This is a genomic window from Thioalkalivibrio sp. ALE9 (assembly GCF_000377445.1).
Lineage (GTDB): Bacteria > Pseudomonadota > Gammaproteobacteria > Ectothiorhodospirales > Ectothiorhodospiraceae > Thioalkalivibrio.
This window is the reverse complement of sequence record NZ_KB898122.1, coordinates 450,848-649,747: the sequence shown is the minus strand read 5'-3', so window position 1 is coordinate 649,747 and position 198,900 is coordinate 450,848. Positions and strand designations below refer to the sequence as shown.

Sequence of the window (198,900 nt, the reverse complement as noted above, 5' to 3'; positions counted from 1 at the left end):
GTGCGCTGACCCAGGTGAACAGCCTGCGCGCGGAGCTGGGTGCGGTGCAGGTGCGGTTCGAGTCCACCATCGACAACCTGAGCGTGAGTTCCGAGAACCTTTCGGACGCGCGTTCGCGGATCCGGGATGCGGACTTTGCGGCGGAGACGGCGGAGCTGACCCGCGCCCAGGTGCTGCAGCAGGCGGGTACTTCGGTGCTGTCGCAGGCCAACGCGGTTCCGCAGAACGTGCTGGCCCTGCTGCAGTAAGCTCGATCACTCGGGCTTCTGGTTGAGGGAGGATGGCGAGGGCGCCATCCTCTCCTTCTGAAGAGGACAGCGACATGAGTGATGGAATCGGCAGTATCACATCACCGCTGGTGGCAGTGAACCCGCGCGGGGGCGAAGCGGTCAAGGCCCCGGGTCCTGGTGCGGGTCTTGTTCGTGGCGAAGGGCGGCCGGAGGCCGTGGTTCGTGCGGACAGTAATACGGAATCAACGGCTCGTGGTTCCACCGGACCGGCGATCGAGGCCATGGACATGGACGAGGTCACCCAAGTGGTGGAGTCGATCAATTCCTACCTGCAATCCACCAAGCGGGCGCTGGAGTTCAGTGTGGACGATGCCAGTGGCCGCACGGTGATCACGGTGATGGACGGAGAACGCGAAGAGGTGATCCGGCAGATCCCGCCGGAGGCCGTGCTGGCCCTGGTGGAGCGGTTCCAGAGTGATCAGGAGCTGGGCGGTACAGGCCTAGAGGATCAGGCCTGATGCCTTCCGGGAGGCGCCGCCCCGGTCCGCATGATGGTGCCTAGAAGGGCCGGTCCCGGGTTCGGGGTCGGCCCTTTTTGATTGTGGTGACGGGGGGTTGCCGGACGCACGGCAAGAAACTGCCGGCCGGGTCTAAAGATGCCGGGTCTCCGGCAGATAAAGGTGCATAGAGAGGGCTAATTGGGCCTTCGTTGCCCCAGTTTCGGGGCTTACAGGGAGGGGGTAATGTCCCAGGTTATCAACACCAACGTTTTGTCCCTGAACGCGCAGCGCAATCTGGGGAATTCTCAGGGCGCACTGGCGCAGAGTCTGGAGCGTCTGTCCTCGGGCCTGCGGATCAACAGCGCCAAGGATGACGCGGCCGGTCTGGCCATTTCCGAGCGTTTCAGCACCCAGATTCGCGGTCTGAACCAGGCGGTGCGTAATTCCAATGACGGGATTTCGTTCGCGCAGACGGCCGAGGGTGCGCTGAGTACCGTGGGCGATGCGCTGCAGCGTGCACGAGAGTTGGCGGTGCAGGCGGCGAACGATTCCAACTCGGCTTCCGACCGTCAGGCGCTGAACGACGAGGTTCAGCAGCTGATGGCCGAGGTCTCGCGGATCGCCAACAGCACCGAGTTCAACGGTGGCCGTGTGCTGGACGGCAGTGTGGAGGACCTGTTCTTCCAGGTGGGCGCGAACCAGGGCCAGACCATTGCGGTCAGCGGCGTGGACTCGCGGACCTCCCAGCTCGGTACAACTGAGGTGATTTCTGATCTTCGTTTCAGTAAGGAGCAGATCGAAGAAGGCTTCCAGTTCATCGGACCCTTCGAGATCGTCCTTAACGAAAATGGCGCTTTCACGGGTGAGGTAGTAACCGCAGGTTTTACGGGGCCGACGACGCTGGATGAAGTAGTGCGCGAGATTAACAGAGCGATCAAGGACGCCTCTGCCGGCAACAGCACCATCACCGAAGCCGGGCTGAGTGCGGCCCTGCGCGTAGACAATGAAGGCAATACGGGGATCGTGATCAACGGGGCCTTCGATGCCGAGTTTGATGTAAGAGACGACATTTTTGTCACTGACTTGGACGGAGGCGCCATAGCGACGCCGGTATTCGGTGATCCGGTGCCTGCAACCCAGGTCAACCTGACCGACATCGACGTGATCACCCGCGAGAGTGCGAGCCAGGCGATTGGCGCACTGGACGCGGCGCTGACCCAGGTCAACAGCCTGCGCGCGGAGCTGGGTGCGGTGCAGGTGCGTTTCGAGTCCACGATCGACAACCTGAGTGTGAGTGCCGAGAACCTGTCGGATGCGCGTTCGCGGATCCGCGATGCGGATTTTGCGACGGAAACGGCGGAGCTTACACGGGCGCAGGTGCTGCAGCAGGCGGGCACATCGGTGCTGTCCCAGGCGAACGCCGTTCCGCAGAACGTGGTGGCCCTGCTGCAGTAAGCGGGTTCGCGTTGGGTATAGAGGGGAGGCCGCTCCACCCCGGGCCGCCTGCGCCGGTTTCGAGGGCCGCATCCAGCAGGGTGCGGCCCTTTTGCTTTGCGGCGGCAAAGAATTTGCGCGGTAGGGGATCAAGATTTGCGCTAGGCTGTCGTTATAGGTGTTGTACGTGCACAGAGGCGGTCGAGACGTCGACCTGCGAGGAGCAATACGATGGCAATCAGCGCGATGGGTGTGGGGTCCGGCCTGGATCTGAACCAGATTGTAGGTGACCTGCTGAACGCCGAACGCGTTCCGAAGGAGCAGCGGTTCAACCAGCGCGAGGAGCGCATCGAGGCACAGATTTCGGCCTTCGGGAACCTGCGCAACGGGATCGAACAGCTCCAGGGTTCGCTGCTGTCTCTGTCCGGATTTGAACTGAATCAGACGGCCTCGATCTCCGACGACAGCGTGGCGAACGTGAGTGCCGACGGCACCGCGGCCAATGGCGCGTTCTCACTGCAGGTGAACCAGCTGGCGCAGGCGCAGGCCCTCGCCACTGCCGCAGGGGATTTTGCGGACGGTAATGCCGAAGTCGGGGCCGGGCAGTTGCAGTTGCAGCTGGGGGATCGCAGTCCGGTGACGATCAATGTCGAAGAAGGCGAAACGCTGCGCGATGTACGCGATGCCATTAACGAGGCCGGTGCGGGCGTGCGTGCGTCTATCGTGAACGATGGTAACGGTGCGCGGCTGGTGCTGAATTCCTCCGAGACGGGCGCGGACAACACCATCTCGCTGACCGCGACCGAGGACCCGGCCGGCAGCGGTCTGGCGCGACTGGATGGCAGCAACCTGGTCGAGACGCGTGCCGCGCAGAATGCCGAGGCGGTAATCGACGGCGTGACCGTGACCAGCGCCACCAACACCCTGGACGACGCCATTGAAGGCATCACGATCGAGTTGCAGGGCACCTCCACGGCCCCGGCTACAGTCTCGGTGCGGGAAGACCAGAGCGCGCTGCGCGAGGCCCTGCAGGGCTTTGTCGAGCAGTACAACACGCTGGTCGGGCAAACCCGAGAACTGACGTCCTACAACGTGGAGGACGACGAGCCGTCGGTGCTGACGGGTGACAGTACCGTGCGCGGTGTGCGCAGCCGCTTGAGTGAGGCCCTGTTGCAGCAGGCCGGAGTGCCGGATTCGGGGGTGCAGACGCTGGCCGAACTGGGGATTGTCTCGAATCGCGACGGGACGCTGAATTTCGACACCAGTCGCTTTAATCAAGCAATGGATAACAACGACTTCGATAGTATTGCCCAGGTCGTGCGTGAAGTCGGTGGACGCATGGAAGAGGTTACCCGGACCTTCGTTGCACCGGACGGCTTGATCGGGAACCGTACCGACGGGTTGCGTAACGACCTGGAACGTATCGAACAGCAGCGAGAGCGGCTGGATGTCCGCCTCGAGCGCATGGAGAGCCGCCTCATCGCACAATTCTCGCGCATGGATACCGCCGTAGCGCAGATGCAGAGTACGGGCGACTTTCTGACCAACCAGCTGGCGAATATGCCGCTGGCCCAGAACAATTCTCGTCGATAGTCGCGCCGCTGGGGCGAACGGATAACGGAGAGCAACGCATGTACGGACCGGGCATGAATCGAGCGGTGAACCAGTACCGGCAGTCGGGCGCGCTGGCCGAGGCCCAGGTAGCGGACCCTTACCGGCTGATCCAGATGCTCTTCGAGGGCGCGCTGGAGCGGATCGCCGTGGCCAAGGGTGCGATGCAACAGGGCAACGTGGGCCTGAAGGGCGAGAAGATCGGCAAGGCGATCGATATCGTCGAATCGCTGCGCGCCGTGCTGGACCACAAGCACAATCCGGAACTGTCGGGTAATCTGGATGCCCTGTACGAGTACATGTCCCGGCGTCTGCTGGAGGCCAACGCGCAGAACGATCCGGCCGCATTGGACGAAGTCGCCAAACTGCTGCGCGAGATCAAGGCGGGCTGGGACGAGATCCCGGCTGACCAGCGCCGCGCCGGTTAGCGGAAGGCCTTGCATGGCTCTTTGCGCGGTTTTTGAGTCCGGCCTTTACCCATGAGCGGTCCCGCCACTTCGAACAGTGGGGCCGGTTCGGAAGCCACGCTCGAAGATGCCGTCGAGGCGATCCGCGCCCACATGGCGCGCGCGGTGGCTGAAGAGGACTGGGAAGAGCTCCAGGAGCTGGATCGGCAGGCGCGCAGCCTGGTTGAACGGGCCTTCGGCCCGGAGCCGGTGCCGCTTCGCGATGACTCCGGGGCGGCACTGCGCGCCGCGCTCGAGGAGCTTGGCGGCTTCTATGAAAGTTCGGTGCAGGAGCTGGACCAGCGCCGCACCGAGGTCGCGCAGCAGATCCGCGAACTGAAATCCGGTCGCAAGGGCACCAACGCCTACGAGACGACCCGCCGACATTCCATGCGCACCGGTCGGGGGCATCCCGAGGGTTAGGGCAGAAGCCTGTTCCGTATCTCCTGTAGGAGCCGAGCCCTCTCGGCGATGCGGCACTGGGCAGGCCCGGATCGCCCAGAGGGCTGGGCTCCTACATGTCTACGTGGAGGCCGTGGGTGGGAGGCGGCGGACGGTCTGGATGCTGCCGAGGGCCTGGAGGCGGTCGAAGAGGTTGCTGAGCTCGCCGAGGTCGCTGTATTCGGCTTCCAGTTCCATGCGCACGCTGCGGTCCTCGCGGTTGGTCTGGGTGTTCACGCGCAGGAGGTTGATGCCGCATTCGGAGAAGGCGTTGCCGACCTCGCCGAGCAGGCCGGGGCGGTCATGGGCATCCACTTCCAGTGTGATGGCCTCGCGTTCCGGTTCTTCGCCCCAGGAGACCGGAATCAGGCGGCCGCGCTTTTCCTCCGGCATGCGCAGGATGTTCACGCAGTCGCTGCGGTGGACGGAGACGCCGGCACCGCGGGTGATGAAGCCGATGATGGGGTCTCCGGGCTGCGGGTTGCAGCAGCGCGCCCGGGTGGTCAGCAGGCCGCCGACGCCGCGGATCTTGATGTCGTCCTCTTTTGCCTCGCCGTCATGGCGCCGCGGGCGCTGGGGCGCGGGCGGCGTGGCGGGCTTTTCCCGACCCCGCGTTTCGCGCATCTGCTGGGAGATGCGCCCGGCGATCTGGGCCGTGGTGATGTCGCCGGCACCCAGCGCGACCAGCAGCTCGTCGAAGGTCTGGTACTTCATGGCCTCGGCGAGGGCGCCGCGGTCGAGGTCCTGTCCGCAGCCGAGACGCTGGCATTCGCGATCGAACAGGTGCTTGCCGGTGGCCAGGTGTTCGTCCTGGTGCTGCTGACGGAACCAGGTGCGGACCTTGGAGCGGGCGCGGGCGGTGTTCAGGTAGCCGAGATTGGGGTTGAGCCAGTCGCGGCTGGGGCCGCCCTCGCGAGTGGTCAGGACTTCGACGCGCTCGCCGGACTTCAGCCTGTAGGTGAGCGGCACGATGTGCCCGTCCACCTTGGCGCCGCGGCAGCGGTGGCCGACCTCGGTATGGACGGCGTAGGCGAAATCCAGCGGGGTCGCGCCCAGGGAGAGATCCAGTACCTCGCCCTGGGGGGTAAGCACGAACACGCGCTGGTGCAGGGGCTCGCTCTGGATCTCGTCGAGCAGGTTCTGGTCGTTGTTGTCGGCGGCCTCCAGCAGCTGGCGCAGGCTGTTGATGGCGCGGTTGAGGGCCTGGTCCTCGCGCCCGCCTTCCTTGTAGCGCCAGTGGGCGGCGACCCCCAGCTCGGCGAAGTCGTCCATCTCGCGGGTGCGGATCTGCACCTCCACGACCTTGCCCTCCGGTCCGACCACGGCCGTGTGCAGTGACTGGTAGCCGTTGTCCTTGGGGTTGGCGATGTAGTCGTCGAATTCGCTGGGCAGGTGGCGCCAGTCGTTGTGGACGATGCCAAGTACGGTGTAGCAGGTGGCCAGCTGGTCGACGATCACGCGGGTGGCGCGCAGATCGTACAACTCGGACAGCGAGGTCCGCTTGCGCTGCATCTTCTTCCAGATGCTGTAGATGTGCTTGGGCCGCCCGAAGACCCGTGCCTCGATGCCCTCGGCGCGCAGGCGGTCCTTAAGAGTCTGCGCAAATGCTTCTACATAGGTCTCTCTTTCCGTGCGGTTTTCTTCCAGGCCTCTGGCGATCTCGCGATAGGTCTCCGGTTCCAGGATGCGCAGGGCGAGGTCTTCCATCTCCCACTTGAGCTGGCCGACGCCCAGGCGGTTGGCCAGGGGCGCGATGACGTCCAGGGTCTCTTGCGCGAGGGCGCGGGCGCTGTCATCCGGCTCGCGTACCAGCAGGCGCAGGTGCTGCACGCGGAACGCCAGTTTGATCAGCACGGCGCGTACGTCATCGACCATCGCCATCAGCATGCGGCGCAGGCGCTCGGCCTGTTCCGGCCGGCCCGCCGGCGCCTCGAAACGGCGCCGCACCAGGGCCGCGACATTGGTGGTGAGACGCGCGATGGCCGCACCAAAGTCCGTCTCGATCCGAGCCGGGGTGATCCGGGACGCCAGATAGACCGGTACCAGCAGGGTTGCGATCAGCGTCTGGCGGTCCACGTTGAGGTGGCGCAGGATCTCGGCCACGTCCAGCGGGTGGGATTCGAGCCCGGCGGCCTCGACCGCCTCCAGCGCCAGGTCCAGTGCCTCGGCCAGTTGCTGGCCGGTGGAATCGTCCAGCGGCTGGCTGCCCGCGAAGTGGCGCAGCAGCGCATCGCGGTCGAGGCCCTGCAGATCCGTATTGGTAAGCAGCGAATGGCGCATGGGGTAGGGTCGTTTCAGCCAGATCGTTCGCGGGCATTGTACCGGTCCGGGCGCACGGGCGAGAGCGCTTCACACGCTCGGTGTTTGCCTTGCACAGGGGCGAATGGGCGGTCAGGATCGGGGTATGGCCAATCTGTTCAAGATCCTGGTGCTCGCAGGGCTCGGATACACCCTGATGACCGGGTTGATCTTCGTGACCCAAGACCGTCTGGTCTACATGCCTTCCAGCAACCTGACCAGCACGCCGGAACGCATTGGACTGGACTACGAAGACGTCGAACTGGTGACTGCCGACGGGGTGCGGCTGCATGGCTGGTTCGTGCCGTCGCCGCAGGGCGAGGAGTCGCCGGTCTTGCTGTTTCTGCATGGCAATGCCGGCAATATCAGCCACCGACTGCACTCCCTGCAGCTCTTCCATGAACTGGGACTGGCCGTCCTGATCATCGACTACCGCGGCTATGGCCGCAGCGCGGGCCGCCCGGACGAGGCGGGCACCTACGCGGATGCCCGCGCCGCATGGGAGTACCTGACGGAAGGGCGCTCGATCGTCCCCGACTCGGTCGTGGTGTTCGGGCGCTCCCTGGGGGCGGCGGTGGCGGCGGATCTGGCCACCGGGGTGGAGCCGGGCGCGGTGATCCTGGAATCGGCCTTTACCTCGGCCGCGGATCTCGGAGCACGCCACTATCCGTGGCTGCCGGTGCGGGCCCTGTTGCGCCACGAATACGACACCCTGAGCCGCATCGAGGCCATCACCGCGCCGCTGCTGCTGGCCCACAGCACGGACGACGAGATCGTGCCGTTTGCCCATGCCGAACGGCTGTACGCCGCCGCCGGGCAGGCCCGACTGCTGGAAATGGAAGGCGGCCATAACGAGGCCTTTCTGGCCACCGGGGATGCCTACCTCGAAGGCCTGCGGGCATTTCTGACCGAGGCGGGTATCGAGCTTGACGAGCCCTGACGGAAGCCCTGCGAGACTCCACATCTAGGCAAATACTGATCGATGTACACACTCGCGTTGGCACCCCAGGTTTTCCGAGACCAGGCGCGGTGCGCAGCCGGTAGTGATTCTGCCGGCAAGGGCCGCAACCCAGGATCGGGGAACCTGGGGTGCCAACCCCACAAGCCATTGAAAGAAGGGGCTCGGCCGCCCGTTGTTGATCAATAACGGGCATGCGACCGGCGTTGCGGCTCGCTTATGTAGCTCGGCTACACTTCGCTCACCGCGCCTTGTTCGCACACAAAAGCGACTCGAGCGCGAGTGTGTACATGGATCAGTGTTTCCCTGGCGTGCCCCGGCCCGCCGGGAGACCGTGTCTCCAGCGCGGGAGATTGGTAGACTGCGCCGCTGTTCTGGCCGGAATGGATGCCGATGGAGAGGCGATGCGCCTCCCGCTCCCACCGAATGATGGAATCCGCTGACAAAGCCCCGCTGACGGTCACCTACCGTCGAGCACAGGATCCGGACGGCGCCTCGGCGTCCGTGGTGATTCGTTTTGGTCGCACCTGTGGTGTCGAGCGCAAGCCCGGACGCCTGGAGATCCACGTGGGGCTGGAGCCGCTGGGCCGCGATACGGACTGGGTGGAATGCTGGTCGCTGCCGGACGGCGTACGCGGGGAGACAGGGGCAGACGGCTCGTTGACCTACTTGCGCGGCCGCGACTGCCTGGTGGGTTGCTGGCACGCGCCGCTGGATGCCCGCGCGGACCCGGAACCGCTGACGGAACGCGCCTACCGCGAGATCCTGTCCGGTTGTCGGGCGCTGGGCTTTGACCACCTGGTGCGGGTCTGGAACTACCTCCCGGCCATCAATGATCCGGTCGACGGGCAGGAGCGCTATCGCGGGTTCTGCAGCGGGCGTGCGCAGGTCTTCGAGGCCTTGCCGGAGTACGAGCGCGTCCTGCCGGCGGCCACGGCGATCGGCACGCACTCCGACGGCCTGCTGATCTACTTCATTGCGACGCGCGAGCCCGCGGCGCGCATCGAGAATCCGCGCCAGGTCAGTGCCTACCGCTACCCCCGGCAGTACGGGCCGCGCAGCCCCTCGTTTGCCCGCGCCAGCCTCTGGCAGCCGGGCCCGCAGGCCGCCGAGCTGTTCATTTCGGGCACGGCCAGCATCGTGGGCCATGAAAGCCGCCATGTGGGGGATCTCGAGGCGCAGATTGACGAGAGCCTGCGCAATATCGGGGCTTTGCTGGAGCAGGCCTCCACCCACCACCCGGTGCGAGCGGAAACGCCGCAGGCGCTCTCGCTGCTCAAGGTCTATCTGCGCCACGCCGAGGATGCGCCCGCCGTGGAGAACCACCTGCGGGCGCGCCTGGGTCACCACATCCCCTGGCTTCTGCTGCATGGCGACATCTGTCGCGAGGAATTGCTGGTGGAGATCGAGGGACAGTACTCGGAGCGCCTGTGCGAGGCGCTCGCAATGCCATGACGAACTGACGCCGGACCGGGTCGGCCGCCGCGTCTGGTCGGCCCCTGGTCCCCTGCCTGGGAGAATACGCAATGCAGCCAACGACCAAGAAGCCGCACCCGGTCCTGAAGGACTACTACGGGGACGAGGGCAGCCGCCGCGCCTACGTCGACGACCTGTTCGACCGGACGGCCCCGTACTATGACCGCATCCTGCGGGTCGGTTTTTTCGGGACGGGGCAGGCCTATCGCCGCTTCGTGCTGAAGAAGTCCGGCCTGAAGGCCGGGATGAACGTCCTGGATGTGGCGACCGGGACGGGGCCGGTCGCGCAGGAGATCCGGAAGGTGGTGGGCGACGACCATCTGACCTGCGTGGATCCGAGCCGGGGCATGATGGACATCGCCCGCACCAAGATGGACGCGACCTTCGTCCAGAGCCTCGGCGAGCAGATGCCGCTGCCGGACCGCCAGTTCGACCGCCTGTACATGGGTTACGGGCTGCGCCATGTGCGGGATCTGCATGAACTGTTCAGCGAGTATTTCCGCGTGCTCAAGCCGGGCGGTCGCTGCACCATCCTGGAGGTCTCGCGGCCACGGACCCGGCGCCAGTTCGCGCTGGCGCGTTTCTATTTCCGGGACTTCGTGCCGTTCGTCGGCAAGGTGCTGACCCGCGATCCCGACGGCCACCTGTTGATGCGCTATTTCTGGGACACCATCGACCATTGCGTGCCGCCGGAAGAGATCCAGGACACCCTGCGCGCGGTCGGGTTCGAGGACGTGCAGCGGGATGTGCAGTTGGGCGTGTTCAGTGCCTACATGGCGACGCGGCCCGCCGAGTAGAGCGTATACATGGCTCAGTGTTTCGCATGGCGCGGCTGAAGGTGAAGGTCGCTCCGGGCAGCAAGCGCAACGCGGTGGCCGGCTGGATGGGGGAGACCCTCAAGCTGCAGGTCCAGGCGCCTCCGGAGAAGGGCCGCGCCAATGCGGCCGTGATCGAGCTGCTGGCAGCGAAACTGGCATGCCCGAAGTCGGCTGTGCGGGTGGTGGCAGGCGCGAACTCGCGTAACAAGACGTTACTGGTGGAGGGCTGGTCCGAGACCGACTTGCGCTCCGCGCTATCCTGATAACTGATGACTGTGACGGGCCCGTACCGTGCGGGCCCCTGCGAAGGGAACTACGGATGAACCTCCTGACCCTGACCCGACCGGACGACTGGCACCTGCACCTGCGGGATGGCGATGTGCTGGCGTCGGTGCTGCCGGATACCGCGCGCCGCTTCCGGCGCGCGATCATCATGCCCAACCTGAAGCCGCCGGTGACCACGCTGGAGGCCGCGGCGGAGTACCGCGACCGCATCCTGGCGGCGTTGCCGGAGGAGGCCGATTTCGAACCCCTGATGACGCTCTATCTGACCGAGGGCACGACCCCGGGCATGATCGACGCGGCAAAGGCCTCCGGCTTTGTGCACGGGGTGAAGCTGTACCCGGCCGGGGCCACGACCAACGCGGCCAGCGGGGTGACGGATATCCGCCGCTGCTACCCGGTTTTCGAGGCCATGCAGCGGGTGGATCTGCCGCTGTTGATCCACGGCGAGGTGACGGATCCGGACGTGGACATCTTCGATCGCGAGGCGGTGTTCATCGAGCGCCATCTGGAGCCCTTGATCCGGGATTTTCCGGAGCTGCGGGTGGTGCTGGAACACATCACGACCGAGTCGGCCGTACAGTTCATCCAGGACGGGCCCGCCAATGTCGCGTCCACCATCACGCCCCAGCATCTGCTCTACAACCGCAATGCGCTGTTTGCCGGCGGGATGCGCCCGCATCACTTCTGTCTGCCGATCCTCAAGCGCGAACGCCATCGCAAGGCACTGATGGAGGCCGCGACCAGCGGCCATCCGCGCTTTTTCCTGGGCACGGACAGCGCGCCGCATCCGCGCCACGCGAAGGAGTCGGCCTGTGGCTGCGCCGGAATCTATTCCGCGCATGCGGCCATCGAGCTGTATGCGGAGGCCTTTGCCGCCGCGGATGCGCTGGATCGTCTGGAGGGATTCGCCAGCCATTTCGGGCCCGATTTCTACAAACTGCCGCGCAACACCGACACCCTGACGCTGGAACGCTCACCCTGGACCGTGCCCGAGGCAGTACTCTTCGGCCATGACCCGGGTGTACCGCTGCGCGCGGGCGAGACCATTGCCTGGCAGCTGGCCCGGTAATCAGGGGCCGGGCCGTAACCAGGGTGCGATCGGACAACGCGAACCCTGAAGGACGCGCGCGGTCAGCAGGTCAGGCAGCCACCGACAGGACGAGGACCAGGATATGACGGAACCGAATGTGCAACGCGGAACCCTGTGGTTCTGGCTGGCCATCAGCCTGGGGGTGGCGCTGCTGATCATTGCGCTGGGGGTCGGGCTGGAACCGGCCGGGGCGGCCATCCTGCGGGCCCCGCTCAGTTCGCCCGCGGCGGGTGCGCTCGGCTTCGGCCTGCTGATGGTCTGGGCGGCGTACGCCTATGCCCTGTCCGCCGGACGGGCGGCGGGGAGCCAGGAGATGGGGGTCGTGATCCTGAATCTCGGGCTGCCGGTGGCGCTCATCCTGCTGTGGCGCGCGGAGCTCAACGCCCTGGCGTTCTTTGTCGCGATCGGGTGGACGCTGACGCTGGGCGGGATGGCCGTGCGCCTGTTTCGGCGCGAGGCGCTGGCCGGGGTGATGATGCTGCCGATCATCGGGGTGAGCCTGACGGCGATCCTGCTGTCGCTCACGCTATGGGTGGTGCCGGCCGCGACCGGCGGCGCCTGATCCCGGGCCGCTACCTTCCGGTCGACGGCGCCACCGCACGGCTCGGTGCCGGGATTCCCTGGCAATAGTCGAGAAAGGCGCCGGCGTCCATGGGGCGGGCGAACAGGTAGCCCTGGAAGCGCAGATTGCCGTGCGTGGCCAGCCACTGATGCTGGGCCTCGGTCTCGACCCCCTCCGCGACGACTTCCAGCTCGAACTGCCGGGCGATGTCGCATATGGTCCGCACCATCGCCTGATCACCTGGGTCGTGGTCGACCTGACGCACGAAGCTGCGATCAATCTTGAGTTCGTCGAACGGCAGGCGCTTCAGGTAGCTCAGTGACGAGAACCCGGTGCCGAAGTCGTCCATCGAGAAGCGCAGGCCCATGTCGCGCAGGGCCTGCATGATGTACACGACGCGGTCGGTATCCTCGGCGACGACGTGTTCGGTAATCTCCAGTGTGATGCGATGCGCGTGTTCACGGCCCAGGTGGCGCGCGATCAGCTCCTGCATGCGCTGCACGAAGTTCAGGTGCACCAGCTGGCGCGGGCTGATGTTGATCGCGAGCTGTTCCAGGTGGAAGCCGGCGCGATCCCAGTTGCGCAGGGTCTGGAAGGCCCGAGCGATCACGGTGTCGCCCAGTTCGCTGATGAAGCCGGTCTGCTCGGCGATCGGGATGAATTCCGCGGGGGAAATCGGGCCCAGTTCGGCGCTGTTCCAGCGGATCAGGCTTTCGGCGCTGCGGATGCGGCCGTCGCGGTCGAACTGCGGCTGGAAGAGCACCTCGATCTCCCGGTTCTGCAGCGCGAAATGCAGGCAGCGCTCGATCTGCAGGTGCCGTTCCACCGCCCGCGACAGTTCGTCGCTGAACACCACCACGCCGTCGCGCCCGCGGTCCTTCACCTCGTACATGGCGATGTCGGCCTCGCGGACCAGCTGGTGCGAGTCGATCCCCGCGTGCGGCTCGATCAGGCGGATGCCAATACTGGCACTGACATGCAGATGATGATTGCGGATGATGTAGGGCGTCTTGACCACCCGCAGCAGCGAGTGCGCCAGGCGCCGGGCCGCCCGTTCGCAGGTATGCCGGTCTTCCTTTCCGGGGGCGACGATCACGAACTCGTCGCCGCCCAGACGGGCCAGATGGTGGCCCGGCGGCAGGGTGTTGGCGAAGTCGCGGGTCACGGACTTCAGCAACTCGTCGCCGATGTCGTGGCCCAGAAGGTCGTTGACCGTCTTGAAATGATCCAGGTCGATCAGCAGCAGAAACGAATGCTGGCGATGATGCTGCAGCACCTCGAGGCTCTGCTCGAGGTGCTCGATGAAGGCGGCGCGGTTGTTGAGCCCGGTGAGGGCGTCGTGCGAGGCCTGATACAGGCTGTCGCGCAGAAGCCCGAAGCTGCTGCTGGCGGCGTAGTACAGCACCAGGGCCAGGGTCGCGGAGAAGGCGGCCAGGACGTAGCCATACCAGTCACCGATCAGCAGGAAGTAGCCGGCCAGCGGCACCATCATGGCCGGGATCAACGGGCGGAAGACCCACGGGGCCGGGTAGAGCAGGGCCGCGACGACCGTGGTGGCGCCGATCTGCGTGAAGATGGAGATGTAGTGCAGGTTCTGGGCGTCGAGGCGCACGAAGACCAGAAAGATCCAGGTCCACAGCGCCAGGTAGAGATAAAGAAAGAGCGTCAGCCGCAGGCGCCAGCGGCTGCGCTGCTCCGGTGACAGCGGCGATCGGTGGTACCGCCAGAAAAGCTGGACTCCCCAGAGCGAGGCGGCAAACATCACCGCGTACCAGGAGGCGGCCGCGACAAGCGCATCGTGCAGGGCGCCCAGCAGGATATACCCGAGCCCGGGCAGCAGCGATAATGCCACCAGCACCGGGATCTGCCGAGTCAGGTAGGTGTCGAACCGCGGGTCCGCGCGCAGGGCCTCGCGGGCCGGCGCGAGGGAACGCACGGCGGACGCCGACGGGTTGTCTCGCGAAGTGGCTGCCATCGGGGTCCGTGCGCTGGTCGTGTTGTGCGGGTGCGGCGGACCTTACGGTAAACCCGTTCGGTCCTCAACAGGGCGGGTTCGGCCGGCATAACGGATGCGGTTGACGGGGCGAGCGATGCTGCTTAATGAGGCACAAATCGAGGCGAAACTGGCGGATGCGGCGCGTCGCGGGGCGTTCGACGACCTCCCGGGGGCTGGCCGGCCGCTGGAGCTGGACGATGACCGCGCGGTGCCGGAAGAGCTGCGCATGGCCTATCGCGTGCTGAAGAATGCCGGCTATGTGCCGGAGGCGGTGCGGATCCGGGGCGAGATCGCATCGGCGGAGGCCCTGCTGCAGGCGGCGGATGACGAGGCCTCCCGGCAGCACGCCGCGCGGCTCCTGCTGGACCGGCTGAACCAGAGCGGCGAAGGCCGGGCGATGGTGTCGGAGTCCGGCTACTTTCGCCAGCTGTGCGAGCGCATGGACGGGTCGGCCCGATGACCGAGCGCTGCGGTCCCACGAGGGGGCTTGCACGGGGGCGCGGGGCGACCCACGACCCGCATGCCCGCTTCGAGCCCACCCGGAGCGAACCCTTCGATGATGGCTGGGAAGGCGATGGCGAGGCGCCGCTGCCCCTGCGTACGGAGGTGACCGTCGAGCATCCACGCCGCGTGCTGTCATGGAACCAGTCGCCGGATGTGCCCTTCGAGCTTTCGCTGAACCCGTATCGGGGCTGTGAACACGGCTGTGCCTACTGCTGCGCCCGCCCGGCGCATGCCTACGTCGGGTTGTCCCCGGGCCTCGACTTCGAGAGCCGGCTGTTTGCCAAGGTGGGCGCGGCCGAATGCCTGCGGCGCGAGCTGGCCCGCCCGTCCCACCGTGTGACGCCCCTTGCGCTGGGTATCAACACCGATGCCTATCAACCCGTGGAACGGGATTGGCGGATTACGCGGCAGCTGCTGGAGGTCCTGGCGGAGACCGGGCATCCGGTGTCGATCGTGACCAAGTCGGCCTGGTGGAGCGCGATCTGGATCTGCTGGGCCCGATGGCCGAGCGCGGGCTGGTCCAGGTCGCCGTATCGGTGACGACGCTGGACCGCGGGCTGTCGCGGCACCTGGAGCCGCGCGCCGCGGCCCCGCAGCGGCGTTTCCAGACCATCGAGCGGTTGAGCGCGGCGGGTGTGCCCGTGAGCCTTCTGGTGGCACCCCTGATCCCGGTGCTGACGGACGGCGAGCTGGAGTCCCTGCTGGAGGCTGGGGCCGCCGCCGGGGCGGTGGCCGCCGGATATGTGCTGCTGCGTCTTCCACGCGAGGTGGCGCCGCTGTTCGAGGACTGGTTGCGCCATCACCATCCGCTCAAGGCGGACCATGTGCTGCAGCGCCTGCGCGAGGCGCATGGCGGCAGGTTGTACGACTCGACCTTCGGGCACCGCATGCGCGGGGCGGGGCCGTATGCCGAGCTGCTGCGCCAGCGCTTCCGGCTGGCCCGGCGGCGGGCGGGCCTGGGTGGCCGCTTGGTGGAACTGGACTGCAGCCAGTTCGTGCCGCCAGCGCGGCCGCGCCGGGCTTCCCGCGAGGGGCAACTGGACCTTTTCTGAGCGGGGAACGCGCGTCGCCGTCTCCCGGGCGTCCGTTTCTGGTTTACAGTGAGGCGTGCATGGCAAGGACGGGATGATGGCGGAGACCTCGACAACGCGAACCGATCCCGCGACCTGGTGGGGGCGCCGGCCGCTGGACTCGGGCGCGCACGGTCGCTGGTCCATCGGTCCGCTGGACCTGTGGCTCCTGCACGGGGGGCAGGAATGGCAGATGGTGCTGGAGCGCCCGCGTGACGCGGCGGACGCGACCCTGGCGATCGACGTCCCCTGCAGTGAACCCTTTCCCGCTAGTGCCAAGGACCTGCTGCGGTTTGCGGGGGCCCCGCCCGATGCCGAGCCGGAGCTGCGCGTGGCCCTGGCCGATCGTCCGATGGTGAGCCGCCCGCAGAATCCGTTCTACGTGCCGGCCCACGGGCAGGTCACCCTGTACCTCAGTTCGCCGGCCTGGGTGCAGCTGTACCTGGGGGCGGCGCGGGTGCAGGAATTCCCAGTGTATACGCCTTCCGATACCTGGTTCGGCCCCAATACCGTGAATGGAGAGCTGTGCTACGCGACCCGAACCCAGGCGCGCCTGGACCTGGCCGATGTGCCGGAAAGGCCGCATCGCGTGGTGACGCCGCTGACCATCGCCAACAAGGCGGACGATGCCCTGTTCCTGGAGCGCGTGAACCTGCCGGTGCCGCGACTGCCGGTGTATGCCGATCGCCACCATCGGCTGTGGACCCCGGCTGTGCGCATGGAGCGCGAGGAGGACCGTGACATGGCGGCGATGAAGATCGACCCGGGGCCGCCCGGGGCCGCGACGGGGGCGCAGCGTATCGCTGAGCCCCGCGAGGCCGGCGGACGGCATTTAATGGTGCGGGCGTTCAGCGCCCTGTTTCAGTAGGGGGCGACGCACACGATGAACGAATGGCTACAGGCCGCGCAGGCCTTCGTCACCAGCGAGGCGTTCCTCGCGGCCGTCCGCGCGGCGGTTTATCTGCTGGTGGGTCTGCTGGTCGCGCGTCTGGTGTCGCGCGGGCTGGCGCGGGTGCTGGAAGACAAGCTCGATGCCCAGCAGGTGATGCTGACCCGGCGCATCAGCTTCTATGTAATCGTGCTCCTGGTGCTGGCCTCGGCCCTGCGCGAGCTGGGCTTCGACCTGACCGTGCTGCTGGGTGCGGCCGGGATCCTCACGGTGGCGCTGGGCTTTGCCTCGCAGACCTCCGCCTCCAACCTGATCTCCGGGCTGTTCCTGATCGGTGAGCGGCCGTTCTCTGTCGGGGATGTGATCAAGGTGGGGGATGCCACCGGCGAGGTGCTGTCCATCGATCCGCTCTCGGTGAAGCTGCGGACCTTCGACAACCTGATGGTCCGGGTGCCCAACGAGAGCCTGGTGAAGTCCCAGCTGACCAACCTCAGTCGGTTCCCGATCCGTCGGCTCGACATGCAGATCGGGGTCGCCTATCACACCGATCTCAAGCAGTTGCGCGACGTGCTGATGGGGGTCGCCGAGGGCAACCCGGTCTGTCTGGAGGAGCCCAAGCCGTTGTTCATCTTCCTCGAGTACGGCGACTCCGCGTTGAAGATCCAGCTCTCGGTCTGGGCGCGGCGGGAGAAATTCCTGGACCTGCGTAACTCCATGCACGAGGGGGTGAAGGCGGCACTGGACGAGGCCGGTATCGACATCCCGTTTCCGCAGAGGACCCTGGGCAGCCTGGGCGGGCCGTTGCCGGTACGGATTGTCGACAACGTGTCGGCGGCCGAGGCGGAGGCCGCCGTGCCTGCGGAACCGGACGCCCGCGACTGAGTGGCCGCAGTCACCGACTAGTCCAGGTACAGGTCGGCCCAGACCGGATCGTGATCCGAGGCGCGCCAGGGCCCGTCGGCGGGGGCGCGGCCATCAAATCCGAGGAATTCCGGCTCGTCGGCGTTGACGGGCCAGGTGGCGCCGTCCCGGACCCGTTCACGCAGCGTGTCGGGCCCCAGCAGGTAGTCCAGCTGCCCGGCCTGGCCGCGAAAGACGTAGGTATGGGCGGTACTCGGGTCGTCGTGCACGAGATCGTGTTTTCCTGCGGCATGGAGGACGTGCAGGGGGTCCTCGGCGGCATAGGCGTTGAGATCGCCCAGGACCACGACGGGGGCATCCGCGAACTCGCCGGTTTGCTGTTCGCGTATCCAGGCGACGAGGCGTTCGGCCTGCGCGGTACGGCGCTGGTTCCAGCAGCCCTGGCCCCGGTCGATATCGCCGCTGTCGGGGCAGCCGCTCTTGGCCTTGAAGTGTACGACCACGGCACCGAGATGTTCGCCGGTACCGCCCGCTTCGAACCAGCCCAGCAGCGGGGCGCGGTGGTGGACGGAATCGCGGTCGGCGGCCGAGTCGACCAGACGCAGTCGTTCCGGCCGGTAGAGCAGGCCGACCTTGATCGCGTCGTCCCCCGGTGCCGGGTGAACGATGGCCGCATATTCGCCACGCTCCCCGGGGCGGGCGTTCAGGCGCGCCACCAGGGTCTCGCGCGCAGCCGCGGCGTTTTCCAGTTCGACCGCGCCCAGCAGGTCCGCATCCAGGCCCTGCAGCAGGGCATCCAGCTTGGCGGTCTGGCGTTGGCGCTCGGCCGGGGTCTGCGCACCACGCTCGCCCAGCGTGACGAAGTCATTCTCCATGTTCGCGGTGGCAATGCGCAGGTCACCCGCATCCGCGGTTGGCACCGGGTCGGGACGCTGGCCGCCGGTCCAGTCTACGGGCTCGGTGGGGTGGATCCGGTACGCGCCGAAGGCGTGGGTGAGGATGCCGGTGAGGCCTTCCACCGAGCTTCCCGCGCGGCGGGTCCCCTGGTCGTCGAGGTACGGGATCGGGTCGGGGTTCGCGCGATAGCTCCCGTCGTCCAGTTCGATCCGCCGATCCATGTCCTGGCGCCCCGGGCTGTCCGCGGGGGCGGTCTGGCCCGGGTGCGTCAGGCGCCCGTCGGCGGCCAGCGTCAGGCTTCCGTAGCGGCCGAGGTCCCGGTTGTCGGTGACCGTCAGGCGCTGCGGGAAACGGACCGGCTGGTCGATAAAGTCGCCCAGCCGGTCGGCTGCGTCGGGCAGGCGCAGGTCGACGGGGGCGGGCGGTTCGCCGTCGGCGCAGGTCACCACCGCGTCCAGTTGCGAGAGTTGGGGGCGGCCTCGATGGCGGGTGAAGGCGCCGTGCACCTGCAGGCGCTGCCCGGCCGCGACCGGGTCCCTTCGTGGGGCGTAGACGAACAGGCCCGTGGCCCCGGTGGCCGAGCCCTGTTGCAGGTAGAAGCCCCCCAGCTGGTCCGTGTCCATGAAGACGCCGGTTACGGTGCCTTCCGCGACCACCTCCGTTCCTTCGGGGAGGGTCCCCGCGCGCAGTTCGGCGAGGGGGGTGGGTGTGGTCCCGGGATCAGGACAGGCCTGGCGTGCGTCGGCGCTCGCGAGCGCCAGCAGGCACGGAACGGCCACGGCCAGCCAGTGGGCGCCGGTGTGCGCGTGCAGGGCGGTTCGTTTTCGGGGTGCCGGGTCGGGCCGTTCCATGGCCGAAGGATACCGGGGTTCAGGCGCTCTTGCCGGGATGCAGGAGCTCGTAGAGGTAGTCGGGCGCCTGGGTCACATCGGCAATGGTGTAGCGGTCGAGCACGGCGAGGAAGGCGTCGCGTGCGTCGTTGAGAACACCGCGCAACTGGCAGGCGGGCAGGATCGGGCAGACGGGGTTCTCGCAGTCCACCACGTTCAGGTTCGGCTCCATGTCGCGGATTACGCTGCCGACGTTGATCTCCGCGGGTTCGCAGGCGAGCGAGATCCCGCCCCCCTTGCCGCGCCGGGTGATGATGTAGCCCTTCTGGCCGAGCTGGTGCACGATCTTGACCAGGTGGTTGCGGGGGATGGCGAACTGCTCGGAGATGTCGCTGACGGTTACGCGCTGCTCGCGCGGCTGCACGGTGAGGTACATCAGGACGCGAAGGGAAAAATCGGTATAGCGGGTGAGCTGCATAGGAGGGTTTCGTCGGTTCGCGGTGATCGAGGATATGCTTGAACGTATATTTCAGAGAACCTTAATCGGTCCGGACCTGCGTCACAAGCGCATGCGTTGCGGGCACGTGAAGCACAGGTGCGCCACGGCCTATAGTTTCGGGCCGGTGGGTCGTTACAGCGATAACAAAAGCCGGAGTGTACCGGCATCAGGGGGCAGCAATGGAGCAGGAGAGTGGGTGGCTGAGTCGCCTTTCGCTGGCGGGACGTTTCTCGCTCGCATTGAGTGCGATTGTCGGGGTGTTCTTCCTGATCGCCGCCGCGGCGGTGTTCTGGCATACGGCCACGCTGAAGGGCGGGATGGAGGCCACCCTGGAGCAGGTCATGCAGGAGCACGCGACCACGCCGGCCCTGGAGGCCGAAGTGGCCGCTGCGGTGGACCGGCTGCTGGATGTCGCGGCCTGGCAGGTCAACGCGATGATGCTGGGCGTGGCGATTGGCGTGATCGTGGTGGTGTACTTCCTGTTCGTGTTCATGATCCGTCGCCGCCTGGCGGGACTGGCCGGGCGATTCCGTGCGGTCTCGGAGGGTGAGGGGGATCTGCGCCAGCGCATCGAGGCCCCGCGCAACGACGGCATCGACCGCCTGGCCCGTCTGTTCAACGCCTTCATCGAGCGCCTGCAGCGCATGGTCTCGGAGATGGTGGAGCATGCACGGGAGCTGGGGGAGTCGGTTGGCACCCTGCACCGCGTGGCGGAGGAGACGAATCAGGAGGTGCAGCAGCAACAGGCGCGGCTGGGCCAGGTGGCGACGGCCATGAACCAGATGACGGCCTCCGCCGAGGAGATCGCCCGTAACGCCCGCACGGCCTCCGAGGCGGCCGACCAGGCCGAGACCGAGACCCGGACCGGCTCCGGCGTGGTCGACACAACCGTGCGCACCATGCGCGAGCTGGCCAGCGAGATCGGCACCGCCAACGAACAGGTGGCGCGTCTGCAGGCCGAGTCGGACCAGATCGGCTCGGTGCTCGATGTGATCCGCGGGATCGCCGAGCAGACGAACCTGCTGGCACTGAATGCGGCCATCGAGGCGGCCCGGGCGGGCGAGCAGGGTCGGGGGTTTGCCGTGGTCGCCGACGAGGTGCGGACGCTCGCGACCCGGACCCAGGAATCGACGACCGAGATCCAGGCCATGATCGAGCGTCTGCAGGCGGGTGCCCGCTCGGCGGCCGGGGCGATGGAGCGCAGTCGGGAGAAGGGCGAAACGGGCGTGGACGAGGCCGCCGGTGCCGGCGAGGCCCTGCAGTCGATCCGCTCGGCGGTCGAGCGGATCCGGCATCTCAACAACGAGATCTCTGGTGCCGTGTCACAGCAGGCGGAGGTCGCGCGCGAGGTGGATGGCACCCTCACGGAGGTCAGTCAGGGGGCCCAGGTGACAGCGGCCAATGCCGAGGCCACCGCCAGCGAGACCGATGCCCTGGTGGCGCGCATCGAGCAGTTGCGAGGTCTGACGACGCAGTTCCGAGTGTAGCCGGGCTTTTGCCGGCGGTGCGACGCCGGTACCGACGCCGGGTAGGTGGTTTGCGTATACTGCGGCCCGCCTCGGGATCACGGAGTCGCACCTGTCATGACAGTCTGGGTCGCCACCCTGCTCGGGATCGTGCAGGGCATCTTCATGTTTCTTCCGGTCAGCTCGACCGCCCACTTGGTTCTGACCCAGCACTGGCTGATTCGTCAGGGCGAGCCACTGCCGCCTCCGGAAAGCCCTGAGATGATCCTTTTCGATCTGGTGGTGCACGTCGGCACGCTGGTATCGATTGTCTTTGTCTTCCGCAAGAGCCTGCTGCGGCTGAGTGGCGGGATCGCCCGCGAGAGCTGGCAGTGGGCCTCCGCCCGGGGCTCCGCGGGGCGCGAGATGCTGTTCCTGCGCCTGGCGCTGCTGTGCGGGTTGTCGGTGTTCGCGACCGCCGTCGTGGGTTTTACCCTGAAGGCCGGGTTCGAGCAGGTGTTTGCCCACCCGACGCTGATCGCCGGGACGCTCAGCCTCACCGGCGTGCTGCTGTGGTGGACGGACCGGTTGCAGCGGCGCCCGCTGGGCCTGCGCCAATTGAGCCCGAAGATCGCGGCGATCATCGGCGTGGCGCAGGGTTTCGCGCTGATTCCCGGGCTTTCGCGCAGCGGTATGACGATCGTCTTCGCGCTCTTCACCGGGCTCAAGCGGCGCTGGGCGGCGGAGTACAGCTTTTTCCTCGCGATTCCCACGATCCTGGCGGCGACCGCCGTGCAGTCGCTGGACGTCCTGAACGGCAACGGCCTTGGGGACCTGAACTGGACGGCCCTGGCGGTGGGCTTTGTGGTATCCGCGCTGGTCGGGATTGTGTCGCTGAAGATGGTGTTGTTCTTCCTGTACCGCGCCAACCTGAAGGTCTTCTCCTTCTACCTCTGGGCGCTGGCGCTACTGGTCCTGTTCGGTTTCCTCGACGTGGACATCATGTACGGCCACTGATCGGGGCACGCGAGTACCCCGGCTCGGCTTATTCCGGGCCGCGCAGCACCGCCAGCGGGGCCTGGTCCAGCACCCGGCGCGTCCCCAGCCAGCCGGCCAGGGCGATCCCCAGCGTACCGCCCCCGATCCCGTAGACGAAGGTCAGGGGATTGACGCTGTAGTCGAACTCGAACACCTGCCAGGCGAGCAGGGCGCCCACTGCCGTGGCGATCACGGCCGCGAGCAGCCCGGCCAGCAGGCCCAGGGTCCCGAATTCCGCCAGCAAGCCGTTGCGAATGTGGTCGCGACGTGCCCCGAGGGTGCGCAGCAGGGCGGCCTCCCGTCGTCGGACGTCGCGGGTGGCCTGGACCGCGGCGTAGAGCACGGTCAACCCGGCGATCAGGGTGAACAGGAAGACGTATTCGACCGCCCGCGTGGCCTGGTCCATCACATCGCGGACCTGCGCGAGGATGGCGCTGACGTCGATGGCCGATACGGCGGGGAACTCCCGCAACCACTGGTTCTGGGCGCTGCGCTGGTCTTCGGGCACGTGCATGGCCGTGATGAAGGTCCGGGGCTGCTGGTCCAGCAGCGGAGGCGGGCCGATGACGAAGAAATTCACCTGGAAGCTGTCCCAGTCGACCTCGCGGACGCTGGTGATCGGACTGCGGATGGGCTGCCCCCCAACCCGGAACGTCAGGTAGTCGCCCAGTGCCAGGTCGAAGCGTTCCATGAGTCCGGCCTCCACCGACCAGCCCCGGTCGGGATCCTGCCCGGCCTCGCCGAACCAGTGTCCATCGACGATGCGATTGTGCGCCGGCGGGGTGTGCGCATACGACAGGTTGAATTCGCGATCCACCAGTCGTCGGTCGCGATCATCGTCAAAATCCTCCGGATGAACGCGTTCGTCGTTGATCTCGATCAGACGGCCACGGATCATCGGGTCGAGTTGCGGGCGTTCGAGGCCGGCCGCCTCGACCCGGTCGGCGAAGGCCTGCTCCTGGCCCGGCTGGATGTTGATGAAGAACTGGTTGGGGGCGTCCTCCGGGATGCTGGCATCCCAGGCCTCCAGCAGGTCGACGCGCACGATCGCCAGCAGCAGCAGGGCCAGGATCCCGACACTGAAGGCCACCAGTTGCACCGCGCTGAGGCCGCCGCGCCGGGACAGGTTGGCCAGCCCGAAGCGCAGGGCCATGCCGCCGCGGTTGCGCAGAGGCCTCAGGGCGAGCACCAGCCCCATCCCGAGGACGGCCAGCAACGCGATGGCCACCGCGGTGCCGATCAGGACCCAGGCGGCGAGTTGCGGGTCGGCGGCCTGCCAATAGAGTAGGCCGCCGAAGGCGAGCAGTGCGAGGGCGCCGGAGAGCCATACCGAGGTGGGCGGCAGGCCCAGATCGCGGCGCAGGACGCGCAGCGGCGAGACCTGGCCAATGCGCAACAGCGCGGGGAGGGCGAAGCCAACGGCGGTAATCAGTCCCACGCCCAGGCCGGCGACCAGTGGCCGCGCCCCCGGAGGAGGGAGATCCCCGTCAAGCCAGCCGCCGAGCAGGGACGCGAGGACGAACTGCGCGGCGAAGCCGATGGCGAGCCCGACAGCGCTGGCCAGCAGGGCGACCAGCACCACCCGGCCGAAGTAGGTCAGCAGGACCCGGCGGCCGCTGGCGCCCAGGGCGCGCATCACGGCCGCCGGATCGGCGCGGCGCTGGGCGAAGTGATGGGCCGCCACGGCAATCGCGGCCCCGGCCAGTAGCACCGCCATCAGCGAAGCGAGCCCGAGGAAGCGCTCGGCGCGCTCGATGGCCGTGCGCAGCTCCGGGTTCGCATCGTCCAGGCCCAGGAGGCGTTCCCCGGCCTCCAGTTCGTCCCCCAGCCAGGCGCGGAAGGCGGCAACCTCCGCACTTGGTCCGGCGGCAAAGAACTCGTAGCGCACCCGGCTGCCGGGGCCGATCAGTCCACTGGCGTCCAGGTCGTCGAAGGCGAGCATCAGGCGCGGCGCGATGTCCAGTAGGTTGCTGCCACGGTCGGGTTCGTGCGCGAGGATGCCGGTGACCTCCAGGTCCAGGTCGCCGACCTCGACCCGGTCGCCCACCTGAAGCCCCAGGGCCTCGAGCAGGGTGGATTCCAGCCAGGCGGTACCGGGTTGCGGCCCGCGTTCGCGCGGTTGTTCCTCGCCGTCCAGTCCCGAGCGGGTGCGGGCCTCGCCCTTCAACGGCCAGCTGGGCTCGACTGCGCGCAGGGCCGCCAGGCGCGACTGGTCGTCCTTGCCGAAGACCACGCTGGGCAACGAGGCGGTGCGCGCCGTGTCCAGCCCGCGGTTCGCGGCTTCGTCGGGCCAGCCCGCCGGCAGCGGGTTGTCACTGACCACCGCAAGATCACCGCCGAGGAGGGCGGTGGCCTGCTGGGCCATCCCGCGATCCACGCGATCGGTAAAGAAGCCGACGGCGGCGACCGCGGCGACCGCGACGACCAGCGCCGCGGCCAGTACCCGCAGTTCGGCGGAGCGCCATTCCCGCCAGGTGCCGCGCAGCAGCGCGCGCAGGGGATTGCGGCCCTGACCCCGGGTATGGATGTGGCTTGCCGTCATGCCAGCACGCCATCCTGAATGGAGATGATGCGGTCGCACTGCGCCGCCAGTTCCGGATCATGGGTCACCAGCACCAGTGCGGTGGCGGGCCCGTCGCCGTCGGGATGCCGGGCCAGGCCGAACAGCAGTTCGATGATGCGGTGACCGGTCTTGCCGTCGAGATTCCCGGTAGGCTCGTCGGCGAACAGGACCGCCGGGTGGTCGACAATGGCGCGGGCAATGGCCACCCGTTGCTGCTCGCCCCCCGAAAGCTGGTGCGGGTAATGCGCGGCGCGTTCGCCAAGGCCCACGCGCTCCAGGGCCTGGCTGGCCCAGCGGTTCAGGGTGGCCTGATCTTCGCCGGCATGGGCCGGGTTCAGCTCCAGCGGCAGCAGGGCGTTCTCCAGGGCCGTCAACGCCGGCAGCAACTGGAAGGACTGGAACACGAACCCGACCCGGCCGGCGCGCAACGCGGCGCGGCCATCCTCGTCCAGTTCGCTGATGGTCCGGCCCAGCAGGCGAACTTCTCCCGCGCTCGGGGCGTCCAGACCTGCAAGGAGCCCGAGCAGGGTGGACTTGCCCGATCCGGAGGCGCCGAGGATCGCGACCGTCTCGCCGGCCTGGACCGCCAGCGATATGCCGCGCAGGATGTCCAGCGGCCCGCTGGGTCCGTTGATCCGCTGTTCGATGTCCCGGGCCTCCAGTACATATGACGAGGATGCATCCATGTTGCGTATTCCGTTGGTCGTGATGGGCTTGATCGCGTTGCTATGGAGTCCCGTTGCGCCCGGGAATTCCCCGGAAGACGAAAATCGCTCCGCCGAGCCGCTGCGAATCCTGGTGTTCGGGGATTCGTTGAGTGCGGCCTATGGCATGCCGGAGTCTGCCGGGTGGCCGGCCCTTCTGGAAGAGCGCCTGGCCGAGCGCGAGCGGGAATGGGTGGTGGAAAACGTCTCCATCAGCGGTGACACGACAGCCGGCGGCCGGGCGCGTCTGCCAGAGGTACTGGAGCGCATGGACCCGGCCCTGGTGATCCTGGCCCTCGGGGGCAATGACGGCCTGCGGGGTCTGGCACCATCGGCCATGCGCGAGAACCTGGAGGTGATGGTGGACGCGATCGACGCCGCCGGGGCCGAGACGCTGCTGCTGGGCATCCGCATCCCGCCCAACTACGGGCGGCGCTACACCGAACGTTTCGAGGCGGTCTTTACCGACCTGGCGGCTGCTCGGGATCTGGCCTTCGAGCCATTCTTTCTCGAGGACGTGCTGCTGGAGGACGGAATGCTGATGGATGACGGCATTCACCCCAGCGAGGCGGCGCAGCCGCACCTGCTGGATGCCGTGTGGCCACGCCTTAAACCCATGGTGGAGGACGCCGAGGCGCGCAAGCCGCCACGCGATGACCACGTGGCCGGGTAAAGCCCGGGGGTTCGCTCAGTCCGCCAGTAGCGCCCGCAACTCCGCCACAACGTTCTCCGGAAGCAGTTGCCGCAGGACGGGATGCAGGTCGCGCTCGACCTCGGACAGAAGGGAAAGGGTGCGGACCTCCGAGTGCCGGCAGAGCGGGTTGCCGTACTGGTTGGCCTGAATGCTGCGCCGGGAGCCCATGCTCATCAGGGCCACGCCGGGCAGCCCGCGCGGGCCTTCGTCGAGGACCTCGACCAGTTCCACCATGCAGCCATCCACTTCGCCCTGGATCCCGATCAGCGGGGCGAGGCGATCGATCATGCGGCTGGACTGTTCGGTCGTCAGCATGGCCATTGGCCTACCTTACGACCGTTGCGGTCGCGGCGCTAGGGGAAACACTGATCAATGTGCACGCTCGCGTTGGCGCCCCAGGTTTTCCGAGACAAGGCGCGATGCGTAGCCGGTAGTGGTTCTACCGGCCTGTTGTTCACTGATTCGCGCCGCAACGCAGGATCGGGGAACCTGGGATGCCCACCCCGAGGGGGCGCAGCCGCTTTCGTGCGCGCACGGCATTGCGGCTCCCTTGTGCAGAATGACTGCAGGGCCGTCACCACGCATTAAACGCACGCAAAAGCGGTCGAGCCCCTGCTTTCCATAGGTTCTCGGGTTGGCGCGCCCCCTTGTTCCCGATCCCGCGTTGCGCCGTCTGGGCAAACCCTCGATCACCCGGACGTTCGCCGCCCGTGCCGATGCCGACAAGTGGGCGAGGGCGATCGAACTCGAGATGGACACCGGGCAGTTTCTGCCGCGCGCGGATGGAGAACGTACGACCGTCACAGCAGTGTTTGAGCGGTACGCTCGGGAGGCACTGCCTCAAAAGGAATCCCGGGGGCAGATATCATCATCCTTTTCTAGGATCACCGAGTGGTGGGGCCTCCACTCCTTGGTAGGCCTCACGCCTGGCCCGGTCGCGCGTATCGGGATCGGAGGCTTCAGACAGTTCCCGGAGACCAAGTGGGCGAGGAGTTGCGGGCTTTTCGGTCGGATCTATCGAATCGCAATGACCGACTGGGGCATCTATGTTCCGCGTGGCGCTCCTGCGGATCGCATATGGTTGCCGCCGACCGGTCGTGGACGAGACCGGCGCGTGCCGGACGCAGAGCTGGACGCGACCCTGGCGGCTACTCGATCTCGAGATCGGACCAGTCTATTGCGCGTAGCCGTCGAGACCGCTGTGCGGCGCGGCGAGCTGACCGCCCTCACGTTGAAGCATTTCGATCTGTGTCGTCGGGTGGTACACCTCCCCGAGTCCAGGAACGGCCAGGCCCGTGACGTTCCTCTTTCAAAGAGAGCGAGGGAGGAGCGGACTGCTATCCCGCGCAGACCGGCAGGGAGGGAATGGGGCCTGACACCTGATGCGGCCTGCCGGTCGTTCGTCCGCACTGTGCAGACGGCGCAGGCGCGTCATGTCGAGAGCGAGGAGGTGGCCGGAGCTTCCTGGTTGCCGATTGGCTGGTCGGCGTGCGCCCGCACGACTTGCGGCACGAGGCGACCTCACGTCTGTTCGAGGGAGGCCTATCGATCGTTGAGGTCTCCGCCATCACTGGGCACGCCGGTCCCGCCTGGCTGTGTCAGTATGCGCATCGTCGCGCGGACGACTTGGTGGCACGGCTCGGAGAGCTACCACGGAGGATGTCGTGTCATGTGAGGTCGCGCCTGATCGTCCGTCTCGGTACGAGTCCTCGGCACAAGCGTGAGTTATCCGTTAGCCGAATCGGGGCGAAATCTGAAGTGAATCACGGTTTGTGCTCTGATACCGCACGAACAGCGTCTGGTTGGACACGGGCGATCATGACATCGGGGCAGTCGTTGCGCGGTTCCGATCGACACGAGAGGTGATGGATGGGGCGATTGACACGATGGACGTTGGTGGCTGCGGTTGGGATGGCCACGATGTCGGCGGGGATGGCCACGGCCGACGAGGTTTCCGAGCTGCGACTGGAGAACCGCTCCAGTGAGGCCCTTCAGGGGACCATTACGGTCCTGCACGGATCGGCGGATTATGAACAACGGCAGTTCAACCTTGCCCCGGGTGCACGCGAAGAGTTCGTCTGGGATGGCTGGTATGGGAACTACGCGTACGAACTGGACGGAGGGCCCCTCAATTCGGTGCTGATGTCATTGCCTGGATACGCTTCCTACTACTCCAGTGAAGTCGAGATCACCTGGTACGACGATCAGGGCGAGCTGAGCCACCGGGTCGAGTGCTCCAACTCTTGCCGGTGGCCATGATCGAGGCCGTTTCGCGGCTGTAGTGCGCGTGCAGGCAAACGTCTGCACGATCGAATGACTCGAATGATACGAGTGTGTGGCCGGTGAAATCCTCGCCGATTCAAGAAGAAAGGCGAGCGGCCGTCTGTTGGGTCCGACAATGAGGAGAAAAGATGAAAAAGCGATTGGCTACGATGATGCTGCTGGGTGGGGTAATGCTCGGCGGGACCGCGAACGCTTCTACGATTTGTGTGTGCGTGGGTATAGGGAGTACCGGAGGTGGCTGTGGTAGCGGCGCCATCGGCGCGAATTTCGGGCAGTATTTTGGCAATGTGAGCAACTCGGATCTGGAGTCTTACTTGCGCAAGCAGCATGCCGAGCGGCTCAGCAGTGGTGCCAGCAGTAGTGAGTATTCGTCCCAAACCGGTTGGTTGTGCACCCGGGAACGACGTTAGGTCTCGGATCTAAACGAACCGCACGTGTTAGGTGACACGCGAGGCTGGCCAGCATGCTGGGTCACAGGTGTGCTGGCCAGCTTGGCGTTTGCAGTGTCCGCATGGGTTGTGATGCCCACGGCCGCTGCTTCTGCAAGTAGTCTCCATGTCCACGAATACGAGCCTGCCCCGTTGTCGGGCAGCGAGTTGGAGTTGGGGCTGGCCGAGGCCATCGCCCTGGCTTTGCGGCGGAATACCCAGCTGCAAAGCGCGTATCTGGATCGGGTGGTGGATCAGTTGAATCTGGCGGTGGCCGAGGCGCAATTTCGGCCCCGGGGTACGATCGTGTTGGGCGCCCAGCATAATCGGGCACCAGGGGACGATGCCGATACTCAGCGTTCAAGCACCCTCTCGCCGTCTCTGGATACCGAACTTCCGACCGGAGGGCGGATCGGTTTCAGCTGGAATCTTGACCAGGACCATGGCCTGGATGAGCCCGCCGACCAAACCTCGCGCAGCTCCCAACTTTCGCTGGACCTGAATCAGCCGTTGCTGCGCGGCGGCGGCCTGGCGGTGGGTCGGGCACCCCTCGAGATTGCCCGCTTGCAGGAAACGGCGAGTGCCCTGGGGCTGGAAGAGACGGTGGTGGCGACCATCGATAGCGTGATTGCGGCGTATCGCGCGCTGTTGCAGGGGCAGCAGCGCCTGGAGATCGCGAAGGGTTCCCTGGAGCGCACCGTTGAACAGCTGGAACGCAATCGTGCGCTGGTGGAGCGCGGCCGCATGGCATCCAACGAACTGGTGCAAACCGAGTCGCGTCTGGCCAATCAGCGCTTCAGTGTCAGCCAGGCGGAAGACGCCGTGGACCAGTCTCGGCTGGAGCTCCTGCGCCTGCTCAACCTGGGGCGTGACACGCGCCTTCGTCTGCGCGACACGGTCGAGCTGGAGGCGCTTGAGAGCCTTCGCGTTCGATCTCCCTCGCTGGAAGCGGCCACATCGATTGCGCGTGACAACCGTCCGGATTATTTGCGCCTGCGGATCGCGCGCGAGATCGAATCGATCGGGCAGATGCTGGCCGAGAATGAACACCTCTGGAGACTCGATCTGAACGCCTCGCTGGATGCCGGGGCGACCGGGCGAAGCGCTCGGCAGGCCACCGGTTCGACGCTGGACGAACGTCCGGGATATGCATTGGGGCTGGAGCTGGAGATCCCGATCCTGGATCCGGAGCGGCCGGTTCGACTGCTTGAATCCCGCATTCGCCTGCGGCAATCGGAAATCCAGTTCTCCGAACGAGAAGTCGAGCTGGAGCTGGAAGTGGAACGTTCCCTGAATGATCTGAACAGTCGCTGGCAACAGTTGGGCTTGGCGCAGCGCTCGCTTGAATTGGCGCGCGAAAGCCTGGAGATCGAGCGTGAGCGGCTGGCGGTGGGACGAACGACGTCGTTCCAGGTCAATGCAACCGAACAAAACCTCCAGCAGGCCGAGCAGAGCTTGTTGGACGCCGTGATTGCGTATCTGAATGCGCAGACTGCGCTGGACCGGGCGCTGGGGACCACGCTGGATAGCTGGGGGCTGTCGCTCCCTGAAGCGGGAGTGATGCCATGAGCGACAGTCCAGTTATGTTGAGTCAGCAGATCCTGGATTCGATGGCGGATGGGGTGCTGGTCGTCGACGCCTCGGGCGCGATCACGACCTTGAATCCTGCCGGGGCGGCGATTCTCGGTTTGCGGGCCGATGAGGCAGAAGGGCGCAGCCTGGCCGAGGTGTTTATCGGAGAAGAGGGCTACGCAGCCTTTGTCGATGCATTGTTCGAGGCGGTCTATTCCGGTGTGATGCAGCCCAACCAGATGGTGTCCATCAGCGTGGGCGGGCACGTGCGTTCGCTGAAGTTGACCACCTCCTATCTGGCGCCCCGGCAAGCCGGGGGTGAACGCGCCGTGCTGGCGGTGTTTACGGATGTGACCGACCTGGAGCAGGCACGCCAGACCGAGCAGAGCCTTTCCGATGAGCTGCGCGGCAAACACAAGGAACTGCAGGACGCGTTCCTGGAAATCGAGGCGAACAGCGAGGCCTTGCAGCAGGCGTACCGCCGTTCCGGCCGTATGCGGCTGATGATGACGGCCGCCGTTGTGGCCGTGTTTGCGGGTGCTGGGTACTGGGCGATCCCGAACGCTGCGTTGCCCGAATTTGCTGCCAGCGATGCCCAGGTCGTCGATGCCACTCAGCCCGGAGCGTTCGAGGTGCAATCGCGTGCGGTGGAAACCACCACGAGCTTTTCCGGGCGGTTTCGTCCGGGCGATGTCATTACGCTGGTCAGTCCTTTCGAGTCCACGGTGGTGGCCCGCCACGTGGAGTATGGCGAGCGGGTGGATGAGGGTGATCTTCTGCTGGCACTCGATTCGACCGAGATCGATATCCGCTATCGGCGTGCACGCAGCGACCTGGCGGATGCCGAGGCGGAGCTTGAGGACCTGGAGGACTGGGAGCAGGGCCGCGAGATGGCCAATTCACGCCGCAGTCTGAGGCAGGCCGAACGCAATTTGAGTAACGATCAGCGCGAACTCGATGATGTCGAGCATCTCTTCGAACGTGGCATCGTTCCCGAGCGCGAGTTGCGAGCGGCCCGGGAGCGAGTGGAAGAATCCCGAGTGCGGGTCGAGGCAGCGCGAGAAGACCTTGCGGAGACCTCGCGTCAGGGCGGTGAACGGGCGATTGCGCGGGCGCGCGTCGAGGTGGAGAACGCGCGCGCGGAGTATGAGCAGGTACGACGCCAGCGTGAGGGGGCCCGCGTATACGCCCCGGTCGATGGCGTCGTTCTGGCGCCCCTCGGCGAGGACCGGGATGACGGCGAGCGGGTAGAGGCTGGGGGGCGTGTGTCCAGTGGTGCCGCCCTGCTGGCGGTGGGCGACCTGTCTTCCCTGGAGATCGAAGGCACCGTTGATGAGCTGGATATCCATGACGTCCAGGCGGGCCAGTCGGCCCGGGTGAACGTGGTGCGAGGCGGGGGTGACCCGATGCCGGCCCGGGTGTCCTATGTGTCTTCGCAAGCGCAGGAGGGGAGCGGACGAGGTCTGCCATCGTTCCGCCTGATCGTGCGTGTTGATGACCTCGACGACCAGGACCTGGACCGGATTCGGGTGGGGATGTCCGCCTCCGTGGATGTGATCACGCAGCAGGATCCGGATGCGGTGGTCGTGCCCCATGCCTATCTGGGCGGGAGCGGATCGGAGCGTTGGGTCCTGCGGCAGACATCCAACGGTTCCGAGCGGGTCGCCGTGGAACTCGGCCGGTCCCGATACGATGGGGTCCAGGTGCGAAGCGGCCTGGAACCCGGAGATCGGCTGTTGCCACCCGGGGGTGAAGGTTGATGTCCGCGGCGCAACCGCTGGTTCGCCTGCAAGACGTCCATCGCTCCTATCGAGTCGGACCCACCGATGTGCACGTCCTGCGCGGAGTTCAACTCGAGATCCACCGGGGTGAGCTGGCCTCGCTAATGGGGGCTTCCGGCTCCGGCAAGTCCACGCTGATGAACATCATCGGGATGCTGGAACGCCCGTCGTCGGGTGATTTCTTTTTCGAGGGTCAGGACGTGCTGCAACTTGCGCCCGATGCCCTGGCGCATTACCGCAATCAGCAGATCGGTTTCGTCTTCCAGACCTTTCACTTGCTGCCGCGACTGACGGCCCTGGATAACGTGGGGCTGCCGCTGCTGTATCAGGACGTGAGCAAGCGGGAGATGCGTCGCCGTGCGCGCGAGATCCTGGGGCGAGTCGGCATGGGTGATCGGATCGATCATCGACCCAACGAGCTCTCCGGCGGCCAGCGCCAGCGGGTCGCGATTGCGCGTGCACTGGTGGGTAACCCTTCCGTGGTGCTGGCGGATGAGCCCACCGGCGCGCTGGATTCGAGTGTGGGCCGCGAGATCATGGATCTGTTCCACGAGCTCAACGGCGAAGGCGTGACCGTGGTGATCATCACCCACGACCCGGCCATCGCACGGGAGTGTCCCCGGCAACTGGTCATCCGGGACGGTGTGGTCGCCGGCCCGGAGCAGGTGCCGGCATGAGGTTGCGGGTGCTCCTGGGCGAGGCGAGCCGCAATATTGTGGCGACCAAGCAGCGCTCCCTGCTGGCGCTACTGGGGATCGTGATCGGCACGGCCTCGGTTATCGCGATGCTGAATGTCGGGTCCATCATGCAAAACGCGGTGCTGGAGCAGTTTCGCGCGATGGGGACCAATGTCATCAACATCCGACAGCGCTACGCCACGGATGAGGACGACCCCGCGCGTAACCAGCTGGACCTTGCGCTGGCTCGGGCGTTGGGACCGGCCCTGCCGCAATTGATTCAAGTCGCGCCATTTGATGCGGCGAGTTCGCAACTGCGAGCGGGCGCTGAGACCCAGAATGTCCGGCTGACGGGGGCGACCGAGGCGTTACAGGGGCTCTTGCGGGTCCGCCTGGCCGCCGGGCGCTGGGTCTCCGAGCTGGATGGGGTGGAGCTCCAGGGTGTGGTCGGTTCCGAGGTGGCATCCAGCTATGCCGCGCAAGCCAACCAGCCACTGGAAGTGGGTGCCCGAGTGGGGCTGGGCGGCTACACCATGACGGTGGCCGGAATCCTGGAGCCGTATCCACGAGGCGGCGGGGTGAGTCCGATTTCCCCGAACCGGACGATCTTTCTGCCGATCGAGGCCTTGCAGCGTTTCGATGCCGATGACCAGCTGGAAGGCATCCTGGCGCGTGTGCATCCACAGGCCGACCATCAGGAACTGGCGCGAATCATCGAGACCTGGGTGGAGGAGCGCGCCCCGGGGTTGCCCGTGGAGGTGAATAGCGCCGAACAGTTACTGGCCAACATGGAGCAGCAAAGCCGCATGTTCACGATCATGCTGGGTGCCATCGGCAGCATTGCGCTCATCGTGGGGGGCGTAGGGATCATGAACATCATGCTGGTATCGGTCACCGAGCGACGCAAGGAGATCGGCATTCGGCTGGCCATCGGGGCCCGCAATGCCGACATCCGTCGCCAATTCCTGGTCGAGGCGGTCATGCTGTGTCTGCTGGGCGGTGTGATTGGGGCCGCGTTGGGAACCGGGGTGGCCATCGCCTTTGCCCATTTCACTGGTAACCCGTTCGTGGCGGCACCCATGGCGGTACTGCTGGGCGTTTCCGTCTCCACGCTGACGGGGATTGCCTTCGGGTATTACCCCGCCCTGCAGGCCTCGCGGCTGGATCCGATCATCGCACTGCGTAGCGAGTAGATCGACCCAGCCGGCGCCAGCCACGATGAAGGCTGGCCAGCAGGACCAGCACGGCCAGGCCGTGAAGGAAGCGGTCGCCATGGCGTTGGTAGAAAGGGCGCTCCGCCATGGTGTGGACCACGATGCTTTGGGTCGTGCTCCGCCAGTGAGGCGTCTCGCTACCTGGCACCACTCGGCCCGTCGCGTCGAAGACAGCGCCGCCTCCGGTGTTGTGCAGCATGACCAACGGACTGCGGTTCTCCAGGCTGCGTGCGCGCGCGATGGCCCGGTGCGCATCCGCGGCGCGCGGCGAACCGAACCAGGCGTGATTGCTGATGTTCACGATGATCCCCGCTTGCCCCGACAGGTTCTCGCGCACGAGGTTGGCGAACAGACTCTCGAAACAGATCGTCGGGGCCAGGTGCACCCCGTCGGGCCCGGTCAGGGACTGTTCCGCGTGTCCCGGGCTGAAGCGTGAGGCATGCGGCAGGCGCTCGCGTAGCCAGGGTAGTTGCGCTTCCAACGGCAGGTATTCGCCGAATGGCACGAGCTTGCGTTTGCGGTAGGTCCCGGACAGGCCGGCCCCGGGCTCGAACAGCAGGGCGACGTTGTGAGTGCCATGGCCCGGGTCATCCCGGTGCTCGGTCCCGTTGACCAGGATGGGTACCCCGATCTCGTCGGCCAGGGCGGCCAGGGCGCGATGCCCCCAGGATTGCGGAGCCGCCTGAAGGGTCATGGCCGCCTCGGGCCAGATCACCAGATCCAGATCCGGGTCGGTCTTGTGCAGGTCTCGAGTCTGCGCAATGGCGGTATCGATGTCGTTGTTACGATCGGCCATCGGCATGTCGTCGCGCCGCACATGTACGGGGATATTGGGCTGTACCAGGCCCAACCGGGTGCTGTGTTCCGGAGCGGCCCGTTCCAGTGCATCCAGGCGCAGGCTCCCGTAGGCCAGCAGGGTCACCACCAGCAAACCGAGCAGTACGGGCGCGACTGGGGTGAACGTGTGGCGACTCACCGCGATCAGCATGCCGGCGGCGAGAAAGCCGATCGAGGTCGAGAAAAAGAGCAGCAGGGGCATGCCGCCCACATCGACGACTTGTGCCAGCAGGGGGTGGGCGAGCAGGGCGTAGGCAAAATGTCCGGGAACGACTTGCGGCGAGAAGGACAGGGCCACCGTCAGCAGTCCCGCTGCGAGCAGGGCCTCAGCGGGACGTTCCAGGCGCAGCGCAAGTGCGGCGACGGCACCGGAGAACAGCGCGTAGGGTCCTGCGTGCAGGACCGCCAGCCCCAGCACCATCAGGCTGCCAAGTATCCACGGGAAGCCGAGCCAGGCTTCGGTTCCGGATACGACCCATCCGAGCGATGGCAGCCAGTAGCCCAGGCCCGCCAGAAGGCTGGCCGCAGCGGATGCGCCGAGGGTCAGGCCCTGCAAGGCGAGCCCCAGAAGGGCAATGGATATCAGGACGAAGGCCCCGGGCAGGGGGCCCTCCGGGAAACTCAGGTGAAAGAGAACCGCGGAACCTGCCAGCAGGCCCGCACGCGCGAGCGCGGACAGGGCGGACCGCTGGATCACCAGTGCCGCAACGGTGGGTGTGCCGGAGCTGCTTGGTGGATTAGCGGATGCCGAGGCGGTTCGGACAGCCGCCCCCGCTGTAGTTGATCTCGGTGATCTCGACCTGACCGGAGACTACGTGAACCTCGGAACGGTGGCTGAAATCCAGCCGCTTGCTCTCGCCTTCGCGCCACTGTCCCCGGTCACGGGCTTCGAGTGTGAGACTTTCCATGCGCGAGTCTTGGTCCAGCACCATGGCGTATCCCTGCAGGGTGCTGTCGGCAAGCCCGCGGAATCCGATGCATCCGGTGGCGAAGCTTTGCGTGGCGAGCTGTACGCTGTCGCCGCTGCGCAGGACGTCCCCTTCATTGGCGGAGCTGCCACCCCCTGAGGCGACCGCAGAGGAGAGGGTCACCGAGGCGAGCGAAAGCACGACCGCAGTGGTGAACAGGCGAGAAATTGGATTCATTGCGGATACCGGGGGTTGGGGTGGGGGTGCGGGTTTGCCCTGCCGTGGCCATCAGCCGACGCGCAGTCCGAGGCGATCGGGGCAGCCCCCGCCGCTACGGTTGATCTCGGTGATCTCCACGGAGCCAGAGAGCACCATGATTGCCGAGTTACGGAAGTCGAACCGTTTCGTCTCGCCTTCGCGCCAGCGCTCCCGACCGCGTTCCTTGGTCGAATGGCCTCCACGGTAGGACTCGATGATCTGATATCCCTGCACCTCGCTGTCGCTCAGGCCCCGCAGTTCCATGCAGCCGGTGGAGCCGATCAGGGCCTCTATGCGGGTCTGGTCCCCTGCGCGCAGCTCGTCACCTACATGGGCGCTGCTGGTGCTCGAGGCCAGGCTGGATCCCGAGGTGGCCACCAGGGCCGATGTCACGCTCAGCAACAGGGCGCGTCGTATCGGTTGAGGGATCATTGGGACGTGGCCTCCGTGCTTGTTCGCCGTTGAATGCGGGCCAGCCTAGCATGGGCAGTGCCGACACCTTTATATGGCGTGAGTCCAGCGTAAGGTGAGGCTTTTTGGGCGGGAATGAAGCCTCCGTATCAACGCCGGATGACCGGGCCACGATGCGGATCTCAATCGATGTACGCGGAGGTGTCGGTTGTCCTGGATGGGATCGCCAGATCCCAGCGTTCGAGCACGATGCCCATCGCGCGATCCAGGTCGGTCTGGGCGTTCTGGTAGTTGATGGCGGCATCCAGCAACGACTGCTCCGCCTCCCGGAGCTCGCGCTCCACGCTTTCCACCTCGAACCCAGAGGAACGCCCGACTGCGAGCTTTTCCTGCTCGATCGCCACAGCCTGTTGTGCCAGATCCAGCGCTTGTTCGGCCAGATGGAGTTGATCCCGCCGGCGCTCCAGCGCACCAAGGGCGCGTTCGACCTCAATGCGGATGGATGTTCGGAGTTCCTGGGTCCGCAGGCGCGCCTGACGCTGCTCCACCCGTGCCGCGCCAAGGCGTTGTTGACGCGTGTGCCGATCTCCCCAGGGGATGCTGAGGCGCAGACCCAGGGAGTGGCCAGGAGACTCTTCGAAGCCGCGCTCGATGGCACGAGTGGTGGACGGACTATCGCCCCGCAGTTCGACCGAGGCGGTCACATCCAGTTGCCAACGGTTAGCGTCCTCGGCCAGCGTTCGATCGAGAGCGGTCAGCCGTTGCGTGACCAGCGATTGGCGAAATTCCGGACTCCGATCCAGTGCCGTATCCATCGCGTGTTCGAGGGGGGGTGTATCGGCGAGGAGTCCGTCAATGTCGCGGACATCAATCGTGTCCCGCGGCTCGAGCTTCACCCCGGGTTCCAGCCCAATCAGTCGAATCAGATCGAGCTCGGCCTGATCCCGGCGCTCCAGGGTCTGCGCCTGCTGTAGCTCTTGACGCGCAAGGCTCTCGCGCGCCGGGGCCAGATCCGCGGCCGCGAGCCGACCGCGTTCCACCAGCTCCGTCCGGTTTTCCAGCTCTTGGCGACTTCTTTCCAGTGCCAGCCCGGCGAGTTCGACCCGCTGGTTTTCCAGGATCAGGTTGCGGTAGGCCTGAATCAACTGGGCGAGGGTGCTGATGACCTGTGACTCCAGGGCCAGTACATTCTGTTCCTCGTTCAGGTGCGCCCGTTCCACCGGCGCCCGGCCAATCTCCAACCCCCCACCGCGCAATAGCGGTTGCGTGATCTCCAGCGTGACTGCGGAGGCGCTGTCTGGCGGAGTGTCGGGCGCGTCGGATTCGAGTATCCGTTCGATCCGCCAGTTCAGGCCCGCCTGCGCGCCGGTGGGAAGCGCGAGGCTGGCACTGGGGTTGATGCTTGCGGTGCGCGTCCGCACGCCGTTGGCGCCCGCTGTGCGCTGCTCGCGAGCCTGAAGCGTCACGGCGCTCCGGGGGTGAAAGGCCTGGTTGGCCAGATCCAGATTGGCCCGGTCGACCACACGGCCCAGGTACGCGCCGCGCAGCGACGGATTGCGGGCAAGCGCGACCTGCAAGGTCTCGCGCAACGTCAGGCGCAGGGGCGCGCTCCCGGCTCGCATGCGCGATTCAATTGCGGAGTCGGCCGCCGCGACCACGCGGTCCGGGTCGCCAGGGTTTCCCGGGTCAGCCGCAGCGGGCGTCACCAGGACCAGGAGGCAGCTGAAGAGGGCAGGATGTTTGAACAAACGCATGGCTGGCGGGAGGGGAGCGCAATCTCGATCAGCGGGTGAGTTTCCGGCGACCGCCTGCAAACCTGCGCGCCATCCCATTCAGGCAGTATCCCAAGCCAACCCTTATGCAGTAAAGCTGAGGCTCGGCTGGCCGCAGGGGGGGCGGCATCGAACATCATCGATCTCTTCCGGGCCTGGTCCCGCCATGGGCCTTCCGGATGACCGGCGATGGCTCAACAACCGACTTGATGCCTCCTGTCGTCGGATAAGGTCTGACCCCGGGTCCGCGCCGGTTCGTCGCCGAGGCTGGGGCCTACCACTGTAGGAGGCCAGCCCCCTGGCCGATCGGGGGTGTCCAGCGCCCAATCGCTCAGAGGGCTAAGCCCCTCCGATAGAAAGCGGCTGTGGCGGCAGGTGAACAAGACGGGGTCCTCTTTCTCTCTCTTCTCGGACGATGTCGAGCAGATCCTGGCGGCCACCCGCGACTGTCTGCGCCGTACTCCGCTGGATCGCCCCATGCGCTTGCTGGGGGTGCGGATCGGCCAGCGGGCCCTGGACGCGCGCGGCAGGGGGCGATGGAGGAGTGGCAGCAGGCGGCCCTTCCGTTCTAGTGGGCCCCGGTCTGCATCATCATCTGCCGTTGGCGGCGGTCGCTGACGGCGGCCACGCCGCCTGGTGACAGACGCTGGTCCACGTAGTCGGCGAGCATCCACATCATCCGTTCGACCCGGTGGGTGCGTTGTAGCACCTGGTCCAGGGCGCCGCCGGGCGCTGGATCGGCCTTGAGATACCGGGCACGGAGGTCGTCGAAACGTGCCCGTTGGTTGCGCGAGAGTTCCTGCAACCATTCGAAGTCTTCCCGTTCGCCGCTTTCCACCGCCATGCTAACGGTGTCCAGCAGGCTGCGCAGGCCCTCGGATACTCGGGTCTCCAGTTCGCCGGCCTCTTCCGCATCTGGTAGAGCGTCGGCGATCGGCATACGCAGGTGGTCATAGAGTTGCTGCTCCAGCGCGCGCAGGGTCTCGAACCGGGCGCGCAGGTTTTGATAGCGCATGACCGTGGACTCGAACAGCGGTTCTCCGGCCAGAGCGGTGAACTCTGCCTGCCAGGGCTCCAGGGTATAGCCGAAGTCCTTGTGCAGGGATTCCAGGCGTCCCGGGCCGACACCGCGGGCACGGCCGGTCTCGCTTTCTTCCAGGTAGGTCGACAGGCGCTGCCACAGGGCGGGTTCCGCCGCTTCCAGGGCATCCAGACGACGTTCCGGCAGGGTATGCGGGTCGCCCATCTGTAATGGGTTCACCCAGTCGGACCACAACACCAGGAGCCGCGCCACGAACAGGCTCACGATGACGCCGTTGGTGACCATCAGGATGTAGAACATCGAGAGTTCCACAGGCGGCCAGAGGAGCAGGAGCGAGTAAGCAATGCCGCCGACGATCGCGATCTCGGCGAAGGAGTCGCGCTTGAGCATGTCGATGTTGAAGTCCGAGCGAACCACGTCGCGCATAATCACGCCGAAGGATGCTGTGACCACGGCCATCACCGGGCCCCAGAGCCAGAGCGGGCTGGCATGGGCTTCGACGGCCACGCCGACGCCGATCACGGTGAACGCGGCCACCGCCCAGGCATCCAGGCCGTGCTGCACATTGCCGACCATGCGCCCGCCGAGGCCCGCGCGCTGACGCGCCAACAGGCGCTGTGCGGGGGCGAGATGCACGAGCCAGTGGTCATGCAGCTTGTAGAGTGCGAAGCCGCCCAGCACCACCGCCAGTGGCAGTAACAGGAATTCGGGCGTCTCGAAGATGAAGATCGGATCGCGTCCCAGCAGCAGGTCACGCAGCACACCGCCACCGATGGCGGGAAGCGTGGCCAGTATCAGGGCGCCGAACAGGTTGTAGCGCTCGCGGCGCGCCAGCATCACGCCGGAGGCGGAGAAGGCGAGGATGCCCATCAGCGTCAGTACGTTGAACCAGCCCTCGCTGGTGGTCATGGCCAGAAACGCGGGTAGCAGGTGTTCGACTTCGAGGTTGGCGATCCGGCGGCTGTCCCCCAGAGCCTTCAGCTCGGCATCGAAGGCCTCGACGAATTCGCGTGGAACGGTCGCGCGGCTGAACATCACCCGCACGCCTACCGAGCCGAGATCGAGGCGGGCGCGGCGGATCTCGTGGGTCTGTCCGTTTTGTGCCAGGAACAGGTCGAGGATCACCGGGTCGGCGATAAACCCGTCGATACGGCCCTCCAACAGGGCGGCTACGTTCGCCGCATCGCTGTCAGTCTCCAGGATTTGGGCGGCATCGCCTGGGTCCCGCACGAGGCGCGCGACCTCGGGGTCGGCGAAGGCGTAACCCCGTGTGATGCCCAGGCGAAACGCGCCGGCCTCCACCGCCTCCAGGAACGCCTCGCGGCTGGCCAGGCGCATGTCGCCGTCATTACGCAGGTAGAGCGCGTTGCGTTCCTCGCGATAGGGCCGCGAGTAGTGGACGTAACTCAGACGCGCGGGTTCATAGTACGTCCCGACGACCAGATCGAGGGTGCCTTGCTTCAGCCCCGCCAGTTGGTCGGACCAAGGCATGGGACCATAGCGTACGGTGTGGCCCGTGGCCTCGGCCGCCTCGCGGGCGACACGCAGATCCAGCCCCGTCGCGGCTCCGGATACGCCATCCGGATCGGCATATTGGTACGGGGGCCGCTCGAACCAGCCGGAACGCAGCGTGTCCGGCGGGCCCTCGGTTGCGACCGGAAGCGGCGCGGCGAGGGGGTCGATCGGGTCGGCAGCGGCCACGGGAACCGTTACCAGTCCGGCCACCATCCACAACACGACGTACAGATCCTGCACCCGTCTCCGGATGCGCGAGGCCGGCCTGACCGGTATGCTGTCCGCCGTTTTCATCCATCCTCCCGGTGGTCTTTAGCCGATGCCGAGTTCGTCCATGCGACTTCCATCACCGGGTCTTCCCTGGAACCCGACCCGTTGGGTCCGCCGCTTGCTGGCCCTGAGCCTGGTCCTGGCGGCGGGCTCGGCATTCGCGGAACCCTTGCGTGTACAGCCGCACTGGGTCCCGCAGTCGCAGTTTGCCGGTTTTTATGTCGCCGCCGACCAGGGCTGGTACCGCGATGCCGGTTTGGACGTGGACATCCTTCCACATGGCCCGGACTATCCGGCATCCGAGGCGCTGGCTCGCGGCGAGGCCGATATCGCCCTGTTGTATCTGGTGCAGGCGCTGGAGCTTCGCGACGCGGGTGTGGAGGTCGTCAACGTAGCACAACTGCTGCACGACTCGTCGCTGGTGATCGTGTCCTTGGCCGATCGCGACATCCTCGCGCCCGAGGATCTCGATGGACGCCGTGTGGCCCGCTGGCAGAGCTTTCGCATGCAACCCGAAGCGCTGTTTCGCGCCTACGGCGTGGAGCCGGAGGTTATCGATCAGGGATCGGGTGTAAATGCCCTTCGCTCGGGTGCGGTCGATGCGGCCATGGCCACTCGGTTCAACGAAATGGTGGAGCTCTATCTATCGGGGTTCGAGCCGGAGGAGCTTTCCACGATCGGGCTGGAGGAACACGGCACTGGCCTGGCCGAGGACGGGATTTATGTTCTCGAATCCACGCTCGAGGAGCGCCCCGAAGCCGTGAAGGCCTTCGTGGCTGCGTCGCTACGCGGTTGGCAGCACGCCTTCGAGCATCCGGAGCAGGCGGTGGATGCGGTTATGGAGCGGGTCCAGCAGCACGGTGAGCCCACGAACCGCGCCCACCAGAGCTTAATGCTCAAGGTGCTTCGCGCGCTTTACTTCGACTCGGACGGCCGCCTGCCGGCCCCGGTACTCGACCCCAATGACTATCTAATGGCCCACAACTTGATGAATAACCTGGTCAGCCTCGAGCGTGCACCTGCCGACTACGACACCTTCCACCGCCCGGTGATTGATGCACGCCCCGAGTAAGAGCCTGGCGGTACGTCTGGCGCTGGTCACCGTGGTGACGGTGGCGACCATCTTCTTCACGACGTCGGGGCTGCTGTACTACATGGTCCGCGACATCATGCTGGACCATGCGGAGCACCAGGCCCGCGAGCTGACCCGCGCCACGGCCGGGCGCATCGAGGCCTCACTCAACGAAGTCGCGGGCTCGGGGCGGACCCTGGCCGCCTCGTTGACTCAGGGCGGGCATGACCCCGAGGCCGTGCGGCCTCTATTGGAGTCGATTACGACCCATACGGCGGCCGCCCAGGGTGCCGCGATCACCTGGGAGCCGGAAGCGGCAATCCCCGGACAGCGATACCACGGGCCCTTCGTGTATGAGGGAACCGATGGGGAATTGGAGTACATGAACCTCGGTGGGGACGACTTCGACTATTTCACCCGCGACTGGTATCAGATCCCCGCGCTCACCGGCGAAGCATTCTGGGCGGATCCGTTTGCATCGGCGGCCGATCCCGATCGCCTGATCACCACCTTCTCCACGCCCTTTTTGATGGCCAATGGCGTGGCGGACGGCACGGAGGAACTCGGGGGAATCGTGACCCTCGACGTCGAGTTGCGACGTCTGACCGAGACCGTCGATGCGGTTGAGGTGCTGGACAGTGGCTTCGGCTTTTTATTGAGCGGGCAGACGCGCTTTATCTCCTGGCCGAACAGCGACTGGATTATGCGCGAGAGCCTGTTCAGTCTGGCCGAGACGCTGGATGAACCGGAACTGCGCGAACTCGGGCGCATGCTGCAGCGTGAGGAGGAGGGGTTCAGCCGGTTGCCGGAGGCGCTGCTGGACGAACCTGCGCGGCTCTACCACGTCCGCCTCCCGGATCCTGATTGGGTGGTGGGGGTGGTCATCCCGGAGCGGGAACTGTTCGGCGATGTGCTGCGGGTGATGCACCTGGTGCTGATCATCGGAAGTGTCGGGTTCCTGATCCTTCTGGGGGCCATTATCGCGATCTCCCGGGGTATCACGCGCCCCCTGAAGGGGCTGGTTACCAGTGCCGGCGAGATCGCCCGGGGCAATCTCGATCAGCCGATGCCCCCCATTCGCTCTCAGGACGAGATTGGTGAACTCGCTCGATCCTTCAATGATATGCGCCTGTCCCTGAAGGACTACATCAACGACCTGACCGCAACCACAGCGGCCAAGGAGCGGATCGAGTCCGAACTGAAGATCGCCCGCAATATTCAGATGAGCTTTCTGCCGCGGCGGCTGGAGCTCTCTCGGATGCAGGCGGATGTCGATCTGCATGCGGATCTGCTCCCGGCACGACAGGTTGGGGGCGATCTCTATGACTTCTTTACGATGCAGGGCGACCGCCGCTTGTTCTTTGCCGTAGGTGACGTCTCCGATAAGGGCGTCCCGGCCGCACTGTTCATGGCCGTCACCAAGACCCTGGTCAAGGGCATTGCGGAACAGGAGCCCGATCCCGGGCGCATCCTCGAACGGGTCAACAACGAGCTGTGCCTGAACAACGACAGCGGGATGTTCGTGACCTATCTGTGCGGGATTCTCGACCTGGACAGCGGGGAGCTGGTGATGGCGAATGCGGGCCACAACCCGCCGTTGATCCGGCGGGTGGATGGCACCGCAGAGTGGTTGAAGCTGGCACCTGGACTGGTACTCGGGGCGATGGAAGATATGCCGTACGCGACGGAGCATCTGCATCTGGCGCCGGGCGAAGAGCTGCTGCTGTACACCGACGGCGTGACCGAGGCGGCGAATCCAGCGCAGGACCTGTTCGGCGAGGACCGCCTGATCCGCCTGTACGGCGAGCTCAAGGGCCGAGCGGTTGGGGAGCAGACTGCGGCCGTCATGAAGGCGGTAGAAGCGTTTGCCGGCGAGGCCGATCAGGCGGACGACGTCACCGTGCTGGCACTGCACTTTGTCGGGCCGGCGGGCGGACGCACCTGAGGCCCGGACACTGGAATCGGTACCGGGCTTCAGTCCTCACCGCGGGCGCGTGCCACGGCCACCGCCCGATCATCGCAGACGTCCAGGATCGACAGGAAGCCGCTGATCTCGAAGACCTCCCGGATCGGCTCATGAATCTCGCACAGCACCAGCTGACCATTCAGCTGCCGAACCTTCTTCGCCGCCATGAGCATGACCCGCAGCCCGGCACTGGAGATATATTCCAGGTCGGCAAACCGGATCACCAGGGTGGGCGAATCGTCCAGAAGGGCGAGCAGTTCCGCCTCGAAAGCCGGCGACGTATTACTGTCCAGGCGCCCCTCGGGGCTCACCACGCATACGCCGTCCACCGTCTCTTTATTCAATTCCATTACGTAATCGGGCCTTGTTGTTCAGTTCGTGGTCACTTGCGCTTGAGACGTCGCAGTCGAAGGCGATTCACTCCGTCGGCACTGTCGTACTGAATGTCGTCCATGAGCGTTCGGATGAAATGCAGCCCCAAGCCTCCGATCGCGCGGTCCTCGACGCCTCCCTCCAGGGAAACCCCCGGTGCGTCCTCCAGCGGATGAAAGGAGTGGCCGTCATCAGTCACCACGACCGTCAGGCCTTCGGTGTCCGCCTCGAGTTCCACACCAATCCGGTGCTCGCCGCCGTCATCGAAGGCGTAGGACACGAGATTGGTAATCCATTCATCGAGCGCGAGATTCACGGTGTTGGCTTCCATGCCGGCGCGCTCGCAGAACGCCTCGACTTCACCCGCGAGTCGAGGGATCTCCGTCAGTTCGTTACCAATATCGAGACTGCACCGCACGCCGTCACTGGCCTCCGCTCGCTCGCATTCGTACCCAAAAGATCGCCGGAGCCCGCGTAGCCTTCTCGGACGCGGCGCGTACCTTTACAGACGCAGGGTATAACACTCGGGTCGCCGACACATGCGCCAGCGCCGCCCGGCTCAGCTCCGGGTCCAGGAACTCGCGCGCCACGATCGGCAGATCATCCAGCGACAACATGGTTGCTTCCCGAACCTGGCCCACCATCGCTTCCTGCTCGGGTGTCGGGCGCGTGGGCAGCCGTTGTCGGCGATGCGAGCGGTCTTCCACGCCCCCGGCGGTAGCGCCACTTGCGTACGGTCATGCGGGTAATGCCCTAACGCCGGGCCAGCTCGCGATCGCTCACGCCCGGCGCCGCTTCCTGCAGCTCCCGCCGGATCCGGGGGTAGTGCGCGCGTTCGGATGGATCGTGCTCACCATGCTATCCCTCCTTCCTGGGGGCGTCGCCCACGGTGCTCAGCCACTCCCGACCACGAAATAGAGGCGCTTTCTCGTGCGGTCACAACCACCCGTTTACCTAGGGAAACACTGATTAATGTGCACGCTCGCGCTCGAGTCGCTTTTGCGTGCGAACAAGGCGCGGTGACTGCCGTGCAGTCATTCTGCACAAGGGAACCGCAACGCCGTGCGCGCCCAAAAGCGGCCGAGCCCCTGCTTTCAATGATTTGTGGGGTTGGCACCCCAGGTTCCCCGATCCTGCGTTGCGGCCCTTGCCGGTAGAACCACTACCGGCTACGCACCGCGCCTTGTCTCGGAAAACCTGGGGTACCAACGCGAGCGGGCACATTAATCAGTGTTTCCCTAGCACGAATGGGAAGTTGGAGGATTGTAGCGGATCGGTCCTGCCGCGCTCATACCACAATGATGAGTCCAGATCATGCAAATTTCTGCGGATTGGCCCAATGGGGTGGGTTCAATAAGTATAGGAAATAGCGGGAAAAAGTGGTGTCCCCGGCAGGATTCGAACCTGCGACCTGCCCCTTAGGAGGGGGCTGCTCTGTCCAGCTGAGCTACGGAGACCTGGCAACCTGTCGGACTGGGCTTCGCGATCCCGCCACGCTCGTGACGATCACCCTAACCCGACTTACGCCTGGCGCGAGAGTATAAGCGCCGGGTAGGTAGAGGCCCAAACGCACTTACTCGTCCGGGCCGTATTCCGGCTCCAGCCGGTGATGGGCCCAGGCGAGGAAGTCGTCCAGATTGGCGCGGTCTTCACCCGGGGCCTCGGGGCCCGCCAGGTGGCGGTAGATCACCTGCGCCCCGTCGCGCCGGAGCACGCGGCGAACCGCCCAGTCGGCGTCTGTTCCGCCGTTGCTGAAGCAGGCCCCGGGCTGGATGGCCTCTGGGGTGATCGGGTCGGGGTGCTGGTGATGGCGGCGGGCCAGCAGGTACAGGCGTGCCAGATCGTCCTCGGTCAGATCCAGATACAGGTTCATCTCGCGCATGGCGTGCTCGAGATCCTCGCGGCCGAGACCGGCCCGCTCCAGGGCCGCCAGCGGGCTTTGTTCCGGGCTTTCGGGGGACGGGGTCAGGCTCGCGGGATAGCGGCGCCAGGGGAACGGGTAGTTGATGATGACGGCCACCATCAGCATGACCCCGACACTGGTCAGCACAGGGTGCAGCAGGAACCACGGTCCCAGGGCCGTGACCGAGTCGCCGCCCACGACCGCATAGAGCGCCGTGGCGCCGCCAGGGGGATGCAGGCAGCGCAGGTAGTGCATCAGCCAGATGGCGAGGCCCACGGCGACGGCGGCGGCCAGCAGGGGGTGGGGCAGCAGGTCGCGTACAAGTATCCCTACGATGGCGGCAACGCCATGGCCACCGAGCACGTTCCAGGGTTGCGAGAGGGCGGCATGCGGCGCGGCGAACAGCAGTACGGCGGTGGCGCCGAGGGAGGCGAGGATCAGACCGTTGATGCCGTTGTCGGTTACCGAGGCGGCGACCTCCAGTGACAGATAAAGGCCGATCATCCCTCCCATCAGGGCAATGAGCTTGTCCCAGTGATTGGTGGTGTCGAGGAAGTCGCCCAGCAGGGACCCGCGTCCGGTACGCACACCAGCCTCCTTAAAGTGCAAGTGTTGCGCATCTTCTATGGGGGTCGCGCGGGCGTCAAGTGGCCCTGGGGGCTCGCGGAATGCGGGTGGGGCGTCGGGTATCAGTTCGCTTCGGCCTCCAGGATCAGTGACACGCGACGATTCTCGGCGCGCCCACCCGGTGTCTCGTTGCCGGCCACCGGCAGCGTGTCGGCGCGCCCGACCGCGCGCAGCCGCGAGGGCTCCAGGCCCTGCGCGACCAGGTGCCGCACGACGCTGCTGGCGCGGGCCGCGGACAGTTCCCAGTTGGAGGGGAAGCGCTCGGTCGCGATGGGGACGTTGTCGGTGTGCCCCTCTACGGTGATGAGGCCCGGGTGGTCCGCCAGGATGGTCAGCAGTCCTTCCAGGAGCGTTGCGCCGTCCGAGCGCAGATCGGCCTGGGCGGTGGCGAACAGGATCTCGTCGCGGATGCGCAGTTCCAGACGGCCGGGTTGCTCGACGATATCGACCCCCTCCGGGGCCCGATCCCGCAGTTGATCGGCATCGGCGCCGGTTCGGGTTGTTTCGGCGGACGTTTCGGGAGTCGCCGGGTCCTCGGCGGTGCCGTCGTCGAGGTCGGCAAGACCGAGCAGCGTGGGGTGGGCCAGGGGCTCGACCAGCGCGCTGCGGTCGGGATGCGCCAGCGCGACGGGGCTGGCGGACACCGCGCGGGGATCGTCGTCGCGCGGGTCCATGAAGGTCAGCAGGATCACGAAGACGACGATGACCAGGGTCAGCACGTCGAGGTAGGTGAGGATCCAGGCGTGTTCGTCGTCGCGCTGGCGTTCGCCGGGGTAGGAGGCGAGAAATGCCTGTTCCGGGCGGGTCGCCGCGTGGGCGTCCATTTCGGCCTGCAGCGCGGCGCGCTCCGAGGTGGAGTAGGCGGGGCCGGGCATGGTTCAGCGACGCTCGTTCGACGGGTCCGGTTCCCGTGAGTCCGCGGCGGGTTCTTCGTCACCGTTGGTGGGGGCGGCCTGGCGGATTTCGTCGCTGTGGTTCTCCATGAACGAGCGCAGGGTCTCGCGGATGTATCCGGGCGAACGGCCCTTGCGCATGAGCATGATGCCTTCCAGCACCATGGTCATGAGGACCACGCGTTCCTCGGTCCGTCGCTCCAGCTTGATGGCGATGGGGCGAAACACCAGGTTGGCCAGGAGGATGCCGTAGAAGGTGGTGATCAGCGCGATGCCGAGGTTGACCGCGATCACGGTAAAATCGTCGCTCTCGGTCGTCAGGAGCAGGTTGATCAGCCCGATCAGGGTGCCGAGCATGCCAAAGGCCGGGGCATAGGTGGCCATGGTCCGGAACATCTGGGCGTCGGCCTGTTCGCGGGCGCGCAGGCGGGCCATGCGCCAGTTCAGCAGGTCGGAGACGTCGTCCATCGGGGTGTCGTCGATGACCAGCTGGATGCCGGTGCGCAGGAATGGGTTGCGGATCTGGTCCAGGCGGTCCTGGATGCGCTGCAGGTTCTGGGAGAACCAGTAGCGCGAGACCTGCACGATCTCCTCGAGGTCCTGGCTGGCGTCGTAGCGTTCCTCGCGGATCGCGTTGGCCCCGGCGCGGAAGACGCGCATGACCTCGTGGAAGGGGTAGCTCATCAGGGTGGCCGCGATGGTGCCGCCCACCACGATCCCCAGTCCCGGCAGGTTCAGGAAGGCGTCGAGGTCCTGGGAGGAGAACGCGATGACACTGCCGAACACCAGCAGGCTGCCGAGGATGCCGAGCAGGGTGGAGAGATTCATGCGAGGTTCCGAGGATGGCCTGGCGCAAGGATAAAGCACGGCGGCGGTTGCCGTCTGCGCCCGAGAATCCTCTCGCGGGGGACCCGTCCGCCGCGTACACTCGGCCGGGTAAACCGCAAAGGAGCTTTGCACGATGGATACGAAGTGGGTGGTGCTGGCGATTCTGGTCCTGCTGGTGGTCTGGGGGGTATGGACGTACAACCGGCTGGTCACGTCGCGCAACCGGTACAAGAACGCGTTTGCCCAGATCGATGTGCAGCTGACCCGGCGCTACGACCTGATCCCCAATCTGGTGAAGGTCGCCGAGCGCTACATGAGCCACGAGCGGGATACCCTGGAGGCGGTCATCCAGGCCCGGAATCAGGCCCAGCAGAGCCTGCAGGAGGTGGCCGGCGACCCGACCAACGCGGAGGCCGTGCGCAAGCTGTCCAGTTCGGAGCAGGGGCTGTCCGGCGCCCTCGGGCGGCTGTTTGCGCTGTCGGAGGCCTATCCGGATCTGAAGGCCAACCAGAACATGATGCAGCTGTCGGAGGAGCTCACCAGTACCGAGAACCGGGTCGCCTATGCCCGTCAGGCCTTCAATGACGCGGTCATGCAGTACAACATCCTGCGCGAGATGTTCCCGAACAGCCTGATTGCCAACAATCTGGGCTTCCGTCCGGCGCAGCTTCTGGAGATCGAGGATCCGCAGAAGCGCGAGGCGGTGCAGGTGAACTTCTCCTGATGGCCCGGGCGATATGAACTTCTTCGAGCATCAGGACCGGGCCCAGCGACGCACCCGCTGGTTGCTGTTCCTGTTCGGACTGGCGGTGCTGGCGATTGTGCTGGTGATGAACGCCATTGTGCTCGTGCTTTTCGGGCAGGCCGAGCCGGTGGCGGCGGGGGAACCCTGGCTGACCCGGGAATTTCTGGCGCGCAACGTCGAGGTGATGGTCTGGACCAGCGTGCTGACGATCGGGCTGATCGGGGTCGGCAGCCTCTATCGCACCCTGGGGCTGCGCGATGGCGGCGGGGCCGTGGCCCGCGAGCTGGGTGGCACCCGGGTGGACGGCGATACCCGCGACCCGTTGCGGCGGCGCCTGATGAATGTGGTCGAGGAGATCGCGATCGCCTCCGGCGTGCCCGTGCCGGAGGTCTATGTGCTGGAGCAGGAGGCCGGTATCAACGCGTTTGCCGCGGGGTACTCGCCGGACGACGCGGCCATTGCCGTCACGCGCGGGGCCCTGGAACAGCTGGATCGCGACGAACTGCAGGGGGTGGTGGCGCACGAGTTCGGGCATGTCCTGAACGGCGATATGCGCCTGAATATCCGCCTGATGGGGATGTTGTTCGGGATCCTGGTGATGGCGCTCATCGGGCAGCGCGTGCTGCTGGCCATGCGCCTGTCGCGCAACAACCGCAACGCCGGGGGCATTGTTGCGGCGGGTCTGGCGTTGATGGTGGTGGGCTATATCGGGCTGTTTTTCGGGCGCTGGATTCGCGCCTCGGTCTCGCGCCAGCGGGAGTACCTGGCCGATGCCTCGGCGGTGCAGTTCACGCGTCAGCCGTCCGGCATTGCCGGTGCCCTGAAGAAGATCGGGGCCGGACACACTGCGTTGCGCGCCGATACCGAGGAGGTGGGGCACATGCTGTTCGCCTCCGGCGCCCTGGGCCAGATGTTCGCGACCCATCCGCCGCTGGTGCGGCGCATCCAGGCCATCGAGCCCGGGTTCCAGCGGGAAGAACTGGAGACCATCCGCGAACAGATGGAGCGGGATGCGCAAACCCGTCGCAGGGAACAGGAGGCGCAGGCCGAGGCGGAGGCGCGCGAGCGCGAACAGCCGCGCGAGTCGGGCAATATGCTGCTGAATCCGGAACGCCTGATGGAGAACATCGGGGATCCGGGCCTGGCACAGATCCTGGGCGCCGGACTGTTGGTCGCGGCGATGCCGGGACCACTGGAGCGCGCCGCGCATTCAGATGCCTGGGCCGTGGAGGTGTTGCTCTATCTGCTGATCAGCGCCGACCCCGAGGTGCGGGATCACCAATTGCTGCGGATCGCCGCGAAGCGGGGCGGAGAGAGCGAGTCGCGTGTGCGTACCTTGCTGGACGCTGCGCCGGACCTGCGGCCGGATCTGCGGATCCCGCTGCTGGAGATGAGCTTCCCGGCCGTGCGCCATCGTCCGTCGGAGGAGCGCCAGGCGCTGGAGACGCTGATCGACGAACTGGTCCGGGCTGACGGCCGGGTGTCGGTCTTCGAATACGCCACCGGGCGGCTCCTGCGGCGTCAGCTGCGCGACCTCGATCAGCCGGCCCGCGCCCGCCCGGGTGGACGGGATCGCCTGGAACGCCACGAACGCCATGTGCGAAGTGTGCTGGCCGTGCTCGCCCATCACGGTCATCCGGAGGACTCCGAGGGGGCGCGAGAGGCGCTACGAGCGGGCCATGTCGCCCTGGGCATCGCAGATCCGGCGAAGGACGTGATGGATACGGCCCTGGGGGCCGCTGCCGACGCGGCGGCCTGGGCCGATGAGCTCGATCGCGCCCTGGAGGCGCTGGACGCACTGCGTCCGGCCGACAAGCAAAGGCTGGTCACGGCAATGCTCGCCACCATCACCCATGGCGGGCAGACGGTGATCGCCGAGGTCGAGCTCCTCCGGGCGATCGCGGCGTCCCTGCACGTGCCGTTGCCAGTCGCGGAGATGCCGGCCGCGGAAGCGGAGTAGGCCCCGCCGGGCACGGGTGCGGCATCGCCACACGCACGGTATGATGCGGCGGCTCCGGGGGCGTGGCGGAACTGGTAGACGCATCGGACTTAAAATCCGCTGGCCGCAAGGCCGTGCCGGTTCGATTCCGGCCGTCCCCACCAATTCCAGATTGTTTCGCTCGGCGGGCCCCTTGGCCTCGGTGCCGAGCGGGCAGTGGTCGCCGGGACGGCTGCCAGTCCGTCCCCGTCCGGGCGCTACCGCCTGCTCCATGCGGGGTGCCGGGTCTCCCGTGTGAGCGGGGCGTCAGCGGGGCATTTCCGGAGCCGTTTCGGTTTGCCCCCCGTTGGCGCATAGTAGAACCCTGTGCGCCCGCAAAAGACCCGGCATGAGCCCACCACCGGACACCTCGGAAGCTTCCGATGCCCAAAACGCCGCCCGTGACAGCGCTTCGTCGTCGCGGGCCCGCACCACCGAACCGTATGTGCGGGGCCCGATGGTGGCCGCGCTGTTCGCGGCGCTGCTGTTCGCCCTGCTTTTTCTGGCCATCGATCACGGCTGGAAGCAGCAGATGGCCGATCGTTATGAGCAGTCGCTCGCGACCGAGGCGAACAGCCTGCGCTCCCGCCTGGAGAGCGTGCTGAATGCGTCGGTGCACGCCACCATCGGGCTGGCGGCCTACGCCTACGTCCATCCGGAGTTGAACGAGGAGGAGTTCGCCCGCGCCGCGGAACGGCTTTACCGGGGGCAACCCGATCTGATCCGGTCGCTGACGCTGGCACGGGGCGAGGTTCTGGAGCTGGTCTACCCACGGGCCGGCAACGAGGGCGCGATTGGGCTCAACCTGGCCGAGCATCCCCAGCAGTCCGCGTCCTTCCATCGCGTGCTGGAGAGCCGCGAGACCGTGGTCGCCGGGCCCTGGCCGCTGGCCCAGGGCGGCCGCGGGCTGCTGGTGCGGGCGCCGGTCCTGACCGAAGCTGAGGACGAGGACGTGTCGGGTGCCGCCAACCCGTGGAGCCTGTCGAGCATCGCGCTCGATTTCGACACCCTGCTGCGGCAGGCCGGGTTGGTACCCGGCTCGGAGCGCCTGAAGCTGGCCCTGCGCGGCCGCGACGGGGCCGGTGCCGAGGGCGAGGTGTTCTACAACCCGCAGGCGCTCGATGTCGAATCGGCGCCATTGCAGCTCGATGTGACGTTTGCCGGGGGGCAGTGGCGGCTGCTGGCAAAGCCGGTCCCCACCCCGTCCGCCACGGCCCGCCCCGCCGCCTGGTGGGTCCTGGGCGCAGTGGGCCTGATGGCGGTCAGCGGATATACCTTCCGCATTGGGCAGGGGATGCGGCAGCGCCGCGAGGCTCTGAGCCGCTACCAGGCCCTGGTCAACCGCCTGGAGGACGCGACGCTGGTCGTGGCCGGGCGGCGCGTTCTGTGGGCCAACCCGGCCTTCGCGCGCATGACCGGGGTGTCGCCGAACCCCGGGCAGGCACTCGCCACGCTGGATGTGATCCATCCGGCGGATCGTCCGCGTCTGCCCCCCGATCTCGATTTCACCCGCGCCGCGGTGCCGGAGGAGCCCCGGGGGCGCGAGATCCGTGTGAAGGCTGCGGACGGGGATCAGCGTTTTCATCTGTTGCGCTGGGTGCCGATCGACTGGGACGGGCAGCGGGCCTGTCTGCTGAGCTTCGTCGACGTGCACGAGAATCGCATGCTGTTCAATGCCCTGAGCGAGGCGCGGGACCTCCAGGACGCCCTGTTCGAGGCCATGCCCGGCGATGCCCTGGTGATTGATGCGTCCGGGCTGGTGCGGCGGGTGTTCGGCGAGGCGCGCCATGGCCGCGACCCGCACACCACCGCCGTGGGGCATACCCTGGCCGAGTTGTTACCCCCCGAGGTGGCGGAGCGGTTCTCCGATATCGTGCAAAGGGCCCTGCGCGAGGGGGCGATGCAGGAACTCGAGTACCGTCTGCAGGCCAGTGCGTTCCATGCGGCCGAGCCGGGGGTGGCAGCGGACGAGACGCGCTGGTACGAGGCGCGGGTCCGACCGATTCACACGCCGTTCGAGGGTTCCGCGGCCGTGGTCTGGCATGCTCTGGACGTGACCGAGCGCAAGCAGCTGGAGGAGCGCATGCAGGCGCTCGCGTGGGAGGACCCGCTGACCGGCACCGCGAACCGGGCCGCGCTGGACCGCGCGTTTCCCCGTCTGGCGGCCCGGGCCGACCGCAAGGAGGGTCAGCTGGCGCTGCTTTTCATCGACCTGGATCGCTTCAAGCCGGTGAACGATCAGTATGGCCACGCGGTGGGCGACGAGCTGCTGCGGCTGCTCGCCAGGCGTTTGGCCGGCAGCCTGCGCACGGATGACCTGCTGGTTCGCCTGGGGGGGGACGAGTTCATCGTATTGAGTGCCCCGCTGCACCACGCGGAGGAGGCAACGCGGCTGGTCGAGCGGCTGCAAGAGGCCTTCCGTGAGCCCTTTGAGCTGCACCCCGGGCATATGGATACGGTGGAGGTGAGCCTGTCATGCAGCATTGGCGTCGCCTTCTACCCGGGTGACGGACAGCGGCTCGCCGATCTGATGATAGCCGCGGATCATGCGATGTACCGGGTGAAGGCGGCGGGCCGCAACGATGTGGCCTACGCCTCGTCGGAGGCTCCCGGGGCCTGACCCGCGTGTCGGGCGGGATCCAGCCGCGCGGCGGTAGTGGTCTCCAGAGGTTCGATCAGGCCCAGCCAATGGTCGGCCAGCCACTCGGCGGCCAGGGGTGCGTACAGCAGGCCGCGTGAGCCATGCGCGAGGTTGAGCTGGACGCGGCCGCGCGCGTCCATTCGGCTGGGCCCGACCAGGGGCAGGCGATCGCGGACCACCGCCCGTTCGCCGGCCCAGTGGTCCAGGACCTGGGTGGCGGGATCGTCCAGGCCGGGCACCCAGGCCAGGTGGCGAAGGTTCGCCGCGTCGTCCGTAGCCAGGAGCGTGTCGGCCTGACGGATGCCGGGGCCTTGCGTGCGCCGGTAGGTCGCGCCGATCCATGCTGTTTTGTCGGGGGACGGGATGCAGTAGCCCTGTCCGGTGGCGACGAACCCGCCCCAGTCGGGCAGGGTGGCCGCCACTCGGGTCATCTGGCCGGTGACCGTCGAGACCGCCCCGTGTTCGGGGCTCAGGGGCGCCCCCTGACCGGCGCCATTGGCCAGCACGACGGCATCGAATGACTCCCGGCCGTACTCGGTCTCCAGTTGCACTGCGTCTTGGCCGGGAGTCAGGTGGATGTGCGTGACAGCCTCTGCGCGGGGCGCCGGCAGGGTGCCGGCAAGGGCACGACAAAGAGCGGCCATATCCACCGCCAGGCCCTCGGGGTAGTACAGATGCGGGGCGTCGGTGCATCCCGGGCCCGCCGGATCAAAGAGCAGCCCGGTCGCTTCGCTGCCGGCCTTGAGCAGACGGGTCACCCGTTTCTTCCCGTGGGCGCTGATGCCGTGGAAGGCGACGCCGGAGGCCAGCTGCAATACTTCCCCCGTACGGGCCTCCAGTTCGTTGATCAGGGTCCGGGTCCTGCGCATGCCGGCCAGGGCCAGGCGGTTCAGGTCGGCATCGCGCGGGTGCAGGTTGGGCAGCAGCACGGCGGCCGGGTTGCCGGACGCACCGCCGGCGACCCCGGCGGGGTCGAACAGAGTGGTGCGGATGCCGCGACGTTCCAGCGCGTGCGCGCTGGCCAGCCCGGCCAGTCCGGCCCCGACGACGGCCACGTGGCGGGGCGCCTGCGGTGCCGGTGTCGCCGGTTCGGCGGACGGCGCGTGGAAGGCCCCGGTCAGGCGCTCGCGCTTGCATCCGTGGCCCGGGGCGCGCCGGACCGTAAATCCGACCCCCTCCAGATCGCGCCGGACCTGGCCCGCGGCGGTGTAGGTGCCGAACGTGGCGCCGGGCGCGGACAGCCGGGCGATCTGGCGAAAAACGCCGGTGTTCCACAACGCGGGATTGCTGCGCGGCGCGAAGCCGTCCAGGAACCAGGCATCGATCCGGCCGCGCACGCCCGCGAGCATTGGCGCGGCGTCGCCCAGGCCCAGGGTCAGGGTGGCGCGCGCACCGGGGAATTCGATCCGGTGCAGTCCCGGCACCGGGGGCGGGTACTGCGCGCGCAGGGCGCGGCTGTCGGCATCGTCGAGCCCGAGGTGTTGGTGCAGGGTGGCGAGGTCCTCCGGCGAAAGGGGGTGTGCCTCCAGGCTGAGCAGTGAGAGGAAGGCATCCGACGGGGCGTGCCGGCGCCATTGCTCCAGCGCCAGCAGCAGGTTCAGCCCGGTCCCGAAGCCGGTTTCGCCGATCGCGAAGTGGCGGCAGCCGGAGAACCGCTCCGGCAGGCTGTTGGCCTCGAGGAAGACCTCTTGCGCTTCTGCGCGCGGCTGGCGCGATCCAAAATAGCCGTCGCCGTAGTCGACAGCAAAGGGCATGCCGTCGCGCCAGTCAAGACGCGCCCAGTCGAGCAGGGGAGACAAGGGAGAGGAGGCCACCACGCAATCAGGACCCCGGCGATGAACGCGAGGCGCCCACCGCCGGGACCCTCGGATCAATCCCTCAACGGGTCAGCTCTTCGAACGAGGTGAAGGCGACCTGCTGGTTGCGCACCCCGTTGTCCAGCTGGGCCAGCAGTGTCTGGCTGATGGACTTGAAGCGGTCGAGTTCGTCGCCTTCCAGGGCATCGCTCTCCGGGAGCTCCACGCGCATCGGGTTCTGCGGCCGGTTGTTCACGTGGATCTCGTAATGCAGGTGGGGCCCGGTGCTGCGGCCGGTGTTGCCGGACAGGGCGATACGGTCACCGCGCTCCACGGTCTGCCCGGGGCGTACCAGCTGTCGCTGCAGATGCAGGTAGCGCGTGGAGTATCCCTGGCCGTGCTCGATGACGATGAAACGCCCGGCGTAGGGGTGATTCTCCACGCGGGTCACGCGGCCGTCGGCCGGCGCGAGGATGGGTGTGCCCACGGGCATGGCGAAGTCCGTACCGTGGTGGGGGGCCACGCGGCCGGTGACCGGATGGCGGCGGCGGGGGTTGAAACTGGAACTGATGCGGTAATTGCCTGCAAACGGGCGGCGGTCGAACGGCGGCAGCAGGCTCTCGCCCTCGGGCGTGTAGAACCGGCCGTTGACGTTGCGGGCGGCGCGGATCTCGATGCGTTCGCCTTCATAGTCGAAGGCGAGCAGGCGGAGGTTGTGCGGGGTGTCGTCGCCGACCAGCGTCTCCTGTTCCACCAGCAGGGTGAACTGGTCACCGGTACGGGCATGGGTACGCACGGGCAGGTAGCGGTCGAGCAGTACGGCCAGGGCGTTGGCCGCCCCCGGGGAGATATCCGCGCGTTCGCTCAGCGCGGACGCGATGTTCCCGTCGATCTCGGCGCTGATGATCAGGTGGCTGACCTCGCGGCCATTCTCGACCTCGCCGCGTTCGAAGTCCCAGCCCTCGGCCTCGCGGATCCACTCGTGCCCGCTGGCGCGGGAGGTCCAAAGGCGCATGCGGGTCAGATAGCCCTCGTCGTCGACCTGCCATTCGATCTCCTGGCCGGGACGCACACGGTTCAGGATGGAGGCGTTCTCGTCGTCATCCAGCAGGCGGTAGAGCGTCGCGAGGGGGAGATCCCATTCGCGTTCCCAGAGTCCGGTCAGGCGCTCGCCATCCTTCAGCGTATGGCTGTGCCATTCGTCCTCGGCCGCGTCCGCCTCGGCGGCGGTATCGCCCTCACCGTCGAGGTCGAAGGTTTCGTAGGAGGTGGGCGCCTCCGCGTCCGGGTCGATGGGGTCGTCGTGGTAGCCGCTGCTCGGGTCGTCCAGTATGTCGGTGGCAAACGCGACGGTCTGCGCGCCCGCATCGAACGACGCCGACGGTGCCGGGCTGATCGACGCGCCTCCGGCCGGGTGGTCCGGGCGTGCGAGGGACAGCTTGGCGACGGGGAGCGGGTTGCCGGCACCGATCTGGAGCGGCTGGGAGGTCTCGGCGGGCTGGGAGGCGAGCAGGAGGCTGGTACCCACCAGGATGGCGAGTCCGGCGGTGCCCGCCAGAAAGAAATGCGATGTCTTTCTGTTGTAACCCATATGGCCCTTGCCCCGGAGAGTTTCCGCTTTATACCACGTTTTTTCGGGCAATAAACACCGTCGGAAGCCGCTTTCCGGCGGTTTCGCCGGGGCTGGGCGTCAGGATCGGATACCGACGCCGCGATTGAGCAGGATCAGTGCCACGGAGTAAAGGACGGCGATGAAGCCCGCGATGATGGCGAAGGACATGGCCACGGGGAAGTCGCTGTGGCCGAGACTGCCGTAGCGGAAGGCGTCCACCATGTACAGGATGGGGTTGAGCATCGACACGCCCTGCCAGAACTCCGGCAGCAGGCTGATCGAGTAGAACACCCCGCCCAGGTACGTCAGCGGCGTGAGCACGAAGGTCGGGACGATCGCGATATCGTCGAAGGTACGGGCGAAGACACCATTGATCAGCCCGGCAAGGGCGAACAGGATCGACGTCATCAAAACGATAACCAGCATGACCGGGGCGTTGTGCACGCTGAGCGGACTGAAGAACAGCGACACCAGCAGGACGGCCACACCCACCGCCAGGCCGCGGGCCACGCCGCCGAAGACGAAGCCGAGGATGATCACGCTGTTGGGGATCGGCGAGACCAGCAACTCCTCGATATGGCGCTGGAACTTGGAACCGAAGAAGGACGAAACCACATTGGAATAGCTGTTGGTGATCACGGCCAGCATGATCAGGCCGGGCACGATGAAGTCCATGTAGCGATAGCCTTCCATGTCGCCGATGCGCTCGCCGATCAGGCCACCGAAGATGATGAAGTACAGGGCCGTGGTGATCACCGGCGGCAGCACCGTCTGCACCCAGATGCGGGCGAAGCGCAGCACCTCCTTGGTGACGATGGTGCGGAAGGCGGTCCAGTAGTGACGCAGGTGGGTACTACTCATGCCTGGTTCTCCGGCTGCTCGCTGGCGCCGCTGGCACCCGGCGTGAGGTGACTGGGGCTCTGGCCGTTGCGGGTCATGCGGATGAACAGTTCCTCCAGGCGGTTGGCCTTGTTGCGCATGCTCTGAACGCGGATCCCGGCCCGGTCCAGGACCCGGAACAGGTCATTCAGGTGCTGGCCGCGGCGGATGTCGGCCTCCAGCGTGAGCTCGTCGACCTGGCGCAGGGCCACCGGCGCATCCTCGGGGAGGCCCGGGGGCGGTTCGCTGAGATCCAGGACCATGGTCTCCGTCTCGAGCTTGGCGAGGAGCTGCTTCATCGTGGTGTTCTCGATGATGCCGCCGTCATCGATGATCGCGATGTTGCGGCAGAGCGTCTCCGCCTCCTCGAGATAGTGCGTGGTCAGGATGATGCTGCGTCCGTCGGTGTTGATACGGGTCAGGAAGTCCCACATGGAGCGGCGCAGTTCGATGTCGACGCCGGCGGTGGGTTCGTCCAGGATCAGCAGCCGCGGTTCATGGACCAGGGCGCGCGCAATCATCAGCCGGCGCTTCATGCCCCCGGACAGCGTACGCGCCATGTCCTTGCGCTTTTCCCACAGGCCCAGCTCGTTCAGGTAGTGCTCGCAGCGCTCCCAGGCCTCGCGCCGGGGGATGCCGTAGTAGCCCGCCTGGTTGACGACGATCTCGCCGATCGGCTCGAAGTTGTTGAAGTTGAACTCCTGCGGGACCAGCCCGATGGAGCGCTTGACCGCCTGCAGGTCGGTGTCCAGGTCGTGGCCGAAGACCTTGACCGTGCCCGCGGTCTTGTTGATCAGCGAGGTGATGATCCCGATGGTGGTGGACTTGCCGGCCCCGTTGGGGCCCAGCAGGGCAAAGAAGCTGCCGGGCGCCACCTCGAGGTCGATCCCCTTGAGGGCCTCGAATCCGTTCTTGTAGGTCTTCTTGAGCCCGCGAATCTCCAGCGCTGGCGTCATCGTCACATCCTGTAGGGCCCCGGCACACGGAACCGCGCACTGGCTGAGTGGGTACGATCCCGGGGGATCGACAAGATGCGTATTATGGCCGTTTTGGATCGATTTCGAGGAAAGCCGCGTGGATTCTGTCTTTGTTGCGTCGTCCGAAACCGCTGTCCCGCTGATCCCGGTCAGCCGCGAGTCACTCCCGGTCCGCCTGGAGGCCGCGCGGGAGAGCTGGCGCAAGTGGGTCGAGGCCTCCGGCTTCGAGGCGGAGCCGGGCGCGATCCTGCGTATTCCCGACGCGGACGGCGGGCTGGCGGCAGTTCTGGCCGGGTTCGACGCCGAGACGCCGATCTGGATGCTGGCCGCGGCGGCGGAGACACTGGGCAGCGGCGACTATCGTCTGGAGACGGACTTTCTCAACGCCGACGTCCAGAACCTCGCCGCCATCGGCTGGGGCCTGGGGCGCTACCGCTTTGACCGCTACCGCGAACCGCAGGAACGCACGCCACGGCTGGTCTGGCCGGAAGACGCCGACCCGGCCCGGGTTCAGGCCTTTGTCGAATCGATCGGCCTGACCCGCGACCTGATCAACACCCCCGCCGCCGACATGATGCCGGCCAACCTGGCCCTGCAGGCCCGGGATCTGGCCGAGGCCTTCGGTTGCAGCCTGCATGTCGTGAGTGACAGCGACAAGCTGGAACAGGACTTCCCCTGCATCCACGCGGTGGGTGCGGCCAGTGACCACGGCGCGCGGGTGATTGAGTTGACCTGGGGGCCGCCGGATGCCCCGTCGCTGGTGCTGGTGGGCAAGGGCGTGTGCTTCGATTCGGGCGGGCTGAACCTGAAGCCCGGGAATTCCATGCGTCAGATGAAAAAGGACATGGGCGGGGCGGCCATCGCGCTGGGTCTGGCCCGCCTGATCATGGCGCAGGCGTTGCCTGTGCGCCTGACCGTGCTGATCGGCGCGGTCGAGAATGCCATTGGTGCCGGGGCGTTCCGCCCGGGCGATGTCCTGACCGCGCGCAACGGCAAGCGCATCGAGATCGACAACACCGATGCCGAGGGGCGGCTGGTGCTGGCCGACCTGCTGGATCGGGCGGGATCGTTCCACCCCGACCTGCTGGTGGATTTCGCCACGCTGACCGGTGCCGCGCGCGTGGCCGTGGGGACCGAGATCAGCGCCTGTTTCACCGAGGACGAAGGCTGGGCCCGGGCGCTGGTCGAGCCGGCTCGGGAATGGGACGATCCGGTGTGCCAGTTGCCCCTGCATACCCCGTATCGCTACATGCTGGACAGCGCCGTGGCCGACATCGTGAACAGTTCCAGCAGCGGTTACGCCGGTGCGATCACTGCGGGGCTGTTCCTGAAGGAATTCGTCCCCGAGGACACGACCTGGCTGCACTTCGACATCATGGCCTTCAACGATCGGGCTCGGCCGGGCCGGCCCAAGGGCGGCGAGGCGATGGGCCTGCGCGCCCTGTTCTCGGCGCTGGAGTCGCGGTACGGGCCGGCGGGTTAGGGGCATGGGCAGGGGAGGGAATTCCCCGGATCCCCTGCGTTCGCGGAGCGTGTGGGTCAGATGAGCTTGAGGTCGCTGCGGGCGCGGATGATCTTGCGCAGGGCGATCAGATAGGCGGCGGTGCGGTAGTCGAGTACCTCGCCGTTGCTTTCCACCTCGCGGACCTCGTGCATCTCGCGGAACGCCTCGCGCATGGTGTCCTCGAGGCCGGAACGAACCAGATCGATCTCCTCGGCACCGCGAACCACCGCGTCGCGAATCCATTCCGGGATGCTCTCGTTGGTCATCATCTCGATGGCCGTCACGATGTGCTGGCCCTGGGACTGGTCGTAGCGCCGCTCCAGGCGCCCGAAGCGCATGTGCGACAGGTTGCGCACCCATTCGAAGTAGGACACGACGACACCCCCGGCATTGACGTAGACGTCCGGCAGGATCGTGATCCCGCGGGCCCGCAGTGCCTGGTCGGCCTCCCAGGTGCAGGGCCCGTTGGCGGCCTCGGCGATCAGCCGGGCCTGGATGCGGTCGGCGTTGCCGCGATGGATCGCGCCTTCCAGCGCCGCCGGGATCAGGATGTCGCATTCGCGCTCCATGATGCGGTTGCCGTCGCGCTCGAACTCGACGCCGGCAAAGCCCTCCATGGTGCCGCTGCGGCGGACGTAGTCGTGCAGCGCCTCGACGTCGATACCGTCTTCGGAGTACACGCCGCCATCGCTCTTGATGACGCCGACGATCTTCGCGTGATCGTCCTGCTGCAGGAAGCGCGCGGCATAGTAGCCGACGTTGCCGAAGCCCTGAATGATGATGCGCTGTTCGCCCAGGCCACCCTCGAACCCGGCCTCGCGGGCGGCGGAGCCCTCGCGAAAGAACGCCTGTAGCGCGTACTGCACACCGCGTCCGGTGGCCTCGAGACGCCCGACGATGCCCCCCAGTTCGACGGGTTTTCCGGTTACCGAGGCGGCATGATCGAGATCTTCCGGATGCCGTTCGCGGTAGGTCTCCATGATCCAGGCCATCTCGCGCTGGGAGGTCCCCACATCGGGGGCCGGCACGTTTTGCGCGGGGCTGATGTAGTCACGCTGGATCAGTTCGTGGGCGAAGCGTCGGGTGATGCGCTCCATCTCCCACTCGTCGTATTTCTGCGGATCGATCCGAAGCCCGCCCTTGGAACCCCCGAAGGGGATGTCCACGATGGCGTATTTGTAGGTCATCAGGGCAGCCAGGGCCTCGGCGTGCTGCTGATCCATGGTCGGGGAGAAGCGCAGACCGCCCTTGGATGGCAGGCGATGCGCGGAGTGTACCGCGCGCCAGCCCTTGAACACCTCGATGCGGTCGCGAAAGCGGATCGGAAAGCTGACCTGAATCACCGAGTCGCAGGACTTCAGGGCCTCGCGCGCCCCCTCGGGGAGTTCGAGGTAGGCCATGGCCCGGTCGACCATGTGTGAGACACTATCAAGAAAGGTTTCAGGGACTTCGCTTTCCGACATGACGGCAATCCTTTATGGCTTTGCGAGGCGGCCTGCGCGGCACGGGGGCTTCGCGGATGGGTGACGCGGGCCACTTTCCCGACCCGCGGTTCTCGGTCGCACCGATGATGGACTGGACGGACACCTGGTGTCGCCGGTTCCATCGGCTGCTGACCCGACGGGCATTGTTGTATACCGAGATGGTGCATGCCAACGCGGTGATCCATGGCGATCGCGACCGCCTGCTTGGCTTTGCCGCGGAGGAACACCCGATCGCGCTGCAGCTGGGCGGGTCGGACCCGGCCACGCTGGCGCAGGCGGCACGCATCGCCGCTGCGCGCGGTTTCGATGAGGTTAACCTGAATGTGGGTTGTCCCTCCGACCGCGTCCAGTCCGGGGCGTTCGGCGCCTGCCTGATGGCGGATCCGGGGCTGGTGGCCGACTGTGTGGCGGCGATGCGCGACGCGGTGGAGGTCCCGGTAACCGTCAAGCACCGGATCGGCATCGACGACCAGGACTCCGAGGCCGATCTGCATGCCTTCGTGGAGCAGGTCGCCGCGGCCGGCTGCCGGGTGTTCGTGGTGCACGCGCGCAAGGCCTGGCTGCAGGGCTTGAGCCCCAAGGACAACCGCGATGTCCCGCCGCTGGACTATGCCCGGGTGTACCGCCTGAAGGCGGAGTTTCCCCAGCTGACCATCGTGTTGAACGGCGGGCTCGACGATGTATCGGGTGCCCGGGCCCATCTGGAGCAGGTGGATGGCGTGATGTTCGGACGCAAGGCCTACCACGAGCCCTGGAGCCTGTCCGTGGTGGACCGGCTGTATTTCGGTGCGGACCAGGATCCGACACGCGAGGGGGTGCTGGAGGGGCTCCTGGAGCTGGCCGAGGGGATGCGGCGAGACGGCGTGCCGCTGGCACGCCTGACCCGGCACATTCTGGGGCTGTTCCACGGGGAGCCCGGGGCCCGGCAGTGGCGGCGCGTCCTGACCGAGGGGGCCCATCAGCCCGGCGCCGGCCCGGAGCTGATCGAGCGCGCCGCCCGGGCTTGTCTGCCCCGGGCGGCCTGACGCCTCACACCGTACAGGCGGCTACTCGGCGGGCGTCTCCGGGGCGATCCAGCCCGCCTCGAGCCCGTCCGCCAGGATCTGGCGGATCGCGGGGATCGCCTCCTCCCATTCCGCGACGCTGAGCGTCTCCGCGCGGCAGAACGTCTCCAGGACCTCAGGCGCGACGAGCTGTGCGGGATAGTCATTGCCACCGACGCACAGGACCGGGCCGTCGGGGCCCTGGAACCACGCGCGGCGGATACCGGGGTGGAGGACAAAGCGTTCCGCAACCCCGGCACGGGCCGCGATCCCGGGGTCTTCCGGAGCGAGCTCGATGTTCCCGGCGGGGCGGGTCAGGAACCGGCCGAGATAGGCGTCCAGGTCGTGGTCCTCCCCGGCGAGCAGGGCGCGCAGGGCCTCGCGCAGTTCCCCTCGATCCGCGGAGGGGAGTTCGGCGGGGCAGGTGGCCGGGTGACGCCCCGGATCCTCGAAGCGGGCCTGATCCCCGATCACGTTCGCGCGCTCCTCGAGAAAGCCGGTCAGGACGTCGAGGATGGTCGGGGCGCGAAAACCGACCGACCAGGTCATGCACTGCGCATCCAGGGACAGGCCGTAATGCGGCAGACCGGGCGGCAGATAGAGCAGGTCGCCGGGGCCCAGCTCCCAGGTCTCGCTCGGGTGGAACTCGCGCAGGATGGCGAGCGGCAGGTCGTCGTGGCAATCCAGCGATCCCGGTGGGTCCTGGATCTGCCAGCGGCGGCGTCCTGCCGCCTGGAACAGGAACACATCGTACTGGTCCACATGCGGCCCGACGGAGCCCCCGGGCGGGGCATAGGAGATCATCAGGTCGTCCCGGCGCCAGCGCGGGATGAAGTCGAAACGGGCGAGGAAGTCCGACCCGCCGGGCCAGAAGCGTTCCACGTCGGTGATCAGCAGGGTCCAGTCGCGCGCGGGCAGCTGCCCCAGGTGCTCGGCGTCGAAGGGGCCGTACTCCACGTCCCAGTCCTGGCGGTCGACATGCCCGCGGACGATACGGCTGGCGGCATCCGGATCAGTCGCCAGGCCGGCCAGATCATCGGGCTCGATGGGATTCTCGAAACCCGGGACCGCATTGCGCACGAGCAGCGGGCGTTGCTGCCAGTAGTCGCGCAGAAACTCGGCGGGCGTGAGCCCGCCGAGCAGGACCAGCGGTTGGTTCGGATCCGGGGCCACCATGGCGCGCGGGATCAGAGGTCGCGCGCGAGTTTCTCGGCGATGCCGGTGTAGGTGCCCGGCGTCAGCTCGCGCAGGCGCGCGCGGGCCTCTTCCGGGATCTCGAGGCCGTCGATGAAGGCCGCCAGGGCCTCGGGCGTAATGCGCTGCCCGCGGGTCAGTTCCTTGAGCTTCTCGTAGGGCGACTCAATGCCGTAGCGACGCATCACCGTCTGGACCGCCTCGCCCAGGACCTCCCAGTTCTGGTCCAGGTCTTCCGCCAGGCGGCCGGGCTCGATCTCCAGCTTCCCGAGGCCGCGATCGAAGGCCTTGTAGGCGATCAGCGACCAGGCGAACGCCAGGCCGATATTGCGCAGCACGGTGGAGTCGGTCAGATCGCGCTGGAAACGTGATACCGGCAGCTTGCCCGCGAGGTGATCGAACAGGGCATTGGCCAGGCCGAGGTTACCCTCGGCGTTCTCGAAGTCGATCGGGTTGACCTTGTGCGGCATGGTCGAGGAGCCGACTTCGCCGGCCACGACCTTCTGCTTGAAGTAGCCCAGCGAGATATAGCCCCAGATGTCACGCGACGCATCCAGCAGGATGGTGTTCGCGCGCATGAAGCCGTGGAACAGCTCGGCGAGGAAGTCATGCGGCTCGATCTGGGTGGTGTGGGTATTCGGTTCCAGCCCCAGGCCCTCGATCATTCGCCGCGACAGGGCCGGCCAGTCGACCTCCGGGTAGGCCACGTTGTGGGCATTGAAGTTGCCGACCGCGCCGTTGATCTTGCCGCGGCAGGCGACGGCGGCGATCTCGTCGCGCTGGCGCTCCAGACGCGCGACCACGTTGGCCAGTTCCTTGCCCATGGTGGTGGGGGAGGCCGGCTGGCCGTGGGTGCGCGCGAGCATCGGTTGTTCGGCGAAGCGTTCGGCAAGCGTGCGCAGGGGGGCGAGCACGCTGTCCAGGGCCGGCAGCATCACCTGGTCGCGGGCCTCGCGGACCATCACGCCGTAGGCGAGGTTGTTGATGTCCTCGGAGGTGCAGGCGAAGTGCACGAACTCGATCTGGCTCTGCAGGTCGGCGCGGTCCGCCATCTGTTCCTTGATGTAGTACTCGATCGCCTTTACGTCGTGGTTGGTGGTCGCCTCGATCTCCTTCACCCGGGCGCCCGCGACCTCGTCGAAGCCGAAGGCGATCTCATCGAGGAAGGCACCCGCCGCGTCGGTCAAGGCCGGCACCTCGGGGATAGCCGACTCGGCGGCCAGGGCCTTGAGCCAGGCGATCTCCACGCGCACGCGGGCCTGCATCAGGCCCTGTTCGGAGAAGTAGGGCGCCAGGTCGCGGGTATGGCGCGCGTAGCGGCCGTCGACAGGGCTGATCGCAGTCAGGGGGCTCGGGGACATGGGCATTCCGGGGTCGGGTTCGAGTCAGGCGGCGCAGTATACTAAGGCGTTCAGTTGCAATACAGCATCGCGCCGGGGAGACCCCGGTTACCGGCGCGGACCCAACCAGGAGAACGGCATGTCGAAGCCCGCAATGCGTCAGGAACAGGACAGTCTCGGACCGGTGGCGGTCCCGGAACAGGCCCTGTGGGGCGCCCAGACCCAGCGTGCGGTGGACAACTTCCAGATCGCCGGACGCCCATTGCCGGCGGCCTTCATTCGTGCACTGGCGCAGACCAAGGCGGCCTGTGCCGAAGCCAATCAGGCGCTGGAGCAGCTGCCGGCGGAGGTGGCCGGGGTCATTGTCGCGGCCGCCGAGACCATCGCCAGTGGCGAACATGCGGATGCCTTCCCGGTGGATGTCTACCAGACCGGATCGGGCACCAGTACCAACATGAACATGAACGAGGTGATCGCGCGCCTGGCCTCCAGCGAGGCCCTGCCGATCCACCCCAATGACCACGTGAACCGTTCCCAGAGCTCGAACGACGTGATCCCGACCGCGTTGCACGTGGCGGCATCGACCCAGCTGGAACAGGAACTGATCCCGGCGCTGCGTCACCTGATCGCCACCATCGCGCGGCGCGAGGGCGAACTGACCGCGATCGTGAAGACCGGGCGCACCCACCTGATGGACGCGATGCCGGTGCGCATGAGCCAGGAGTTGTCTGGCTGGCGCACGCAGCTGGAGCTGGATGTCGAACGCCTGCGCGCGACCCGCGACCGGGTAAACCGGCTGGCGATCGGTGGCACCGCGGTGGGTACGGGGATCAATGCCCCGGCTGCGTTCGGCGAGCGTGTGGCACAGCGCCTGGCGGAACGCACTGGCATTGCCTTCGAGCGCGAATCCAACGGGTTCGCGGGGCTCGCCAGCCAGGACACGGCGGTGGAACTGTCGGGGCAGCTGCGCACCACGGCCACCAGCCTGATCAAGATCGCCAACGACCTGCGCTGGATGAACTCCGGTCCGCTGGCGGGGCTGGGCGAGATCGCGCTGCCGGCCCTGCAACCGGGCAGCTCGATCATGCCGGGCAAGGTGAATCCGGTGATCCCGGAGGGCGTCATCATGGCCGCGCAGCAGGTGATCGGTCTGGATGCGGCGATCGCGGCCGCCGGGCAGGGCGGCAATTTCCAGTTGAACGTGGGATTGCCGATGATCGCCGACAATCTGCTGAATCAGACGGGCCTGCTGGCGCGTGCGGCCGGGCATCTGGCGGACCGCGCCATCGCGGGGTTCACCGTGAACGAGGCGGTCGTGCGCGCCGCCCTGGACCGCAACCCCATCCTGGTGACGGCGCTGAACGCGGAGATTGGCTACGAGGCCGGTGCGCGTATCGCCAAGGAGGCCTACGCGACCGGGCGGCCCATCGTCGAGGTGGCGGCGGAACACACTGACATCCCGCGCGAGCGCCTGCAGGCCCTGCTGGACCCCGCGAACCTGACCGGCCCGTCAGAATAGGTCGCGGGGCAAAGGAGGGCGTCAGGCGGTCGCGAGCGGGAGTGCCACGCCTGGCTGGAGCAGCTCGCGGAAGTCGGCAAACGGGACGGGGTGCGAGTAGAAGTAGCCCTGGGCCGTGTGGCAGTCGAGGTCCTGCAGGATCTGCGCCTGGCGCTCGGTCTCCACGCCTTCGGCGATCACGTCGAGCCCCAGGGTGCGGGCCATCAGCACGATCGCGCGCACGATCTGCGCATGCTCCTCGCCGTGGTCGAGATCCTTCACGAAGGAGCGGTCGATCTTCAGGGTATCGGCCGGCAACTGCTTGAGCTGCATCAGCGAGGCGTTGCCGGTGCCGAAGTCGTCGACGGCCAGGGACATGCCGACCTGGCGCAGGCGCTGGAAGACGCGCGCGGCACCCTTGGGGTCATCCATGATGCTGGTCTCGGTGAGCTCCAGCTCGATGCAGCGGGTGGGGATGCCGGCCTCGCGGATGATGCGATGGAAGCCGCCGGCCAGATCCGGCTGGCGCAGCTGGCGGGCGGAGACATTGATCGCGACCCGCGGGAGCTCGTCCTCCCCCATGCGCAGGGATTGCAGGTCGCGGCAGACCTGACGCAGCACCCATTCCCCGATCTCCTCGATCAGGGTCATGTCCTCGGCCAGTTCGATGAAGTGGCCGGGCGGCAGCAGGCCCAGCTTCGGGTGCTGCCAGCGGATCAGGGCCTCGGCGCCGATGACCCGGCCGGTCGCGAGCTCCACCTTGGGCTGGTAGTGCAGCACCAGTTGCTCATTGGCAATGGCCTGGCCCAGCTCGTTTTCCAGCTCGAAGTGACGGAAGGTGCGGGCGTTGAGGTCCTGGGTATAGAAGCGGAACCCGTTGCGCCCGCGCTGCTTGGCCTCGTACATCGCGGCATCCGCGTTGCCCAGCAGGGTGTCCGCGTCCTCGCCGTCGTAGGGGTACACCGCGATACCACAGGACACGCTGCTGACCACCGGCTGATCGAAGATCTGGCGCTCGGTTGCCGTCTTGCGGACGACGTCGGTGACCAGGCGGACGATACCCTCCAGCCCCTGGCTGTCCTCCACGAGGATGCCGAACTCGTCGCCGCCCAGGCGCGACAGGGTGGTGCGCAGGTGGCGACCGGAACGCTCGCGCGCATGGTCCAGCAGTTCGGAGAGGTCCTGCGCGACCTTGCGGATCAGCTCGTCGCCGGCGCGATGGCCGAGGGAGTCATTGGTGCGCTTGAAATTGTCGAGGTCCAGCAGGATCAGCGCCACGTGACCGGCGGCGCCGGCATGGCGCTCCATGGCCTGTGACAGGCGGTCGCTGAACAGCATGCGATTGGGCAGGTTGGTCAGCGAGTCGTGCGACATGTGGTGCAGCAGTTCGCGCGACTGGCGCTCGGTGATCCGCTGCAGGGCCTTCTGGCGCCGATCCATCATCTGGAACAGGTCGGCGCTCTCGAGGGCATAGGCGGTATTGAAGAGCACCATGGTCAGGGTCGACAGGATCATCTCGTACCGCTGCAGCTCCGACTGCCGGAAGCGGGCGACGAACATCCCCCGAATCCGGGTGCGCGTGGAGATCACGTGGAGCATGACGCTCTCGCCGTCGACCGGCGAGGGGAGGCAGACCGGGTGATTCTGATGCAGCGCCCAGGAGAACTGCCCGTCGCGGATCAGCTGTTCCACGGTGTCCGCGAGGTCCGGCTCCAGCTCCTCCGGGCGCTCCTGGTAGGCGAGATTGAAGGAGCAGTCGTTGTCCAGCACGTAGACCGCCATGTCCTGTGCCGGGAGGAGCCGGCGGATGGACTCGATGCTGTTCTGGATGATCAGCTCGGGGCTGCGGTTGCGGTCGGTGTCGCCAAAGATCGCCGTGGTCGAGGCGAGCACGTCCATCGCGTAGGCGTTGGCCTCCAGGGCCTCCTCGAGGAAACGGATGCGCTCATGGAGGGCATTGACCTCCTCGGGCGTGCGATACGATGGGCTCATGCAACAGCGTCCTTTGCCTGCATACGGGCTCAGTCGAGGAGGATCGCCTGCATCTGGTCCAGATGCTTGCGGGCGTGGCCGATGATGTCTTCATAGACCGGCATCTCCAGGCCGATCCGGTCGAAGGTCTCGGGGCTTACCGGGGGCACGAAGCGCTCGCCGGACGATCCCAGGCGCAACGAATTCGCGATGCTGTCGGCGACGTGCACGATCGCGGTTTCCACCGGGAAGGCGCGCGCATCCTCCGGGGCATGGTGGTAGCGCGTGGCCTCCACCTGGGCCGGGGCCATGCCCCATTCCTCCAGCAGGGCGGAGCCGATGGCGGCATGATCGAAGCCGAGCAGCTCGCGTTCGGCCTCGAACAGCAGGCACTGCTCGCGTTCGCGGATGTTGATCAGCTCCTCGGTGCGGGTGCCCAGGCGCAGGAACAGCAGCAGCCGCCCCAGATCGTGCATGATGCCGTAGAGGTACAGTCGTTCGATGTTGGCCTCGCGGCGGAACCGTGCGATGGAGCGACTGAGCACGCCGACCGCGATGCTGTGGCGCCAGAACGACTCCATGTCGACGCCGATGACCGGCAATCCACGGAAATGCTCAATGACGATTGTCGACAGCACGATCTGGCGCATCTGCTGCAGGCCGATGATGGAGACCGCGCGGTGCAGGGTGTCGATGGGCTCGGGAAAGCCGTACAGCGAGGAGTTCGCCATGCGCAGCGTCTTCGCGGCGATGGTGGGGTCCAGCTCCACTGCCTCGGTGATCCCGGCGACGTTGGCCGTGGGATCGCTAAGACGGGTGAAGATCGTGTTGTAACTGCCGGAAAAGCTGCACAGCGAGTCGTCCTGCTCGAGGAACTCGGCGACGGTCATCATGCACCTCGGGACCGGTGCCCGCGTCGCATCAGCTCATCCAGCAACTGCTCACGGGCGAGCTGGTGGAACCCGTCCATGGGGTGGGCGTTCACGTCACAGTGGCGGAAGCGCTCGGACAGGATGGTATCGGCCTGTTCCTCCATCTCCGGCGTGGGCCGAGTTTCGGGCGGGAGCTCCACAGGCTCGTCCTGACCATCATTGGCCGCTGCCTGCTCGTCCTCGACCACCTCGACCGTGCTGATACCCCAGGACAGCAGCACGCGGATCTGCTTGTCCTGCAGCACCATGCCGGCGGGGATCAGGAGACGGCCGGAGCGGTCATGCACGGCGGTCGCCAGTGTCTGACCGGACTGTATTGCCTCCGTGGAGATCCGTCGTCCCATGCCGAAACCTTATGCGGAACCCGCGAGCTGGCGCAACACGTAGGGCAGGATGCCGCCGTGGCGGAAGTAGTCCACCTCCTGCGGGGTATCCAGGCGTACACGCACGGTGAAGGTGCTGCGCTGACCGTCGTCGTCCACCGCGGTCACCGTCGCCTCGCGGGCCTCGCCGTTCTCCACGCCGGTGATGCTGTAGGTCTCGTGCCCGGTCAGTCCGTGGCTGGCCGCGTTCTCGCCGGGCAGGAACTGCAGCGGGAGGACACCCATGCCCACCAGGTTGGAGCGGTGGATGCGCTCGAAGCTCTCGACGATCACCGCCTTGACTCCCAGTAGCAGGGTCCCCTTGGCGGCCCAGTCGCGCGAGGAGCCGGTCCCGTATTCCTGACCGGCGATCACGATCAGCGGGGTGTCCTCTTCCTGGTAGCGCATGGCGGCGTCATAGATCGACATCTGCTCGCCATCCGGCAGGTGCTGTGTGACGCCGCCCTGGGTGCCCGGGGCCAGCAGGTTGCGCAAGCGCACGTTGGCGAAGGTGCCGCGCATCATCACCTCGTGGTTGCCGCGCCGCGAGCCATAGGAATTGAAGTCCGCGGGCTTTACGCCCTTGGATTCCAGGTACTTCCCGGCGGGGCTGTCCTTGGCGATCGATCCGGCCGGGGAGATGTGGTCGGTGGTGACCGAGTCGCCCAGCAGGGCCAGCACGCGCGCACCCTGGATGTCGTGCCAGGGCATCGGGGTCATGCCCATGCCCTTGAAGTAGGGCGGATTGCGGACGTAGGTGGAGTCCTCCTGCCACTCGAAACGCTCGCCCTTGGGGGCCTCCAGGTTGCGCCAGCGCTCCTCGCCGGAGTAGAGATCCCCGTAGGCACTGGTAAAGCTGCCGGCGCCGACGTGGCTGGCGACGGCCTCGCGCACCTCGTCGGTGGTCGGCCAGATGTCCTTCAGGTAGACCGGCGCGCCCTCGGCGTTCTCGCCGATGGGATCGTTGTACAGGTCGATATTGCTGCGCCCGGCCAGGGCGTAGGCGACCACCAGGGGCGGCGAGGCGAGGAAGTTCATCTGCACCTCGGAATGGATGCGCCCCTCGAAGTTGCGGTTGCCGGAGAGCACCGAGCTGACGATCAGGTCGTCCTTGATGATGGCCTCGGAGATCGGCTCGGGCAGCGGGCCCGAGTTGCCGATGCAGGTGGTGCAGCCATAGCCGACCACGTGAAAGCCAAGGGCCTCCAGATCGGTCAGCAGGCCGGACTTCTCCAGGTAGTCGGTGACCACGCGCGAGCCGGGGGCCAGCGAGGTCTTCACCCAGGGCTTGACCTGCAGCCCCGCCTCGCGCGCCTTGCGCGCGACCAGGCCGGCACCCAGCATCACCGACGGGTTGGAGGTGTTGGTGCAGGAGGTGATCGCCGCGATCACGATGTCGCCGTGATCCAGCGTGAAGGTCTCGCCGTCCATCTCGATGGCGGTGTGATGGGGTTCCTCCGCCTGGTGTTCCACGCCCACGGCGGTATGCCCGCCCTCGGCCGCGAAGCGCTCGGCCTCGGCCGGTTCGTCGGCGCCGCTCTCGCGCTCCTTCAGCATGGTGTCCAGATGGCGGCTGATGGTGGCGCCGGCCTGGCTCAGCGGGATGCGGTCCTGCGGGCGCTTGGGCCCGGCGAGGCTGGGTTCGACCGTGGACAGGTCCAGCTCCAGCATGTCGCTGTAGCGGGCGATCGGGGCGCTGTCGTCACGCCACAGCCCCTGGGCCTTGGCATAGGCCTCGATGAATTCGATATGGCCGGCGTCACGCCCGGTCAGGCGCAGGTAGTTCAGGGTCTCGTCGTCGATCGGGAAGATGCCGCAGGTGGCGCCGTACTCCGGCGCCATGTTGGCGATGGTGGCGCGATCGGCCAGGGGCAGATCGGCGAGGCCGTCGCCAAAGAACTCGACGAACTTCCCGACCACGCCCTTCTTGCGCAGCATCTCGACGATCACCAGCACCAGGTCGGTCGCGGTGGCGCCCTCGGCCAGCTTGCCGGTCAGGCGGAAGCCGACGACCTGCGGGATCAGCATGGAGATCGGCTGGCCGAGCATCGCGGCCTCGGCCTCGATGCCGCCCACGCCCCAGCCGAGTACGCCGAGGCCGTTGATCATGGTGGTGTGGGAGTCGGTACCGACCAGGGTATCCGGGTAGGCCATGCAGCCCCCCTCGGCCTGGTCGTCCACGAACACCGTACGGGCCAGGTATTCGAGGTTCACCTGGTGGACGATGCCGGTGTCCGGCGGCACGACCTTGAAGGTATCAAAGGCCTGCTGGCCCCACTTGAGGAAGCTGTAGCGCTCGCGGTTGCGGGAGTATTCCAGCTCCGCGTTCAGGTTCATCGCGTTGGCGTTGCCGTGGGCATCCACCTGGACCGAGTGGTCGATCACCAGCTCCGCCGGCTGCAGCGGGGTGATCTTTTTCGGATCGCCGCCGAGGGCCTCCATCGCGTCGCGCATCGCGGCGAGGTCGACCACCGCCGGCACGCCGGTGAAGTCCTGCAGCAGCACGCGGGCCGGTCGGAAGGCGATCTCCTGGGCCGGCTCGGCCTTCGGGTCCCAGTCCAGCAGGGCCTCGATGTCGGCACGCCGGACGGTGCGCTCGTCCTCGAAGCGCAGCAGGTTTTCCAGGAGCACCTTGAGGGCGAAGGGGAGATCCTTCGCGCGGGCGTCATCGGTGATCGGCACGTAACGGCAGTCGAGGCCGCCAGCGGACAGGGCTTGGGTGTTCTTCGGGTCGGCGTGGCTCATGATGCGTCTTCCGCGTTCAGGTATTGAGTCGATTGAGGATGTGGTTCGCTTCGCGAATCAGCCGCTTGCGGCCAAAAAGCAGTTTCCAGCGCGATCCGCCGGCCTGGCGCCAGAGGACCGCGGCCCGGATTCCTGCCAGCAGCAACGCACGAATGCGCGCGGCGGTCTCCGGGTTGGAGAGGTTGTTCTGTTCCCCCTGCACGATGATGCGCGGGCCGAGTTCGGAGATGGTCTCCTTGTAGATCTCGGCGAGCCGCGCGATCACGCTCTCGTGGGTGATGTGAAAGTAGTCGATCTGGCGTTGCGCGCCCTGCAGACCGTCGGTCAGCGTCTGCAGCATATCGTCGCGTTTTTGCAGCTTGCGCTCGAGGAAGATCAAGCCGATCGCGTAGCGGGTGATCTCCATGTCCGGCGGCTTGCTGCCGTTTTGCAGCTGGCTCTCGATGCGTTCCAGGCCGCTCTTCAGGCTGACGGCCTCGCGGTAGACCGCTTCCGGTGTCTCGGCATCGAAGGCAAACAGGCTGCCGATCAGGACCTCGAACTCGTATTCGTCGCAGCTGCCGCGCCAGGCCAGATCCTTGACCAGGCTGGCGCACTGGAAGAGGGCGGCAAGCGCCAGCGTGCGGTTGTGATCGGAGCGGTCCAAGCCAGTTCATTCCTTGGTGGGTCGGGGGCGGGGCGCCAGGCAGGGCTCACTATACCGGAAGTGACCCGGCGGACTCACTCAGGGAGACGCGGATTGAATGGCGCCTGCGTGGTGGTCCAGCGTGGTCCGGGTCGCGATCACCGCGCCGCCCAGGCAGACATCACCGCGGTAGAAGGCGATGGACTGCCCGGGGGTGGCGGCGCGCTGCGAGCTGTCGAACACCACTGTGGCGCCCGTCGGCGCAAGCGCCTCGATGCGGCAGTCCTGCAGGGGCTGGCGGTGGCGCAGTCGGGCCCGGAGCGGCTCGTCCGGGGCAGGCACATCGTGGATCCAGTGGACCGGCTCGGTGACAAGCGTCGGGCTCATCAGTCGCGGATGCTGCGGGTCCTGGGCGACGACCAGGGCGTTGTGCTCGAGATCCTTATCGACCACATACCACGGGGCCTCGGCGAAACCGTCGACCCCGCCAATGCCGAGACCCTGGCGCTGGCCGAGGGTATAGAACATCAGGCCCTGGTGGTAGCCGACGATCTGACCCTCCGGGGTGCGCATCTCGCCCTGGGTGGCGTTCAGGTACTGCGCGAGGAAGTCGCGGAAGCGCCGCTCGCCAATAAAGCAGATCCCCGTGGAGTCCTTGCGGGCGTGGTTCGGCAGACCCAGTTCGCGGGCCCGCACCCGGACCTGGTCCTTCGGGATATCCCCCAGCGGGAACAGGGCCGGGCGCAACTGCTCCTGAGTCAGGGTATGCAGGAAGTAGGTCTGGTCCTTGTTCGAGTCGGCCGCCATGCACAGCTCGCTGAAGTCCGCATGATGGCGGACCCGCGCGTAGTGACCGGTGGCGATCCAGCGGGCGCCCAGCTCGCGCGCGTGGTCGAGGAAGGAACGGAACTTGATCTCGCGGTTGCAGAGGATGTCCGGGTTGGGGGTGCGCCCGGCCTCGTATTCGTGGAGGAACTGGGCGAACACCCGCTGGCGGTAGTCCTCGGCGAAGTTCGCCTTGTGCAGGGGGATCTCGAGACAATCCGCGACCTCGCGGGCCATCGCGTAGTCGGCCTCGGCGGCGCAGTATTCGGCGTCGTCGTCATCCTCCCAGTTCTTCATGAACAGGCCTTCGACGCGATAGCCGGCCTCCAGCAGGCGGCTGGCGGCGACGGCGGAGTCGACGCCCCCGGAGAGGCCGATGATGACGCGCTCGCCGCCGCTCATGGCGCGACCGCCCGAACCAGCCCGCCGACCGCCGCGAGCGGGAGGCGCGGGCCAGCCTGGTAGCGATGGATGCTGCGCATCACCAGGGGGCTGCGCAGGGGCCAGTCGCGTTCGGCCGCCTCGGGTGTCAGCCAGTGCAGGGCATGGATCGCCGGGTCTCGCGGGCCGGGCGAAGGCAGGGGCGTGGTCGAGCCACAGAAGCTGGTGCGCAGGATGACGGCGCCGCTGGCCAGTTCCAGGAGGTCGCAGCCGAGGGTGGCCTCGGGGGTGAACGCGAGGGAGGTCTCCTCGCGGACCTCGCGCACGACCGCCTCGATGAGGTCTTCGCGGGCATCCAGGTGCCCGGCCGGCTGGTTCAGGACCCGGCGCCCGCCGTCGGTCTCCTCGACGAACAGGAACCGGCCTTCGCGCTCGATCACGGCGGCCACGGTGATGTGACAGGGGAGGCGTTCGGTCATGCGGCGGATGATAACGCAGGCACAGGCGCACACGACCATGACGGAACGTCGATTTCACTCGCTCCGGGCCCCCGGAGATGGCGTTTGGGCATGTATAATCGAGGCATACCCGATTGACCGATCCATTGATCTCGATTTCCGTACAAGGAGTTGGCATGGCCTATCAGCACATTCAGGTCCCGGAGAAGGGCGAACGCATCACCGTCGACGAGCAGGGGAAGCTGCAGGTGCCGGATCATCCGGTGATCCCCTATATCGAGGGTGACGGCATCGGGGTCGATATCACCCCGGTGATGCGCCGGGTGACCGATGCGGCCGTGGAGAAGGCCTACGGCGGGAAGAAGGCGATCGAGTGGATGGAGGTCTATGCCGGCGAGAAGGCAACCAGGGTCTACGACGATGATTCGGGCCTTCCGGACGAGACCCTGGAGGCGGTGAAGGATTACCGCGTGTCCATCAAGGGCCCGCTGACCACGCCGGTCGGTGGCGGTTTCCGCTCCCTGAACGTGGCGCTGCGCCAGAAGCTGGATCTGTTTGTCTGTCTGCGCCCGGTGCGCTACTACGACGGCACCCCGAGTCCGCTGAAGGCTCCGGAAAAGACCGACATGGTGATCTTTCGCGAGAACTCGGAGGACATCTACGCCGGCATTGAATTCGAGTCCGGCACGCCGGAAGCGAAAAAGGTCATCGACTTCCTGCAGGGCGAGATGGGCGTGACCCAGATCCGCTTCCCTGATACCGCCGGCATCGGCGTGAAGCCGGTCTCCAGCGAAGGCACCAAGCGCCTGGTGCGCAAGGCCATCGAGTACGCGATCGACAACGACCGCCCGTCGGTGACGCTGGTGCACAAGGGCAACATCATGAAATTCACCGAGGGCTCCTTCAAGGCCTGGGGCTACGAGCTGGCGCGCGAGGAGTTCGGTGCGAAGGACCTGGACGGCGGCCCGTGGCAGACCTTCAAGAACCCGAAGACCGGCCGCGACATCGTGATCAAGGACGTGATCGCGGATGCCTTCCTGCAGCAGATCCTGCTGCGCCCGGAGGACTACTCGGTGATCGCCACGCTGAACCTGAACGGTGACTACATCTCGGATGCGCTGGCCGCGCAGGTGGGTGGCATCGGCATCGCCCCGGGTGCGAACCTGTCCGACACCACCGCGATGTTCGAGGCCACCCACGGCACGGCGCCGAAGTATGCCGGCCAGGACAAGGTGAACCCCGGCTCGCTGATCCTGTCTGCCGAGATGATGCTGCGGCATCTGGGCTGGCCCGAGGCGGCGGACCTGGTGGTCAAGGGCATGGGCGGCGCGATCAGCGCCGGCGAGGTGACCTACGACTTCGCGCGGCTGATGGATAACGTCGAGCCGATTGCCTGCTCGGCCTTTGGCGAGGCGATGATCAAGCACATGTGACGGGACGGGTCGGTGGTCGGAGTGTCCGTAAGGGCACTTGGCCTCGGCCAGGAACCATTCGAGGATGGAGACGACCCAAACGAGTAACCGCTGAAGGCGCGAGTTCGACCGATGAGTGATGACAAGCCCCAAAACCCCGATCGAGACGACTCGGTAACGGTCGAAGAATCGAGGCCGGAGCTCAAGCCACCGCGACAGTACAAGGTGGTCCTGCTCAACGACGATTTCACGCCCATGGAGTTCGTGATCGAGGTACTGGAGACCTTCTTCAGCATGGATCGCGAAAAGGCCACCCGGGTGATGCTGCACGTGCACACGCGCGGCAAGGGAGTATGCGGCATCTTTACCCGGGATGTGGCCGAGACCAAGGTGGCGCAGGTGAACGACTACGCCCGCAGCCATCAGCACCCACTGCTTTGCTCGATGGAGGAGGCCTGACTCCCATGCTCGACAAGGAACTCGAATTCAGCCTGAACATGGTCTTCAAGGAGGCCCGCGAAAAACGTCACGAGTTCGTGACCGTTGAGCATCTGCTGATGGCGCTGGCGCAGAATCCCAGCGCGGCCACGGTGCTGCGGGCCTGCGGGGGCGATCTCGATCGCATCCGCGACGAGCTGGAGGCCTATATCGACGAGAACACGCCGCGCATCCCGCCGAACGATTCGCGCGAGACGCAGCCGACGTTGGGCTTCCAGCGCGTGCTGCAGCGGGCCGTGTTCCATGTGCAGTCCAGCGGACGCAAGGAGGTCTCCGGCGCCAACGTCCTGGTGGCCCTGTTCGGCGAACAGGACAGCCAGGCGCTGTACGTGCTGGGGCAGCAGAACATCTCGCGCCTGGATGTCGTCAACTTCATCTCGCACGGGATCTCCAAGGTGGGCGAGGACGAACTCGGGGCGCAGCCCAACCCGAACGAGTCCCAGGCCGAGCCGGTGGAGGGCGAGCGCGAGGAAAAGACCAACGCGCTGCAGCTCTACGCCACCAACCTCAACGACAAGGCGCGCAAGGACGAGATCGACCCGCTGATCGGGCGCGATCACGAGATCGAGCGCACTATCCAGATCCTCTGCCGCCGGCGGAAGAACAACCCGCTGCTGGTCGGAGAGGCCGGGGTCGGCAAGACCGCCATTGCCGAGGGTCTGGCGCGGCGCATCGTCGACGAACAGGTGCCCGAGGCGATCGAATCCGCGACCGTCTATGCCCTGGACTTGGGGGCGCTGGTCGCCGGGACCAAATACCGCGGCGACTTCGAGAAGCGCCTTAAGGGCGTTCTGGCCCAGCTCAAGAAGGAGCCGGGTGCGGTGCTGTTCATCGACGAGATCCACACCATCATCGGGGCTGGCGCGGCCTCCGGCGGGGTGATGGATGCCTCCAACCTGATCAAGCCGATGCTCGCCTCGGGCGAGCTGAAGTGCATCGGCTCCACGACCTACCAGGAGTACCGCGGCATCTTCGAGAAGGATCGTGCCCTGGCGCGGCGTTTCCAGAAGATCGAGGTGCCCGAGCCGACGGTCGACGAGACCGAGCAGATCCTGCGCGGTCTGAAGTCCCGTTTCGAGCTGCACCACAACGTACGGTTTACCAAGCCGGCGCTGCGGGCGGCGGCGGAGCTGGCCGACCGTTACATCACCGACCGCTTCCTGCCGGACAAGGCGATCGACCTGATCGACGAGGCCGGGGCCAGCCGCCAGCTGCAGCCGGCCAGCCAGCGCAAGAAGACCATCGGTGTGCAGGATATCGAGAGTATCGTGGCGAAGATCGCGCGCATCCCGCCGAAGTCGGTTTCCAGCTCCGACAAGGAGACCCTGCGCAACCTCGACCGCAACCTGAAGATGACCGTGTTTGGCCAGGACGAGGCGATCGGCACCCTGGCGACAGCCATCAAGATGGCACGCTCCGGTCTGGGCGACATGGACAAGCCGATCGGCTCGTTCCTGTTTGCCGGGCCGACGGGGGTCGGCAAGACCGAGGTCACCCGTCAGCTGGCGCAGCAGATGGGCATCCACCTGGCGCGGTTCGACATGTCCGAGTATATGGAGCGCCACACGGTCTCCCGCCTGATCGGGGCACCGCCCGGCTATGTGGGGTATGACGAGGGCGGGCTGCTCACTGACGCCATCCTGAAGCATCCGCATTCCGTGCTGCTGCTGGACGAGATCGAGAAGGCTCACCCGGACGTCTTCAATGTGCTCCTGCAGGTCATGGACCACGGCACGCTGACGGATGCCAACGGACGCGAGGTGGACTTCCGCAATGTGATCCTGGTGATGACCACCAACGCCGGTGCCGAGCAGGCCAGCCGCCCGTCGGTGGGCTTTACCCAGCAGGACCACTCCAGCGATGCGATGGAGGCGATCAAGCGGACCTTTACGCCGGAGTTCCGCAACCGGCTGGATGCGACCATCCAGTTCGGGCCGCTGGACGAGGCGACCATCCTCAATGTGGTCGACAAGTTCCTGACTCAGCTGCAGGCCCAGCTCGACGAGAAGAAGGTCCACCTGACGGTGGAGCCGGACGCCCGGGCCTGGCTGGCCGAGCATGGCTACGACGTCAAGATGGGTGCGCGACCGATGGCCCGCACCCTGCAGGAGCACATCAAGAAGCCGCTGGCCGACGAGCTGCTGTTCGGCCGTCTGGCGCACGGCGGCGAGGTGGTGGTCCGACTGGGCGAGTCCGGGCTGGAGCTGGATATCCAGGAGACGGCCGTGTCGTCCTGATGCGGCGTGCTGGCATAACCGGGCCCGCGCAAGGGCCCGCAAATGAAGAAGCCCCGGTCCTGCCGGGGCTTCTTCGTTGGAGAGGCGAACTTACTTGTTGCGGTAGACGATGCGACCCTTGGTCAGGTCATAGGGCGTCATCTGCACGATCACCTTGTCGCCGCGCAGGATCCGGATGTAATGCTTGCGCATCTTGCCGGAGATGTGCGCCGTGATCGTGTGCCCATTTTCGAGCTCCACCCGGAAGGTGGTGTTCGGGAGCGTCTCGACGACGGTACCCTCCAGCTCGATTTCGTCTTCCTTCGCCATACAGTTCCTCTCGTATTGAATCAAGGTGGCGACATTATCCGGATGCACCAGCGGAACACAAGTCATGGCGCGCCTCGCAGGGCCGGTCCACGGCGTGGATGGACGGGGCGACGGCCTCGGTGCAGGTGCGGGACGAGTCGGACGCCGCGTTTGCCGCCATTTCCCTGACCGCCTACACTACGCGCGCTTTCACGCGCGAGACCATTGCGAATGACAACTTCTTGGGCAGCCGTTTTTCCCGGCCAGGGGTCCCAGTCCACCGGCATGCTGGCCGACCTGGGCGACGACCATGCCATTGTCCGTGACACCTTTCAGGAGGCGTCGGACTGCCTTGACGCCGATCTCTGGAGCCTGTGCCAGCACGGCCCGGTCGAGCAGCTGAACCAGACCGAATGGACCCAGCCGGTGATGCTGGCCGCGGGGGTTGCCGCCTGGCGCCTGCTGAGCGAGCAGACCCCCGCGCGCCCGCAGGCCGTTGCTGGTCACAGCCTGGGCGAGTACAGCGCCCTGGTGGCCGCGGGCGTGCTGCGCTTCCCCGATGCGGTACGGCTGGTCGCGGAACGCGCCCGGGCGATGCAGGCGGCGGTCCCGGAAGGCGAGGGCGCGATGGCCGCGATCCTCGGGCTCGACGATGCCGCGGTGCAGACCCTTTGCAGCGAGCATGCCGGGGGCGAGGTATTGGAGGCGGTCAATCTGAACGCCCCGGGCCAGGTGGTCATCGCGGGTAATGCCGCGGCGGTGGACCTTGCGGTGGGGGCGGCGAAGGACGCCGGCGCCAAGCGCGCCCTGAAGCTTCCGGTCTCGGTTCCCTCGCACTGCGCCTTGATGCGGCCGGCGGCCGAGCGCCTGCAGGCTGCGCTTGACAGCACCAGCTTCAGCTCGCCGAGCATCCCGGTCTGGCAGAATGTGACGGCCGCGCCGGCGGATTCGGCGGAGACCATCAAGGAGAACCTGGCCGCGCAGCTGTACCGGCCCGTACGCTGGGTCGAGACCATTCGCGGTCTGCGCGAGCAGGGCGTGGCGGTGCAGGTCGAGTGCGGGCCCGGGCGCGTGCTGACCGGACTGGCCAAGCGCATCGACCGGGATCTGGAATTGTTCGATGTCGCCGATCGCGACACGCTGAACGCCACCCTGGAACGCCTGGGGTCGGACGCATCCTGAGCGCGCTCGCGCCGCCGCGGTTCGCGACTCCCTCTCACATGAAGCAAAGGCACAACCATGTCTGACAGCAAACGTGTAGCCCTGGTAACCGGCGCCAGCCGCGGCATTGGCGCCGCCATCGCCCGGCGTCTGGCCGAGCAGGGCCTGCAGGTGGTAGGCACCGCCACCAGTGACGCCGGCGCCGAGCGGATCACCGAGGCCCTGAAGGAATGGGGCGGCCGCGGCATCGCCATGGACGTCACCGACGCCGATTCCGTCGCCGCCGGCCTGCAGGCGATCCAGGCGCAGGAAGGCCCGATCGAGGTGCTGGTGAACAACGCCGGCATTACCCGCGACAACCTCTTCATGCGCATGAAGGACGAGGAGTGGGATGCGATCATCGACACCAACCTCTCCGCCGCCGTGCGCCTGACCCAGCGCCTGCTGAAGGGCATGATGAAGCTGCGCCGCGGCCGTATCATCCTGATCGGGTCGGTGGTCGGCTCCACCGGCAACGCGGGACAGACCAACTATGCGGCGGCCAAGGCGGGCCTGGCCGGGTTTGCCCGGTCGCTGGCGCGCGAGGTCGGCAGCCGCAGTATCACGGTGAACACGGTCGCCCCCGGGTTCATCGATACCGACATGACCCGCGAGCTGGGCGATGACACGAAAGCGGCCCTGCTGGGCCAGATCCCGCTGGGGCGCCTCGGCGCGCCGGAGGAGATCGCCGCGGCGGTGGGTTTCCTCGCGTCCGAGGAGGCCGGTTACATCACCGGCGAGACCCTGCACGTGAACGGCGGGATGTTCATGCATTGATCACGGCGGGCAGGCCGCGTGCCGCCCGCATGGCCCGCTGCACGGATCGCTAGATCGCGGCGGGGCTTTTCTCTAGAATGGCGGACCTTTCAACGAAGCCGCCTCACACCGAAGGGGATTTCTGAACCATGAGTAGCATTGAAGAACGCGTCAAGAAGATCGTTGTCGAGCAACTGGGAGTCAAGGAAGAGGACGTGACCAACGCCGCCGCTTTCGTTGACGACCTGGGTGCGGACTCGCTGGACACGGTGGAACTGGTGATGGCGCTCGAAGAAGAATTCGAGACCGAGATCCCCGACGAGCAGGCGGAAAAGATCACCACCGTGCAGCAGGCGATCGACTATATCAACGAGCACATGAAGGACTGATCCGACGCCTCCGGGCGCCGGTCAGGACGACGCGAACGGGCCTTCCTGCGCGCAGGGCGGCCCTTCGTCGTTTCGCTGAACGCGTATTTCAGTCTTTCGAGGAGAACATCATTGGCTAAGCGACGTGTCGTGATTACCGGACTGGGGATCGTGTCCCCGGTCGGATCCACTATCGACAAGGCCTGGAGCAACATCAAGGCCGGCAAGAGCGGCATTTCCCCCATCGATGTCTTCGATGCCTCGGACATGCCGGTGAAGATCTCCGGCGCCGTTCGGGATTTCGAGGCCAATGATTACGTCTCGACGAAAGATCAGAAAAAGATGGACACCTTCGTCCTCTACGGGCTGGCCGCGGGGCTTCAGGCCCTGGACGACTCCGGACTGGAGGTGACCGAGGAGAACGCCGAACGGATCGGGGTCGCGATCGGCTCCGGAATCGGCGGTCTGCCGTATATCGAACGTTCCTACGGGGCATACCTGAAGGGCGGGGCGCGCAAGATCTCGCCGTTCTTCGTGCCCAGTGCGATCATCAATATGGTGGCCGGCAATCTGTCCATCATGCGCAACCTGCAGGGCCCGAACATCTCCATCGTCTCGGCCTGTGCCACCGGGACCCACAACATCGGCGACGCGGCGCGCATGATCGCCTACGGCGACGCCGATGCGATGGTGGCCGGCGGGGCCGAGATGGCGACCACGCCGCTGGGCATCGGCGGCTTTGCCGCGGCTCGCGCGCTGTCCACCCGCAACGATGATCCGGAACGCGCTTCCCGCCCCTGGGACCAGGATCGTGACGGCTTCGTGCTCAGCGATGGTGCTGGCGTGATGATGCTGGAAGAGTACGAGCATGCGAAGGCTCGCGGGGCGAACATCTACTGCGAGGTCGCGGGGTTCGCCTGGAACGCTGATGCCCACCACATGACGCAGCCCATCCAGGATGGCTCCGGCGCCGCCAAGTGCATGCACCGGGCGCTGAAGGATGCCGGCGTGAATCCGGAAGAGGTCGGGTATATCAACGCGCACGGGACCTCGACGCCGGCGGGCGACCTGGCGGAGACCCAGGGGCTGAAGAAGGCCTTCGGCGACCATGCCTACAAGCTTCTGGTGAACTCCACCAAGTCGATGACCGGCCACCTGCTGGGGGCCGCCGGCGGGATCGAGGGCGTTTTCACGGCGCTGGCCCTGCGCGATCAGGTGTCGCCGCCGACCATCAACCTGGAAAACCCGAGCGAAGGCTGCGATCTGGACTATGTGGCCAACGAAGCGCGCGAGATGAACACCAAGGTCGGCCTGTCCAACTCCTTCGGGTTCGGCGGCACCAACGGCACGCTGGTGTTCCGCAGCATCTGACGCTGCGGCGCCGCCATGGCGGTCCATCCACTGGCCGCCGGGGTCGATTTCGCGGCCCTGGCGCGGCGATTCCCCGAACGCTACCCGCATCTGCTGGAGTCGGCCCTCATCGGGCAGGCCCCGGCACGCTTCTCCATCCTGTTTGCCTTTCCCGGTCGAACCCTTTCGACCGCGGCGGGCGAGGATATCCTGCAGGCGCTGGACCAGGACCTGTCCGGGGTACCGGAGCTGGCCCCGGACGACACGCCCCATGCCCATCTCCCGTTCCTCGGAGGGTGGTTCCTCTACGCGGGATACGAGCTGTCCTGGGGCCTGGAGCCGGCGCTGGGTGAATGCCGGTCGGATCCCTGGCTGCCGGACGCGCTGCTGACCTATTTTCCCGCGGCCCTGATCCATGATCACCACGCGGGCCGTACATGGTTCGTGGACGAAACGGACGATGCCGAGCGCCGGGCGCAGGTCGAGCGGGACCTGGAGGCAGTACAGGAGGATGCGGACGCGGCGTGCAGCCCCTTGCCCGATCTTTCCTTGCAGGAGGAGGATCCGGCCCAATACCGCGAGGCGGTACTTCGCGGCCTCGAGTACATTCGAGCCGGCGATACCTTCCAGGTCAATCTGTCGCGGGAATGGCATGCCACGGCGGCCGCACCGCTGGATCCGGCGGTGCTGTATATGCGCCTGCGTCAGGCGAATGCGGCCCCGTTTGCCGCCTGGCTGCAGTTGCCGGGGGCCCACGTGATCAGCTCCTCGCCGGAACGCCTGGTGTCGGTGGAGCGGGGCGAAATCGAGACCCGGCCGATCGCGGGAACCCGAAGACGGGATGCGGATGCCGACAAGGATCGGCGTCTTTTCAGTGAGTTGAACTTTAATCTTAAAGAGCGGGCCGAACATGTGATGCTGGTGGACCTGGAACGCAACGATGTCGGGCGGGTGGCCGAGATTGGCAGCGTGCGGGTCGCGGAGCTGATGACCATCGAGAGCTATCGCCGGGTGCACCACATTGTCTCGAGCATCGTCGGGCGCCTGCGCCCCGGGACCACGGCCGCTGATGTCCTGCGGGCGGTCTTCCCCGGCGGCACCATCACCGGGTGCCCGAAGATTCGCAGCATGCAGATCATCCAGGAACTGGAGCAGTACGCGCCGCGTGGCGCCTACACCGGCGCCTGTGGCTACGTGAGCCGGCATGGGCGCATGGATACCAATATCCTGATCCGTACGCTCGTTGCGCACGGGAACGAGCTGCGCTTCCGCGCCGGTGCCGGCATCGTGGCTGACTCGGACCCGGAGCGCGAGCTGGAGGAGACCCGGCACAAGGCACGGGGTCTTCTGGAGGCGCTGGGCGTGCACAACGAGGCGCTTTCGTGATCCTGGTGAACGGGGAACCGGACGAGAACGTCTCGGTGGGTGATCGCGGGCTGCTGCTCGGGGATGGGCTGTTCGAGACCCTGCGCGTGCGTTCGAGCCAGCCGCAATTGTGGGCGTACCACCGGGATCGGCTGTGGCGGGGCCTGCGCCAGCTGGGCTTCCCGGAGCCCGAGGAAGGGCAGATTCTCGAGGAAGTGGCACGGGTGGCGCACGGGCCCGAATGCCTGGTGCGGGTGACGATTACGCGTGGCGGAGGGCCCCGAGGGTACGCGCCACCCGCCCATCCGGCACCCACGCGGATCGTCAGTGCCGGGCCCGCGCTGGACGCCACGCCACCCGGCGACCGGAGCCCCCTGGTTCTGGGCTGGTCGGCCGTCCCCGTTGGGGTGAACCCGGCGCTCGCGGGGCTCAAGCACACCAGCCGCCTGGAACAGGTGATGGTACGCAGCCACTGGGAAACTGGCTGGGAGGAAGCGATCGTTTGCGATGCACTGGGGCGGGTGATCAGCGCCACCCAGGGCAATCTCTGGGTGCGCGAGGGGCAGCAGCTGCTGACGCCCCCGCTCGACCAGGCCGGGATTGCCGGGACCCGGCGGGCCTGGATCCTCGATCATGCGGCAGGGTTTGGATTCTCCGTGGTCGAGGAATATCCGGAGACCGAACGGATCAGGCAGGCCGACGGTATCTACATAACGAATGCACGTCTCGGGATGACCCCGGCGGTGCTGGCTGAAGCGGACAATCCGGGGCGCGCGTGGCAGGATGATCTGCTCTACCGCATGGGAATCGCGTTGCATGAAGCGCATTAGTCTCGCCGTCCTGGCTCTGGTGGTCGCGCTTGCCCTGGGCACCGCCTGGTGGTTGGGCGAACACTACCGGGCACAACTGGACACGCCCCTGGCGCTGGACGCCTCGGAACGCTACCAGCTTGAATCGGGTCAGGGGCTGCGCTCGGTCAGCCGTTCGTTTGCTGAGCGCGGCTGGATCGAGTCCGCCTGGGTGGCGGAGGTCTACGGGCGGCGCCAGGGGCTTGCGCCGCGGCTACAGGCCGGCGAGTACGCAGTGACCCCGGGGATGACGCCGCGCGATCTGCTGCACGCGATGGCCCGGGGCGAGGTCATCCAGCATCGCCTGACCTTTCCCGAGGGCTGGACCATCCGCCAGGCACTGAGCGCGCTGCGCGAACATCCGGAGCTGGTCGGTCCGCCGGAGTCGGTCGGGGTTCACAACCTCCTCGAGACCCTGGGCTTGTCGGACCTGGATCATCCGGAAGGCTGGTTTCTTCCGGATACCTATTTCTTCGGCTCCGGCACCGAGGCCCTGACGGTGCTGGAGCGCGCCCATCAGGCCATGCGCCTGCACCTGGAGCGGGCCTGGGAAGGCCGTATCGAGGACCACCCGGTGGATTCCCCCTATGAGCTGCTGATCCTGGCCTCGATCATCGAGCGCGAGACCGGGCGTGGGGACGAGCGGGACCGGGTAGCGGGCGTATTCGTGAATCGGCTGAAGCGCGGCATGCGACTGCAGACCGACCCGACCCTGCTGTACGTGCAGGAACCGGGCGTGCAGCGGCTGACGCGGGCCGAGCTGGATCGTGACCACCCCTACAACACCTACACGCGCGCGGGGTTGCCCCCGACGCCGATCGCGCTGCCGGGGCGGGCCGCCCTGGAGGCCGCCGCGCGGCCGGCGGATACCGACGACCTGTTCTTTGTTTCGCGCGGCGATGGCAGCCATCATTTCTCCCAGACCTATCGCGAACACCGCGAGGCCGTGATCCGCTACCAGCTGGGCGGGGACGGCAGCCGCTACGGCATCCGCAACCGCTAACGGGAGCCCCTGCGCATGGATCGCTCACCCCATCCTGGTCGTTTTCTGGTGCTTGAGGGTATCGAGGGCTCGGGCAAGACCACCCAGATCGAGCGGCTGGAGGCTCGATTGCGCGCCGCCGGCCACAGCCTGCGCGTCACGCGCGAGCCGGGCGGAACCGCGCTGGGCGAGCGCCTGCGCGGGTTGCTGCTGGATCCGGATCTGCCCGGGATGTGCCCGGAGGCGGAATTGTTGCTGATGTTCGCGGCGCGGGCCCAGCATCTGGCCGAGATCATCCGGCCAGCCCTGGACGCGGGCGACTGGGTGCTCAGCGACCGCTTTACCGACGCCTCCTTCGCTTACCAGGGCGCGGGGAGGGGCCTGGGCGACCACCGAGTGGCCCGTCTGGAAGACTGGTTGCAGGGCGAGCTGCGGCCGGATCTGGTGATCCTGCTGGATATTGCCCCCGAGACCGGACTGGAACGGGCGGTGCAGCGGGGGCGCCGTGACCGGATCGAGCGAGAGGCGCTGGACTTCTTCGAGCGCGCGCGCGAGGCGTATCGCCAGCGCGCGGCAAAGGCCCCCGACCGATACCTGGTGGTGGATGGAGCGGCGGATCCGGACACCGTGGCCGAGCGGATCCTGGCGGGCGTGCGGGAGCGCCTGCCGCTGCACGCGCTGGGGGGCGGCTGAAGGATGGAGGGAACCGACACCCGGGAGGCGCTGCCACCCTGGCTGCAGGCGCCGTGGAGCGGACTGGTCCGGCGCGGACGTGACGGCCGCCTGCCCACCGGTCTGCTGATCCACGGCGCGACCGGGGTGGGCAAGGCCCTGCTGACCACCGCGCTGGTTCAGGCACTGTTGTGCCAGCGCGCCAGCGGCGAGGAAGCGGCCTGCGGCGAGTGTAACGCCTGCCGCAGCTTCAGTACCGGTGTGCACCCGGAGGTGATGGCCCTGGAACCGGAGGAGGCCGGGAAGGAGATCCTGATCGCCGCGGCCCGCGAGGCGATCGACTTCCTATCGCTGTCCGGGTCGGGGGATCTGCGCTCCGTGATCATCCGCCCGGCCGACGCCCTGAACGCGAATGCCGCAAATGCCTTGCTCAAGACCCTGGAAGAACCGCCGACCGGGGCGATGCTGATCCTCGAGGCGGCGCAGCCCGCGCGTCTGCCGGCGACGATCCGCAGCCGCTGTCAGACCATCGAGATCGCCAATCCGGCCCCGGCGGACGCGACGGCCTGGCTGCGCGGGTTCTCGGATAATCCGGCAGCGGTGGACGAGGCCTATGCAGCCAGCCTCGGGCGACCACTGGCCGCCCGCGAGATCCTGACCGACCCCGAACGCATGGGTCGCTGGGAACAGGACCGCGAGGCCCTGACCGCGTTGTTGCGTGGCGCCAGCGTGCACGCGATGGCGGCTACCCTGCAGCGCAGCCTGCCGGAATCCCTGATTCCGCGGATCCAGGCCCTGCTGGTGTCGGCCCAGCGTCTGGCGGTCAACGGCGAGCCGGATGCCTTTGGCCGGCAATTCCCGCGCGATCTTCTGGAGGGCTTTGCCCGGCGTGCCGGCGCGCGACGCCTGGCCGAGCTGTCCGCGCGGGCGCTGGTCTGGCAACGCCAGGCGAGCCGTCAGCTGAACCCGCAGCTGCGCATGGAGGATATCGCCCTGAATTTCCAGGCGAAGTAGCGGCACAACTCACGCCGCGAGCGGCCACGGGGTGGCGCGCGATCGCATCGATGGGCGATACTCCTCGGCCCAGCACGTAATCAGGTCACACGGGAGGGTCTATGGCCGGGCAGGGCATGCTCACCTTGGCAATCAAGGAAAAACCCGCGCTGTATGCGGCGTACATGCCGTTCGTGACCAACGGCGGGCTGTTCATCCCGACCGACAAGGCCTACAAGCTCGGGGATCAAGTCTTCCTGCTGCTGTCACTGCTGGAGGATTCGGACCGCCTGCCGACGCCCTGCACGGTGGTCTGGATCACCCCGCCACGGGCGCAGGGCAACCGCCTGCGCGGCATCGGCGTGCAGTTCAACAAGTCCGACAAGGGCGTGACTCATCGCCGCATCGAGGAGCACCTGGGCGGTATGCTGAACTCGGACCGCAAGACCCACACGTTCTAGCCGCCGGGCAAAGGCCAGGGTGTTCGGGCGGGCTTGCCGTTCGAGCCCGTCACCCGCCGCAGCTCGCCGCGTCCGGGTCCCCTTGTCGACCCGCATCCGCCACCCTCAGCGCACGCCTGCAGCCGCGTTCTCGCGGATAGCCTCGGCCACGCACTCCAGCGCGCGGTCGATCTGTTCCCGCGTCAGATAGAAGTGGGGTGCAAAGCGGATCCCGCCGCCGCGCAGGGCACACAGCACCCCGTACCCCTGAAGCCGGGCGTACAGCGCATCCAGATCGTCCACCGGTGGCCGGAAGGTGAGGATGCCGGCGCGCCGGCCGCGCGGTGTCAGGATGCGGCATCCCTGGCTGCGCAACCCGTCCTCCAAGTGCAGCCAGTGCTCGCGGATTTCGTGGTCGATGGTCTCGAGCCCGGTCTCCAGCAGCAGCGACAGGCTGGCGTGCAGGGCGTGAACCCCCAGCATGTTCGGGCTGCCCGGCTCGAACCGCCGGGCGCTGGTGGCTGGTTCGATGCCGGGGTTGGAGAAGTCACCGGCATGCGCCAGCATGTTCCAGCCGTATTCCTGCAGCTTCAGCTGCTCGCGCGCCTCCGGGTTCACGTAGAACACCCCGATCCCCTCCGGTGCCAGCATCCACTTGTGCGCATCCGCCATCACGAAATCGGCATGACAGCCGGGCGCATCAAAGGGCAGGGCGCCCAGGTGCTGGATCGCGTCGACGCAGAACAGGATGCTGCGCGCGCGCAGTTCAGCGCCCAGCGCCTGGATGTCGATGCGCATCCCGGAGTCGTAGCGTACCGCGCTGGTGGCGACCAGGCGCGTGTGCCCGTCGCAGGCGGCCAGAAGATCGCGTTCCGGCTCCGGACCAACCGGCACCTCGCGGGCCTCGATGCCGAAGCGCTCGGCCGCGGCCAGCCAGACCACGCGGTTCGACGGAAACTCGTGGACCGGGAACACGACGTTGTCGCCCGGGCGCCAGTCGAGGCCGAAGGCCACCATCGAAAGCGCCTCCGAGGTGTTCTTGACGAAGGCGATATCCTCGGCCGACGGGGCACCGATCAGCGCGCGGGCGAGCGCCCGGGTTGCATCGACATGCCGCAGCCACTGGAGGTAGTCGCGCGAACCATGGACGACGTTCGTATGGGCGAACTGGCAGACCGCCTCCTCGGTGCGTCGCGGCCATGGGCCGACGGCGGCATGGTTGAGATGGATAATCCCTTCCTGCGGAAATTCCGGGTGCATGCGATCCTCCTGGGCCGGGCCCGAAGGGTAACCCAGTCGGGCGGCCGGTAGAACACCGTGCGCGCGCCAGAGCCGCCGTGACCGGTGCCGCGTGTCAGGCGCTTGTTGTGATTCCCCGGGCAAGTTGTTAATTTGCCGGCTCCCTGAATACCCCGGGTCTGCGCCTCAATCCATGTCATCGGGTTTGGTGAACGGGCCCTCGCAGCGGCCGCATGGCCTCGTCCACCGCGCCTTCCGGCCTCCCGCAGGCGCTGCGCCGTTTTGCACCTTGCCAGTACAGGAGGGACGGATGAATTCCGTTGTCCAGTTCTATCGGGACCCCGAGCTCGGGGCCGTCGAGTCGCGCGAATTCCGGGTCTTCAATGACCGTTCGCTCGATCGTATTCCGGCGGTCGCGGCGCTGCCGGAGGCCATGCGGTTCGAAATGCGCGTGGTCGCCAGCGTGCTGCCGTTCCGGGTCAACGACTACGTGATCGAGGAACTGATCGACTGGGATCGCGTCCCCGACGACCCGATGTTCCAGCTGACCTTCCCGCAGCGGGAGATGCTGGAACCGGGGGCCTTCGAGCGTATGGCCGATCTCCACCGAAAGGGTGCATCACGTGGCGAGATCCAGGCCCTGGCGCGTGAACTGCGCGAGGACCTGAACCCGCATCCCGCCGGCCAGCTGGAACTCAACCGGCCCAGCGAGGAAGCCGGCGAGGTGATCAACGGGCTGCAGCACAAGTACCGCGAGACGGTCCTGTTCTTCCCCGGACAGGGGCAGACCTGCCACAGCTATTGCACCTTCTGCTTTCGCTGGGCCCAGTTTGTCGGAGACAAGGAACTGCGGATCGCCAGTACCGATGCCGGATTGCTGCACGACTACCTGCGCAGCCACACGGAGATCAGCGACCTGCTGATGACGGGCGGCGACCCGCTGGTGATGAAAACCAAGCACCTGAAGGCCTACCTGGAGGGATTGCTGGAGCCGGATCTGGCCCATGTCCAGACCGTCCGTATCGGCACCAAGGCCCTGACGTTCTGGCCCTATCGCTTTGTCACGGACAGTGACGCGGACGAGCTCCTGCATCTCCTGGAGCGACTCGCGGAGGCGGGGAAACACGTGGCGCTGATGGCCCATTACAACCATCCCCACGAGCTGCGTACCCCGATCGCGCGCGAGGCGATCCGCCGCGTCCGGGATACCGGCGCCGAGATTCGTGCCCAGGGTCCGTTGCTGCGGCACATCAACGATGACCCGGGCGCATGGGCGGATCTGTGGCGAGAAGAGGTCCGCCTGGGGATCATCCCGTACTACATGTTCGTCGAGCGCGACACCGGCGCCCGACGCTATTTCGAGGTGCCACTGGCCCGGGCCTGGGAGATCTATCGCGAGGCCATGCAGCAGGTTTCCGGACTGGGTCGCACCGCCCGGGGCCCCTCGATGAGCGCGGAACCCGGCAAGGTCGAGATCCAGGGCGTGGCGGAGATCCAGGGCGAGAAGGTATTCGTGCTGCGGTTTATTCAGGCGCGCAATCCCGACTGGGTACAGCGGCCCTTCTTCGCACGCTATGACGACCAGGCCACCTGGCTGGACCAGTTGCAACCGGCCTTCGGCGAAGAGCGCTTCTTCTTCGAGGATGAGCTGGCCGCGATCAAGGCCGCATCCGGCGAGTAACCGCCCCCTGACAGCAAGAGCCCCATGGACAACGACACCCTGAAGCAGCGTGACCTGCGCGCCCTCTGGCATCCCTGTACCCAGATGAAGGACTACAGCGAGGAGGGGACCCTCCCGCTGCTTCCGATCCAGCGCGGGGAGGGCGTCTGGTTGTACGACTTCGACGGCAACCGCTACCTGGACGCGATCAGTTCCTGGTGGGTCAATCTCTTCGGTCATGCCAATCCGCGAATCGGCGATGCGGTCAAGGACCAGCTGGACCGGCTGGAGCACGTGATCCTTGCGGGCTGCACCCACGAACCGGTGGTCGAACTCTGCGAGCGCCTGATCGACATCACCCCGGACGGCCTGGAGCGGGTCTTCCTCGCGGACAATGGCAGCGCTGGGGTCGAGGTCGCGCTGAAGATGAGCTTCCATTATTGGCGCAACGTCGGCCGCCCGCGGAAGACCCGATTCATCCGGCTCTCCAACAGCTATCACGGCGAGACACTGGGGGCGCTTTCGGTCAGCGACGTGCCGCTGTACAGCGCCACCTACGAACCGCTGATGCTGGACGTAATCACTGTCCCGGCGCCCGACTGCTTCGAGCGCGAGGCGGGCGAGAGCTGTGCCGACGTCGCCCGGCGGCAGTTCGCTCACATGGAGGAAGCCCTGGCGGCACATGGCGACGAGGTGGCCGCGGTCATCATCGAGCCGCTGGTGCAATGCGCCGGCCATATGCGCATGTACGATCCGGAGTATCTGCGCCTGTTGCGCGCGGCCTGCGACCGCCACGGCGTGCACCTGATCGCCGACGAGATTGCCGTGGGCTTTGGCCGCACCGGCACGCTGTTCGCCTGCGAACAGGGGCCGATCACGCCCGATTTCCTGTGCCTGTCGAAGGGGCTGACCGCCGGCTATCTGCCCATGGCCGCGGTGCTCACCACGGACTCGATCTACCAGGCGTTCTACGACGATTACGAAAAGCTCAACATGTTCCTGCACTCGCATTCCTACACCGGGAATCCGCTGGCGTGCAGGGCGGCACTGGCGACACTCGACATCTTCCAGGCCGATCCGGTTATCGAGCAAAACCGTCAACTTGCCAAACATATCGCGAAACGACTGGAACCTCTGAAGGCGCATCCGCACGTCGCCGACGTGCGCCAGCACGGCATGATCGCGGCGGTGGAACTGGTGCAGGACAAGGCGACCCGTACGCCATACCCGTGGCAGGAACGCCGCGGCCTGCACATCTATCGCCACGGGCTGACCCGCGGTGCCTTGCTGCGACCGCTGGGGAACGTGAGCTACCTGATGCCGCCATATGTCATCACCGAAAACCAGATCGACTTTCTGGTGGAGGTGATGGCCGAGGGGATCGAGAAGGCCGTGCACGCCTGATCCGGCGACAACTCGGGCACTTCGCCAGGGATTGAGGGCGAGCCTCGCGCCGTACAGTTGTACCCATAAAGACGCATAATACATATTATGTTAAATCAGAGATGAGCGACGGTTGGCGGGTTTCAGGTCAGTCGCCGGTATCTCCCCCGGTCTTGCCCCTCTCTTGCCCGTCCAGGCCCGAATCCGGCCTTGGCCGGGCTCCGGCGGTTCTCAGGAAAGACTGCTGATCACGTGGGTCAGGATCTGTTTCACCCGCGTCATGCCCACATCCAGATTGGCCGCGATGTCGTCCATGGTGATCTCGCCCTCGGCCCGGCCGGCGGCCCAGTTGGCGATCACGGCGCAGCAGGCATAGTTGAGGCCCACTTCGCGCGCCAGGGCCGCCTCGGGCATGCCGGTCATGCCGACCAGGTCGCAGCCGTCGCGTTCCAGTCGGTCGATCTCCGCGGCCGTCTCCAGGCGTGGCCCCTGAGTCGCGCCGTACGTCCCGTGCTCCACCGCCTCGATCCCGAGCTCGTCGATCGCCCGGATCAGGGTCTGGCGAACCGCCTCGTTGTACGGCCAGGTCATGTCGATATGGGTGACCCCTTCCAGGTCGCCGCCTTCGAAAAACGTGTTCGCGCGTGACCAGGTGTAGTCGATGATCTGGTCCGGGATCGCGACCACCCCCGGCTTCATCTCCTCGGTGATCCCACCGACCGCGGCGACGGCGACCACGTTGTCGATACCGGCGTTGTGCAGTGCCCAGATATTGGCCCGGTAGTTCACCTGGTGTGGCGGGATGGTGTGGCGCGCCCCGTGGCGCGGCAGGAACACGATCTCGATGTCGTTCAGCCGGCCAAAAACCAGCGGGCCGGAGGGCTCCCCATAGGGCGTGTGCATCACCTGGCGTCGGGTGATCTGCAGGTCTTTCAGTCGGGTGAGACCGGTGCCGCCGATGACGGCGATGCGGGGTGCGGACATTAATCAGTGCTTCCCTAGTGGTCGGCCACGGCGAAGATGCCGGGCGCGTTGCGCAGGTAGTCCTGGTAGTCCATACCGTACCCGAACAGGTAGCGGTTGGGCGCCTCCAGGGCCGCGTAGTCGACGGTGATCGCCGGATCCCGGTCGGGGTTGTGCTTGTCGACCAGGACGATGGAGATGACCTGCCGAGCGCCCTGCTCTTCGCAGAAGGTCTTGATGCCTTCCAGCGTAATGCCGCCGTCGAGGATGTCGTCGACGATCACGACGGTACGGTCCTGCAGGGCCGCCTGGGGACGCGCAAGCCAGTGCAGCTGGTCGCCGCCGCGGGTGCCGCCGCGATACCGCGTGGCATGCAGGTAGTCGACCTGCATCGGGAACGACCAGCGCGTCAGCAGCCCGCCCATCAGCACCACACCCCCGTTCATCACGCCCATCACCAGCGGATTGCGGTCCTTCAGCGCGACCGCCGTGCGTTCGGCCAGACGGTCGATCGCGGTCTCGACGGCGTCACGACTGAAGAGACAGTCGGCATCGCGCAGCGTGGCTCGCGCCTGTTCCGGGCTCATGGCATGTCCTGGGGGTGTCGGTGCGGGAAATCATGTCCGAGCATCCGGAGCGAGGCAAGCTCGCAAATTCCGGACCCCGGAAACGCAACCGGCCGGCACAAGGGCCGGCCGGCTGGCAGACGAAGGTCGAGGACCTTAGTAGGTGAAGGTCACCGTGTCGTCGTCCATCGCTTCGGAGATCACGTAGGCGCCGCCCACGGTTTCCTCGATTTCCGGGATCAGGTCGTTGCCCCACAGATCCAGGGTCGGGGTGCAGACCTTCATCACGACGCCGGCCTCGTGGGCATCCTTCATGAAGTCGTAGACGCTCTTGCTGGAGCCTTCCTGCACGAACAGGTTTTCGGCCACGCCCTTCTTGGCGAGTTCGCCGGCACGACCGGTCATCACGACTTCAACGTCGTATTCCATCGCGGCGGCGACAGTGGCCTGGAAGAACGGGGCACCCAGTTCGGAAGCGTTGCTCGGGTCGGTGTTGACCATGACGATCAGGAGCTTGTCGGCCATTTTGGATCTCCAACTTCAGTGGTGAGTGTGAATATTACTAGCTGCTCAATCGCAGACCGGTGGCGCATTATAGGCGCCTCGACGCGCGGGCGCCAATGCGCCGCCCGGCACGGTTCAGGCGGTGGCGAGCTGGCTTGCGCGGAGCCAGCGATCGAGCTGCGCGCGAAGCGCCGGGAGGCGGTTTGGATCGGCATCGACGGGCCGTGCGCGCAGGCGTTCCAGGCGGCGCGCCGACTCGGCGGACAGGGGCTGATCCTCCTGGGCCTCCAGGATCCGGTCGGCCTGTTCCGGCTCGTTGCAGATCAGCACCATGTCGCAGCCGGCGGCGCGTGCGGCGGCCGCCCGTTCCGCGGGGTCGCCGATCCCCTCGGCGCCGGCCATCGCCAGGTCATCGCTGAGGATGGCGCCGCGATAGCGCAGTTCGCGGCGGAGGATGTCCTGCAGCCAGACACGCGAGAATCCGGCGGGATAGCCGTCGACCTGAGGGTACAGGACGTGCGCCGGCATGATCCCCTCGAGATCTCCAAGCACGGGCCGAAAGGCCTCGAGATCCTGATTCTCGATTTCGGACAGGGGGCGATCATCCACCGGCAGCGCGACATGGGAATCCGCCTTCACGGCACCGTGCCCCGGGAAGTGCTTGCCGACCGCGGCCATGCCGGCGGCAGCCAGGCCCCGGATCAGTTCGCCGGCGAGGCGTGCGATCACGTCCGGGTCGTAATGAAACGCCCGGTCGCCGATGACGTCACTGATCTCCAGATCGCGGTCGAGGACGGGCGTGAAACTGAAATCGATATCCAGTGCGCGCAGTTCCCGCGCGAGCAGCTCGCCGGTCGCATGCGCCAGTTCACAGGCCTTGTTGCGGTCGTAGTCGTAGACGTGGCCCAGCTGGCGCATGGGCGGGAACGCAGTGAAACCCTCGCGCAGGCGCTGCACGCGCCCGCCTTCCTGATCCACGGCGATCAGGATGCCGGGGCGCTCGGCGCGGATCGCGGCGACCAGCGCCTGGATCTGCGCCGGCGTGCCGGCATTGCGGGCAAACAGGATCACCCCGCCGGTGGCGGGATGTCGCAGGCGTTCGCGATCTTCCGGGGTGAGCTCGATTCCGGTGACGTCGAGCATCACCGGACCCAGGGGCAAGGGGTCGTTCTGGGACATCACTCAAGGCTCGAATCGGCGCTCCCGCGGGAGCCATCTTTTCAGGATAGCGAGGCTTCGGGGAGAAAGGCGAGTGCCTTGAGCTTCTCGATGCGATCGCGGATGCGGGCCGCCTCCTCGAATTCGAGGTCGCGTGCTTTTGCGAACATCTCCTGTTCGAGGCGCTCGATCTCCTTCGCCGCGTTCTCCGGCGCCCCCAGATAATCAGCGCCCTCCTCCGCGACCTTCCGCCCGCGGCGGCCGCTGGAACCGGGCGTGGCGTTGCGCGCCTCGAGGATGTCCGCGATGTTCTTGCGGATGCCCTGGGGCGTGATGCCGTGGGCCTCGTTGTGCTCGATCTGTTTGGCCCGGCGGCGCTCGGTCTCGTCGATGGCGCGTTGCATGGAGCCGGTGATCTTGTCGGCGTAGAGGATGGCCTTGCCGTTCACGTTGCGCGCGGCGCGGCCGATGGTCTGGATCAGCGAGCGGTCGGAGCGCAGGAAGCCCTCCTTGTCCGCGTCCAGGATCGCCACCAGGGAGACCTCGGGCATATCCAGCCCTTCGCGCAGCAGGTTGATCCCGACCAGGACGTCGAACTCCCCCAGTCGCAGGTCGCGGATGATCTCCATGCGTTCCACCGTGTCGATATCCGAGTGCAGATAGCGCACGCGCACGCCGTGTTCGGTGAGGTAATCCGTCAGGTCCTCGGCCATGCGCTTGGTCAGGGTGGTGATCAGCACCCGTTCGTCGCGTTCGACGCGATCGCGCACCTCCGAGAGGACGTCGTCCACCTGCGTACCGGCCGGACGGACCTCCAGTTCCGGGTCCAGCAGCCCGGTCGGGCGGACCACCTGGTCGACAATCGCCCCGGCATGTTCGCGCTCGTACGGGCCGGGGGTGGCCGAGACGTAGATCGTCTGCGGCATCAGGGCCTCGAACTCCTCGAAACGCAGCGGGCGGTTGTCCAGGGCCGATGGCAGGCGGAAGCCGTATTCCACCAGGGTCTCCTTGCGCGAGCGGTCGCCCTTGTACATCCCGCCGACCTGGGGCACCGAGACATGGGATTCGTCGATGACCAGCAGCGCATCCTTCGGCAGGTAGTCGAAAAAGGTCGGCGGCGGCTCGCCCGGGGCGCGTCCGGAGAGGTAGCGCGAGTAGTTTTCGATCCCGTTGCAGTACCCGATCTCCAGGATCATCTCCAGGTCGAACAGCGTGCGCTGTTCCAGACGCTGAGCCTCGACCAGACGATCCTCCTTGCGCAGGAATTCCAGGCGCTCCTTGAGTTCGTCGCGGATGTGGTCCACGGCCTCCAGCAGGGTCTCGCGCGGGGTTACGTAGTGCGTCTTGGGGTAGATCGTAAGACGCGGCACCGTGCGCAGCTGTTCGCCGGTGAGCGGGTCGAAGTACGACAGCCGCTCCACCTCGTCGTCGAACAGCTCGATGCGCACCGCCTCGCTGTCGGATTCTGCCGGGTGGATGTCGATCACCTCGCCGCGTACGCGGTAGGTGGCGCGCCGCAGTTCGGTGTCGTTGCGGGTGTACTGCAGTTCCGCCAGACGCCGCAGCAGGTCGCGCTGGTCGATCCGGTCGCCGCGCTCGACGTGCAGCACCATCGACAGATACTTGCGCGGGTCGCCCAGGCCGTAGATGGCCGACACCGAGGCCACGATGATTGCGTCGCGCCGCTCCAGCAGCGCACGGGTGGCGGACAGGCGCATCTGCTCGATGTGATCGTTGATCGAGGCGTCCTTCTCGATGTAGGTGTCCGACGACGGGACGTAGGCCTCCGGCTGGTAGTAGTCGTAGTAGGAAACGAAGTACTCCACCGTGTTGTGCGGGAAGAACTCCTTGAATTCCCCGTACAACTGCGCCGCCAGCGTCTTGTTGGGTGCCAGGATGATGGTGGGGCGCTGTACCTGCTCGATCACGTTGGCGATGGTGAAGGTCTTGCCCGATCCGGTTACGCCGAGCAGCACCTGGTGCGCGAGGCCGGCCTCCAGCCCCTCGGTCAGCGCGCGGATCGCCGTCGGCTGATCGCCCGCCGGCTGATACTCCGATACGACCTTGAATTGTTCGCCTTCGCCTGGCTGCACCTTATCCTCCGCGCCTGATTTCAGTATCATTTCGCCCCGACCGCTCGCGCGGCCCATCGACCCGATCACACAGAGGCCTACCCCTTGGATATCGAGCTTTCCGACCGCGTCCAGCGCATCCAGCCCTCCCCTACTCTCGCCGTCAGCGCGCTGGCCGCTCAGCTTCGCGCGGAGGGGCGGGACATCGTCGGGCTGGGGGCCGGAGAACCGGATTTCGATACCCCCGAGCATATCAAGCAGGCGGCGGTGGACGCGCTTGCCCGCGGAGAAACCAAGTACACTCCGGTGGACGGTACGGCCAGCCTCAAGGCGGCCATCATCCGCAAATTCGATCGCGACAACGGCCTGACGTTCACCCCTGACCAGATCCTGGTGTCCTCCGGTGGCAAGCAGAGCATCTTCAATCTCTGCCAGGCCCTGCTGAATCCCGGGGACGAGGTCGTGATCCCCGCCCCCTACTGGGTGTCCTACCCGGATATCGCCCTGCTGGCCGGGGCGCGCCCGGTGATCGTCAGCGCCCAGCAGGATGCCGGCTTCCGCATCACCGGGGAACAGCTGGAGGCCGCGATCACCCCGAACACCCGCCTGGTGTTCCTGAACAGCCCGTCCAATCCCACGGGCGCGGCGTATTCGGCCGCCGAGTTGACCGAACTGGCCGAGGTGCTGCGGCGCCACCCCCGTGTGGTCATTGCCACGGATGACATGTACGAACATATCCGGTTTGGCTCGGCCCCGTTCGTGAACATCGTCAACGTCGCCCCAGATCTGCTCGAGCGCACCGTGGTGCTGAATGGCGTATCCAAGGCCTATGCGATGACCGGCTGGCGCATCGGCTACGCCGGTGGTCCGAAGAACCTGATCGCGGCGATGAAGAAGATCCAGTCGCAAAGCACCTCCAATCCGACCTCCATTGCCCAGGCCGGCGCCGAGGCCGCACTCAACGGCGACCAGGGCTGCGTGGTGGCCATGTGTTCGGCCTTCGCCGAGCGCGCTCGCCACGTCGTGGACGGCCTCAATGCCATCGACGGGATCGACTGCCTCATGCCGGACGGCACCTTCTACTGCTTCCCTCGCGTCACCGGCCTGATGGCGGCAGCCGATATCGACACCGACGTCGCCCTGACCAAGCAGCTGCTGGACGAGGTGGGCGTGGCCCTGGTTCCGGGGAGCGCCTTCGGCGCGCCGGGACATGTGCGTGTCTCGTTCGCCACCAGCGTGGACCAGCTCGACAAGGCCCTGGAGCGCCTGCGCGAGTTCGTGGCGCGCCACCACTGACGCCGGGTACGGCGGCGAAACGCGTCGGGCGGCCAGATTTTCCTTGACGCCCCCGCCCCGCCCGATTAGGATTTGCGCCCAATTCCCCGGTAGCTCAGTCGGTAGAGCGGGTGACTGTTAATCACTAGGTCGGCGGTTCGAGCCCGTCCCGGGGAGCCAGACAAAGAAAAAGCCAGGTCACCATGACCTGGCTTTTTTCGTTTGGGGGGTTACGGTCCCGTTACCCTACTCCGGCTCGTGCTCGAGGGGCTCCAGCGACTGCAGGTAGACGGCAATCGCGCGGCGGTCTTCGTCGGTCAGATGAGCGGTGCCGTGGTCGATCACGTCGGCCATGGCGCCGCCGGCAAAGTCGCCGTCGCGGGTCAAGCCCATCTCCAGGTAGCGGGCGATATGGCGTTCGCCCCAGCGTCCGATGCCGGTCTCGCGATCCGGGGTGATGTTCGAGGCGACATCCCCGTCCGGCAGGCGGGCCCCGGCGCCCAGACGCTCCAGGTCGAGACCGCCGGTCCGAGTGCGCGGGGTGTGGCACTCCATGCAGTGGCCGAGGGCCAGGGTCAGGTAGGCGCCGCGGTTCCACGGCTCCGATTCGTCCGGGTCGGGTTCGAAGGCCCCCGGCTCGAAATGCAGCCACTTCCAGCCCATCAGGGACGGCCGGAACCGCGCGTACCAGACCAGATCGTGCGGCGTGTTCTCCCGCGCCACAGGCTCGACCTCGGCCTGCAAGAAGGCCCACAAGGCCTCGATGTCCTCGTCCTTCATGCGGGTGTAGGAGGTAAACGGAAACGCGGGATAGTAATGCCGTCCGTCCGGCCCGCGGCCCTGCTGGAGCGCGCGCTTGAAGTCGTCCTCGGACCATCCGCCGATGCCGTGTTCCGGATCCGGCGTGATGTTGGGCCCGTAGAACACGCCAAAGGGGCTCTCGATGGGGCGCCCGCCGGCCAGGAATTCGCCGTCTTCCGCCGTGTGGCAGGTGACACAGCCCCCGGCCCGCAGGACGTACTCGCCATAGGCGATGCGATCCTCCGCGTCCGCCTCGGGCTCCAGCTCACCGATCGAGGTGTCCGCCTGTATGGGGGCGGACCCGATCAGGCCGGCAAGACAGAGGGCCGGCAGCCAGGCTGTCGGCCCTCGTTTGGTACCCGCCATTGCCACCGATCAGTCGCGGCGGAAGTCGTCGTGGCAGGCCTGACAGGACTGCCCGAGGTTGCGGAAGCGAATGGCGTATTCGTCTTCGTTGCCCGCCTCCACGGCGGCATGGAGCGCCTCGGCGGCCTCGCGGGTGTCGTTGGAGAGTTCCTCGAAGCGCTCCCAGTCATCCCAGATCTCTTCCTTGGCATCGGTATCCGGGAAGTCGCTGCCCTCGGGGAACAGGCCGGGGATATCCTGGCTGAGCGCCACCAGCTGGCTGGTGTGCATCTTGAGGTTGTCGCCGAAATCGGCCCCGTCCACGACCACGGCGGCGATGGCCCCGACGTTCCCGCCGATCGCGCGCATCACGCCCTGACGGTAGTCGATGGTCGCCTCGTGTTCGTCAAAGGCGTGGACAGTGCTGCCAGCGCTTAACCCGAGGGTCAGTGCGGCGGCCACGGCCGAAGCGGTGACAAGACGTGCGGCATTCTTCATGGTGCTTCCTCCCTGTAACGAAAAGAATCTCGCCCGTGGCGGGCGAGCCGAAGCCTGAACGCTACCCGAGAACTGTAGACGACCTGCCGGCCGCCTTGCCACGGGGCAAAGGGTCCCGCGAAAACTCGCCAGACCTGCCCCATTGACCCTGCTCCGCGCGCGGGGTTCCCGGAGGCCCGTTACAATCGCCCGGCACCCAGTCGTCTGGTACCCACATGCACGAATACAGCCTCCCACCCGCCGACGCGACCGCCTTGCGCGAGGCCGTCATCCGCGCCGGCCTGGAGACCAACCGCCGCGGCCTCAATCAGGGCACGTCGGGCAACATCAGTGTGCGCCTGGGCGATGGCATGCTGATCACGCCATCCGGTGTGCCCTACGAGGCCCTGCGTCCGGAGGACCTAGTGTACGTGGATGCCGCCGGGCGCTGGGACCCGCAGTGCAAGCCCTCCAGCGAGTGGCACTTCCACCGCGCGATCCTGCAGGCCCGCCCGGAGCTGGGCGCGGTTGTCCACGTGCACTCTGTGTACGCCAGCGTGGTGGCCATCCAGGGACGCGACATCCCTGCCCTGCACTACATGATCGCGGCGGCGGGCGGGAACTCCATTCGCTGCGCGCCGTATGCGACCTTCGGTACGGAGGCGCTTTCGCGCCTGGCCGTTGAGGCCCTCGAGGACCGTACTGCCTGTCTACTCGCCAACCACGGCATGATCGCCACCGGGCCGGACCTTGAGCGGGCCCTGTGGCTCACCGAGGAAGTCGAGCTGCTGGCGCGCCAGTATGTCCTGAGTCTGCAGATCGGCGGGCCCACGCTGCTGGATGACGCGGAGATGGACCGGGTGCTGGAGAAGTTCCGCCACTACGGGCCGCAGCGCGACGCGCCACAATAGTTGCCAGACTGGTTCAGAGCCCCGGCACCGCTTCGTCCGCCTCCGGCAACGGCGCCGAGCGCGGGGCGAAGTCGATCCGCTCGCGGGTTTCCAGGTAATGACGAAGCGCCCAGCTTACGGACGGGAACGCACGTTCCTCCAGCGGCGGCAAGGCGTCGAACGGGAACAGCTTCACCTCTTCGGACTCCGGGCCGGGGGCGATCGTGTCGCTCAGCAGGCGCGCCCGGTAGATCATCTGCACATGCCCGACGTGCGGCACGCTGTACACCCCCAGCAACTGATCGACTTCCAGCTCCGCGCGGGCCTCTTCCCAGGCCTCGCGGCGGGCGCCCTCACCCGGGCTCTCGCCCTTTTCCATGAAACCGGCCGGCAGGGTCCAGTAACCACGGCGGGGCTCGATCGCCCGGCGACATAGCAGGACGCGATCCTCCCATATGGCCACGCTCCCGACGATGATTCGCGGGTTCTCGTAGTCCACGAAGCCACAATGGTCACAGACGCGGCGCTCGCGATCATCGCCCTGCGGGACTTCGTTGTGGAAACGTGGACTCAGGCCGGTCGGGTTACGATTCATGGCGGTTCCGTGAGGGCGTGTCAGGAGCTGCAAACAGGTAAACCGGCGCGGCGTGCCCTGAACATGCAACGCCGGTGGCGGTCCACAATAGATAAGGCGCACCGACGCAGTACAGAGGGGATCATGACCACACGCACACGCTTTACCGTCGGTGAACTGGTTCACCATACCAAGTTCGATTACCGCGGTGTGATCGTCGATGTGGACCCGGTATACGCCGGTTCCGATGAATGGTACGAGACGGTGGCCAGGAGTCGTCCGCCGAAGGATCAGCCGTGGTATCACGTACTGGTGGATGGCTATTCGCACAGCACCTACGTGGCCGAACGCCACCTGGAACCGGATCCGCGCGGGGAGCAGATTGAGCATCCGGCCCTCGGGCAGTTCTTTGACCGGTTCATGAATGGACGCTATTCGCGCCACGGGGATCCCGGCGCCCATTGATCGCGGCCGCCGCTTCTTGGGGCACCCCGTTCAACCCAATACGACAGGGACGCATATGGCACAGGACAACCGGCGCAGTCGCGTCGTCACAGAAGGCCCGCGCCGGACGCCGAATCGCGCGATGCTGCGCGCGGTCGGTTTCGGAGATGACGATTTCCGGCGCCCGATCGTGGGGATCGCCAATGCCCACAGCACCATCACCCCCTGCAATATGGGGATCGGCGCCCTCGCCGCCCGAGCCGAGCAGGCGGTGCGTCAGGCCGGGGGCATGCCCCAGACCTTCGGCACAATCACCATCTCCGACGGCATCTCGATGGGCACCCCCGGGATGAAGTACTCCCTGGTCTCGCGCGAGGTCATCGCGGACGCCATCGAGACCGTCGTCAATGGCCAGAGCCTGGACGGCATCCTGGCCACCGGTGGCTGCGACAAGAACATGCCCGGAGCGATGATCGCGCTGGCCCGGCTCAATGTGCCCGGGATCTTCGTCTACGGCGGCACGATCAAGCCGGGGCACTACAAGAACCAGGACCTGACCATTGTCAGCGCCTTCGAGGCCGTGGGACAGCATGGGGCTGGCAAGCTGTCCGACGAGGATCTGCTGGGCGTGGAGAAGAACGCCTGCCCCGGCGCCGGTTCCTGTGGCGGCATGTTTACCGCCAACACCATGTCCAGCGCCTTCGAGGCCATGGGGATGAGCCTGCCCGGGTCCTCCACCCAGGCGGCGGAGGACCCGGAAAAGGGCGATTCCGCGGCGCGTTCGGCGGAGGTCCTGCTGGACGCAATCCACGCCAACCGCCGGCCACGCGACATTCTGACCCGCGAGGCCTTCGAGAATGCCCTCGCCGTGGTCATGGCGCTGGGCGGTTCCACCAATGCCGTACTCCATCTGCTGGCGATCGCGCACGCGGCGGAGGTGCCGCTGGACATCGACGATGTCGAGCGGGTTCGCCGCAAGGTCCCGGTCCTGTGCGATCTGAAGCCTTCCGGGCGCTATGTCACCACCCAGTTCCATGCGGTGGGCGGGACACCCCAGGTGATGAAGATGCTGCTGGATGCCGGGTGGTTGCACGGCGACTGCCTGACCATCACCGGCGCGACGCTGGCCGAGACCCTGCGCGATATTCCCGCGACTCCCCCGGAGGACCAGGACATCATTCGCCCCCTAGACCGGCCGCTGTATCCACACGGGCACCTGGCCATCCTCAAGGGGAATCTGGCCGCCGAGGGCGCCGTGGCCAAGATCACTGGTCTCAAGCGGACCGCGATCTCGGGCCCCGCGCGCTGCTTTGATTCCGAGGAAGAATGCCTGGACGCGATCCTGGCCGGACGGATCCAGGCGGGGGATATCCTGGTCATCCGCTACGAGGGCCCGCGCGGCGGGCCCGGCATGCGCGAGATGCTGGCCCCCACCGCAGCCATTATCGGGGCTGGTCTGGGCGATGCGGTCGGCCTGATTACCGATGGTCGCTTCTCCGGCGGCACCTACGGGATGGTGGTTGGCCATGTCGCGCCGGAGGCCGCCGTCGGCGGCACGATCGCGCTGGTCCAGGACGGCGACGTCATCGAGATTGATGCCAGCGAGAACCGCCTGGCCCTGCAGGTCGATGACACCGAGCTGGAGCGTCGGCGCGCCCGCTGGACGACCCCCGCCCCGCGCTTTGATCGCGGGGTGCTGGGCAAGTATGCCCGGCTGGTGGGTTCGGCGAGCCGAGGCGCCGTGACCGACGACTTCAGCGGCACCTGACGCCCGCCCGCGCCCATGACGCATCCGGATCCGCGGCACCCCGATTTCAGCATGCTGCCGCCGGTGATCGGCTTCCTGCTGATCACCAACGTCGCTCTGTTTCTCGCGATGCCCTGGCTGGGCGACTGGCTCGTCAACCATTTCGGGCTCTGGCCCGTCGGCACCCCGGCCACTATCCACCAGGACGGCACTTGGATGCGGGTTCCGGACTTCCAGTTATGGCAGCTGGTGACCTACGGCTTCCTGCACGGCGGCCCGATTCACCTGTTCGTGAACCTGTTTGCCGTGTGGATGCTGGGCGTGCAGATCGAGAATGCCTGGGGCTCGCGCACTTTCGCCGTGTATTTCCTGGTCTGCGTGATCGGGGCCGGGCTGGTGCAGCTGTTCGTGACCGCCTACGGCAACGGCGACATGATCTATCCGACCATCGGCGCGTCGGGGGGCGTATTCGGGGTTCTGCTGGCGTTCGGGATGATGTTCCCCAACCAGCGCCTGTTCCTGATCTTCCTGCCGATTCCGATCAAGGCGAAGTATTTCGTCATCGGCTACGGGGCGCTGGAACTGTACCTGGGAATCTCGGGCACCCTCGCCGGCATCGCCCACTTCGCCCACCTGGGCGGCATGGCCTTCGGCTTCTTGCTGATCCAGTACTGGCGCGGCCGCCTGCCCATCCGGCCGCGCCAGCGCCGTTTCTGGTGGTAGCGGCCCGGGTTGTGACGGACTCGATCAGCCCGCCGAGCGGGCCCGGAGGTATGCGGCGAAGTCGTCCTTCAGTTCCGGATGGTTGAGTGCAAACTCCACCGTCGCCTCCAGGTAACCCAGCTTCGACCCACAGTCGAAGCGACGCCCCTCGAAGTTGAAGGCCGTCACCCGTTCCAGTTCGAGCAGGCGTGCGATCGCGTCCGTCAGCTGGATCTCGCCGCCCGCCCCCGGCTTCTGGGTTGCCAGCATTTCGAAGATCTTCGGGGTCAGGACATAGCGCCCGACCACCGCGACACTGGATGGCGCATGGTCGGGGTCGGGCTTTTCCACGATGCCCTTGACGTCCCAGCTGCGCGGGCCGGTCTGCACCGGGTCGATGATGCCGTACTGGTGGGTGCGATCGGGCGGCACCTCCTCCACCCCCAGCACGCTGCAGCCGTGCTCGGCGTACTGCTCGACCATCTGCCGCGTCGCCCCGCCGTTGGCCGATTCGATCAGGTCATCGGCCAGGATTACCGCGAAGGGTTCGTTGCGGACGATCGGATGCGCGCAGGCCACCGCATGTCCGAGACCGAGTGCGTCGGACTGACGCACATAGACGCAGGTCACATTGGGGGGAACGATGTTCCGAACCTGCTCGAGCAGTTCGGTCTTGCCCCGCTCTTCCAGCTCGTGTTCGAGTTCGTAGGCCTTGTCGAAGTGATCCGGAATGGATCGCTTGTTTCGCCCGGTCACGAACACCAGGGTCTCGATGCCGGCGGCAACGGCCTCCTCCGCCGCGTACTGGATCAACGGCTTGTCCACGACCGGAAGCATCTCTTTCGGGTTTGCCTTGGTCGCCGGCAGAAAGCGCGTACCCATCCCGGCAACCGGGAACACGGCGGTACGAATCGGGGCGTGATTCTGGCTCATTCCTTCTCCTGGTGACTTCACAGCAAACCCCCGGCCAACGCATCCTTTCGGACCCGTCGACCGGGGGCCGGTAGTGAGTGGCGGCCCATGCCGCCACCCGTCTCGCTACTCGACGACGATGCGCTCGAGGTTCATCTCCACGGTGCGCTCGCCAATCCCGGACACCTCGGTCAGGGCCTGGACCGAGGCGAAGTCACCGTGTGCCTCGCGGTGCTCCACAATGGCTTGCGCCTTGACCGGTCCCACGTTCTCCAGTGCGGCCAGCTCGTCGGCCGATGCCCCGTTCAGGTTGACCGGCTGGCCGCCCGATGCGGTCACCATGACCAGTGGCAGGACACAGAGGCCCGCCAGGGCCCAGCACTTCGCGCATTGGAACAGCTTGTTCATGAAAACGCTCCTTATCTTCGTTGAACGATCGGTGCATCCGTGCACCGCGTGGTAGACCCGGATTCCAACCTTCAACCCGAGACTACCCGGGCATCCTAGCGAGAACAGCCCCGCCGGAAAACCCCCTCATTCCACGGCGTCATTCGGCATGTTCAGGCTTGTGACGAAGGCCTCCATCGCCGCGGCCGGGTCGGGGGCGCGGGTGATCGGCCGGCCGACCACGATCGCGCTGGCGCCCGCCTCCAGGGCCCGCTCGGGGGTCATGACACGCTTCTGGTCATCGCCTCCCGTGTCTTCCAGCCGGATCCCCGGTGTTACCAGGAGTGGCCGCTCGCCCAGCCGGCGCCGCAGCATGGCGGCCTCCTGCGCCGAGCACACCAGGCCCTCCAGCCCCGCCTTTTGTATCGCCAGTTCCCCCAGCAAGCCCACCTGATCGGCCGGCTCGCGACTCACGCCGATCTCACGCAGGGTGCCGGCGTCACTGGAGGTCAGCACCGTGACGGCCAGCAGCGCCGTGGTGTCGTTGGTTTCGCGTACCGCTTCGTGTGCGGCCCGCATCATCTCCAGGCCGCCGCTGGCATGTACGTTGATCAGCCACACGCCGGTACGCGCCGCGGCCCGGCAGGCAGCCGCCACGGTATTCGGGATGTCGTGAAACTTCAGGTCCAGAAACACCCGAAAGCCGAGGTCGTGGAGCCTTTGCAGCAGCGCCGGACCGGCGACCACGAACAGTTCGAAGCCGACCTTCAGGGCGCACTGCGCCGGGTCGAGTTGTCGGGCGAATGCCAGCGCCGCATCGGCCTCTGCAAAGTCGAGGGCGACGATCAGGCGCGTGGCGGGTTCCGGGGTCACTGTCGTGGGTCGGCTCATGGGTGGTGGCTCCCTTCGCGGATCAACGCCTCCTCGGCGGCTTCCGTCGTCTGGTCGATATCGAAATCAAGCCCGCGCAGGGTATCCCAGCGCCGGCAGCTCGGGCACTGCCATACATGCGCCCGTCCCTGGTAGCCGCAGTTCCCGCATTGGTACAAGTGTTGGCTGCCAAGCTGGTCGGCCAGGGCCTTCTCGAACGCCGAGAATTCCGTGCTGTATTGCTGCACCGCCGGCAGGATCTTCATCCAGCGAACCGCCTCCAGCAGGCCCGAGGTCGGGACCGGGCGTTGCGCCAGGATCTGCCCCAGTTCGGAAAGCGCGGCGTCCAGCCGTCCCGTGCGCCGGTACAGCCGCATCAGGGCAATCCGCGCCATGGTGATCCCGCGACTTCGGGCCAGGTCGTCCAGGAGTTCCTCCAGCTGCCCCAGACGGTTCTCGCCGGGCAGTTCCTGATGCAGGCGCTCGATCCGGGGCACCAGGAGAGGCGCCAGTTGCGGGGTGCGCGCCACGGCATCCCGCCCGAACCGGATCGCCTCGCGGATCTCGCCGGCGCGCGCCGCAATCTCCGACTGGATCAGCAGGGCCCGCGACAGACCGGGAACCAGTTCCTCGGCCTGTTTCGCGCGCGCCCTCGCCTCCTCGTGGTCGTCCTGGTCCAGCGCGATCCGCGCCAGTTCGCAGTGGTAGTGGGCGATCCGCAGCTGTTCATGGGCGACCCCTTGCGCCTTCAGCCGGTCGCCCACCTCGATCGCCCGCTCCCATTCCCGCTGGGTTTCGTAGACCTGGCGCAGGCCCTCCAGGGCCGGCACGGCCTGGTGCGGCGAGTCCGCGAGTTCGCGAAAGACGGCCTCGGCCCGGTCCAGCACTCCCGCCAGCAGGAAGTCCTCGCCGAGCTCGCAAAGGGCCTGGGCCCGCTGGGCCGCCGGCAGCGTCGGGCGCGCCACCAGGTTCTGGTGGATGCGAATGGCGCGATCCACCTCGCCCCGGCGCCGGAACAGCCGCCCGAGGATTACATGCGTCTCGAAAGTCTCGTGATCGACCTCCACCATCTCGATGAAGGCCTGCAGCGCATCATCGGTGCGATCATCCAGCAGGTGGCGTACGCCCTCGAGGTAACGATCCAGTGACGGCTCGCGCTCTTCCTGGTCTTCCGGCACGCCATAGCGTGCCAGCCACCAACCACTTGCCGCGGCGAGCGGGAGCAGCAACCAGAACCAGTCATTGATCATCGGCGAGTACGCTCCCCGGGTACGGACAGCGAAGCAAAAGGTATGGAAGACCGCATGGCGATGCGGCTAGTAGAAATCCCGCATGGGTGCGGTACGCAGCTGCTCGACCTCGACCTTGAGGGCATGGTTCTGCTCGCGCAGGTCGGCGATCTTCTGCCGCAGCCGGCGCAGGCGCAGCCAGAGCACCAGCGAGGCCAGGATCACTCCAAACAAGGCGGCCAACCCGAGGAACACCACCAGGGGGGCCTCGATCTCGAGACCCGGCAACACCAGTGTCACCAGGGCTTCGTTCAGAACAACAAGAATACCGACCGCGGACGAGATCAGGATCAGCGCGACAAACGCCACGGTGTTGCGAATCTTCTGTCGCCGCCGCTCGTCCATGGACGGTCTAGCCGTTTTCGGCTACAGAATCGTTTACCCGTTCGCGCAATTCCTTGCCGGGCTTGAAATGAGGGACATGCTTGCCGGGCAAGGCAACGCCTTCACCGGTCTTGGGGTTCCGGCCCAGTCGGGGTGGCCGGAAGTGCAGCGAAAAGCTGCCAAAGCCGCGAATCTCCACCCGTTGCCCGTTCGCCAGCGCGTGGCTCATGCGTTCGAGCAATGCCTTGACGGACATCTCCACGTCCCTGGCTGGCAGATGAGGTGACTTCCGGGCGAGGTTCTCGATCAATTCCGATTTGGTCATCTGGCACTCGTCACAGACAGGAAGGAAATCCGGTTTCCCGGTACAAAATGGCCCACGGCACCCCTTGGCACCGCGGGCCACGACGGAACGGACTTAGTCGTTCTTGTCCATCTGTTCCTTCAGCAGATCGCCCAGCGTGGTACCGCCGCCGGCATTACTGCCGTAGTCGGAGACCATCTCGGCTTCTTCCGCCCGGTCCTTGGCCTTGATCGACAGGCTGATGGCGCGGGTCTTCTTGTCGACGCCCATGAACTTGGCCTCGACCGTATCGCCCACCTTCAGCACGGTGCTGGCGTCTTCCACGCGGTCCTGGGAGATATCGGCCGCGCGCAGGATGCCGTCGATGCCGTCAGCCAGTTCGACCACGGCTGCCTTGGCATCCACTTCCTTGACCGTGCCGGAGACAATGCTGCCCTTGCTGTGCTCGGCCACGAAGTTGGCGAACGGATCGCGATCCAGCTGCTTCAGGCCCAGGGAGATACGCTCGCGCTCGGGATCCACGGACAGGACCACGGCCTCGACCTCGTCACCCTTCTTGAAGTTGCGAATGGCTTCTTCGCCCGCTTCGTGCCAGGACAGATCGGAAAGGTGGATCAGGCCGTCGATGCCACCTTCCAGGCCCACGAACACGCCGAAATCGGTGATCGACTTGATCTGGCCGCTGACCTTCTCGCCGCGGTTGTGGTTGGCCGCGAAGTCGTCCCACGGATTCGACTGGCACTGCTTCATGCCCAGCGAGATGCGGCGGCGTTCTTCGTCCAGGTCCAGGATCATCACCTCGACCTCGTCGCCGATCGCGACCATCTTGCCCGGGTTGACGTTCTTGTTGGTCCAGTCCATCTCGGACACGTGCACCAGGCCTTCCACGCCGTCTTCGATTTCCACGAAGCAGCCGTAGTCGGTGATGTTGGTGACCTTGCCGAAGATGCGGGTGCCGGTCGGGTAACGCCGGGTGATGTTCTCCCACGGATCCTCGCCCAGCTGCTTCAGGCCCAGCGAGACACGCATGCGCTCGCGGTCGAACTTGAGCACCTTGACTTCGACTTCCTGGCCGATTTCAACGACATCGGACGGATGCTTGACGCGCTTCCAGGCCATGTCGGTGATGTGGAGCAGGCCGTCGATGCCGCCCAGATCCAGGAACGCACCGTAGTCGGTGAGGTTCTTGACGATACCCTTGACCTGCGCACCTTCCTGCAGGTTCTTGAGCAGTTCCTCGCGCTCGGCGCTGTATTCCTGCTCGACCACGGCGCGACGCGACACGACCACGTTGTTGCGACGGCGATCCAGCTTGATGAGCTTGAACTCCAGCTCCTTGCCTTCCAGATACGCGGTATCGCGCACCGGACGGACATCCACGAGTGAACCCGGCAGGAATGCACGGATGTCGCCCAGTTCGACGGTGTAGCCGCCCTTGACCTTGCCGGAGATCTTGCCGGTGACGTACTGCTCTTCTTCCATCGCAGCTTCGAGACGGTCCCAGGCCTTGGCCCGCTTGGCCTTCTCGCGCGACATGCGCGTCTCGCCGAAACCGTCTTCCGGGGTTTCGAGGGCCACTTCGACGACATCGCCGACCTTGACCTCGAGCTCACCCTCGTCGTTCATGAACTGCTCGGTGGGGATGACCCCCTCGGACTTCAGGCCGGCGTTCACCACGACGACGTCCGGGGTGACCTCAATGACGGTGGCACTGAGGATGGCACCCGGCTGCATCTGGGTGTAGGCCATGCTCTCTTCGAGCAGTTGCGCGAAACTTTCACTCATGGATTTGTGAACCTGTGGTTTAACAAATGCTTGCAGAAACTTCCTGCAACCAGTTCTAGACGTTGATAATCCCGCTTCCGACGGCTTATTCCGCGGGGCGGGGGCTTTGTTCCGGGAGTACGTCCCGGAGGCGCTCCAGGATCATGTCCACCACGCCAACGATGTCGAGGTCCGTGGTATCCAGTTCCCAGGCATCTTCGGCGGGCTTGAGGGGGGCCACGCTGCGCTCGCGGTCGCGACGGTCGCGGGCCTCCATCTCGTCCTGAAGGGCGGAGAGATTAGCACTAAGTCCTTGTTCCTTCAACTGCATGTAACGCCGGCGTGCCCTTTCCTCGGCGGAGGCCGTGAGAAAGATCTTCAGGTCCGCCGCGGGGAAGACCACGGTCCCCATATCGCGCCCGTCCGCGACCAGCCCGGGGGGCTTGGCGAAGCCGCGCTGGCGCTCCAGCAGGGCCTCGCGCACGGCCGGGATGGCGGCCACCCGGGAGGCATCGCTGCCGGCCTGTTCGGTGCGCAGCAGCTGATCGACCGGCGCCCCCTCCAGCAGGGTCGTCACCGCAGTGGCGTCTCGATTCACCTCGAAGTCGACGTCGAGACCGGCGGCCAGTCGAGCGAGTGCGGCCTCGTCGGTCAGCTCGACCCCGTGCTGGCGTGCCGCCAGCCCCAACAGACGGTACAGCGCGCCGCTGTCCAGCAGATGCCAACCCATGGCGGCGGCCACGCGCATGCAGACCGTGCCCTTGCCGGCCCCGCCCGGGCCGTCGATGGTCAGTACCGGAATTTCCGAACTCATGCGGCCTCCAGCTGCAGCCCGGCCTCGCGTGCAAGCGCCACAAAGCCGGGGAAGGATGTACCCACGTTCGCGCAATCGTGGATCCGGATGGGGGCGGTGGCCCGCAGACCCGCCATCGCGAATGACATGGCGATACGGTGGTCGCCATGACTGTTGATCTCGCCACCGGTGAAACCGTCGCCACCCCGGATCCGGATACCATCCGGCTGCACCGCGCAGTCGACGCCGAGTGCGGCGAGGCCGTCCGCCATCACCTGGATACGGTCGCTCTCCTTGACCCGCAGCTCCTCGGCGCCGGTCAGTACGGTCTCGCCCTCAGCGCAGGCCGCGGCGACGAAGATCGCGGGGAATTCGTCGATCGCCAGCGGCACCAGGTGCTCCGGAATCTGGATCCCCTTGAGCGGGGCGGCCTCGACCTCCAGATCCGCCACCGGCTCGCCGCCCGCCTCGCGTTCGTTGAGGATGCGGATCTCGGCGCCCATCAGGCGCAGGATATCGATCACACCGGTGCGGGTCGGATTGATGCCGACATGCTCCAGACGCATGCGCGAACCGGCCGCGATCGAGGCCCCGACCAGGAAAAAGGCGGCCGAGGATATATCCGCCGGCACATCGACCGGACTCGCGACCAGCCGGCCACCCCCCTCGACGCAGGCCCGTGGCCCGTCACGTTCGACTGCGTAACCGAAGCCGGCCAGCATGCGTTCGGTGTGATCCCGCGTGGGCGCCGGCTCGGTCACGCAGGTCTTGCCATATGCCCACAGGCCTGCCAGCAGCAGGGCGGATTTGACCTGGGCGCTGGCGACCTCGAGCACATGATCGGTACCCCGCAGGGAGGCGCCGCCGTGCACCCGCAGGGGGGGCGTCCCGGCATCGCTGGTCTCGATCCTGGCCCCCATGCGGGCCAGCGGGTTGGTGACCCGGCGCATCGGACGCCCGGAGAGGGAGCGATCGCCGACCAGTTCACTGTCGAAGGCCTGCCCGGCGAGGACCCCGCACAGCAGCCGCATCGCGGTCCCCGAGTTGCCCATGTCCAGCGCAGTCGGCGGGGCCTGCAGCCCGCGCAGGCCGGCGCCCTGGATGCGCACGCAGCCCGGTCCGGTGCGTTCGATGGCCACGCCCATCGCGCGGAAGGCCTCCAGCGTGGCAATGCAATCCGCCCCTTCGAGAAAGCCGGTCACATGGGTCTCGCCCTCGGCCAGCGCCCCGAGCATGATGGCGCGGTGGGAAATCGATTTGTCGCCCGGCACGCGGGCGTGGCCCGCAAGCTGGCCTCCGGGCTGTACGGTAAAGGTATTCATGGGGTTTCAGGTATCCAGTTGTGCATCCGCGGGGTCGCAGAGGCGATCGCGGGTTTCCTTGGCATGTTCAAAGCTTTGTTCGATGGTGGCGGCATCCCCGCGTTCGATCGCGCCGCGCAGCGTCTCGAGGTCTTTCTGGTATTGCCCGATGACCTCGAGGATGGCGTCGCGGTTGGCCAGGCAGATATCGCGCCAGACCACCGGGTCACTGGAGGCGATGCGCGTGAAGTCGCGAAACCCGCCAGCGGCGTAGTGAAAGATCTCGTCGCGTTCGCTCATGTTCGCCAGCGACGAGACCAGCGTGAACGCCAGCACATGCGGCAGGTGGCTGGTCGCGGCGAGGACCCGGTCATGATGCGCCGGGGTCATGTATTCGACCCGCGCGCCGGCGGCCTGCCACATGGCCGCCACGCGGTCCGTGGCCAGCGGGTTGGTGGCATCGGCCGGCGTCAGGATCACCAGGCGATCGCGGAACAGACTGGGGAAGGCGGCCCCTACCCCGCTTTTCTCGGTCCCGGCAATCGGGTGGCCGGGCACGAAGGCGCGCGGGACCGCACCGAAGCCGGCGCCCACCGCATCGATCACCGCTTGCTTGCTGCTGCCCACGTCGGTCAGCGGGCTGTCCTCGGGCCAGGCGGCCGCCAGGTCTCGGGCGAGCGGCTCCATCGCGCCCAATGGCACGGCGAGCACGCCCAGGTCGGCGCCCTCTGCGGCCGCGGCGACGTCCGTGGTCCAGCGGTCGATCACGCCCAGCCGCTTGGCCTCGCGCAGGTTGTCGGCATTGCGCGAGCAGCCGACCACCTCGCGTACCGCGCCGGCCTCGCGCAGGGCCAGCGCCAGCGAGCCGCCGATCAGGCCGACCCCGAAGATGACCAGCCGTTCGATCACGCCAGGACCTTGTCGAGTGCCGCGAGGAAGCGGTCGTTGTCTTCCCGGGTCGAGATGGTGACCCGCAGGTGACCGGGCAGGCCGTAATTCTCCACCGGCCGCGTGATGACGCCCTCGCGCAGCAGGCCTTCGTATACCGGGGCCGGATCACGCCCGGTGTCAAAGGTCACGAAGTTCCCCACCGACGGAATCACACGCAGCCCCTTATCCCGCAGGGCCGCTGTCACCTGCCGCAACCCGTCGCGGTTGACGGCCACCGATCTCTCCACATGCGCGGTATCGTCCAGCGCCGCAAGGCCCGCGGCCTGGGCAATGGCGTTGACATTGAACGGCTGTCGGACCCGGTTGAGCAGGTCGGCGACCGCCGGGGAACTGACCGCGTACCCCAGGCGCAGTCCGGCCAGGCCCTGGATCTTGGAGAAGGTCCGGGTCACGATCAGGTTTGGGTAGCGATCCAGCCACTGCGTAGTGTCCGGATACCCGGCTGCCTCGACGTATTCGAAATAGGCCTCGTCCACGACCACCACGGTGGTCGCCGGCATCGCCGCCACGAAGGCCTCCAGCGCCGAATCCTCCAGCCAGGTCCCGGTGGGATTGTTCGGATTGGCCACGAACACCACGCGCACGTCGCCATCCACCCGTGCCCGCATGGCCTCGAGATCATGCCCGAAGGGCTGCTCCGGATGGTCGGTCCCCAGTGCGGGCGCGACCCTTGCCTCGGCATCGACCGCTTGGGTAACCAGCGGGTAGACCGCAAACGCATGCGCGGAAAACACGGCGGCTCGCCCCGGTGCCAGCCAGGTGCGCGCGACCAGCTCCAGCACCTCGTTGGAGCCGTTTCCGAGCGTGATCTGTTCCGGGGCGACGCCGTGGCGCTCGGCCAGTCGCGCCTTCAGCTCGAAGCCGTTCCCGTCGGGATAGACATGGGCCTCGGCCAGCGCCGCGCGGCCCGCCTCCACCGCAAGCGGCGACGGGCCCAGGGGGTTCTCGTTGGAGGCCAGCTTGATCGCCTGGCGAATACCCAGTTCGCGCTCCAGTGCGGCGACGGGCTTGCCGGGCTGATACGGGCTGAGGCCCTGGACCCCGGCGACCGCCAGGGCCTCGGGATCAAAGCCCGGGCCGGCCGCAGCGGATACGGAAGGGTTGGATGCCATGCGGGAAACCTCGGGGATAGCGGGTGGGCGTGTCAGGTGGCGGCCTGGGGATAGCTCCCCAGGACCTTGACGGTATCGGCACTGGCGCGCAGCTGCTCCAGGCAGTCGCGGATCAACGGGTCCTGCTGGTGCCCGACCAGATCGAGAAAGAACACGTAGTTCCACGGCGTGCAGCGCGAGGGGCGCGACTCGATCCGGGTCAGGCTGATGCCGGCCTCCGCGATCGGCTTGAGCAGCGAATACAGCGACCCCGGCCGGTTGGCGGTACTCAGCATCACCGATGTACGGTCCGCCCCGCTGGGTTGCGTGGTCCCAGAGCCGATGATCAGGAAACGGGTCGTGTTGTCGGCGCGATCCTCCACATGCGGGGCCCGCACCGGGACGTCGTAGTGTTCGGCCGCCGCCTGGCTGGCCAGCGCCGCCGCGGTCGAATCCTGTGCCGCGATCTCGGCCGCGCGGGCGTTGCTGGAGACCGCCTCGCGCTCGGCATGGGGCAGCTCGCTATCCAGCCACTGGCGGCATTGCGCCAGCGCCTGCGCATGCGCGAGGACCCGCCGTACCTGCCCGAGATCCTCGGCCCGGGACAGCAAGTGGTGGTGGATCGGGGTCACGACCTCGCCACAGATCTGGAGGGAGGAATCCATGAAGCAGTCCACGGTGTGGGTGACGACCCCCTCGGAGCTGTTCTCGATGGGAACCACGCCGAACTGCGCGCGCCCGGTCTCCACCGCGCCGAACACCGCATCGATCGAGGCCAGCGGCTGGGTCTCGACGGCATGGCCGAAGTGCTTGCGCGCCGCCAGGTGAGTGAAGGTCCCCACCGGTCCGAGATAGGCGACATGGAGCGGATGCTCGAGCGCCAGGCACTCGGACATGATCTCGCGGAACAGCCGCGTGATGGCCTCGTCGGACAGCGGGCCGGGATTCCGTTTGCGCACCCGCCGGAGGATCTCGGCCTCGCGCTCCGGACGGTAGAACACCGGGTCGCTCTCCTGGCTGCGCTTGACCCGCGCCACCGCCTCGGCGCAGCGGGCGCGCTCGCTCAACCGCTCCAGGAGCTCGGCATCCAGCGCGTCGATACGCGCGCGCAGGGCCGCGAGATCTTCGCGGTCCTCGGCGGATGGCGACGAATGCGGATCCCCGGCCATCGCCTACAGCACCCGGGCCCGCAGCACGCCGTCGATCCGGTGCAGGGCGTCCAGGGTCTCCGCGTCGGGGTGGCCGTCCACGTCCATCAGGGTGTAGGCCAGATCGCCACGGGAGTCATTCATCAGGTGCAGGATGTTGATATTCGATTCGCCCAGCGTGTGCGAGATGCGCCCGACCCGGTCCGGCAGGTTCCGGTTGATGATCGCGATGCGGGTATCTCCCTTGCGGTCCAGCACCAGGGTCGGCAGGTTCACGGAGTTCACCACGTTGCCGTTTTCCAGGTAGTCCCGGAGCTGGTCGGCGATCATGACCGCGCAGTTCTCCTCGGATTCGGTCGTCGAGGCGCCCAGATGCGGCAGGGTAATCACCCGCGGGTGGCCCACCATGCCCTGTACCGGAAAGTCCGTGATGTAGGCATGCAGTCGATCCGCGTCCAGCCCTTCGCGCACCGCGGCGTCATCCACGATCCCCTCGCGGGCCAGGTTGAGCACCATCGCCCCGGGGTTCATGCCGGCCAGCGTCTTTGCGTTCACCAGATTGGCGGTATTCTCGGTCAGCGGCACGTGTACGGTGACGGCGTCGGCCCCTTCCATAGCCGCCTCTACCGAGCGCGCCCGCTCGATGCCGGAATCCAGGCGCCAGGCGTTTTCCACCGTGACCTTGGGGTCGAAACCGACCACTTCCATGCCCAGCGCACGAGCGGCATTGGCCACGCCGACCCCGATCGCCCCAAGGCCCAGCACGGCCAGACGCCGGCCCGGCAGTTCGAAGCCGGTGAACTTCTTCTTGCCCTGCTCCACCGCGGACATGAAGTCTTCCTTCGAGGGGTCCAGTTCCTGCACGTAGCCAGCCGCCGGCAGCAGGTTGCGGGCACCCAGCAACAGCCCGGCGATGACCAGTTCCTTCACCGCATTGGCATTCGCGCCGGGGGCGTTGAACACGGCCACGCCGCGCTCGGACAGGGCCGCCACCGGGATATTGTTGACCCCGCTCCCGGCGCGCCCCACCGCCAGGACCGAATCCGGGATCTCCACCGAATGCAGATCGAAGGAGCGCAGCATCAGCGCGTCCGGCTGATTGATATCCGAGGCGACCTCGTAATGGTCACGCGGGAAACGATCCAGCCCGCGCACGGCGATGTTGTTGTAGGTCTGAATCCGGTACATCACGACCTCCTCGTCCGGTAGCGTCCCCGGCAACAGCGATTCGACGGGATCAGGCGTGGCGGTTCTCGAAGTCCGCCATGAACTCGATCAGCGCATCCACGGCGCTCTCCGGAACGGCGTTGTAGATGCTGGCGCGCATGCCGCCCACCGACCGGTGGCCCTTCAGCGAGGACAGGCCGGCCGCATCGGCCTCGTTCAGGAAGGACCCGTCCAGGGCGTCGTCCGCGAGGATGAACGGCACGTTCATCCAGGAGCGGGCCGCGGGCTCCACCGGGTTCCGGTAGAAGGCGGAATTGTCGATGTACTGGTACAGCTTGGCCGCCTTGCGCTGGTTGATCTCGGCCATCGCCTCCAGGCCGCCCTGCTCCAGCAGCCACTCGAATACCAGCCCGGCCAGGTACCAGCCAAAGGTCGGCGGGGTGTTGTACATCGAGTCATTCTTCGCCTGCAGGGCCCAGTCCAGCACTGCTGGCACGGGTGCCTGGCGCTCGCGTTCCAGCAGGTCGTTGCGCACGATCACCACGGTCAGGCCGGCCGGGCCGATATTCTTCTGCGCCCCGGCATAGATCACGCCAAACTTCGAGACATCGATCGGGCGCGACAGGATGGTCGAGGACATGTCCGCGACCAGCGGCACGTCACCCACATCCGGGATATCGGGAAACTCCACGCCGCCGATGGTCTCGTTCGGCGTGTAGTGCACGTAGGCGGCATTGGGGTCCAGGTTCCAGGAGGCACGATCCGGGATCGAGTCGTAGCCGCTTGCCTGCGAACTCGCCACGATGTTCACCGGCCCGTATTTCTGGGCCTCCTTGATCGCCTTGCCGGACCAGGCCCCGGTATCGATGTAGTCGGTGCTCTGGCCATTGGCCAGGTTCAGCGGGATGGCCGCGAACTGTCCGGTCGCCCCGCCCTGCAGGAACAGGACCGAATAGTTCTCGGGGATGTTCATCAGCTTGCGCAGGTCCTGCTCGGCCTTCTCGGCCACGGCCATGAACGGCTTGCCGCGGTGACTCATCTCCATCACCGACATCCCGGACCCGCGGAAGTCCAGCAGCTCGTCACGCGCCCGCTCGAGTACCGCCTGCGGCAGGGCCGCCGGCCCCGCGCTGAAGTTCATCACTCGCGTCATGCCTGTTCTCCATCGTCGCTGGATTCGGGACCCGTCTCCGGGTCCGCTCCGGTTTCCATCTCGTCGGATTCTTCGTCGCCGGCCTCGCCCTGCAGCTGGGCCACGCGGGCCAGCTCGACCAGGTTCTCGCCTTCGTCAAGCCGAATCAGCCGCACGCCCTGCGTATTGCGCCCGATCAGCGGAATCTGATCCACCGGCGTGCGCACCAGGGTCCCGCCGTTGGTGATCAGCATCACCTCGTCATCGTCCAGGACCCGCGAAGCCCCGACCAGCGGGCCGTTGCGCCCCTCGGTCTGGATCGCGATCACGCCCTGGCCGCCACGGCGGTGGACCGGGAACTCGTCGAAGCGGGTGCGTTTGCCGTAGCCATGCTCGGTCGCCAGCAGCGCCGATCCCTCGTCCACATTCAGCAGGGCAATCACCCGGTGATCGCCTTCCATGCGCACCCCGCGCACGCCACAGGCGGTACGCCCCATGGCGCGCACATCGCTCTCGTGGAAGCGCACGGCCTTGCCGGCCGTGGTCACCAGCATCACGTCCAGGGTGCCGTCGGTCAGGGAGACGTCCACCAGGTGGTCGCCTTCGCGCAGGTCCACCGCGATGATGCCGGAGGCCCGGCGGCGCGAGAAATCCGTCAGCGGTGTCTTCTTGACTGTCCCCTGCGCGGTGACCATGAACACATAGTGGTCCGGGTCGTATTCGCGCACCGGGAGGATCGCGTTGATCCGCTCGTCGGACTCCAGCGGCAGCAGGTTCACGATCGGCTTGCCGCGCGAGGCGCGCGAGCCCTGCGGCAGCTCGTAGACCTTCAGCCAGTACACCCGACCCCGGCTGGAGAAGCACAGGATCGTGTCGTGGGTGTTGGCCACCACCAGACGGTCGATGAAGTCCTCTTCCTTGAAGCTGGTCGCGGCCTTGCCACGCCCGCCCCGGCGCTGCGCGCGGTAGTCCGCCACTGGCTGGTACTTCACGTAGCCGGCGTGCGAGAGCGTGACGACCACGTCCTCCTCGCCGATCAGGTCTTCCAGGGTCAGGTTGGCCTGGCGTTCGCGGATCTCGCTGCGGCGCTCGTCGCCAAACTGTTCGGCCACGGCCAGCAGCTCGTTGCGGATCTCCAGTTGCAGGCGATCGCCGGAGCCGAGGATATCCAGCAGGTCGTCGATCAGCTCCAGCAGCTCGCGGTACTCGTCCAGGATCTTGTCCTGTTCCAGCCCGGTCAGGCGGTGCAGGCGCAGGTCCAGGATCGCCTGTGCCTGGGCCTCGGACAGGCGATAGCCGTCGTCGCCCACGCCGTATTCCGGCGCCAGGTCCTCCGGCCGCGAGGCGCTGGCCCCGGCGCGGTCCAGCATGTCACTGACCACGCCCAGCGGCCAGCCGCGGGCCAGCAGGCCGGCCTTGGCCTCGGCCGGGTTGGGGGCGGCACGGATCAGCTCGATCACGGGATCGATGTTGGCCAGCGCGATCGCCAGGCCTTCCAGGATATGCGCGCGCTCCCGGGCCTTGCGCAGATCGAAGATCGTGCGCCGGGTGACCACCTCGCGGCGATGCCGCAGGAACGCCTCCAGCACCTGACGCAGATCCAGCACCTTCGGCTGTCCGTCGACCAGGGCGACGATGTTGATGCCGAAGACGTTCTGCATCTGGGTGTGCATGTACAGGTGGTTCAGGACCACCTCGGCCATCTCGCCACGCTTGAGCTCGATGACCAGGCGCATCCCGTCCTTGTCCGACTCGTCGCGCAGCTCGGAGATGCCCTCGATGCGCTTCTCCTTCACCAGCTCCGCGATCTTCTCGGTCAGGCGTGCCTTGTTCACCTGGTAGGGCAGCTCGGTAACCACAATCGCCTCGCGCTGGCCACCCTCCAGCGGCTCGACATGCGAGCGTGCCCGGATCAGGACCCGGCCGCGACCGGTACGGTAGGCCTCGCGAACGCCCTCGATGCCGTTGATGATGCCGGCCGTCGGGAAGTCCGGGCCCGGCAGGTGTTCCATCAGACCATCGATGGAGATCTCGGGGTCGTCGATCAGGGCCACACAGGCGTTGATCACCTCGCGCAGATTATGCGGCGGGATGTTGGTCGCCATCCCCACCGCGATCCCGGCGGAGCCGTTGACCAGCAGGTTGGGGAACTTGCTCGGCAGCACCGCCGGCTCGCTCTCGGAGCCGTCGTAGTTGTCGATGAAGTCGACGGTTTCCTTGTCGATGTCGGCCAGCAGTTCCGCCGCGATGCGCGCCATGCGCACCTCGGTGTACCGCATGGCCGCCGGGGAGTCGCCGTCGATGGAGCCGAAGTTGCCCTGCCCGTCGGCCAGCATGTAGCGCATCGAGAACGGCTGCGCCATGCGCACGATGGCGTCGTAAACGGCGGAATCGCCATGCGGGTGGTACTTACCGATCACGTCACCGACCACACGCGCCGACTTCTTGTAGGGCTTGTTGTAGTCGTTGCCCAGCTCGCGCATCGCGTAGAGCACGCGGCGATGGACCGGCTTGAGGCCGTCACGGACATCGGGGAGGGCCCGGCCCACGATTACGCTCATTGCGTAATCGAGGTAGGACTGCTGCATCTCGTCTTCGAGATTGACCGGGAAGATTTCCTTGGCAAATTCAGCCATCGAGGGTTACGCCGTCCGTCTGAACAAGCTCGCGATCATACCACAGGGGTAACCACTGGGGCTCGGCTTTTCGCGCCTCAAAACGGTTCTCCGGGCCTCTCAGGCCCGAAGACCGTCCACCGGGGGCGCGTTTGAGCGCTCGTCAGTGAGCGGATGCGAGCGTCTCCGGGGCCGTGGGCTCGCGCAGCGCCGCGAGCCGCTCCGCCGTCGGCGCCTCCACGACCCCGCGTTCGGTGACGATGGCATCGATCAGCTCCGCCGGGGTCACGTCGAAGGCCGGGTTGTAGCCTCGGGCGCCTTCGGCCGCCACGCGCTGACCCGCCAGCGCCAGCACCTCGTCCTCGCCGCGCTGCTCGATGGGGATACCGGTCCCGTCCGGCATCTCGAAGTCGATGGTCGCGACCGGCGCGGCCACCATGAACCGGACCCCGTGGGCACGCGCCAGGAGGGCCAGGCCGTAGGTCCCGATCTTGTTTGCGGTGTCGCCATTGGCGGCGATCCGGTCCGCCCCGACAATCACCCAGCCGACGCGGCCCGAGCGCAACAGGCTGGCCGCGGCGCCTTCGCACAGCACCTGTACGGGGATCCCGTCATGTACCAGCTCCCAGGCGGTCAGGCGGCTCCCTTGCAGCCAGGGCCGGGTCTCGTCGGCGAAGACCTCCTCGATCCGTCCGGCATCCCAGGCGGCGCGGATCACGCCGAGGGCCGTGCCGTAGCCCCCGGTGGCCAGCGAGCCCGTGTTGCAGTGGGTCAGCACCCCCTGCCCCGGCTCGATCAGCCTCGCGCCGAGCGCGCCCAGCCGCCGGTTGCCGGCGATGTCCGACTCGAGCATCCACTCCGCCTCGACCTGTGTCGCCGCGACCGCCGCCTCCGCGGACGGGCTCGCGTCCACCAGCGCCTGCATGCGATCCAGCGCCCAGAACAGGTTCACCGCCGTGGGACGCGCCGCGCGCAGGGTCTCGATATCCGCCGCAATGCTCGCACGCCAGTCGTCCTGCCCGATCGCCCGCTGGCAGGCCAGTACCACCCCGAAGCCCGCGGTAATCCCGATCGCCGGCGCCCCGCGCACCACCATGTCGCGGATCGCGGCGGCCACGGCTGGCGCATCCCGGTAACGCTGCCAGAGGTTCTCGCCCGGCAGCCGACGCTGGTCGAGCAACTGAAGTTCGCCGTGGTGAAAGCGAATCGGGCGAATGGTGTCGGAGTGTTCACGGTTCATCCCGTCATTCTACCAGCCCGCCTGCGGTTTCGGGCCCGCGCGCACAGCCTGGCGGCAGGGGCGCTCCGGCGTCTGGCGCGGGCCGCCACAGCCGCCGGGAACCCGCCCGGTGGCCGGGCCCGACCTGCAGTTCCGTGTCCGCCTCAAGCCGCAGGGCCCCCTGGCGGCCGGTCTCCTGCAGCGGGACGCAGGCCCTGTCCAGGCGCTGGCGTGCCGCGCTGGCCAGCCCCCTGCCCTGCGCATCGGTGCTGGCCCAGGCCCTGACGGGGCGGGCGTCCTGCAGCCACCCGCGGCTCAGGCTGTCGGCGCCGGCCCCCCGGGGCACGACCAGCAGGTCGCTGCTTCGGTGTTCCGCCCCCTCCTGCATCAGCACGGCCTCGCCCAGGCCGCCGAGCCCGCCGGTCAGTATCAGCCGCACACCCCCAGCCGTCTGGACCGCCAGCACGCAGGAGGCCGAGGCGCTCCCGTCCCAGCCGGCGGGTGGATGGAGAATCTCGAAATCGACGCCATCCCATTCCCAGACCTCGCCTGCCGCGCAGGGCCGTTCCCCGGGTCCTTGCGGGCGGCGCCGCAGGACCTCGCCCACAGGTAGCGTCGCGCCTACGGCGGCGGCCCCGCCGGAATGCGCGGCATGCTCGTGGCTCAGGATCATGCGGTCCAGGCGGCGTACCCCCTCCGCACGCAGGCTCGGAATCACGATCCGATCCCCCGCGCTGTAGCCCCCGGCGCGCCCGGGACCGGCATCCCATAACAACGCATGGTGGCGGGTCTGCAGCAAGAGCGACTGCCCGTTCCCTACATCCAGCAGCAGCGCCCGTACGCTGCCCGCATCGATCTGCGGACGCATGGGCAGGGCCAGGGCGATGCCGGCCAGCACCACCCACGGAGCGGCGAGGCGCAGGCGCGGCAGCAAGGCGACCAGCACCGCGACCCCGCCCAGGAGGCTGGCCGCCAGCGGCACCCGCCGCTCGTCCACCAGCACGGGCACGTGCGAAAGGCCGTCCAGTAGCCCGACCAGCAGCATCAGGATCCCGTCGCCGAGATGCAGGAACGGCTGGCCGAGCGGTGCCCACAATGCCGCCAGACCGGCCCCGACCAGCAACAAGGGCAGCACCAGCAGGCTGATCACCGGCACCGCCACCAGATTGGCGACGGGCGCCACCCAGGACCCCAGCTGGAACCAGGCCAGGCTGAGGGGAAGCATGGCCAGCGCGAGCATCACCTGAATGCTGCCGGCCGCGCGCCAGCCCGGACGGCCCGAACGGCCCTGCAACAGCAGAAGAATCACCGCCACGGCGCCGAAGGAAAACCAGAAGCCCGGGGCCAGCACACTGGTCGGCTGCCACAGCACCACCGCGATGGCCGCCAGCATCAGTCCGCGCCAGGCAAACGCCTCGCGCCGCCACAACAGCGCGGCCATAAAAGCCGCCAGCATGATCAGCGCGCGCTGGGTCGGAATGCTGAAGCCGGCCAGCGCGGCATAGAGCGCAGCCCCGGCGAGGCCCGCCAGCGCCATGAAGGCCGGCTTGCGTATCCGCGCCTGCACCGGGACGAGACCGGACCAGGCAAGCCCCGCGAGCAATCCGACAAACCCGGCGACGAGGCCGACATGCAGGCCCGAGATCGCCATCAGGTGGTTGGTCCCGGTCCGCAGGAAGGCCTGCCACTCCTCGTTGGTCATGCCCTGCCGGTCGCCGATGACGAGGGCCTGCACGAGGCCGGGGTGGCGCAGGCCCGGGGCCGCCTGATCCAGGCGCTCGCGCAGCGCACCGCGCATGCGATGCAACCCGGCCCGCCAGCGGGCGTCCTGAATCCGGGGTGCCCGGGCGTCCTCTAACGCCTCGAAGTCGAGCAGTGTCGCGGATCCATGCAGGCCCTCGCGGTAGTACCAGCCGGCACGATCGAACCCACCCGGATTCGCCGGCCCCCGGGCCGGCCGCAGGCGCAGGGTCATGTAGCCATGCGATCCCGCCTCGAGCTCGGGGCGCGCGGGGTACGTCGAAACCAGCAGTTCGCGCGCCCGAAACGCTTCCGGACCCGATCGGGTCGCGGCCACTCGTATCCGGAAACGGCTGCGACGTTCGCCATGTTCCGGCAGACTGATGATCGTGGCGAACACGGTGGCCTCCTCCCCGGCCAGGGCGGGAGGCAGCGCATGTTCCAGCCAGGTGTCCGCGTTCTGCTGAACCAGCCCCCAGGCGAGCAGCGCACCCAGCGCCAGCGTCCAGGGCCAGAGGCCCGGATAGCCGAGGCGCCGCAGGCCGAGGCTGACGCCCGCGGCGGCCAGAAACAGGGCCAGTATGGGTCCCGGCATCAGCGGAACCGGTTCGGGCAGCCGGTGAAGGCCCCACGCCGCCGCGATCAGCCCGAGGGCAAAGCCCGTCACAAAAGGCCTCGTTGACCGGGCGCCATGGCCGGACCGGATTTGGCTTGCCCCGCCGACCATGGTCCCGCACGTACAATAGCGGCGAGAATGCACGGCAGGTGCGCGGCGGCGCACCCACGCACGACGGACCATCGGCAGCCCGGTACATGGCAAGACACATCATCAAAAAGATGTTTCCCGGCATGGAACACATGCGCGGGCACAAGGCGCTCGCCCCGCTGGGGCCGCGCCTGGGTTCGCCGGATTTGTGGCATCTGAACCGCCGCTCCGTGGCTGGTGCGTTTGCCGTCGGGCTCTTCGTGGCCTTCCTGCCATTGCCCATGCAGATGCTGATCGCGGCCGCCGTGGCCGTGCTGGTCCGCGTCAATCTGCCGATCTCGGTGATCCTGGTCTGGATCTCCAACCCGGTCACCATGCCGCCCATGTTGTATCTGGCCTACACGATCGGGCGCAAGCTACTCGACGAACCGCGCCGCGACATCCATCTGGACTGGAGCTGGGAGTGGTTCTCCACGGAGCTGCTGACGATCTGGCAGCCCCTGCTCCTGGGCAGCGTCCTGCTCGGCGCGGCATCCGGCCTCTCGGGGTACTTGCTGGTGCGTTTCCTGTGGCGGCTGAACGTCGTCCAGCGCGTGCGCAGCCGGCGTTACCTGCGACGGCTGCGCAAGGAAATGGCGGAACGCCAGGCGGCCGCGCGGCGGGATGGCCGCCCGCCGGATGACGGGGGCGCCTGAAGCGAGAGAGGCGCGGTCTATTCGTGTGTGGCGAGCTGACCGTCGAACGGTTCCAGCTCCAGGTGGCCCTTGACCAGTTGGACCGAGCGATCAAGCTCGCGCGCCAGGGTGATGTCGTGGGTCACCAGGGCCAGAGCGGTCCCGGTGGAACGGTTCATCGCGCGCAGCAACTCGAACACCTGCGCCGCCCGTTCCTGGTCCAGGTTGCCGGTGGGTTCGTCCGCCAGGATGGCCGAGGGGCGCGTCACCAGCGCCCGGGCGATCGCGACCCGCTGGCGTTCGCCACCGGAGAGCTCCGCGGGCTTGTGTTCCAGGCGGGGTTCCAGGTCCACCTGGCCCAGCCAGTGGCGTGCCTCGGCCCGGGCCTTGCGGTTGGAGACCCCGCGGATGAGCAGCGGCAGGGCCACGTTCTCCGCCGCGGTCAGCTCGGGCAGCAGATGGTGAAACTGGTAGACGAAGCCGAGGTGCTGGTTGCGCAGGTGGCCACGTCTAGCCTCGCTCATGCGGGTCCAGTCCGTTCCCAGCAGGCGCACGGACCCCGCCGTCGGGCGGTCCAGCCCGCCCAGCAGGTGCAGCAAGGTGCTCTTGCCGCTCCCGGAGGCCCCGATAATCGCCGTCTGGTCGCCGGGCTGCAGGGCAAAGTCCACCCCGCTGAGAACGGCCACGTCCAGCTTGCCGTCGCGGAAACGGCGCTCCAGACCGACCGCCTCGAGGACCGGGGTGGCGTGATCAGTCATAGCGCAGCGCCTCCGCCGGCTGGGTGCGGGCGGCACGCCAGGCCGGGAACAGTGTAGCCACCACGGTCAGCAGGAAGCCGAGCACCCCGACCCGGAGCACATCCGCAAGCTTGAGCTCCGAGGGCAGGTCGCTGATGTAGTACACCTCGGCGGACAGGAACTCGATGCCGGAGACCCGCTCGATGAAGGGGACCACCACGTCGATATTCGCGGCCAGCGACACCCCGGCGATGGTGCCCAGCAGGATCCCGATCGCCCCGATCACCACCCCCTGGACCATGAAGATCACCATGATCCCCGCCGGCGACAGCCCGAGCGTACGCAGAATGGCAATGTCTCCCTGCTTGTCGGTGACCAGCATGATCAGGGTCGAGACGATGTTGAAGGCCGCGACCGCGACGATCAGCGACAGGATGATGAACATCACCATCTTTTCCATCTGGATCGCGCGGAACAGGTTAGCGTGCTGGCGTGTCCAGTCGGACACCCGGAAAAGCCCGTCCAGCTGGGCCGCCACATCGCGGGCCACCACACCCGCTTCCATCATGTCGGTCAGGCGCAGCCGCAGCCCGGTCACCTGTTCGCCCATCTGGAACACCGCCTGGGCGTCTTCCAGGTGGATGAACGCCGTCCCGCGGTCGTACTCGTACATCCCCACCTCGAACAGGCCGGAGACCTCGAAGCGGCGCATGCGCGGCATCACGCCGGCCGGCGAGACCGAGGCCTGAGGCGCCATCAGGATGATCGAGTCGCCGACCCTGACGCGCAGTTCGGCCGCCAGTTCCCGCCCGAGCACCACCCGGTAACGCCCGCCCTCCAGGCTGCCCAGCTCGCCTTGCAGCATGTGCTCGGCAATGCGCGCGACGCGCTCCTCTGCCTCGGGCTCCACGCCCCGGATCAGTGCCCCGGAGATATTCCCGCGCGCACTCAGCATGGCCTCGCCCTGCACATATGGCGCGGCCGCGACCACGCGCTCGTCGATCTCCGGGGCCTCGCGCTGCAGGCGTTCCCAGTCCCGCAGCCCGCCATTGGCCTCGCGGATCGTGGCATGCGAGGCCATGCCCAGGATGCGGTCGCGCAACTCGCGTTCGAACCCGTTCATCACCGACAGCACAGTAATCAACGCCATCACGCCCAGGGCCAGCCCGATGATGGACACCACCGAGATGAACGAGATGAAGTGATTGCGCCGCTTCGCGCGCGTGTAGCGCAGGCCGATGGCGAGAGTCAGGGGGCGAAACATCGCGAAATCATGCCAGAGATACCCGTTCGCGCCTATAGCCCGGCGGACCTGCGTTGAGGGAGGGGAGGCATGGCGTCACGCTAGACGCTACCATGGGACTGTCCAGCAAACGGAGAGTCGGCCATGCCAGGGAAATGCAACGCCTCTAACCCCACCCCGAAGACCACTGTGCGCACCGTCGCCAGCGCCCTCGTCCTGGCATTGTTTGCCGGGGCCATGGCGACTGCATCGGCCGACATCCTGCGCAGTCCCGATGGTGGATTCACCGTGAAGGAACGCGAAGGGGTTCCCACCCGAGGCCAGACCCAGGCCGCGGTAATCCGCCAGCACGGCGAGCCCGAGCGACGCCATACCACGGTGGGCGATCCGCCGATTACGCGCTGGGACTACGCCGACTTCTCCGTGGTCTTCGAGGGCGAATACGTCCTGCACAGTGCCGTGCGCAACGGATCCAGCGCCGATCGTCCATGAGCACCGGGGAAACCGCCCCGGCAGTCACGCAACGCCGGCTCCCGGCCGAATGGGAGCCCCAGGGCGCGATCCAGCTCACCTGGCCGCATGATGACACCGACTGGGCCCCGGCCCTGGAACAGGTGCATCCGGTGTTCGCGCTGATCGCGGCGAGCATCAGCCAGTTCGAGCCGGTCATCATCGTCGCGCGCGACCCCGATCACATCGAGGAGATCTCCGGCTTTCTCACCGAGACCGCGATCCGTCCGGATCGCCTGTGGTTCGCGCTGGCCCCCAGCAATGACACCTGGGCGCGCGATCATGGCGCGATCACCGTATTCGATGGCGACCAGCCGCGCCTGCTGGACTTCACCTTCAACGGCTGGGGGGGCAAGTATCCCGCGGACCTCGACGACGGCATCACCCGGGCCCTCGCGAGCCAGGGCGTCTTCGGGAGCTGCGTGCCGGAGCCGACCGGCCTGGTCCTGGAGGGAGGCTCCATCGAATCGGACGGCGCCGGCACCCTGCTGACCACCGCGCGCTGTCTGCTGTCCGCCACCCGGAACCCGCAGCTGGATCGCGCAGGCATCGAGCAAAGCCTGGCCCGATGGCTGGGGGCCCGGCGCGTGCTCTGGCTGGAACACGGCCAGCTGGAGGGCGACGACACCGACGCCCATATCGACACGCTGGCGCGCTTCTGTGCGCAGGACACCATCGCCTATGTCCAGTGCGACGACCCGCAGGATCCGCACTACCCGGAACTGCAGGCAATGGAACAGGAGCTACGGGCCCTGCGCCAGCCGTCCGGCGAACCCTACCGCCTGATCCCTCTGCCCTGGCCCGCCCCGATTTTCGAGGATGGCCGGCGACTGGCCGCGACCTATGCGAATTTCCTGATCCTGAACGGAGCCGTCCTGTTGCCGGTGTATGACGATGCCGCGGATGCCGTCGCCCGGGACCGGCTCGCCGAGGCCTTTCCGGGACGCGAGATCGTGGAAATCGACTGCCGCCCCATCATTCGTCAGGGTGGCAGCCTTCACTGCCTGACCATGCAGTATCCCGCGGCCGCCCTCGGCATCCCGCAGGAATAACCGCCAGCCCGAGTCCCCATCATGTCCCGTGACACCCTGTCCGTTGCCCTGATCCAGCACCAGGACGCCGGCAGCGTCGAGGCCAACCTCGACGCCACCGCTGCGGCCGTGGCTACGGCCGCGGCGAACGGTGCCCGCCTGGTGGTCCTGGCGGAACTGCATACCGGCCCCTATTTCTGCCAGACCGAGGATCTCGCCACCTTCGATGCGGCCGAACCGATCCCCGGTCCGAGCAGCGAACGCCTGGCGGCGATCGCGCGCGAGCACGGCGTGGTCCTCGTCGGTTCCCTGTTCGAGCGGCGCGCCCCGGGGCTCTACCACAACACCGCCGTGGTCTTCGAAACCGACGGCCGCCAGGTCGGCACCTACCGCAAGATGCACATCCCCGACGACCCCGGCTACTACGAGAAGTACTACTTCACGCCGGGCGACACCGGCTTTGTGCCCATCGATACCTCCGTCGGCCGGCTCGGTGTCCTGGTCTGCTGGGACCAGTGGTATCCCGAGGCCGCGCGTATCATGGCGCTGTCCGGTGCCGAGCTGCTGATCTACCCGACCGCGATCGGCTGGGACCCGCAGGACACACCGGAGGAACAGCGCCGCCAGCAGGAGGCCTGGATCACTGTCCAGCGCGGCCACGCGGTGGCCAACAACCTCCCGGTGATCGCCTGCAATCGCACCGGCCACGAGCCCGACCCCTCGGGGCATTCGCCCGGCGCAACCTTCTGGGGCACGAGCTTCGTCGCCGGTCCGCAAGGCGAATTCCTGGCCCGCGCCGGCGATGACGCGCCGGAGATCCTGGCTGTCGAGCTGGATCGTACCCGCACCGAGGCCGTGCGCCGCCAATGGCCCTTCCTCCGCGACCGCCGCATCGACGCCTACGCCCCCATCCTCAAGCGCTACATCGACCCCGACTGATTCCCCTGAACGCAAACAAAAGCGTTTACAGGAAGAAGGGAAGATTGGAAGGGGGGATGATTTGAGCGGCCGCAGGGGCACGACAGGCGCCGTGTCAGGCAACGGCGTCCTCATGATTTCTTCACCCTGAAACCCTTCTTGCCTTTCAGGCTTCCTGTGAATCGCCCTTGACCGACACAAGGACCTCGCGCACCCGTGCGGCGGAATCCGTATAATCGCGACCCTTTCCGCAGCCCCGATCCGCAGGCCCATGTCCGAAAAACGGCGCAATCCGCTTCAGCCCGGCCGCCTCCCCGGCTCCGGTTTCGAGATCTGGTCGGGACTCAACGCCACGGCGGCGACCCTCGCCCTGTCCCGCAATGCTGCGGCGTTCGATCGCCCGCTGCTGGTCATCACGGAATCCAACGAGGCCGCCGACCGCTGGCAGGAGGAATGGGAGTTCTTCGCCGGCGACCGCGACCTTCCGCTGCTGCGCCTGCCGGACTGGGAAACCCTGCCGTTCGATGTGTTCTCCCCGCACGAGGACATCATTTCGGAACGCCTGCGCACGCTGTACCACCTGCCCGGTCTGGAACGCGGCATTGTGCTGATGCCGGTCTCCACCCTGATGCAGCGTCTCCCGCCGCGCGACTGGCTGACCAGTCAGGGGCTCTCCCTGCAGACCGGCCAGCGGCTGGATCGCATGACGCTGCGCGAGAATCTCGCCGAGGCCGGTTACAACGCGGTGCAGCAAGTCATCAGCCATGGCGAGTTCGCGGCCCGCGGGGAGATCCTGGACCTGTTCCCGATGGGTGCCGACGAGCCCGTGCGTATCGAGTTCCTGGATGACGAGATCGACTCCCTGCGCCAGTTCGATCCGGAATCGCAGCGCTCCACCGGAAAGGTCGAGCGCCTGGAGATCCTCCCCAGCCACGAGTTCCCGCTGAACGATACGGCCATCCGCGAATTCCGGACACGCTACCGGGCTCAGTTCGCCGGCGACCCCACCCGGCACCCGATCTACCGCGACATCAGCGAGGGGCTGGTCCCGCCGGGTATCGAGGCCTACCTGCCACTGTTCTTCGAGGGCATGGACACGGTATTCGACTACTGCCCCGAGGCCCAGGTGGTGCAGCTCGGCAATATCGCCGGCGCCGCGGAGGAGTTTGCGCAGGAGATCCGCGATCGCTTCGAGCAGTTGAGCCACCAGTACGATCGCCCGCTGCTGCCGCCGGAGCGGCTTTACCTGGATATCGACCAGCTCGGGAACGCCCTGCGCGTGCACTCCGGCGTGGCCATAGGCCACCCGGCCGCACCACTTCCCGCGGACCGTGGCGCCGAGATCGCGTTCACCTGCGACCCGCTCCCGGAACTAGGGATGCAGCAGGGTCGCGAAGACCCGGCCCAGCGGCTGAAGGTGTTCATCGAGGGGCAGCAGCGAGTCCTGCTCACCGCAGAATCGGCCGGGCGGCGCGAGGCCCTGCTGACCCTGCTGCGGGAACAGGCCGTCCCGCACCATCCAGTGGAGAACTGGGACGCCTTCCTCGATGCCGGGGCGGGCCTGCACGTCACCGTCGCCGCCCTCGGGGAGGGTTTCGTCCTGCCCGAGGGCGTCGCGGTCGCCCCCGAGGCCGCGCTGCTCGGCGAACGGGCCCGGCAGACCCGCGGCCGCAACCGCAGTACTCGGGACGCGGACGCGGTGGTGCAGAACCTCAGCGACCTCACCATCGGCGCCCCGGTGGTACACGAGGAACAGGGCGTGGGCCGCTACCTCGGGCTGCAGACCCTCGACTTCAACGGCCAGCCTTCCGAGTTCCTGACCCTGGAATACGCCGACGGCGCCAAGCTCTATGTGCCGGTCTCCTCGCTGCATCTGATCAGCCGTTACACCGGCGCCGACGCCGAGCACGCCCCGCTGCATCGGCTCGGCAGCGAACAATGGGACAAGGCGCGCCGCAAGGCCGCGGAAAAGGCGCGCGACGTGGCCGCGGAACTGCTGGACATCCACGCCCGGCGCGCGGCGAAACAGGGCACCGTCTTCGCGACCGACACGGCCGAATATCACGCCTTTGCGGCCGGCTTTCCGTTCGAGGAGACCCTGGACCAGCAACAGGCGATCGACGCGGTCCTCGCGGACATGGCCGATACCCGGCCCATGGATCGCGTGATCTGTGGCGATGTCGGCTTCGGCAAGACCGAGGTGGCGATGCGCGCCGCGTTCGTCGCGGTGCAGAACAACAAGCAGGTGGTGGTGCTGGTCCCCACCACCCTGCTCGCCCAGCAGCATCATCAGAACTTCACCGACCGTTTCGCCGACTGGCCGGTCCGCATCGAGTCCCTGTCGCGTTTTCGCAGTGCCAAGCAGCAGGCCGGGGTGCTGGAAGGCCTGAAGGACGGCAAGGTCGACATCGTGATCGGCACCCACAAGCTGCTGCAGGCCAACCTCGACTTCTCCAACCTGGGCCTGGTGATCGTTGACGAGGAACAGCGCTTCGGCGTGCGCCACAAGGAGGCGCTGAAGAAGCTGCGCGCCGAAGTGGACATGCTCACCCTGACCGCGACCCCGATCCCGCGCACCCTGAACATGGCCCTGGCCGGCCTGCGCGACCTGTCGGTGATCACCACCCCGCCGCGCGAGCGCCTGGCGATCAAGACCTTCGTCAACGAATGGAACGACGCCATTATCCAGGAGGCCTGCCTGCGCGAGATCCGCCGTGGCGGCCAGGTGTACTTCCTGCACAACGAAGTGAACACCATCGAGCGCACCGCCCAGCGCGTGCAGGAGCTGCTGCCCGGTGCGCGGGTAGGAATCGCGCACGGCCAGATGCGCGAACGCGAGCTGGAACAGGTGATGCTCGACTTCTATCACCGGCGCTACAACATTCTGGTCTGCACCACGATCATCGAAACCGGGATCGACGTCCCCACCGCCAATACCATCGTGATGAACCGTGCCGACAAGCTGGGCCTGGCGCAGATGCACCAGCTGCGCGGGCGCGTCGGCCGTTCGCACCACCGCGCCTATGCCTACCTGATCACGCCACCGGAAAAGGCCATGACCGCCGACGCGAAGAAGCGCCTGGAGGCCATTGCCTCGCTGGAAGACCTGGGCGTCGGTTTCACCCTCGCCAGCCACGACCTGGAGATCCGCGGCGCCGGCGAACTGCTGGGCGATGAACAGAGCGGGCAGATCCACGAGGTCGGCTTCTCGATGTACAACGACCTGCTCAACCGCGCGGTGAACGCCCTGCGCTCCGGCAAGATCCCGGAGCTGGAGGGGCCCGAGGCCACCGGCACCGAGGTCGAGCTGGGCCTGCCGGCCCTGCTCCCCGACGACTACGTACCCGACGTGCATACTCGGCTGATCCTCTACAAGCGGATCAGCAGCGCCGCCTCTGCCGACGCCCTGCGCGAGCTGGAGGTCGAACTGGTGGACCGCTTCGGCCTGCTCCCCGACCCGGCCAAGGCACTTTTCGAGGCCGCGCGACTGCGACTGCGCCTGACGCCGCTCGGCATCCGCAAGCTGGAACTGGGACCGGCCGGGGGCCGTCTGGTCTTTGGGCCGAGTCCCAATCTGGACATCGCGGCCCTGATCCAGCTGGTGCAATCCGATCCGCAGGCGTACAAACTGGACGGCCAGAAGGCCTTCCGCTTCTTCGCACCAATGGAGACACTGGAGGCCCGGGCGCAGGCCGTTCTGCGTCTACTGGATACCATCAGCCCCGAACAGCAGGCCGCCTGAATGCCCAAGAACACCTTCCCCGCCCCGAATCCCCTGCGTCGCCGGATCCTGACCGGACTGGCCGCACTGCCCGTGGTCGGCCTGAGTGGCCCGGTAATCGCCCAGGCCGGGCGCCGGTACCGCATCGAACTGGTGATCTTCGAGCACCGCACAGAGGAGAGCCGGCGGCTGCAGATGGAGCTCGCAGCTCCGCGCGAACCGCTGTTCGGCGAATCGGAGCTGGGTGGGCGGAACTACCGGGATTCGCGCCGCGGCTTCGAACTGCAGCGGGTGGTACGGCGCGTGGAGGATTCCGGCGCCGGGCGTATCATCGCCCGCCTCGCCTGGGACCAGACCGGGCGCGACCATGCGTCGGCCCCCTGGCTGCGGGTCCAGCAGGGGCGGCGCCTGGGGGTGCACGATGCCCTCGGGGATGCGAGCGGCCTGTCACCCCGCCCGCTGGCCGAAGCCGTCGAGGAGCGCTTCGAGCTGGAGGGCCGCCTGCGCATCTGGGTGGGACGCTTCCTCCACCTGGAGACCGACCTCATCTACCACGTCGAGGAGCCGCTGGATGACCGCCCCCCACGCGCAATCACGGTGCGCGGCAGCCAGCGCATGAACTCCGGCGATGACCTGTTCTACCTGGATCACCCGGTGATCGGCATGATCGCCCGCGTCACCCGCATCGACGAGACCTGACGCGCCCGAGGCCGGTCAGCGCCACTGGGGCGTGGATTCCCAGGTCATCCACTGCTGGAAGGCGGCCATGCCGAGGTCCTCGAACAACAACTGCAGCGGGCTGCGGCGCGGCTTGAACACCACCAGCTTCTCCACGCCGATCACGTCCCGGGCCACGCTCCGGTCGGTGCCCAGCCCGTCGATCAGGCCCAGCTCCACCGACCGGTCCCCGGTCCAGATCAGGCCATTGAACAGGTCGTCCCGCTCCACGAGGCGATCGCCGCGCCCGGTGCGCACCACGTCCACGAACTGCTGGTGCACGCCCTGCAGTACGCCGTCAAGGTGGTTCACATGGCCCTCGTCCAGCGGCAGGAAGGGGTCCAGGAACCCCTTGTTCTCGCCCGCGGTGAACAGGCGGCGCTCGACCCCGATGTTGTCGATCAGGTCCACCAGTCCAAAGCTGTCCATGCGGACCCCGATGGAGCCGACCATACTGGCCTGGCTGGCATAGATCTCGTCCGCGGCCACGGCGATGTAATAAGCGGCCGAGGCCCCCACGTCCCCGATGACCGCATACACCGGGATATCCGGGTGCTTCTCCTTCAGCCGCAGGATCTCGTCGTGCACGTTTGCGGCCTGCACCGGGCTGCCGCCCCCGCTGTTGATGCGCAGCATCACCGCCTGGGTACCTTTGGCCTCGAACGCCTCGTTCAGGACCTTGGCGATATCCTCGGCGTTGGCCGCCGCGCTGGAGGCGATCAGACCCTCGACCTCCACCACCGCCACGTGTTCGGAGGGCTCGCGCTCGGTCTCGAACAGGCCGGCAAGGCCCATATCGCCGCCGCGCACCAGAATCAGCAGTGCGACCAGGTAAAAGAAGAACAGCAGCTTGAAGAAGATGCCCCAGCGCCGGGCCCGACGCTGCTCGATCACCTGTGCCTGGACCAGCTTCTCCAGTGTCTCGCGTTCCCAGCCCGGTTTGTTCTCGTTTGCCCAGCCCATCGTGGTTCCTTGTTCAGGTTGTACGCTCGGCCTGCCGGAAGGCCTCCAGCAGCGCTGCCAGGTTCGGCAGCAGGGCCAGCGGCTCGGCGCCCTGCAGTCTCTGTGGCGGATGTACGCCGTGGGTTATCCCCACCGCGGGCACACCGGCATGGCGAGCCATTTCCAGATCATAAACGCTATCACCGACCATGCGCGTGCGCCCCGGTTCCACACCCGCCCGCTCCATCACGCAGCGGAGCATGGCCGGGTTCGGCTTGGACGGGTGTTCGTCGCCGGTGGCGGTCGCCACAAAGTAGCCCGCCAGACCGGTTGCCTCCAGCGCCTGGTCCAGGCCGCGGCGTGACTTGCTGGTGGCCACACCCAGCAGCACCTCGCGCGCATCCAGCCAGTTCAGGAGCTCGGGCACGCCGACAAACAGCGGGGTCTCCGGGGCATCTTCGGCCTCCAGATAACAGGCGCGGTAGGCGGCGGTGAACTGGTGAACGAACGCCTCGTCCGCGCCCGGGTACAGCTCCTGCACCGCCGCCTGCACCCCGAGCCCGATGATATTGCGCAGGCTGGCCTCGTCGCGCTCCGGGGCGCCGGTCGCGACCGCTGCCCGTTGCAGGCAGTGGACGATGCGGCGCGGCGAGTCCATCAGGGTCCCGTCCCAGTCGAATACGATCAGACGCAGGTCCGCGTCGCCGGGCGGCAGGAGCGGGATGCTCATGCGTCGTCCCCGGTGCCGGCATCCAGGTGCGCCAGCACCTCGCCCAGCTCGTCCGGTAGCGGTGCGGAGAACACATGCCGCTCGCCGTCCGCCGACTGATAGGCCAGCGCCTGGGCATGCAGGAACAGCCGTTTCAGGCCCTGCTTGCGGAGGTGGCGGTTGGCATCCGGCAGGCCGTAGTCGTGGTCGCCCGCCACCGGGTGGCCAATCGCCTGGCCGTGCACGCGAATCTGGTGCGTGCGCCCCGTCCCGATCCGCACCTCCGCCAGCTGGTACGCGCCATGCACCTCCAGCGGCTGAAAGACACTCCGGGCGGCACGAGCCCGTGGCCCGTCATCCCCGGCCTCCCCGCCGGCGCGCATCCGGCGCCGGCCGTCATCCTGACGGCCGCTGGCGATCGGGGCATCACACTCGATGGGCTGGCCACCCGGGAACGGGCCCACCAGCAACGCCAGGTAGCGCTTCTCCACCCGGCCCTCGCGGAGTGCGGCGTGGAAGTCCTGCAGCGCGGGGCGGTTCTTCGCCAGCAACAAGCACCCGCTGGTCTCGCGGTCGAGGCGGTGGCCCAGCTCGAGCTCCGTATCCGGCCGCAACTGGCGCATCGCCTCAATAATGCCGAAGGCCAGCCCGCTGCCGCCGTGCACGGCGAGGCCCGAGGGCTTGTCCAGTACCAGCAGGTCATCATCCTCGTGGATGATGGCCCGCCGCAGTCGATCCAGTACCTTCGGCGGGATCTCCGAGGCGGCCGCTTCCGGCCGATCGAGATCGGGCACGCGAACCTCGTTGCCCGCCGCCAGGCGTTTGTGGGCCTTGGCCCGGCGTCCGTCGACGCGCACAGCGCCCTGGCGTACCAGGCGATAGATCAGCCCCTTGGGCACGCCCTTGAGTTCGCGGAGCAGAAAGTTGTCGAGCCGCTGCCCGTCACCACGCTCGGTGACCCGGAAGCTGCGCGGGCCGGAGGGTTCACGCCTTGCATTCATGGCGCGGGATGCTACCGGAGCGGCGCTTCCCGGGCTACTGCACGCGGCGTTCCCGCAGCCGAAAAAACTTGCCCATACGGGGGGTTATGCCCTACATTGGCGCACGGTACGTTGCTGCGAGTTGCCGGCAACGCGCCTCGAATCACCCGCCACTTCGACCCACGAGCTTTCGACAGCTCCCGGTCGAAGGGCCATCGCCGCAAAGCGACACTGTGACGCTATTTCTTCTAACCCAGTCCTGTCTCCCCGGCTCCGCCTCCAGCAGGCGACTGATCCCGTGGTTGCTGGTGAACACCTGGCTGGCGCGCTGGCTTTCGCTACGCGCCGCCGCTGCGAGCACGCGTGCGCAAGCGTTGCCGTGCCGCCGCTCGATCGCCGCACCCGGGGTCCCGCGGTTCCCCGCCGGACGCCAGGACGCCCTACCGAGTCCATTGCATGAAACGCATCCTGATCAATGCCACGCAGCCGGAAGAGCTGCGTGTCGCCATGGTCGACGGCCAGCGGCTGTACGACCTGGATATCGAACTGCCCTCGCGAGAGCGCAAGAAGGCCAATATCTACAAGGCCAAGATCACCCGAGTCGAACCGAGCCTGGAGGCCGCGTTCGTCAACTTTGGGGCTGATCGCCACGGCTTCCTCCCATTCAAGGAGATTGCCCATACCGCCGTTGGCGCCCCCGCCGACAGTGACAAGCCGATCCGCGAATTCCTGAAGGAAGGCACGGAACTGCTGGTCCAGGTCGAGAAGGAAGAGCGCGGCAACAAGGGCGCCGCCCTGACGACCTACATCAGCCTCGCGGGCCGCTACCTGGTCCTGATGCCCAACAACCCGAAGGCGGGGGGCGTCTCCCGCCGCATCGAAGGCGAGGATCGCGCCTCCCTGCGTGATGCCCTCTCCGGGCTCAACATGCCGGAAGGCATGGGCGTAATCGCCCGTACCGCCGGCGTCGGGCGCAGCACCGAGGAGCTGCAATGGGACCTCGACTACATGACCGCCCTGTGGGCCGCCGTGACCGAGGCCGCGGACAAGGCCAAGGCCCCGGCACTGATCCATCAGGAAAGCAACGTCATCATCCGCGCCCTGCGCGACCACATGCGCAACGACGTGGGCGAGGTCATCATCGATGACAACGGGGTCTACCAGCAGGCGGAAGACTTTGTCCGCCTGGTGATGCCGAACAGCCTGCGCAAGCTCAAGCGCTACGATGACCCGGTCCCGCTGTTCAACCGCTACCAGATCGAGAGCCAGATCGAGAGCGCGTTCGACCGCGAGGTCACCCTGCCCTCCGGCGGCGCCCTGGTGATCGATCACACCGAGGCCCTGATTTCCATCGACGTCAACTCCGCCCGTTCCACCAAGGGCGGCGACATCGAGGAGACCGCCTTCCACACCAATCTGGAGGCGGCCGAAGAGGTCGCGCGGCAGCTGCGCATCCGCGATCTGGGCGGCCTGATCGTGATCGATTTCATCGACATGAACGCCAACAAGCACCAGCGCGAGGTCGAGAACCGCCTGCGCGAGGCGCTGGAGATGGATCGCGCCCGGGTCCAGGTCGGGCGCATCAGCCGCTTCGGCCTGCTGGAGATGTCGCGCCAGCGGCTGCGCTCTTCGCTTGGGGAATCCAGCCAGAACACCTGCCCGCGCTGCGAGGGCCACGGCCAGATCCGCAGCGTGGAATCCCTGGCGCTGTCGATCCTGCGGCTGATCGAGGAAGAGGCCATGAAGGACCGGACCGGGCTCGTGATGGCCCAGGTCCCGGTCGACGTGGGCACCTTCCTGCTGAACGAGAAGCGCGAGTCGATCACCGACATCGAGGGTCGCCACCAGGTCGACATCAGCATCATCCCCAACCCGCAGTACCTCACCCCGCGCTTCGAGGTCCGTCGCGTGCGCGGCGACGAGCGTGAGGAGACCATCAGCGACCGCGGCTCGCACGAACTCGTGGAGATCGTCGAGGACGACAGCGATCCGCATCAGGAACGCCGCAGCAAGGTCGAGAAGCCGCTGGTCCAGGGTGTCAAGATGACCGGGCCCGCCCCCGTCAGCGAAGCCGCACCCATGGCCCCCGAACCGTCGGAGCCGGTCACACAGCCGGGATTCTTTGCCCGTATCTGGTCCTCGCTGTTCCCCAATGCCGCGCCCGCATCCGACCAGGACCAGGAACAATCGGAAGGTCGTCGCAAGGAAGGCGGCCGCGACCGTGGCGGCAAGGGTGGCGGCGCGCGCGGCGGCTCCCGGAAAAAGGCCGACAGCGGCAGCCGCAAGTCCGGCGACAAGCGCGGCGACAGCACCAATGGTCGCAAGGGCGGCCCCGACAAGGCCGATGGCGCCAAGTCCGATAACGCCAGGGCCGACAAGGGTGATGGCGGCAAGGGTCGCTCGCGGCGCGGCGGCAAGAAGGACAGCGAGGCCGACAAGGGTCCGGGCCGCGATGCGACCAAGCCTGCGGCCGAGAGCCGGGGCGGCGAGGGCCAGGCTGCTGACAAGACCGCCGGTGACAAGAAGGGCAACGGCAAGCCGGCGGAGAAGCCGCCTGCGCGAGATCAGGACGAAGCCGCGACCGGCGACACCGTCGGTGCTCCCGCGGGCAAGGGTCCCGAGAAATCCGACGAGGACGACGGCAGCAAGGGGCGTACGCGGTCCCGCCGCTCCCGCCGTGGAGGCCGTCGTCGCGGTGGCCGTGGCCGCTCCGGTGACAATGCCGGCGATACCGGAGGCGATGGCGCCCAGAGCGCGTCGGGGGATGCAAACGCCACCGAATCCGGCCGGGAAGCGCCGACTCCGGCCGATTCCGCCCCGGCCTCCGGGAAGCCCCAGGACGCCCCGTCAGGGGGCGGTCGGCAGCCGCAAACCGAATCGACCCCCGCCTCGCCGGACGCTGCACCGGAGCGAGCGCCGGCGAAAGCGGACAGCGATGAAAGTGCGCCGGATGCGCCGTCCGCCAAGGGTCGTACCCGCGGTGGACGCGGCCGCAAGCCCGGCGCCGATGCCGACCCGACCGGGGATGTGAGCCCGGCCTCCAGCGAGAGCCAGGGCGTAGCGAAACCGGAAAAGTCGGAAAACGCGCCCGCCCCCAGTGCCGAGGCGGTACCGAAACCGGAGGCCGACAGCCCGGCCCCGGCCAAGCGTCGGCCGCGTGGTGCCGCGAAGACGGGAGCCGGCGAAGCGACCCCGGACCCGGGCGAAGCCACGCCGAAGGAGCCGACCGAGGCACCGGCCACGGCGAAGAGCGCGCGCTCGAAACCGACCCCGGAAGGGTCCGGCGACGAAGCCGCCGCATCCTCTGCCCCTGCCCCGTCGAAGCCCGACGAGGCCAAGGCCGAACGCGTCTCGACGCCCAAGCCTGCCCCGGAACCGGCCGACACCACGGCCGGCGACACGGAGCGCAAGGGCAACGACTGAACGGAACCAGCCGGTTCCAATCGAAAAGGGCCCGCCTTTCGGCGGGCCCTTTCTTTGTGGGTCCGGCTCCGCTATCCCCGGACCCGTTCCCATCATCGCGATCAGGCGTTACGGTCCCGGGGTCGGCTCAGGAGGCCTTCAGCGTGTGACGCTCGCGGATGTGGGCCAGCAGCCCGTCGGCGGCCGCCTCCACCAGATCCATGACGTGCACGAAGCCCTCGTCTCCGCCGTAGTACGGATCCGGGACCTCGTGTTCATCGAACTGCGGGGCAAAGTCCAGAAACCGCAGCAACTCGGCCCGCGCCTCGGGCGGACGAATCGCCTCGGCGTTGCGGTAGTTCGCGTCGTCCATGGTCAGGATGTAGTCGAACTCGAGGAAGTCCTCCGGCTCCAGCTGGCGTGCGCGCAGATCATCCAGGTCGTAGCCGCGCGAACGCGCCTCCTGGCTTGCGCGGCGATCGGGCTTGGCACCCACGTGATAGCCCGCGGTCCCGGCCGAGTCCACCTCGATCGCGTGTTCCAGCCCGTGTTCGCGGATGCGCGCCGCGAACACCCCGTGCGCCATGGGCGAACGGCAGATGTTGCCCAGGCACACCATCAGTACACGTATCTTCGCCATCTCCATCGTCATCCCGATCATCAAAACACGCAGGATACCAAACCGGAATGCGCCGGCGGATTCGTTTCATGCCCGGCCCCGCGGTGTGCGATGCTGAGCCTTTAAACTCAGGAAGTAGTCATGGTCGACTTTGGCGGCCCGCGAATCCCCGGCTGGACATCCCCCGGCACCCTGACTGGGGGTGCCGGGAGTCGTGAAGCCACAAGCCTCCAGGTTGGGGGGCGTATCGAGGTTCGGGTGCTGGATGTCCTCCCGGATCGCAGCGTGCGCCTGCGTCTGGGACCCAGTGCGAATACCGCCGGTGCGAAAACCGCGGGGACAGCCGGAGCGGCAGCGCGACCTACGGCGAGCCCTGCGCTGGTGACGGCACAACTGGCCGGCGCCCTGCCCGATGCACTGGTGAATCGACCCACGGGTGGCTCGGGCCCGCCGGTGATGCTCGCCGAGATCACCCGGACCGAGCCGCGCCTGGAGGTGCGTCTGCTACCCCTGACGCTGGACCGCGCCGGCCCGCGACCCGCCGGGCTTGGCCCGTCGGCCAGTCCCGCTCAACAGTGGCTGGGACAGGAACTCCGCCAGCACCTCCCCGGGGCGCGTCCATTGGGCCCTACCCTGCAGGCGCTGCTACCACCCGCCGGCGGAGCTCCACGCGGCGAAGCGCCAACGCAGGCCACCGGAGCGGTGGCGCCGCTACCGCCGGCGCTCCAGCGTCTTGTCGATCTCCTCCCGACGCCGGCACAGCTGTCACAGCCGGAAAGCCTGCGCCAGCAGGTTCAGCAATCCGGGCTCTGGATGGAGGCCATGCTGGGGCTCGCGGCCCGGGGCCAGGGCCCGGCCCATCCCCTGGCCGCCGATCTCAAGGCCCAGTTGCTGCGCGCGGCCGACCAGCTCCGCCAGGGAGGCGAAGCCCGCCCCGCGGCGGCCCCGCCGGCCCCCGCGACGCCAGCGAACGCACCCGCCCTGCCAGCCCTGACGGGGCTGCTGGAAGGCTTGCTGAAGCGCGTCACCTCCCTGCAGCTCCAGTCGCTGCAGTCCTTCGCCAGCGACGAACCCGGGAACAGCCGCTGGTTCTTCGAGCTGCCGCTACGCAGCGAGCAGGCCGTCCACGGCGTCTTCGGCGAGATCCAGCGCGAGTCGCCTACCGACGAGGAGCCGGAACCTCCCTGGTCGATCGTGCTGACTTTGGATATCGGGGACCTGGGACCGATGCGCGTGGCAGCGGCCGCCCGCACAGCAGGCGTTAACGTGCACTTCACCGCAAGTGAGCCCGAGACGGTCGCGCGCCTGCGGCAGGAACTGCCCCGGCTGCGCGAACGTCTGGACGAGCGCGAATTGACGGTCACCGGGCTGTCGGTCCGCCAGGGCGAGGTGGACCCCGAGCCGCGGCCGCCGGGCACCCACCGTATGCTCGACGAGCAGGCCTGAACAGTGGCACGCAGGGACACCGGAGAGCGGAAGGCCGGGCGCGACGGGGCGCCCGAGCGGGCAGTTGCGCTGGAATGGGATCGGCGCCGGGCGCCGAAGATCACGGCCAGTGGATCGGGAGCCACCGCCGAGGCCATCCTGCGGATCGCCGAGGAGCACGGCATCCCGCTGCATCAGGACCCGGCCCTCAGCGAGGCGCTGGCGCAGATCCCCGTCGGGAGCGAGATCCCGGAGGAACTGTACGTGGCGGTGGCGGAGATTCTCGCCTTCGTCTTTCTCCTGGCGGGCATTACCCCCGATGACCGCGCCGGTGGCTATCGGGATGCATCGCGCAGCCGGGGACGCTCGGGCGGCGGGCCCGAGCCGGAATCATGAACGCCCGCTAGAACCCGTTGGCGCCGCCGTGCCGGTCCCATGCAGGCTGAAAAGCAGGTCGAGCTCGGTGGATGTGAGCCCGCAGCGCCGGCGCACCTCTTCGCGCCCCAGGCCCTGCTGGATCAGACGAATGGCCTGCTCGTAGGCACCGCTATCCCCTTCGCGGGCCCGCAACTCGCTGTGCTGGTCATGCAGGCGTTCCAGGGCCCGCTGCACGGAGGCCTGGGCCTGGCCATGGGTGGCTACACCCTCGGACAGGGCCTTCATGGCCCCCTGCAACGCCATCACCGAGGTGGCCTGGCGCTGATAGTCCTGGCGCAGGGCGGCGAGCTGGCGCCGCAGCAGAATCACCAGCCCGACGGAAAATGCGGCCACGATGGTCGCCAGCAGCGCGATCAGCGCGACCAGCCAGATCACCATTCCCTCTCCCATTGCGCGCACTCTCCTGAATACCGGGCCCGGTGATTGTCGCGTGAATCGTGGGCGCCTGGCCAGCGCAGCGCGATTGCCGGAGCGCGATCCGCCCGGGTTTGCGGATTTCTCGCAGCGGCGCGCGTGGACGGGGTTCTCAGGCGTAATCGTCGATCAGACCCCGCCGCTCGCGGCGCTCTTCCTTGCGGGGCGGGCGCTGCTGGGTCGGACGCACCGCGGGCCGAAAGACCGGGTCGCGGTCGTGATCGTCGCTCAGACGGCGACCGGGAACGGTGGTATGCACGGGCCGGACCGTGCGATCCGGCTGAAACTCGTCGACCATGGCTCACCTCCCGGCTTGCGCCCAATGGCCCGCTTGTTCAGGGAGTTGGACCCGACGCCCGCGCTACAGTTCGCGCAGTTGCGCCCACTCCTCGTCGGACAGCAGCTTGTTCAGGTCCACCAGGATGGTCAGCCCCTCCTCGGTGCTGGTGACCCCCTGGATGAAACGGCTGCTGTCATCGTTGCCGACCTCCGGCGCCGGTTCGACCGCGTCCGGGGCGATCCGCACGACCTCGGATACCGAGTCCACCAGGATCCCGACGTTCTGGTTGTCCACGTCGATGATCACGATCCGCGAGGCCTCGTCGGATTCGCGATCGTCCAGCCCCATGCGCCGCCGCGCGTCGATCACGGTCACGACATTGCCGCGCAGGTTGATGATCCCGAGGATGTAATCCGGAACGCCGGGGACCGGCGCGATCTCGGTGACCTTGAGGACCTCCTGAACCTGCAGGACATCGATCGCGTAGGTTTCCTCCGCAAGGCTGAAGGTCACATACGGAGCGGTGTCGGCCTTGGCCATGGCTTCTACGTCTTGTGCGCTGCTCATGTCGTCCTCGATGTTCCGTGCAGGCGGGTTTCGCCCTGTGGTGTCGTCCTGACCGGGTTATCGGCCGCTCGCCGCGAGGCTTGAATGCCGCGCGGGGTGCTTCAGTCCCAGCCGCCCTCGTCGAGGGTCTGGTCCAGGGCCTCGAGATCCAGCAGTGTCGCCATCTTCTCGCGCTCCACCCCGGCCAGCCAGGGCAGGCGCCGCCGGTGGCTGCGCCAGCGCAGCGAATCCGGCTGGATCACGCGGGTCCCGTGGATCGCCCGGCAGGCCAGGGCGAAGCGGGAGCCGGCCAGGAACACGACCTGGCGGGCGGTATCCGGCTCGTATTCGCGGTCCTCCGGCGTCACCACCGCGGCCAGGTCGATCAGCTGCACCCGGCCCTGTTTGGTATCGGCCAGCCCAAGGTACCAGACGGAGTGATTCGGGGTCGGTCGCACCTCCAGGCTATCCAGCGGGGCCACACCGCCCAGCGCGTGGAGCGGCGCCAGTAGCGTCAGGTTGCCGGCCTCGATCACCAGGGCGGAGAACGACTCCTCGGGGCGCGGGTAGTCCCGCTCCGCCGGATCGTCGGGCGGTGCGGGCGGTGTCGCGGCAGGCGCTACCTCCGGCTCCCCAACCGACGTCGAAGTGTCGACCTCCGGAACGGCTTCCGCCACCGGCGCGGGCGGCTCCAGCAGATCCTGACGCAACAGCGTCCGCACCGGTTCCGGTTCGTCGAGCAGGCTGCCGAAATAGTCGTCCAGCGCGTCCGGTTCCGCCTTCAGGGCCAGGTTGTCGACTGTGGATCGCTTCATCCGCGCCGCCTCCGTTCATGGGGTTCGGACAGCTGTCCGCCGATCGCCTCCAGCAGATCCGAGTATGCGAGCACGCCGCGCGCATCGGGGATCATGAAGCAAAGCGGCTGACCCGCGCTGGAGGCATCGCGAAACTTCGTGTCCACCGGGATCACCCCGGGCCACACGTCGTCCCCGTACAGCCGGCGCAGCTCGGCCAGGGCCTCGTGCGCGGCGCGTGTCCGGCGATCGAAAAGCGTGGGGATGATCCGGTACTGCAGCTCGGCCTTGCGCGACTTCTGTACCATTTTCAGGGTATTGATCATCCGTTCAAGCCCCTTCAGGGCGAGGAATTCCGTCTGTACCGGCACCAGCAGCTCGTCACAGGCCGCCAGCGCATTCACCATCAGCACACCCAGCATCGGCGGGCAATCCAGCAGCACGTAGTCATACTGGTCGGAGACCTTCTCCAGCGCGTGCCTCAGCACCAGGCCCATGCCGCTGCGCGTCCCGAGCTGGCGGTCCAGAGTGGCCAGGGCGGTGCTCGCGGTCAGCAGATCCAGCCCCGGGAAGCGGGTCTCGCGGATCAACCCGTTAGGATCCGGGTCGGCCCCTTCGGCGCACTGGCTGAACAGTTCGTATACCCCGCGCGTGGCGGTTTCCGGATCGTGGCCGAAATAGGCCGTCAGCGAACCATGCGGATCCACATCCACCAGCAGCACACGCTGCTCCGGACCGGAGAGCAGGCCGCCCAGCGTTACGGTGGTCGTGGTCTTGCCCACCCCGCCCTTCTGGTTTGCCACCGCCCAGACCTTCATGGTGTGTCTCCATCCGTCGGGAGCGGCGCGGGCGGAAGATCCTCGCGCAGGCGCTCCGGTTCCTGCGCCCCCTCGGCGCGTGGCCGCGCCCCGGGCAAGACCACGATGGACACGCGCCGATTCTCGGCACGGCCCTCCGCCGTTTCGTTGCTGGCCACCGGTCGGTGTTCGCCATACCCCAGGGCCACCAGATTCTCGGGGTCCACACCCGTCTCCTCGAACACGCTGACGACCGCCGCGGCGCGTCCCGACGAGAGCTCCCAGTTGGAAGGATAGACCGCCGTCTGGATGGGGACGTTGTCGGTGTGCCCCTCCACGTGGACGCGCGACACCCGCGGGGCCAGGATGCCCCCCACTTCCTGCAACAACGCCTCGGCCTCCGGGTTCAGCGTCGCCGACCCGGACGGGAACAGCAGGCGGCTGGTGATCTCGATCTCCAGCCAGTAGGCCTCCCGGGTCACGCGCAGGTCGCCCTGGTCGATCCACTGCGCCATGGCCTGTTCGATCTCGCGGGCGGTCTCCGCCAGTTCGTCGAGAAAGGCCTGCATGCCGGCGTCGTCGGGGCTGTCGTCCAGCATCCCGCTCAAGGCCATGTCGATGGGCTGCGGACCGTCCTCCACCAGCCCCGGCTGGACCTCGATCGGCACCAGTGCGCGGAGATCCTGCGGGGTGCGGTCGCGTGCCACGGTGGGATCCCCCACCTGAATGGGCTCCGCCTGCATGGGCGCCCGGAAGGCATCCACCAGGGACTCCGACAGCACGCGATACTTGCCATCATCCACCGACGAGATCGCGTACATCACGACGAAGAACGCAAGCAGCAGCGTGACCAGGTCCCCGTAAGGAATGGCCCATGCTTCGTGATTCTGATGTTCCTCCGCCCGCTTGCGTCGCGCCATGGTGACCTCACTCGTGGATGAAGCCACTCAGCTTGCTTTCGATATTCCGCGGGTTTTCGCCCTCGGCGATCGCGATCAGGCCTTCCATCAGCATTTGCTGGTGTTGCGAGCGGTTCTGAATAATCGACTTTAACTTGTTGGCCAGCGGAAGGAACAGCAGGTTGGCCGAGGCGATCCCGTAGATGGTCGCCACGAAGGCCGCCGCGATCCCCGCCCCCAGCTTGCTCGGATCCGCCAGGTTCTGCATCACCGCCATCAGGCCCATGACCGCCCCCACGATACCCAGGGTCGGCGCATAGATGCCCATGCTCTCGAACACCTTCGCACCCTGCATGTCGAAGTGCTCGCGGTTGTCGAGGTCGGCCTCGAGGATCTGGCGGATGGTCTGCGGCTCGCTGCCGTCGACCAGCAGTTGCAGCCCCTTGCGAGCGAAGCCGTCGCTCTCCTCGTCGGCGAGGGTCTCCAGCCCGAGCAGGCCTTCCTTGCGCGCCACATGCGACCATTCCACGATCTGCTCGACCATGGCCCGGTTGTCGATCTTCGGCGGCTTGAAGGCCCACGGCAGGATCCGCATCCCGTGCATGAACACCGTCAGGCGCGCCTGCACCAGGGTCGCCCCCAGCGTCCCCAGCACCACGATCACGAACGCCGCAGCATTCCACAGTGCGCCCAGGCCGCTGCCCTTGGCAATGCTGCCTCCAAGCACGGCCACCAGCCCCAGCGTCACCCCGATGAGGCTCAGGATATCCATGTCAGCAGAACCCCTTGACCAGCGCGGGACCGATCTCGGGCAGCGGATAGACGTGATCGGACAAACCGGCCTCTGCCACCGCCGCCGGCATCCCGTAGACCACGCAGGTCGCCGCGTCCTGCGACCAGACCTGCGCCCCGGCCCCTTTCAGCGCCCGCGCACCCTCGCGCCCGTCCGCACCCATCCCGGTCAGCACGACCGCAAGGACCTGTCCGCGCAGCGCATCCACGGCGGAGCTGAATGCGGCGTCCACGCTTGGCTTGTAGATCGTGCCCAGCGGGCTCTCCGCGATGCGCACATGGGTCTGGCTGCCCCGTTCCAGGGTCAGCTGCATGCCCCCGGGGGCCAGCAGGGCCACGCCTGGCTTCAGGGCATCGCCGTCCTTCGCCTGGCGCACCTCGATGTTGCACATCGCGTTCAGCCGGTCGGCAAAGGCCGGCGTGAAGCTGGCCGGCATGTGCTGGACCAGCACAATCGGCAACGGGAAACTGGCCGGTAGCGGTTTCAGCACCTCCTGCAGGGCGACCGGCCCCCCCGTGGAAGTCCCGATCAGGACCGCCCGCAGTTGCCGCAGGGGTGTTGGCGGCCGGGTGCGCGCGACCGGCGGCTGTTGCTTGGCAGCGTCTGCGGCCTGACGGTCGGCCTCTTCCCGCCGCGCGGTCGGCCGCGACTCGCGGGCCGGTGTGCTGGTGCCCGGCGCGCTGGCCGAGCGCGCGCGGCTGCGCGACAGCGAACGCACCCGGCGGCGCAGCAGCATGCGGGCGCTGTCCTCGTCGCCCGCCATGTCGCTGAACCGCTTGGGGAGGAAGTCCACCGCCCCGGCCTCCAGCGCATCCAGGGTGGCCTGGGCGCCTTCGGTAGTCAGGCTGGAGAACATCAGGATCGGCCGCGGACTCTCGGCCATGATCTTGCGTACCGCGGTGATGCCGTCCATGACTGGCATCTCGATATCCATGGTCACGACATCGGGGTCGAGCTCGCGCACCTTTGCGATCGCCTGCTCGCCGTTCTCGGCCGAGCCGACCACCTCGATGCCCGAGTCGGAATCCAGAATCTCCGCAATGCGTCGACGAAAGAATCCGGAGTCGTCGACGACCAGAACCCTGATCGGCATCCTCAGCCCTCGCTCGTGCGCGATGCGCGGCGGGGACGGCCGGACATCTGCAGTTGCCGCATCAGGATGGTCACCAGATCCGAGACATCCAGGATCAACGCGATCCCGCCATCCCCGGTAATCGTGGCACCCGCCAGGCCCTTCACGCCCTGCAGATTCTGCCCAAGGGGCTTGATGACCACCTCTTCCTGACCGACCAGATCATCCACCACCAGACCTACCTTGCGATCGGCGGTATGCACCACGACCACATGGGCGTCCTTGCGCGGCTCGGGCTCGTGGCCCGGCTTCAGCCAGCGCTTGAGGTAGTGAATCGGCAGTGCCTGCTTGCGCACGATGATGACCTCCTGGTCATCCACGTAATGCGTCTTCGTGAGGTCCAGATCCAGGATCTCGGACACCGACGCCAGCGGGATGGCGAAGCGCCGGCCGTCCAGGATCACCATCAGCGCGGGCAGGATCGCCAGCGTCAGGGGCAGCTTGACCCGCAGCGTGGTGCCCACGCCCACCTCGGAGTCGATTTCGATGGTGCCGTTGAGCTGCGAGATCTTGGTCTTGACCACGTCCATCCCGACCCCGCGGCCGGAGACGTCGGAGATCTCGGTCTTGGTCGAGAAGCCGGCCATGAAGATCACGTTGAAGGCCTCGCGATCGGTCATGCGCTCGGCCATGGCCGGTTCCATCAGGCCTTTCTCCACGGCCTTGCGCCGCAGGGCCTGCGGGTCCATGCCGCCGCCGTCGTCCTTGATCAGCAGCGCGATGTGATCGCCTTCCTGAGCGGCCCCCAGCACTACGGTCCCCTTGCGCGGCTTGCCCGCCGCCTCGCGTACCTCGGGGGTCTCGATGCCGTGGTCCACGGCATTCCGGACCAGGTGCACCAGCGGATCCGACAGGGCCTCGACCAGGTTCTTGTCGAGGTCGGTGTCCTCGCCGAAGATCTCCAGCTCGATCTCCTTGCCCAGATTGCGGGAGAGATCGCGGATCACGCGCGGGAAGCGGTTGAAGACCTTCTTCACCGGCTGCATGCGGGTCTTCATCACCGAGGTCTGCAGATCCGAGGTCACCAGGGCCAGGGAGCTGATCGCCTTGCCCAGCTCGTCATCGACATGCTGCGAGCGCAGCATGCTCAGCCGGTTGCGCACCAGTACCAGCTCGCCCACCAGGTTCATGATCTCGTCCAGGCGCTCGGTGTCGACGCGCACGGAAGTCTCGCCCTGCGGGGCCGCCCGGCCGCCCCCCTCGGCACCCCCGCCGGCACGCGCGCCGCCGCCCTGGCCTCCCGCAGGGGTATCGGCGGGCGCGGCGGCCTTCTCCGGCTCGGCGGGTTCGGGCGTCGCCGCCGGGGCTTCCGCAGGCTCGTCGCCCGCGGGGCTGGGGACCGCCCCGGTAGCGGCCGGCCCGGCGCCCTTGGCCTGCAACTCGTCCAGCAGGTTCTCGAATTCGTCGTCGGTGATCAGGTCGCCGGAGCCACCTTCACCCTCCGCAGCCGACTCCTCTCCGGCCGCATCCCCCGGCGTCGAGTCCGTCTCCACGGGCTTCGGCGGCTGATCGCCGTGCAGGCTGTCGAGCAGGGCCTCGAATTCGTCGTCGGTGATCTCGTCATCGGCGCCGACCATCGCGTCGCCATCCGCCGCCGGTTCCGCATCCGTATCCGCTTGCGGTTCGGGTTCTGGCTCCGGCTCGGGTTGCGGGGGCGGCGGCGCGGCGGGCTCCGCCGCCACGTCCTCGTTGTTCGCCATGCGCCGGAGGTTTTCCACCAGATCGGCCTCGGCGGGTGTGGGATCCACGCCGGAGCGCAGGTCCCCGAACATCACGTTCAGGGTGTCCAGCACCCGCAGCATGGTGTCCATCAGGTGACTGTCCGCTCGCCGCTCACCGTTACGCAGCAGGTTGAAGACGTCCTCCGCGTGATGGCACACGGTCACCAGGGGGTCCAGGCTCAGGAAGCCGGCTCCACCCTTGATGGTATGGAAGCTTCGAAAGACCGCATTCAGCAGATCCCGGTCATCGGGATTCTGTTCCAGGTCGATGAGTTGCTCGTTGAGCCCCTCCAGCAGTTCCCCGGCCTCGATCAGGAAGTCCTGAAGGATTTCGTCATTGGGGTCGATGGCCATTCAGTCTCTCCGGTCGCGTGGCGCCATTCGCATGAGGGGAACTGCCTAGAAGCCCAGGCTCGATAGCAGATCGTCCACCTCGTCCTGTCCTTGAACGACATCCGCGGCGGAATCTTGAGTCTTGGGCACGCTGGGACCGTGACCCTTGCGGTCCGCCTCGCGCTCCTCCTCGCGTTGTTCAAGCGACGCCTCGGCCGCCTCGACCTGCTCCATGCGCCCGCTGGAGAGCCGGATCAGGGACACCAGGTTCTCTTCCAGGTCGGTCACCAGCTGGATCACGCGGCGAATCACCTGGCCGGTAATATCCTGATAGCTCTGTGCCATCAGCACCTCGGAGAGCAGCCGGCGCAGCTCCTCGGTGTCTTCCCCCGCCTGCGCGAAGAACGTGTCGAGCTCGCGGGCAAAGTCCCGGAACTCCTCCACCGAGAGCTGGCGGTTGCGAAAGCGCGTCCACTTCGCCGTCAGGTCGGCCGCCTGCTGACTGAACGACTCCGCGATCGGCAGGCTCGACTCGATGGCATTCATGGTGTCGTGGGCCGCCTGTTCGGTCATCGTGACCACGTAATTCAGGCGTTCCTTTGCGTCCGGGATCTCCGCCTGGGTCAGTTCGACCAGACGCGAATCGCCGCGGAAGCTTTGCAGGGCCTCGTGAAGATCACGGGTCAGCTTGCCCAGCTCGTCGAAGAGTTCGCGGTCATAGGGGCGCGCCAGATCCTGCACCAGCGCCCGGGCGCCCGTGTCGTCGCCCGCCTCCAGCGTCTTGACCAACTGCCGCGCAAGCTCCAGCTGATCGTCGCGTGGTGGGTGTTCCTGTTCAGTCATGAGAAGCCTCTTGCGGGTACGGCGCGGAAGGTTTCGGACGACGCCCGCGGCGGTCGGTGCCACGGGCGTCGGGCATATCGGTCACAGGCCCATGATTATCCCTGTGCTTCAATGCGTTCGAAGATCTTGTCGATCTTTTCCTTCAGCGTCTCGGCGGTGAACGGCTTGACCACGTAGCCGTTCACGCCCGCCTCGGCCGCCTCGACGATCTGGTCGCGCTTGGCCTCCGCCGTCACCATCAGCACCGGCATGGACTTGAGGTTCGGGTCGGCGCGCACGGCCTTCAGCAAGTCGATCCCCGGCATGTTGGGCATGTTCCAGTCGGTGATCAGAAAGTCGAAATCCCCGTTCTGCAGCATAGGCAGCGCGGTGCTGCCGTCGTCGGCTTCCTGGGTATTGTTGAAGCCAAGATCACGCAACAGGTTCTTGATAATGCGCCGCATCGTGGAAAAGTCGTCCACGATGAGAATCTTCATTCCCTTGTCCACACGTCACTCCGGGATTCGTAGGGTGGGTTTTAGAATAACTGCAAAGCCGTACCGTCTTCGAGCCACGAACCCAGGCGGGCGCGCAGTCGAATGGTGGCCTGACTTCGGATCTGGCTGACGCGCGACTCGGTCACGCCCAGCACGGCGCCGATCTCGCGCAGGTTGAGCTCTTCGATGTAGTAGAGCGACAGCACCAGCCGCTCGCGTTCGGGGAGGTCGCCGAGGGCTTCGGCCAGTTCCTGACGGAACTCACCGGCCTCGAGGGTGCGGGCCGGCGACACCTCCTGCCCTTCGATCACGCGATCGGCCCCGTCGTCACCCCCGCCGAGGTCGTCCAGGGCGAACAGGTGGGCTCCGGCGTGATCCTGCAGCATCTCGTAGTACTGGTCGATCGGCACGTCCAGCTCGGCGGCGACCTCGCTGCCACGCGCCGCCCGCCCCTCGCGCGCCTCGACGGTCTGGATCGCCGCGGCAATACGCCGACTGTTGCGGTGCACCGAACGCGGTGTCCAGTCACTGCGGCGCAGCTCGTCGATCATCGCGCCACGGATGCGGATCCCGGCGTAGGTGGCAAAGGTCGCGCCCTGGCCGCCCTCGAACTGGCGCGCCGCCTCGAGCAGCCCGATCATGCCCGCCTGAATCAGGTCATCCACCTGCACCGAGGCGGGGAGCCGCGCCATCAGGTGATGGGCGATGCGGTGGACCAGCTCGACGTGATCGGCAATCAGCTGCTCGTGCCCGCCGCTGGCCGCGGAGGTCGCCTGATAGCCGGAAAGTCGATTACGCGTCGTCATCATGCGCTCTGCAGCATCCGTTCCACGAAAAACCCGACGCCACCGTGGTCACCGCCGCCCACCGGCCAGCGGTCCACGGTCCGTGCCAGTTCGGCAAAGGCCTTCCCCGCCGGGCTCCCGGGGTACTGCTGTACCACTGGCGCGCGTTTCTGCACCGCCTCGCGCAGGTGATCATCCATCGGAATATAGCCGGCCAGGTCGAGCACCACCTCCGGCAGGTAGTTGCCGCAGACGGTATTGAGTTTCTGCATCAGTCGCTCGGCGCCTTCGCGGCCGTCGACCATGTTCGTCACCATGCGGAAGCGACGCAGGCCATGATCTCGGTGCAGGACCTTGATCAGGGCATAGGCGTCGGTAATCGAGGCGGGCTCGTCGCAGACCACCACCAGGGTCTCCTGGACCGCGCGGCAGAACGACGTCACGGATTCCTGCAGGCCGGCCGCGGTGTCCACGATCAGCACATCCAGGGGTTTGCGATAGGCGCTGAAGGCATGGATCAGACCGGCATGCTCGGCCGGCGTCAGGTTGGCCATCGCCGCGATCCCCGAAGCCGAAGGCACCACCTTCACCCCGTCCGGCCCCTGGACGAGCACATCCTCCAGGCTGTCCACGTCCCCGGTCACCAGGTCGTGCAGCGTGCGCTCGGGACGCATCCCCAGCAGCAGGTCCACGTTGGCCAGGCCCAGATCGGCGTCGAACAGCATGACCTCGCGCCCGAGCCGGGCCAGGCCCACCGACAGGTTCACTGATACGTTGGTCTTGCCCACCCCGCCCTTGCCCGAGGCAACCGCGATGACCTTCAACGGCTTGTTAGTGCGTGGCATAGCGCCCCTTCCCGACCGGTTGAATCAGTTCCAGCGTGGCGGGCTCCGCCGCCCGTGCCGGACGTGCCTGGGCGCGCGCGCGCCGCGGCGGTTCCATCTCCGCCAGGCGCTCGGCCGCCCAGGTCTCGCGGGCATTGGCCGCTGCCCCGGGTCCATCGGCGGCATCCTCCAGGGCCAGCCGGGTCAGATACCCGGTATCGACCCGGTGAAAGTCCTCGGCAATACGCTGGCCATCACTGACGAACCCCAGTCCCAGGTGCTGATCGAGCAGTACGGACAGGACCTCGCCCAGCTCCTCGGCCTCGTCCAGCTTGGTCAGCACCAGCGCCGAGGGCTCCGCCTTGCGAAATGCCTCCAGCACCCGCCGCAACGCGCTCCCCTGGGTCGTCGCCGACACCACCAGCCAGCTCTCGGCCCGGATGTCCGGCGGCAGGTGCGCGAACAGGGATTCGTCCTCCACTGCACGCGGGGCCTGTCCCGCCGTATCCACCAGGATCAGGTGCCCATCCTCCACGCGGCGCGCCAGTTCGCGCAACTCTCTCGCGTTCTGCAGCACCCGCACCGAGATCCCCGCCATCTGGGCGAAGGCCTGCAACTGGCGCGTGGCCCCGATGCGCTGGCTGTCCAGGGTGACCAGCGTAACCGAATCCGGGCCCATGCGGCGGATCTGGCGCAGCGCGATGCGGGCCAGCGTGGTGGTCTTGCCAACGCCGGTGGGCCCGACCAGCGCCAGCAGGCCGCCCTCGTCCAGGATGTCCGGCCGGTGGGTGGCAATCGCGCCCGACAACCGCGCCCGCAGGCGTTCCCAGGCCTGTTCCGGCGAGCTGTCATCGAGAATGCTTCCGGCCAGGCTGCGCGCCAGGGCCTCGCTGAACCCGCGGTCGATCAGGCGCGCCTTGCATTCCGCCGCCAGCGGGTGGCGGGCCGCCCAGCGCGCCTCTTCGCTCTCCGCATACTGGCGCGTCATCAGGCTGCGCAGGTCGCGCAGCTCCTGCCGCATGGCGGTCAGCTCCGGGTCGGCCGGCCACGACGCCGCGGCCTGACCGGCGCCGCGCTCGCGAGCCGGCCGGGCGGTTGTGCTCGCTTCGCGGCTCGTCGCGGGCGCGTCCTGCGCGGCTACCGGCTCCGACGCGGCGCCGTCCTCCAGCGCCGCGACCACCTCCAGCCAGCCGTCGACCCGGCGACTGGACAGGATGACCGCGTCCTCGCCCTGCTGCTCGCGCACCTGGCGCATCGCATCACGCATGTCCCGGGCCCGATATCGTCTGACGTTCATGCTTTTTCTCCTGCGCCGCTCGCGCGGCGGAACCCTTCATCGTGTCGTTCAGGCGGACTGCTTCTGCGACTCTTCCTGGCCGACGGTGGCAACCACCCGGATCCGGCGATTGTCCGGAATCTCGGTGAAGGCCAGCACGGTCAGACTGCGGACCGCGCCGCGCAGCCACCCGGCGATCCAGGAGCGGATCTCCGGTGCCACCACCAGGACCGCCGGCTGTCCGGCCGTCTCCTGGCGGCGGGCCGCATCGGCCACCGAGCGCTGCAGCCGCTCCGCCAGCCCGGGCTCCAGTCCAACCGTGCCGCCCGAGCTCCCCTGCAGGGACTTATGCAAGAGCTGTTCCAACGACGGATCCAGCGCGATCAGGGGCAGCTCGTCCTCCGGCCCCACCAGGTCCTGCACGATCGAGCGCGCCAGGGCCACCCGCACCGCCGCGGTCAAAGTGCCGGGATCCTGACTCTTGACCCCCTCGTCTGCCAGGGTTTCGGCGATCGTGCGCAGGTCGCGGATCGAGACCTGCTCGGCCAGCAGGTTCTGCAGCACCTTCAGCACGATGGACAGGGACAGCGTCTTGGGCACCAGGTTTTCCACCAGCTTCGGCGAATGGCGCGCCAGCTGGTCCAGCAGGTGCTGCGCCTCCTCGTGGCCAATCAGGCGATGCGCGTTCTCGCGGAACACCTGTGACAGATGGGTCGCGATCACCGTGGCGCAGTCGACCACGGTATAGCCGGCACCCTGGGCCTGGTCGCGGTCCGCCGGGTCGATCCACAGCGCATCCAGATTGAACGTCGGGTCCTTGGTCGGCGTGCCCGGCACCGTCCCGAACACCTCGCCCGGATTGATCGCCAGTTCGCGCTCGGGGAAGACCTCGGCCTCGGCCACGGTCACGCCCAGCAGGCTGATGCGGTAGGCATTCGGGCTCAGTTCGAGGTTGTCGCGGATATGCACCGGCTGCAGCAGGAATCCCAGCTCCTGCGAGAGCTTGCGCCGCACGCCCTTGATCCGGCCCATCAGCTGGCCGTCCTGGGTGCGATCCACCAGCGGGATCAGGCGATAGCCCACCTCCAGCGACACCAGATCCACCGGCGGCACGTCTTCCCAGGTCAGGTCGCGATCCTCGGACCGGGCCCCGCCCTCGTCTTCCTGCGGGATGCGCTCCACCTCCACCTCGGCCTCGCGGGCCTGGCGCTTGAGCAGGTACGCCCCGCCGAAGATAAGCGCGGCCAGGCCCAGGAACACGGCATTGGGCATGCCCGGCACGATCCCCAGTGCGGCGATCACGCCCCCGGCCACGTACAGCACGCGCGGGTTGGAGAACATCTGGCCGAAGACCTGCTGCCCCATGTCCTGGCTGCTGGTCACGCGGGTCACGATGATCGCGGTCGCGGAGGACAGCACCAGCGACGGGATCTGCGCGACCAGACCATCGCCGATGGTCAGCAGCACGTAATTGGTCGCGGCATCGCCGATCGTCATGCCGTGCTGGACGGCCCCGATGGTCAGGCCGCCGATGATGTTCACGAACAGGATCAGGATGCCGGCTATCGCGTCACCGCGAACAAACTTGGAGGCCCCGTCCATGGAGCCATAGAAGTCCGCCTCGCTGGCGATCTCCTCGCGGCGCTTGCGCGCCTCTTCCTGGGTCAGGATGCCGGCGTTCAGGTCGGCGTCGATCGCCATCTGCTTGCCGGGCATGGAATCCAGGGTGAAGCGGGCGCTGACCTCGGAGACGCGCCCCGCGCCCTTGGTGACCACCACGAAGTTGATGATGATCAGGATGGCGAACACCACCAGGCCGACGGTGTAGTTGCCGCCCACCACGAAGTCGCCGAAGGCCTGGATCACCTTGCCCGCCGCGTCAGTCCCGGTATGGCCTTCCAGCAGGATCACCCGCGTAGACGCGATGTTCAGCGCCAGGCGCAGCAGCGTCGCGACCAGCAACACGGTCGGGAACACGGCGAATTCCAGCGGCCGCGGCGTATACACCGCAACCATGATCACCACCAGCGAAAGCGCGATATTGAAGGTGAACAGCACGTCCAGCGCCAGCGGCGGGAGCGGCAGCACCATCATCGACAGCATGGCGATCAGCAGGATCGGCGCGCCGAGTCCCCACTTGCCGACGTTCCCGAGGCGGTCGAAGAAGGCCATCAGCGATCCCTCCGCTTGCCGCGCTGCTTGTCCGGATCGAGGTAATCCTCCGGCACTGGCAGGTCATCCGGCATCTGCGCGTCGGCGTCGGCCCGCTTGAGCTGGTAGACATAAGCCAGGATGCGTGCGACGGCGACGAACAGGCCGTTGGGGATCTCCTGGTTCAGGTCCGTGGTGAAATAGATCGCGCGGGCGACGCGCGGCGCCTCGACGCGGACGATCGCGTGTTCGTCGGCGACCGCACGGATCGAGGCCGCGACCTCGTCGGCGCCCTTGGCCACTACCTTGGGCGCCGCCATGCGCGAGGCCTCGTAGACGATGGCCACGGCGTAATGGGTCGGGTTGGTGATGATCACGTCGGCCTTCGGGACCTCCTCCATCATCCGCCGCTGCGCCATCTCCTGCTGCAGCTGACGGACCTTCTGCTTGACCTCCGGCTTGCCGTCGGTCTCCTTGTATTCGTCCTTGACCTCCTGGCGGGTCATGCGCAGCTGCTTCTGGTGGTTCCACATCTGGAACGGCGCATCGATGGCCGCCACCACGATCAGCGCGGCCGATACCGCGATAAAGGTCCCCAGCACCAGCTGGGCGGTATGCGCGATACCCTGATGGATCGGCTCGTAGCCCAGCATCAGCAGGCGATCGGAAAAGGTGGCAAGCACCGCGACCGCGACGCTGGAGATCAGCACGAACTTGGCGAAGGTCTTGCCGAACTCCATCAGCCCCTGCCAGGAGAAGATGCGCTTCAGCCCCTTTCCGGGATTCAGCTTGGAGGCCTTCGGGGCCGCCGCCTTCCAGGAGAAGTTCGCGCCCCCGATCACGATCGGCGCCATCACGGCCGCGACGATCAATACCCCGAACAGCGGAAACAGCGTGCGCAGGGTGCGGAAGATCTCCTGGGCGAGGTAGGGCAGCAGCAGCGAGGAGTCGTACGCCATTTCGGGATCGAAATCGAAACGACTGGTCATCTGTTCAGCGAGTTGCGCGCCCATGTTCGGGCCGTACATCAACATGAACGCCCCCGCGGTCATCAGCACCAGGAAGGTGCTGAGCTCGCGCGAGCGCGGGACCTGACCCTTCTCCTTCGCCTCGCGCAGGCGTTTCGGAGTGGGCTCTTCGGTTTTTTCCTGCCCGTTCTCGTTCTCGGCCATGTCAGAACCCCATCCGGGTCTGCATCAGGTGGAAGGCCTCGAGCATCAGCTCCCCGAAGCGTTCCGGCAGCCCCGGAAAAGTGAACATGAGCAGCACAAAGCCGATCAGGATCATCATCGGGAAGCCCACCGCGAAGATGTTGAGCTGCGGCGAGGCGCGGGTGATCACGCCCATGGAGATATTCACCAGCAGCAGCGAGGCGACCGCCGGAAGCGCCACCAGCACCGCGCCAACGAACATCGTCGATCCGAACGCGACCAGCGCGTAGAAGGCCTCCGCATTCAGTCCAGTCGGGGCGATGGGCATGGTCTCGAAGCTGGTCAGCATCAGTTCCAGCGCGATCAGATGGCCGTTCATCGCCAGGAACAGCAGCGTCGAGAAGATCACGAAGATGGTCGACACCACCGGCACCTGCACGCCCTGGGCCGGGTCCACGATGGACGCGAAACCCAGCCCCATGCCCAGTGCGATCACCTCGCCCGCCTGGGTCACGGCGGAGAAGACCATCTGCAGGATGAAGCCCATAAACACCCCGATCGCGATCTGGTGCAGGGTCACCACCACGCCTTCGAGGCTCAGGGGGTCGATATCGGGGAGCACCGGCCCCTGCATGGCGACAAAGATGGCCAGCAGCAGCGCCAGCCCCATGCGTACCCGTGCGTTGACCGTGTCGGCGCCGAAGATCGGCATGGCGACGAGCATGGCGCCAATGCGCGCGAACGGCCACAGGACCGCCCCCACCCACAGCACCAGCTGTTCCGCCGCCAGGGTCATCGGTCTACCCCACCATCCCCGGCGCGCCCTCGTAGAGGCGCTCGGTGTAGTCGATCAGCAGCGCCAGCATCCAGTGCCCACTGATCAGGAGGGCCGCGAACATGGCCAGCAGCTTGGGGATGAACGACAGGGTCATTTCCTGCACCTGGGTGGCGGCCTGAAGCATGCCGATCGCCAGGCCCACCGCCAGCGCCGTCAGCAGCGGCGGCGCGGCCAGCAGGACCACCACCGTGAGCGTCTCGCGCCCGATATCGACCACCAGTTCGGGTGTCATCGGAACCTCCTAAACAAAAAAGCTGGTGGCAAGGGTGTTCATCATCAGCGCCCAGCCATCGACCAGAACGAACAGCATCACCTTGAACGGCAACGAGATGATCAGCGGCGAGAGCATCACCATCCCCATCGACATCAGGACCGAGGCCACCACCAGGTCGATGATCAGAAACGGGATCAGGATCAGGAAGCCGATCTGGAACGCGGTCTTGAGTTCGCTGGTGATAAACGCCGGCACCAGCAGGCTTAGCGGGATATCGTCGGCATCCTCGAAGCCGTCGATCCCGTTGATCTCGGCGAACATCGCCAGGTCACTCTCGCGGGTATGCGCCAGCATGAACTCGCGCAGGGGCTGCACCCCGGCCTGCAGCACCTCCTCGGTCCCCATCTCCTCGTTCACGTAAGGCACGAACGCGGTGTCGTAGATCTCCTCGAACACCGGGGCCATCACGAACAGGGTCAGGAAAAACGCCAGACCAATGAGGATCTGGTTGGACGGGGTCTGGGTCGTACCCAGGCCCTGGCGCAGGATGGCCAGCACCACCAGGATGCGCGTGAACGCGGTCATCATGATCAGGATCGACGGCAGCAGGGTCAGCAGCGTCATCAGCAGGATGATCTGCAGCGTCACCGAATAGGTCTCGCCACCATCCCCGTTGGTGGTCACCGTCAGGGCCTCGATGCCCTGCGCGACCTGCGCTCCGGCCAGGCCCGGCAGGGCCAGCAGAGCCAGCCCCAGCCCAATCCGCAGCAGCACCGACATCACGACTGCCCCCGCTCGCCGGTGACCGGCGCACGCCGCGTCACCGCGCGCTTCAACGCGCTCGAGAAGTCCGGGGTCTCGCCGGCCGGGGCCAGTACCGGTTCGTTCATGGTGTGCAGCGTGCGCATGCCGGCGGGCCCAACCCCGACCAGGACCTGTTCGTCCCCGACCTGGACCAGCACCAGGCGCTCGCGCGCGCCCACCGAGCGCGCCGCGACGATCTCGATCACCTGGGAGCCGCGATTGAGCCCGCCCTGTGTGCGCCGCAGGATCCAGCCCAGCACCACGATCGCGCCGATCACCAGGACCAGACCGCCGATCAGCTGGGCCAGATACCCGGCGGCGCCGCCGCTACCCCCCTCGGCGAGGGCGGTCAGTGGCCAGAGGCTCCCCGTAACGGCCGTCAGGACGAGGGCCGCGATGTGCGTATAGCGTTGATTCATGGCTATTTAAGCTTGCGGATCCGTTCGCTGGGGCTGATCACGTCGGTCAGCCGGATACCGAACTTTTCGTTGACCACCACCACCTCGCCATGCGCAATCAGCGTCCCGTTCACCAGCACGTCCAGCGGCTCGCCGGCCAGGCGGTCCAGCTCCACCACCGAGCCCTGATTCAGCTGGAGGAGGTTGCGGATCGGGATGCGCGTGCGGCCGATCTCCATGGAGATGGTCACCGGTACATCCAGGACCATCTCCAGGTTCATCTCCTCCCCGTCGCCCTGCACCGCGCCCGATAGCTGCTCCGGTTGCAGGGTTTCCGCGCCCGGGTCCGGCTTGTGCTTGCGGTCCCGCTTCTCGGCCTTCGGCGCTTCCTGCGCCGGTTCGTCGGACGCCCCGCCCTGCGCCTCGTTCAGCAGCGCGTCGGGGTCGCCGGCCGCCTCGCCATCCTCGTCCTTCTGCTCCGCAAGGGCGGCCGCCCATTCGTCGGCCAGGGCCTGGTCATCGGAACCGCCCTCCGTCTCCGGATTCTCGGCGGCGGCCTCCGCGTCGGGGCCGGGGGTGTCCTGTTTGGGATCGTCGGTGTCTGCCATGCTGCGGCCCTCTATCGTTTGATGATGCGTTCCGAAATCTGGATCGCATTCAGCCCATTGGATACGCCGAACTTCCCGCGGAACATCGGGATGTCTTCGACCTGCAGGGAAATCTTTTCGGGGAGATCAACCGGGATGATGTCGCCCGGCTGGATATCCAGCAGCTCGCGCACGGTCACCTCGGTCTCGGCCAGGATGGAGCTGATCTCGACCTCGGCGGTCTGGATCTCCTCCTCGAGTGCGTGCATCCAGCGCTGGTCTACGTCGGAGCGGTCCGACTGAATACCGGTATCCAGCTGCTCGCGGATCGGCTCGATCATCGAGTACGGCAGGGTCACGTGCAGGTTGCCACCGCCCCCGTCGAGCTCGATGTGGAACTCGCTGATCACCACGATCTCGGTCGGCGAGACGATATTCGCGAACTGCGGGTTGACCTCGGAGTTCAGGAACTCGAACTCCAGGTCCATGACCGGCTGCCAGGCCTTTTGCATGTCCTCGAACGCGCCTTCCAGCACGCCGTGCACCACCTTCATCTCCATCGGGGTGAAGTCACGCCCCTCGATGCGGGTGTAGTAACGGCCGTCGCCGCCGAAGAAGTTGTCCACCAGGATGAACACCAGCTTCGGGTCGAACACGAACAGCCCGGTGCCGTGCAACGGATGCGCGCGCACCAGGTTCAGGCTGGTGGGCACGAACAGCGAATGCATGTACTCGGAGAACTTGGTGATGCGGGTGCCCACCACCGAGATCTCGGCGGAGCGACGCAGCACGTTGAACAGACGGACCCGCAGGTGACGCGCGAAGCGCTCGTTGATCATCTCCAGCGTGGGCATGCGCCCACGCACGATCCGGTCCTGGGTGGCGAAGTTGAATTCGCGTGCCTGGCCATCACTCGGATACGGGTCTTCCGTCTCGACGTCGCCCTCGTCCACGCCGTGCAGGAGGGCATCGATCTCGTCCTGGCTGAGGATATCCGTCTGTGCCATGACGGGGCTCCTACTGCATCACCAGTTCGTTGAACAGCACGGCCTCGACCGCGTCCGGGGCATCGCGGGAACGCAGGATCCCGGCGATCGTCTCTTTCAGCTCTTCCGCCAGGGCCTCCTTGCCCGCGCGGGTATTGAGATCCTCGTAGCGCTGTTCCGCCAGGATGCCCAGGAGGTCGTTTCGGATTGCCGGCAGGTGTCGTTCGAAGGCCTCGGCGACCGCCGGGTCATGGGTCACCAGCGACAGTTCCGCGCGCAGGTAGCGGATGCGCCCCGGGGCCTCGATGTTCACCGTCATCGGCTCGAGGCTGGTGTACAGCCGCTCGGGCGGGCCGGCTTCGACCTGCTCGGTATCGTCACCGTCCGCCATCAGGAAGAACCAGGCGGCGGCCGCACCGCCGGCTACGAGAAACAGGACGACCAGGATCAGGACGATCAGCTTGCCCTTCCCGCCCTTCTTCGGGGCGCCGCCTTCGTCGTCGTCCAGATTGACTTCCTTCTCTGCCATATCGCACCCGCTGTCCGGTAAACCGAGGATTCGTTCTCGGTACAGACCATAGCAAGGCTGATGCCAGAAGTCGTTTTAGTCTTTGTAATCCGTCAGTTACGCTTGGTTACTGGCGGTTTTCCGGGGTAAACGCGGGCGCGGAAAACATGAAGAACGTCAAGAATCGGCCGCCCGGCCGCCGTGAAAGACGGAATCTTGGCGGCACACGGGAACATGGGGGAAGCCGGCATAAGCGCAGGAACGGGCCTGCAGCCACGGCCGCAGGCCGCGGCTGCACCCAAGCACGGCCGGTCAGGCAAACAGGTCCAGGCGCCGGTTCAGCATGGAGAGCGTGCTGCCATCGGCGGCCTCGCGGTCCTCGGCCTCGGCGGCCTCGTCATCCGCCGCGAGCGCCGTCTCGCCGGCCTCCTGCTCCGCCTGCTCCTCGGCCGCGTGGTCGGACACGGTCGCATCGTCCAGCATCAGGCCGCTCTCGGCCAGGCTGTCACGCAGGCGCGGCATGGCCGCCTCCAGCACCTCGCGGGTCACCGGATTGGCACTGATGAACTGGATACTGGTGCGATCACCCTCGACCAGCACACGCACATCCAGGCTGCCCAGTTGCGGCGGGTGCAGCTTGAGTTCGGTACGCCCGCCCTGCGCCTGGGCCAGCATGCGAACCTGGTCGGCCAGCTCCCGGGCCCCGTTGGGCTGCTGCAGGAGTCGTGTCAGATCGAGGCGCGGCAGCGCCCGCGCCCCGTCCGTCCCTTCGGCCTGCCCGAGCCCCTGGGCCGGCAGCACCCCGCTCAGGGGGTCGGAACGGCCGCGGCGCGCCTCGTCACCCCCCTGCCCCATCCACTGGGCGAGGATCTCCAGGACGTTGTCGCGGGCCATGCCTCCCTGCGCACCCATCACGTCGGGCTTCAGGGCAACCGCGCCATCGCGTCCGGCGTTGGCCTGGGCCGCTTCGACGAACAGCCGCATGACCGCGGCCGGCAGCGGCTTCACCGGCAGGGCCCGCTCCTCGCCTCCTCCCCGGGCGGGGGTACCTTCGGCGCGGGGCACCTCGGCTCGTCCCGGTTCCTGGGTCGCAGCCATCAGCGCGGCGACCGGCAAGGCATTGCCACCCCCTTCGGGATCCGCGGCCAGGGGCTGCCCGTCCAGCAAGTCCTGGAGTCGCGCCAGCATCGCCTCCAGGTCCAGGCCTTCCAGTTCCTCGCCGGGAACGCCCAGGCTGGCCAGCAGCGACTCCATCTGGGGCTCCAGGATGGCCAGGAAGTCCTCGCCGTCCTGGCCCTTGAGGCGGCCTTGCAGGCCTTTCAGGTCGTCCAGGCCCTGCATCGAGCTGCCGCCCAGCAGTTGCAGCAGCGGCAGCATGCCCTGGCCCGTATTCTGTGTTGCGATCATTGCCGAATCCTCGGTCTGCCGGGGTCATCCCCGGGCCCTTGCCTCAATCGATACTCAGGGTCCATTCAAGAACCCTGCCAACGCGCGTCTGCCTCGCGCGCATGGGCCTGGCGGGTGGCCCACATATCCTGTTCCGTCTGCTGGCGCCGCGCGTCATGCCGCGCGGTCTCGGCCCGCCGGCGCTCGAGCAGCTTCTCCAGCGAGAGGCTGTTTCGATGGCGCTCCAGCCACTCCTGGCGCGCCGTCTCCACCTGGGACTCGGCCGCCTGGATGCGCAGATCCTGCTGCTCCAGCGCGGAGCGCAGCTGGTCGCGCATGCCGGCCAGCCACTTCAGCGCATTGGCATCGTCCGGCAGGGTTGCCTGCAGGTATTCCCGCTGATAGGTCTCCAGGCGCTCGCGTTGGCCGGCGATGGCATCCAGTTGCTGCAGCCGCTCGCCCAGCTGGCGCGTCGCCTCGCTTTCCTCGATCTTGCGCAGCCGCAGCAGGCGCTCCAGGCGCTTCGGGTTCATGCCGCGCCACCCCCGACTAGTGCCAGCAGATCATCCCGGGCGCGGTCGAAGCTGACGGCCTCGTCGCGGCCCTGCCCCAGATAGGCCTCCAGGCGTTCATGCATCGCCACCGCCTCGTCCAGATGCGGATCGGCGCCCTTGCGGTAGGCCCCCACCGCGATGAGGTCGCGATTGCGCATGTAGGTGGCGGCCAGATCACGAAAGCGGCGGGCCGCGCGTTCGTGTTCCGGAGTGATCAGTGACGACATCACACGCGAGACGGACGCCCCGACATCAATGGCCGGGTAGCGGCCTGTCTCTGCGATCTCCCGCGAGAGCACCACATGACCGTCGAGGATGGCCCGCGCTGCGTCCACGATCGGGTCGTTCTGGTCGTCACCCTCGGCCAGCACGGTGTAGAACGCCGTGATCGAGCCCCCGCCGACATCGCCATTGCCCGCTCGCTCCACCAGCTGTGGCAGGCGCGCGAACACCGACGCCGCATAGCCTTTGGAAGCCGGCGGCTCGCCAATGGCCATCGCGATCTCGCGCGCCCCCTGGGCAAACCGGGTCAGGGAGTCCATCAGCAGGAGCACGTGCAGCCCCTGGTCCCGGAAATGCTCGGCCACCGCCGTGGCCACCCAGGCACCATGCTGGCGCAGCAGCGGCGACTGATCCGCGGGAACCGCCACCACCACGGTACGGGTACGCGATTCCTCATCCAGGATTTCGTGGATGAATTCGTTGACCTCACGGCCACGCTCGCCGATCAGGCCGACCACGATTACGTCCGCTGTGGTGTTGCGCGTCATCATGCCCAGCAGAACGCTCTTGCCGACCCCTGAACCCGCGAACAGGCCCAGCCGCTGGCCGCGCCCCACCGACAGCAGGCCGTTGATCGCCCGGATCCCGACATCCAGCGGCTCGCGCACGGGCGCACGCTGCAGCGGGTTGATCGGACGCCCGGCCAGCGGCCCAAAATCATGGGTGCGGATCGGCCCCTGGCCATCCAGGGGTGCCCCGTTGGCATCGATCACCCGTCCCAGAAGCCCCTCGCCCACCGGGATCTGGCGCTGGTTGTCCAGCGGTTCGATGCGAGCCCCGGGGGTCAACCCGGTGGCCAGCTCCTCCGGCATCAGGAAGGTGCGCTCGTTCTGGAAACCGACCACCTCCGCCGGCACCGGCTCCCCGGTTTCGCCGTGGATCAGGGCGCGCCCGCCAATCGGCAGGCGCAGACCCTCGGCCTCCAGCGTCAGGCCGGTCAGGCGCGACAGATGCCCCTCCGCCTGGGGTGGGTTGACCCGCTCCACGCGACCCCGGGACTGCTGCAACCGGTCCAGAAGCCCCGTGCTCAGACGTTCGCGGCCCTTGCGGCGCAGTTCGTCGATCGGAGTGCTCATGACTCCTCCGCATCCGGGCGGTCGGACGCCTGATGGGCGCTGTCATCCCGGGGCTCGGTGTCAGCGGCCGGGGCATACTCGCCGTTCCACAGGGCCTCGACCGCATGCTGCAAGCGCCGCTCCAGGCTCGCGTCCACGCTCGCCGCGCCCGCCTCCACCCGGCACCCGCCGCGTGCCAGGCCCGGATCCGAGACCCAGGTGATGCGCGCGTCCGCGCGCTCGGCGTAGGTCTCGACCAGCCCCTGGTCCTCCGGGTTCAGATGCACCCGCACCTCCTGGTTGCGTCCCGGCAACTGAGCCAGCGCGCCCTCGAGAACCGCCCGGATCTGCTCCGGCCGGGACTCCAGCTCGCTTTGCACGACCTTGCGCGCCAGGACCGTCACCAGGGCCAAAAGCTCCGGCTCCAGGGCGTCGGCTGCATCGGCCAGCGGATCGGCGAGACTGCCGGCCACCGCCTCCAGTGCGGCCACCGTTTCGCGCAGTTTCTTGTCCTCGCGCGCCCGGGCCGCCTTTTCCGCCTCCTTCTGGCCCAGTTCGTGACCTTCGGCATAGCCAGACTCGAAACCGTTCTTGCGCGCCTCTTCCTCGATCGCCTCGATCTCGGCGGCGGTGGGCAGACGGCGCGGCGGATGGACACCGTCGTCACCGATCTCCGGCGGCTCCCACAGCGACGCCGAGGCGTCGGTATACAGCCTGGCCGCCGAGCTGTCGCTCACAACATGGCCTCGCTACCGCCACCGCCAAGCACAATGTCGCCGTTCTCGGCCAGGCGCCGAGCCACCGACAGGATCTCCTTCTGCGCGGCCTCGACCTCGCTGACACGCACCGGGCCCTTGGCCTCGAGATCCTCGCGCAGCATCTCGCCGGCACGTTTGGACATATTGCGAAAGATCTTGTCCTTCAGGTCGTCGTCGGCGCCCTTCAGCGCAAGCACCAGGGATTCGGTCTGGATCTCGCGCATCAGCGTCTGGATGCCACGGTCGTCGATATCCACCAGGTTATCGAAGACAAACATCTCTTCCTCGATACGCGTGCCCAGATCGGAATCCGACTCCTTGATCGTCTCCATGATCTCGGCCTCCCGCGAACCCTCCATCAGGTTCATGATGTTGGCCGCCGAGCGCACGCCCCCCAGCATCGAGGTCTTGCTCGCCGCATTACCGGAGAGTTGCCGGTCGAGGATCTCGTCGAGTTCCTGCAGGGCCTGGGGCTGCACGCCATCCATGGTGGCGATGCGCATCACGATGTCGGACTGCACCCGCGCGGGCAGGTACTGCAGGGTGTCGGAGGCCTGGTCGGAATCGAGATGGGACAGCACGATGGCCACGATCTGCGGATGCTCATTGCGCAGCATGTCCGCGATGGCGCGCGGGTCCAGCCACTTGAGGGCCTCGATGCCCTTGGAATTGCGTCCCAGCAGGATGCGGTCGATCAGGCCCGAGGCCTTGTCGCCCAGCGCGCTCTCCATGACGCTGCGCACGTATTCGTCGGCGCCCACGCCCAGCGCGGTCTGTTCCTGCACATGGGTGGAGAACTCGTGCAGCGCGGCGTTCACATCGCTGCGCGAGATGCGGTCCATCGAGGCCATGGCGGTGCCGATCTTCTGCACCTCCTTGGGCCCCATGTGGCGCATGACCTCGGCGGCGGCATCCTCGCCCAGGCTCATCATGAACACGGCGGCGCGCTCGGCGCCTTCCAGCTTGGAGTTCTTGTCAGCGGCCATCGTCACCCAACCAGGTCTTCATTACCTGCGCCACGCGCTTGGGATCCTCGCGGACCATCTCGCGCACGGCCTCCAGATCCATCTCCTGCTGATCCGGACCCTTGGGACCCGTCAGCGCGGCCACGGCCGAACCCTCGCTCGGCCCCATGCCGGCCTCGCCGCCGGACTCGTCGGTCAGGGCCTCGCGGTCATCCTCGCGCCGCGGGGGCGGTGCCGGACGCTTCATCAGTTGCTTCATTGCCGGGCGCACCACCGTCAGCAGGATGATCAGGGCCAGCAACAGCGCCGCCACGATCTTCAGCACCTCGATAAACCAGGGCTGCTCCCAGAAGGCGATCTCCTCCGCCGGGATCTCGTCCGCGGGCGCCTCGAACGGCGCGGTCACCACATTGATCGTATCGCCTCGTTCGGCGTTGAATCCAACCGCCTCGCGCACCAATGCCTCGATGCGCTCCAGTTCCTCGGCGTCCCGCGCCACCTGCACCGTCTCGCCGTCCTCGTTGACCTCCTGACGGAAGTCCACGACCACCGCGGTGGAGACCCGGCGCACGCCGCCCGGCATCTCGCGGATGTGGTTGATGCGGCGATCGACCTCGTAGTTTCTGGTCACGTTGGTGCTGCGACTGCCCGGGAGCGGCGCCGGAGCAGCGGCACCTTCCTCGCCCTCTTCCCCGACCACGCCGCCCTCGGGGGGCTGATTGGTCAGCGCGCCCGGGACGCCCCCGGCACCGCCTTCGGGACCCGTGCGCTCTTCCTCCCGGCTTTGTTCGGACCGCAGCGCGATGGTCTCGGGATCGTACAGCTCCTCGGTTCGCTCCACGCGCGAGAAATCAATATCGGCATTGACCTGAACGCGCACCTTGTCGCGCCCGACGATCGGGATCAGGAGATCCCGAACGCGGTCGGTATAGCGGTTCTCCACATCCCGTGTGAAGTTCAGGCGATCGCCACTGCCGCCCATGCCCGCCTCGCCGCCGTCCTGGGTCAGCAGCGTGCCGCGATGGTCGACCACGGTGACCCGCTCGGGATCCAGATCGGAGGTGCTGGAGGCCACCAGATGCACGATGGCTCCCACCTGCGTCTCGCTCAGGGAGCGTCCGCCGCGCAGGTGCACCACCACGGAGGCGCTGGCCGGCCGGCGGTCGCGCACGAACACCGACTGTTCCCCCTCGGCAATGTGCACCCGCGCGCGATCCACCGCATCCAGGGAGGCGACCGTGCGCGCCAGCTCGCCTTCCATCGCCCGGTGATGACGCGCCCCCTCGATCATCCGACTGGTGCCAAGCCCGGTGTCCTCCTGCAACAGTTCGAAGCCGAGGTCGCCGGAGCGCGGCAGCCCTTCGCCGGCCAGCTGCAGCCGCGCGTCGGCGACATCGCCCTGCGGGACCTTCACCTGCCCGGTCGTGGAATCCACCTGGTACTGGATGCCGGCCTGCGACAGCACCTGCACGACCTCGGCCGCGTCCTCGGCGTCCATGCGCGGGAACAGCGGCACGTAGGTGGGGCGCATGGCCCAGTAGAGCAGCGCCACGATCACCACGATCGCGCCGGCCAGCATGCCGATCAGGGCAAGCTGGCGGCCGGCGGGCATCCCGTTGAATTCCTTGAATCCCCCGGTCACCACCGCGGGCAGGGACTGTGCATTGTCGGCCATCGTCCGTTCTCTCCCTCAGCCCGTCCGGCCGATCAGACCTGCATCCGCATGATTTCCTGGTACGCCGTCAGCAGCCGGTTGCGTACCTGATTGGTCGCCTCGAAGGCGATACTGGATTTGCTCATTGCGGTCATCACCTGCGGCAGGCTGACGCTGTCGTCGCCCAGCTCGAAGCGCGTCTGCAGATCCGAAGCGGCCTGCTGGGTCTGGTTCACGCCGCGCAGCGACTCGGTCAGCACGTTCTGGAAATCCGCCCCGCCCACCCGCTGCGGTTCGCGATTGGGCTGGGCCGGGTTGGTCCCCTCGATCCCGCTGGTCTGCGTCAGCTGACGCATCTGCTGCAGGACGTTCTGAATCTGCATCTCGCTCATCTTTCCTACCCTCGGGGGTTCTCGCTATGGCGACCCGGCGCTCTGCACGGAACCCTTGTGCTCCCATATGCGCGGCTTACCGTTTTCCTCAAAACACTAAGCAATCCATATGCCAGCCTCGCTGGGCGTCATCCCGACGCCGGAACCGCAAAGCCGTTCTCGCGCAGGCGCGCAATCTTGTAACGCAATGTTCTGGGGCTGATTCCCAGTCGGTCCGCGGCCTCCTTGCGCCGCCCGCCGGACTCGCGCAGGACATTCAGGATCACCCGGCTCTCCTGGGTCTGCAGGGTCTGCTCCAGCATCGGCGTCGGGTTTTCGTCGCTGTCCGGCCACTCGGGCGTGTTCATCCGGATCGCCTGATTGCCGGAGTCGCCCGAGCTCCAGGGCGCCAGCATGTCCGCATCCAGCCAGACCGCCTCCAGCGTCACCCGGTCGTCATCGCCTTCGTGCAGCGTGATCGCGCGCTCCATCACATTGGCCAGCTCGCGGACATTGCCCGGCCAGTCGTGCTCCCGCAGTCGCCGCTGCGCCGCGGCGTCCAGTTCCCCCAGGCGCCCGCGGCTCAGCCGCCGCAGCAGGGCCTGTGCCAGTGGCACGATATCCTCCGGGCGCTCCCGCAGCGGCGGGATGCAAAGCGGGAAGACGTTCAGGCGGTAATACAGATCCTCGCGCAAGTGGCCTTCGGCCACCGCCTCGCGCAGATCGCGATTGGAGGTGGCGATCACCCGTACATCCACACGCTGCGCCTGGCGCCCGCCCAGCGGCTCTACCTCCCGCTCCTGCAGCGCCCGCAGCAGCTTGGCCTGCAGGTGCACGGGGATTTCGGTCACCTCGTCCAGCAGCAGGGTCCCGCCGTGGGCCCGCTGGAACTTGCCGGGCCGGGCCTCCAGCGCGCCGGTGAAGGCGCCCTTGGCATGCCCGAAGAGCATCGCCTCCAGCATGGCCTCCGGGAGCGCGGCGCAGTTGATCGCCTCGAACGGCCCGCGGCTGCGGGGGGAGCGCGCGTGCAGCTGCCGCGCCAGCACCTCCTTGCCCACCCCTGACTCGCCGGTCACGAAGACCGTGGCGGCGCTGCGCGCGATCCGCGATACAAAACGATCGATCCCCTGCATCGCCGCGCTGCGAGCCACCAGCGCCGGCGCCACGAATTCCTGCGCCGAGACCAGCAGCGGCCGCAGCCACTCGGCCAGGGTGTCCGCCATCGCCGGCAGGGCAAAGTGCGCGTCCACCCCGGCTCGCATGGCCGACAGCTCGCGTTCGCGACTGGCCTCCAGACTGATCGCGGCGACGCAAGATCGCGGTTCGGGAAGGGCTTCTCCGCTCAGGGCGGGGTCACCGCCCAGCAGCACCGCTGCGGGACGGACCCCTTCCACGGTTTGCGGCAGGTCGGCCGCTTTGCAGGCCTGCAGTCGGACTCGAGGAATCGTGGCCAGGACCCGGACCACGGCCTCGCGCAGTGCCGGTTCGGCATCCACCAACAGGATTGTGGCTCGCGACATGAACGTCTTCCCATAGAGATTCGGGGAAGGTTCAGCAAAAAACGCGCCAGCGTTACAGGTAACTGATTAATTGGGGGTTTATCCAAAACGGGAGGGCAACCCGTCAAGCATCCGTCGACCGTCGCGCGGGAATTCAGGGCTTGTGGTGACGGGATCCCGACCTCCACTACCGTCGGGCCCGTCTGGCCCGAGGCCGGGTCAGGCCTTGCCGAGCCCGAACTTGCGCATGCGCTCCACGAGTGTGGTGCGACGCATCCCCAGGCGACGCGCCGCGCGCGCCACCACGTGCCCGGTCTCGTCCAGCGCGCGGGTGATCATGTCGCGTTCGAGATCGTTGAGGAAACTGCGCAGATCCACCCCCTCCGGCGGCAGTCCACCGGCCAGCAGGCTGGCGCCCGCCGACCCCGACTCGGTGCCGCCGGGTGTGGGGGAGGTCACGGCCAGATCCTCGATCCCTTCCGGACGGACCCGGGGAGGCAGCTGTGCCAGATCCACCGGGAGATCGGGATACATGATCGCCAGCTGTTCCAGCAGGTTGGCCAGTTCGCGGATATTGCCGGGCCAGTTGAGCTGCCCCAGGTGCGCGACCACGGCCGGCGTCAGGTGGGCCGGGGTCATGCCCTGCTCGCGCAGCCGTTCTTCCAGCGCGCCGATCAGTTGCGGCATATCGCTGGTGCGTTCGCGCAGGGGCGGCAGTTCGATGGGGAACACGCTGAGGCGGAAGAACAGATCCTGGCGGAAGCTGCCATCCGCCACCGCGTCATCCAGGTTGCGATGGGTGGCGGCAATGATCCGGGCCCGCGCCGGGAGCGACTTGTTGGAACCCACACGCTCGAAGACGCGTTCCTGCAGCACGCGCAGCAGCTTCACCTGCATCGGCAGCGGCATGTCGCCGATCTCGTCCAGGAACAGCGTGCCGTCCTCGGCCAGCTCGAAACGCCCCGCGCGGGCGGTGAAGGCACCGGTGAAGGCCCCCTTCTCGTGCCCGAACAGCTCGCTCTCCAGCAAGTCTCCGGGGATCGCGCCGCAGTTCACCGCCACGAACGGCTTGTCCGCCCGGTCCGAGGCGTTGTGGATGGCGCGGGCCACCACCTCCTTGCCGGAGCCGGTCTCGCCCAGGATCAGCGCGGTGGCGTCGGTGCGGGCCACCTGGCCCACCAGGCGCTTGACCGCCTGCATGGTCGGATGCGACCCGACCAGCCCGGGCATGTCGTCGTATCCCGGCTCGCGGCCGAACCGAAGCCACTGCAGGACCTGCGAAACCCGCGCGATGGAAAGCGGGTGCTCCACCACGCAGTCCACCCCTTCGCCCTGGACCTCGCCCCCGTCGGTAGGCTGCACGACCACCGCGGCGTCTTCCGTTCGTGCATCCTGCAGCCGGGCGGACAGCTCCGCGGCGGGTCCACAAAGCCAGATCGCGGCGGGGGCGACGTTCTCGAAGGTGCCAGTGGCCGGCTGATGCTCGGCCTCGCAGCCCAGGCAGTTCAGGATCGCCCGGGTGGCATCCGTCGTGCCCGAGTCACCGCTGAGTGCAATACGCATCGCCTGTTGCTGTTCGCCCGGATCCCGCATACCGCTGTGCCCCGATGTTCGCGACCGGATGTGGCAACGGGTGACGCCCGGCCCGCATCCGATGATGTGATCGAGTTCGCAGTATCCTGTCTAATTGCGATTGCCGTCAACTTTCTGGCGTTTCTCCGCCACCTCGCGGCGGTGCAGGCGGAAGATCCACCGCCCGAGCGCCTCTTCCAGAGGCCCCTCGACCCCCGTCCAGCGAGTCATTTGCTGGCCTCCGCGGGTTGTCGGAGTCTCGACACCCAGGACGCAGGGCTGCGGCAGCAAGCGGCTCAGATAGACCTCCACCCGCTCGCAATCCTCGGGCAGCGTACCCGCGGGCAGCACCATGCCACGCCCGCTGAGTACCAGCTCGACCGGGTCCGGGCGTTCCGGGTGCAGCGACTCCGCCACCAGATGCAGCAGCAGGTCCAGCTTGTGTTCCAGGCGCTGCACCTCGGGGGCGCCCTCGTCCTCGTGGGGCATCGCTCCGCGCGGGTGTGCGTCGTCGAACAGGTCGAGGCTCTCGATCAGGCGCTGCGCCAGCACGGGGTCCGTAACCGGGCGTTGCGACGGGCCGATCATGAGGGTCGTCGTAACCCGCAGGTCCTCCCCGAGGAATTCGTCCTTGCTGGCGTCATCCATGTCCGTACCCGCCTCGTCTGTCCGCCGACCAAATGCCTTCGTTATAGACCATCGACCCGGCGCGCTTCAGCCGACGAATGCGCGCGCATTGCGGAACAGCCGCAGCCACGGTCCGTCCTCGCCCCAGTCCGCCGGGTGCCAGCTGTGCTGCACGGTCCGGAACACGCGCTCCGGGTGCGGCATCATGATCAGCGCGCGACCGTCCTCGCTGGCAAAGCCCGTGGCGCCGCCCACGGAGCCATTGGGGTTCGCCGGGTACTGCGACGCCGGCGTGTCATCGGCCTCCACGTAGCGCAGCGCGGCCTGGTCGTGGATCGGCGCCCCGTCGGCATAGTGGGTACGTCCCTCCCCGTGCGACACCGCCACCGGCAGCACCGAGCCGGCCATGCCCTCCAGCAGGACCGCCGGGCCCGGTTCGATCCGCACCTGGGACAGGCGCGCCTCGAACTGCTCGGAACGGTTGCGCACGAAGCGCGGCCAGTGGCCCGCCCCCGGAATCAGCGGGGCCAGGTGGGACAGCATCTGGCAGCCATTACAAACCCCCAGGGTGAAGGTCTCGGGGCGTTCGAAGAACGCCTGGAAGGCATCCCGCAGCGCCGGGTGGTTGAGGATGGTCTGCGCCCAGCCCCCACCGGCACCCAGCACATCGCCGTAGGAGAATCCACCACAGGCGGCCACGCCCTGCATCGAACCCAGATCCTGGCGACCGTCCAGCAGGTCGGTCATGTGCACGTCCACCGGGGCAAACCCCGCCCGCTCGAAGGCCGCCGCCATCTCCAGCTGCCCGTTAACCCCCTGCTCGCGCAGGATCGCGATTCGGGGGCGTTCGCCGCGCGCGATCATCGGTGCGGCCACGTCTTCGGCGGGATCGAAGGTGACCCGCGGCTGCAGGCCGCCGTCGGCGTCTACCCGGGCGAGCTCCTCGTCGGCGCACTCCGGATCGTCCCGCAGCCGCTGCATCCAGGCCGAGGTCTCCTGCCAGTGGCGCTGCAACGCCGCGCGCGTGGCGGAGAAGGCCTCCTGGTCGCCATGGCGGATCACCACGCGCTCGTCGTCGGTCCGTCGGGCCACCGGATGCAGATGCGCCTCCAGGCCAGCCTCCGCCATCGCGTCGCGCAGGGCCGATTCGGCACCAGGCGCGACCTGCACCACGGCGCCCAGCTCCTCGTTGAACAACCACGCCCCCGGCGCTTGACCCTCCGGGACCGCGATCTCCAGCCCGCAACGCCCGGCAAAGGCCATCTCCAGCAGGGTCGTGATCAGGCCGCCGTCGGAGCGATCGTGATAGGCGCGCAGCAGGCCGTTGCGACGCAGAGTCGTGATGGCCTCGAAGAAGGCGCGCAGGCGTGCGGCATCGACCACGTCCGGCGGGGTCGCGCCGACCTGCCCATAGGCCTGGGCCAGGGCGGAGCCGCCCAAGCGACCATGCCCCTCCCCCAGATCGATCAGCCAGAGCCGGTCATCGGCCTCCGGGTCGGGCTGCGGCGTCAGCGTCCGGCGCGCATCGGCCACCGGGGCAAACCCGGATACGATTAGCGATACCGGCGCGTGCATGTGCCGCGCCTGCCCGTCCGCGGTCTCCCAGACCGTCCGCATGGACAGCGAATCCTTGCCCACCGGGATCGAGATGCCCAGTGCCGGGCACAGGTCCTCCGCGATCGTGCGGACGGTGTCGAACAGGTTGGCGTCCTCCCCGGGCACGCCGGCCGCGGCCATCCAGTTGGCGGACAGACGGATCGCGTGCGTACCGTCGATATCCGCCGCCGCCAGATTGGTCACCACCTCCCCGATCGCCATACGCCCGGAGGCCGGGGCCGACAGGATCGCCAGCGGCGTGCGCTCGCCCATGGCCATCGCCTCGCCGGTATAGCCGTCGAAGTCGGTCAGCGTCACCGCGCAATCCGCCACGGGGACCTGCCACGGCCCCACCATCTGATCGCGCGCGACGAGGCCGCCCACGCTGCGGTCCCCGATGGTGATCAGGAAGTGCTTCGCGGCCACCGACGGCATGTGCAGCACCCGCTCCAGCGCCTCCCCCAGCGGACAGGCCTCGGCATCGAACGCCGTTTCCGGCGGTGGCAGGCGCCGGTCCTCGCGCGTCATCCGCGGCGTCTTGCCCAGCAGCATGCCCATGGGCATGTCCACCGGCGGTTCGTGGAACAGGCTGTCCTCGACCTTCAGATGTCCCTCGTCGGTCGCCCGGCCCACCACCGCGAACGGCGCCCGTTCGCGCGCGGCCAGGGTGCGGAAGGTCTCGAGATGCTCGGCGGCGATCGCCAGGACGTAGCGTTCCTGCGCCTCGTTGCACCACAGCTCCATCGGCGACAGGCCGGGCTCCGCGGTCGGCAGGTCCCGGAGCTGGATCACGCCCCCGCGCCCGGCGTCGTCGAGGATCTCCGGGATCGCGTTGGACAGCCCGCCGGCGCCCACGTCGTGGATCGACAGGATCGGGTTGCCCGCCCCCAGGGCCGTGCAGCGATCGATCACCTCCTGGCAGCGGCGCTCCATCTCCGGATTGCCGCGCTGTACCGACGCGAAATCCAGTTGCTCGGAGCTCGCGCCACTGGCCATGGACGAGGCCGCCCCGCCGCCCAGGCCGATCAGCATGGCCGGACCGCCCAGCACCACGATCGGGGTCCCCGCCGGCACATCCTGCTTGTGCACGTGCTCGCCACGAATCGACCCGACCCCGCCGGCCAGCATGATCGGCTTGTGGTAGCCGTACAGCGTCTCGCCACCCGCCGGATTCGGCAGCGCCATCTCCAGCGTACGGAAGTATCCGGCCAGCGCCGGACGGCCGAACTCGTTATTGAAGGCCGCCGCGCCAATCGGGCCATCCAGCATGATCTGGCGCGCGCTCTCGATGCGCCCGGGCCGGCCGAAGTCGCGCTCCCAGGGCTGCTCGCGGCCCGGGATCCGCAGGTTCGATACGGAGAAGCCAGTAAGCCCTGCCTTCGGCTTGGAGCCTTGCCCGGTGGCGCCCTCGTCGCGGATCTCGCCCCCGGAACCCGTCGCGGCGCCGGGGAACGGCGAGATCGCGGTCGGGTGGTTGTGGGTCTCCACCTTCATCAGGATCGGCAGATCCAGCGTTTCACGTCGGTATTCACCGGTGATCGCATCCGGCATCAGGCGCACGCCCGTGTGACCGGCGATCACCGAGGCGTTGTCGCTGTAGGCCGACAACACCCCCTCGGGATGGCGCGCATGGGTCTGGCGGATCATCCCGAACAGCGTGCGTTCGTCGGCCTCGCCATCCAGCACCCAGGCGGCATTGAAGATCTTGTGCCGGCAGTGCTCCGAGTTCGCCTGCGCGAACATCATCAGCTCGGCGTCGGTCGGAGCACGCCCCAGCGCGGAGTATCCGTCCGCCAGGTAGTCGATCTCGTCCGGGGACAGCGCCAGTCCCAGCTCCCCGTTCGCGCGCTCCAGGGCGGCGCGGGCGTCCTCGCCCAGCTCCACGCGCGCCAGCGAGCGCGGCGTCTCGCTGTGAAAGAGCTGTGCCGCGGCCGCGGGATCCTCGATCACCGCCTCGGTCATGCGGTCGTGCAGCAGCGCGGCCAGCGACTCCAGGTCCGCGCCGGCCGCCGCGTCGCCCCCGATCTGCCAGTGAATGCCGCGCTCGATCCGTTCGACCGCGTCCTCCAGCCCGGCGTGATGGGCAATCTCGGTGGCCTTCGACGACCACGGGCTGATCGTGCCGAAGCGCGGGATCACCACCAGCTCCCGCTGCACGGCGAACTCGGGGGCCACCCAGGTCTCGCCCTCCCGCAGCAGGCGCGTGAGCACCGCCTCCTCGTCCGGCGTCAACCGCCGCCGGGTCTCCACGAAATAGACAAACCGCGCGGCCAGCGGGCCCGCGCCCGGTACGCTTGCCCGCAGCCCTGCCTCCAGAGCCCGCAGCCGAAACGGCGAGACCGCCGCGCCCCCTTCCACAACCCGCATTGCGCTTCCTCGAACCGGACGTGCCAAAAGCAGCGCATTGTACCGGACCCGCCCCCCGCGCGGGACCTGTTGGAACTATGTCACCACGGAGTTCACAGAGGGCACGGAGAAGGTCAAAGTCAAGGGCTTGTCAACAGGAAGACGGGAAGGCAGGAAGGTTTTGGGGTGTCGATGATCGCCCTGGCGGGTGCCTGTCATCCCATTAAAAATCTTCCCGTCTTCCAATCTTCCTGTAAATCGCCCTGCCCTGTGTCCTCTGTGCCCTCCGTGGTGAACCCGCCCTTGACCTTCTCCCCGGTGGGAAAAGCACATGGCCCGGGAACTTCGGATGCGTTACCATGTCCATGAAGTACTTGGGGGCGACTTGGCTTCGACGCGGGTCGCGAAACCTTAGGTGCATGCCGAGGCTGTAGTGGACCTCGTAAAAACCGCTGCAAAAAAATAGTTGCCAACGACGACAACTACGCACTCGCCGCTTAAAAACCGGTAGATGCCGTCCGACTGGAGCCGTGCTTATGCGTCCAGTATCGGGCGTCGACTCTCATAAGCTCGTGGTGAAGCGTGCCCGGCGTGGATCCATTAAAACTCAACCGGGATCGCCAGTTGCATTCCCTGCCTGTCGGGTAGCGGCTGGTTAAACTCAAAGACAGAATAAGCATGTAGAGCCGAAGGCGGAGGTCCTGCGGACGCGGGTTCGATTCCCGCCGCCTCCACCAAATTAGACCGACCAATCAAGCGCCTGCGGGCGCTTTTTTGTTTGCATTCGAGGTAGATGCATGGCCGTGTACCAGGACAGCCTGACCCAGCAGACCCGCGGCCGCGGCACGCTGAACATCACCCAGGCCGTGGAGCACATCGTCCGTGCCTCCGGCATCACCACCGGCACCTGCCACGTCTTCCAGCACCACACCAGTGCCTCGCTGCTGGTCACCGAGAACGCCGATCCCGACGTCCGCCACGACCTGGAAACCCTGATCGCCCGCATGGCCCCGGACGGCGACCCCGCCTACCGCCACGACATGGAAGGCGACGACGACATGGCGGCCCACGCCCGGGCCATGCTCACGCACAACGACCTGACGCTCCCGGTCGGCCAGGGGCGGCTGATCCTCGGCACCTGGCAGGGCGTCTTCCTGTGGGAACACCGCTACGCCGCCCACACGCGCCGGCTGACCATTACCGTGCAGGGCGAATAACGCCCGACTCAGTCGCGCTGCACGTGGACCGTGATCTCCTCGCGGTCGTGGTAAAGCTGTCGCGCCTGCATCCGGTGGGCGATCCGGGCGTCCAGCAGGCGCTCCTCGATATGGTCCAGGCACTGGTCCACCGTCTGCCAGCGCCGTTTCATCGGCAGCTTCAGGTTGAAGATCGCCTCGCGACACCAGCCCGCCTCCAGCCAGTCCGCCATGCGCGCCGCCACGCGCCCCGGCTTGTCGACGATGTCGCAGACCAGCCAGGTCACCGGATTCGGGGGTTCCCACGAAAACGCATCCTCGCGGTGATGCTCCACCTGGGTGGTGGCCATTAACCGGTCATCCATCGGCCCGTTGTCCACCGCGTGCACGTACATCCCGCGGCGTACCAGTTGCCAGGTCCAGCCACCGGGTGCCGCCCCGAGATCCACGGCCTGCATGCCTTGCGCCAGGCGCGTGTCCCAGTCCTCCCGGGGGATGAAGGTATGCCACCCCTCTTCCAGCTTCAGGGTCGAGCGGCTGGGGGCCTCGCGCGGCGAGCGCAGGTGCAGGATGCCGCCCGGCCACTCGCTGCGCTCCCCCGGCCGGCTCACACCGAGCTGCACGCAATCGCCCGCATGCCAGAAGACATGCAACCGCTGCCCGTCCGCCTGTGCCCGCAGCACCCCGCGCTTGCGCAGTACTGCGGCCAGCGGCCGCTCGACGGCCTTGACCAGGCGGCGCAGCCCTTTCCCTTCGTTGGTATCCGGCATCTCGTGCCAGACGGAATCCACTGCCAGACCGGAGGCCTCCGCCTGCTCGATGATCGGCGTCAGCCGGTCCGCGCGATCCAGCCCCTCGAGGACCGGAAACGCCGGGAACACCTGCCGCGCGAAGATCAGCGCGGAGAACGGAAGCGCCCCCGCGAGCGCCTCGACGGAGCCATCTGCCGGCTCGAAGTGAACCGAGCCGCTGCCGGCGTGCACGCGCGCGAAGCCAGCCAGCCCCGCCCGCGCCGCGCGGTCGGTCAGTTCCGCCGTCAGATCCGCCTCGAACCCCGGCCGGCAGTACAGCAACAGGCCCGAGAAGCCCGGTCCGTTTGTCTCCATCTCCGGATCGCTCCCACAAAAAAGCCGCCGTGCAGGCAGTGCACGGCGGCTGCGAGACTAACCGGCCCGCTCGCGCGGGCCAAGCCAGAGGGGTCGATCAGCGATCCAGACCGGGATCGCCCTCGACGTTCTTCAGTCGCGGCAGGTAGGGCTTGCCGGGGCTGATGGTGTCGTGCTCGCGCAGGTAGTTGGCGACCACATCCCAGACCGGGTCCGTATCCAGCGGCTCGTGGACATTCGCCCAGCCGGCGACCACGTACTTCCTGTCCGGATCCAGCGGCTCGCCGTTGATGTGCATATCACTGATGCGGCTGCCCATGGATTCATGCGGATCGATGGTGTACTCGATCCCCGAGGTCCGGACCATATCGCCCCCCCGGTGGTGATAGGGGTTGGAGTTGAAGATCGAGTTGGCCACGTCCTCCAGCGCGTTCTTCAACTGCTCGCCGGTCATCTCGTTGCGCTGGGTCTCCGAGTAGGTGGTCGCGGTCTGCGTCATCAGCTCCTCGAAGGTGATGGGCGAGCCCGGCAGCACACTCACGCCCCAGCGGAAGCCCGGCGAGAGGGCCACCTCGGCATCCATCTCCTTGATCATCGCGTCCATGATCACTTCGTCGAAGGTGCCGTTGAAGTTGCCGCGGCGATACAGCACGCCGTCGGTAACCGCCAGCTCTTCGCTCAGCTTGTCCTCGTAGGGCTCGCGAACCTTGCGGATATGCTCTTCCATCTCCGCGTCCGCCTCGATCAGGTTGGAGAACACCGGCAGCAGCGTGAACTTGTAGTCGCGGATGCCGCTGTCGGTCACATCCAGGTCCATCACGCCCACGAACTTGCCGTTGGAACCGGCGTTGGTCACCAGGGTCCGCTCGCCGCCGGCATTCTCGATCTCCATCGCCCCGGGCACGGCATCGTGGGTGTGGCCACCCAGGATCACGTCCACGTCGCGCAGGCGGCGGGCCATCTCCATGTCCGTGACCATGCCGTTGTGCGACAGGATCGCGACCACCTTGGCCCCCTTCTCGCGGCATTCGTCAACCATCCGCTGCATGTTTTCGTCGCGGATGCCGAAGCTCCAGTCGGGGAACATGTAGTCGGGGTTGGCCACCGAGGTATACGGGAAGGCCTGGCCGATCACCGCCACCGGGACCCCGTTCATCTCGCGGATGGTGTAGGGCTCGAAGACCGGGTCGCCCCAGTCGCGATCCTCGATGTTCTGCGCCAGGAACTCGATGTTGTTGGGCTTGAAGTCGTTCTCGATGACCTCCATCACCCGTTCGTCGCCAAAGGTGAACTCCCAGTGGCCGACCATGATGTCCACGCCCAGCAGCTTCTGCGCATCCACCATGTCCTGGCCGTTGGTCCACAGCGACGTGGCCGAGCCCTGCCAGGTGTCGCCACCGTCCAGCAATAGGGAGTTCGGGCGTTCCGCCCGGAGCTTCTGGATCAGCGTGGACAGGTGGGAGAACCCGCCCAGGCGTCCGTACTTCTCGGCCGCATATTTGAAATCCATGTGCGTCACGGCGTGCGCAAGCGGCGTACCGGGCTTGATGTCGAAGTATTCCAGCAGTTCCTTCCCGGCCATCACCGGCGGCTTGCCCTGCATGTCGCCAACCCCGATGTTCACGTCCGGCTCGCGGAAGTACACCGGCTTCAGCTGCGCGTGGCAGTCCGTGTAGTGCAGCAGCGAGACATTGCCGAACTTCGGCAGGTCATACATATCCGCATCGGCCGGTCGCCAGGATCCCTTCTCGCCAGCCCAGGCATTCATCGAGAAGCCGGCGGCGCTTGCGGCCACCATGGCCTCCAGGAACTCTCGGCGTGTCAGACTCATGTCGCTCTCCTTGGTGATCTTCTGGATTTCTCGTCAAACGACGGGGCATTACCGCGGCCCCACGCAGTTCCCGACGCGCAAAACCCATTAATGTTCCGCCAGAGCCGGCCAAGCGAGCCTGCGCTAACCACATTTTCCCGGACATGGGCAGGAGAAGCGCCCACCTTCGCCACCCCTTCCCGCGAGATCGCGAAACTTTGAATACCTGAGGAATGCGTCACAGTTCGGCAGGCAATCGACACAAAAAAGCCTGCTATCCGGAGATAGCAGGCCAAGACGCGACATACACCGTCGGAAGCATCCGGCCGCCTGCACGCTGGGGGATCGTGCGCTCCTTGGCGGCCGTTGTTCGGATCCGACGGTTTCAGGCTAGTCAGCCATCCGCCGGTTTTTCTTGATCCAGATCAATAGATCCCCCAATCCGTGGGCCTGGCTGTGGTTCCGGCCCTGGATCCAGGCCATGCGGCATCAGCTTCAGGCCGCGTACTTGCCCTGGGCCGCCAGCCCGTTGTCGCGGGCGCGCTCGTACACCGTCTGCTGGGCCTTCTCGAAGTTGGCGCCCATGTCCTTGCCCCACAGCTCCATCGCCGCCTGCTGCATGCCGCGACCATAGGAGAAGGACAGCGGCCACGGGGCCCCGCCGATGCGGTTCATCGCATCCAGGTGATTGGTGGCGTCGGCATCGCTCTGCCCACCGGAGAGGAACACGATCCCGGGCAGGATCGCCGGCACCGCGGACTCCAGGCAGCGCAGCGTCGCATGCGCGACATCCTCCACGCTGGCCTGCTCGGGGCAGTCCTTGCCCGGCAGCACCATGCTGGCCTTCAGGATGGTGCCCTCCAGCAGGACATGATGCTCGTAGAGCGCCTTGAACACCGCGCGCTGGGTCGCCTCGGTCACGCCGTAGCAGGTCTCGATGTCGTGACTGCCGTCCATCAGGACCTCTGGCTCCACGATCGGGACGATGCCCTGCTCCTGGCATAGCGCGGCATACCGCGCCAGCGCGTGCGCATTCGACTCGATGCAGGTGTCGGTGGGCATGGTGTCGCCAATCGTGATCACCGCGCGCCACTTGGCGAACCGCGCGCCCATTTTGGCGTATTCCTCCAGGCGTTCGCGCAGGCCATCCAGGCCCTCGGTCACCTTCTCGCCGGGGAACCCGGCCAGGTCCTTCGCGCCGGTATCCACCTTGATGCCCGGCAGGATGCCGGACTCGTTCATCACGTCGACGAACGGCTTGCCGTCGCGGGTCGACTGGCGGATGGTCTCGTCATACAGGATCGCGCCCGAGATGTACTCGTTGAGCTGCGGCGTGGTCAGCAGCAGTTCGCGATAGGTCCGCCGGTTTTCCTCGGTGTTCTCGACCCCGACCGCGCCGAGCCGCTTGCCGATCGTCCCGGTGGATTCATCGATGGCGATGATGCCCTTGCCGGGGGCCACCATCGCTTCGGCCGTCTCTACCAACTGATCGATCTTCATGCCAGCTCCTTGCGTTGCTGCTTGGGAATTTGAAGAGTAGTCACCCACCCCGGGTTCTTCCAACACGGGTCCTTCCAACCCGACAGGCGAAACCCCAGCACAGTTTCCCGAACAGCACGAAAGGCCGTGTTCGCGGCGCACAAAAACCGCTCAGACGTACATGCCCGCCGCGTACCCGGAGGCCCAGGCCCACTGGAAGTTGTGCCCGCCCAGATGCCCGGTCACGTCCACGACCTCGCCAATAAAATAGAGCCCCGGGATCGAGCGGCACTCCATCGTCTTCGAGGACAGGGCGGCGGTATCCACCCCGCCCAGCGTCACCTCGGCGGTGCGGTAGCCCTCGGTCCCCGACGGCCAGACCGTCCAGGGCTGACAAACCCCCGTTACCTGCTCGATATCGGCATTGCTCAGGCGCTCCAGCGGCCGGTTCTCCACCCAAAGCTCGCACCAGCGCTGCGCGACCCGGCGGGTCAACTGCTCCCCCAGCATGCTCTTCAGCTCCAGTTTCGGGCGCTGCTCCCGCAGCTCGCGCAGATGGGCGGCCAGGTCCATGCCCGGGAACAGATCGATCGCCACCGGCTCCCCCTCCACCCAGTACGACGAGGCCTGGAGCACCGCCGGCCCGCTGAGCCCGCGATGCGTGAATAGCAGGTTTTCCCGAAACCCCATGCCCCCGGCGGTCGTCACCGTGTCCAGCGACACACCCGACAGCCCCTCCAGCTCCTCCAGGGGCCGCCCGCCCAGGGTGAACGGCACCAGGGCCGGCCGGGTGGGCTGGACCGCCAGGCCCAGCGAACGCGCCAGGTCCAGCCCGAAGCCCGTGGCCCCCATGCGTGGGATCGAATAGCCCCCCGTGGCGATCACCAGCGACTCGCAGGCCATCGCATCCCCGCCGGCCTGCAGCCGATGCGGCGCCCCCTTGGCCACATCCGTCACCGGTGTATCCGTGCGCACGGTCACGCCGGCCGCCGCGCACTCGTCGAGCAGCATCTGCACAATGTCCTTCGACGACCGGTCACAGAACAGCTGCCCCAGCTTCTTCTCGTGGTACGGGATGCCGTGCTTCTCCACCAGGGCGATAAAGTCCCACTGGGTGTAGCGGCTGAGCGCGGACTTCACGAAATGCGGATTCGCGGAGATGAAATTCTCCGGCTCGCAGTACATGTTGGTGAAGTTGCAGCGCCCGCCACCGGACATCAGGATCTTCTTGCCCACCCGGTTGGCGTGGTCCAGCACCAGCACCCGCCGCCCGCGCCCGCCTGCCGTCAGCGCACACATCAGCCCGGCCGCGCCGCCGCCGATCACGACCACGTCGAAGTCCACTGTTGCCGGCCCCGGTTCCGTCACCAAACGTTCCCCGAGGCCAGCGGGATGTGACGCAGCCGCCCGCCCACGCTCAGCGCACCCACTCCTTGCGCACCACCAGGGTCTGCGCAATCAAGTCGTGCAGCGCCTGCCGGCGCCGGGTGAAGGCCACCATGATGTAGCCGATCATCAGAATCATCCCGGACAGAATGGTCGCGAAGTGCCGCCCGGTCGCGCGCAGGAACGAGATCCGCTCGCCGTTGAAATCCACCACCCGCAGCCCGAACACCATCTTGCCCAGCGTGGCCTGATACCGGGAGCTGTGCATGCCCGCCCAGTACAGCCAGGCCACCAGCATATTCACCAGAAACCAGGCCACCTCCGCCGGCGGCACCGGCTCATCCGGCCCGCGCACCGCCATCGTCTCCGGGCTGATCACGGCCTGCGCCACGATCTGCGGCACGCCAATGATCACGCCATCCACCAGGTAGGCCCCAACGCGAACCCAGAACCCGCCATAGGCCGCGCGGTCCTCGGGCGGGCCGTCGTGCCCACCGGCTCCGGCCGCCATCGGCGCCCCGCACTGGATGCAGAACCGCGCGTCTGGCGGGTTCTGCTTGCCACACTGTCCACATTCCATGATCGCTCCTCTCCTTTCCTTGAGTGTCTGGGCCGCTGGCCGGCCTCTACAATAAAGGCTCGACCGGAAGAATCCGGGTCACACCGGACACGAACCGACGCCACAGCCCGGCCTTGGGCTCGTAACGGTGGGCATTGCCGGACCCGTCCCGCCACACCAGGCCGCCGGTCGCATCCCGCCCCACCCGGTAGGCCACCTGCGGCCGAATCCCCTGTTGATGCAGCGCCGCGAGCCGCTCCACCAGGACCGGCTCGCGCAGGAACACCCCCGACTCGCTGTTGGTATGTGCCGAGCGCGGATCCAGATTGAACGAGCCCACAAAGGCCTCGCGCCCGTCGAACACCAGCAGCTTGGTGTGCAGGCTGGCCTGCGAGGCATCGATCCCGCGGTCGCGCTCCAGGCGCGCCCAGCGCGGCGGCCCCGTGGGGCGCAGCTCGAACAGCTCCACGCCGGCATCCAGCAAGGCGTGGCGCCGGCTCGCATACCCCGCATGGGTAAAGGCCACATCATTGGCGGCCAGCGAATTCGTCAGCACCTGGATCCGGACCCCCGCCTCGCTCATGCGCGCCAACTGGGCCGTCCCGTCGCGCCCCGGTACAAAATACGGCGACACGATCAGCAGCTCCTCCTCCACGCCCAGCAACCGCTCGCCCAGCGCATCCGCGACCCGCGAACCTTCGCCGCGCCCGCGCGCCTTGGCCTCGTCATCCACCACGAACTCGGCCTGCGTAGTCCACACATAGGCCGCCGCATCCGCCACCGGCTGCGGCACCGGCAATCCGTTCAGGGGCTCCATCTGCATCAGGGGATGGGTGTGGTTCTGTGCCAGCCAGGCGCGCAAGGCCCCCTGCTGCATCGCCAGCCGCTCCGGTGAGGCGTTCTCCCGCGCCAGACGCTCGACCCCGATCGCCCCCGGACTGTTCCAGAACTCCACAAACGAAAGATCGATCTCCCGGACCAGCGGCCCCACCACCACCAGGTCCAGGTCCGCAAAGTTGTAGTCCGGGCTGGCCTCGAAATATTCGTCCCCGACATTGCGCCCACCCGTGATCGCCAGATGCCCATCCACGATCCAGGCCTTGTTGTGCATCCGGTGGTTCAGGTCGCTGCCGCGGAAGAAAAACTCCGCGCTCGCGCGCAACAAGCCGTCGCGGCTGCGAAACGGGTTAAAGATCCGTACCTCGATATTCGGGTGCTGATCGATCGCCGCCAGGGTGGCGTCGCGCCCGCGCGCGTCGATGTCATCCAGCAGCAGCGACACCCGCACCCCGCGATCCGCCGCCCCCAGCAGCTCGCCCATCAGCACCCGGCCCGCCGCATCGTCGCGCCAGATGTAGGACTGAACCTGGATGCGCTCGCGCGCCATGCGCACGCTCATCACCCGCCAGCGAAACGCCTCCGCCCCCTCGTCCAGCAACCGGAAGCCCGTCTTGCCTTCATCGCGGGCCGGGGCATAGTCGGCCAGCCACTGCGCCAGCGGCCCCTCGGTCGCGGGCGGCTCCAGCCCCTGCCAGGCACGCTCCGGCGCCGGCTGCAGCGGGGCACAGCCGGCCACCAGCGCCAGCAACAGCACCGCCACAAGCCAGGAAAACCAAACCGGATAGCGCATCACCAAGCAATCGCCGGACGCGAAGCCCCCCTTTCTAACCGCACGCGAGCGCTCAGCCTGCCGCCTCTACACGGCCCTGTCGACGCGCCCGCCCGAACCCCGGACACAAAAAAAGCGAGCCGGGCGGACCCTGACTCGCTTTTTTCTACAAACTGGTAGGCGCGATTGGACTCGAACCAACGACCCCTACCATGTCAAGGTAGTGCTCTAACCAGCTGAGCTACGCGCCTGTCGTCTTCGAGCCGCGTATTGTACCGACTCCCCGCCCCCTGTCAAAGCCCATCGAAACGCATCGCCGTCCGGCTTTCCCAGGGGCAACGCGGCGCCGCTGCCCCGGCCAGTCTGCGCGACAAGCCATCGCTCAGTCATACGGCCCGGCGAACTTGAACCAAGGGGGCTCACCATGCACCCGAAGCGCATCACGGTATTCGGCGGCACCGGCTTTCTCGGCCGCGCCACGGTGCACGAACTGCTCGACGCCGGGCACACCGTGCGCATCGCCTCGCGCCGCCTGATACTACCCGATTCTCTGCAAAATCACCCCCGAGTGGAGCACTGCCGCGCCGACATCCGGGACGATGCCGATGTCGACCGCGCCGTGGAAGATGCCAGGGGCGTTATCAACGCCGTCAGCCTGTACGTCGAGCAGCGCGACCTGCGCTTCACCACCATCCACGTCGAAGGCGCCGCGCGCCTCGCCCGCGCCGCCCACAAGGCGGGCCTGGAGCGCGTCATCCAGATCTCGGGCATCGGCGCCGACAGCCGCTCGCCATCGTCGTACATCCGTGCCCGAGCGCAAGGCGAAGCCGCCGTCCTGCACGAATTCCCCGACGCCATCATCGTGCGCCCCAGCGTCCTCTTCGGCCCGGGCGACGCCTTCCTGCGCAACCTCGCCGGCCTCGCGCCCCTACCGGTCATCCCCCTGTTCAGCCGCGGCACCACCCGCCTGCAACCGGTACACGTCACCGACATCGCCCGCGCCCTCGCAAGCCTGTGCGCAGACGAACCACCCACACACCCCATCTACGAACTCGGCGGCCCGGACATCCTCACCTACCGCCAGATCGTGGCCCTGGTCCTCACGCACCTGGGCCGCAAACGCCCCATGCTGCCCATACCATTTACCGTCTGGCACGCCCTGGCCGCCCTCGGCTCACTGCTCCCCAACCCACCCCTGACCCGCGACCAGCTCTACCTGATGCAACAGGACAACATCGCCAACCCCACCCTCGGCACCTTCGCCGACCTCGGCATCACCCCCCACTCGCTCGAACAATCCCAACCCGACTGCCTCCCAACCCATTAACCCCACCCGAAGAAATTACCCGACCAGCCCGCCTCCCCTTGTGGGAGCCTGCTTGCAGGCGAAGCCCCTGCCAAAGCCAGACACAGTCAAAGGCTTCGCGTGCAAGCACGCTCCCACAGCACACTCCCACAATTTGTGCCCCACCACACACCGTCATCCCGCCCGCAGCACCCGCTCGTCATCCCGCCCGCAGCGAAGCGAAGAGCCGAGATCTCCCACGCACGAACCCACCACGGCACCACACAGTTCACCCCAAGGGCCGCACCCCACAGGACAACCGCCAACAGAATCGGTAAGGTCAGGCCCAACACGTAAACGGACATGCGTCACATGGATGGACTCGCGGCCCGCCCGGCCCACGCCGAAGAATCCGGCCCCGCCCCCATTGCCGCGCCGGAGCAGGTAGAGGCCTTCCTCGACCGCTGGCGCGACACGGGCGGCAGCGAACGCGCCAACTACCAGCTCTTCCTCACCGAACTGTGCAAACTGCTGGACCTGCCCCAGCCCGACCCGGCCAGCGACGACACCCGCGACAACGCCTACGTATTCGAACGCCGCGTCACCATCCGCAACCCGGACGGCAGCGAGAACCGCGGCTACATCGACCTCTATCGCCGCGGCTGCTTCGTGCTGGAGGCCAAGCAGACCGGCAAGGGCCTGCATACCCAGGGCTGGGACAAGGCCATGCTCGCCGCGCAGAACCAGGCGGACCAGTACGTGCGCGCCCTGCCGGAAGACGAAGGCCGCCCGCCGTTCATCGTGGTCACCGATGTCGGCCGCAGCCTGGAGCTCTACGCCGAGTTCTCCCGCTCCGGCGGCACCTACGTCCCCTACCCGGACCCGAGCCGCCACCGCATCCGCATGGAAGACCTGCGCGACCCCGAGATCCAGCAGCGCCTGCACCACCTGTGGCTGGCGCCCGACCAGCTCGACGCCAGCAAGCACGCCGCCCGCGTCACCCGCGAGGTCAGCGCGCGCCTGGCCGAACTGGCCAAATCCCTGGAACAGCACGGCTTTGATGTCGAGCGCGTCGCCCACTTCCTCAAGCGCTGCCTGTTCACCATGTTCAGCGAGGACGTCGAACTCCTGCCCAAGGGCAGCTTCACCGCCCTCCTGGAGCGCCTGCAGCAAAACCCCGAACACTTCCCCGACGCCATGCGCTCGCTGTGGCAGACGATGAACACCGGCGGCTACGAAGGCCAGCTGATGCACAAGCTGCAGCGCTTCAACGGCGGCCTGTTCCAGAACATCGACCCCATCCCGCTCAACGCCGACCAGATCGGCCTGCTCATCCAGGCCGGCAAGGCCGACTGGCGCTTCGTCGAACCCGCCATCTTCGGCACCCTGCTGGAACGCGCGCTCGACCCGCGCGAACGCCACAAGCTCGGCGCCCACTACACCCCGCGCGCCTACGTGGAACGCCTGGTCATGCCCACGCTCATCGAGCCCCTGCGCGCCGAATGGAACACCGTGCAGGTCGCCGCCGAGGCCTGGCTGCAGCAGAACAAACCCGACAAGGCCCTGGACGAGCTGCACCGCTTCCACCAGCGCCTGCGCGAAGTGCGCGTGCTCGACCCCGCCTGCGGCTCCGGCAACTTCCTCTACGTCGCGCTGGAACACCTCAAGCGCCTCGAAGGCGAAGTGCTCAACCTCATCCGCGACCTGAGCGCCGGCCAGGCCACCTTCGACACCGAAGGCCTCACCGTCGACCCGCACCAGTTCCTCGGGCTGGAGATCAACCCGCGCGCCGCCGCCATCGCCGAAATCGTGCTGTGGATCGGCTACCTGCAATGGCACTACCGCCTGCACGGCCGCCTCAGCCTGCCCGAACCCATCCTGCGCGACTTCCACAACATCGAATGCCGCGACGCGCTGATCGAATATGACAGCCGCGAACCCATGACCGACGACCACGGCCAGCCCGTGACCATCTGGGACGGCATCAGCTACAAGAAAAGCCCCGTCACCGGCGAACTCATCCCCGACGAGACTGCCCGCACCCCCGTCTACCACTACAGCAACCCGCGCCGCGCCGAATGGCCCGAAGCCGACTACATCGTCGGCAACCCGCCTTTTATCGGCGCCGCCACCATGCGCCGCGCACTGGGCGACGGCTACGTGGACGCCGTGCGCAAGGTCTTCAAGGGCATCGTCCCGGACTCCGCCGACTTCGTCATGTACTGGTGGCACATCGCCGCCGAGAAGGTCCGCAAGGAGGAGGCCCGACGCTTCGGCTTCATCACCACCAACAGCCTGCGCCAGACCTTCAACCGCCGCGTACTCGAACCGCACCTGAACGACAGCAAGAAGCCTCTCTCACTCGCCTTCGCCATCCCCGACCACCCCTGGGTGGACAGCGCCGACGGCGCCGCCGTGCGCATTGCCATGACGGTCGGCGTGCCCGGAGACCAGCCCGGTACTCTGCGCCACGTCTTCAACGAACGCGATACGGACGACGATGCCCGCTCCGTGGACCTCAGTCACAGGGCGGGCAAGCTCTTCGCTGACCTGACCATTGGAGCCAACATCGCAGGCGCCATCAGCCTGCAAGCCAATCAAAGCATCAGCAGCCCTGGCGTGAAGCTGCACGGCGCCGGCTTCATCGTGCCACCGGACGAGGCAGCGGAACTCGGTTTGGGCAGAACGCCCGAAACCGACCGCGTCATCCGCGAGTACCGCAACGGGCGGGACCTCACACAGCGACCACGCGGCGTCTTGGTCATCGACCTCTTCGGGCTCTCCTCCGACGAAGTAAAGGACCAATTCCCCGCGATCTATCAGTGGGTGCTTGCGCGAGTAAAACCTGAACGAGACGCCAAGGGACACACCAAGGACGGCGCCGGATATGCCAAATTCTGGTGGCTTTTCGGAAAACCACGCCAAGAATTACGGCTCATGCTCAAGGGGCTCGCCCGCTACATCGCCACGGTCGAGACCACCAAGCATCGCGTCTTCCAGTTCCTCGATGCGGACATCCTGCCCGACAACATGCTGGTGAACATCGCCATCGACCGCCCTTCAAGCTTGGGTGTCCTCTCCAGCCGAATTCATGTTTCCTGGGCCCTGGCGATGGGCGGCACACTGGAAGACCGTCCGCGCTACAACAAGACCCGCTGCTTCGAGACCTTCCCCTTCCCGGAACTCGACGACCAGCAGGCCGCCACCATCGGCGACCTCGCCGAACGCATCGACGCCCACCGCAAGGCACGGCAGGCCGAACACCCGGACCTCACCCTCACCGGCATGTACAACGTGCTGGAAAAACTGCGCGCCGAAGAACAGCTGAGTGCCAAGGAACGCGCCATCCACGAACAGGGCCTTGTCTCCCTGCTTCGCGAACTGCACGACGACCTCGACCGCGCGGTCTTCGACGCATACGGCTGGAACGACCTCGCCGACCGCCTCGTCGGCCGTCCCGGCGCCACCACCCCGCTGCCGGACAAACCCGCCGACCAGGCCGAAGCCGAAGAAGAACTCCTCAGCCGCCTCGTCGCCCTCAACGCCGAACGTGCCGCCGAAGAAGCCCAGGGCCACATCCGCTGGCTGCGCCCCGACTACCAGGCCCCCGAAGCCACCCAGACCACCGCCACACTGGAAGCCGAACCCGAGGCCGCCGCCGACACCCCGACCGAACCGGCCAAAAAGCCCACCTGGCCAAAATCCATGCCCGACCAGGTCGAAGCCGTCCGCCGCCTCCTCGCCATCGGCCCCCAAACCCCCGACGCCCTGGCCACCCACTTCAAGCGCAAACCCACCAAATCCATCACCCAGGTCCTCGCCGCCCTCCAAATCCTCGGACAGGCCACCACCGACAACGACCACTGGCGCCTGACGTGACCATCGACCCGCAGTATCACCGGCTAACCGATCGGCCATGGCCCCAAACCGCATCGACAGCCGCGCGAGATAACACGGCCCTAAACACCACTTCGGCGCCCGATCCGGCTGATTTAACGACGCTTTCTTACGCCACGCGCCCGGTTGAATACCCAATTAAACACGCGCGCACGTTCATCCAATATCCGTGCGCGCCTTCCAATCACTGTTAGGATTTTCAAAATTAGAGTATGGATGAAGAAATATGAGCATTCCGTTGTCAGACTTGATGAATAGAATATCACCCTCCAACACCGTTCTATTTTTTGGTGCTGGGTCGTCCATACCTTCGCGTGCGCCTTCCATAAATAAAATAATATCTACCTTATCAAGAAAGCATAACATTGATTCTGAAGGGTTTAGCCTAAGTGAAGTATCCAGTATTGCTGAACATAACTCTTCCCGAAGAGACCTAATCAAAACTCTCAGAAGTCTATTTAATGACCTTTCTGCTACGGGGGCGATACTTAACCTGCCCTTGTATGATTGGAAAAACATATATACTACCAACTATGACAATCTGATTGAGCAAGCCTTTGAAAAAAAGGGGGTGCCTCTATCCGTCTTTACTTCCAATTTCGATTTTCAAGTACAGCGTCACCCAGAATCAGTCAAGCTTTACAAGCTACATGGAACTATTGATAAAGATATATCTGATGGGGTGCAAAGCAGAATTGTTATCACCGAAGGTGATTATGACCAGGCGTCAGAATATAGGGATGCACTTTTCGATGCTTTGAGACTGGACCTAAATGGTGCGAGCTTGGTAATAATTGGATATTCCTTGTCCGATAATTACATAAAGGAAATTGTCAATAGGGCTGTTGAAATTAACGGGCGGTCATTTAGCCCTGCTTCAGTATTTTTAGTTTTATACGAAAAGGATGAAAATAGAGCGTCTCTATACGAAAGAAGAGGAATCACAGTTGCTTTTGGTGGTTTAGATGAGTTTTTCCTCGAGCTACAAAAGAAATGCGCCGCAAAAACTTTGGTCTATTCCTCGACGGGCGATCCTCTAGATAAAGCGTCAATTTTAAGGCCAATTACGTTAGATGTATCTCATGAAATTGAAAAAGGTGAAAAGAATGCATCGGCAATGTTTCACGGCTGGCCTGCATCTTACGCCGACATCAAAGCGAACCTTACCTTTGAGAGAAGTTCTGGGCAAGATATCGAAAAGCTTCTACTAAATTCAGATAAACTGTGTGCCGTAATAGTCGGAGCAAGTGGAACTGGTAAAAGCACGCTCTCTCGGCAAGTGGTATCCTTTCTCTATGGCAATGGTTTTCGATGTTGGGAACATAAGATTGACCATACGCTTCTTGCTGACCAGTGGATCTCAGTAGCTCGGGAGCTAGCCAAAACTGGCCAGAAAGGGATTTTGTTTATAGACGATTCTCATGTTCATTTGGCGGAAATTAATAAACTGGTTGATCTACTCGTATCCGAGAACCTAACATCCCTAAAATTGCTTTTTTCATCACCCAGAAGCCAGTGGAATCCGAGGATAAAAACGCCAAATATATTTAAGAATGGGGATCTGTTTTATCTCGGGCGTTTAGATGTGTATGAGATTGAAAAGCTACTTACCCTTGTCGATTCAAGCTCCGATTTTCAGCCTCTTGTAGAGAGTAGTTTTTCAGGTTTCTCAAGATCTGAAAGGAAACGAAGACTAGAAGTAAAATGCGAGTCAGAAACGTTTGTATGCCTTAAAAACATCTTTGCATCAGAAAAGTTTGATGACATAGTTCTTCGGGAGTTCGCGGAACTCGGTGAAGAACTTAGGGAAATTTATAGACTTGTAGCTGCAATGGAGTCCTCAGGAATTAAAGTGCATCGTCAAATGATTATCAGGCTTTTAGGGATACCGGCTGAAAACATACAAAGTTCTTTGTCGCAGCTAACGGATATAATCCATGAGTATAGTGTTAGTGAGCGAGAAGGTATTTATGGCTGGAAAGGACGACATCCGGTCATAATGGAGATCATAACAAAGTATAAAATGACGGATTTTTCCGAATTTTATAATCTATTCGAAAAAGTTATAGATAGCTTGGTTCCCACATACGATATTGAAGTTAGAACTATAAAGCAGTTGTGTGCATTCGATTCAGGCATTAGCCGGATTCCAGACAAGCACCTTAGAAACAAATTATTGCGAAAGATGATTTCAAAGGCCCCGGGCGAACGCATTCCTCGCCACCGATTGATCAGGTATCTGATTGATATTAATGAGCTAGAGAAAGCGGAGACGGAAATTCGCTTATATGAGCACGATTTTCGTTCAGATGGTCCGATTCAACGATTTAAGATCATATTAATGCTTGCCCGTGCGGAGCGGACACCCGGCATCCTTGATGAGGATAGGAAAGCTATTCTCGAAATGGCTAGAGAGCAGTCCATTAACTCTGTCGATCGCTATCCCGATAATAAAGATATATTGCGAACATATTGTGATGTCGGGATTGAGTATTTTAAACGAACAGGGGATATGTTCGTCTTTGATGATGCCATGGAAAAGCTACGTTCTGCTGAAGGAAGAATTGGTGACCCAGATATAACCAGTATAATAGCAAGATATGAGAGAAGGATATCTGGCATAGAACATGATAACTCATACGAAGAATCATCCTCGTAAAACGGGGACAGATTTATTTTCTCATGCCTGACGTGACGGCGGACGGCCTGTGGGGAACGGGGACTGGGGGAAAGAGGACACCCATCTTCTTCCGGGCGCCACGGCGTCATCCCGGCGGAACCGAAGCGGGACCCGGGGTCTACCTTTGGATTTCGCAGGCCGGCGAAGGGTGTTGAGGTGTTCTAGACTCGAGACGGCGGCGGAGGTGTGGCTTGTGGGGTCCGCACTCCGCTTGGACGTGCTCGGTTCTGAAATGCCGCCTTCGCCGCCCCTGCATCATCCGGAGCGTCCCACGTGGAAAAAACGGGGACAGATTTATTTTCCGCAGCCAAAGCGTCATCCCGGCCGGACCGAGGCGGAGAATCGAGATCGCTGACGCTAACGCCTGCACCGCCGGCCGAGATCGCGGGTAACCGCTTTGCGGTTTCCGGGATGGCGTTCAAACGCCACGAGCCGTTAGCGGAGGTCTGGTGGCGGCCTAGTTCTTCTTCGACGTTCCACCAGGAAACGAAAAACGGGGACAGATTTATTTTAAAAAAGGATGACGGGGTCGGACCACGGTAACCATCTGTATTGGAAATGATTAACGTCCCCTGAGGGCTTGTTCAACGCCTTAAAGCGCCCATTTCGATGCTGAAATCGGCCGCTGGGGGCGTCTGGCGGAAATCGTGTAAGGCGACGACGGAGAGGCTGTATGGCTCAACTCAGGAGATTCGATGATTCTTAAGGAGAAGGACGGCCCAAGCGGCCAGGATGAACGCTCAAAGGCCGGGCACCAGCAAGAACAGGACGTGGCGTTCTACCTGCGACGCGAATTTGGCGACGATGAGACCGTGCGGATCATCAACGACCTGCGCATCGAGCATAACGGGGAGCGCGCGCAGATCGACCATCTGGTGGTTCATCCGTACGGGCTGGTGATCATCGAGTCAAAGAGCATTTATGGCGAGGTAAAGGTGAATGGCCACGGCGAGTGGTCGCGTAGCTATCGCGGCGAATGGTACGGGATGCCCTCCCCTGTGCGGCAGGCGGAGCTGCAGGAGGCCCTGGTCAAGGATCTCCTCCGCGAGAACGTGGAGAAATTCCTGGGCCGACTGCTGGGCCTCCAGACCCAGATTGGCGGACGTGACTGGAGGACGCTCTGCGCCGTATCCAGCAGCGCGATCCTGCATCGCGATGAGATGCCTCGTGCGATCGCGAATCGCGTGGTGAAGAGCGAGTTCGTCGCGGAGAAGGTACGCGAACTGGTCGGCTCACGAGCCAAGGGGCTGGTCACGGCCCGGCCACGATTCAGCCAAAACGAAATCGAAGGCATCGGCGACTTCCTGCTCCAAAGCCACCTCAGGTCAAGCGCGAACACTTCGGCCGTGGCCGAACCGGCCCCACGGGTCCAGGAGCCGCCCGTTTCCGCTAAGGCCGAGTCGGCACCAAAAGCAGAGCGGCCGTCGGCGCCAGAGCCGCGGCCCACCCAGGACGCGCCCTCACCGGCTACGAGCCCGAGTCAGGCCTCCACCCTCGCCTGCAAAGAAAGAGGACACCCACCTTCTTCCGGTTCTCTCGCAGTCTTCCCAGCCGAGCGTAGCGAAGAGCCGGGATCGCAATAACGAGGTTCTACCCCGGCGCCGGAGATCCCGGATAACCGCTACGCGGGTTCGGGGATGACGACCGGCTCGGGATACGAACGAGCCCCGGTAGATACCGTCTTGCCCTATGTGGTGCAAGGGGGCGCGTGACGGGGTTGAGCTCGCCGCAGGAGAATACTCCCGGACCCGTGGGAGCTCAGCCCCCTGAGCGATCCGGCCCTCGACCCGACACCATCGGCCAGAGGGCTGGCCTCCCACAGCCCAGGACACCCCCGGTAGGTGGCTGCTTACAGGCGAAGGCTCCTGCCCGGGTCCGGCTTTGGCAGGGGCTTCGCTTGCGAGCAAGCTCCTACAGGGGACCGTGAGGGCCCGGGGCCCGACCTTGCCTTTTGCCCATGCTTCGACACCCCCGTACGTACCCAGATCTTGTTGGAGGACTCTCCGCGATGAGCCAGGAAGATCCGCGAGGGATGTTCCGATCTTGCGGGTTGGCTTCCAGCCTCGCAGGGGCAAAAGGTACGATCTGAGGCCGTGCCGCGTGCTGCCCTGCCCCGTTTACTGCGTTACCGAAGCGCCTTGTATGCGCCTTTCATTGTCCGGGACGAGTGGCTATAAGAAGAGTTATCCGAACGCAGAGAAACCCGCCAACGCGGAACGACGCATGGGTATGCGTCAGACAGGATTGGAGGCGTCGCCATGGCCACTTCGAGCACCGATGAACTGCTTCGCAATAATGAGCAATACGCCAGTGGCCAGCCGGTCCACGAACCCAGCCACCCCGGCGAGCAGCCCATCCAGCCGTCGCGGCGCGTGGCGGTCGTGGCCTGTATGGACGCGCGCCTGGATGTAGAGGACCTGCTGGGTTTGCAGACCGGCGAGGCACACATCATCCGCAACGCAGGCGGCGTCGTGACCGAGGATGCGATCCGCTGCCTGATCATTTCGCATCACTTGCTGAATACCAATGAGATCATCCTCATCCACCACACGCGTTGCGGAATGCTCGCCTTTACCGACGACCTTCTCAAAGCCGGTCTCGAGGGTGATGCGGCAGCGGAGCAGCTGCTCGGTCAGGCGACCGGTCGCACCTTCGTCAGTACTGGGCAGGCCTCAAGTAGTCCGGCCGCTTTCCACGCTTTTCGCGGTCCGCTCGAACCACTGGATTCGCCGCGCGACGACAACAACATGGAGCGCCTGGCGTGGGACGTCCGGCGGGGTATGTCGGTGATCAAGAATCATCCCTGGCTGCCCAGCAGTGGGCCCGACGCGGTAACGGTGCGCGGTTTCATCTACGACGTCGACACCGGCAAGCTCGAGGAGGTCAGCTACCCCGGGCCGATGGGATCGATCGGCTGACAAGCGCGTTTGGGCATAGGCGTTCGGACCTACGGGGCCAGATCTTGCCTTTTGCCCGAAGCCGACCGGACAGGTGAAACCACAAGATCCAACCCCGCGCCGACCGAGAAAAACGGGGACAGATTTATTTTCTCATGCCTGACGTGACGGCGGACGGCCTGTGGGGAAACGGGGACAGATCTATTTTTCCGCGGCCAAAACGTCATCCCGGCCGGAGCGAGGCGGAGAATCGAGATCGCTGACGCTAACGCCTGAACCGCCGGCCGAGATTGCGGATAACCGGTTTGCGGTTTCCGGGATGGCGTTCAAACGCCACGAACCGTGAGCGGAGGTCTGGTGGCGGCCTAGTTCTTCTTCGACGCTCCACCAGGGAGGTGCAGCAGGCGTTCGCTTCGCCAGACCCGGACAACCCTTACCCGGTCGGGATCACGCCGGTACACGATGCGGAACGGTGGATGAACGAGCTCTCGCAGGAACGGCTGGTCAAATTCGGGCACTACCCTGCCGATGTCGGGGTGGTCGTTCAGGGCCTGGACTCGTTGGAAAATCTCTTGCACCAGCCTCTTTCCGACCTCCGGCACACCTTGCTCCAAGTACCACTCCTGCATCTGCTTGAGATCGCGCAGGGCGGATTCGGCAAACGTGATCGTATGCCGGGCATATTGCTAGTTGAGACCGAGCTGCGCCCTGGCCTCGTCCAGCGAGACTTCCCGACCGCCCTCCAGGTCCGCCAGACCCGCCACGACGGCCCGCATGAACTCCCGCGCTTCCTCGGCCTTTTCGTAATCCGCCACCGACTGCACCACGGCAACACCCCTGCCCCGACTCGTCAGCAGTACGGGCCGGTGAACCTCGGCCACGTGTTTCATAACCCGTCCGGGATTCGTCTTCAGGTCGGTCAGGGGGACCAGGTCTTCGGAAAATTTGATCATCGCAATCCGCCCCATCATAAGCCGCCGTTAGGGCGGACTATAGCACCTGTTAAAAGGGCTATGGAGAGCACCCTGCGGAGGA

171 protein-coding genes, 4 tRNA genes, 1 other RNA gene and 4 pseudogenes are annotated in these 198,900 nt (G+C 66.7%); 71 read left to right on the top strand and 109 right to left on the bottom strand.

The features are described from left to right. The 6 genes from D106_RS0103060 to D106_RS0103035 form a co-directional block, all read left to right on the top strand. Positions 1–248 (top strand): flagellin (locus tag D106_RS0103060; RefSeq protein ID WP_018879167.1); only part of this gene is annotated, 248 nt, incomplete at its 5' end. A 32-nt stretch (positions 249–280) separates the two neighbouring features. After that, a complete protein-coding gene (locus D106_RS15335; RefSeq protein WP_369773045.1) occupies positions 281–748 on the top strand; it encodes a flagellar protein FlaG in 468 nt (155 codons plus the stop codon). Positions 749–973: 225 nt separating this feature from the next. Then, positions 974–2,185, top strand: a complete 1,212-nt coding sequence (locus D106_RS0103050) for a flagellin (RefSeq protein ID WP_018879165.1) — start codon at positions 974–976, stop codon at positions 2,183–2,185. A gap of 210 nt (positions 2,186–2,395) precedes the next feature. Continuing rightward, entirely contained in the window at positions 2,396–3,757 is a 1,362-nt protein-coding gene (gene fliD / locus D106_RS0103045; RefSeq protein ID WP_018879164.1) for a flagellar filament capping protein FliD, read from the top strand. A gap of 38 nt (positions 3,758–3,795) precedes the next feature. After that, positions 3,796–4,203 carry a flagellar export chaperone FliS gene (gene fliS, locus D106_RS0103040; protein ID WP_018879163.1) on the top strand — a complete coding sequence of 136 codons (408 nt, stop codon included), beginning with the start codon at positions 3,796–3,798 and terminating at the stop codon, positions 4,201–4,203. 51 nt (positions 4,204–4,254) lie between these two features. Next, the gene (locus D106_RS0103035; protein WP_018879162.1) at positions 4,255–4,644 is read left to right on the top strand and encodes a flagellar protein FliT; all 390 of its coding nucleotides are present in this window, start codon (positions 4,255–4,257) and stop codon (positions 4,642–4,644) included. A gap of 99 nt (positions 4,645–4,743) precedes the next feature. On the opposite strand, the gene D106_RS0103030 is transcribed toward D106_RS0103035, so the two are convergent. Then, positions 4,744–6,942 (bottom strand): bifunctional (p)ppGpp synthetase/guanosine-3',5'-bis(diphosphate) 3'-pyrophosphohydrolase, encoded by a 2,199-nt coding sequence (locus D106_RS0103030; RefSeq protein ID WP_018879161.1) that lies wholly within the window; start codon positions 6,940–6,942, stop codon positions 4,744–4,746. 124 nt (positions 6,943–7,066) lie between these two features. On the opposite strand from D106_RS0103030, the gene D106_RS0103025 reads away from it, so the two are divergent. From D106_RS0103025 to D106_RS0103000, 6 genes are all read left to right on the top strand, one after another. Continuing rightward, the gene (locus tag D106_RS0103025; RefSeq protein ID WP_018879160.1) at positions 7,067–7,900 is read left to right on the top strand and encodes an alpha/beta hydrolase; all 834 of its coding nucleotides are present in this window, start codon (positions 7,067–7,069) and stop codon (positions 7,898–7,900) included. Positions 7,901–8,344: 444 nt separating this feature from the next. Beyond that, positions 8,345–9,373, top strand: coding sequence for a hypothetical protein (locus D106_RS0103020; protein WP_018879159.1), 1,029 nt, complete (start codon positions 8,345–8,347; stop codon positions 9,371–9,373). 71 nt (positions 9,374–9,444) lie between these two features. Beyond that, positions 9,445–10,191: a class I SAM-dependent methyltransferase gene (locus D106_RS0103015; RefSeq protein ID WP_018879158.1), complete on the top strand. Its 747-nt coding sequence runs from the start codon at positions 9,445–9,447 to the stop codon at positions 10,189–10,191. A 26-nt stretch (positions 10,192–10,217) separates the two neighbouring features. Continuing rightward, positions 10,218–10,475 carry a DUF167 domain-containing protein gene (locus D106_RS0103010; protein ID WP_018875521.1) on the top strand — a complete coding sequence of 86 codons (258 nt, stop codon included), beginning with the start codon at positions 10,218–10,220 and terminating at the stop codon, positions 10,473–10,475. 56 nt (positions 10,476–10,531) lie between these two features. Next, positions 10,532–11,566, top strand: a complete 1,035-nt coding sequence (pyrC, locus tag D106_RS0103005) for a dihydroorotase (RefSeq protein WP_018879157.1) — start codon at positions 10,532–10,534, stop codon at positions 11,564–11,566. Between the two features lie 103 nt (positions 11,567–11,669). Then, positions 11,670–12,149, top strand: a complete 480-nt coding sequence (locus D106_RS0103000) for a hypothetical protein (protein ID WP_018866368.1) — start codon at positions 11,670–11,672, stop codon at positions 12,147–12,149. Between the two features lie 10 nt (positions 12,150–12,159). Here D106_RS0103000 and D106_RS0102995 read toward each other — a convergent pair whose 3' ends face one another. Further along, the gene (locus D106_RS0102995; protein WP_018879156.1) at positions 12,160–14,124 is read right to left on the bottom strand and encodes a bifunctional diguanylate cyclase/phosphodiesterase; all 1,965 of its coding nucleotides are present in this window, start codon (positions 14,122–14,124) and stop codon (positions 12,160–12,162) included. A gap of 115 nt (positions 14,125–14,239) precedes the next feature. Between D106_RS0102995 and D106_RS0102990 the strand changes: the two genes are divergently transcribed. From D106_RS0102990 to D106_RS0102975, 4 genes and pseudogenes are all read left to right on the top strand, one after another. Then, positions 14,240–14,605, top strand: a complete 366-nt coding sequence (locus D106_RS0102990) for a DUF1992 domain-containing protein (protein ID WP_018879155.1) — start codon at positions 14,240–14,242, stop codon at positions 14,603–14,605. Then, positions 14,602–15,701 (top strand): annotated as a pseudogene (locus tag D106_RS14175) (PA0069 family radical SAM protein). The gene D106_RS0102990 and the pseudogene D106_RS14175 overlap by 4 nt, the downstream one beginning before the upstream one ends. Positions 15,702–15,777: 76 nt before the next feature. Next, the gene (locus tag D106_RS0102980) at positions 15,778–16,587 is read left to right on the top strand and encodes a hypothetical protein (RefSeq protein WP_018879153.1); all 810 of its coding nucleotides are present in this window, start codon (positions 15,778–15,780) and stop codon (positions 16,585–16,587) included. Between the two features lie 15 nt (positions 16,588–16,602). Continuing rightward, positions 16,603–17,490: a mechanosensitive ion channel family protein gene (locus tag D106_RS0102975; RefSeq protein ID WP_018866363.1), complete on the top strand. Its 888-nt coding sequence runs from the start codon at positions 16,603–16,605 to the stop codon at positions 17,488–17,490. Positions 17,491–17,507: 17 nt separating this feature from the next. On the opposite strand, the gene D106_RS0102970 is transcribed toward D106_RS0102975, so the two are convergent. Together D106_RS0102970 and D106_RS0102965 are read right to left on the bottom strand one after the other, a co-directional pair. Then, a complete protein-coding gene (locus D106_RS0102970) occupies positions 17,508–19,217 on the bottom strand; it encodes an ExeM/NucH family extracellular endonuclease (protein ID WP_018879152.1) in 1,710 nt (569 codons plus the stop codon). Positions 19,218–19,236: 19 nt separating this feature from the next. Then, complete coding sequence (locus D106_RS0102965; RefSeq protein WP_018875514.1) at positions 19,237–19,674, bottom strand: Rrf2 family transcriptional regulator; 438 nt, start codon at positions 19,672–19,674, stop codon at positions 19,237–19,239. Between the two features lie 200 nt (positions 19,675–19,874). Between D106_RS0102965 and D106_RS0102960 the strand changes: the two genes are divergently transcribed. Further along, complete coding sequence (locus D106_RS0102960) at positions 19,875–21,182, top strand: methyl-accepting chemotaxis protein (protein ID WP_018875513.1); 1,308 nt, start codon at positions 19,875–19,877, stop codon at positions 21,180–21,182. A 96-nt stretch (positions 21,183–21,278) separates the two neighbouring features. After that, positions 21,279–22,157 (top strand): undecaprenyl-diphosphate phosphatase, encoded by an 879-nt coding sequence (locus D106_RS0102955; protein WP_018866359.1) that lies wholly within the window; start codon positions 21,279–21,281, stop codon positions 22,155–22,157. A 28-nt stretch (positions 22,158–22,185) separates the two neighbouring features. Here D106_RS0102955 and D106_RS0102950 read toward each other — a convergent pair whose 3' ends face one another. After that, positions 22,186–24,720, bottom strand: a complete 2,535-nt coding sequence (locus D106_RS0102950; protein ID WP_018879151.1) for an ABC transporter permease — start codon at positions 24,718–24,720, stop codon at positions 22,186–22,188. Beyond that, positions 24,717–25,427, bottom strand: coding sequence for an ABC transporter ATP-binding protein (locus tag D106_RS0102945; RefSeq protein WP_018879150.1), 711 nt, complete (start codon positions 25,425–25,427; stop codon positions 24,717–24,719). The genes D106_RS0102950 and D106_RS0102945 overlap by 4 nt, the downstream gene beginning before the upstream one ends. Between D106_RS0102945 and D106_RS0102940 the strand changes: the two genes are divergently transcribed. Then, complete coding sequence (locus tag D106_RS0102940; protein ID WP_018879149.1) at positions 25,426–26,118, top strand: arylesterase; 693 nt, start codon at positions 25,426–25,428, stop codon at positions 26,116–26,118. The genes D106_RS0102945 and D106_RS0102940 overlap by 2 nt on opposite strands. 15 nt (positions 26,119–26,133) lie before the next feature. Here D106_RS0102940 and D106_RS0102935 read toward each other — a convergent pair whose 3' ends face one another. Next, positions 26,134–26,460, bottom strand: coding sequence for a hypothetical protein (locus D106_RS0102935; protein WP_018875508.1), 327 nt, complete (start codon positions 26,458–26,460; stop codon positions 26,134–26,136). 430 nt (positions 26,461–26,890) lie between these two features. Between D106_RS0102935 and D106_RS15360 the strand changes: the two genes are divergently transcribed. The 6 genes from D106_RS15360 to D106_RS0102910 all read left to right on the top strand — a co-directional run bounded on the left by D106_RS15360 (position 26,891) and on the right by D106_RS0102910 (position 34,073). After that, the gene (locus tag D106_RS15360) at positions 26,891–27,814 is read left to right on the top strand and encodes a tyrosine-type recombinase/integrase (protein ID WP_369773046.1); all 924 of its coding nucleotides are present in this window, start codon (positions 26,891–26,893) and stop codon (positions 27,812–27,814) included. Positions 27,815–28,071: 257 nt separating this feature from the next. Beyond that, complete coding sequence (locus D106_RS0102930) at positions 28,072–28,398, top strand: hypothetical protein (RefSeq protein WP_196994408.1); 327 nt, start codon at positions 28,072–28,074, stop codon at positions 28,396–28,398. 515 nt (positions 28,399–28,913) lie between these two features. Next, positions 28,914–30,419: a TolC family protein gene (locus D106_RS0102925; RefSeq protein WP_231372844.1), complete on the top strand. Its 1,506-nt coding sequence runs from the start codon at positions 28,914–28,916 to the stop codon at positions 30,417–30,419. Then, on the top strand, positions 30,416–32,182 hold the full coding sequence (locus D106_RS0102920) for a PAS domain S-box protein (RefSeq protein WP_026280552.1): 1,767 nt from the start codon (positions 30,416–30,418) through the stop codon (positions 32,180–32,182). The genes D106_RS0102925 and D106_RS0102920 overlap by 4 nt, the downstream gene beginning before the upstream one ends. Next, the gene (locus tag D106_RS0102915; protein WP_018879145.1) at positions 32,182–32,880 is read left to right on the top strand and encodes an ABC transporter ATP-binding protein; all 699 of its coding nucleotides are present in this window, start codon (positions 32,182–32,184) and stop codon (positions 32,878–32,880) included. The genes D106_RS0102920 and D106_RS0102915 overlap by 1 nt, the downstream gene beginning before the upstream one ends. A gap of 8 nt (positions 32,881–32,888) precedes the next feature. Then, positions 32,889–34,073, top strand: a complete 1,185-nt coding sequence (locus tag D106_RS0102910; RefSeq protein ID WP_018879144.1) for an ABC transporter permease — start codon at positions 32,889–32,891, stop codon at positions 34,071–34,073. On the opposite strand, the gene lnt is transcribed toward D106_RS0102910, so the two are convergent. From lnt to D106_RS0102885, 5 genes are all read right to left on the bottom strand, one after another. Beyond that, positions 34,051–35,586, bottom strand: coding sequence for an apolipoprotein N-acyltransferase (gene lnt, locus D106_RS0102905; RefSeq protein WP_026280551.1), 1,536 nt, complete (start codon positions 35,584–35,586; stop codon positions 34,051–34,053). The genes D106_RS0102910 and lnt overlap by 23 nt on opposite strands. Before the next feature lie 82 nt (positions 35,587–35,668). Beyond that, the gene (locus D106_RS0102900) at positions 35,669–36,076 is read right to left on the bottom strand and encodes a hypothetical protein (RefSeq protein WP_026280550.1); all 408 of its coding nucleotides are present in this window, start codon (positions 36,074–36,076) and stop codon (positions 35,669–35,671) included. A gap of 51 nt (positions 36,077–36,127) precedes the next feature. Beyond that, on the bottom strand, positions 36,128–36,529 hold the full coding sequence (locus D106_RS0102895) for a hypothetical protein (protein WP_026280549.1): 402 nt from the start codon (positions 36,527–36,529) through the stop codon (positions 36,128–36,130). 161 nt (positions 36,530–36,690) lie between these two features. Continuing rightward, entirely contained in the window at positions 36,691–38,262 is a 1,572-nt protein-coding gene (locus D106_RS0102890; RefSeq protein WP_026280548.1) for a TolC family protein, read from the bottom strand. A gap of 586 nt (positions 38,263–38,848) precedes the next feature. Further along, complete coding sequence (locus tag D106_RS0102885; RefSeq protein WP_026280547.1) at positions 38,849–41,050, bottom strand: transporter substrate-binding domain-containing protein; 2,202 nt, start codon at positions 41,048–41,050, stop codon at positions 38,849–38,851. Positions 41,051–41,225: 175 nt separating this feature from the next. On the opposite strand from D106_RS0102885, the gene D106_RS0102880 reads away from it, so the two are divergent. Beyond that, positions 41,226–42,179 carry an ABC transporter substrate-binding protein gene (locus D106_RS0102880; RefSeq protein WP_018879138.1) on the top strand — a complete coding sequence of 318 codons (954 nt, stop codon included), beginning with the start codon at positions 41,226–41,228 and terminating at the stop codon, positions 42,177–42,179. Continuing rightward, entirely contained in the window at positions 42,163–44,124 is a 1,962-nt protein-coding gene (locus D106_RS0102875; RefSeq protein WP_018879137.1) for a SpoIIE family protein phosphatase, read from the top strand. The genes D106_RS0102880 and D106_RS0102875 overlap by 17 nt, the downstream gene beginning before the upstream one ends. 29 nt (positions 44,125–44,153) lie before the next feature. Here D106_RS0102875 and D106_RS0102870 read toward each other — a convergent pair whose 3' ends face one another. The 7 genes and pseudogenes from D106_RS0102870 to D106_RS0102840 form a co-directional block, all read right to left on the bottom strand. Continuing rightward, positions 44,154–44,495, bottom strand: coding sequence for an STAS domain-containing protein (locus D106_RS0102870; protein WP_018140487.1), 342 nt, complete (start codon positions 44,493–44,495; stop codon positions 44,154–44,156). A 32-nt stretch (positions 44,496–44,527) separates the two neighbouring features. After that, positions 44,528–44,935 carry an ATP-binding protein gene (locus D106_RS0102865; RefSeq protein ID WP_018879136.1) on the bottom strand — a complete coding sequence of 136 codons (408 nt, stop codon included), beginning with the start codon at positions 44,933–44,935 and terminating at the stop codon, positions 44,528–44,530. A gap of 124 nt (positions 44,936–45,059) precedes the next feature. Next, a pseudogene (locus tag D106_RS15220) lies at positions 45,060–45,374 on the bottom strand (IS481 family transposase); the annotation flags it as partial. 523 nt (positions 45,375–45,897) lie between these two features. Then, positions 45,898–45,974, bottom strand: a tRNA-Arg gene (locus D106_RS0102855). A gap of 116 nt (positions 45,975–46,090) precedes the next feature. Next, positions 46,091–47,008 (bottom strand): HPP family protein, encoded by a 918-nt coding sequence (locus tag D106_RS0102850; protein WP_018877424.1) that lies wholly within the window; start codon positions 47,006–47,008, stop codon positions 46,091–46,093. A 101-nt stretch (positions 47,009–47,109) separates the two neighbouring features. Next, a complete protein-coding gene (locus tag D106_RS0102845; RefSeq protein ID WP_018879134.1) occupies positions 47,110–47,922 on the bottom strand; it encodes an OmpA family protein in 813 nt (270 codons plus the stop codon). Between the two features lie 3 nt (positions 47,923–47,925). Beyond that, a complete protein-coding gene (locus D106_RS0102840; protein WP_018879133.1) occupies positions 47,926–48,768 on the bottom strand; it encodes a motility protein A in 843 nt (280 codons plus the stop codon). 133 nt (positions 48,769–48,901) lie between these two features. Between D106_RS0102840 and D106_RS0102835 the strand changes: the two genes are divergently transcribed. From D106_RS0102835 to D106_RS0102820, 4 genes are all read left to right on the top strand, one after another. Further along, positions 48,902–49,492 carry a LemA family protein gene (locus D106_RS0102835; protein ID WP_018875505.1) on the top strand — a complete coding sequence of 197 codons (591 nt, stop codon included), beginning with the start codon at positions 48,902–48,904 and terminating at the stop codon, positions 49,490–49,492. A 13-nt stretch (positions 49,493–49,505) separates the two neighbouring features. After that, positions 49,506–51,473, top strand: a complete 1,968-nt coding sequence (locus tag D106_RS0102830) for a M48 family metallopeptidase (protein WP_018879132.1) — start codon at positions 49,506–49,508, stop codon at positions 51,471–51,473. 56 nt (positions 51,474–51,529) lie between these two features. Then, positions 51,530–51,616: transfer RNA gene (locus D106_RS0102825), tRNA-Leu, on the top strand. Positions 51,617–51,948: 332 nt separating this feature from the next. Then, a complete protein-coding gene (locus D106_RS0102820) occupies positions 51,949–54,111 on the top strand; it encodes a diguanylate cyclase (RefSeq protein WP_018879131.1) in 2,163 nt (720 codons plus the stop codon). On the opposite strand, the gene mnmD is transcribed toward D106_RS0102820, so the two are convergent. The 4 genes from mnmD to D106_RS0102800 form a co-directional block, all read right to left on the bottom strand. Then, positions 54,081–55,886, bottom strand: a complete 1,806-nt coding sequence (gene mnmD, locus D106_RS0102815) for a tRNA (5-methylaminomethyl-2-thiouridine)(34)-methyltransferase MnmD (RefSeq protein WP_018879130.1) — start codon at positions 55,884–55,886, stop codon at positions 54,081–54,083. The two genes, D106_RS0102820 and mnmD, sit on opposite strands and share 31 nt — an antisense overlap. 124 nt (positions 55,887–56,010) lie before the next feature. Beyond that, positions 56,011–57,519 (bottom strand): peptidoglycan DD-metalloendopeptidase family protein, encoded by a 1,509-nt coding sequence (locus D106_RS0102810; RefSeq protein WP_018879129.1) that lies wholly within the window; start codon positions 57,517–57,519, stop codon positions 56,011–56,013. 99 nt (positions 57,520–57,618) lie between these two features. Continuing rightward, positions 57,619–58,401, bottom strand: a complete 783-nt coding sequence (locus D106_RS0102805) for an ABC transporter permease (protein WP_018879128.1) — start codon at positions 58,399–58,401, stop codon at positions 57,619–57,621. Beyond that, positions 58,398–59,375: an ABC transporter ATP-binding protein gene (locus tag D106_RS0102800; RefSeq protein ID WP_018879127.1), complete on the bottom strand. Its 978-nt coding sequence runs from the start codon at positions 59,373–59,375 to the stop codon at positions 58,398–58,400. Before D106_RS0102800 ends, D106_RS0102805 begins: the two co-directional genes overlap by 4 nt. A 118-nt stretch (positions 59,376–59,493) precedes the next feature. On the opposite strand from D106_RS0102800, the gene D106_RS0102795 reads away from it, so the two are divergent. Then, entirely contained in the window at positions 59,494–60,879 is a 1,386-nt protein-coding gene (locus D106_RS0102795) for a M17 family metallopeptidase (protein WP_018879126.1), read from the top strand. Positions 60,880–60,935: 56 nt separating this feature from the next. On the opposite strand, the gene D106_RS0102790 is transcribed toward D106_RS0102795, so the two are convergent. Beyond that, on the bottom strand, positions 60,936–62,363 hold the full coding sequence (locus tag D106_RS0102790) for a Glu/Leu/Phe/Val dehydrogenase (RefSeq protein WP_026280546.1): 1,428 nt from the start codon (positions 62,361–62,363) through the stop codon (positions 60,936–60,938). A 56-nt stretch (positions 62,364–62,419) separates the two neighbouring features. On the opposite strand from D106_RS0102790, the gene dusA reads away from it, so the two are divergent. Further along, entirely contained in the window at positions 62,420–63,409 is a 990-nt protein-coding gene (dusA, locus tag D106_RS0102785) for a tRNA dihydrouridine(20/20a) synthase DusA (RefSeq protein ID WP_018879124.1), read from the top strand. 21 nt (positions 63,410–63,430) lie between these two features. On the opposite strand, the gene D106_RS0102780 is transcribed toward dusA, so the two are convergent. Together D106_RS0102780 and purB are read right to left on the bottom strand one after the other, a co-directional pair. Next, on the bottom strand, positions 63,431–64,603 hold the full coding sequence (locus D106_RS0102780; RefSeq protein ID WP_018879123.1) for a cupin domain-containing protein: 1,173 nt from the start codon (positions 64,601–64,603) through the stop codon (positions 63,431–63,433). An 11-nt stretch (positions 64,604–64,614) separates the two neighbouring features. Then, complete coding sequence (gene purB, locus D106_RS0102775; RefSeq protein WP_018879122.1) at positions 64,615–65,982, bottom strand: adenylosuccinate lyase; 1,368 nt, start codon at positions 65,980–65,982, stop codon at positions 64,615–64,617. A gap of 118 nt (positions 65,983–66,100) precedes the next feature. Between purB and D106_RS0102770 the strand changes: the two genes are divergently transcribed. Further along, entirely contained in the window at positions 66,101–67,480 is a 1,380-nt protein-coding gene (locus tag D106_RS0102770) for a lyase family protein (RefSeq protein WP_026280393.1), read from the top strand. A 21-nt stretch (positions 67,481–67,501) separates the two neighbouring features. Here the strand turns inward: D106_RS0102770 and D106_RS0102765 are convergent, their stop codons facing one another. From D106_RS0102765 to D106_RS0102735, 7 genes are all read right to left on the bottom strand, one after another. Continuing rightward, positions 67,502–69,451, bottom strand: a complete 1,950-nt coding sequence (locus tag D106_RS0102765) for a bifunctional diguanylate cyclase/phosphodiesterase (protein ID WP_018879121.1) — start codon at positions 69,449–69,451, stop codon at positions 67,502–67,504. 29 nt (positions 69,452–69,480) lie between these two features. Then, positions 69,481–70,320 carry an HDOD domain-containing protein gene (locus D106_RS0102760; RefSeq protein ID WP_018879120.1) on the bottom strand — a complete coding sequence of 280 codons (840 nt, stop codon included), beginning with the start codon at positions 70,318–70,320 and terminating at the stop codon, positions 69,481–69,483. Further along, positions 70,320–70,649 (bottom strand): hypothetical protein, encoded by a 330-nt coding sequence (locus tag D106_RS0102755; RefSeq protein WP_018875491.1) that lies wholly within the window; start codon positions 70,647–70,649, stop codon positions 70,320–70,322. Before D106_RS0102755 ends, D106_RS0102760 begins: the two co-directional genes overlap by 1 nt. Positions 70,650–70,715: 66 nt before the next feature. Then, entirely contained in the window at positions 70,716–73,469 is a 2,754-nt protein-coding gene (gene acnA, locus D106_RS0102750) for an aconitate hydratase AcnA (RefSeq protein ID WP_018879119.1), read from the bottom strand. 16 nt (positions 73,470–73,485) lie between these two features. Beyond that, positions 73,486–74,115, bottom strand: a complete 630-nt coding sequence (gene hflD / locus D106_RS0102745; RefSeq protein ID WP_018866334.1) for a high frequency lysogenization protein HflD — start codon at positions 74,113–74,115, stop codon at positions 73,486–73,488. A gap of 78 nt (positions 74,116–74,193) precedes the next feature. Next, the gene (gene mnmA, locus D106_RS0102740; RefSeq protein WP_018879118.1) at positions 74,194–75,321 is read right to left on the bottom strand and encodes a tRNA 2-thiouridine(34) synthase MnmA; all 1,128 of its coding nucleotides are present in this window, start codon (positions 75,319–75,321) and stop codon (positions 74,194–74,196) included. After that, complete coding sequence (locus D106_RS0102735) at positions 75,318–75,779, bottom strand: NUDIX domain-containing protein (RefSeq protein ID WP_026280220.1); 462 nt, start codon at positions 75,777–75,779, stop codon at positions 75,318–75,320. Before D106_RS0102735 ends, mnmA begins: the two co-directional genes overlap by 4 nt. 155 nt (positions 75,780–75,934) lie before the next feature. Between D106_RS0102735 and icd the strand changes: the two genes are divergently transcribed. The 3 genes from icd to clpA all read left to right on the top strand — a co-directional run bounded on the left by icd (position 75,935) and on the right by clpA (position 79,905). Then, positions 75,935–77,191: an NADP-dependent isocitrate dehydrogenase gene (gene icd / locus D106_RS0102730; protein WP_018879117.1), complete on the top strand. Its 1,257-nt coding sequence runs from the start codon at positions 75,935–75,937 to the stop codon at positions 77,189–77,191. 111 nt (positions 77,192–77,302) lie between these two features. Then, a complete protein-coding gene (gene clpS, locus D106_RS0102725) occupies positions 77,303–77,629 on the top strand; it encodes an ATP-dependent Clp protease adapter ClpS (protein WP_018140091.1) in 327 nt (108 codons plus the stop codon). 5 nt (positions 77,630–77,634) lie between these two features. After that, entirely contained in the window at positions 77,635–79,905 is a 2,271-nt protein-coding gene (gene clpA, locus D106_RS0102720; protein WP_018866329.1) for an ATP-dependent Clp protease ATP-binding subunit ClpA, read from the top strand. A 90-nt stretch (positions 79,906–79,995) separates the two neighbouring features. Here the strand turns inward: clpA and infA are convergent, their stop codons facing one another. After that, positions 79,996–80,214, bottom strand: a complete 219-nt coding sequence (infA, locus tag D106_RS0102715) for a translation initiation factor IF-1 (protein ID WP_012982660.1) — start codon at positions 80,212–80,214, stop codon at positions 79,996–79,998. A gap of 210 nt (positions 80,215–80,424) precedes the next feature. Between infA and fabD the strand changes: the two genes are divergently transcribed. From fabD to D106_RS0102665, 10 genes are all read left to right on the top strand, one after another. Beyond that, positions 80,425–81,375 (top strand): ACP S-malonyltransferase, encoded by a 951-nt coding sequence (fabD, locus tag D106_RS0102710; RefSeq protein ID WP_081620044.1) that lies wholly within the window; start codon positions 80,425–80,427, stop codon positions 81,373–81,375. 57 nt (positions 81,376–81,432) lie between these two features. After that, complete coding sequence (gene fabG / locus D106_RS0102705; protein ID WP_018866327.1) at positions 81,433–82,170, top strand: 3-oxoacyl-ACP reductase FabG; 738 nt, start codon at positions 81,433–81,435, stop codon at positions 82,168–82,170. 128 nt (positions 82,171–82,298) lie between these two features. Continuing rightward, positions 82,299–82,538, top strand: a complete 240-nt coding sequence (acpP, locus tag D106_RS0102700; RefSeq protein ID WP_017941560.1) for an acyl carrier protein — start codon at positions 82,299–82,301, stop codon at positions 82,536–82,538. 129 nt (positions 82,539–82,667) lie between these two features. Continuing rightward, the gene (gene fabF / locus D106_RS0102695; RefSeq protein ID WP_018879115.1) at positions 82,668–83,888 is read left to right on the top strand and encodes a beta-ketoacyl-ACP synthase II; all 1,221 of its coding nucleotides are present in this window, start codon (positions 82,668–82,670) and stop codon (positions 83,886–83,888) included. A gap of 15 nt (positions 83,889–83,903) precedes the next feature. Beyond that, positions 83,904–85,253, top strand: a complete 1,350-nt coding sequence (locus D106_RS0102690) for an aminodeoxychorismate synthase component I (RefSeq protein WP_018879114.1) — start codon at positions 83,904–83,906, stop codon at positions 85,251–85,253. Continuing rightward, positions 85,250–86,062, top strand: coding sequence for an aminodeoxychorismate lyase (pabC, locus tag D106_RS0102685; protein WP_018879113.1), 813 nt, complete (start codon positions 85,250–85,252; stop codon positions 86,060–86,062). The genes D106_RS0102690 and pabC overlap by 4 nt, the downstream gene beginning before the upstream one ends. Then, a complete protein-coding gene (gene mltG, locus D106_RS0102680) occupies positions 86,049–87,083 on the top strand; it encodes an endolytic transglycosylase MltG (protein WP_018877402.1) in 1,035 nt (344 codons plus the stop codon). The genes pabC and mltG overlap by 14 nt, the downstream gene beginning before the upstream one ends. A 15-nt stretch (positions 87,084–87,098) precedes the next feature. Next, positions 87,099–87,755: a dTMP kinase gene (gene tmk, locus D106_RS0102675; protein ID WP_018879112.1), complete on the top strand. Its 657-nt coding sequence runs from the start codon at positions 87,099–87,101 to the stop codon at positions 87,753–87,755. A gap of 3 nt (positions 87,756–87,758) precedes the next feature. Beyond that, positions 87,759–88,748: a hypothetical protein gene (locus D106_RS0102670; protein ID WP_018877400.1), complete on the top strand. Its 990-nt coding sequence runs from the start codon at positions 87,759–87,761 to the stop codon at positions 88,746–88,748. Positions 88,749–88,849: 101 nt separating this feature from the next. Further along, the gene (locus D106_RS0102665; protein ID WP_017941553.1) at positions 88,850–89,188 is read left to right on the top strand and encodes a PilZ domain-containing protein; all 339 of its coding nucleotides are present in this window, start codon (positions 88,850–88,852) and stop codon (positions 89,186–89,188) included. A gap of 105 nt (positions 89,189–89,293) precedes the next feature. Here D106_RS0102665 and D106_RS0102660 read toward each other — a convergent pair whose 3' ends face one another. Continuing rightward, positions 89,294–90,427 (bottom strand): aminotransferase class V-fold PLP-dependent enzyme, encoded by a 1,134-nt coding sequence (locus D106_RS0102660; RefSeq protein WP_018879111.1) that lies wholly within the window; start codon positions 90,425–90,427, stop codon positions 89,294–89,296. A 289-nt stretch (positions 90,428–90,716) separates the two neighbouring features. On the opposite strand from D106_RS0102660, the gene D106_RS0102655 reads away from it, so the two are divergent. Both D106_RS0102655 and D106_RS0102650 read left to right on the top strand, forming a co-directional pair. Next, positions 90,717–92,087 carry a KamA family radical SAM protein gene (locus D106_RS0102655; RefSeq protein WP_018879110.1) on the top strand — a complete coding sequence of 457 codons (1,371 nt, stop codon included), beginning with the start codon at positions 90,717–90,719 and terminating at the stop codon, positions 92,085–92,087. A 24-nt stretch (positions 92,088–92,111) separates the two neighbouring features. Further along, positions 92,112–93,470 carry an adenosylmethionine--8-amino-7-oxononanoate transaminase gene (locus D106_RS0102650; RefSeq protein WP_018879109.1) on the top strand — a complete coding sequence of 453 codons (1,359 nt, stop codon included), beginning with the start codon at positions 92,112–92,114 and terminating at the stop codon, positions 93,468–93,470. A gap of 210 nt (positions 93,471–93,680) precedes the next feature. Here the strand turns inward: D106_RS0102650 and D106_RS0102645 are convergent, their stop codons facing one another. The 5 genes from D106_RS0102645 to uvrB all read right to left on the bottom strand — a co-directional run bounded on the left by D106_RS0102645 (position 93,681) and on the right by uvrB (position 98,733). After that, positions 93,681–94,433: an S-methyl-5'-thioinosine phosphorylase gene (locus D106_RS0102645; RefSeq protein ID WP_018879108.1), complete on the bottom strand. Its 753-nt coding sequence runs from the start codon at positions 94,431–94,433 to the stop codon at positions 93,681–93,683. A 14-nt stretch (positions 94,434–94,447) separates the two neighbouring features. Beyond that, positions 94,448–94,999 (bottom strand): hypoxanthine-guanine phosphoribosyltransferase, encoded by a 552-nt coding sequence (locus D106_RS0102640; protein WP_018866316.1) that lies wholly within the window; start codon positions 94,997–94,999, stop codon positions 94,448–94,450. A 135-nt stretch (positions 95,000–95,134) separates the two neighbouring features. After that, entirely contained in the window at positions 95,135–95,503 is a 369-nt protein-coding gene (locus D106_RS0102635; RefSeq protein ID WP_018866315.1) for a DsrE family protein, read from the bottom strand. 114 nt (positions 95,504–95,617) lie between these two features. Next, the gene (gene nagZ, locus D106_RS0102630) at positions 95,618–96,661 is read right to left on the bottom strand and encodes a beta-N-acetylhexosaminidase (RefSeq protein ID WP_018879107.1); all 1,044 of its coding nucleotides are present in this window, start codon (positions 96,659–96,661) and stop codon (positions 95,618–95,620) included. Between the two features lie 41 nt (positions 96,662–96,702). Then, a complete protein-coding gene (gene uvrB, locus D106_RS0102625) occupies positions 96,703–98,733 on the bottom strand; it encodes an excinuclease ABC subunit UvrB (RefSeq protein ID WP_018879106.1) in 2,031 nt (676 codons plus the stop codon). An 84-nt stretch (positions 98,734–98,817) separates the two neighbouring features. Between uvrB and D106_RS0102620 the strand changes: the two genes are divergently transcribed. Beyond that, complete coding sequence (locus D106_RS0102620; protein ID WP_018877392.1) at positions 98,818–100,008, top strand: pyridoxal phosphate-dependent aminotransferase; 1,191 nt, start codon at positions 98,818–98,820, stop codon at positions 100,006–100,008. A gap of 83 nt (positions 100,009–100,091) precedes the next feature. Then, positions 100,092–100,167 (top strand) — tRNA-Asn (locus D106_RS0102615). Between the two features lie 66 nt (positions 100,168–100,233). Here D106_RS0102615 and D106_RS0102610 read toward each other — a convergent pair. After that, on the bottom strand, positions 100,234–101,154 hold the full coding sequence (locus D106_RS0102610; protein WP_018875474.1) for a cytochrome c: 921 nt from the start codon (positions 101,152–101,154) through the stop codon (positions 100,234–100,236). Between the two features lie 9 nt (positions 101,155–101,163). Then, positions 101,164–101,631 carry a cytochrome c gene (locus tag D106_RS0102605; protein ID WP_018879105.1) on the bottom strand — a complete coding sequence of 156 codons (468 nt, stop codon included), beginning with the start codon at positions 101,629–101,631 and terminating at the stop codon, positions 101,164–101,166. 215 nt (positions 101,632–101,846) lie between these two features. Here D106_RS0102605 and D106_RS0102600 point away from each other — a divergent pair, with 215 nt between their 5' ends. Next, positions 101,847–102,521, top strand: coding sequence for a class II aldolase/adducin family protein (locus D106_RS0102600; protein WP_018879104.1), 675 nt, complete (start codon positions 101,847–101,849; stop codon positions 102,519–102,521). Between the two features lie 13 nt (positions 102,522–102,534). Here the strand turns inward: D106_RS0102600 and D106_RS0102595 are convergent, their stop codons facing one another. Beyond that, on the bottom strand, positions 102,535–103,095 hold the full coding sequence (locus D106_RS0102595) for an NUDIX domain-containing protein (protein WP_018866308.1): 561 nt from the start codon (positions 103,093–103,095) through the stop codon (positions 102,535–102,537). Between the two features lie 123 nt (positions 103,096–103,218). Between D106_RS0102595 and hspQ the strand changes: the two genes are divergently transcribed. From hspQ to D106_RS0102580, 3 genes are read left to right on the top strand one after another with little or no spacing between them, the layout of a single operon-like run. Then, positions 103,219–103,539 carry a heat shock protein HspQ gene (hspQ, locus tag D106_RS0102590; RefSeq protein WP_018866307.1) on the top strand — a complete coding sequence of 107 codons (321 nt, stop codon included), beginning with the start codon at positions 103,219–103,221 and terminating at the stop codon, positions 103,537–103,539. Between the two features lie 55 nt (positions 103,540–103,594). After that, positions 103,595–105,286: a dihydroxy-acid dehydratase gene (gene ilvD / locus D106_RS0102585; protein ID WP_018879103.1), complete on the top strand. Its 1,692-nt coding sequence runs from the start codon at positions 103,595–103,597 to the stop codon at positions 105,284–105,286. Positions 105,287–105,301: 15 nt separating this feature from the next. Continuing rightward, complete coding sequence (locus D106_RS0102580) at positions 105,302–105,988, top strand: rhomboid family intramembrane serine protease (protein WP_018875469.1); 687 nt, start codon at positions 105,302–105,304, stop codon at positions 105,986–105,988. A 24-nt stretch (positions 105,989–106,012) separates the two neighbouring features. On the opposite strand, the gene galU is transcribed toward D106_RS0102580, so the two are convergent. The 17 genes from galU to D106_RS0102495 all read right to left on the bottom strand — a co-directional run bounded on the left by galU (position 106,013) and on the right by D106_RS0102495 (position 125,572). Next, positions 106,013–106,900, bottom strand: a complete 888-nt coding sequence (gene galU, locus D106_RS0102575) for a UTP--glucose-1-phosphate uridylyltransferase GalU (protein WP_018866304.1) — start codon at positions 106,898–106,900, stop codon at positions 106,013–106,015. A 105-nt stretch (positions 106,901–107,005) separates the two neighbouring features. After that, on the bottom strand, positions 107,006–107,287 hold the full coding sequence (locus D106_RS0102570) for a ComEA family DNA-binding protein (protein ID WP_018875468.1): 282 nt from the start codon (positions 107,285–107,287) through the stop codon (positions 107,006–107,008). A gap of 126 nt (positions 107,288–107,413) precedes the next feature. Continuing rightward, positions 107,414–108,157, bottom strand: a complete 744-nt coding sequence (gene pyrF / locus D106_RS0102565; RefSeq protein WP_155985257.1) for an orotidine-5'-phosphate decarboxylase — start codon at positions 108,155–108,157, stop codon at positions 107,414–107,416. After that, positions 108,154–109,386 carry a tetratricopeptide repeat protein gene (locus D106_RS0102560; RefSeq protein WP_018879102.1) on the bottom strand — a complete coding sequence of 411 codons (1,233 nt, stop codon included), beginning with the start codon at positions 109,384–109,386 and terminating at the stop codon, positions 108,154–108,156. Before D106_RS0102560 ends, pyrF begins: the two co-directional genes overlap by 4 nt. A 66-nt stretch (positions 109,387–109,452) precedes the next feature. Beyond that, the gene (locus D106_RS0102555) at positions 109,453–109,770 is read right to left on the bottom strand and encodes a lipopolysaccharide assembly protein LapA domain-containing protein (RefSeq protein WP_018875465.1); all 318 of its coding nucleotides are present in this window, start codon (positions 109,768–109,770) and stop codon (positions 109,453–109,455) included. A gap of 7 nt (positions 109,771–109,777) precedes the next feature. Next, positions 109,778–110,074: an integration host factor subunit beta gene (locus D106_RS0102550; RefSeq protein WP_018866299.1), complete on the bottom strand. Its 297-nt coding sequence runs from the start codon at positions 110,072–110,074 to the stop codon at positions 109,778–109,780. A 93-nt stretch (positions 110,075–110,167) separates the two neighbouring features. Further along, a complete protein-coding gene (rpsA, locus tag D106_RS0102545) occupies positions 110,168–111,874 on the bottom strand; it encodes a 30S ribosomal protein S1 (protein ID WP_255349376.1) in 1,707 nt (568 codons plus the stop codon). Positions 111,875–111,923: 49 nt separating this feature from the next. Then, positions 111,924–112,631, bottom strand: a complete 708-nt coding sequence (gene cmk / locus D106_RS0102540; RefSeq protein ID WP_018879100.1) for a (d)CMP kinase — start codon at positions 112,629–112,631, stop codon at positions 111,924–111,926. Beyond that, the gene (gene aroA, locus D106_RS0102535) at positions 112,628–113,932 is read right to left on the bottom strand and encodes a 3-phosphoshikimate 1-carboxyvinyltransferase (protein WP_018879099.1); all 1,305 of its coding nucleotides are present in this window, start codon (positions 113,930–113,932) and stop codon (positions 112,628–112,630) included. Before aroA ends, cmk begins: the two co-directional genes overlap by 4 nt. A 6-nt stretch (positions 113,933–113,938) precedes the next feature. Continuing rightward, a complete protein-coding gene (locus tag D106_RS0102530; RefSeq protein WP_018879098.1) occupies positions 113,939–114,820 on the bottom strand; it encodes a prephenate dehydrogenase/arogenate dehydrogenase family protein in 882 nt (293 codons plus the stop codon). Further along, entirely contained in the window at positions 114,817–115,974 is a 1,158-nt protein-coding gene (hisC, locus tag D106_RS0102525; protein ID WP_018879097.1) for a histidinol-phosphate transaminase, read from the bottom strand. Before hisC ends, D106_RS0102530 begins: the two co-directional genes overlap by 4 nt. 32 nt (positions 115,975–116,006) lie before the next feature. Next, the gene (gene pheA / locus D106_RS0102520) at positions 116,007–117,122 is read right to left on the bottom strand and encodes a prephenate dehydratase (RefSeq protein ID WP_018879096.1); all 1,116 of its coding nucleotides are present in this window, start codon (positions 117,120–117,122) and stop codon (positions 116,007–116,009) included. Positions 117,123–117,125: 3 nt separating this feature from the next. Then, positions 117,126–118,289 (bottom strand): phosphoglycerate dehydrogenase, encoded by a 1,164-nt coding sequence (locus tag D106_RS0102515; protein WP_018875458.1) that lies wholly within the window; start codon positions 118,287–118,289, stop codon positions 117,126–117,128. A 49-nt stretch (positions 118,290–118,338) separates the two neighbouring features. After that, complete coding sequence (gene serC / locus D106_RS0102510; RefSeq protein WP_018866291.1) at positions 118,339–119,421, bottom strand: 3-phosphoserine/phosphohydroxythreonine transaminase; 1,083 nt, start codon at positions 119,419–119,421, stop codon at positions 118,339–118,341. Further along, on the bottom strand, positions 119,418–122,036 hold the full coding sequence (gyrA, locus tag D106_RS0102505; RefSeq protein ID WP_018879095.1) for a DNA gyrase subunit A: 2,619 nt from the start codon (positions 122,034–122,036) through the stop codon (positions 119,418–119,420). The genes serC and gyrA overlap by 4 nt, the downstream gene beginning before the upstream one ends. A 142-nt stretch (positions 122,037–122,178) precedes the next feature. Beyond that, positions 122,179–123,255 (bottom strand): S-methyl-5-thioribose-1-phosphate isomerase, encoded by a 1,077-nt coding sequence (gene mtnA / locus D106_RS0102500; RefSeq protein WP_018879094.1) that lies wholly within the window; start codon positions 123,253–123,255, stop codon positions 122,179–122,181. A gap of 4 nt (positions 123,256–123,259) precedes the next feature. Next, positions 123,260–125,572 (bottom strand): DNA internalization-related competence protein ComEC/Rec2, encoded by a 2,313-nt coding sequence (locus D106_RS0102495; protein ID WP_051077448.1) that lies wholly within the window; start codon positions 125,570–125,572, stop codon positions 123,260–123,262. 215 nt (positions 125,573–125,787) lie between these two features. On the opposite strand from D106_RS0102495, the gene D106_RS0102490 reads away from it, so the two are divergent. Further along, entirely contained in the window at positions 125,788–126,375 is a 588-nt protein-coding gene (locus D106_RS0102490; RefSeq protein WP_026280545.1) for a DUF2062 domain-containing protein, read from the top strand. Between the two features lie 17 nt (positions 126,376–126,392). On the opposite strand, the gene D106_RS0102485 is transcribed toward D106_RS0102490, so the two are convergent. Then, the gene (locus tag D106_RS0102485; protein ID WP_018877379.1) at positions 126,393–127,112 is read right to left on the bottom strand and encodes an ABC transporter ATP-binding protein; all 720 of its coding nucleotides are present in this window, start codon (positions 127,110–127,112) and stop codon (positions 126,393–126,395) included. Then, positions 127,105–128,355 carry a lipoprotein-releasing ABC transporter permease subunit gene (locus D106_RS0102480; protein WP_018877378.1) on the bottom strand — a complete coding sequence of 417 codons (1,251 nt, stop codon included), beginning with the start codon at positions 128,353–128,355 and terminating at the stop codon, positions 127,105–127,107. Before D106_RS0102480 ends, D106_RS0102485 begins: the two co-directional genes overlap by 8 nt. Positions 128,356–128,478: 123 nt before the next feature. On the opposite strand from D106_RS0102480, the gene D106_RS0102475 reads away from it, so the two are divergent. The 5 genes from D106_RS0102475 to D106_RS0102455 all read left to right on the top strand — a co-directional run bounded on the left by D106_RS0102475 (position 128,479) and on the right by D106_RS0102455 (position 135,213). Beyond that, positions 128,479–128,826: a hypothetical protein gene (locus D106_RS0102475; RefSeq protein WP_051077444.1), complete on the top strand. Its 348-nt coding sequence runs from the start codon at positions 128,479–128,481 to the stop codon at positions 128,824–128,826. Beyond that, positions 128,823–129,896: an agmatine/peptidylarginine deiminase gene (locus tag D106_RS0102470; protein WP_018879090.1), complete on the top strand. Its 1,074-nt coding sequence runs from the start codon at positions 128,823–128,825 to the stop codon at positions 129,894–129,896. The genes D106_RS0102475 and D106_RS0102470 overlap by 4 nt, the downstream gene beginning before the upstream one ends. 21 nt (positions 129,897–129,917) lie before the next feature. Continuing rightward, the gene (locus D106_RS0102465; RefSeq protein WP_018879089.1) at positions 129,918–130,814 is read left to right on the top strand and encodes a carbon-nitrogen hydrolase; all 897 of its coding nucleotides are present in this window, start codon (positions 129,918–129,920) and stop codon (positions 130,812–130,814) included. Positions 130,815–131,064: 250 nt separating this feature from the next. Then, on the top strand, positions 131,065–134,535 hold the full coding sequence (gene mfd, locus D106_RS0102460) for a transcription-repair coupling factor (RefSeq protein WP_018879088.1): 3,471 nt from the start codon (positions 131,065–131,067) through the stop codon (positions 134,533–134,535). After that, positions 134,536–135,213 carry a CsiV family protein gene (locus tag D106_RS0102455; protein ID WP_018879087.1) on the top strand — a complete coding sequence of 226 codons (678 nt, stop codon included), beginning with the start codon at positions 134,536–134,538 and terminating at the stop codon, positions 135,211–135,213. A 15-nt stretch (positions 135,214–135,228) separates the two neighbouring features. Here the strand turns inward: D106_RS0102455 and D106_RS0102450 are convergent, their stop codons facing one another. From D106_RS0102450 to D106_RS0102440, 3 genes are read right to left on the bottom strand one after another with little or no spacing between them, the layout of a single operon-like run. Next, positions 135,229–136,194 carry a S49 family peptidase gene (locus tag D106_RS0102450; RefSeq protein WP_018866279.1) on the bottom strand — a complete coding sequence of 322 codons (966 nt, stop codon included), beginning with the start codon at positions 136,192–136,194 and terminating at the stop codon, positions 135,229–135,231. A gap of 13 nt (positions 136,195–136,207) precedes the next feature. Next, positions 136,208–136,903 carry an HAD family hydrolase gene (locus D106_RS0102445; protein WP_018866278.1) on the bottom strand — a complete coding sequence of 232 codons (696 nt, stop codon included), beginning with the start codon at positions 136,901–136,903 and terminating at the stop codon, positions 136,208–136,210. Beyond that, positions 136,900–137,883: an RluA family pseudouridine synthase gene (locus D106_RS0102440; protein ID WP_018879086.1), complete on the bottom strand. Its 984-nt coding sequence runs from the start codon at positions 137,881–137,883 to the stop codon at positions 136,900–136,902. Before D106_RS0102440 ends, D106_RS0102445 begins: the two co-directional genes overlap by 4 nt. Before the next feature lie 435 nt (positions 137,884–138,318). Here D106_RS0102440 and D106_RS0102435 point away from each other — a divergent pair, with 435 nt between their 5' ends. Further along, positions 138,319–141,285: an Rne/Rng family ribonuclease gene (locus tag D106_RS0102435; protein WP_018879085.1), complete on the top strand. Its 2,967-nt coding sequence runs from the start codon at positions 138,319–138,321 to the stop codon at positions 141,283–141,285. Positions 141,286–141,412: 127 nt separating this feature from the next. Here D106_RS0102435 and D106_RS0102430 read toward each other — a convergent pair whose 3' ends face one another. After that, a complete protein-coding gene (locus D106_RS0102430; protein WP_026279202.1) occupies positions 141,413–141,904 on the bottom strand; it encodes a low molecular weight protein-tyrosine-phosphatase in 492 nt (163 codons plus the stop codon). 360 nt (positions 141,905–142,264) lie between these two features. Here D106_RS0102430 and D106_RS0102425 point away from each other — a divergent pair, with 360 nt between their 5' ends. Together D106_RS0102425 and D106_RS0102420 are read left to right on the top strand one after the other, a co-directional pair. Further along, positions 142,265–143,329, top strand: coding sequence for a flagellar hook-length control protein FliK (locus tag D106_RS0102425; protein WP_018879084.1), 1,065 nt, complete (start codon positions 142,265–142,267; stop codon positions 143,327–143,329). A gap of 3 nt (positions 143,330–143,332) precedes the next feature. Further along, positions 143,333–143,704 (top strand): EscU/YscU/HrcU family type III secretion system export apparatus switch protein, encoded by a 372-nt coding sequence (locus tag D106_RS0102420; protein WP_018866273.1) that lies wholly within the window; start codon positions 143,333–143,335, stop codon positions 143,702–143,704. On the opposite strand, the gene D106_RS0102415 is transcribed toward D106_RS0102420, so the two are convergent. From D106_RS0102415 to purL, 34 genes and pseudogenes are all read right to left on the bottom strand, one after another. Then, positions 143,699–144,124, bottom strand: coding sequence for a DUF2802 domain-containing protein (locus D106_RS0102415; RefSeq protein WP_018866272.1), 426 nt, complete (start codon positions 144,122–144,124; stop codon positions 143,699–143,701). The two genes, D106_RS0102420 and D106_RS0102415, sit on opposite strands and share 6 nt — an antisense overlap. Positions 144,125–144,272: 148 nt before the next feature. Next, positions 144,273–144,458, bottom strand: a complete 186-nt coding sequence (locus D106_RS0102410; protein WP_018879083.1) for a hypothetical protein — start codon at positions 144,456–144,458, stop codon at positions 144,273–144,275. A gap of 63 nt (positions 144,459–144,521) precedes the next feature. Beyond that, a complete protein-coding gene (locus D106_RS0102405; protein WP_018866270.1) occupies positions 144,522–144,980 on the bottom strand; it encodes a chemotaxis protein CheW in 459 nt (152 codons plus the stop codon). Between the two features lie 128 nt (positions 144,981–145,108). Continuing rightward, positions 145,109–145,801: a chemotaxis protein CheW gene (locus D106_RS0102400; RefSeq protein WP_018866269.1), complete on the bottom strand. Its 693-nt coding sequence runs from the start codon at positions 145,799–145,801 to the stop codon at positions 145,109–145,111. Further along, entirely contained in the window at positions 145,798–146,598 is an 801-nt protein-coding gene (locus tag D106_RS0102395) for a ParA family protein (RefSeq protein WP_018866268.1), read from the bottom strand. Before D106_RS0102395 ends, D106_RS0102400 begins: the two co-directional genes overlap by 4 nt. Beyond that, positions 146,595–147,497, bottom strand: coding sequence for a flagellar motor protein MotD (motD, locus tag D106_RS0102390; protein ID WP_018879082.1), 903 nt, complete (start codon positions 147,495–147,497; stop codon positions 146,595–146,597). Before motD ends, D106_RS0102395 begins: the two co-directional genes overlap by 4 nt. Positions 147,498–147,504: 7 nt before the next feature. Then, positions 147,505–148,248, bottom strand: coding sequence for a flagellar motor protein (locus D106_RS0102385; RefSeq protein ID WP_018866266.1), 744 nt, complete (start codon positions 148,246–148,248; stop codon positions 147,505–147,507). A gap of 1 nt (position 148,249) precedes the next feature. Further along, positions 148,250–149,362: a chemotaxis response regulator protein-glutamate methylesterase gene (locus D106_RS0102380; RefSeq protein ID WP_018866265.1), complete on the bottom strand. Its 1,113-nt coding sequence runs from the start codon at positions 149,360–149,362 to the stop codon at positions 148,250–148,252. Between the two features lie 2 nt (positions 149,363–149,364). After that, entirely contained in the window at positions 149,365–151,476 is a 2,112-nt protein-coding gene (locus D106_RS0102375) for a chemotaxis protein CheA (RefSeq protein ID WP_018879081.1), read from the bottom strand. 45 nt (positions 151,477–151,521) lie between these two features. Beyond that, positions 151,522–152,298 (bottom strand): protein phosphatase CheZ, encoded by a 777-nt coding sequence (locus D106_RS0102370; protein ID WP_018879080.1) that lies wholly within the window; start codon positions 152,296–152,298, stop codon positions 151,522–151,524. A 95-nt stretch (positions 152,299–152,393) separates the two neighbouring features. Next, positions 152,394–152,774 (bottom strand): chemotaxis response regulator CheY, encoded by a 381-nt coding sequence (gene cheY, locus D106_RS0102365; RefSeq protein WP_017942246.1) that lies wholly within the window; start codon positions 152,772–152,774, stop codon positions 152,394–152,396. A gap of 41 nt (positions 152,775–152,815) precedes the next feature. After that, positions 152,816–153,583 carry an RNA polymerase sigma factor FliA gene (locus tag D106_RS0102360; protein ID WP_018875438.1) on the bottom strand — a complete coding sequence of 256 codons (768 nt, stop codon included), beginning with the start codon at positions 153,581–153,583 and terminating at the stop codon, positions 152,816–152,818. Then, positions 153,580–154,404 carry a MinD/ParA family protein gene (locus D106_RS0102355; protein ID WP_038045503.1) on the bottom strand — a complete coding sequence of 275 codons (825 nt, stop codon included), beginning with the start codon at positions 154,402–154,404 and terminating at the stop codon, positions 153,580–153,582. The genes D106_RS0102360 and D106_RS0102355 overlap by 4 nt, the downstream gene beginning before the upstream one ends. A 168-nt stretch (positions 154,405–154,572) precedes the next feature. Next, positions 154,573–155,680: pseudogene (gene flhF / locus D106_RS0102350) on the bottom strand (flagellar biosynthesis protein FlhF); the annotation flags it as partial. Positions 155,681–155,728: 48 nt separating this feature from the next. Further along, a complete protein-coding gene (gene flhA / locus D106_RS0102345; protein ID WP_018866259.1) occupies positions 155,729–157,831 on the bottom strand; it encodes a flagellar biosynthesis protein FlhA in 2,103 nt (700 codons plus the stop codon). After that, positions 157,831–158,982 (bottom strand): flagellar biosynthesis protein FlhB, encoded by a 1,152-nt coding sequence (gene flhB, locus D106_RS0102340; protein ID WP_018879077.1) that lies wholly within the window; start codon positions 158,980–158,982, stop codon positions 157,831–157,833. The genes flhA and flhB overlap by 1 nt, the downstream gene beginning before the upstream one ends. A gap of 1 nt (position 158,983) precedes the next feature. Then, on the bottom strand, positions 158,984–159,757 hold the full coding sequence (fliR, locus tag D106_RS0102335) for a flagellar biosynthetic protein FliR (RefSeq protein WP_018866257.1): 774 nt from the start codon (positions 159,755–159,757) through the stop codon (positions 158,984–158,986). Between the two features lie 4 nt (positions 159,758–159,761). Continuing rightward, positions 159,762–160,031 carry a flagellar biosynthesis protein FliQ gene (gene fliQ, locus D106_RS0102330; RefSeq protein ID WP_018866256.1) on the bottom strand — a complete coding sequence of 90 codons (270 nt, stop codon included), beginning with the start codon at positions 160,029–160,031 and terminating at the stop codon, positions 159,762–159,764. Between the two features lie 9 nt (positions 160,032–160,040). Next, positions 160,041–160,793, bottom strand: coding sequence for a flagellar type III secretion system pore protein FliP (fliP, locus tag D106_RS0102325; RefSeq protein ID WP_018866255.1), 753 nt, complete (start codon positions 160,791–160,793; stop codon positions 160,041–160,043). Then, positions 160,793–161,236 (bottom strand): flagellar biosynthetic protein FliO, encoded by a 444-nt coding sequence (gene fliO, locus D106_RS0102320; protein WP_018879076.1) that lies wholly within the window; start codon positions 161,234–161,236, stop codon positions 160,793–160,795. The genes fliP and fliO overlap by 1 nt, the downstream gene beginning before the upstream one ends. A gap of 2 nt (positions 161,237–161,238) precedes the next feature. Beyond that, on the bottom strand, positions 161,239–161,823 hold the full coding sequence (fliN, locus tag D106_RS0102315) for a flagellar motor switch protein FliN (protein WP_018879075.1): 585 nt from the start codon (positions 161,821–161,823) through the stop codon (positions 161,239–161,241). Between the two features lie 11 nt (positions 161,824–161,834). Then, positions 161,835–162,809: a flagellar motor switch protein FliM gene (gene fliM / locus D106_RS0102310; protein WP_018879074.1), complete on the bottom strand. Its 975-nt coding sequence runs from the start codon at positions 162,807–162,809 to the stop codon at positions 161,835–161,837. A 10-nt stretch (positions 162,810–162,819) separates the two neighbouring features. Continuing rightward, positions 162,820–163,317: a flagellar basal body-associated protein FliL gene (fliL, locus tag D106_RS0102305; RefSeq protein ID WP_018875432.1), complete on the bottom strand. Its 498-nt coding sequence runs from the start codon at positions 163,315–163,317 to the stop codon at positions 162,820–162,822. A 291-nt stretch (positions 163,318–163,608) separates the two neighbouring features. Continuing rightward, positions 163,609–164,703, bottom strand: a complete 1,095-nt coding sequence (locus tag D106_RS0102300) for a flagellar hook-length control protein FliK (protein WP_018866250.1) — start codon at positions 164,701–164,703, stop codon at positions 163,609–163,611. A 65-nt stretch (positions 164,704–164,768) separates the two neighbouring features. Next, on the bottom strand, positions 164,769–165,215 hold the full coding sequence (gene fliJ, locus D106_RS0102295) for a flagellar export protein FliJ (RefSeq protein ID WP_018866249.1): 447 nt from the start codon (positions 165,213–165,215) through the stop codon (positions 164,769–164,771). Next, positions 165,212–166,594, bottom strand: coding sequence for a FliI/YscN family ATPase (locus D106_RS0102290; RefSeq protein WP_018866248.1), 1,383 nt, complete (start codon positions 166,592–166,594; stop codon positions 165,212–165,214). The genes fliJ and D106_RS0102290 overlap by 4 nt, the downstream gene beginning before the upstream one ends. Continuing rightward, positions 166,591–167,310, bottom strand: a complete 720-nt coding sequence (locus tag D106_RS0102285; RefSeq protein ID WP_018879073.1) for a FliH/SctL family protein — start codon at positions 167,308–167,310, stop codon at positions 166,591–166,593. Before D106_RS0102285 ends, D106_RS0102290 begins: the two co-directional genes overlap by 4 nt. Next, positions 167,307–168,317 carry a flagellar motor switch protein FliG gene (gene fliG, locus D106_RS0102280; RefSeq protein WP_018866246.1) on the bottom strand — a complete coding sequence of 337 codons (1,011 nt, stop codon included), beginning with the start codon at positions 168,315–168,317 and terminating at the stop codon, positions 167,307–167,309. Before fliG ends, D106_RS0102285 begins: the two co-directional genes overlap by 4 nt. Beyond that, the gene (gene fliF / locus D106_RS0102275) at positions 168,307–169,971 is read right to left on the bottom strand and encodes a flagellar basal-body MS-ring/collar protein FliF (RefSeq protein WP_018879072.1); all 1,665 of its coding nucleotides are present in this window, start codon (positions 169,969–169,971) and stop codon (positions 168,307–168,309) included. Before fliF ends, fliG begins: the two co-directional genes overlap by 11 nt. Before the next feature lie 32 nt (positions 169,972–170,003). Beyond that, complete coding sequence (gene fliE, locus D106_RS0102270) at positions 170,004–170,342, bottom strand: flagellar hook-basal body complex protein FliE (RefSeq protein ID WP_018879071.1); 339 nt, start codon at positions 170,340–170,342, stop codon at positions 170,004–170,006. A 128-nt stretch (positions 170,343–170,470) separates the two neighbouring features. Continuing rightward, on the bottom strand, positions 170,471–171,841 hold the full coding sequence (locus D106_RS0102265; RefSeq protein WP_018879070.1) for a sigma-54-dependent Fis family transcriptional regulator: 1,371 nt from the start codon (positions 171,839–171,841) through the stop codon (positions 170,471–170,473). A 198-nt stretch (positions 171,842–172,039) separates the two neighbouring features. Beyond that, positions 172,040–173,413: a sigma-54-dependent Fis family transcriptional regulator gene (locus D106_RS0102260; RefSeq protein WP_018879069.1), complete on the bottom strand. Its 1,374-nt coding sequence runs from the start codon at positions 173,411–173,413 to the stop codon at positions 172,040–172,042. Between the two features lie 90 nt (positions 173,414–173,503). Beyond that, on the bottom strand, positions 173,504–174,040 hold the full coding sequence (locus D106_RS0102255) for a PilZ domain-containing protein (RefSeq protein ID WP_018866242.1): 537 nt from the start codon (positions 174,038–174,040) through the stop codon (positions 173,504–173,506). 66 nt (positions 174,041–174,106) lie between these two features. Then, positions 174,107–177,982: a phosphoribosylformylglycinamidine synthase gene (gene purL / locus D106_RS0102250; RefSeq protein ID WP_018879068.1), complete on the bottom strand. Its 3,876-nt coding sequence runs from the start codon at positions 177,980–177,982 to the stop codon at positions 174,107–174,109. Positions 177,983–178,337: 355 nt separating this feature from the next. Between purL and ssrA the strand changes: the two genes are divergently transcribed. Together ssrA and D106_RS0102245 are read left to right on the top strand one after the other, a co-directional pair. Then, positions 178,338–178,698, top strand: a transfer-messenger RNA (tmRNA) gene (gene ssrA, locus D106_RS14530). A 60-nt stretch (positions 178,699–178,758) separates the two neighbouring features. After that, on the top strand, positions 178,759–179,178 hold the full coding sequence (locus tag D106_RS0102245; protein ID WP_018879067.1) for a secondary thiamine-phosphate synthase enzyme YjbQ: 420 nt from the start codon (positions 178,759–178,761) through the stop codon (positions 179,176–179,178). 8 nt (positions 179,179–179,186) lie between these two features. Here the strand turns inward: D106_RS0102245 and rlmM are convergent, their stop codons facing one another. The 7 genes from rlmM to D106_RS0102205 all read right to left on the bottom strand — a co-directional run bounded on the left by rlmM (position 179,187) and on the right by D106_RS0102205 (position 187,357). Next, positions 179,187–180,263 carry a 23S rRNA (cytidine(2498)-2'-O)-methyltransferase RlmM gene (rlmM, locus tag D106_RS0102240; protein WP_018877353.1) on the bottom strand — a complete coding sequence of 359 codons (1,077 nt, stop codon included), beginning with the start codon at positions 180,261–180,263 and terminating at the stop codon, positions 179,187–179,189. Between the two features lie 97 nt (positions 180,264–180,360). Beyond that, positions 180,361–182,094 carry a thiosulfohydrolase SoxB gene (soxB, locus tag D106_RS0102235; RefSeq protein WP_018877352.1) on the bottom strand — a complete coding sequence of 578 codons (1,734 nt, stop codon included), beginning with the start codon at positions 182,092–182,094 and terminating at the stop codon, positions 180,361–180,363. Positions 182,095–182,568: 474 nt separating this feature from the next. After that, positions 182,569–183,573: a class I fructose-bisphosphate aldolase gene (locus D106_RS0102225; protein WP_018866236.1), complete on the bottom strand. Its 1,005-nt coding sequence runs from the start codon at positions 183,571–183,573 to the stop codon at positions 182,569–182,571. Between the two features lie 150 nt (positions 183,574–183,723). After that, positions 183,724–184,896 (bottom strand): NAD(P)/FAD-dependent oxidoreductase, encoded by a 1,173-nt coding sequence (locus D106_RS0102220; protein ID WP_018879065.1) that lies wholly within the window; start codon positions 184,894–184,896, stop codon positions 183,724–183,726. A 73-nt stretch (positions 184,897–184,969) separates the two neighbouring features. Continuing rightward, positions 184,970–185,518 (bottom strand): RDD family protein, encoded by a 549-nt coding sequence (locus tag D106_RS0102215; protein WP_018879064.1) that lies wholly within the window; start codon positions 185,516–185,518, stop codon positions 184,970–184,972. A 46-nt stretch (positions 185,519–185,564) separates the two neighbouring features. Continuing rightward, the gene (locus D106_RS0102210; RefSeq protein ID WP_018879063.1) at positions 185,565–187,127 is read right to left on the bottom strand and encodes a phospholipase D family protein; all 1,563 of its coding nucleotides are present in this window, start codon (positions 187,125–187,127) and stop codon (positions 185,565–185,567) included. A gap of 153 nt (positions 187,128–187,280) precedes the next feature. After that, positions 187,281–187,357: transfer RNA gene (locus tag D106_RS0102205), tRNA-Val, on the bottom strand. A 173-nt stretch (positions 187,358–187,530) separates the two neighbouring features. On the opposite strand from D106_RS0102205, the gene D106_RS0102200 reads away from it, so the two are divergent. From D106_RS0102200 to D106_RS0102185, 5 genes and pseudogenes are all read left to right on the top strand, one after another. Further along, positions 187,531–188,433, top strand: a complete 903-nt coding sequence (locus D106_RS0102200) for a complex I NDUFA9 subunit family protein (protein WP_018879062.1) — start codon at positions 187,531–187,533, stop codon at positions 188,431–188,433. Positions 188,434–188,763: 330 nt separating this feature from the next. Further along, entirely contained in the window at positions 188,764–192,270 is a 3,507-nt protein-coding gene (locus tag D106_RS0102195; RefSeq protein WP_018879061.1) for a DNA methyltransferase, read from the top strand. A gap of 244 nt (positions 192,271–192,514) precedes the next feature. Further along, on the top strand, positions 192,515–194,947 hold the full coding sequence (locus tag D106_RS15050) for an SIR2 family protein (RefSeq protein ID WP_155986298.1): 2,433 nt from the start codon (positions 192,515–192,517) through the stop codon (positions 194,945–194,947). 716 nt (positions 194,948–195,663) lie between these two features. Further along, a pseudogene (locus tag D106_RS0102190) lies at positions 195,664–196,482 on the top strand (NERD domain-containing protein); the annotation flags it as partial. Positions 196,483–197,226: 744 nt separating this feature from the next. Further along, a complete protein-coding gene (locus tag D106_RS0102185; RefSeq protein WP_018867972.1) occupies positions 197,227–197,886 on the top strand; it encodes a carbonic anhydrase in 660 nt (219 codons plus the stop codon). A 344-nt stretch (positions 197,887–198,230) separates the two neighbouring features. On the opposite strand, the gene D106_RS0102180 is transcribed toward D106_RS0102185, so the two are convergent. Both D106_RS0102180 and D106_RS0102175 read right to left on the bottom strand, forming a co-directional pair. Beyond that, positions 198,231–198,533: a type II toxin-antitoxin system RelE/ParE family toxin gene (locus D106_RS0102180; protein ID WP_026280544.1), complete on the bottom strand. Its 303-nt coding sequence runs from the start codon at positions 198,531–198,533 to the stop codon at positions 198,231–198,233. An 18-nt stretch (positions 198,534–198,551) separates the two neighbouring features. Continuing rightward, on the bottom strand, positions 198,552–198,836 hold the full coding sequence (locus D106_RS0102175) for a type II toxin-antitoxin system Phd/YefM family antitoxin (RefSeq protein ID WP_018879058.1): 285 nt from the start codon (positions 198,834–198,836) through the stop codon (positions 198,552–198,554). Positions 198,837–198,900 lie beyond the last annotated feature (64 nt).

Bases quoted from the DNA above. Each gene is read 5' to 3' on its own strand.
- D106_RS15335 (WP_369773045.1), top strand. From the start codon at position 281: ATGGCGAGGGCGCCATCCTCTCCTTCTGAAGAGGACAGCGACATGAGT.
- D106_RS0103050 (WP_018879165.1), top strand. From the start codon at position 974: ATGTCCCAGGTTATCAACACCAACGTTTTGTCCCTGAACGCGCAGCGC.
- fliD (WP_018879164.1), top strand. From the start codon at position 2,396: ATGGCAATCAGCGCGATGGGTGTGGGGTCCGGCCTGGATCTGAACCAG.
- fliS (WP_018879163.1), top strand. From the start codon at position 3,796: ATGTACGGACCGGGCATGAATCGAGCGGTGAACCAGTACCGGCAGTCG.
- D106_RS0103035 (WP_018879162.1), top strand. From the start codon at position 4,255: ATGAGCGGTCCCGCCACTTCGAACAGTGGGGCCGGTTCGGAAGCCACG.
- D106_RS0103030 (WP_018879161.1), bottom strand. From the start codon at position 6,942: ATGCGCCATTCGCTGCTTACCAATACGGATCTGCAGGGCCTCGACCGC.
- D106_RS0103025 (WP_018879160.1), top strand. From the start codon at position 7,067: ATGGCCAATCTGTTCAAGATCCTGGTGCTCGCAGGGCTCGGATACACC.
- D106_RS0103020 (WP_018879159.1), top strand. From the start codon at position 8,345: ATGATGGAATCCGCTGACAAAGCCCCGCTGACGGTCACCTACCGTCGA.
- D106_RS0103015 (WP_018879158.1), top strand. From the start codon at position 9,445: ATGCAGCCAACGACCAAGAAGCCGCACCCGGTCCTGAAGGACTACTAC.
- D106_RS0103010 (WP_018875521.1), top strand. From the start codon at position 10,218: ATGGCGCGGCTGAAGGTGAAGGTCGCTCCGGGCAGCAAGCGCAACGCG.
- pyrC (WP_018879157.1), top strand. From the start codon at position 10,532: ATGAACCTCCTGACCCTGACCCGACCGGACGACTGGCACCTGCACCTG.
- D106_RS0103000 (WP_018866368.1), top strand. From the start codon at position 11,670: ATGACGGAACCGAATGTGCAACGCGGAACCCTGTGGTTCTGGCTGGCC.
- D106_RS0102995 (WP_018879156.1), bottom strand. From the start codon at position 14,124: ATGGCAGCCACTTCGCGAGACAACCCGTCGGCGTCCGCCGTGCGTTCC.
- D106_RS0102990 (WP_018879155.1), top strand. From the start codon at position 14,240: ATGCTGCTTAATGAGGCACAAATCGAGGCGAAACTGGCGGATGCGGCG.
- D106_RS0102980 (WP_018879153.1), top strand. From the start codon at position 15,778: ATGGCGGAGACCTCGACAACGCGAACCGATCCCGCGACCTGGTGGGGG.
- D106_RS0102975 (WP_018866363.1), top strand. From the start codon at position 16,603: ATGAACGAATGGCTACAGGCCGCGCAGGCCTTCGTCACCAGCGAGGCG.
- D106_RS0102970 (WP_018879152.1), bottom strand. From the start codon at position 19,217: ATGGAACGGCCCGACCCGGCACCCCGAAAACGAACCGCCCTGCACGCG.
- D106_RS0102965 (WP_018875514.1), bottom strand. From the start codon at position 19,674: ATGCAGCTCACCCGCTATACCGATTTTTCCCTTCGCGTCCTGATGTAC.
- D106_RS0102960 (WP_018875513.1), top strand. From the start codon at position 19,875: ATGGAGCAGGAGAGTGGGTGGCTGAGTCGCCTTTCGCTGGCGGGACGT.
- D106_RS0102955 (WP_018866359.1), top strand. From the start codon at position 21,279: ATGACAGTCTGGGTCGCCACCCTGCTCGGGATCGTGCAGGGCATCTTC.
- D106_RS0102950 (WP_018879151.1), bottom strand. From the start codon at position 24,720: ATGACGGCAAGCCACATCCATACCCGGGGTCAGGGCCGCAATCCCCTG.
- D106_RS0102940 (WP_018879149.1), top strand. From the start codon at position 25,426: ATGTTGCGTATTCCGTTGGTCGTGATGGGCTTGATCGCGTTGCTATGG.
- D106_RS0102945 (WP_018879150.1), bottom strand. From the start codon at position 25,427: ATGGATGCATCCTCGTCATATGTACTGGAGGCCCGGGACATCGAACAG.
- D106_RS0102935 (WP_018875508.1), bottom strand. From the start codon at position 26,460: ATGGCCATGCTGACGACCGAACAGTCCAGCCGCATGATCGATCGCCTC.
- D106_RS15360 (WP_369773046.1), top strand. From the start codon at position 26,891: ATGGACACCGGGCAGTTTCTGCCGCGCGCGGATGGAGAACGTACGACC.
- D106_RS0102930 (WP_196994408.1), top strand. From the start codon at position 28,072: ATGGCCACGGCCGACGAGGTTTCCGAGCTGCGACTGGAGAACCGCTCC.
- D106_RS0102920 (WP_026280552.1), top strand. From the start codon at position 30,416: ATGAGCGACAGTCCAGTTATGTTGAGTCAGCAGATCCTGGATTCGATG.
- D106_RS0102915 (WP_018879145.1), top strand. From the start codon at position 32,182: ATGTCCGCGGCGCAACCGCTGGTTCGCCTGCAAGACGTCCATCGCTCC.
- D106_RS0102900 (WP_026280550.1), bottom strand. From the start codon at position 36,076: ATGAATCCAATTTCTCGCCTGTTCACCACTGCGGTCGTGCTTTCGCTC.
- D106_RS0102895 (WP_026280549.1), bottom strand. From the start codon at position 36,529: ATGATCCCTCAACCGATACGACGCGCCCTGTTGCTGAGCGTGACATCG.
- D106_RS0102890 (WP_026280548.1), bottom strand. From the start codon at position 38,262: ATGCGTTTGTTCAAACATCCTGCCCTCTTCAGCTGCCTCCTGGTCCTG.
- D106_RS0102885 (WP_026280547.1), bottom strand. From the start codon at position 41,050: ATGGTGGCCGGACTGGTAACGGTTCCCGTGGCCGCTGCCGACCCGATC.
- D106_RS0102875 (WP_018879137.1), top strand. From the start codon at position 42,163: ATGCACGCCCCGAGTAAGAGCCTGGCGGTACGTCTGGCGCTGGTCACC.
- D106_RS0102870 (WP_018140487.1), bottom strand. From the start codon at position 44,495: ATGGAATTGAATAAAGAGACGGTGGACGGCGTATGCGTGGTGAGCCCC.
- D106_RS0102845 (WP_018879134.1), bottom strand. From the start codon at position 47,922: ATGCCCGGCCCCGCCTACTCCACCTCGGAGCGCGCCGCGCTGCAGGCC.
- D106_RS0102840 (WP_018879133.1), bottom strand. From the start codon at position 48,768: ATGAATCTCTCCACCCTGCTCGGCATCCTCGGCAGCCTGCTGGTGTTC.
- D106_RS0102835 (WP_018875505.1), top strand. From the start codon at position 48,902: ATGGATACGAAGTGGGTGGTGCTGGCGATTCTGGTCCTGCTGGTGGTC.
- D106_RS0102830 (WP_018879132.1), top strand. From the start codon at position 49,506: ATGAACTTCTTCGAGCATCAGGACCGGGCCCAGCGACGCACCCGCTGG.
- D106_RS0102820 (WP_018879131.1), top strand. From the start codon at position 51,949: ATGGTGGCCGCGCTGTTCGCGGCGCTGCTGTTCGCCCTGCTTTTTCTG.
- mnmD (WP_018879130.1), bottom strand. From the start codon at position 55,886: ATGCCCTTTGCTGTCGACTACGGCGACGGCTATTTTGGATCGCGCCAG.
- D106_RS0102810 (WP_018879129.1), bottom strand. From the start codon at position 57,519: ATGGGTTACAACAGAAAGACATCGCATTTCTTTCTGGCGGGCACCGCC.
- D106_RS0102805 (WP_018879128.1), bottom strand. From the start codon at position 58,401: ATGAGTAGTACCCACCTGCGTCACTACTGGACCGCCTTCCGCACCATC.
- D106_RS0102800 (WP_018879127.1), bottom strand. From the start codon at position 59,375: ATGACGCCAGCGCTGGAGATTCGCGGGCTCAAGAAGACCTACAAGAAC.
- D106_RS0102790 (WP_026280546.1), bottom strand. From the start codon at position 62,363: ATGTCGGAAAGCGAAGTCCCTGAAACCTTTCTTGATAGTGTCTCACAC.
- dusA (WP_018879124.1), top strand. From the start codon at position 62,420: ATGGGTGACGCGGGCCACTTTCCCGACCCGCGGTTCTCGGTCGCACCG.
- D106_RS0102780 (WP_018879123.1), bottom strand. From the start codon at position 64,603: ATGGTGGCCCCGGATCCGAACCAACCGCTGGTCCTGCTCGGCGGGCTC.
- purB (WP_018879122.1), bottom strand. From the start codon at position 65,982: ATGTCCCCGAGCCCCCTGACTGCGATCAGCCCTGTCGACGGCCGCTAC.
- D106_RS0102770 (WP_026280393.1), top strand. From the start codon at position 66,101: ATGTCGAAGCCCGCAATGCGTCAGGAACAGGACAGTCTCGGACCGGTG.
- D106_RS0102765 (WP_018879121.1), bottom strand. From the start codon at position 69,451: ATGAGCCCATCGTATCGCACGCCCGAGGAGGTCAATGCCCTCCATGAG.
- D106_RS0102760 (WP_018879120.1), bottom strand. From the start codon at position 70,320: ATGACCGTCGCCGAGTTCCTCGAGCAGGACGACTCGCTGTGCAGCTTT.
- acnA (WP_018879119.1), bottom strand. From the start codon at position 73,469: ATGAGCCACGCCGACCCGAAGAACACCCAAGCCCTGTCCGCTGGCGGC.
- mnmA (WP_018879118.1), bottom strand. From the start codon at position 75,321: ATGAGCGGCGGCGAGCGCGTCATCATCGGCCTCTCCGGGGGCGTCGAC.
- D106_RS0102735 (WP_026280220.1), bottom strand. From the start codon at position 75,779: ATGACCGAACGCCTCCCCTGTCACATCACCGTGGCCGCCGTGATCGAG.
- icd (WP_018879117.1), top strand. From the start codon at position 75,935: ATGGCCTATCAGCACATTCAGGTCCCGGAGAAGGGCGAACGCATCACC.
- clpS (WP_018140091.1), top strand. From the start codon at position 77,303: ATGAGTGATGACAAGCCCCAAAACCCCGATCGAGACGACTCGGTAACG.
- clpA (WP_018866329.1), top strand. From the start codon at position 77,635: ATGCTCGACAAGGAACTCGAATTCAGCCTGAACATGGTCTTCAAGGAG.
- infA (WP_012982660.1), bottom strand. From the start codon at position 80,214: ATGGCGAAGGAAGACGAAATCGAGCTGGAGGGTACCGTCGTCGAGACG.
- fabD (WP_081620044.1), top strand. From the start codon at position 80,425: ATGACAACTTCTTGGGCAGCCGTTTTTCCCGGCCAGGGGTCCCAGTCC.
- fabG (WP_018866327.1), top strand. From the start codon at position 81,433: ATGTCTGACAGCAAACGTGTAGCCCTGGTAACCGGCGCCAGCCGCGGC.
- acpP (WP_017941560.1), top strand. From the start codon at position 82,299: ATGAGTAGCATTGAAGAACGCGTCAAGAAGATCGTTGTCGAGCAACTG.
- D106_RS0102690 (WP_018879114.1), top strand. From the start codon at position 83,904: ATGGCGGTCCATCCACTGGCCGCCGGGGTCGATTTCGCGGCCCTGGCG.
- mltG (WP_018877402.1), top strand. From the start codon at position 86,049: ATGAAGCGCATTAGTCTCGCCGTCCTGGCTCTGGTGGTCGCGCTTGCC.
- tmk (WP_018879112.1), top strand. From the start codon at position 87,099: ATGGATCGCTCACCCCATCCTGGTCGTTTTCTGGTGCTTGAGGGTATC.
- D106_RS0102670 (WP_018877400.1), top strand. From the start codon at position 87,759: ATGGAGGGAACCGACACCCGGGAGGCGCTGCCACCCTGGCTGCAGGCG.
- D106_RS0102665 (WP_017941553.1), top strand. From the start codon at position 88,850: ATGGCCGGGCAGGGCATGCTCACCTTGGCAATCAAGGAAAAACCCGCG.
- D106_RS0102660 (WP_018879111.1), bottom strand. From the start codon at position 90,427: ATGCACCCGGAATTTCCGCAGGAAGGGATTATCCATCTCAACCATGCC.
- D106_RS0102655 (WP_018879110.1), top strand. From the start codon at position 90,717: ATGAATTCCGTTGTCCAGTTCTATCGGGACCCCGAGCTCGGGGCCGTC.
- D106_RS0102650 (WP_018879109.1), top strand. From the start codon at position 92,112: ATGGACAACGACACCCTGAAGCAGCGTGACCTGCGCGCCCTCTGGCAT.
- D106_RS0102645 (WP_018879108.1), bottom strand. From the start codon at position 94,433: ATGTCCGCACCCCGCATCGCCGTCATCGGCGGCACCGGTCTCACCCGA.
- D106_RS0102640 (WP_018866316.1), bottom strand. From the start codon at position 94,999: ATGAGCCCGGAACAGGCGCGAGCCACGCTGCGCGATGCCGACTGTCTC.
- D106_RS0102635 (WP_018866315.1), bottom strand. From the start codon at position 95,503: ATGGCCGACAAGCTCCTGATCGTCATGGTCAACACCGACCCGAGCAAC.
- nagZ (WP_018879107.1), bottom strand. From the start codon at position 96,661: ATGTCCCAGAACGACCCCTTGCCCCTGGGTCCGGTGATGCTCGACGTC.
- D106_RS0102610 (WP_018875474.1), bottom strand. From the start codon at position 101,154: ATGGCGGGTACCAAACGAGGGCCGACAGCCTGGCTGCCGGCCCTCTGT.
- D106_RS0102605 (WP_018879105.1), bottom strand. From the start codon at position 101,631: ATGAAGAATGCCGCACGTCTTGTCACCGCTTCGGCCGTGGCCGCCGCA.
- D106_RS0102600 (WP_018879104.1), top strand. From the start codon at position 101,847: ATGCACGAATACAGCCTCCCACCCGCCGACGCGACCGCCTTGCGCGAG.
- D106_RS0102595 (WP_018866308.1), bottom strand. From the start codon at position 103,095: ATGAATCGTAACCCGACCGGCCTGAGTCCACGTTTCCACAACGAAGTC.
- hspQ (WP_018866307.1), top strand. From the start codon at position 103,219: ATGACCACACGCACACGCTTTACCGTCGGTGAACTGGTTCACCATACC.
- ilvD (WP_018879103.1), top strand. From the start codon at position 103,595: ATGGCACAGGACAACCGGCGCAGTCGCGTCGTCACAGAAGGCCCGCGC.
- D106_RS0102580 (WP_018875469.1), top strand. From the start codon at position 105,302: ATGACGCATCCGGATCCGCGGCACCCCGATTTCAGCATGCTGCCGCCG.
- galU (WP_018866304.1), bottom strand. From the start codon at position 106,900: ATGAGCCAGAATCACGCCCCGATTCGTACCGCCGTGTTCCCGGTTGCC.
- D106_RS0102570 (WP_018875468.1), bottom strand. From the start codon at position 107,287: ATGAACAAGCTGTTCCAATGCGCGAAGTGCTGGGCCCTGGCGGGCCTC.
- pyrF (WP_155985257.1), bottom strand. From the start codon at position 108,157: ATGAGCCGACCCACGACAGTGACCCCGGAACCCGCCACGCGCCTGATC.
- D106_RS0102560 (WP_018879102.1), bottom strand. From the start codon at position 109,386: ATGATCAATGACTGGTTCTGGTTGCTGCTCCCGCTCGCCGCGGCAAGT.
- D106_RS0102555 (WP_018875465.1), bottom strand. From the start codon at position 109,770: ATGGACGAGCGGCGGCGACAGAAGATTCGCAACACCGTGGCGTTTGTC.
- D106_RS0102550 (WP_018866299.1), bottom strand. From the start codon at position 110,074: ATGACCAAATCGGAATTGATCGAGAACCTCGCCCGGAAGTCACCTCAT.
- cmk (WP_018879100.1), bottom strand. From the start codon at position 112,631: ATGAGTTCGGAAATTCCGGTACTGACCATCGACGGCCCGGGCGGGGCC.
- aroA (WP_018879099.1), bottom strand. From the start codon at position 113,932: ATGAATACCTTTACCGTACAGCCCGGAGGCCAGCTTGCGGGCCACGCC.
- hisC (WP_018879097.1), bottom strand. From the start codon at position 115,974: ATGGCATCCAACCCTTCCGTATCCGCTGCGGCCGGCCCGGGCTTTGAT.
- pheA (WP_018879096.1), bottom strand. From the start codon at position 117,122: ATGGCCGGGGATCCGCATTCGTCGCCATCCGCCGAGGACCGCGAAGAT.
- D106_RS0102515 (WP_018875458.1), bottom strand. From the start codon at position 118,289: ATGTACCGGATTCAGACCTACAACAACATCGCCGTGCGCGGGCTGGAT.
- serC (WP_018866291.1), bottom strand. From the start codon at position 119,421: ATGACGCGAGTGATGAACTTCAGCGCGGGGCCGGCGGCCCTGCCGCAG.
- gyrA (WP_018879095.1), bottom strand. From the start codon at position 122,036: ATGGCTGAATTTGCCAAGGAAATCTTCCCGGTCAATCTCGAAGACGAG.
- mtnA (WP_018879094.1), bottom strand. From the start codon at position 123,255: ATGAACCGTGAACACTCCGACACCATTCGCCCGATTCGCTTTCACCAC.
- D106_RS0102490 (WP_026280545.1), top strand. From the start codon at position 125,788: ATGGCAAGACACATCATCAAAAAGATGTTTCCCGGCATGGAACACATG.
- D106_RS0102485 (WP_018877379.1), bottom strand. From the start codon at position 127,112: ATGACTGATCACGCCACCCCGGTCCTCGAGGCGGTCGGTCTGGAGCGC.
- D106_RS0102480 (WP_018877378.1), bottom strand. From the start codon at position 128,355: ATGTTTCGCCCCCTGACTCTCGCCATCGGCCTGCGCTACACGCGCGCG.
- D106_RS0102475 (WP_051077444.1), top strand. From the start codon at position 128,479: ATGCCAGGGAAATGCAACGCCTCTAACCCCACCCCGAAGACCACTGTG.
- D106_RS0102470 (WP_018879090.1), top strand. From the start codon at position 128,823: ATGAGCACCGGGGAAACCGCCCCGGCAGTCACGCAACGCCGGCTCCCG.
- D106_RS0102465 (WP_018879089.1), top strand. From the start codon at position 129,918: ATGTCCCGTGACACCCTGTCCGTTGCCCTGATCCAGCACCAGGACGCC.
- mfd (WP_018879088.1), top strand. From the start codon at position 131,065: ATGTCCGAAAAACGGCGCAATCCGCTTCAGCCCGGCCGCCTCCCCGGC.
- D106_RS0102455 (WP_018879087.1), top strand. From the start codon at position 134,536: ATGCCCAAGAACACCTTCCCCGCCCCGAATCCCCTGCGTCGCCGGATC.
- D106_RS0102450 (WP_018866279.1), bottom strand. From the start codon at position 136,194: ATGGGCTGGGCAAACGAGAACAAACCGGGCTGGGAACGCGAGACACTG.
- D106_RS0102445 (WP_018866278.1), bottom strand. From the start codon at position 136,903: ATGAGCATCCCGCTCCTGCCGCCCGGCGACGCGGACCTGCGTCTGATC.
- D106_RS0102440 (WP_018879086.1), bottom strand. From the start codon at position 137,883: ATGAATGCAAGGCGTGAACCCTCCGGCCCGCGCAGCTTCCGGGTCACC.
- D106_RS0102435 (WP_018879085.1), top strand. From the start codon at position 138,319: ATGAAACGCATCCTGATCAATGCCACGCAGCCGGAAGAGCTGCGTGTC.
- D106_RS0102430 (WP_026279202.1), bottom strand. From the start codon at position 141,904: ATGGCGAAGATACGTGTACTGATGGTGTGCCTGGGCAACATCTGCCGT.
- D106_RS0102415 (WP_018866272.1), bottom strand. From the start codon at position 144,124: ATGGTGATCTGGCTGGTCGCGCTGATCGCGCTGCTGGCGACCATCGTG.
- D106_RS0102410 (WP_018879083.1), bottom strand. From the start codon at position 144,458: ATGGTCGACGAGTTTCAGCCGGATCGCACGGTCCGGCCCGTGCATACC.
- D106_RS0102405 (WP_018866270.1), bottom strand. From the start codon at position 144,980: ATGGCCAAGGCCGACACCGCTCCGTATGTGACCTTCAGCCTTGCGGAG.
- D106_RS0102400 (WP_018866269.1), bottom strand. From the start codon at position 145,801: ATGAAGCGATCCACAGTCGACAACCTGGCCCTGAAGGCGGAACCGGAC.
- D106_RS0102395 (WP_018866268.1), bottom strand. From the start codon at position 146,598: ATGAAGGTCTGGGCGGTGGCAAACCAGAAGGGCGGGGTGGGCAAGACC.
- motD (WP_018879082.1), bottom strand. From the start codon at position 147,497: ATGGCGCGACGCAAGCGGGCGGAGGAACATCAGAATCACGAAGCATGG.
- D106_RS0102385 (WP_018866266.1), bottom strand. From the start codon at position 148,248: ATGGATATCCTGAGCCTCATCGGGGTGACGCTGGGGCTGGTGGCCGTG.
- D106_RS0102380 (WP_018866265.1), bottom strand. From the start codon at position 149,362: ATGCCGATCAGGGTTCTGGTCGTCGACGACTCCGGATTCTTTCGTCGA.
- D106_RS0102375 (WP_018879081.1), bottom strand. From the start codon at position 151,476: ATGGCCATCGACCCCAATGACGAAATCCTTCAGGACTTCCTGATCGAG.
- D106_RS0102370 (WP_018879080.1), bottom strand. From the start codon at position 152,298: ATGACTGAACAGGAACACCCACCACGCGACGATCAGCTGGAGCTTGCG.
- cheY (WP_017942246.1), bottom strand. From the start codon at position 152,774: ATGAAGATTCTCATCGTGGACGACTTTTCCACGATGCGGCGCATTATC.
- D106_RS0102360 (WP_018875438.1), bottom strand. From the start codon at position 153,583: ATGATGACGACGCGTAATCGACTTTCCGGCTATCAGGCGACCTCCGCG.
- D106_RS0102355 (WP_038045503.1), bottom strand. From the start codon at position 154,404: ATGCCACGCACTAACAAGCCGTTGAAGGTCATCGCGGTTGCCTCGGGC.
- flhA (WP_018866259.1), bottom strand. From the start codon at position 157,831: ATGGCCTTCTTCGACCGCCTCGGGAACGTCGGCAAGTGGGGACTCGGC.
- flhB (WP_018879077.1), bottom strand. From the start codon at position 158,982: ATGGCCGAGAACGAGAACGGGCAGGAAAAAACCGAAGAGCCCACTCCG.
- fliR (WP_018866257.1), bottom strand. From the start codon at position 159,757: ATGACCCTGGCGGCGGAACAGCTGGTGCTGTGGGTGGGGGCGGTCCTG.
- fliQ (WP_018866256.1), bottom strand. From the start codon at position 160,031: ATGACACCCGAACTGGTGGTCGATATCGGGCGCGAGACGCTCACGGTG.
- fliP (WP_018866255.1), bottom strand. From the start codon at position 160,793: ATGTCGGTGCTGCTGCGGATTGGGCTGGGGCTGGCTCTGCTGGCCCTG.
- fliO (WP_018879076.1), bottom strand. From the start codon at position 161,236: ATGAATCAACGCTATACGCACATCGCGGCCCTCGTCCTGACGGCCGTT.
- fliN (WP_018879075.1), bottom strand. From the start codon at position 161,823: ATGGCAGACACCGACGATCCCAAACAGGACACCCCCGGCCCCGACGCG.
- fliM (WP_018879074.1), bottom strand. From the start codon at position 162,809: ATGGCACAGACGGATATCCTCAGCCAGGACGAGATCGATGCCCTCCTG.
- fliL (WP_018875432.1), bottom strand. From the start codon at position 163,317: ATGGCAGAGAAGGAAGTCAATCTGGACGACGACGAAGGCGGCGCCCCG.
- D106_RS0102300 (WP_018866250.1), bottom strand. From the start codon at position 164,703: ATGATCGCAACACAGAATACGGGCCAGGGCATGCTGCCGCTGCTGCAA.
- fliJ (WP_018866249.1), bottom strand. From the start codon at position 165,215: ATGAACCCGAAGCGCCTGGAGCGCCTGCTGCGGCTGCGCAAGATCGAG.
- D106_RS0102290 (WP_018866248.1), bottom strand. From the start codon at position 166,594: ATGAGCACTCCGATCGACGAACTGCGCCGCAAGGGCCGCGAACGTCTG.
- fliG (WP_018866246.1), bottom strand. From the start codon at position 168,317: ATGGCCGCTGACAAGAACTCCAAGCTGGAAGGCGCCGAGCGCGCCGCC.
- fliF (WP_018879072.1), bottom strand. From the start codon at position 169,971: ATGGCCGACAATGCACAGTCCCTGCCCGCGGTGGTGACCGGGGGATTC.
- fliE (WP_018879071.1), bottom strand. From the start codon at position 170,342: ATGAGCGAGATGCAGATTCAGAACGTCCTGCAGCAGATGCGTCAGCTG.
- D106_RS0102265 (WP_018879070.1), bottom strand. From the start codon at position 171,841: ATGTCGCGAGCCACAATCCTGTTGGTGGATGCCGAACCGGCACTGCGC.
- D106_RS0102260 (WP_018879069.1), bottom strand. From the start codon at position 173,413: ATGCGGGATCCGGGCGAACAGCAACAGGCGATGCGTATTGCACTCAGC.
- D106_RS0102255 (WP_018866242.1), bottom strand. From the start codon at position 174,040: ATGGATGACGCCAGCAAGGACGAATTCCTCGGGGAGGACCTGCGGGTT.
- purL (WP_018879068.1), bottom strand. From the start codon at position 177,982: ATGCGGGTTGTGGAAGGGGGCGCGGCGGTCTCGCCGTTTCGGCTGCGG.
- D106_RS0102245 (WP_018879067.1), top strand. From the start codon at position 178,759: ATGGCCGTGTACCAGGACAGCCTGACCCAGCAGACCCGCGGCCGCGGC.
- rlmM (WP_018877353.1), bottom strand. From the start codon at position 180,263: ATGGAGACAAACGGACCGGGCTTCTCGGGCCTGTTGCTGTACTGCCGG.
- soxB (WP_018877352.1), bottom strand. From the start codon at position 182,094: ATGAGTCTGACACGCCGAGAGTTCCTGGAGGCCATGGTGGCCGCAAGC.
- D106_RS0102225 (WP_018866236.1), bottom strand. From the start codon at position 183,573: ATGAAGATCGATCAGTTGGTAGAGACGGCCGAAGCGATGGTGGCCCCC.
- D106_RS0102215 (WP_018879064.1), bottom strand. From the start codon at position 185,518: ATGGAATGTGGACAGTGTGGCAAGCAGAACCCGCCAGACGCGCGGTTC.
- D106_RS0102210 (WP_018879063.1), bottom strand. From the start codon at position 187,127: ATGCGCTATCCGGTTTGGTTTTCCTGGCTTGTGGCGGTGCTGTTGCTG.
- D106_RS0102200 (WP_018879062.1), top strand. From the start codon at position 187,531: ATGCACCCGAAGCGCATCACGGTATTCGGCGGCACCGGCTTTCTCGGC.
- D106_RS0102195 (WP_018879061.1), top strand. From the start codon at position 188,764: ATGGATGGACTCGCGGCCCGCCCGGCCCACGCCGAAGAATCCGGCCCC.
- D106_RS15050 (WP_155986298.1), top strand. From the start codon at position 192,515: ATGAGCATTCCGTTGTCAGACTTGATGAATAGAATATCACCCTCCAAC.
- D106_RS0102185 (WP_018867972.1), top strand. From the start codon at position 197,227: ATGGCCACTTCGAGCACCGATGAACTGCTTCGCAATAATGAGCAATAC.
- D106_RS0102175 (WP_018879058.1), bottom strand. From the start codon at position 198,836: ATGATGGGGCGGATTGCGATGATCAAATTTTCCGAAGACCTGGTCCCC.